Source organism: Actinoplanes sp. NPDC021490 (assembly GCF_055562135.1).
Window position 1 is genome coordinate 89,499 of the sequence record NZ_JBVHFW010000008.1, and the last position, 222,403, is coordinate 311,901.

196 protein-coding genes, 2 tRNA genes, 1 pseudogene and 1 riboswitch are annotated in these 222,403 nt (G+C 70.2%); of the genes and pseudogenes, 110 read left to right on the plus strand and 89 right to left on the minus strand.

Annotation, left to right across the window (positions count from 1 at the left end):
- Positions 1 to 700: 700 nt before the first annotated feature.
- Complete coding sequence (locus tag ACZ3I4_RS22140) at positions 701 to 2,683, plus strand: cellulase family glycosylhydrolase (protein ID WP_465383876.1); 1,983 nt, start codon at positions 701 to 703, stop codon at positions 2,681 to 2,683.
- Positions 2,684 to 2,810: 127 nt separating this feature from the next.
- Here the strand turns inward: ACZ3I4_RS22140 and ACZ3I4_RS22145 are convergent, their stop codons facing one another.
- Positions 2,811 to 4,613, minus strand: coding sequence for a sensor histidine kinase (locus ACZ3I4_RS22145; protein ID WP_465383877.1), 1,803 nt, complete (start codon positions 4,611 to 4,613; stop codon positions 2,811 to 2,813).
- Positions 4,614 to 4,725: 112 nt separating this feature from the next.
- Between ACZ3I4_RS22145 and ku the strand changes: the two genes are divergently transcribed.
- Genes ku through ACZ3I4_RS22160 form a run of 3 tightly spaced genes read left to right on the plus strand, consistent with a single transcriptional unit; the run spans position 4,726 to position 6,660 of the window.
- On the plus strand, positions 4,726 to 5,736 hold the full coding sequence (ku, locus tag ACZ3I4_RS22150; RefSeq protein WP_465383878.1) for a non-homologous end joining protein Ku: 1,011 nt from the start codon (positions 4,726 to 4,728) through the stop codon (positions 5,734 to 5,736).
- 38 nt (positions 5,737 to 5,774) lie between these two features.
- Positions 5,775 to 6,137, plus strand: a complete 363-nt coding sequence (locus ACZ3I4_RS22155) for a hypothetical protein (protein WP_465383879.1) — start codon at positions 5,775 to 5,777, stop codon at positions 6,135 to 6,137.
- A 52-nt stretch (positions 6,138 to 6,189) separates the two neighbouring features.
- Positions 6,190 to 6,660 (plus strand): hypothetical protein, encoded by a 471-nt coding sequence (locus tag ACZ3I4_RS22160; RefSeq protein WP_465383880.1) that lies wholly within the window; start codon positions 6,190 to 6,192, stop codon positions 6,658 to 6,660.
- Positions 6,661 to 6,792: 132 nt separating this feature from the next.
- Here the strand turns inward: ACZ3I4_RS22160 and ACZ3I4_RS22165 are convergent, their stop codons facing one another.
- Complete coding sequence (locus ACZ3I4_RS22165) at positions 6,793 to 7,533, minus strand: hypothetical protein (protein ID WP_465383881.1); 741 nt, start codon at positions 7,531 to 7,533, stop codon at positions 6,793 to 6,795.
- Between the two features lie 203 nt (positions 7,534 to 7,736).
- Between ACZ3I4_RS22165 and ACZ3I4_RS22170 the strand changes: the two are divergent.
- From ACZ3I4_RS22170 to ACZ3I4_RS22185, 4 genes and pseudogenes are all read left to right on the plus strand, one after another.
- Positions 7,737 to 10,022 (plus strand): annotated as a pseudogene (locus tag ACZ3I4_RS22170) (ATP-dependent Clp protease ATP-binding subunit); the annotation flags it as partial.
- Positions 10,023 to 10,096: 74 nt separating this feature from the next.
- Entirely contained in the window at positions 10,097 to 10,969 is an 873-nt protein-coding gene (locus ACZ3I4_RS22175) for a patatin-like phospholipase family protein (RefSeq protein ID WP_465383882.1), read from the plus strand.
- Between the two features lie 91 nt (positions 10,970 to 11,060).
- Positions 11,061 to 12,452: an alpha-amylase family glycosyl hydrolase gene (locus ACZ3I4_RS22180; protein ID WP_465383883.1), complete on the plus strand. Its 1,392-nt coding sequence runs from the start codon at positions 11,061 to 11,063 to the stop codon at positions 12,450 to 12,452.
- The gene (locus tag ACZ3I4_RS22185; protein WP_465383884.1) at positions 12,436 to 13,488 is read left to right on the plus strand and encodes a M24 family metallopeptidase; all 1,053 of its coding nucleotides are present in this window, start codon (positions 12,436 to 12,438) and stop codon (positions 13,486 to 13,488) included. Before ACZ3I4_RS22180 ends, ACZ3I4_RS22185 begins: the two co-directional genes overlap by 17 nt.
- A gap of 60 nt (positions 13,489 to 13,548) precedes the next feature.
- Here ACZ3I4_RS22185 and ACZ3I4_RS22190 read toward each other — a convergent pair whose 3' ends face one another.
- The gene (locus ACZ3I4_RS22190) at positions 13,549 to 13,803 is read right to left on the minus strand and encodes a hypothetical protein (protein WP_465383885.1); all 255 of its coding nucleotides are present in this window, start codon (positions 13,801 to 13,803) and stop codon (positions 13,549 to 13,551) included.
- Positions 13,804 to 13,871: 68 nt separating this feature from the next.
- On the opposite strand from ACZ3I4_RS22190, the gene ACZ3I4_RS22195 reads away from it, so the two are divergent.
- The 9 genes from ACZ3I4_RS22195 to ACZ3I4_RS22235 all read left to right on the plus strand — a co-directional run bounded on the left by ACZ3I4_RS22195 (position 13,872) and on the right by ACZ3I4_RS22235 (position 24,821).
- The gene (locus ACZ3I4_RS22195; RefSeq protein ID WP_465383886.1) at positions 13,872 to 15,662 is read left to right on the plus strand and encodes a thiamine pyrophosphate-requiring protein; all 1,791 of its coding nucleotides are present in this window, start codon (positions 13,872 to 13,874) and stop codon (positions 15,660 to 15,662) included.
- A 10-nt stretch (positions 15,663 to 15,672) separates the two neighbouring features.
- Positions 15,673 to 16,728: a winged helix DNA-binding domain-containing protein gene (locus tag ACZ3I4_RS22200; RefSeq protein ID WP_465383887.1), complete on the plus strand. Its 1,056-nt coding sequence runs from the start codon at positions 15,673 to 15,675 to the stop codon at positions 16,726 to 16,728.
- Positions 16,729 to 16,743: 15 nt separating this feature from the next.
- Positions 16,744 to 17,931 (plus strand): cytochrome P450 family protein, encoded by a 1,188-nt coding sequence (locus ACZ3I4_RS22205; protein ID WP_465383888.1) that lies wholly within the window; start codon positions 16,744 to 16,746, stop codon positions 17,929 to 17,931.
- A 341-nt stretch (positions 17,932 to 18,272) separates the two neighbouring features.
- Positions 18,273 to 19,220 (plus strand): glycosyltransferase family 2 protein, encoded by a 948-nt coding sequence (locus ACZ3I4_RS22210; RefSeq protein ID WP_465383889.1) that lies wholly within the window; start codon positions 18,273 to 18,275, stop codon positions 19,218 to 19,220.
- Between the two features lie 61 nt (positions 19,221 to 19,281).
- The gene (locus ACZ3I4_RS22215; protein ID WP_465383890.1) at positions 19,282 to 20,466 is read left to right on the plus strand and encodes an esterase-like activity of phytase family protein; all 1,185 of its coding nucleotides are present in this window, start codon (positions 19,282 to 19,284) and stop codon (positions 20,464 to 20,466) included.
- Positions 20,467 to 21,662: 1,196 nt separating this feature from the next.
- Entirely contained in the window at positions 21,663 to 22,148 is a 486-nt protein-coding gene (locus tag ACZ3I4_RS22220) for a TetR/AcrR family transcriptional regulator (protein WP_465383891.1), read from the plus strand.
- A gap of 56 nt (positions 22,149 to 22,204) precedes the next feature.
- Entirely contained in the window at positions 22,205 to 22,783 is a 579-nt protein-coding gene (locus ACZ3I4_RS22225; protein WP_465383892.1) for a hypothetical protein, read from the plus strand.
- Positions 22,780 to 24,120: an AMP-binding protein gene (locus ACZ3I4_RS22230; RefSeq protein ID WP_465383893.1), complete on the plus strand. Its 1,341-nt coding sequence runs from the start codon at positions 22,780 to 22,782 to the stop codon at positions 24,118 to 24,120. Before ACZ3I4_RS22225 ends, ACZ3I4_RS22230 begins: the two co-directional genes overlap by 4 nt.
- Entirely contained in the window at positions 24,117 to 24,821 is a 705-nt protein-coding gene (locus tag ACZ3I4_RS22235) for a Pr6Pr family membrane protein (RefSeq protein ID WP_465383894.1), read from the plus strand. Before ACZ3I4_RS22230 ends, ACZ3I4_RS22235 begins: the two co-directional genes overlap by 4 nt.
- On the opposite strand, the gene ACZ3I4_RS22240 is transcribed toward ACZ3I4_RS22235, so the two are convergent.
- Entirely contained in the window at positions 24,803 to 25,648 is an 846-nt protein-coding gene (locus tag ACZ3I4_RS22240) for a class I SAM-dependent methyltransferase (RefSeq protein ID WP_465383895.1), read from the minus strand. The genes ACZ3I4_RS22235 and ACZ3I4_RS22240 overlap by 19 nt on opposite strands.
- Positions 25,649 to 25,721: 73 nt before the next feature.
- The gene (locus tag ACZ3I4_RS22245) at positions 25,722 to 26,216 is read right to left on the minus strand and encodes a C40 family peptidase (protein WP_465383896.1); all 495 of its coding nucleotides are present in this window, start codon (positions 26,214 to 26,216) and stop codon (positions 25,722 to 25,724) included.
- A 5-nt stretch (positions 26,217 to 26,221) separates the two neighbouring features.
- Positions 26,222 to 26,370, minus strand: a riboswitch (cyclic di-AMP (ydaO/yuaA leader).
- A gap of 334 nt (positions 26,371 to 26,704) precedes the next feature.
- Here ACZ3I4_RS22245 and ACZ3I4_RS22250 point away from each other — a divergent pair.
- Genes ACZ3I4_RS22250 through ACZ3I4_RS22280 form a run of 7 tightly spaced genes read left to right on the plus strand, consistent with a single transcriptional unit; the run spans position 26,705 to position 34,725 of the window.
- The gene (locus tag ACZ3I4_RS22250; protein WP_465383897.1) at positions 26,705 to 27,580 is read left to right on the plus strand and encodes an FAD binding domain-containing protein; all 876 of its coding nucleotides are present in this window, start codon (positions 26,705 to 26,707) and stop codon (positions 27,578 to 27,580) included.
- Positions 27,581 to 27,584: 4 nt separating this feature from the next.
- Positions 27,585 to 28,058: a (2Fe-2S)-binding protein gene (locus tag ACZ3I4_RS22255; RefSeq protein ID WP_465383898.1), complete on the plus strand. Its 474-nt coding sequence runs from the start codon at positions 27,585 to 27,587 to the stop codon at positions 28,056 to 28,058.
- Positions 28,055 to 30,448 carry an aerobic carbon-monoxide dehydrogenase large subunit gene (locus ACZ3I4_RS22260; RefSeq protein WP_465383899.1) on the plus strand — a complete coding sequence of 798 codons (2,394 nt, stop codon included), beginning with the start codon at positions 28,055 to 28,057 and terminating at the stop codon, positions 30,446 to 30,448. The genes ACZ3I4_RS22255 and ACZ3I4_RS22260 overlap by 4 nt, the downstream gene beginning before the upstream one ends.
- Before the next feature lie 8 nt (positions 30,449 to 30,456).
- Entirely contained in the window at positions 30,457 to 31,344 is an 888-nt protein-coding gene (locus tag ACZ3I4_RS22265) for an XdhC family protein (RefSeq protein WP_465383900.1), read from the plus strand.
- Between the two features lie 3 nt (positions 31,345 to 31,347).
- The gene (locus ACZ3I4_RS22270; RefSeq protein WP_465383901.1) at positions 31,348 to 32,208 is read left to right on the plus strand and encodes an AAA family ATPase; all 861 of its coding nucleotides are present in this window, start codon (positions 31,348 to 31,350) and stop codon (positions 32,206 to 32,208) included.
- The gene (locus ACZ3I4_RS22275; protein WP_465383902.1) at positions 32,205 to 33,479 is read left to right on the plus strand and encodes an SRPBCC family protein; all 1,275 of its coding nucleotides are present in this window, start codon (positions 32,205 to 32,207) and stop codon (positions 33,477 to 33,479) included. The genes ACZ3I4_RS22270 and ACZ3I4_RS22275 overlap by 4 nt, the downstream gene beginning before the upstream one ends.
- Entirely contained in the window at positions 33,466 to 34,725 is a 1,260-nt protein-coding gene (locus ACZ3I4_RS22280) for a vWA domain-containing protein (protein ID WP_465383903.1), read from the plus strand. Before ACZ3I4_RS22275 ends, ACZ3I4_RS22280 begins: the two co-directional genes overlap by 14 nt.
- Before the next feature lie 108 nt (positions 34,726 to 34,833).
- Here the strand turns inward: ACZ3I4_RS22280 and ACZ3I4_RS22285 are convergent, their stop codons facing one another.
- On the minus strand, positions 34,834 to 35,790 hold the full coding sequence (locus ACZ3I4_RS22285) for a LysR family transcriptional regulator (protein ID WP_465384113.1): 957 nt from the start codon (positions 35,788 to 35,790) through the stop codon (positions 34,834 to 34,836).
- Positions 35,791 to 35,991: 201 nt separating this feature from the next.
- Positions 35,992 to 36,918 (minus strand): aminoglycoside phosphotransferase family protein, encoded by a 927-nt coding sequence (locus tag ACZ3I4_RS22290; protein WP_465383904.1) that lies wholly within the window; start codon positions 36,916 to 36,918, stop codon positions 35,992 to 35,994.
- A 43-nt stretch (positions 36,919 to 36,961) separates the two neighbouring features.
- Between ACZ3I4_RS22290 and ACZ3I4_RS22295 the strand changes: the two genes are divergently transcribed.
- Positions 36,962 to 37,585 carry a GntR family transcriptional regulator gene (locus ACZ3I4_RS22295; protein ID WP_465383905.1) on the plus strand — a complete coding sequence of 208 codons (624 nt, stop codon included), beginning with the start codon at positions 36,962 to 36,964 and terminating at the stop codon, positions 37,583 to 37,585.
- On the plus strand, positions 37,582 to 38,595 hold the full coding sequence (locus ACZ3I4_RS22300; RefSeq protein ID WP_465383906.1) for a 1-aminocyclopropane-1-carboxylate deaminase: 1,014 nt from the start codon (positions 37,582 to 37,584) through the stop codon (positions 38,593 to 38,595). Before ACZ3I4_RS22295 ends, ACZ3I4_RS22300 begins: the two co-directional genes overlap by 4 nt.
- Here ACZ3I4_RS22300 and ACZ3I4_RS22305 read toward each other — a convergent pair.
- From ACZ3I4_RS22305 to ACZ3I4_RS22315, 3 genes are all read right to left on the minus strand, one after another.
- Positions 38,574 to 39,878 (minus strand): GH1 family beta-glucosidase, encoded by a 1,305-nt coding sequence (locus ACZ3I4_RS22305; protein ID WP_465383907.1) that lies wholly within the window; start codon positions 39,876 to 39,878, stop codon positions 38,574 to 38,576. The two genes, ACZ3I4_RS22300 and ACZ3I4_RS22305, sit on opposite strands and share 22 nt — an antisense overlap.
- A gap of 21 nt (positions 39,879 to 39,899) precedes the next feature.
- Positions 39,900 to 41,363 carry an NF041680 family putative transposase gene (locus ACZ3I4_RS22310; RefSeq protein WP_465383908.1) on the minus strand — a complete coding sequence of 488 codons (1,464 nt, stop codon included), beginning with the start codon at positions 41,361 to 41,363 and terminating at the stop codon, positions 39,900 to 39,902.
- Between the two features lie 275 nt (positions 41,364 to 41,638).
- Entirely contained in the window at positions 41,639 to 42,055 is a 417-nt protein-coding gene (locus ACZ3I4_RS22315; protein ID WP_465383909.1) for a MerR family transcriptional regulator, read from the minus strand.
- A gap of 47 nt (positions 42,056 to 42,102) precedes the next feature.
- On the opposite strand from ACZ3I4_RS22315, the gene ACZ3I4_RS22320 reads away from it, so the two are divergent.
- A complete protein-coding gene (locus ACZ3I4_RS22320) occupies positions 42,103 to 42,840 on the plus strand; it encodes a methyltransferase domain-containing protein (protein ID WP_465383910.1) in 738 nt (245 codons plus the stop codon).
- Here the strand turns inward: ACZ3I4_RS22320 and ACZ3I4_RS22325 are convergent.
- From ACZ3I4_RS22325 to ACZ3I4_RS22335, 3 genes are all read right to left on the minus strand, one after another.
- Entirely contained in the window at positions 42,830 to 44,143 is a 1,314-nt protein-coding gene (locus tag ACZ3I4_RS22325; protein WP_465383911.1) for a serine hydrolase domain-containing protein, read from the minus strand. The two genes, ACZ3I4_RS22320 and ACZ3I4_RS22325, sit on opposite strands and share 11 nt — an antisense overlap.
- Positions 44,144 to 44,261: 118 nt before the next feature.
- Positions 44,262 to 44,426, minus strand: coding sequence for a hypothetical protein (locus tag ACZ3I4_RS22330; RefSeq protein ID WP_465383912.1), 165 nt, complete (start codon positions 44,424 to 44,426; stop codon positions 44,262 to 44,264).
- A 94-nt stretch (positions 44,427 to 44,520) separates the two neighbouring features.
- Entirely contained in the window at positions 44,521 to 45,312 is a 792-nt protein-coding gene (locus tag ACZ3I4_RS22335; protein WP_465383913.1) for a COG4315 family predicted lipoprotein, read from the minus strand.
- 212 nt (positions 45,313 to 45,524) lie between these two features.
- Between ACZ3I4_RS22335 and ACZ3I4_RS22340 the strand changes: the two genes are divergently transcribed.
- Both ACZ3I4_RS22340 and ACZ3I4_RS22345 read left to right on the plus strand, forming a co-directional pair.
- Positions 45,525 to 46,058: a sigma-70 family RNA polymerase sigma factor gene (locus ACZ3I4_RS22340; RefSeq protein ID WP_465383914.1), complete on the plus strand. Its 534-nt coding sequence runs from the start codon at positions 45,525 to 45,527 to the stop codon at positions 46,056 to 46,058.
- Positions 46,055 to 46,777, plus strand: coding sequence for an anti-sigma factor family protein (locus ACZ3I4_RS22345; protein ID WP_465383915.1), 723 nt, complete (start codon positions 46,055 to 46,057; stop codon positions 46,775 to 46,777). Before ACZ3I4_RS22340 ends, ACZ3I4_RS22345 begins: the two co-directional genes overlap by 4 nt.
- Here the strand turns inward: ACZ3I4_RS22345 and ACZ3I4_RS22350 are convergent.
- The 4 genes from ACZ3I4_RS22350 to ACZ3I4_RS22365 form a co-directional block, all read right to left on the minus strand.
- Positions 46,774 to 47,385 carry an NADPH-dependent F420 reductase gene (locus tag ACZ3I4_RS22350; protein ID WP_465383916.1) on the minus strand — a complete coding sequence of 204 codons (612 nt, stop codon included), beginning with the start codon at positions 47,383 to 47,385 and terminating at the stop codon, positions 46,774 to 46,776. The two genes, ACZ3I4_RS22345 and ACZ3I4_RS22350, sit on opposite strands and share 4 nt — an antisense overlap.
- Positions 47,386 to 48,035: 650 nt before the next feature.
- The gene (locus ACZ3I4_RS22355) at positions 48,036 to 49,403 is read right to left on the minus strand and encodes a pectate lyase family protein (protein WP_465384114.1); all 1,368 of its coding nucleotides are present in this window, start codon (positions 49,401 to 49,403) and stop codon (positions 48,036 to 48,038) included.
- Positions 49,404 to 50,095: 692 nt separating this feature from the next.
- Complete coding sequence (locus ACZ3I4_RS22360; protein ID WP_465383917.1) at positions 50,096 to 51,214, minus strand: pectinesterase family protein; 1,119 nt, start codon at positions 51,212 to 51,214, stop codon at positions 50,096 to 50,098.
- Between the two features lie 900 nt (positions 51,215 to 52,114).
- Positions 52,115 to 53,122: a LacI family DNA-binding transcriptional regulator gene (locus ACZ3I4_RS22365; protein WP_465383918.1), complete on the minus strand. Its 1,008-nt coding sequence runs from the start codon at positions 53,120 to 53,122 to the stop codon at positions 52,115 to 52,117.
- Between the two features lie 136 nt (positions 53,123 to 53,258).
- Between ACZ3I4_RS22365 and ACZ3I4_RS22370 the strand changes: the two genes are divergently transcribed.
- From ACZ3I4_RS22370 to ACZ3I4_RS22385, 4 genes are read left to right on the plus strand one after another with little or no spacing between them, the layout of a single operon-like run.
- A complete protein-coding gene (locus ACZ3I4_RS22370; RefSeq protein WP_465383919.1) occupies positions 53,259 to 54,410 on the plus strand; it encodes a Gfo/Idh/MocA family protein in 1,152 nt (383 codons plus the stop codon).
- Positions 54,407 to 55,504 (plus strand): dihydrodipicolinate synthase family protein, encoded by a 1,098-nt coding sequence (locus ACZ3I4_RS22375; RefSeq protein ID WP_465383920.1) that lies wholly within the window; start codon positions 54,407 to 54,409, stop codon positions 55,502 to 55,504. The genes ACZ3I4_RS22370 and ACZ3I4_RS22375 overlap by 4 nt, the downstream gene beginning before the upstream one ends.
- Positions 55,501 to 56,304: a sugar phosphate isomerase/epimerase family protein gene (locus ACZ3I4_RS22380; protein ID WP_465383921.1), complete on the plus strand. Its 804-nt coding sequence runs from the start codon at positions 55,501 to 55,503 to the stop codon at positions 56,302 to 56,304. Before ACZ3I4_RS22375 ends, ACZ3I4_RS22380 begins: the two co-directional genes overlap by 4 nt.
- On the plus strand, positions 56,301 to 57,047 hold the full coding sequence (locus ACZ3I4_RS22385; protein ID WP_465383922.1) for a DUF6807 domain-containing protein: 747 nt from the start codon (positions 56,301 to 56,303) through the stop codon (positions 57,045 to 57,047). The genes ACZ3I4_RS22380 and ACZ3I4_RS22385 overlap by 4 nt, the downstream gene beginning before the upstream one ends.
- A gap of 4 nt (positions 57,048 to 57,051) precedes the next feature.
- Here the strand turns inward: ACZ3I4_RS22385 and ACZ3I4_RS22390 are convergent, their stop codons facing one another.
- Together ACZ3I4_RS22390 and ACZ3I4_RS22395 are read right to left on the minus strand one after the other, a co-directional pair.
- Positions 57,052 to 58,944, minus strand: coding sequence for a S41 family peptidase (locus ACZ3I4_RS22390; protein ID WP_465383923.1), 1,893 nt, complete (start codon positions 58,942 to 58,944; stop codon positions 57,052 to 57,054).
- Between the two features lie 71 nt (positions 58,945 to 59,015).
- The gene (locus ACZ3I4_RS22395; RefSeq protein ID WP_465383924.1) at positions 59,016 to 60,236 is read right to left on the minus strand and encodes an MFS transporter; all 1,221 of its coding nucleotides are present in this window, start codon (positions 60,234 to 60,236) and stop codon (positions 59,016 to 59,018) included.
- A 196-nt stretch (positions 60,237 to 60,432) separates the two neighbouring features.
- Here ACZ3I4_RS22395 and ACZ3I4_RS22400 point away from each other — a divergent pair, with 196 nt between their 5' ends.
- Entirely contained in the window at positions 60,433 to 62,070 is a 1,638-nt protein-coding gene (locus ACZ3I4_RS22400; protein WP_465383925.1) for a PAS domain-containing protein, read from the plus strand.
- Here the strand turns inward: ACZ3I4_RS22400 and ACZ3I4_RS22405 are convergent.
- The 5 genes from ACZ3I4_RS22405 to ACZ3I4_RS22425 all read right to left on the minus strand — a co-directional run bounded on the left by ACZ3I4_RS22405 (position 62,067) and on the right by ACZ3I4_RS22425 (position 68,611).
- Positions 62,067 to 63,164 (minus strand): Gfo/Idh/MocA family protein, encoded by a 1,098-nt coding sequence (locus ACZ3I4_RS22405; RefSeq protein ID WP_465383926.1) that lies wholly within the window; start codon positions 63,162 to 63,164, stop codon positions 62,067 to 62,069. The two genes, ACZ3I4_RS22400 and ACZ3I4_RS22405, sit on opposite strands and share 4 nt — an antisense overlap.
- Before the next feature lie 64 nt (positions 63,165 to 63,228).
- Positions 63,229 to 64,680, minus strand: a complete 1,452-nt coding sequence (locus ACZ3I4_RS22410; protein ID WP_465383927.1) for a mannitol dehydrogenase family protein — start codon at positions 64,678 to 64,680, stop codon at positions 63,229 to 63,231.
- A complete protein-coding gene (locus tag ACZ3I4_RS22415; RefSeq protein ID WP_465383928.1) occupies positions 64,671 to 65,948 on the minus strand; it encodes an enolase C-terminal domain-like protein in 1,278 nt (425 codons plus the stop codon). Before ACZ3I4_RS22415 ends, ACZ3I4_RS22410 begins: the two co-directional genes overlap by 10 nt.
- A complete protein-coding gene (gene uxaC, locus ACZ3I4_RS22420; RefSeq protein WP_465383929.1) occupies positions 65,945 to 67,357 on the minus strand; it encodes a glucuronate isomerase in 1,413 nt (470 codons plus the stop codon). Before uxaC ends, ACZ3I4_RS22415 begins: the two co-directional genes overlap by 4 nt.
- Positions 67,358 to 67,363: 6 nt before the next feature.
- Positions 67,364 to 68,611, minus strand: a complete 1,248-nt coding sequence (locus ACZ3I4_RS22425) for a Gfo/Idh/MocA family protein (protein ID WP_465383930.1) — start codon at positions 68,609 to 68,611, stop codon at positions 67,364 to 67,366.
- A 229-nt stretch (positions 68,612 to 68,840) separates the two neighbouring features.
- Here ACZ3I4_RS22425 and ACZ3I4_RS22430 point away from each other — a divergent pair, with 229 nt between their 5' ends.
- From ACZ3I4_RS22430 to ACZ3I4_RS22450, 5 genes are read left to right on the plus strand one after another with little or no spacing between them, the layout of a single operon-like run.
- Positions 68,841 to 69,875 carry a LacI family DNA-binding transcriptional regulator gene (locus ACZ3I4_RS22430; RefSeq protein WP_465383931.1) on the plus strand — a complete coding sequence of 345 codons (1,035 nt, stop codon included), beginning with the start codon at positions 68,841 to 68,843 and terminating at the stop codon, positions 69,873 to 69,875.
- A 12-nt stretch (positions 69,876 to 69,887) separates the two neighbouring features.
- Entirely contained in the window at positions 69,888 to 71,207 is a 1,320-nt protein-coding gene (locus tag ACZ3I4_RS22435) for an ABC transporter substrate-binding protein (RefSeq protein WP_465383932.1), read from the plus strand.
- An 11-nt stretch (positions 71,208 to 71,218) separates the two neighbouring features.
- Positions 71,219 to 72,169: a carbohydrate ABC transporter permease gene (locus ACZ3I4_RS22440; protein ID WP_465384115.1), complete on the plus strand. Its 951-nt coding sequence runs from the start codon at positions 71,219 to 71,221 to the stop codon at positions 72,167 to 72,169.
- On the plus strand, positions 72,169 to 73,056 hold the full coding sequence (locus ACZ3I4_RS22445; RefSeq protein WP_465383933.1) for a carbohydrate ABC transporter permease: 888 nt from the start codon (positions 72,169 to 72,171) through the stop codon (positions 73,054 to 73,056). The genes ACZ3I4_RS22440 and ACZ3I4_RS22445 overlap by 1 nt, the downstream gene beginning before the upstream one ends.
- 7 nt (positions 73,057 to 73,063) lie before the next feature.
- Positions 73,064 to 73,693, plus strand: a complete 630-nt coding sequence (locus ACZ3I4_RS22450; protein ID WP_465383934.1) for a hypothetical protein — start codon at positions 73,064 to 73,066, stop codon at positions 73,691 to 73,693.
- Positions 73,694 to 73,697: 4 nt separating this feature from the next.
- Here ACZ3I4_RS22450 and ACZ3I4_RS22455 read toward each other — a convergent pair whose 3' ends face one another.
- The 3 genes from ACZ3I4_RS22455 to ACZ3I4_RS22465 form a co-directional block, all read right to left on the minus strand.
- The gene (locus ACZ3I4_RS22455) at positions 73,698 to 74,540 is read right to left on the minus strand and encodes a class I SAM-dependent methyltransferase (protein WP_465383935.1); all 843 of its coding nucleotides are present in this window, start codon (positions 74,538 to 74,540) and stop codon (positions 73,698 to 73,700) included.
- 64 nt (positions 74,541 to 74,604) lie between these two features.
- A complete protein-coding gene (locus ACZ3I4_RS22460) occupies positions 74,605 to 75,144 on the minus strand; it encodes a hypothetical protein (protein WP_465383936.1) in 540 nt (179 codons plus the stop codon).
- Between the two features lie 53 nt (positions 75,145 to 75,197).
- On the minus strand, positions 75,198 to 77,684 hold the full coding sequence (locus tag ACZ3I4_RS22465) for a tetratricopeptide repeat protein (RefSeq protein WP_465383937.1): 2,487 nt from the start codon (positions 77,682 to 77,684) through the stop codon (positions 75,198 to 75,200).
- A gap of 200 nt (positions 77,685 to 77,884) precedes the next feature.
- Between ACZ3I4_RS22465 and ACZ3I4_RS22470 the strand changes: the two genes are divergently transcribed.
- Entirely contained in the window at positions 77,885 to 78,538 is a 654-nt protein-coding gene (locus tag ACZ3I4_RS22470) for a hypothetical protein (protein WP_465383938.1), read from the plus strand.
- A gap of 113 nt (positions 78,539 to 78,651) precedes the next feature.
- Positions 78,652 to 79,206 (plus strand): GIY-YIG nuclease family protein, encoded by a 555-nt coding sequence (locus tag ACZ3I4_RS22475; RefSeq protein ID WP_465383939.1) that lies wholly within the window; start codon positions 78,652 to 78,654, stop codon positions 79,204 to 79,206.
- Between the two features lie 87 nt (positions 79,207 to 79,293).
- Here the strand turns inward: ACZ3I4_RS22475 and ACZ3I4_RS22480 are convergent, their stop codons facing one another.
- Entirely contained in the window at positions 79,294 to 80,121 is an 828-nt protein-coding gene (locus ACZ3I4_RS22480; protein ID WP_465383940.1) for an alpha/beta fold hydrolase, read from the minus strand.
- A 116-nt stretch (positions 80,122 to 80,237) separates the two neighbouring features.
- Between ACZ3I4_RS22480 and ACZ3I4_RS22485 the strand changes: the two genes are divergently transcribed.
- Positions 80,238 to 81,212 (plus strand): sigma-70 family RNA polymerase sigma factor, encoded by a 975-nt coding sequence (locus tag ACZ3I4_RS22485; RefSeq protein WP_465383941.1) that lies wholly within the window; start codon positions 80,238 to 80,240, stop codon positions 81,210 to 81,212.
- Here ACZ3I4_RS22485 and ACZ3I4_RS22490 read toward each other — a convergent pair.
- Positions 81,123 to 81,497, minus strand: a complete 375-nt coding sequence (locus ACZ3I4_RS22490) for an STAS domain-containing protein (RefSeq protein ID WP_465383942.1) — start codon at positions 81,495 to 81,497, stop codon at positions 81,123 to 81,125. The genes ACZ3I4_RS22485 and ACZ3I4_RS22490 overlap by 90 nt on opposite strands.
- Before the next feature lie 309 nt (positions 81,498 to 81,806).
- Between ACZ3I4_RS22490 and ACZ3I4_RS22495 the strand changes: the two genes are divergently transcribed.
- Positions 81,807 to 83,045 (plus strand): FAD-binding protein, encoded by a 1,239-nt coding sequence (locus ACZ3I4_RS22495; protein ID WP_465383943.1) that lies wholly within the window; start codon positions 81,807 to 81,809, stop codon positions 83,043 to 83,045.
- Here the strand turns inward: ACZ3I4_RS22495 and ACZ3I4_RS22500 are convergent.
- Complete coding sequence (locus ACZ3I4_RS22500) at positions 83,042 to 83,938, minus strand: LysR family transcriptional regulator (protein ID WP_465383944.1); 897 nt, start codon at positions 83,936 to 83,938, stop codon at positions 83,042 to 83,044. The genes ACZ3I4_RS22495 and ACZ3I4_RS22500 overlap by 4 nt on opposite strands.
- Before the next feature lie 83 nt (positions 83,939 to 84,021).
- Between ACZ3I4_RS22500 and ACZ3I4_RS22505 the strand changes: the two genes are divergently transcribed.
- The 5 genes from ACZ3I4_RS22505 (at position 84,022) to ACZ3I4_RS22525 (ending at position 90,156) form a co-directional block, all read left to right on the plus strand.
- Positions 84,022 to 84,894, plus strand: coding sequence for an NAD-dependent epimerase/dehydratase family protein (locus ACZ3I4_RS22505; RefSeq protein ID WP_465383945.1), 873 nt, complete (start codon positions 84,022 to 84,024; stop codon positions 84,892 to 84,894).
- Between the two features lie 128 nt (positions 84,895 to 85,022).
- A complete protein-coding gene (locus tag ACZ3I4_RS22510) occupies positions 85,023 to 86,210 on the plus strand; it encodes a hypothetical protein (RefSeq protein WP_465383946.1) in 1,188 nt (395 codons plus the stop codon).
- 137 nt (positions 86,211 to 86,347) lie between these two features.
- Positions 86,348 to 88,360: an ATP-dependent zinc metalloprotease FtsH gene (ftsH, locus tag ACZ3I4_RS22515; protein ID WP_465383947.1), complete on the plus strand. Its 2,013-nt coding sequence runs from the start codon at positions 86,348 to 86,350 to the stop codon at positions 88,358 to 88,360.
- A gap of 13 nt (positions 88,361 to 88,373) precedes the next feature.
- On the plus strand, positions 88,374 to 89,204 hold the full coding sequence (locus ACZ3I4_RS22520) for a PHP domain-containing protein (protein ID WP_465383948.1): 831 nt from the start codon (positions 88,374 to 88,376) through the stop codon (positions 89,202 to 89,204).
- A gap of 109 nt (positions 89,205 to 89,313) precedes the next feature.
- The gene (locus ACZ3I4_RS22525; RefSeq protein ID WP_465383949.1) at positions 89,314 to 90,156 is read left to right on the plus strand and encodes a PHP domain-containing protein; all 843 of its coding nucleotides are present in this window, start codon (positions 89,314 to 89,316) and stop codon (positions 90,154 to 90,156) included.
- Positions 90,157 to 90,215: 59 nt separating this feature from the next.
- Here ACZ3I4_RS22525 and ACZ3I4_RS22530 read toward each other — a convergent pair whose 3' ends face one another.
- Entirely contained in the window at positions 90,216 to 92,417 is a 2,202-nt protein-coding gene (locus ACZ3I4_RS22530; RefSeq protein ID WP_465383950.1) for an MMPL family transporter, read from the minus strand.
- Between the two features lie 243 nt (positions 92,418 to 92,660).
- Between ACZ3I4_RS22530 and ACZ3I4_RS22535 the strand changes: the two genes are divergently transcribed.
- From ACZ3I4_RS22535 to ACZ3I4_RS22555, 5 genes are all read left to right on the plus strand, one after another.
- A complete protein-coding gene (locus ACZ3I4_RS22535) occupies positions 92,661 to 93,428 on the plus strand; it encodes a S1 family peptidase (RefSeq protein ID WP_465383951.1) in 768 nt (255 codons plus the stop codon).
- Positions 93,429 to 93,572: 144 nt separating this feature from the next.
- Entirely contained in the window at positions 93,573 to 94,139 is a 567-nt protein-coding gene (locus ACZ3I4_RS22540; RefSeq protein WP_465383952.1) for a TetR/AcrR family transcriptional regulator, read from the plus strand.
- A gap of 32 nt (positions 94,140 to 94,171) precedes the next feature.
- Entirely contained in the window at positions 94,172 to 96,352 is a 2,181-nt protein-coding gene (locus tag ACZ3I4_RS22545) for an MMPL family transporter (RefSeq protein WP_465383953.1), read from the plus strand.
- Between the two features lie 92 nt (positions 96,353 to 96,444).
- Positions 96,445 to 101,238, plus strand: a complete 4,794-nt coding sequence (locus ACZ3I4_RS22550; RefSeq protein WP_465383954.1) for a DUF4011 domain-containing protein — start codon at positions 96,445 to 96,447, stop codon at positions 101,236 to 101,238.
- 81 nt (positions 101,239 to 101,319) lie between these two features.
- On the plus strand, positions 101,320 to 102,117 hold the full coding sequence (locus tag ACZ3I4_RS22555; RefSeq protein WP_465383955.1) for an ATP-binding protein: 798 nt from the start codon (positions 101,320 to 101,322) through the stop codon (positions 102,115 to 102,117).
- On the opposite strand, the gene ACZ3I4_RS22560 is transcribed toward ACZ3I4_RS22555, so the two are convergent.
- Positions 102,114 to 103,541, minus strand: coding sequence for an NAD(P)/FAD-dependent oxidoreductase (locus ACZ3I4_RS22560; RefSeq protein WP_465383956.1), 1,428 nt, complete (start codon positions 103,539 to 103,541; stop codon positions 102,114 to 102,116). The genes ACZ3I4_RS22555 and ACZ3I4_RS22560 overlap by 4 nt on opposite strands.
- A 286-nt stretch (positions 103,542 to 103,827) precedes the next feature.
- Entirely contained in the window at positions 103,828 to 104,724 is an 897-nt protein-coding gene (locus ACZ3I4_RS22565; RefSeq protein WP_465383957.1) for an oxidoreductase, read from the minus strand.
- Between the two features lie 62 nt (positions 104,725 to 104,786).
- On the opposite strand from ACZ3I4_RS22565, the gene ACZ3I4_RS22570 reads away from it, so the two are divergent.
- Positions 104,787 to 105,374, plus strand: coding sequence for a TetR/AcrR family transcriptional regulator (locus tag ACZ3I4_RS22570; RefSeq protein WP_465383958.1), 588 nt, complete (start codon positions 104,787 to 104,789; stop codon positions 105,372 to 105,374).
- Here ACZ3I4_RS22570 and ACZ3I4_RS22575 read toward each other — a convergent pair.
- The 5 genes from ACZ3I4_RS22575 to ACZ3I4_RS22595 all read right to left on the minus strand — a co-directional run bounded on the left by ACZ3I4_RS22575 (position 105,371) and on the right by ACZ3I4_RS22595 (position 110,699).
- Entirely contained in the window at positions 105,371 to 106,480 is a 1,110-nt protein-coding gene (locus ACZ3I4_RS22575; RefSeq protein WP_465383959.1) for a glycoside hydrolase family 53 protein, read from the minus strand. The genes ACZ3I4_RS22570 and ACZ3I4_RS22575 overlap by 4 nt on opposite strands.
- 73 nt (positions 106,481 to 106,553) lie before the next feature.
- Positions 106,554 to 107,588, minus strand: coding sequence for a LacI family DNA-binding transcriptional regulator (locus tag ACZ3I4_RS22580; protein ID WP_465383960.1), 1,035 nt, complete (start codon positions 107,586 to 107,588; stop codon positions 106,554 to 106,556).
- A gap of 17 nt (positions 107,589 to 107,605) precedes the next feature.
- Positions 107,606 to 108,496: a carbohydrate ABC transporter permease gene (locus ACZ3I4_RS22585; protein WP_465383961.1), complete on the minus strand. Its 891-nt coding sequence runs from the start codon at positions 108,494 to 108,496 to the stop codon at positions 107,606 to 107,608.
- A 2-nt stretch (positions 108,497 to 108,498) separates the two neighbouring features.
- The gene (locus ACZ3I4_RS22590) at positions 108,499 to 109,395 is read right to left on the minus strand and encodes a carbohydrate ABC transporter permease (protein WP_465383962.1); all 897 of its coding nucleotides are present in this window, start codon (positions 109,393 to 109,395) and stop codon (positions 108,499 to 108,501) included.
- Complete coding sequence (locus ACZ3I4_RS22595; protein WP_465383963.1) at positions 109,392 to 110,699, minus strand: ABC transporter substrate-binding protein; 1,308 nt, start codon at positions 110,697 to 110,699, stop codon at positions 109,392 to 109,394. Before ACZ3I4_RS22595 ends, ACZ3I4_RS22590 begins: the two co-directional genes overlap by 4 nt.
- A gap of 219 nt (positions 110,700 to 110,918) precedes the next feature.
- On the opposite strand from ACZ3I4_RS22595, the gene ACZ3I4_RS22600 reads away from it, so the two are divergent.
- Positions 110,919 to 113,096 carry a beta-galactosidase gene (locus ACZ3I4_RS22600; RefSeq protein WP_465383964.1) on the plus strand — a complete coding sequence of 726 codons (2,178 nt, stop codon included), beginning with the start codon at positions 110,919 to 110,921 and terminating at the stop codon, positions 113,094 to 113,096.
- 150 nt (positions 113,097 to 113,246) lie between these two features.
- Positions 113,247 to 113,528, plus strand: a complete 282-nt coding sequence (locus ACZ3I4_RS22605; RefSeq protein WP_465383965.1) for a nitroreductase/quinone reductase family protein — start codon at positions 113,247 to 113,249, stop codon at positions 113,526 to 113,528.
- On the opposite strand, the gene ACZ3I4_RS22610 is transcribed toward ACZ3I4_RS22605, so the two are convergent.
- Entirely contained in the window at positions 113,525 to 114,865 is a 1,341-nt protein-coding gene (locus ACZ3I4_RS22610; protein WP_465383966.1) for an FAD-dependent oxidoreductase, read from the minus strand. The two genes, ACZ3I4_RS22605 and ACZ3I4_RS22610, sit on opposite strands and share 4 nt — an antisense overlap.
- A 138-nt stretch (positions 114,866 to 115,003) precedes the next feature.
- Here ACZ3I4_RS22610 and ACZ3I4_RS22615 point away from each other — a divergent pair, with 138 nt between their 5' ends.
- From ACZ3I4_RS22615 to ACZ3I4_RS22625, 3 genes are all read left to right on the plus strand, one after another.
- On the plus strand, positions 115,004 to 116,113 hold the full coding sequence (locus ACZ3I4_RS22615) for an effector-associated domain 2-containing protein (protein WP_465383967.1): 1,110 nt from the start codon (positions 115,004 to 115,006) through the stop codon (positions 116,111 to 116,113).
- Positions 116,114 to 116,217: 104 nt separating this feature from the next.
- Positions 116,218 to 116,436 (plus strand): hypothetical protein, encoded by a 219-nt coding sequence (locus ACZ3I4_RS22620; protein ID WP_465383968.1) that lies wholly within the window; start codon positions 116,218 to 116,220, stop codon positions 116,434 to 116,436.
- Positions 116,433 to 118,244 carry an HEXXH motif domain-containing protein gene (locus ACZ3I4_RS22625; RefSeq protein ID WP_465383969.1) on the plus strand — a complete coding sequence of 604 codons (1,812 nt, stop codon included), beginning with the start codon at positions 116,433 to 116,435 and terminating at the stop codon, positions 118,242 to 118,244. The genes ACZ3I4_RS22620 and ACZ3I4_RS22625 overlap by 4 nt, the downstream gene beginning before the upstream one ends.
- Before the next feature lie 40 nt (positions 118,245 to 118,284).
- Here ACZ3I4_RS22625 and fxsT read toward each other — a convergent pair whose 3' ends face one another.
- From fxsT to ACZ3I4_RS22650, 5 genes are all read right to left on the minus strand, one after another.
- Positions 118,285 to 122,052 (minus strand): FxSxx-COOH system tetratricopeptide repeat protein, encoded by a 3,768-nt coding sequence (gene fxsT / locus ACZ3I4_RS22630; RefSeq protein ID WP_465383970.1) that lies wholly within the window; start codon positions 122,050 to 122,052, stop codon positions 118,285 to 118,287.
- Positions 122,053 to 122,248: 196 nt separating this feature from the next.
- Positions 122,249 to 123,796 (minus strand): VMAP-C domain-containing protein, encoded by a 1,548-nt coding sequence (locus tag ACZ3I4_RS22635; RefSeq protein WP_465383971.1) that lies wholly within the window; start codon positions 123,794 to 123,796, stop codon positions 122,249 to 122,251.
- Between the two features lie 27 nt (positions 123,797 to 123,823).
- Positions 123,824 to 124,261 carry a hypothetical protein gene (locus tag ACZ3I4_RS22640; protein ID WP_465383972.1) on the minus strand — a complete coding sequence of 146 codons (438 nt, stop codon included), beginning with the start codon at positions 124,259 to 124,261 and terminating at the stop codon, positions 123,824 to 123,826.
- A 114-nt stretch (positions 124,262 to 124,375) separates the two neighbouring features.
- Positions 124,376 to 125,869, minus strand: coding sequence for a hypothetical protein (locus ACZ3I4_RS22645; RefSeq protein WP_465383973.1), 1,494 nt, complete (start codon positions 125,867 to 125,869; stop codon positions 124,376 to 124,378).
- 70 nt (positions 125,870 to 125,939) lie between these two features.
- The gene (locus tag ACZ3I4_RS22650; RefSeq protein ID WP_465383974.1) at positions 125,940 to 126,182 is read right to left on the minus strand and encodes a hypothetical protein; all 243 of its coding nucleotides are present in this window, start codon (positions 126,180 to 126,182) and stop codon (positions 125,940 to 125,942) included.
- Positions 126,183 to 126,325: 143 nt separating this feature from the next.
- Here ACZ3I4_RS22650 and fdh point away from each other — a divergent pair, with 143 nt between their 5' ends.
- The 3 genes from fdh to nrfD are packed head-to-tail and all read left to right on the plus strand — an operon-like array spanning position 126,326 to position 131,596.
- Entirely contained in the window at positions 126,326 to 129,589 is a 3,264-nt protein-coding gene (gene fdh, locus ACZ3I4_RS22655) for a formate dehydrogenase (RefSeq protein WP_465383975.1), read from the plus strand.
- The gene (locus ACZ3I4_RS22660; RefSeq protein ID WP_465383976.1) at positions 129,576 to 130,604 is read left to right on the plus strand and encodes a 4Fe-4S dicluster domain-containing protein; all 1,029 of its coding nucleotides are present in this window, start codon (positions 129,576 to 129,578) and stop codon (positions 130,602 to 130,604) included. The genes fdh and ACZ3I4_RS22660 overlap by 14 nt, the downstream gene beginning before the upstream one ends.
- A gap of 26 nt (positions 130,605 to 130,630) precedes the next feature.
- Positions 130,631 to 131,596 (plus strand): NrfD/PsrC family molybdoenzyme membrane anchor subunit, encoded by a 966-nt coding sequence (nrfD, locus tag ACZ3I4_RS22665; RefSeq protein WP_465384116.1) that lies wholly within the window; start codon positions 130,631 to 130,633, stop codon positions 131,594 to 131,596.
- Here the strand turns inward: nrfD and ACZ3I4_RS22670 are convergent.
- Together ACZ3I4_RS22670 and selD are read right to left on the minus strand one after the other, a co-directional pair.
- The gene (locus tag ACZ3I4_RS22670) at positions 131,535 to 131,927 is read right to left on the minus strand and encodes a MerR family transcriptional regulator (protein ID WP_465383977.1); all 393 of its coding nucleotides are present in this window, start codon (positions 131,925 to 131,927) and stop codon (positions 131,535 to 131,537) included. The two genes, nrfD and ACZ3I4_RS22670, sit on opposite strands and share 62 nt — an antisense overlap.
- Before the next feature lie 52 nt (positions 131,928 to 131,979).
- Positions 131,980 to 132,990 (minus strand): selenide, water dikinase SelD, encoded by a 1,011-nt coding sequence (selD, locus tag ACZ3I4_RS22675; protein WP_465383978.1) that lies wholly within the window; start codon positions 132,988 to 132,990, stop codon positions 131,980 to 131,982.
- Between the two features lie 58 nt (positions 132,991 to 133,048).
- Here selD and ACZ3I4_RS22680 point away from each other — a divergent pair.
- Positions 133,049 to 133,141, plus strand: a tRNA-Sec gene (locus ACZ3I4_RS22680).
- Between the two features lie 154 nt (positions 133,142 to 133,295).
- Here the strand turns inward: ACZ3I4_RS22680 and ACZ3I4_RS22685 are convergent.
- The 18 genes from ACZ3I4_RS22685 to ACZ3I4_RS22770 all read right to left on the minus strand — a co-directional run bounded on the left by ACZ3I4_RS22685 (position 133,296) and on the right by ACZ3I4_RS22770 (position 147,074).
- Positions 133,296 to 134,690, minus strand: coding sequence for a tyrosine-type recombinase/integrase (locus ACZ3I4_RS22685; protein WP_465383979.1), 1,395 nt, complete (start codon positions 134,688 to 134,690; stop codon positions 133,296 to 133,298).
- Entirely contained in the window at positions 134,687 to 134,878 is a 192-nt protein-coding gene (locus ACZ3I4_RS22690) for a helix-turn-helix transcriptional regulator (protein WP_465383980.1), read from the minus strand. Before ACZ3I4_RS22690 ends, ACZ3I4_RS22685 begins: the two co-directional genes overlap by 4 nt.
- Before the next feature lie 485 nt (positions 134,879 to 135,363).
- A complete protein-coding gene (locus tag ACZ3I4_RS22695; RefSeq protein WP_465383981.1) occupies positions 135,364 to 136,935 on the minus strand; it encodes a hypothetical protein in 1,572 nt (523 codons plus the stop codon).
- Positions 136,932 to 137,762 carry a deazapurine DNA modification protein DpdA family protein gene (locus ACZ3I4_RS22700; RefSeq protein ID WP_465383982.1) on the minus strand — a complete coding sequence of 277 codons (831 nt, stop codon included), beginning with the start codon at positions 137,760 to 137,762 and terminating at the stop codon, positions 136,932 to 136,934. Before ACZ3I4_RS22700 ends, ACZ3I4_RS22695 begins: the two co-directional genes overlap by 4 nt.
- Positions 137,759 to 138,706 carry a bifunctional DNA primase/polymerase gene (locus ACZ3I4_RS22705; RefSeq protein WP_465383983.1) on the minus strand — a complete coding sequence of 316 codons (948 nt, stop codon included), beginning with the start codon at positions 138,704 to 138,706 and terminating at the stop codon, positions 137,759 to 137,761. Before ACZ3I4_RS22705 ends, ACZ3I4_RS22700 begins: the two co-directional genes overlap by 4 nt.
- 466 nt (positions 138,707 to 139,172) lie before the next feature.
- Entirely contained in the window at positions 139,173 to 140,774 is a 1,602-nt protein-coding gene (locus ACZ3I4_RS22710) for a DNA cytosine methyltransferase (protein WP_465383984.1), read from the minus strand.
- On the minus strand, positions 140,774 to 141,082 hold the full coding sequence (locus ACZ3I4_RS22715) for a hypothetical protein (RefSeq protein WP_465383985.1): 309 nt from the start codon (positions 141,080 to 141,082) through the stop codon (positions 140,774 to 140,776). The genes ACZ3I4_RS22710 and ACZ3I4_RS22715 overlap by 1 nt, the downstream gene beginning before the upstream one ends.
- Positions 141,079 to 141,456, minus strand: a complete 378-nt coding sequence (locus ACZ3I4_RS22720) for a hypothetical protein (protein WP_465383986.1) — start codon at positions 141,454 to 141,456, stop codon at positions 141,079 to 141,081. Before ACZ3I4_RS22720 ends, ACZ3I4_RS22715 begins: the two co-directional genes overlap by 4 nt.
- Positions 141,453 to 141,800, minus strand: coding sequence for a hypothetical protein (locus ACZ3I4_RS22725; protein ID WP_465383987.1), 348 nt, complete (start codon positions 141,798 to 141,800; stop codon positions 141,453 to 141,455). The genes ACZ3I4_RS22720 and ACZ3I4_RS22725 overlap by 4 nt, the downstream gene beginning before the upstream one ends.
- Positions 141,797 to 142,234: a hypothetical protein gene (locus ACZ3I4_RS22730; protein WP_465383988.1), complete on the minus strand. Its 438-nt coding sequence runs from the start codon at positions 142,232 to 142,234 to the stop codon at positions 141,797 to 141,799. Before ACZ3I4_RS22730 ends, ACZ3I4_RS22725 begins: the two co-directional genes overlap by 4 nt.
- Before the next feature lie 200 nt (positions 142,235 to 142,434).
- On the minus strand, positions 142,435 to 144,702 hold the full coding sequence (locus ACZ3I4_RS22735) for an FtsK/SpoIIIE domain-containing protein (RefSeq protein ID WP_465383989.1): 2,268 nt from the start codon (positions 144,700 to 144,702) through the stop codon (positions 142,435 to 142,437).
- A 20-nt stretch (positions 144,703 to 144,722) separates the two neighbouring features.
- Entirely contained in the window at positions 144,723 to 145,166 is a 444-nt protein-coding gene (locus ACZ3I4_RS22740) for a DUF3307 domain-containing protein (RefSeq protein WP_465383990.1), read from the minus strand.
- Between the two features lie 117 nt (positions 145,167 to 145,283).
- Positions 145,284 to 145,451 carry a hypothetical protein gene (locus ACZ3I4_RS22745; RefSeq protein WP_465383991.1) on the minus strand — a complete coding sequence of 56 codons (168 nt, stop codon included), beginning with the start codon at positions 145,449 to 145,451 and terminating at the stop codon, positions 145,284 to 145,286.
- The gene (locus ACZ3I4_RS22750) at positions 145,451 to 145,624 is read right to left on the minus strand and encodes a hypothetical protein (protein WP_465383992.1); all 174 of its coding nucleotides are present in this window, start codon (positions 145,622 to 145,624) and stop codon (positions 145,451 to 145,453) included. Before ACZ3I4_RS22750 ends, ACZ3I4_RS22745 begins: the two co-directional genes overlap by 1 nt.
- The gene (locus tag ACZ3I4_RS22755; RefSeq protein ID WP_465383993.1) at positions 145,621 to 145,806 is read right to left on the minus strand and encodes a hypothetical protein; all 186 of its coding nucleotides are present in this window, start codon (positions 145,804 to 145,806) and stop codon (positions 145,621 to 145,623) included. Before ACZ3I4_RS22755 ends, ACZ3I4_RS22750 begins: the two co-directional genes overlap by 4 nt.
- Positions 145,807 to 145,874: 68 nt before the next feature.
- Positions 145,875 to 146,051: a hypothetical protein gene (locus ACZ3I4_RS22760; protein ID WP_465383994.1), complete on the minus strand. Its 177-nt coding sequence runs from the start codon at positions 146,049 to 146,051 to the stop codon at positions 145,875 to 145,877.
- Between the two features lie 28 nt (positions 146,052 to 146,079).
- The gene (locus tag ACZ3I4_RS22765) at positions 146,080 to 146,835 is read right to left on the minus strand and encodes a DUF2637 domain-containing protein (protein ID WP_465383995.1); all 756 of its coding nucleotides are present in this window, start codon (positions 146,833 to 146,835) and stop codon (positions 146,080 to 146,082) included.
- Complete coding sequence (locus tag ACZ3I4_RS22770) at positions 146,835 to 147,074, minus strand: DUF6284 family protein (RefSeq protein WP_465383996.1); 240 nt, start codon at positions 147,072 to 147,074, stop codon at positions 146,835 to 146,837. The genes ACZ3I4_RS22765 and ACZ3I4_RS22770 overlap by 1 nt, the downstream gene beginning before the upstream one ends.
- 731 nt (positions 147,075 to 147,805) lie before the next feature.
- Between ACZ3I4_RS22770 and ACZ3I4_RS22775 the strand changes: the two genes are divergently transcribed.
- The 6 genes from ACZ3I4_RS22775 (at position 147,806) to ACZ3I4_RS22800 (ending at position 154,745) form a co-directional block, all read left to right on the plus strand.
- Complete coding sequence (locus ACZ3I4_RS22775) at positions 147,806 to 148,657, plus strand: GntR family transcriptional regulator (protein WP_465383997.1); 852 nt, start codon at positions 147,806 to 147,808, stop codon at positions 148,655 to 148,657.
- Positions 148,657 to 149,556: a glycosyltransferase gene (locus ACZ3I4_RS22780; RefSeq protein ID WP_465383998.1), complete on the plus strand. Its 900-nt coding sequence runs from the start codon at positions 148,657 to 148,659 to the stop codon at positions 149,554 to 149,556. The genes ACZ3I4_RS22775 and ACZ3I4_RS22780 overlap by 1 nt, the downstream gene beginning before the upstream one ends.
- A gap of 805 nt (positions 149,557 to 150,361) precedes the next feature.
- Positions 150,362 to 150,976, plus strand: coding sequence for a DUF6082 family protein (locus ACZ3I4_RS22785; RefSeq protein ID WP_465383999.1), 615 nt, complete (start codon positions 150,362 to 150,364; stop codon positions 150,974 to 150,976).
- 210 nt (positions 150,977 to 151,186) lie between these two features.
- Positions 151,187 to 151,729 carry a hypothetical protein gene (locus ACZ3I4_RS22790; RefSeq protein ID WP_465384000.1) on the plus strand — a complete coding sequence of 181 codons (543 nt, stop codon included), beginning with the start codon at positions 151,187 to 151,189 and terminating at the stop codon, positions 151,727 to 151,729.
- 19 nt (positions 151,730 to 151,748) lie between these two features.
- Positions 151,749 to 152,354, plus strand: a complete 606-nt coding sequence (locus tag ACZ3I4_RS22795) for a hypothetical protein (RefSeq protein ID WP_465384001.1) — start codon at positions 151,749 to 151,751, stop codon at positions 152,352 to 152,354.
- Between the two features lie 936 nt (positions 152,355 to 153,290).
- On the plus strand, positions 153,291 to 154,745 hold the full coding sequence (locus ACZ3I4_RS22800; RefSeq protein WP_465384002.1) for a hypothetical protein: 1,455 nt from the start codon (positions 153,291 to 153,293) through the stop codon (positions 154,743 to 154,745).
- A 178-nt stretch (positions 154,746 to 154,923) separates the two neighbouring features.
- Here the strand turns inward: ACZ3I4_RS22800 and ACZ3I4_RS22805 are convergent, their stop codons facing one another.
- Genes ACZ3I4_RS22805 through ACZ3I4_RS22815 form a run of 3 tightly spaced genes read right to left on the minus strand, consistent with a single transcriptional unit; the run spans position 154,924 to position 156,685 of the window.
- On the minus strand, positions 154,924 to 155,217 hold the full coding sequence (locus ACZ3I4_RS22805; protein WP_465384003.1) for a hypothetical protein: 294 nt from the start codon (positions 155,215 to 155,217) through the stop codon (positions 154,924 to 154,926).
- The gene (locus ACZ3I4_RS22810) at positions 155,214 to 156,311 is read right to left on the minus strand and encodes a WXG100 family type VII secretion target (protein ID WP_465384004.1); all 1,098 of its coding nucleotides are present in this window, start codon (positions 156,309 to 156,311) and stop codon (positions 155,214 to 155,216) included. The genes ACZ3I4_RS22805 and ACZ3I4_RS22810 overlap by 4 nt, the downstream gene beginning before the upstream one ends.
- A complete protein-coding gene (locus ACZ3I4_RS22815) occupies positions 156,308 to 156,685 on the minus strand; it encodes a hypothetical protein (protein WP_465384005.1) in 378 nt (125 codons plus the stop codon). Before ACZ3I4_RS22815 ends, ACZ3I4_RS22810 begins: the two co-directional genes overlap by 4 nt.
- Before the next feature lie 696 nt (positions 156,686 to 157,381).
- On the opposite strand from ACZ3I4_RS22815, the gene ACZ3I4_RS22820 reads away from it, so the two are divergent.
- Positions 157,382 to 157,615 carry a hypothetical protein gene (locus tag ACZ3I4_RS22820; protein WP_465384006.1) on the plus strand — a complete coding sequence of 78 codons (234 nt, stop codon included), beginning with the start codon at positions 157,382 to 157,384 and terminating at the stop codon, positions 157,613 to 157,615.
- A gap of 408 nt (positions 157,616 to 158,023) precedes the next feature.
- Positions 158,024 to 158,114: transfer RNA gene (locus tag ACZ3I4_RS22825), tRNA-Sec, on the plus strand.
- Positions 158,115 to 158,133: 19 nt separating this feature from the next.
- On the opposite strand, the gene ACZ3I4_RS22830 is transcribed toward ACZ3I4_RS22825, so the two are convergent.
- Both ACZ3I4_RS22830 and ACZ3I4_RS22835 read right to left on the minus strand, forming a co-directional pair.
- Positions 158,134 to 158,718 (minus strand): hypothetical protein, encoded by a 585-nt coding sequence (locus ACZ3I4_RS22830; RefSeq protein ID WP_465384007.1) that lies wholly within the window; start codon positions 158,716 to 158,718, stop codon positions 158,134 to 158,136.
- 15 nt (positions 158,719 to 158,733) lie between these two features.
- Positions 158,734 to 159,636 (minus strand): LysR family transcriptional regulator, encoded by a 903-nt coding sequence (locus ACZ3I4_RS22835; RefSeq protein ID WP_465384008.1) that lies wholly within the window; start codon positions 159,634 to 159,636, stop codon positions 158,734 to 158,736.
- A gap of 71 nt (positions 159,637 to 159,707) precedes the next feature.
- Here ACZ3I4_RS22835 and ACZ3I4_RS22840 point away from each other — a divergent pair, with 71 nt between their 5' ends.
- Positions 159,708 to 160,124: a RidA family protein gene (locus ACZ3I4_RS22840; protein WP_465384009.1), complete on the plus strand. Its 417-nt coding sequence runs from the start codon at positions 159,708 to 159,710 to the stop codon at positions 160,122 to 160,124.
- Here ACZ3I4_RS22840 and selB read toward each other — a convergent pair.
- A complete protein-coding gene (selB, locus tag ACZ3I4_RS22845) occupies positions 160,105 to 161,874 on the minus strand; it encodes a selenocysteine-specific translation elongation factor (RefSeq protein ID WP_465384010.1) in 1,770 nt (589 codons plus the stop codon). The genes ACZ3I4_RS22840 and selB overlap by 20 nt on opposite strands.
- Position 161,875: 1 nt before the next feature.
- Positions 161,876 to 163,177 (minus strand): L-seryl-tRNA(Sec) selenium transferase, encoded by a 1,302-nt coding sequence (gene selA, locus ACZ3I4_RS22850; protein ID WP_465384011.1) that lies wholly within the window; start codon positions 163,175 to 163,177, stop codon positions 161,876 to 161,878.
- Positions 163,178 to 163,237: 60 nt separating this feature from the next.
- On the opposite strand from selA, the gene ACZ3I4_RS22855 reads away from it, so the two are divergent.
- The 4 genes from ACZ3I4_RS22855 to ACZ3I4_RS22870 all read left to right on the plus strand — a co-directional run bounded on the left by ACZ3I4_RS22855 (position 163,238) and on the right by ACZ3I4_RS22870 (position 166,446).
- Complete coding sequence (locus ACZ3I4_RS22855; protein ID WP_465384012.1) at positions 163,238 to 164,002, plus strand: hypothetical protein; 765 nt, start codon at positions 163,238 to 163,240, stop codon at positions 164,000 to 164,002.
- Between the two features lie 93 nt (positions 164,003 to 164,095).
- Complete coding sequence (locus ACZ3I4_RS22860) at positions 164,096 to 164,734, plus strand: phosphoribosyltransferase (protein WP_465384013.1); 639 nt, start codon at positions 164,096 to 164,098, stop codon at positions 164,732 to 164,734.
- Positions 164,735 to 164,779: 45 nt separating this feature from the next.
- On the plus strand, positions 164,780 to 165,970 hold the full coding sequence (locus tag ACZ3I4_RS22865; RefSeq protein WP_465384014.1) for an MFS transporter: 1,191 nt from the start codon (positions 164,780 to 164,782) through the stop codon (positions 165,968 to 165,970).
- 29 nt (positions 165,971 to 165,999) lie between these two features.
- Positions 166,000 to 166,446 (plus strand): hypothetical protein, encoded by a 447-nt coding sequence (locus ACZ3I4_RS22870; protein WP_465384015.1) that lies wholly within the window; start codon positions 166,000 to 166,002, stop codon positions 166,444 to 166,446.
- 6 nt (positions 166,447 to 166,452) lie between these two features.
- Here the strand turns inward: ACZ3I4_RS22870 and ACZ3I4_RS22875 are convergent, their stop codons facing one another.
- Positions 166,453 to 167,610 (minus strand): D-alanyl-D-alanine carboxypeptidase family protein, encoded by a 1,158-nt coding sequence (locus tag ACZ3I4_RS22875; RefSeq protein ID WP_465384016.1) that lies wholly within the window; start codon positions 167,608 to 167,610, stop codon positions 166,453 to 166,455.
- A gap of 2,484 nt (positions 167,611 to 170,094) precedes the next feature.
- Here ACZ3I4_RS22875 and ACZ3I4_RS22880 point away from each other — a divergent pair.
- From ACZ3I4_RS22880 to ACZ3I4_RS22895, 4 genes are all read left to right on the plus strand, one after another.
- Positions 170,095 to 171,438 carry a ferredoxin reductase family protein gene (locus ACZ3I4_RS22880; RefSeq protein ID WP_465384017.1) on the plus strand — a complete coding sequence of 448 codons (1,344 nt, stop codon included), beginning with the start codon at positions 170,095 to 170,097 and terminating at the stop codon, positions 171,436 to 171,438.
- Positions 171,439 to 171,535: 97 nt separating this feature from the next.
- Positions 171,536 to 172,984, plus strand: a complete 1,449-nt coding sequence (locus ACZ3I4_RS22885; protein WP_465384018.1) for a glycosyltransferase family 39 protein — start codon at positions 171,536 to 171,538, stop codon at positions 172,982 to 172,984.
- A gap of 18 nt (positions 172,985 to 173,002) precedes the next feature.
- Positions 173,003 to 173,407 (plus strand): SRPBCC family protein, encoded by a 405-nt coding sequence (locus ACZ3I4_RS22890; RefSeq protein ID WP_465384019.1) that lies wholly within the window; start codon positions 173,003 to 173,005, stop codon positions 173,405 to 173,407.
- A 26-nt stretch (positions 173,408 to 173,433) separates the two neighbouring features.
- Positions 173,434 to 173,952, plus strand: a complete 519-nt coding sequence (locus ACZ3I4_RS22895) for a hypothetical protein (RefSeq protein ID WP_465384020.1) — start codon at positions 173,434 to 173,436, stop codon at positions 173,950 to 173,952.
- A gap of 5 nt (positions 173,953 to 173,957) precedes the next feature.
- Here the strand turns inward: ACZ3I4_RS22895 and ACZ3I4_RS22900 are convergent, their stop codons facing one another.
- Positions 173,958 to 174,722 carry an alpha/beta fold hydrolase gene (locus ACZ3I4_RS22900; RefSeq protein WP_465384021.1) on the minus strand — a complete coding sequence of 255 codons (765 nt, stop codon included), beginning with the start codon at positions 174,720 to 174,722 and terminating at the stop codon, positions 173,958 to 173,960.
- Positions 174,723 to 175,073: 351 nt separating this feature from the next.
- Between ACZ3I4_RS22900 and ACZ3I4_RS22905 the strand changes: the two genes are divergently transcribed.
- Positions 175,074 to 175,862, plus strand: coding sequence for a DUF6082 family protein (locus ACZ3I4_RS22905; RefSeq protein WP_465384117.1), 789 nt, complete (start codon positions 175,074 to 175,076; stop codon positions 175,860 to 175,862).
- On the opposite strand, the gene ACZ3I4_RS22910 is transcribed toward ACZ3I4_RS22905, so the two are convergent.
- Positions 175,750 to 176,085 (minus strand): hypothetical protein, encoded by a 336-nt coding sequence (locus ACZ3I4_RS22910; protein ID WP_465384119.1) that lies wholly within the window; start codon positions 176,083 to 176,085, stop codon positions 175,750 to 175,752. The genes ACZ3I4_RS22905 and ACZ3I4_RS22910 overlap by 113 nt on opposite strands.
- A gap of 232 nt (positions 176,086 to 176,317) precedes the next feature.
- Between ACZ3I4_RS22910 and ACZ3I4_RS22915 the strand changes: the two genes are divergently transcribed.
- Positions 176,318 to 177,367 carry an aldo/keto reductase gene (locus ACZ3I4_RS22915; protein ID WP_465384022.1) on the plus strand — a complete coding sequence of 350 codons (1,050 nt, stop codon included), beginning with the start codon at positions 176,318 to 176,320 and terminating at the stop codon, positions 177,365 to 177,367.
- A gap of 39 nt (positions 177,368 to 177,406) precedes the next feature.
- On the opposite strand, the gene ald is transcribed toward ACZ3I4_RS22915, so the two are convergent.
- Positions 177,407 to 178,519 carry an alanine dehydrogenase gene (gene ald, locus ACZ3I4_RS22920; RefSeq protein ID WP_465384023.1) on the minus strand — a complete coding sequence of 371 codons (1,113 nt, stop codon included), beginning with the start codon at positions 178,517 to 178,519 and terminating at the stop codon, positions 177,407 to 177,409.
- A 118-nt stretch (positions 178,520 to 178,637) separates the two neighbouring features.
- Here ald and ACZ3I4_RS22925 point away from each other — a divergent pair, with 118 nt between their 5' ends.
- The 6 genes from ACZ3I4_RS22925 (at position 178,638) to ACZ3I4_RS22950 (ending at position 183,948) form a co-directional block, all read left to right on the plus strand.
- The gene (locus ACZ3I4_RS22925) at positions 178,638 to 179,108 is read left to right on the plus strand and encodes an Lrp/AsnC family transcriptional regulator (RefSeq protein ID WP_465384024.1); all 471 of its coding nucleotides are present in this window, start codon (positions 178,638 to 178,640) and stop codon (positions 179,106 to 179,108) included.
- 103 nt (positions 179,109 to 179,211) lie between these two features.
- Positions 179,212 to 180,423 carry a GAF domain-containing sensor histidine kinase gene (locus ACZ3I4_RS22930; protein ID WP_465384025.1) on the plus strand — a complete coding sequence of 404 codons (1,212 nt, stop codon included), beginning with the start codon at positions 179,212 to 179,214 and terminating at the stop codon, positions 180,421 to 180,423.
- Between the two features lie 19 nt (positions 180,424 to 180,442).
- Positions 180,443 to 180,916 (plus strand): MarR family transcriptional regulator, encoded by a 474-nt coding sequence (locus ACZ3I4_RS22935; protein WP_465384026.1) that lies wholly within the window; start codon positions 180,443 to 180,445, stop codon positions 180,914 to 180,916.
- Positions 180,904 to 182,130, plus strand: a complete 1,227-nt coding sequence (locus tag ACZ3I4_RS22940) for an MFS transporter (protein ID WP_465384027.1) — start codon at positions 180,904 to 180,906, stop codon at positions 182,128 to 182,130. The genes ACZ3I4_RS22935 and ACZ3I4_RS22940 overlap by 13 nt, the downstream gene beginning before the upstream one ends.
- Before the next feature lie 18 nt (positions 182,131 to 182,148).
- On the plus strand, positions 182,149 to 182,829 hold the full coding sequence (locus ACZ3I4_RS22945) for a hypothetical protein (RefSeq protein WP_465384028.1): 681 nt from the start codon (positions 182,149 to 182,151) through the stop codon (positions 182,827 to 182,829).
- Between the two features lie 108 nt (positions 182,830 to 182,937).
- Positions 182,938 to 183,948: a LacI family DNA-binding transcriptional regulator gene (locus ACZ3I4_RS22950; protein ID WP_465384029.1), complete on the plus strand. Its 1,011-nt coding sequence runs from the start codon at positions 182,938 to 182,940 to the stop codon at positions 183,946 to 183,948.
- A 43-nt stretch (positions 183,949 to 183,991) separates the two neighbouring features.
- Here the strand turns inward: ACZ3I4_RS22950 and ACZ3I4_RS22955 are convergent, their stop codons facing one another.
- Positions 183,992 to 185,584 carry a serine/threonine-protein kinase gene (locus ACZ3I4_RS22955; protein ID WP_465384030.1) on the minus strand — a complete coding sequence of 531 codons (1,593 nt, stop codon included), beginning with the start codon at positions 185,582 to 185,584 and terminating at the stop codon, positions 183,992 to 183,994.
- Positions 185,585 to 185,636: 52 nt separating this feature from the next.
- The gene (locus ACZ3I4_RS22960) at positions 185,637 to 186,356 is read right to left on the minus strand and encodes a laminin G domain-containing protein (protein WP_465384031.1); all 720 of its coding nucleotides are present in this window, start codon (positions 186,354 to 186,356) and stop codon (positions 185,637 to 185,639) included.
- Between the two features lie 153 nt (positions 186,357 to 186,509).
- On the opposite strand from ACZ3I4_RS22960, the gene ACZ3I4_RS22965 reads away from it, so the two are divergent.
- Together ACZ3I4_RS22965 and ACZ3I4_RS22970 are read left to right on the plus strand one after the other, a co-directional pair.
- Entirely contained in the window at positions 186,510 to 186,875 is a 366-nt protein-coding gene (locus tag ACZ3I4_RS22965) for an STAS domain-containing protein (RefSeq protein ID WP_465384032.1), read from the plus strand.
- The gene (locus ACZ3I4_RS22970; RefSeq protein WP_465384033.1) at positions 186,872 to 187,270 is read left to right on the plus strand and encodes an ATP-binding protein; all 399 of its coding nucleotides are present in this window, start codon (positions 186,872 to 186,874) and stop codon (positions 187,268 to 187,270) included. The genes ACZ3I4_RS22965 and ACZ3I4_RS22970 overlap by 4 nt, the downstream gene beginning before the upstream one ends.
- Here ACZ3I4_RS22970 and ACZ3I4_RS22975 read toward each other — a convergent pair.
- Positions 187,264 to 188,763: a PP2C family protein-serine/threonine phosphatase gene (locus ACZ3I4_RS22975; protein WP_465384034.1), complete on the minus strand. Its 1,500-nt coding sequence runs from the start codon at positions 188,761 to 188,763 to the stop codon at positions 187,264 to 187,266. The genes ACZ3I4_RS22970 and ACZ3I4_RS22975 overlap by 7 nt on opposite strands.
- Before the next feature lie 151 nt (positions 188,764 to 188,914).
- On the opposite strand from ACZ3I4_RS22975, the gene ACZ3I4_RS22980 reads away from it, so the two are divergent.
- Both ACZ3I4_RS22980 and ACZ3I4_RS22985 read left to right on the plus strand, forming a co-directional pair.
- Entirely contained in the window at positions 188,915 to 189,742 is an 828-nt protein-coding gene (locus ACZ3I4_RS22980) for a hypothetical protein (protein ID WP_465384035.1), read from the plus strand.
- Between the two features lie 107 nt (positions 189,743 to 189,849).
- Entirely contained in the window at positions 189,850 to 191,100 is a 1,251-nt protein-coding gene (locus ACZ3I4_RS22985; protein ID WP_465384036.1) for an ATP-binding protein, read from the plus strand.
- Here the strand turns inward: ACZ3I4_RS22985 and ACZ3I4_RS22990 are convergent.
- Positions 191,091 to 192,965, minus strand: coding sequence for a hybrid sensor histidine kinase/response regulator (locus ACZ3I4_RS22990; protein ID WP_465384037.1), 1,875 nt, complete (start codon positions 192,963 to 192,965; stop codon positions 191,091 to 191,093). The genes ACZ3I4_RS22985 and ACZ3I4_RS22990 overlap by 10 nt on opposite strands.
- 120 nt (positions 192,966 to 193,085) lie before the next feature.
- Here ACZ3I4_RS22990 and ACZ3I4_RS22995 point away from each other — a divergent pair, with 120 nt between their 5' ends.
- The 4 genes from ACZ3I4_RS22995 (at position 193,086) to ACZ3I4_RS23010 (ending at position 197,730) form a co-directional block, all read left to right on the plus strand.
- The gene (locus ACZ3I4_RS22995; RefSeq protein WP_465384038.1) at positions 193,086 to 193,901 is read left to right on the plus strand and encodes an SAM-dependent methyltransferase; all 816 of its coding nucleotides are present in this window, start codon (positions 193,086 to 193,088) and stop codon (positions 193,899 to 193,901) included.
- 73 nt (positions 193,902 to 193,974) lie between these two features.
- Positions 193,975 to 194,397 carry a response regulator gene (locus ACZ3I4_RS23000; protein WP_465384039.1) on the plus strand — a complete coding sequence of 141 codons (423 nt, stop codon included), beginning with the start codon at positions 193,975 to 193,977 and terminating at the stop codon, positions 194,395 to 194,397.
- 87 nt (positions 194,398 to 194,484) lie between these two features.
- The gene (locus tag ACZ3I4_RS23005; protein WP_465384040.1) at positions 194,485 to 196,494 is read left to right on the plus strand and encodes a sensor histidine kinase; all 2,010 of its coding nucleotides are present in this window, start codon (positions 194,485 to 194,487) and stop codon (positions 196,492 to 196,494) included.
- Between the two features lie 72 nt (positions 196,495 to 196,566).
- A complete protein-coding gene (locus ACZ3I4_RS23010; protein WP_465384041.1) occupies positions 196,567 to 197,730 on the plus strand; it encodes a response regulator in 1,164 nt (387 codons plus the stop codon).
- A 2-nt stretch (positions 197,731 to 197,732) separates the two neighbouring features.
- On the opposite strand, the gene ACZ3I4_RS23015 is transcribed toward ACZ3I4_RS23010, so the two are convergent.
- Positions 197,733 to 198,101, minus strand: a complete 369-nt coding sequence (locus ACZ3I4_RS23015; protein ID WP_465384042.1) for an Hpt domain-containing protein — start codon at positions 198,099 to 198,101, stop codon at positions 197,733 to 197,735.
- Between the two features lie 129 nt (positions 198,102 to 198,230).
- Between ACZ3I4_RS23015 and ACZ3I4_RS23020 the strand changes: the two genes are divergently transcribed.
- From ACZ3I4_RS23020 to ACZ3I4_RS23035, 4 genes are read left to right on the plus strand one after another with little or no spacing between them, the layout of a single operon-like run.
- Positions 198,231 to 200,513 (plus strand): putative bifunctional diguanylate cyclase/phosphodiesterase, encoded by a 2,283-nt coding sequence (locus ACZ3I4_RS23020; RefSeq protein ID WP_465384043.1) that lies wholly within the window; start codon positions 198,231 to 198,233, stop codon positions 200,511 to 200,513.
- Between the two features lie 20 nt (positions 200,514 to 200,533).
- A complete protein-coding gene (locus tag ACZ3I4_RS23025) occupies positions 200,534 to 201,046 on the plus strand; it encodes a hypothetical protein (RefSeq protein WP_465384044.1) in 513 nt (170 codons plus the stop codon).
- A 10-nt stretch (positions 201,047 to 201,056) separates the two neighbouring features.
- A complete protein-coding gene (locus tag ACZ3I4_RS23030) occupies positions 201,057 to 201,920 on the plus strand; it encodes an SCO6745 family protein (RefSeq protein WP_465384045.1) in 864 nt (287 codons plus the stop codon).
- Positions 201,917 to 202,705 carry a hypothetical protein gene (locus ACZ3I4_RS23035; RefSeq protein ID WP_465384046.1) on the plus strand — a complete coding sequence of 263 codons (789 nt, stop codon included), beginning with the start codon at positions 201,917 to 201,919 and terminating at the stop codon, positions 202,703 to 202,705. Before ACZ3I4_RS23030 ends, ACZ3I4_RS23035 begins: the two co-directional genes overlap by 4 nt.
- A gap of 21 nt (positions 202,706 to 202,726) precedes the next feature.
- On the opposite strand, the gene ACZ3I4_RS23040 is transcribed toward ACZ3I4_RS23035, so the two are convergent.
- The 7 genes from ACZ3I4_RS23040 to ACZ3I4_RS23070 form a co-directional block, all read right to left on the minus strand.
- Positions 202,727 to 203,872, minus strand: a complete 1,146-nt coding sequence (locus ACZ3I4_RS23040) for an ABC transporter substrate-binding protein (protein WP_465384047.1) — start codon at positions 203,870 to 203,872, stop codon at positions 202,727 to 202,729.
- A 100-nt stretch (positions 203,873 to 203,972) separates the two neighbouring features.
- Positions 203,973 to 204,737 carry an ABC transporter permease gene (locus ACZ3I4_RS23045; protein ID WP_465384048.1) on the minus strand — a complete coding sequence of 255 codons (765 nt, stop codon included), beginning with the start codon at positions 204,735 to 204,737 and terminating at the stop codon, positions 203,973 to 203,975.
- A complete protein-coding gene (locus tag ACZ3I4_RS23050) occupies positions 204,734 to 205,513 on the minus strand; it encodes an ABC transporter ATP-binding protein (RefSeq protein WP_465384049.1) in 780 nt (259 codons plus the stop codon). The genes ACZ3I4_RS23045 and ACZ3I4_RS23050 overlap by 4 nt, the downstream gene beginning before the upstream one ends.
- Positions 205,510 to 206,349 (minus strand): ABC transporter permease, encoded by an 840-nt coding sequence (locus ACZ3I4_RS23055; protein ID WP_465384050.1) that lies wholly within the window; start codon positions 206,347 to 206,349, stop codon positions 205,510 to 205,512. The genes ACZ3I4_RS23050 and ACZ3I4_RS23055 overlap by 4 nt, the downstream gene beginning before the upstream one ends.
- Positions 206,346 to 207,341, minus strand: coding sequence for a TIGR03842 family LLM class F420-dependent oxidoreductase (locus tag ACZ3I4_RS23060; RefSeq protein ID WP_465384051.1), 996 nt, complete (start codon positions 207,339 to 207,341; stop codon positions 206,346 to 206,348). Before ACZ3I4_RS23060 ends, ACZ3I4_RS23055 begins: the two co-directional genes overlap by 4 nt.
- Positions 207,342 to 207,351: 10 nt before the next feature.
- The gene (hydA, locus tag ACZ3I4_RS23065; protein WP_465384052.1) at positions 207,352 to 208,752 is read right to left on the minus strand and encodes a dihydropyrimidinase; all 1,401 of its coding nucleotides are present in this window, start codon (positions 208,750 to 208,752) and stop codon (positions 207,352 to 207,354) included.
- On the minus strand, positions 208,749 to 209,588 hold the full coding sequence (locus ACZ3I4_RS23070) for a nitrilase-related carbon-nitrogen hydrolase (RefSeq protein WP_465384053.1): 840 nt from the start codon (positions 209,586 to 209,588) through the stop codon (positions 208,749 to 208,751). The genes hydA and ACZ3I4_RS23070 overlap by 4 nt, the downstream gene beginning before the upstream one ends.
- A 176-nt stretch (positions 209,589 to 209,764) precedes the next feature.
- Between ACZ3I4_RS23070 and ACZ3I4_RS23075 the strand changes: the two genes are divergently transcribed.
- A complete protein-coding gene (locus tag ACZ3I4_RS23075) occupies positions 209,765 to 211,159 on the plus strand; it encodes an aminotransferase class I/II-fold pyridoxal phosphate-dependent enzyme (RefSeq protein ID WP_465384054.1) in 1,395 nt (464 codons plus the stop codon).
- A 19-nt stretch (positions 211,160 to 211,178) separates the two neighbouring features.
- A complete protein-coding gene (locus tag ACZ3I4_RS23080; RefSeq protein WP_465384055.1) occupies positions 211,179 to 212,480 on the plus strand; it encodes an aspartate aminotransferase family protein in 1,302 nt (433 codons plus the stop codon).
- 85 nt (positions 212,481 to 212,565) lie between these two features.
- On the opposite strand, the gene ACZ3I4_RS23085 is transcribed toward ACZ3I4_RS23080, so the two are convergent.
- Positions 212,566 to 213,444: a phytanoyl-CoA dioxygenase family protein gene (locus ACZ3I4_RS23085; protein WP_465384056.1), complete on the minus strand. Its 879-nt coding sequence runs from the start codon at positions 213,442 to 213,444 to the stop codon at positions 212,566 to 212,568.
- A gap of 250 nt (positions 213,445 to 213,694) precedes the next feature.
- On the opposite strand from ACZ3I4_RS23085, the gene ACZ3I4_RS23090 reads away from it, so the two are divergent.
- From ACZ3I4_RS23090 to ACZ3I4_RS23120, 7 genes are all read left to right on the plus strand, one after another.
- The gene (locus ACZ3I4_RS23090; protein WP_465384057.1) at positions 213,695 to 214,603 is read left to right on the plus strand and encodes a sugar phosphate isomerase/epimerase family protein; all 909 of its coding nucleotides are present in this window, start codon (positions 213,695 to 213,697) and stop codon (positions 214,601 to 214,603) included.
- The gene (locus ACZ3I4_RS23095) at positions 214,603 to 216,681 is read left to right on the plus strand and encodes a PQQ-dependent sugar dehydrogenase (RefSeq protein WP_465384058.1); all 2,079 of its coding nucleotides are present in this window, start codon (positions 214,603 to 214,605) and stop codon (positions 216,679 to 216,681) included. The genes ACZ3I4_RS23090 and ACZ3I4_RS23095 overlap by 1 nt, the downstream gene beginning before the upstream one ends.
- A gap of 119 nt (positions 216,682 to 216,800) precedes the next feature.
- Positions 216,801 to 218,021, plus strand: coding sequence for an inorganic phosphate transporter (locus tag ACZ3I4_RS23100; RefSeq protein WP_465384059.1), 1,221 nt, complete (start codon positions 216,801 to 216,803; stop codon positions 218,019 to 218,021).
- Between the two features lie 13 nt (positions 218,022 to 218,034).
- Positions 218,035 to 218,331: a hypothetical protein gene (locus ACZ3I4_RS23105; protein ID WP_465384060.1), complete on the plus strand. Its 297-nt coding sequence runs from the start codon at positions 218,035 to 218,037 to the stop codon at positions 218,329 to 218,331.
- 9 nt (positions 218,332 to 218,340) lie between these two features.
- Positions 218,341 to 218,658 carry a DUF3349 domain-containing protein gene (locus tag ACZ3I4_RS23110; protein ID WP_465384061.1) on the plus strand — a complete coding sequence of 106 codons (318 nt, stop codon included), beginning with the start codon at positions 218,341 to 218,343 and terminating at the stop codon, positions 218,656 to 218,658.
- Between the two features lie 156 nt (positions 218,659 to 218,814).
- Positions 218,815 to 220,056: an inorganic phosphate transporter gene (locus ACZ3I4_RS23115; protein ID WP_465384062.1), complete on the plus strand. Its 1,242-nt coding sequence runs from the start codon at positions 218,815 to 218,817 to the stop codon at positions 220,054 to 220,056.
- A complete protein-coding gene (locus tag ACZ3I4_RS23120; protein ID WP_465384063.1) occupies positions 220,053 to 220,328 on the plus strand; it encodes a hypothetical protein in 276 nt (91 codons plus the stop codon). Before ACZ3I4_RS23115 ends, ACZ3I4_RS23120 begins: the two co-directional genes overlap by 4 nt.
- Here ACZ3I4_RS23120 and ACZ3I4_RS23125 read toward each other — a convergent pair.
- The gene (locus tag ACZ3I4_RS23125; RefSeq protein ID WP_465384064.1) at positions 220,304 to 221,347 is read right to left on the minus strand and encodes an SDR family NAD(P)-dependent oxidoreductase; all 1,044 of its coding nucleotides are present in this window, start codon (positions 221,345 to 221,347) and stop codon (positions 220,304 to 220,306) included. The two genes, ACZ3I4_RS23120 and ACZ3I4_RS23125, sit on opposite strands and share 25 nt — an antisense overlap.
- Positions 221,348 to 221,400: 53 nt before the next feature.
- Here ACZ3I4_RS23125 and ACZ3I4_RS23130 point away from each other — a divergent pair, with 53 nt between their 5' ends.
- Positions 221,401 to 222,000, plus strand: a complete 600-nt coding sequence (locus ACZ3I4_RS23130; RefSeq protein WP_465384065.1) for a TetR family transcriptional regulator — start codon at positions 221,401 to 221,403, stop codon at positions 221,998 to 222,000.
- Positions 222,001 to 222,403: the final 403 nt, after the last annotated feature.

Genomic DNA, 222,403 nt, shown 5'->3' on the forward strand with positions numbered 1-222,403 from the left:
GGCCGTGGCCGTGGCCGTGGCCGTGGCCGTGGCCGTGGCCGTGGCCGTGGCCGTGGCCGTGGCCGTGGCCGTGGCCGTGGCCGTGGCCGTGGCCGTAGCCGTAGCCGTAGCCGTAGCCGTAGCCGTGGCCGTAGCGCCGGCCTCGGCCCCAGTGTCAGCCCCGATGTCCGCCGCACCCGGAGCGCTGGCCCTGGCGTCCTGCCGCACCCGGAGCGCCAGTCGTGCCGTAGCCGGATCGCCGGGCCCGGGGCCGGGGCCGGTCTGGTCCAGTCCGGCCTCAGCCAGCCCAGTGTCAGCCCGGTCCGGGCCGATTTCAGTCTGGCCTGCTTCAGTCTGGCCTGCTTCAGTCCGGCCGAGCCCAGTCCGGCTGAGCGGCACGGCATGGGTCTCGGTCTCCGCCTGTCGTGCGGGCGACGCCGCGATGCCGGCTCGGTCGCGGCCCGAGCCGGTGCGGCTCGCAGTCGGGCCGGCGTCGAACTTGAATCTGGGCCGGGTGGCTTTGGCTGGGCGATCTGCCGGCCGCCAGTGATCGGATCGGGTGTCGGCGTCCGCGCGCCGGGCGGGGCGGCCTCGTGGGGCTGGGCCGGGCGAACGCGATAGTGGGCCGGCAAAAGGTTGTTCATTTGCCGAACACATTAAATACTGTCGATGGGAGCGCTCCCAGCCCGTCCCGATCTCCGTCCTCGATCCGGGAGTACATGTGTTTTTCAAGAGAGCAAGCAAGTGCCTGGCCGTCGCGTTGGGGCTTACGCTGGTCCTGCCCGGCGTGGCCGGAGCGGCCGGGAAAGCCGGCCCCGCCGCGGAGGCCGTGACTGTGCAGTATGCCCAGCAACAAGCCGCCGCGCCGGGCAATGACTGGCTGCATGTGGCCGGTAATCAGATTGTCGACGCGGCCGGGAACCCGGTCTGGCTGACCGGGGTGAACTGGTTCGGGTTCAACGCGACCGAACGCGTCTTCCACGGGCTCTGGTCGGCCAACATCACGCAGGTCACCAAGTCGATGGCCGACCGCGGCATCAACATCGTGCGGGTGCCGATCTCGACGCAGCTGCTGCTGGAGTGGAAGAACGGGCAGGCCACCGCGCCCAACGTCAACACGTACGCGAACCCGGAACTCGAAGGAATGGACAGTCTCGAGATCTTCGAGTTCTGGCTGGACCTGTGTGAGACGTACGGGATCAAGGTCATGCTCGACGTGCACTCGGCCGAAGCCGACAACTCCGGGCACATCCACCCCGTCTGGTACAAGGGCACGGTCACGCCGGAGCTGTACTACCAGGCGTGGGAGTGGGCGGCGACGCGCTGGAAGAACAACGACACGCTGGTCGCGTACGACCTCAAGAACGAGCCGCACGGCACGGCCAACGACAGCTTGCGCGCCAAGTGGGACAGCACGACCGACGTCGACAACTGGAAGAACACCGCCGAGACGGCCGCCCGGCGCATCCTCGCGATCAACCCCGAGGTGCTGATCCTGGTCGAGGGCATCGAGATCTATCCCCGCGAGGGCAAGACCTGGAGCTCGCCGAACACCAACCCGGACTTGTCGCCGAACTACTACAACAACTGGTGGGGCGGCAACCTGCGCGGCGTCAAGGACAATCCGATCAACCTGGGCGCGAACCAGGACCAACTCGTCTACTCCCCGCACGACTACGGACCTCTCGTCTTCAACCAGCCGTGGTTCGACAAGCCTTTCGACAAGACCACGCTGACCAACGACGTGTGGCGCCCGAACTGGCTCTACATCCACGAGAACGGCACCGCGCCGCTGCTGATCGGCGAGTGGGGCGGCCGCCTCGGGCAGGACGCGCGGCAGGACAAGTGGATGACCGCGCTGCGTGACCTCATCGTCGAGCACAAGCTGCACCAGACGTTCTGGGTCCTCAACCCGAACTCGGGCGACACCGGCGGCCTGCTGCTGGACGACTGGAAGACGTGGGACGAGCAGAAGTACGCGCTGCTCAAGCCGGCCCTGTGGCAGTACAGCAACAGGTTCGTGAGCCTCGACCACCAGATCCCGCTGGGTGGCACGGGCAGCACGACCGGCATCAGTCTCGGCCAGCGTTACAGCGATGGCGGAGGCACGGGCGACACCGCCGCGCCGACCACTCCGGGTCAGCCTGCGGCAAGCAGCATTTCCGGTACGGGCGTGACCCTGACGTGGGCCGCGTCGACCGACAACGTGGGCGTGACCTCGTACGAGGTCCTGCGGGGAAGCACCGTGATCGCCACCGTGTCGGGCACGTCGTACGCGGTGACGGGTCTGACGCCGTCGACGGCCTACACGTTCAGTGTTCGCGCCCGGGACGCGGCCGGTAACGTGTCGGCGGCCTCGGCCGCACGGTCGGTGACGACCACGGCCGGTGGCAGCGATCCGGGCACCAACCAGGGCTGCGAGGCCGTCTACAAGACGACCACTTCGTGGACCGGTGGTTTCCAGGCCGAGGTCACCGTACGCAACACCGGCACCTCGGCCGGCACGCGGTGGACCGTCAACTGGACGTACCCGAGCGGCACCACGGTCGCGTCGCTGTGGAACGGTGTGCTGACCACACCGGCCGTCACCGTGCGCAACGCCGACCACAACGGCGCTCTCGCGGCGGGCGCGAGCGCCACGTTCGGTTTCGTCGGCAGCGGTGCGGCCGCCACCCCGGCCCCGATCAGCTGCACGCTGAGCTGACCTGGGGTTTTCGGGCGCAACCCCTTACGCACGTCGCCGGGGTGGGCTTCGCGTTCTGGACGCGTCAGCGGCCAGCGAAGCCTGCCCCGGCCCTCGGCGGGAGCGACGTTCCGTACCCACCACCCCGCTACGACATCTGCTTTTCCTTCTCCGGTGTTCGCACGGGTTCGCCGGCGGGGACGGTGAACCAGAAGATGCTGCCGCCGCCGGGGTTGGGGTCGACGCCGACCCGGCCGTGATGCCGCTCGATGATGCGGTGCACGATGGCCAGGCCCAGTCCGGTGCCGGGGAAGTTCTCGCTGCCGCCGACCCGGGTGAAAGCGTCGAACACGGCGCCGCGGTCGCGGTCGGGGATGCCGATGCCGTTGTCGCTCACCTCGCAGCGCCAGCGCCCCTCGGCCACCGGATGACAGCCGATCCGGATGCGCGGCTCACGGTCGGCCGGGGTGTATTTGATGGCGTTGCCGATCAGGTTGTCGAGCACCTGCCGCAGCAGCGTCGGATCGCCGTAGACGGTGGGCAGGTCGCCCACCACGACGTCGGCCGGACGGTCGCCGGAACGCTCGCGGGTGATCTCCTCGGCCAGCCGGTGCAGGTCGACCGGCACGTTGGCCATGGCCCGGTTCTCGGCGGTGGCGTAATCGAGCAGGTCGTCGATCAGCACCCGCATGTGGTCGGCGCCCTTACGCAGCCGGCTGAGGAAGTCGCGTTGCATGTCGTCGAGCCGGTCGTACGCCTCCTCCTGCAGGAAGTCGGCGTAGCCCATGATCCGCGCGAGCGGGCTGCGCAGGTCGTGTGCGACCACCCCGGCGAACCCGACCAGCTCGGCCTCACGCTGCCGCAACCGGTGCTCGACCTCCTCGCGGCGCGCGATGTCGGAACGCAGCGCCGCCGTAGCCTCGTCGACCCGGCGCAGCGCCCGGTTGCGTGACGTCGCGATGGTGCCGGTCAGCGCGACCAGCAGGGCCGTCAGCACGATCCCGACCAGCCAGGCGAGCTCGTCGAACCCCTGGGCGCTGTCCGTGAGCAGCCGTTCGGTGCCCTCGACCCGCAGCGTCCAGGTGCGTTGCGCGACGACGACCGGCACCTCACGCGGTTCGACAGCGCGGTGGAGCGGCACGTCCGGTTTCCAGGCGGCCATCGGCAGCGGATCGCCGGACCCGCCGTCGATCAGGGTGACGGTGACCCGGTCCCCGGCCGAGCCGGCCACGACCTCGCTCAGGAAGTCCCCACCGCGCACGCCGAGCGTCAACCACCCGCGGAAGCGGCCGGCGTCCTCCGCGCCGGGCGAGGTGGCGTAGATCGGGGCCACCATGACGAACGACAACTGACGGCGTTCGGGCGCCATGTCGGAGTCCTTGAGCAGCCGGTACGTGCGGCTGACGGCCACCCGATGGCCGTCCTGGGCCGCGTCCATCGCCTCGACCGCCTGGGCCGAGGCGGACAGGTCGATGCCCGCGGCCGACCCGGTGTCGTCGAGTGACTTGTCCAGGACCGCGAACCGGTGCGGTCCGGCCCCGGACGGGCGCAAGGTCAGCCCGGTGGCACCTAGTCCCCGCCAGTGCGCCTGCAGCGCCGCGGTGTTCGAGGTGGGCACGACCATGGCCAGCCCGGTCGCACCCGGGAACCGCCGCCGGTCGACCGCGGCCGTGATGGCGGTGAACTCGGCCGCCTCCAGCGACGACTGCGCGCCGACCGCCGCGGCCATGTCGATCAGCGAGGCCGAATACCGGCTGACCTCGGCCGAGATCGCCTGCCGGATGAGCGTCGTCCGCTGCCCGAGGGCCCGGGTCTGCCGATCCTGCTCGGCGTTGCGCAGCGCCAGGGCGGACAGCACGGTTCCGGCCAGCCCGACGACGGCGACCAGCACGAGCACCACCACCGACCGGCGCATGCCGGGCCGGGCGGTCTGATCGGCGCTGGCGGTCACATTTGCGAACGTACGCCCGATGCGCGATGCTTCGTGCCTGTTCCCCGCGTTGATCAGCTAGTTCTCAGACCATTGCGTTTTCCCGTACGGGTCCGGGGGTAACCGTGCGCGCATGGCACGACCGATCTGGACCGGGGCGATCACCTTCGGGTTGGTATCAGTTCCCGTGGCGATGTATTCGGCCACGCATGACCACGAGGTCAGCTTCCACCAGTTCGCGAAGGGCACGTCGGACCGCATCCGGTACCGCCGCGTCAACGAGCGCACCGGCAAAGAGGTCGACTACGACGACATCGTCAAGGGCGCCGACGTGGGCGACGGCGACTACGTCATGCTCGACCAGGACGAGCTCGACTCGGTCGCGCCCGGCCGCTCCAAGAGCCTGGACATCCACCGGTTCGTCGACCTGGCCGACATCGACCCGCTCTACTACCAGAAGACATACTGGCTCGGGCCGGGCAGCGAAGAAACGGCCAAGGTGTACGGCTTGCTGCGCGACGCGATGGCCGACAGCGGCCGGGCCGCCGTGGGCACACTGGTCATGCGGGGCAAGGAGTACCTGACGACCATCCGCCCGGACGGCGACCTGCTGGTGCTGCAGACCATGTATTTCGCCGACGAGGTGCGGGACCCGGCCGAACAGGTCGATTCGCTGCCGAAGCGGAACAAGGCCAAGCCGGCCGAGATGCACATGGCCCAGCAGTTGATCGACTCCATGTCCGGGCCCTGGAAGCCGGCCGACTTCCGCGACACCTACACCGACCGGGTCAACGACCTGATCAAGGCCAAGGCCAAGGGCAAAAAGGTCAAGACGGCCGACCCGGCCCCCGAGCCCACCGCGGCGTCCGACCTGTTCGAGATCCTGCGCAAGAGCGTGGAGGCGGCGTCGAAGCGCCGGGCCTCGCCGTCCGCTTCCTCACCTTCCTCAGCTTCCTCAGCGAAGAAGTCGACGGCGGCAAAGAAGGCCACGGCGAAGAAGGCGGGCCCGAAGAAGTCGTCCGCTCCCGACGTCGCCGGCATGTCGAAGTCCGACCTGCTCAAGCTGGCCCGCAAGCTGGACGTGCCCGGTCGCTCGTCGATGTCCCGCCCCGAACTGGAGAAAGCCGTCCGCAAGGCGGCTTGATCGCCGAGGCCGGGCAAAGCGGGCTCTAGCATCGGACCATGGGTCGTCTGTCGCTGCGCCTGGATGCCTTCTACTGCGCGATCGTTGCGGCCTCGCTCGCGCTCTTTGTGCGGCCGCTCTCCGCAACGCTCGACCTGCGGCCGGCTGTCACGCTTGCGCTGGCTCTCGGCGTCGGGGTCTGGGCGTTCGTTCTCTACCGTGCCGCCTACGGCCCGCGGCTGCGCCGATCGCTCGTTCTCGTGCTGACCGCCAACGTCGCCGCGGCGTCGCTGATCGGGGTCTTCGCGGCCATTCGGCCCTGGCCGGGCTGGTTCGCGCTTCTCGCCGCCGCGGTGGCCGTCGAGGTGGCGATGTTTGCCGTGAGTCAGGCGATGGCCCTCCGGGGACGCCCGAAAGTGTGACGACGATTTCGTCGGTGACGACATCGACGCCTGCACCTTCCAGCCCACCACGGTGTTGAGTGGCTACTTCGGCTCGCCGGAGGCGGCGCTCACCGTCTGGCGTGACAACGTCGGCGCTGCGGCCGCCGGGGATGTCGAATGGGCCGAGATCGATGACGCGCTGCTGCTCAGCGATGTTCTTCCCCGGGAGGAAGGGTTCATGGCGTTCGGCGGAGAGACGGCCGCTCAGTTCGCCGAGTATTACCGAAGCCTCCGGCTGGCCGAGGAACTGCTCGACCCGGCCCTGAAGCTTCCCACCGTGAACCGCGCGGCGCCTCCCGAGCCGTCGGACTTCGCCGCCTGGCAGCGTGACCGCGTGACCGCTGCTCCTCGGGAGGACCTCGACGAGATGGCGGAAGCGCTGGCCGAGCTGTGGGCCGGTGTCACACCGTCCCTCTTCCTTTGCTGCTCACCCCACCGGGTGGCCTACGTCGCGCTCGCCTCCGGGACGAGTTCCACCCCGAGTACGCGGCCGAGGCGCTGACGCTTCTTCCCGACTGGGTCGCCTGATCGCCGAACGCTCCGGCCTCGATGCCGACCTGACCGTTCGTGCTCTGACCTACGCTTCCGGCCAGGTGCACTTCGCTCTGGGCGCAAATCCCCGGGATCTGGACCCTCAGGCGATTGTGGCCGAGTAGCCGTCGACCTCGTATCCGGCGGGCGGACCGGTCTGCTCCCAGCGCACGCCGACCACCGTGGCCGAACGGAGGCGCGTGCCCGGAGCGTGGCCCTGGTAAGGCTCCACCAGCAACGCGTCCAACGTCTGCCGCGCGCCCGGCAGCGAGCCTCGCAGGCTCACTGTGCGCAACTCCCGGCCGAGCGTGATCGCTACGTCGCGTACTCGTCGGTCGGGGCCGGTCTCGCCCGCGGTGAGGGCTGCCTCGATGCGGGTCCACAAGTGCCACGAATTGTCGTCGAGCAGGGAACGGGCCGCCCGGTCGAGGGCCACGCACGTGATGTCGACGGCGGCTTCCTCGCCCAGTTCGGCCACCCAGGACAGTTCCTCGGCGGCCGGGCGCAAATGCGGGGATTCGTGGAGAAGCGTCGCGTAGAGCATTCCCAGAATGGTCTGGCGGCCGGAGCCGTCGTAAAGGGCGCCGGCGGGTGTCCGCAGGCGGGGGAAACGGGTGGTCAGGTGGGCGGCGCGGCCCAGCGGCAGGTCGACCGCTTCGCGGGTGTCGCGGACCCGGGCGTGGAAGGGGCGTTGTTCGCGTTGCGCGAACAACAATTCACGATGTTCGTTGGCCAGCAGGCGGGCCGCGACCGAATAGGCCACGTTCAGCTGGGCCGCGAGCGCTCGAATGGCGCGGCGGCGGGCTCGGTCGGGCACGGGGTGGCGTCGCTTCGTTCCGGTCATCGCTGTCCTCCCTCCGGGCCATCGTAGGACGACCGTTGTATGTTGAGGGGGCAGCGCGCCTGCACGAGCGTAGCGAGGCCCCCCACGCGGGCCGCGCGTTCACGCCAAGAGGCTCGGACTCAGCGCACACCACCCCGATCGCGATGACGCATGCGTCTGAATGGGTGGGGTGCGTGGGGCCTCGCCGCGAGGACGTGAGTGTCGTGTTCGAACGATTCACCGACCGTGCCCGCCGAGTCGTCGTGCTGGCCCAGGAAGAAGCCCGCACGCTCAATCACAACTGCATCGGCACCGAGCATCTGCTGCTGGGCCTGATCGTCGAGAGCGACGGAATCGCCGGGCAGGCACTGCGCAGCCTGGGAGTGACCGCGGACAGTGTCCGGGGCCGGCTGTCCGAAGGCGAAACCGCGCCGGGCACCCACATCCCGTTCACCCCGCGGGCCAAGAAGGTGCTCGAAATGGCCCTGCGCGAAGCGCTGCAACTCGGGCACAACCACATCGGAACGGAACACCTTCTTCTCGGGCTGATCCGCGAAGGCGAAGGGGAAGCCATGCGCGTTCTGCAAGCAGATCCAGCAGACGTACGCGACGTCGTGCTCAGCCTGCTCCGAGGGGCCCCCGAAACCGTCCCGGAGACGGCCGTCGTCTCGACGCTGCTCGAACAGTTCGGCGTGAACCTGACCCAGCAGGCCCGGGACGGCAAACTCGACCCGGTCGTCGGCCGCGACCGCGAAATCGAACGGGTCATGGTCGTGCTGTCGTGCCGGATGAAGAACAACCCCGTCCTGCTGGGTGAACCGGGAGTCGGCAAAACCTCGGTCGTCGACGGCCTGAGCCAGTGCATCGTCCGCGGCGACGTCCCCGATCCGCTGCGGGTCAAGCAGGTCTACACGCTCGACATGAGTTCGCTGGTGGCCGGCTCGCGCTACCGCGGCGACTTCGAGGAACGCCTCAAGAAGGTCGTCAAGGAGTGCCGGACCCGCGGCGACATCATCCTGTTCATCGACGAGATCCACACGCTCGTGGGCGCCGGCGCGGCCGAGGGCGCGATCGACGCCGCCAGCATCCTCAAACCGCTGCTGGCCCGGGGCGAACTGCAGACGATCGGCGCCACGACCACCACCGAATACCGCAAATACTTCGAGAAGGATTCGGCGCTGGCCCGGCGCTTCCAGCCGGTGCAGATCGACGAGCCCACGTACGCGCAATCGATCGAGATCCTGAAAGGTCTGCGCGACAAATACGAGGCCCATCATCGCGTCCTCTACACCGATGCCGCCCTGACCGCTGCGGTGACGCTGGCCGACCGCTATGTCGCCGACCGGTTCCTGCCGGACAAGGCGATCGACCTGATCGACGAGGCCGGCGCCCGGGCCCGCATTCAGGAACTGACCGCGCCGGACCGCAATGCCGCGCTGACCCGGCTGCGGCGGGAGAAGGAAGCGGCGATCGACGCCCAGGACTTCGAACGGGCCGCGCGGATCCGCGACGACGAGAAAAGGGCCGCGGTCGAGAACTCGATCGAAGTCGGCCACGAGCAGATCGCCGAGGTGCTGGCCAACTGGACCGGGATCCCGGTCTACAAACTGACCGAGGAGGAGACAACCCGGCTGCTGCACATGGAGGATGAACTGCACCGCCGGGTCATCGGCCAGAACGAGGCCGTGGCCGCGGTGTCGCGCGCGATCCGGCGTACGCGGGCCGGGTTGAAGGATCCACGGCGGCCCTCGGGCTCGTTCATCTTTGCCGGGCCGTCCGGTGTCGGAAAGACGTCGCTGGCCCGGGCGCTGGCCGAATTCCTGTTCGGCTCGGACGACGCGCTCCTCCAGTTCGACATGTCGGAATTCCACGACCACTCCACGGTGTCGCGGCTCGTCGGCGCCCCACCCGGATACGTCGGCTACGACGAGGGCGGCCAGCTGACCGAGAAGGTGCGCCGCAAACCGTTCTCGGTGGTGCTGTTCGACGAGATCGAGAAGGCGCATCCCGACGTGTTCAACACGCTGCTGCAGATTCTCGAGGACGGCCGGCTGACCGACGGCCAGGGCCGCGTCGTCGACTTCAAGAACACCGTCGTCATCATGACGACCAACCTGGGGACGCGGTCGTTCTCCGGGGTTCCGGTCGGTTTCGGCGCGACCGGCCAGACACCGGCCCGGCAGGTGCGCGAGGCGCTCAAACAGCATTTCCGGCCCGAGTTCCTCAACCGCATCGACGACACGATCGTGTTCCCGCCGCTGGGCCACGACGAGGTGCTGCGGATCGTCGACGTGATGATGGCCCGCATCGAGACCCAGCTGCGCAACAAGGACATCACGCTGGAACTCACCGATGGCGCTCGCGCCTATCTGGCCCGCAAGGGATTCGACCCGGCCATGGGCGCGCGCCCGCTGCGGCGGACCATTCAACGCGAGGTCGAGGACGCGCTCGCCGAGAAGATCCTGTTCAACGAGTTGCGCCCCGGGCAACGCGTAGTAATCGACGCCGATGACGGAGGGTTGCTCTTCGGGGAGCGTCAGCCGGTCTGAGCGGGTTCGCCTCCCGGCTCCGATAGTCTCGGGGCATGTCACAGCGGGTCGCGCTGGCGCTGGGGTCGGGAGGCGCCCGGGGTTACGCGCACATCGGCGTGATCCAGGTGCTCGAGGAGCGCGGGTTCGAGATCTGCGCGGTGGCCGGCACCTCGATGGGCGCCCTGGTCGGGGGCGTCTTCGCCGCGGGCCGGCTGAAGGCTTTCACCGACTGGGCGATGACCCTGAAACGCCAGGACGTGCTGCGCCTGATCGACCCCAAGTGGTCGGGCGCCGGCGCGATGTCGGCCGACCGGCTGATCAACCACCTGAACGACTTTCTCACCGACGTCGAGATCGAGAACCTGCCGATCCCGTACACCGCCGTCGCCACCGACCTCACCGCCCGGCGCGAGGTCTGGTTCCAGCGGGGCCAGCTCCGCTCGGCCATCCGCGCCTCGATCGCCATCCCCGGCGTGATCACCCCCGTCGTGGTCAACGGCCGCCTGCTGGCCGACGGCGGCCTGCTCAACCCGGTCCCGATCGAGCCCACGGCCGCCGCGAACGCCGACCTCACCGTCGCGGTGTCCCTGCAGGCGCCCCGGCCGGCGCAGGAGCCCGCCAGCCCCGTACGCGCCGCCGCGGCCCCCTCCTGGGCCCGGCTGCGCCAGGTGTTCACCAGCCGCAGCGCCCAGGCCACCCCGGCCTCCCCGCTCCCCGACGACCTGCGCATCGGCGACGTGCTCGGCCTCTCCCTCGACGCGATGCAGGACTTGATCGCCCGCTACCGGATGGCCGGCCTGCCACCGGACATCCACATCACCGTCCCGGTGAGCGCCAGCGGCATCATGGACTTCCACAAGGCCGCCGACCTGGTCTCGATCGGTCGTGAGCTGACCACCAAGGCCCTCGACGACGCGGGTTACTGATGCCGGGGGGATTAACCCGGTGAAGCGAAAATTGACCCGCTATGGGGCCGAAAATGGATGACGCAGTGGCAGCCTTCCGAGGGAGTGGAGCATGACGGCGGTCTACGAGATCGACACCTGGCCGTGGCTGGCCGGACTCAGCCGCCGCTACGGGCGGACGGTGACGCTCGGCGACGTGCCCGGTGAGGTGTGGGACGGGATCGCGGGGCCGGACGCGGTCTGGCTCATGGGCGTCTGGGAGCGCAGCCCGGCCGGGCTGGCCATTGCCCTCACCAACGAGGGGCTTCAGCGTGAATTCCGGAGTGCGCTGCCCGATTTGACCGACGAAGACGTCGTGGGTTCGCCCTACTGCATCCGCCGCTACGAGGCCGACCAGAGGCTGGGCGGGCCGGACGGGCTCAGGACCGCCCGAGAAGAGCTGAAAGCGCGCGGGATGAAGCTGATTCTCGACTACGTCCCCAATCATGTGGCCCCGGATCATCCGGCGATCAGCGAGCACCCCGACTGGTTCATCAACGGCACCCCCGACGACCTGGCCGACAATCCCACCGACTGGTTCAAGGCGGGGGACCGCATCATCGCGCACGGCCGTGACCCGTATTTTCCGCCGTGGCCCGACGTGGCCCAGCTCAACGCCTTTCACCCGGGCCTGCGCAAGGCCACCGTCGAGACGCTCAAGGCGATCGCCGGGCAGTGTGACGGCGTACGCGTCGACATGGCCATGCTGATGTTCAACGACATCTTCGGCCGCACCTGGGGCGACCATGCGGGCCCGAGGCCGGCGCAGGAGTTCTGGCCGGGCGTCATCCAGGCCCTTCCGGACGATTTCCTGCTCATCGCCGAGGCCTACTGGGACACCGAATGGGCGCTGCAGCAGCAGGGCTTCCACCTCTGTTACGACAAGCGCCTCTACGACCGGCTGGCCCATGAGGATGCCAATGCGGTTCGCGGGCATCTGCGCGCCGACCGCGGCTATCAGGACAGGCTGATCCGCTTCATCGAGAACCACGACGAGCCGCGCGCCGCCGCCGCATTCGGTCCCCGCCATCGGGCGGCCGCCGTCGTCATCGCCACTTTGCCCGGCGCCACCCTCTGGCACGACGGGCAATTCGAGGGCCGCCGCGTCAAACTGCCGGTGTTCCTGGGCCGCTATCCCGACGAGCCCGTCGACGAGGACCTGCGCGCCTTCTATCGCAAACTCGGGGACGTCCGGATCAACGAGGGCGAGTGGCACCTGCTCGACACCCACGACGTTCTCGCCTGGACGTGGCAGAACGGCGACGCCCGCCACCTCGTCGTCGTCAATTTCGGCGACAGCACCGCGCGGACCCGCGTACGGGCGCCGTGGTTCTCCGAAAAGCAGGAATGGCGACTGACCGATCGGCTGGACGGGCGGGTCTTCGACCGCGACGGCGCCGAGCTGGCCGCCGAGGGTCTTTACGTCGAGCTGCCGCCCTGGGGGTTCCATGTCCTCGAGATCTGAGAAAGCGCTCGAACAGGCGGCGGAGGCGGGGCTGGACGGCCTGCTCCTCACGCCCGGCCCCGATCTGGTCTATTTCACGGGTCTGCGGCCGCCGGTCACCGAACGGCTCACCATGCTGATCCTGCGGCACGGCCACGAGCCGCATCTGATTGTTCCGCGGCTGGAAAAGCCGGCCGGAATGGAATCCGAGGATTGGTCGGACGGCGACGACCCCTACGCCCTCGTCACCGAAAAGCTCGGGAGCGGCCGGTACGCCATCTCGGATTCGGCTTGGGCGATGCACCTGCTCGAACTGCAGAAGCCGGGAATCGTCTACACCTCGATGACCAAGGCCCTGCCGATGCTGCGGGCGATCAAGGACGCTGACGAGGTCGCATTGCTGGCCGCCGCCGGAGCCGCCGCGGACAAGACCTTCGAAGCCGTCAAGGAAACGCGTTTCGCCGGCCGCAGTGAACGAGCGGTCGCCGCCGACCTGGCCCGGCTTCTGCGGGAGCACGGTCACGAACAGGTCGACTTCACGATTGTCGCCTCCGGTCCGAACGGCGCGAACCCGCATCACGAGCCCGGCGACCGGATCCTCGCCGGCGGCGACATGGTCGTGCTCGATTTCGGCGGCCTCAAGAACGGCTACGGCTCCGACACCACCCGGACCGTCCACGTCGGCCCGCCCACGAACGAGGAACAGGAAGTCCACGACATCGTCCGCGCCGCCCAGCAGGCCGCTTTCGAAGCCGTACGGCCGGGGGTGGAATGTCAGGAGATCGACCGGGTGGCTCGCCGGGTCATCGAGGACGCGGGATATGGCCGGTTCTTCATTCACCGCACCGGGCACGGCATCGGCCTGGAAACCCACGAGCCGCCCTATCTCGTACGCGGGGAAACGCGGCCCCTGGTCCCCGGAATGTGCTTCTCGATCGAGCCGGGCATCTACCTGCCGGGCCAATTCGGCGTACGCATCGAAGACATCGTCACCGTGGCTCCGGACGGCGGCCGGCGGTTCAACAACACCGCACGAACGATCGCCGTCGTCGACTGATCGTTCCCGGCCCAGGGGAGAGCGCCGCCGGCCTGGCCGGCAGCGCTCCCTTGGTGAGTCTCAGGCGCCTGACTGCCGCTTGTCCTCTTCGGCGTCGTCCGCACCGACCGGCACGCCGTCGGAGTCGCGGGTGGCGTCGGTGAGGCGGCGGTCGTCCCCGCCGGCGCCGGAACGCACCGCCTCGGCGTCGGCGTCGGCGGCGCCCACGGTGGGGCCGTCCGAGGCGGCGCCGGAGTCTTCCCGCACGTTGTCGCCGAATTCGTCGGACAGTGCCGCGGCGATCGGCACGCCCTGCGGACCCGAGGGGTTCGTCATGACGAGATCCTTCCGTGAGAAGTGAACAACCCACGGATACCCGCTGCGGCGTGGGGTAGTCGCGGTGCATGACCAACAAGCGCACAGTCTCGGATCTCGTGGTGGAGCGGCTCGCGGCCTGGGGAGTCGACCGGGTGTTCGGCTACGCCGGCGACGGGATCGACGGCGTGGTCGGGGCGCTGCGCCGGGCCGGGAAGCCGGCTTTCGTGCAGGCCCGGCACGAGGAGAACGCGGCGTTCATGGCGGTCGGGCACGCGAAGTACACCGGCGGCGCCGGGGTCTGCCTGTCGACGCAGGGGCCGGGCGCGGTGCACCTGCTCAACGGGCTCTACGACGCCAAGCTCGACGGCAAGCCGGTGGTGGCGATCGTCGGCCAGCAGGCGTCGACCGTGCTGGGCAGCTCGTACCAGCAGGAGATCGACCTGCAGCGGCTGTTCGGCGACGTGTGCGCGCAGTTCGTGCAGACCGCGCACGCCCCCGAACAGTTGCCGATGCTGCTCGACCGGGCGTTCCGGACCGCGTTCGCCACCCGCAGCCCCACCTGCGTGATCCTTCCGCACGACGTGCAGACGGCCGAGGCGCCCGACGAGAGCACCCACGAGCACGGCGTGATGATGACCAGCCCGGGGCTGCGGCCGGCCCGGGTCGTGCCCTACGACGAGGACCTGCGCGCGGCGGCCGAGTTGCTCTCCGGCGGCGAACGGGTCGCGGTCATGGTCGGGCAGGGCGCGTACGGGGCGGCGTCCGAGATCGCCGAGCTGGTCGAGCGGCTCGGCGCGGGTGTCACCGCGTCGCTGCTCGGCAAGCCGGTGCTCGACGAGACCCTGCCGTTCCACACCGGGGTGATGGGCCACCTCGGCACCACGGCCAGCCAGCACCTGATGTCCGAGTGCGACACGCTGCTGCTGGTCGGCACCAACGACCCGTGGACCGAGTTCTATCCGGTTCCGGGCCAGGCGCGGGCGGTGCAGATCGACATCGACGGGCGGCAGCTGGGCGTACGGTATCCGGTCGAGGTGCCGCTGATCGGGGACGCCGCCGAGACCGTGCGCGCGCTGAACGCCCTGATCAAGCCGGCCGGGGGCCGTGCCTGGCGGGAACGTGTCGAGGGCTGGGTGCGCGACTGGCACGAGATCGCGCAGGCCCGGGCCGACGCCCCGGCCGAACCGCTCAACCCCCAGCACGTCGTACGGTCGCTGACCGGCCGCCTGCCGGAGAACGCGCAGGTCGCGGTGGACGTCGGCTCGGTCGTCTACTGGTACGCGCGTCACCTGCGGCTGCCGCGCGGCGTGCCGGCCCACCTGTCGAGCACGCTGGCCTCGATGGGCTGCGGTATCCCGTACGGGCTGGCCGCGAAACTGACGGCCCCCGACCGGCCCGCGGTGGTGCTGACCGGCGACGGCGCGATGCAGATGACCGGGCTGGCCGAGCTGGTCACCGTGGCCGCGCGCTGGAAGGACTGGGCCGACCCGCGTTTCGTCGTCTGCGTCCTCAACAACCACGATCTGGCCGAGGTGAGCTGGGAGCAGCGCGAGATGGAGGGCGAGCCCCGGTTCACGACCTCGCAGGAGCTGCCCGACGTGCCCTACGACCGCTACGCCGACCTGCTCGGGCTGCGCGGCCTGCGGGCGGAGTCGCCGGCCGAGATGGAGGCGGCGTGGGAGACGGCCCTGTCCGCCGACCGCCCGGTGGTCATCGACGCCCGCACCGACCCCGCCATCCCCCTGCTGCCGCCGGGCCGCACCGCCGAGCAGGTCCAGGGCATGTACGACGGGCTGGCCGCCGAGGAGGGCCCGCTGGCCCGCCGGGCCGAGGCGCACCTGCGTCGCGAGCGCGCCGACGAGGGGTACACCGACTAGCCTCACCCGCATGACGGTGCTCGACAACCGGGCGCTCAACCGGGCCCTGCTCGCCCGTCAGATGCTCGACGTGCGGCACACCAGGCCGGCCTTCGACGCCGTCGAGCACCTGTGCGGGCTGCAGGCGCAGGAACCGCACGAGCCGTACGTGGGTTTGTGGAGCCGCCTGGCGGGCTTCGAGCCGGCCGAGCTGGTCGAGCTGCTGGAGACGCGTCAGCTCGTGCGGACGTTGCTGATGCGGCGCACCATGCATCTGGTCACGGCGGCCGACTGCGTGGAGTTGCGTGCTCTGCATCAGCCGATGCTCGTGGCGCGCGTCCGGGCCGTCTACCGCCGCGAGCTCGAGCAGGTCGACCTGGGCGAGCTGGCGGCGGCCGGGCAGGCGGTGTTCGCCACGGAGCCGAGCACGCTGCCCGAGGCGGGCCGGGCCGTGGGGGAGCGGTGGCCGGACGTGGCGCCGCGGGTGCTGGGCGACACGCTCAGCTCGCTCGTGCCGCTGGTGCAGGTGACGCCGCGTGGCCTGTGGGGGCGGAAAGCGCCGGCCCGCAACACCACCGTCGAAGCCTGGCTGGGACGGCCGGTGGAAGAGCCGTGCGAGGCCGACGAGCTGGTGCTGCGTTACCTGCGGGCGTTCGGCCCGGCGGCGTCGGCCGACATTCGCGCATGGTCGGGGCTGAGCGGTCTGCGCGCGTCGCTGACCCGGCTCCGCCCTCAATTGCGCACCTTCCGCGACGTACGGGGAAGGGAGCTTTTCGATGTGCTCGACGGCGAGCTGCCCGAGACCGGGGACGTGCCGCCGCGTTTCCTGCCCGCCTTCGACAACGTGGTGCTCGGCTTCGACGACCGCAGCCGCGTCATCGACGACGCCTATCGCCCGCTCAGCGTCGAGGGCACCCGTTTCGTCCTGGTTGACGGGCGTGTCGCGGGCCTGTGGAAGCCCGCCGGCCCAGACCTGCAGGTCACGATGTTCGGGCCGGGGAGCACCGACGAGGTGGCCTTCGAGGGCGAGCGCCTGCGAGCCTGGCTCGGCCTCGAAGGGCGTACGGTGATAGAAATCCGTCGATAACGGGGAAGTGATCGGATGCCGGACAATCTCGCTGACAAGTCGTTTCATGCCAACCCCCATCCCTCGTACGCGCAATGGCGGCGCGAGGGGCCGGTCCGGGAAGTTCGCGTGGCCAGCGGCGCGATCGCCTGGCTCATCACCCGGTACGACGAGGCCCGCCGGGCGCTGGCCGATCCGCGGTTCTCCAAGAACGGGCACGACGGCCGCCACCCGTCCAGCGCGATCGAGCGGGCCCTGTCCCGGCACATGCTCGCCGTCGATCCGCCCGACCACACCCGCCTGCGCCGTCTGGTGTCGGCCGCGTTCACGGCCCGGCGGATCGAGGCGTTGCGGCCGCGCATCTCGGAGATCACTCAGGACCTGCTCGACAACTTTCCCGCCGACGGGCCGTTCGACCTGATCGACGCGTTCGCGTTCCCGCTGCCCATCCAGGTGATCTGCGAGCTGCTGGGTATCCCGGCCGACGACCGCGACGCCTTCCGGGCCTGGTCCAACATCATCGTCGGCGGCGTGGCCTATCAGGACCAGTTCCCGGACGCCGCGGGCGCGATGGTCGGCTACATCCAGGGCCTGCTGGCCGCCCGCCGCTCCGAGCCCGGCGAAGATCTGCTCTCCGGCCTGATCGAGGTGCGCGACAGCGGCGACAGCCTGGCCGAGGACGAGCTGGTCTCGATGGTCTTCCTGCTGCTGATCGCCGGCCACGAGACCACGGTCAACCTGATCGGCAACGGCATGTATCTGCTGCTCTCCCGGCCCGAGCGGTGGCAGCGTCTGTGCGCCGGCCCGTCGCTGGTCCCGACGGCCATCGAGGAGTTCCTCCGGTACGAGTCCCCGGTCGAGACGGCCACGTTCCGGATCACCACCGAGCCCGTCACGATCGGCGGCCGGACGATCCCGGCCCACGCTCCGGTGCTGATCGGCCTGCTGTCGGCCAACCACGACGAGTCCCGTTTCCCCGAGGCCGACGACGTGGTGCTCGATCGCGCGCAGAACTCGCATCTGGCCTTCGGGCACGGCATCCACTACTGCCTGGGGGCGGCGCTGGCCCGGCTCGAAGCGCAGATCGCCTTTACCGCGCTGTCCGAGCGCCACCCCGGCCTGCGCCTGGCCGTGCCCGAGTCGGAGCTGGTCTGGCGTCCCGGCCTGTTGCTGCGCGGACTCTTCACGTTGCCGGTGACGCCCGGATCGGCATCATCGCGCTGACCTTTTGTCGGTGGGCCGGTGTCACGCATTTCGGCCCGCGCCCTCTGAATGGCATGTCCCTTATTTGACGTGGGCGGTAGCCGAATCAGGTGAACGGACGATCCGGCATCGTTCTTTGGTGGCGAATCCCTTGATACGGCAGGGTTTCCGGTGTGGCAACGACCACTGCGCCGCATGCGTCATGCCCGCAATTGTCTGATTCGTTTTCCGTACGGAAACAATTCTTCGCCAAGTCTAAATAGTTGCCGACCATTCTCTTATGCAATTCATAGATTCCATGTGTAGGGTTCCGCCCGCCGGTTGATCAACTGGCTTTCTCCGCCCGCATGGAGCGCCCTGTCATGACCGAGAGCATCGACGCCAGCGTCGTCATCCCCACGCACACCGAGCGCCGCTGGGCGTCGTTGCAACGCACGGTCGCCTCGGCCCAGCAGCAGAAGGTGAGCCCCGCCGAGATCATCGTCGTGGTCGACCACAACCCCGACCTGTTCGAGCGGGCCAAGGGCGAGTTCCCCGGCGTGACGGTGCTCGAGAACACGTCGCTGCGCGGCGCGTCCGGCAACCGCAACACCGGCGCGTTCCACTCCCGCTCCGAGCTGATCGCCTTCCTCGACGACGACACCGTGGCCCACCCCACCTGGCTCGGCCACCTGGCCCGGCCGTTCGCCAACCCGGCCGTGGTCGGCGCGGGTGGCCTCATCGTGCCGGCGTGGGAACACACCCGCCCCAACTGGATGCCCGACGAGCTGCTCTGGACCGTCGGCGTCTCCTATGCGGGCATGCCCACCTCGGTGGCCGAGATCCGCAACGTGTGGTCGGCCAGCATGATGGTGCGGCGCGAGGCCTTCGGAAAGGTCGGCGGCTTCCGGGTCGGCTTCGGCAAGCTGGGCGACCAGAACCGCCCCGAGGACACCGAGCTGTGCCTGCGGATCAGCGCCGAAACCGGCGGACACTGGATGTACGTGCCCGACTCGGTCATCGAGCATGACGTGCCCATGGATCGTTCCACCTTCCGGTTCTTCCTGCGCCGCTGCTACGCCGAGGGGCGCGGCAAGGTGCAGATGGCCGGCCTGCTGCCGCGGGATCAGAAACTCGGCGCCGAACAGGACTACATCCGGCGTACGCTGCCGCGCGCGGTCGCCCGCAATCTGAAGGCGGCCACCCTCGGCCGCGGCGGATTCCACGCGCTGCGGGCCGCCACCGTGATCGCCGCCGTGGCCGCGGCCGGTTTCGGCGGCGGCGTCGAGACGATCTCCACGATGGGCGAGTCCGAGGCGGCCACCCGCTGACCGGTCCCCGGTCAGCCATTCGTTCCGGCCGCTTAACCCCGGGTCTTTAACGTCCCCGCTCATGCGAATCGTCCGCACTATCGTCGCCGGCACCGGCGTGCTCGCGCTCCTGCTCCCGGTGGGCGGGACCGCCTCGTACGCCGGCGGCCACCACGTCACCAAGCCCACGCTCACCGGCTGGGCCGCGCTGCCCGCCGGCACGTTCGTCCCCGGCAGCGAGCCCTCCGGCGCGCTCGCCACCGGCAACCTCAACGGCTTCACCGCGCCCTTCGCCGACCAGCCGATCCAGGGTTTCTCCGGCATCGTCGACAACGGCGACGGCACCTTCGACGTGCTCTCCGACAACGGCTACGGCAACCAGGCCAACTCGGGCGACTTTCTGCTGCGCGTGCAGAAGCTGGCGCCCGCCTTCGGCCGCAACCGGGTCGACGTGCTTGGCGGCATCACGCTGACCGACCCCGCCGGCAAGGTCCCGTGGACGCTGACCCGTCCCGACCGCGTCCTGACCGGTGCCGACTTCGACCCCGAGTCGATCGTGCGGGTGGCCGACGGCTCGTACTGGATCGGCGACGAGTTCGGCCCCCACCTGCTGCACTTCGACCGCGCCGGCCGCCTGCTCGACACCCCGGTTCCGCTGCCCGGCGTGATCGCGCCCGAGACCGCCGCGCGTACCGGGGCCGCCGCCACCGCCCGCAGCAGCAAGGGTTTCGAGGGCCTGGCCCAGTCGCCCGACGGCCGCCACCTCTACGCGCTGCTCGAAGGCACGGTGACCGGCGACCCGGCCGGCTCGCTGCGGCTCAACGAATTCGACCTGCGCGCCAAGGCGTACACCGGCAAACGCTGGACCTACCAGCTCGACAACCCCGACTTCGCCATCGGCGACGCCATCTCAATCGCCCCCGGCCGCTTCCTGATCATCGAACGCGACAACGGCCAGGGCGCCACCGCTGTCACCAAGAAGATCTACGAAGCCACGGCCCGCGGCTCCAAGCTGGAGAAGCGTCTGCTGGTCGACCTGATGAACGTCTCGAACCCCCGCAAACTCGGCGGCTTCGGCACCACGTTCACCTTCCCGTTCCAGACCATCGAGGACGTGGTCATCCTCGACGACCGCACGATCGCCGTCCTGAACGACAACAACTTCCCGTTCTCCACCGGCCGCAGCGCCACCGCCGCCGACAACAACGAGTGGATCACGATCGCCCTGCCGTCGTCCCTGCACCCCGACCGTCGCATTTTGCGATGACTCAGGCTTTCTGTAGCTATATGTCGTCCCAGCGCGCTTACTGCCTGCCGCTCCTGCGGTAACTTGCGCTTTCAGCGGCCCGTCGCGCTCCCTTTTTCGTACGACCTAGGGTTGGTCACCTGGCGCACGGGCCGCTGATTGCAACAACATCACTCCACCCAGCTTCCGGCGGCCCCACGTGGCCAGGAGCCCGCGCGGCCCGCTGCTTGTGATGGGCAACATCGCCCCACCCAGCCTCCGGCGGTCGACGTGGTCAGGAGCCCGCCCCGATAGCTGGCCCGCCCTGACCTGCCTCGTGGATCCGCCCATTCAGGCTTGCGGCCCACGTCCGTCGCGGCCGGGCCGAGCCGGGCCGGGCACAGCGTCCGTCCGGCCGTATCTGTCTTGACTACAGCGTAGGAAGCCCCACCCAACAACCTAGCCTCCTAGGATGCCTAGAGGTTGAGCCCCTTCATCAGTCGTGATCATTCGGCGGTCACGCAGGGTCGGCTCGTCGTCCGCGCGCTGTGGCCGACATGCCGTCTCCACCGTGCGACGTGCCGTTCGCCAAGCGACATGCCGTCTCCACCGTGCGATGTGCCGTTCCGTAAAGCGGCGTGCCGTCTCCGCCAGACGTGTTGTTCGGCCGAGCGACGCGCCGTTCCAACCAGCGGCGCGCCGTCTTCGCCAGGCGACGCCTCTCTCCGCGAAGTGGTGTGCCGTCTCCGCCCGGTGGGGAGCCGCGGAGCCGGCCACTCCGGGTACGTGCCCACAGGGCCGGCCCGCGGCCGGCTGCCGGTCGCCGGCGGAGCCGGGCCCCTCGATCGGCAGGTCGTCCGGCATCCGGCCGGCCGGGGTCTCGATGGTCGGATTTGCCGTCTGTGCAACGAAACCAGCCGTTCGGATGCGTACGAGTGTGAACGCCTCGTGTCCGGAGTGTGCCGCCGCCCGGGCGGTGTGAGCAAGAAAATTCTCGAGGCTTTTACCGGGCCGGATTGTGATCGTTCCGCAGGTCGGGGAAACGGTGTCTCCGTTACGGCCGGCATTGTCTAAAGTGGAGTGATAACTCCGTTACAAAGGGGACGCTAGGCTGATGATCGGTCAGTCGGCTGTTTTAGCGACATAAGGTACGGAGGCAGGTTATGACCGCGCGGGCGCCGCGTGCTGATGCTTTGCGGAATCGGTCGAGGGTGCTTGCCGCGGCCGAGCAAGTCTTCGTGGCGCGGGGCACGACGGTGTCGACCGAAGAGGTGGCCCGCGCAGCCGGAGTCGGCATCGGTACGGTCTTCCGCCACTTCCCGACCAAGGCGACCCTGATCGAGGCGGTCTTCCGCGAGCGGCTCCGGCGGTTCGCCGAGGAGGCCGACCAGCTGGCCGTGTCCGACGACCCGGCCACCGCGATCTGGACCTTCCTGGGCCGCATAGCCGAGGTGGCCGCGGGCAAACAGGCCTGGGCCGACGCCTTCGCCGCGGGCGACCTGCACGAGGCCCTCACCCCGGCCCGCGAGCAACTGCCACGTGCTCTGGGGGCGCTGCTGACCCGGGCGCAGGAAGCCGGCGCCATCCGCCACGACGTGACGGTTCCCGAGTTGACAGCTCTCATGCTCGCCGTGTCCCGGGTTCCCGACCACGGCGCCGACGGCGCCCCGTTGCGGGCCCGGGTGCTGGCCATCGTGTTCGACGGCTTGCGGCTCCAGCATTGACCCTCTGGGGTGTGGCTGGGGGCCACCGGCGGCGCCCGCGCAGCTAGGGTGGTGCGGTGGCTGCGCTGAGTGTTGCCTGGGTGGACGACCAGTACGACCGGGAGAACGCGGGGCTCGGGCGCAGCCGGTTCGCCGAGCACGTCTGGGTTCATGCCAAGGAGTTCGACGACTGCTGGGGTGACATCTCGCCCGTCGGGTTCGCGTGTGCGGCCTGGCGTCTGGCCACCGCGCCGCACCTCGATCCGGGATACGTGCGGCTGCACCGGCGTGTGCTGACGGCCGAGCTGCGGCGCAACACCTGGGACGGCTCCCTCACCGCGGCCGTCGAGCTGGTCGCGCCCTGGCCCGCGGCGATCGGGGCGTCCAAGAGCTGGACCCAGGACCGGGGCTGGCGTGACTGGCCCGAGACGTTCGGCCAGTTCCTGGCGCCGTCGCAAGAGGAACTGGCCCGCATCCCGCACGCGCGCTCGATGCTGGTCGTCGAGGCGCCGCTGTCGTTCGCCGGTCTGCCCGCGATGCCCGACAGCGCGGGCCCGGAGCTTCCGGAGCTGGCCGAGCGCACGGTCACGGTCCTGGTGCGCGAGCTCAACGACCTGCTCTCCCCGATGGTCACCCAGTTGGAGGCGGCCCGATGACCCGGCTTCTGGGGGCCCTGCACGAGGCCGAAGACCTGACTGACGCCGTACGGGCGCAAGGGGGTGGCCTGTCGCGGCATGAGTTGCTCGGGCAGGCGGCGGGGGTGGCGCGACGGATCGCCGGACGCCGGATGGTGGCCGTGGAAGCGACGCCGACGCTCGACACCGTGGTGGCCGTGACCGGCGCCCTGCTGGCGGGGGTGCCGGTGGTGCCGATCCCGCCCGACGCCGGGGAGCTGGAGCGGGCGCACATTCTGGCCGACTCGGGCGCCGAGCCGATCGACGCCGGGCCGTGGGCCGCGAGCAACGACGTTCCCGCCGAGCCCGACGATTCGAGCCCGGCCCTGGTCCTTTACACCAGCGGCACGACCGGGGCGCCCAAGGGCGTGGTGCTGTCCCGGGCGGCGCTGGCGGCCGACCTCGACGCGCTGGCCGAGGTCTGGCAGTGGACGCCGGCCGACACCCTCGTACACGGGCTGCCGCTCTTTCATGTGCACGGTCTGGTGCTGGGCGTGCTCGGGCCGCTGCGCGTCGGTTCCCGGCTCGTGCACACCGGCCGGCCCACCCCGCAGGCGTATGCCGCCGCGCCCGGGACCTTGTATTTCGGCGTGCCCACGGTGTGGTCGCGGGTCTGCGCCGCTCCCGCCGAGGCTCGCGCGCTGGCCCGGGCCCGCCTGCTGGTGTCGGGCAGCGCGCCCCTCCCGGTGCCGGTGTTCGACGAGCTACGCGCGCTGACCGGCCAGGCCCCGGTGGAGCGGTACGGCATGACCGAAACGTTGATCACGGTGAGCGCCCGCGCCGATGGTGAGCGCCGCGCGGGGCATGTCGGCCTGCCCGTTCCCGGAGTCGAGACGCGGCTGACCGACGACGCCGGCGAGCCCCTGCGGCCGGGCGCCGAGATCGGGCACCTGCAGGTTCGCGGGGCCACGCTGTTCGACGGCTATCTGCACCACGGGCGTCCGGAGGTGGACGGCTGGTTCGAGACCGGCGACGTGGCCATGATCGGCGAGGACGGGTGGCATCGGATCGTCGGACGGGCCTCGACCGACCTGATCAAGACCGGGGGCTACCGGGTCGGCGCGGGCGAGGTCGAGGACGCGTTGCTGATGCATCCCGCGGTCCGTGAGGCCGCCGTCGTCGGCACCCCGCATCCGGATCTCGGCGAGCAGATCACCGCGTACGTGGTGGCCGACGGGACGACGGAGCGGGAGCTGATCGATTTCGTCGCCACCGGCCTGTCCGTGCACAAGCGGCCCCGCGTCGTGCACCTGGTCGGCAGCCTTCCCCGCAACGCGATGGGCAAGGTGCAGAAGGCGGCACTACGGTCGGCCCGATGAGGGTCTGGCTTACTCCGCAGTTCTGGCTGCGCGTGCTCATCGTGGTCTCCGGGCTGGTCGGCCTGCTCATCGGCGAGCACCGCATCGCGTACTACACGTGCCAGAGCAACCTGATCACGCTGGGCTATTTCGGCGGGGTCCTCTATTGGATGGTGCGCCGCCGCACCACCGATCCGGCCGCACCCCGCCTGCGCGGCGCGGTCACCCTGTGGATCGTCATCACCGGCCTGATCTCGCACTTCATGCTGCAGAACGGCGAGAACCCGCTGCCCGGCCTGGCCGCCGACGACCCCGCCCGGCAGGTCACCAACTGGTCCCTCTTCCTCGTGCACTACGCCGTGCCGCTGCTGGTCCTGGCCGACTGGATCGCCTTCGGCCCGCGCCGGGTCTCCCCGTGGCGCGACCTCCCGCTGTGGATCCTGTTCCCGCTCGGCTACGGCGCGACCTCGGTGGCCCGCGCGGTCCTGTTCCCCACGGTCAGCGACCGCTACCCCTACTTCTTCCTCAACCCCACTTCGCACGGGTACGGATGGGTGGCCGGCCAGTTCGTGAAGCTGGGCGTGATCTTCGCCGTGCTGGGTGCGGCGCTGCTGGCCATCGACCGCCTCGCCGCACGGATGAGCCCCGAGCCTGTCCACCATCCCGAGTTGTCCACAGGCCGCCCCGCCAAGATCGGCTCAGCTCACGCCGACAGCACGTAGATCCGGGGGTTCAGCTTGCCGATCATCTGGTACACGCCCCACAGGCAGTCGGTGAGCATGAACTCGTAGCCGATGGTGCCGAACCGCTCCTCGTACGCCGCACGGTTGCGCAGCATCCGCGACACCCGCAGCAGCTGTTTGGAACTGGTGGCAACGCCATCCTCCTCGAGGCGCTCGCGCGTCTCACCGTGCAGCTCGATGCACTGGACGATGCTCAGCCCGGCCCCGGTGATCGCGGCCTCGAACCGCTGCGGATCGGTGCTTGCGGCGTGGATGCCCGCCGGCGGCCACAGGAACGCCGCCTCCGCCGGCGTCAGCCAGTCGGTGGCGGTCATCTGAAAGATCACCGCACGAGCGCCGGGTTTGAGCACCCGCCGGAACTCGCCGAACACCGTCTCCAGATCCTCGACGTGAACGAGGACGTCCTTGCACCAGATCAGGTCGACCGAGCCGGTGGGATCGGTCAGTTTCTCGGCGCGGCCCTCGTCGATGCGGACCCGGGCGGCGCCTTCGGGTTCCTCGACGGCGAACGCGGCGAGGTCGCGGGCCGCGTTGTCCAGATGACGGCGCACCGGCTCGACGCCCCGCACCGTGAACCCGAAGCGACGCGACAACTCGAAGCAGTGACGTCCGTCCCGGGCGCCGACATCCAGCACGGCCGAACCCGGCGGGAGGCCGGTCTCGGCGACCAGGTCGAACAACAGCTCGTTCAGGCCCCGCGGCGACAGGCTCTCGTCCAGGGCCGCATCGATCTCCTGGTCGTCGAACGCGTCACCGTAGACGTCGTCGATGCTGCGCATGGCCCGCGGGGCGGGAAGGCTGGTCATAGCCGCGCACGCTAGGAGCGGCCCCGCGAGCGCGCAACGGACTTTCGAAGGGCCGCGGGGCCGGACCCCGATTTCAGCCCCCGATCCGGCCGAATCTCACCTGCTTCCAGTTCCAGATCCGGGCCAGCTTCACCCGGTCGCCCGGCTTGGGGGCGTGCCACACCTGGCCGGCGCCCGCGTAGACGGCCACGTGGTAGGCCCGGCCGCCCGAGACCCAGAAGACCAGGTCGCCGGGGCGGGTCGCGGCCCCGGTGATCTTCCGGGCGGCGCTGTACTGCGCCTGGGCGGAGCGCGGCAGGTTGACGTCGGCCTTCGCGTACGCGAAACCGGTCAGGCCGGAGCAGTCGAACGCGGCGGGCCCGCGGGAGCCGTACCGGTAGGGCTTGCCCCGTTGGGCCCGGGCCGCCGCGACGATCTTCTGGCCGCGAGCAAGAAGGGCGGCCGCAGCGGCCGGGGCCGCGGCAACCGGGGCCGCCGAGGCCGGTGCGGGAGCGACGAGCAGGGTGGCGGCGATGACCGCGGCCGCGAACATGAGCAGCAGGCGGCGCGGCGTCGTGAGGTGGAACAAGACGATCCTCGGTCCTTCAACCGCCTGCGAGGTTAGCTGTCGGATTAGGCCTGAAGGCGGCCCGCCGCGTACGCGACTTCACCCCGAGCCGGCGCGATGGCCGGCGTTCTGGTTCCCCCGCTCCCGCCCACTGAAGTTCCGTCGATGTCAGGTCGGGCCACCCCCGGTGGGCGGGACTCGGCGTTCCGGGGCGGCCTGGTGCGTGTCCCGATGTGGGGCGCACGGAAGGACGATCGGCCGGTTGCCGCGATCCGCCACCCTTTCGCAGCCGTCCCAGAAACCTCGTGCGTCCCCAATCGAACAAAAGACCGCAAATCGCTCCGGACATCGGGGACGAAGAGCCCGGAATGACCGCGATATCGGGCGCGCGGGCCGGTGAGGCTCCTCACCAAATAACCCGGAGCGCAGCAACCTAAGGCATCGCTTAGGTAGCTGTTGACATTGGACGCCGCTCAGGAAAGATGCTCGGCAATCGAGGGAGGTGCGGCGTGCAGGTTCCGGCTCCGTTCGAATACGAGCGTGCCACCAGTGTGGACCAGGCGATCGGACTGCTGGAACGTCTGGGCAGCTCAGCACGGCTGGTGGCGGGCGGGCACAGCCTGCTGCCGATGATGAAGCTGCGGCTGGCGAACTTCGAATATCTGATCGACATCAACCCGCTGCACGCCGAACTGGGATACATCCGGGTGCAGGCCGGTGAGGTTCGCATCGGGGCCATGACCCGGCATCGGGAGCTGCTCGAGTCCGACGAGCTGGCCGCCGCGTTCCCGATCTTCCGGGACGCCGAGCGCGTGATCGCCGATCCCGTGGTGCGCAACCGGGGCACGCTCGGCGGCTCGCTGTGCCAGGCCGATCCGTCCGAGGACCTGTCCGCGGTGTGCACGACCCTCGACGCCAGCTGTGTGATCCGCGGGCCGGGCGGCGCCGAGCGGGTCGTGTCGATGGAGGAGTTCCACTTCGGGCCGTACGAGACCGCCGTCGGCGACGACGAGATGCTGGTCGAGGTGCGCTTCCCGGTGCGTACGGGTGGCGGCAGCGCGTACGAGAAGGTCGAGCGCCGGGCCGGGGACTGGGCCGTGGTGTCGGCCGGCGCCGCGGTGTGGCTGGCCCCGGACGGCACGATCGCCGACGCGCGGGTGGGTCTGGCCGCGGTCGGGCCCAACACGACCGGCATCCCGGAGATCTCGCGGGCGCTGCGGGGCAACACGCCGGACGAGGAGATGTACGAGCGGGCCGGTGCGATCGCCGCGGGCAGCTGCGACCCGGCCACCGACCAGCGGGGCAGCGAGGACTACAAGCGCCACCTCGCCGACGAGCTCACCCGCCGCACGCTGCGCAAGGCTGTCGAACGGGCGAGGAGCTGAGTCCATGCAGGTCACGATGACCGTCAACGACGTCGAGGTCACCCGGGAGATCGAGGGCCGGCTGCTGCTCGTGCACTTCCTGCGCGACACGCTGAGCCTGACCGGCACGCACTGGGGCTGCGACACCAGCAACTGCGGCACCTGCGTGGTGTGGCTGGACGGCGAGCCCGTCAAGTCGTGCACCGTGCTGGCCGCGATGGCCGGCGGGCACGAGGTCCGTACGGTGGAAGGCCTGGCGAAGGGGGCCGAGCTCGACCCGATCCAAGAGGGCTTCATGCAGTGTCACGGGCTGCAGTGCGGGTTCTGCACGCCGGGCATGATGATGACCTGCCGGGCGCTGCTCGACAAGAATCCCGACCCCACCGACGCCGAGATCCGTGAGGCCATCTCCGGTCAGATCTGCCGGTGCACGGGCTACTCCACGATCGTCCGCTCGGTGCGCTGGGCGTCGGTCCACGAAGCGGCGGCGAACAAATGACGACAGTGGAAGAGCCCAGAACGACCACGTTCGACGACAACGACCAGAAGCCCGTCGGGTACGGGCGGATGCTGCGCAAGGAGGACCCGCGCCTGGTCCGCGGCCGGGGCCGGTTCACCGACGACGTGCAACTGCCCGGCATGCTGCATCTGGCCATCCTGCGCTCGCCGTTCGCGCACGCCCGGATCGTCAACGTCGACACCAGCGCCGCCGAGGCCGCGCCGGGCGTCAAGGCCGTGGTCACCGGCGAGACTCTCAAGGGGCTGGGCCTGGCCTGGATGCCCACGCTCTCCAACGACGTGCAGGCCGTGCTGGCCACCGACAAGGTGCGCTTCCAGGGCCAGGAGGTCGCCTTCGTCGTCGCCGACGACCGGTACGCCGCCCGCGACGCGCTCGAACTGATCGACGTGGAGTACGACGTCCTCGACCCGGTCATCGACGCGCGGCAGGCCCTCGCGCCGGACGCGCCGCTGATCCGCGACGACCTCGAGGGCAAGACCGACAACCACTGCTTCGACTGGGAGACCGGCGACGCCGACGCCACCGAGGCCGTCTTCGCCCGGGCCGACGTGGTCGTCAAGGAAGACATCGTCTATCCGCGCGTACATCCGGCGCCGATGGAGACGTGCGGCGCGGTCGCCGACTTCGACTCGGTCGAGGGCCGGCTGCGCCTGTGGTCGACCACCCAGGCCCCGCACGCCCACCGCACCCTCTACGCGATCGTGGCCGGGCTGCCTGAACACAAGATCCAGGTGATCGCGCCGGACATCGGCGGCGGGTTCGGCAACAAGGTGCCGATCTACCCCGGTTACGTGTGCGCGATCGTCGGTTCCATCGTCACCGGCAAACCGGTGAAGTGGATGGAGGACCGGTCGGAAAACCTGATCAGCACCGGGTTCGCGCGCGACTACATCATGCGCGGCGAGATCGCGGCCACCCGCGACGGCCGCATCCTGGCCATCCGGACCAACGTGCTGGCCGACCACGGCGCGTTCAACGGCACGGCCGCCCCGGTGAAATATCCGGCCGGCTTCTTCGGCGTCTTCACCGGCAGCTACGACATCGAAGCGGCGTACTGCAACATGACCGCCGTCTATACCAACAAGGCTCCGGGCGGGGTCGCGTACGCGTGCAGCTTCCGCATCACCGAGGCGGTGTACCTGGTCGAGCGGATCGTCGACTGCCTGGCCGCCGAGCTCGACATGGACCCGGCCGAGCTGCGCCTGAAGAACTTCATCCAGCCCGACCAGTTCCCGTACGAGACCAAGACCGGCTGGGTGTACGACTCCGGCAACTACGAGCCCACGATGCGCCAGGCCATGGACATCGCCGGGTATGCCGAACTGCGCCAGGAGCAGGCCGAGAAGCGGGCCCGCGGCGAGCTGATGGGCATCGGCATCTCGTTCTTCACCGAGGCGGTCGGGGCCGGCCCGCGCAAGGACATGGACATCCTCGGCCTGGGCATGGCCGACGGCTGCGAGCTGCGGGTGCACCCCACCGGCAAGGCCGTCGTCCGGTTGTCGGTCAAGACCCAGGGTCAGGGTCACGAGACGACCTTCGCGCAGATCGTGGCCGAGGAGATCGGCATCCCGCCGGCCGACATCGAGGTCGTGCACGGCGACACCGACCAGACGCCGTTCGGGCTGGGAACGTACGGGAGCCGCTCGACCCCGGTCTCGGGCGCCGCGGCCGCCCTGGTCGCTCGCAAGGTGCGCGACAAGGCGCAGCTGATCGCGTCGGCCATGCTCGAGGTGACCGTGGCCGACCTGGACTGGGTCAAGGGCTCGTTCCAGGTCAAGGGCGACCCCGGCAAGGCGGTCACCATCCAGCAGATCGCGATGCGCGCGCACGGCGCCGGCGACCTGCCGGACGGCATGGAGGGCGGGCTCGAGGCGCAGATCTGCTACAACCCGTCGAACCTGACCTACCCGCATGGGGCGTACATCTGCGTGGTCGACGTTGATCCGGGAACCGCGCAGGTCAAGGTGCGGCGGTTCATCGCGGTCGACGACTGCGGCACCCGGATCAACCCGATGATCATCGAGGGGCAGGTGCACGGCGGGCTGACCGACGGCGTCGGCATGGCGCTGATGGAGATGATCGCCTTCGACGAGGACGGCAACTGCCTCGGCGCGTCCCTGATGGACTATCTGATCCCGACCTCGCTGGAGGTGCCCGACTGGGAGACCGGCTACACGGTCACGCCGTCGCCGCACCACCCGATCGGGGCCAAGGGAGTGGGGGAGTCGGCCACCGTGGGGTCGCCCCCGGCCATCGTCAACGCCGTGGTCGACGCGCTCAAACCGTTCGGGGTGCGGCACGCCGACATGCCGCTCACACCGTCGCGGGTGTGGGACGCCATGCGCGGCCGCGCGACCCCGCCGATCTAGGGACAGCCATGACGATCACGGACAGGGCCCGCGAGCTGACCGTCTCCAGGCGGCCGTTCGTGCATGCCACGGTGGTGCGCGCCCAGGAACCGACCTCGGCGCGCGCCGGCGACGACGCGGTGATCCTCGACGACGGGTCGATCGAGGGCTTCGTGGGTGGCGTGTGCGCCGAGGGTTCCGTACGGGCAGCCGCTCTGGACACGCTCTCGTCCGGTCAGACGCTGCTGCTGCGGGTGCTGCCGGACAACGCCCCCGAGTTCCCCGAGACGCCGGGGGCGCTGGTCGTGGTCAACCCGTGCCACTCCGGCGGGGCGATCGAGATCTTCCTGCGCCCGGTGCTGCCCCGGCCCCTGCTCGGCGTCGTCGGCGGCACCCCCATCGGCCGGGCCGTCGGCGAGCTGGCCTCGTTCCTCGATTTCGAGCTGACAACCCTTCCCTCGTACGCGGGGGCAGCCGCGGTCGTCGTGGCCGGGCTCGGCCGCGACGAGGAAAGGGCCATCCGGGCCGCGCTGGACGCCGGGGTGCCGTACATCGCCCTGGTCGCCAGCCACACGCGCGGCAAAGTGGTGCTCGACGGCATGGGTCTGACCGGCGCCGAACGGTCCCGGGTGCGCAATCACGCGGGTCTCGACATCGGCGCCCGTACGCCCAAGGAGATCGCCCTGGCCATCCTGGGTGAGATCGTGCGCGAGATCCGGGCCGGCCGGCTCACCCCGGCCGCCCCCGGACCGGTGGTCGTCACCATCGCGGCCGCCCCGCCGCGGCAGGCCGTCGATCCGGTCTGCGGCATGACCGTGTTCATCGGCGACGACACCGCGCACGCCGTCGTGGACGGGCAGGACCACTGGTTCTGCCGGGCCGGGTGCCGCGACACGTTCGTGGCGGCGGCGGCCTAGCCGATGAACGACCCGCACGAGGTCAGCAGTCGCCTGGACGCCGTGGACTACCTCGTGGACGACGGCCTGGCGATGGCGATGTTCCTGGCCATCCGGCTCGGCAAGCCGCTGCTGCTCGAGGGCGAACCCGGCGTCGGCAAGACCGCGGCGGCCAAGGCCCTGTCGCTCGCGCTCGGCACCCCGCTGATCCGGCTGCAGTGCTACGAGGGGCTGACCGCGGGCGAGGCGCTCTACGAGTGGAACTACCAGCGGCAACTGCTCGCGATCCGGCTGGCCGAAACCCGGCACGAGAAGCTCACCGACGCCGACCTGTTCACGGCCGAGTTCCTGCAGGAGCGTCCCATTCTTCGCGCCGTACGCCACCAGGGCCCCGTCCCGCCCGTGCTGCTGATCGACGAGATCGACCGCGCCGACGACGAGTTCGAGGCCCTGCTGTTCGAATTCCTCGGCGAGGCCGCGATCACCGTCCCGGAGTTGGGCACGTTCACCGCCCTGCGACCGCCCGTCGTGGTCCTCACCTCGAACCGCAGCCGCGACCTGCACGACGCCCTGCGCCGCCGCTGCCTCTACCACTGGATCGAGTTCCCGGCCCCGGCCCGCGCCGCCGAGATCGTCCGCCGGGCCGTGCCGGGCGCGGCCGAACCGCTGATCCGCAGCGCCACCGAGTTCATCGGCCGGGTCCGCGGGCTCGAACTCGACAAGGCCCCAGGCCTGGCCGAGACCATCGACTGGGTGTCGGCCCTGTCCGCCCTGGGCGTCGCCGACCTCACCGACGCCGCCGTCGTCAGCACGCTCGGCGCGATCGCGAAAACCCCCGACGACCGGACCGCCGTGGCCCTCGTCGTCCCCGAGGAGGCCTCATGAAGATCACCAACGAGTTCACGGTGCACACCCCGATCGACCGCGCCTGGCATGTGCTGACCGACCTCGAGGGCGTCGCCCCCTGCCTGCCCGGCGCCCAGCTGACCGGTGTGGACGGCGACGTCTACCGGGGCAAGGTGAAGGTCAAGGTCGGCCCGGTCATCTCCGACTTCGCCGGCACCGCCCAGTTCACCGCCAAGGACGACACCGCCTACCGGGCGGTGATCGACGCCAAGGGCCGCGACGCCCGGGCCGGAGGCAACGCCTCGGCGGTGGTGACCGCCTCGCTGCGCCCGGCCGGGGAGAGCACGGTCGTCAGCGTCGACACCGACCTGAAGATCAGCGGGAAGCTGGCCCAGTTCGGCAGCGGCATGATCAAGGAGATCTCGAACAAGCTGCTGGCCCAGTTCGTGGCCAACCTGGAGGCCAAGCTGGCCGCCGACAACACCGGCCCGGTCGCCGCGGCCGGCTCCGGCGTCGCGGCCGACTCTGGCGTCGCGGCCGGTGCTCCGGCCGGTGCTGCGCTGTTGCCCGCGGCCTCCGATGCGCCGTCGACAGCGGCCGGTGCCTCGTCGGTGCCCGCGACACTCGATGTGCCTTCGCCCGCGGCCACCGAGACTGCCGCCGACACGGCCGCGGTGCTCGCGCCCGGTGTGCCCGCCGCGGCTCCGAGCGCCGACGCGCCCAGCCCGGCCAACCTCACCGCCAACCTGATCCCGGCCGAGCCCGGCGCGGCCGAGCCCGCCACCCCCGCCGTCGCCGGAAGCGAGCCCCTCGCGGCCTCGGTCACCGACAACACGGCCGACGCCGTCGTGGCCCCGCCCGCGACCAGCACCCCTCCCGCGCCGACCACCACTCCCGAGGCCGCCGCCTCCGCCGCCAACGGCGCCCCCGCCTCCGCCGCCAACGGCGCCCCCGCCTCCTCCGCCGCCACCAACGGCGCCTCCACCTCATTCGCCGCGGCCGTCGACAGCTCGCCCTCTCCGGCCTTCCCGGTCAACGGCTCGGCCGCCCCGTCGCCATCCAAAACCGCGCCCACCAAACCGGCTCCCGCCGCGACCACCGGCTCGGGACCGTCCGCGGCCGTCTCTCGCCCGACCCCGTTCGGGTCCGTTTCCCACCCGGCCCCGTCCGCCGCGGCCCCCGCCGCCGAACCCGAGCCGCTCGACCTGCTCGCCATCGCCGGCAGCTCCGTCTACAAGCGGGCCATCCCGGCCGCCGTCGGCGTAGCCGTGGTCGTCGGCCTCATCGTGTGGTTCGTTGCCCGGGGCTGACCTTCCCGCCGGCGCGGCGCGCGGCCCTGGCCCGGGCCGCCCGCCGTCCACCCGGCCGGTGCTGCTGCGGGGCACCGACCGGGCCGGGCTGGCCGTCGCCCTGACCGACCGCCTGCGCCGCGCGGGCGTGCCCACCGGCCTGACCGAGACCGGCGACTTCGTCCACGCACTCGAGGTGTGCCCGCCCCTGACCCTCGGCACGCTCTATTGGACGGCCCGCACGTCCCTGGTCCGCCGCCGCACCGACCTCGCCGCCTTCGACGAGGTGTTCGCGGCCGTGTTCGCCGACGCCCCGCCGCTGCCATTGCTCCGCCAGGCCGTCACCCCGGCCGCCCGCCGCGACGACGACGTGCAGGTGCCCGTGCCCACCGGCTCCGACGACACCACCGACGGTGGCGGCCTCCCCTGGGCGACGCTGCCCCCAATCGTGGCCGCGGCCGACCCCGCCGACGCCGGCCTGAGCGTTCCCGACCGCCGCCCCAGCGCCCTGGCCGCCCTGGCCGAGCTCCCCTTCGCCGACCTCGACCCGGCCCAGACCGCGTTGCTCGGCGAGGCACTGCGGGCCACCCTCACCCGCTGGCCCACCCGCCGCACCCGGCGCCACAAACCCGACCCGTCCGGCCGCCGCATCGCCTTACGCGCCACCATCACCCGCGCGCGCCGCACTGCTTGGGAGCCGGCCCACCTCGTACGGGAAAAGCCTGTGCGCCGCCCCCGCAGGGTCGTGCTGCTCTGCGACGTCAGCGAGTCGATGCGCGCCCAGGCCGTCGCCTACCTGCACCTGATGCGCGCGTTCACGCTGGTCGCCGAGGCCGAGGTCTTCGCGTTCGCCACCACGCTGACCCGCCTGACCCCGGCCCTGCGCCACACCGACGCGGCCGAGGCCCTGACCCGCGCGGGCGCCCTGGTGACCGACCGCTTCGGCGGCACGAAGATCGCCACCAGCATCGCCGCCCTGCTCGCTTCGCACCACGGCAACAGCTTGCGCGGCGCCCTGGTGATCGTCGCCTCCGACGGCTGGGACAGCGACCCGCCCGAGGCAATGACCACCGCCATGGCCCGCCTGAGCCGCCGGGCCCACCGAGTCCTCTGGCTCAACCCGCGGGCGAGCGCCCCCGGCTTCGCCCCCCGGGTGGCCGGCATGGCCGCTGCCCTCCCATACTGCGACCGCCTGCTCCCCGCCGCCACCTTCCACGACCTGATGAACGCGACCCATCTGTTGCAGAGCCTCAGTTCCCGGGCCTGATCGATGTGGCCGACCTGGCAGAATCCCAGCCTGGCCGCTCGGTTTCGCCGCCCATCAGCGCCGCCCAGCTCCCGGGCGTGATGGATGCGGCCGGCGTACTGCAGAATCTCAGCTCCAGAGCGTGACGTGCACCGACGGGCGGAAGTGGCCGACCTTGGCGCCGGTGCCGCGCATCATGGCCTGGATCGCCCGCGGGCTGGAGGCGAAGCGGGACAGCTCAGCAGCCGCCGACGGGCCGCCCTGGTCGGTCAGGGTGAGCGCATGCCAGCTGGCTTCGAGCTGGGCGTGCGGGCCGGGCAGCTGCACCAGCAGGCCGTTGCGGACGTCGGGCGCGACGGCGAACGACAGCGCCGGGGTCACGCCGTGGCCGCGTTTCGCCTCTTCGAGGGCGGCGGCGTTGCTCTGGTAGATCTGCTGGTTGCCCTCGGGCACACCCAGGCGGCGCATCAGTTCGGGGACCGCGCCCACCTGCGCCGCGGCGGACGGTCCGAGCAGCCACTTCTGGTCGCGCAACTGGGCGGCCGACGGGCGCAGGTGGACGATCGGGTGCTCGGGGCCGGCCACCACCACGATGCGGTAGTTCATGACGGGCCGCGACGCGAACGCCGGCTCGAGCACGGCGGGATGCGGGCCGATGGCGATGTCGATTGTGCGGGTCTGCAGCAGAGTCTCGAACGAGCGGGGATCGCGGACGCTCAGTTCCAGGTCGAGATCGTCGGCGCGGCCGGCGAACAGTTCGATCAGGCCGGGCGCGGCATGCTCGGCGAACAGGCTGGACGCGCCCACCCGCAGCAGGCGGCGCCCGCGACCGGCCGCGCTCACCTCGAGAACCGTGATGTCCTGCAGGCCGAGCAGTTCGGTGGCCCGGCTGGCCAGCCGCAGACCGCCGGGGGTGAAGGCCAGCCCCGCCGCCGTCCGGGAGAACAGCTGATCGCCCAGCTCACGGCGCAACTGCCCGATGTGGAGCGACACCGCCGACTCGGAGACCGACAGGTGCGCGGCGGCCAGCTTGACCGACCCCAGCCGGACGACGGCCGAGTAGGCGCGCAACTGTGTCGGCGTCATCACCGGCGCTCACCGACCCGAGCCATAGACCGCGCCTCCAAGCCGATTCCGAGTTGTTCTCGCAATCTATCGCGCCGGCCCGGCCCTGAGCGGCCCCGCGCAGCCGATGATCGACCGGTGGCGAGCCGCCGCAGCAGTCGCCGAATCCGAGCCGCGTCGACAAACAGCGCAATGTCGTACTTGCCCGTCCGGACGGCTGTCTCAGTGCCCGAGCAGGCGGTGCAGGGCGGCGCGGGCGGGTGGGGCCCAGCTCGGCTTGCCGCCCGGCAGGCCGCGGACGCCCGCGTTGCCTATCAGCAGGCCGCTCAGCACGCGGGCCATCGCCCAGCCGCGGGCCCGCCGTACGGTGGCGGCGTCGACGGCCGGGCGGTAGGCGGCGAGGAAGGGCTCGGCGTCCGGCAGCAGCAGCCACGCGGCGGACAGGTCGTAGGCCGGGTCGCCCGCGCAGAGGTCACCGAAGTCGATCACTCCGCTCAGGACGCCGCCGGTGGTGAGGACGTTGGCCGGGTGCAGGTCGGCGTGCAGCCAGAGCGGCGGGCCGGTCCACGGGGGTGCGGTGACCGCGTCGTGCCAGACGGCGCGGACGGCGTCCGGATCGTCGATCAGGCCGAGCGAGGCCGCGGAGTCCACTCCCCGGTCGAAGGATTCCGCCCGCTCGGCCAGCGGACCGCCGCGATCCCGGCCCGGGGGCGCGCCGGCCGCAGCGGGCTGGTGCAGAGCCGTCAGGAAGTCGGCCAGCAAGCCGGCTCCACGCGCGATGGGAGCCTGGTCGGCTGGGGTGCCCGGAACCCAGGTAGTGATGATCCACGGCCGCGGGAACCGCGCGGAGGGTTCCCCGAACCGTTGCGGCACGGGGATCGGCAGCGGCAGGCGCGGGGCCAGTTCGGGCACCCACGTGTATTCGTTGCGCAGCAGCTCGTCGGCCGGGTCGGTGTGCCAGGCGATCCGCACGGCCAGGTCGTCGCCGAGCCGCCACAGCTGGTTGTCCCAGCCGCGCGCGCCCAGCTTCACCGGGTGGTCGGCGAGGTCGGGGTGCTGGTCGCGTACGAGATCGCGGACCAGCTCGGCGGTGATGTCGATGTGATCAACCCTAGAACCCTGGCGCCAGAGAGGGCTGACATCTAACATTTCAGTTCAAGGAGAGCCGGGAGGGGCCGCAGACGTGGAACGGGTGGAACGCAGGCTGCTGCGCGAGACGGCGTACGAGTCGATCCGTGACGCCGTCGTGCGCGGCGACCTCGCGCCCGGGGCCGTGGTGAACAGCGCCGAACTGGCCGACCGGCTCGGGCTCTCCCGCGCCCCGGTCCGCGACGCCCTGGCCCGCCTGGCCAACGAGGGACTGGTCGAGACCAAGCCGCAGAGCTACACCCGGGTCACCGAGGTGCTGCCGCGCGAGGTCCGTGACGCCGCCGCGGTCGTCCGGGCCATGCACGAGCTGGCCGCCGGCCTCACCGTGGCCGAGCTGACCGCCGAGGACCTGACCGCGATGCGCGCCGCCAACCATCGCTTCGAAAAAGCCGGTCGGGCCGGTGACATCGACGCCGCCATGGCCGCCGACGACGAGCTGCACGGGGTGCTCGTGCGGGCCAGTGGCAACCGCGCGCTCGCGGCCACGATCGAGCGCTACACCCCGCTGATCCGCCGGCTCGAGCGCCTGCAGTTCGCGCGGAGCCAGGCCCGCCGTTCGGTCGAGCGGCACGACGACCTGATCGCCGCCTGCGCCGCCGGCGATGTCCTGGAAGCCACCCGCCTCACGTCGCTGATCTGGCGCTCGTTGGAAGAGAGATCCGCATGATCGAGTTCGACCGTTACCCGCTGCTGTTCGGACCCTCCCCGGTGCACCGGCTCGACCGGCTCACGGCCCACCTGGGCGGCGCCGCCGTCTGGGCCAAGCGGGAGGACTGCAACAGCGGCATCGCGTACGGGGGAAACAAGACGCGCAAGCTCGAATATCTTGTCGCCGACGCGATCGCCCAGGGCTGCGACACGCTCGTCTCGATCGGCGGCGTGCAGTCCAACCACACCCGGCAGGTCGCCGCCGTCGCCGCGCGGGCCGGGCTCAAGTGCGTGCTCGTGCAGGAGAGCTGGGTCGACTGGCCCGACCCGGTCTACGACAAGGTCGGCAACATCCTGATCAGCCGGCTGGCCGGGGCCGAGGTGCGGCTGGTGCGCTCCGAGTTCGGCATCGGCTTCAAGGAGAGCTGGGAGCAGGCGCTGCGCGACATCGAGGCTTCCGGCGGCAAGCCGTACGCGATCCCGGCCGGCGCCTCCGATCACAAGCTCGGCGGTCTCGGCTTCGCCAATTGGGCGTACGAGGTGCAGGCGCAGGAGGAGCAGCTCGGCGTCTTCTTCGACACTGTCATCGTCTGCTCGGTCACCGGCAGCACCCAGGCCGGCATGATCGCCGGGTTCGCCGCCATCCAGGACGCGGGCGGCCGCCCCCGTCGGGTGCTCGGCATCGACGCGTCGGCCAAACCGGCCGAGACCCGCGAGCAGGTGGCCCGGATCGCCCGCAACACGGCGTCGCTGATCGGGCTCGGGCGCGACCTGACCGAGGACGAGATCCTGCTCGACGAGCGCTACCACGCCGGCGTCTACGGCATCCCCGACGAGACCACGCTCGAGGCGATGCGGGTCGCCGCCCGTACGGAGGGAATGGTCACCGACCCGGTCTACGAGGGCAAGTCGATGGCCGCGCTGATCGACCTGGTCACGCGCAAGGAGATCCCCGCCGAGGCCACGGTCCTGTACGCCCACCTCGGCGGCCAGCCCGCCCTGAACGGCTACAGCGCGCTGTTCTCCTGACGCAGAACCTCTTGGAGCCAGCGGTACGAGTCTCTCGGCGTACGGGAAAGGGTCTCGAAATCGACGTGGACCAGCCCGAACCGTTGTGAATAGCCCTCGGCCCACTCGAAGTTGTCGAGCAGGGACCAGACGAAGTAGCCGCGCACGTCGACCCCGGCGGTGATCGCGTCGTGCAGGGCCTGCAGGTGGGCGCCGAGGTAATCGATGCGGAACTGGTCGGCGGTGCCCTCGGTCGTGGAGCAGCCGTTTTCGGTGATGTAGATCGGGGGCAGCGCGTCGCCGTACGTGTCGCGCAGCCCGGTCAGCAGCTCGGTCAGCCCGGACGGCACCACGGGCCAGCCGAACGCCGTCGTCGGCACACCCTCGATCGGCCGCAGCTCGAACGGCAGCGGCGACTCGCCGGTGGGCGCGCCGGCCAGCGTCGGGTTGTAGTAGTTGATGCCCAGCGCGTCGATCGGCGTCCGGATGACGTCAAGATCGCCATCGTGCACGACGTCGCCGAGCGCGGCGCCGAGAAAATCGGGATACGAGCCCAGCAGTACGGGGTCGTTGAAGAGCCGGTTGTGGAAGGCGTCGTACACGGCGGCGGCGGGGGAGTCGTCGGCCGCGCGGACGGGCGTGCAGTTGTTGGTCAGCATGATTTCGGTCGCGCCCGCGGCCCGCAACGCCTGCACGGCGAGGCCATGACCGAGCAGCTGGTGATGCGCGACCGGGAGGGCTTCGAGCATCAACGTGCGCCCAGGGGCGTGGGTCCCGTACGCGTAACCCTGCGCCATGTGCACGACCGGCTCATTCAGCGTGATCCACCGGCGTACGCGATCGCCCAGACGGGCCGCCACGTGCCCGGCGTAGTCGGCCAGCCGCGACGACGTGTCCCGCGACAGCCAGCCACCCTGATCCTCCAGCGCCTGCGGCAGGTCCCAGTGGAACAGCGTGGGCAGCGGCACGATGCCCTTCTCGAGCAACGCGTCGACGAGCCGGTCGTAGAAGTCGAGGCCGGCCCGGTTCGGTTCGCCCGCCCCGGTCGGCTGCACCCGGGGCCAGGCGATCGAGAACCGGTACGCCCCCACGCCGAGATCGCTCAGCAGTTCCACGTCGGCGGCGAAGCGGTGATAGTGGTCGCACGCGACATCCCCGGTGTCCCCGCCGAGCGTCCGGCCCGGCGTGTGCGCGAACGTGTCCCAGATGGACGGACCGCGCCCGTCCTCGCGCACGGCCCCCTCGATCTGGTAGGACGCCGTGGAGCAGCCGAACAAGAACCCGTCAGGAAAGCGCGGCACCATGACCCGACCCTAACTTGAGTTTTAACCGGTGCGGCGGGGCCGCGGCGTGGTTGAGGTCTTCTTTTTCGTTGCGCTGTGCGGTTGGTTTGTCCTGGTGGCGATGTGGACGTCGTGGCGGGTGGCTGGTCGGCTGTTGCGGCGTCCGGGTGGTCGGCCGGGTCCTGGTCGGGAGGGTTTCGGTGCACTGGCAGGAGTGCCGGTCTGAGCGTGCAGGTGCCGAAATGCTCGCCGGACGCGGGCCGGGGTGAGCCGTTGCGGCTGCGCGGGGCGTTCCCAGGGCCGCCGCAGGTCCGCGACCAGCGTTCGAGCGAGTCTGAGCTGGGTGTAGGCCGCCAGCAGCAGCATGGTCCATCGGTCGGCGGCGGCCGGGTCGCGGAGTTTCGGGCTGGTCCAGCCCAACGTTTGCTTGAGCATGCGGAAGGTGTGCTCGATGTCGAAACGGCGCAGGAAGCTTTGCCAGAGCAGGTCGACGGTGGTGGCGTCGGCGTCCGGGATCGAGGACCACAGCCAGACCGGTTTCGCGGCGGCGCCCGACGGCAGCCGGTCCACGCGCAGCAGGATGACGGTGCCCTCGATGACCGGTAGGACACCGGCGTGGCCGATCCAGGCGGTGCGATGGGTCAGTCTCGGGTGCAGGCGTTGCCAGGCCAGTACTGTCGCGGTGCCGTAGAGCCGGGTCACGGTGGTGATGCTGGTGTCCGGGGTGCCCCAGCTGGTGGGGTCACCGAAGATGAACTCCCCGCCGTGGCGTTTCGTGCGGCCCTTCGTGCCGGGCTCACGCGGCGGTGCCGGGCGGCGCAAGACCCGGTCCGAACGCATCCGGACCAGGACTTTCACCGGTAGGTCGGCGAGTAGCAGAGCCAGCCGGGGACCGTCGTAGCCGGCGTCGGCGACGATCCACATGTCCGGGTCGCTGGGCTGCCACTGCCCGGCGGTGATCAGGCGTTGCACGACATCGCGTAACTGGTCGGCGGTGACCGTGGCGGCGTCGTCACCGGGCTGCAGCCGGCGGGCGTCCAGAGGTGCGGTCCACGAATGGCGTCCCGATTCCAGCGCGACCACGACTGAGTAGGGCCAGCCCGGGACCCCGATATGGGTGTCCTTGGTCCGGCCGTAGGTGTGACACAGCACCCGCTGCGGGCTGGTGTGTGCTTCCGGGCGCAGCCAGCACGTCACGTCCACCGCGAGCACGATCCTGCCGTCCGCGGCCCGTGGCACCGGCACCGCAGCCAGGGCGGTCCGCAACCGGTCGACGTCGATGCGGCCGCGGTTCAGCCCGGCATACAGCGCGCCGTGACCCCGGCGATGCTGGCCGGCCAGCGACAGTTCCGCCAGCGAACGCACCGCCGTGTCTGCGCACAACACGGCGTCCACCAGCTCGAACAACGCGTCCGCGCGAGCGGTTAGACAGCGATGGAACTCAGCCCGGAACCCGGCCAGACGCCCGAGAGCACCAGCTTGGTCTACGTCAGGCACACTGATCATCAGACAGCCCTTGATTCGGTTCTCTTCCCTAGACAAGAAGATCATCGATCAAGGGCTGTCCCCGTGATCAGCCAGGGTCGATACCACCCAGCCGCACGTTAAAACTCAAGCTAAGGCGTGTTTCATAACTGGACCAGGCCTGCGCCGGGGCCCAGATTTCGTCTGCGCGCGGCCCGCGAAAGGCCGGTTACAACACCGGTAGCCTGCCTTCCGCGGGCCACACGCAGACGAAATCTGGACCTCGCCGCAGGCCTACCCCAGTAATGGAACACGCCTTAGTGATGATCGAGCGCCGCGGCCAGGTCGGCGCCGTCGAGCCGGGACAGCACCATCTCGCGGAAACGCGGGCACTCCTGGTAATTCTCGTGCCGGCAGCGCAACCCGTGTTCCAGCAACGTGCGCGACAACGTGAGGCGCGCGATGCGTTTCTCGACCTCGGCGAGCTGGCCGCGCAGCACAGCATGGCGGTGTTCGCGGTCGGGCGCGGCCACCAGCTCGCGCAGATCCGGCAGGCCGAAGCCGGCTTCCTTGCCGAGCAGGATCTCGGCCACCCGGATCTCGTCGGCGGCCGAATACACGCGGCGGCCGTTGCCCGTGCGCACGGGCGACAGCAGGCCCTCGTCCTCCCAGTGGCGCAACACGTGCGTGGCCAGGCCGAAGCGCTCCGCCAGTTCGCCGATCGTGTACTCCATCGGTCCTCCTTGACTTCAGGTCGACCTTAAGTCGCAGACTCGCCGGCATGGGCTACCTGGATTCCGAAACCCTGATCAAGGCACTCGACACCGCCGAGCTGACTCCCGACGCCGTCAGTCTGCGACAGCACACGTACGCGGCCCTGCGGCACTCGCCCGGCCAAGCCGTCGTGGACGTCGGCTGCGGCACCGGCCGGGCCGTGTCCGAGCTCGGCGGCAACGCCGTCGGCGTGGACTCCAACCCGGCGATGCTGGACGCCGCCCGCGCCCGCTTCCCCGGCATCGACGTCCGGGAAGCCGATGCGACCGCCCTGCCACTCGACGATGCCTCCGTACGGGGCTATCGCGCCGACAAGGTGTATCACGTGCTGCCCGACCCGGTGGCGGCGCTGGCCGAGGCCCGCCGCGTGCTCGCTCCCGGTGGCCGGATCGTGCTGGTCGGGCAGGACTGGGACACCATCGCCATCGACTCCGGCCTCCCTGACGTGACCCGCCGGATCGTCCACGCCCGGGCCGACACGATCGAGCACCCCCGGATCGCCCGCGCATACCGCAATCTGCTGCTCGACCACGGCTTCCGCGACGTCGAGCTCACCGTTCACACGGCCGTCTTCACCGACCCCGGCGCGCGGCAGTTGCTCGTCGGGCACGCTGAAGCCGCGCGCGAGGCCGGCGCCATCACCGTGGCCGAGGCCGACGCCTGGCTGGCCGATCAGGACCACCGCGCCGCAACCGGCCGCCTGCTGATCGCCATGCCGATGTTCCTGGCCTGCGCTACTCATTGACCCGCCGCGCGATCCGCCCGCCGTACAGGAACCGGCCGTCCTCGAGGAACGTGAGCGTGGAATGGAAGCCGTCGTCGGGCTCGGTCGTGATCCAGGTGTCCCCGGTCAGCGGCACGTACCGCCGGGTCGACGGTTCCTCCATCTCGGCCACCACACCCAGCGGCGTGGCCGTGATCTCGAGGCCGCCCGCCGGGTGGGGCCGCACGTCGTACCGGCCCAGCGGATATTCGAAGCGGCCCTCGACCGGGGCGCCTCGGACGATCGCCGGCGGCGGCACCGGACGGCCCGGGACAGTGACGCCGATCAGCTCGCGCACCACCCCGTCGAGCACGTCGTCGATCAGCCCCGGGGCGTTGCCGCCGTTGGCGTTGATCGCGATCACCAGCGAATGTGACGGCACGACCCGCCACAGCGTCGACTGGCCGACCGTGCCGCCGTCGTGGCCGAACGCCGCCGTGCCCGCCCAGTCGAAGATCTCGGTGCCCAGCGCACGCCGCCCGTCGCCGCGCTCGGAGACGCCCGGCAGCGTGAGGCACGGCGTCGTCATGGCCTCGATCGACTTCTTCGAAAGCAGCTCGCCGTGGAGGAACATCCGGCCGAACCGGACCAGGTCACGCGGCGCGGCGCACGGTGTCGACCCGGCCGGCCCCATCGCCCGCGTCATCACCCACGGCCGCACCACTTCGCCCGACCGCAGATGCCCGGCCGAGGCCCGGAACAGCACCGCCTCCTCCGGCAGCAGCGCCATGTGCCGGGCGCCCAGGGGGTCGATCAGCCGTTCGCGCAGCACCGACTCCCATGTGCCGCCGCGCAGCCGGGCCACCATCGCGCCGAGCACGGCGAAGCCCGCGTTGCAGTACGAGAAGTAGCGGCCGGGCGGCGCGATCTGTTCTGCGTGACCGCCCAGATAGTGCAGGTAGCGGTCGAGGGCGTCGTCACCGCGGCCGGTGTCCTCGAACAGGTCGCCGTCGAAGCCTCCCGTGTGCAGCAGCAGTTGGCGGACCGTCACCCGCTCGGAGACCGCCGGGTCGGCGACGGCGAAGCCGGGAAGATAGCGCCGGACCGGCTCGTCCAGGTCGACCAGGCCGTCGTCAACCAGTTGCATGACCAGCGCGGTCGTCCATACCTTGGTGACCGAGCCGATCTGGAAGACGCTGTCGGGGGTGGCCTCGACACCGGTGTCGCGGTTGACCACCCCGGTCGCGGCCTCGAGCAGCTGGTCGCCGTGACCGACCGCGACCGCCGCGCCGGGAACGTGGTGCCGGGCCGCCGCTTCTTCGAGAAGTTCGTCCACAAAGCTCATGAGCCTGCGACCATACGCTGCGGGCCGATCGCGGACGGCCAACCCGGAACGGCGGTGTAGATGACCTTTGCTCTGTCCATGCCGCCCATCGTGCCTCCGCCGCTGTGGCCCAACCAGGTCATGTCATTACCTGGATGTCGCCGGGCGACCGGGCCAGAGTCGTCGGCATGACAAATCCGCTCATCGGCAAGATCGCGTTCGTCAGCGGCGTCGCCGCCATCCGGGCCACCTGCGGCAGCGGCGCGACCGTCAACAGCTCCGGCGTCGGCAGCCTGACGGGCAAACCGGAAGTGCGGAGCCCCGTGCCTGGAAACAGCCGCGCCCGGCAGTCCCCGCCAGGACCACCGGGCGCGCCCCCGATAAGAAGTGAGGCTCAGTTATTTGGTGCCGCCCGACGAGAGCGGGCCGGGCGCCGCGGCGGTCTTGCCGCCGTCCGGCTTGATCGCGAACCACTTGCCGTTGAGTCCCTGGCCGTTGATGTCGCCCGGCTTGGCGTCGGCGACGAAGTAGTAGACCGGCCAGCCGTTGATCGTGACCTGACAGGTGCCGTCGGCGCGCTCGACATAGCCCAGGATCTTGGGGTCGATCCCGTCCGGGAAGATCTTGCCGGGGCTCTTGATCAGCAGGGGCGGCCAGGCCGTGGCGCAGTCGCCGTTACAGACCGACTTGGGCGGCTTGTTGGAGTCGTTGTCGAAGCGGTAGAGCGTGCGGCCCGCGCCGTCGGAGACGTACGTGCCGATCTGCGCGTTCTCGGTGGCGTTGAGCTCGACCGTCTTGCTGCCGCTGGTGCGCGACTTCGGCGGGGTGATGTCCTTCTGCGACGGTCCGCTGAAGATCTTGACCCACTTCTGCGTCTTCGCGACGGTCGGAGAGGCCGCGGGCTCGGGAGCGGCGTCTGCGTCGTCAGCGTCGGCGTTGCCGGCGTCGGCGGCCGGCTCGGTCACGGCCGGGTCCGGGTCGGTGGTCGCCGGCAGTTCCTCGGCCGAGGGCGGCGCCTCGATGCCGGCCAGATCGGGCAGCTCACCGGGGCCCTGCGGGTTCGGCGGAGCCTGGCTGGCCTGCACCGCCACCGGCACCTGCCCGGCGGACTCGGTGGCGCCCTGGCTCCCGCAAGCTGTCAGGCTCGCCAGGCCGGTGGCCAGAATCGCCGCGACGTAGATATTCCTCATGACCGTCTCCCGTCTCAGATCTTCCAGGCCTGCCCTCCACACGACGGCTCCCGCCGGCCGGTTCACCGGGATGTGCCACTTTCCGAAAATCTTGATCCGGGTGGCCGACCCGCTACGTACTTCGAGTAGCCGCAGCACAGTACTTTCATCGATGTCGTTCCGTTCTCGTAACGCGAGGCGTGCACGTGAAAGTGCCGCGGGGAGAGAAAAGGATGCCGTCGAGCAGACAAAGACCGCACCGGGAGGTGGCCGATGAAGCCCTGGTCAGATCGTTGTTTCAGGAACACGGACGGGCCATGCTCGCGTACGCCACGCAGCTGACCCGAGATCGCGCCGCCGCCGAGGACGTGGTCCAGGAGGCGCTGGTGCGCGCCTGGCGGCACCCCGACAGCCTCAACAACGGCAAGGGCTCCGTACGGGGATGGCTGCTCACGGTTTGCCGCAACATCGTGCTGGATCAGATCCGCGCGCGGAACCGGCGCCCGCCCGAGGTCGCCGAGAGCCCGCCCGACGCCGCTGTCGAACAGGACCACTCCGACCGCGTGGTCACCTCGATGGTCGTGGTCGACGCGCTCAGCCGGCTCTCCGCCGAGCATCGTGAAGTGCTCGAACAGGTCTATCTCAAAGGCAACACCGTCGCCGAGGCCGCGGAAGTGCTCGGCATCCCGCCCGGGACGGTCAAATCCCGATCCTTCTATGCGTTGCGGGCCTTGCGCGAGGCCGGCACGGAACGGTTGGCATCATGAGCACGCCGGAGAGCGCGAACAACACGGCGAACGAGCACGTCGACATGGCCGGCTACCTGCTGGAGATGCTCTCCGACGAGGAGAAGGCCCAGGCCGAGGCCCACCTGGCGGGCTGCGCCGAGTGCCGGGCCGAGCGCGACTCGCTGAAACAGTGGTCCGACCAGCTCGGCGGGGTGCCCGAGGAGATGCTTCTCGACGGCCCGCCCGACGACGCCGACCTGCTGCTGCAGCGCACGCTGCGTCAGGTGCGCCGCGAGTCGTCCGGCCGGCGTTACAAGCGGGTCGCCACGCTCACCTCGATCGCCGCCGCCGTGGCCGCGATCGCCGTCGTGGGCGGGGTGCTGGTCGGCCGGGGAACAGCCCCGTCAGCCGAGCCGCTTGCCCAGCCGACGGCGACCCTGTCGGTGCCCGCGGGCGCCCGGGTCGGGTCGGCCACCGAGCCGTCCACCGGGTCGCGCATGGAGGTCGCAGTCACGCCGGCCGCCGGATGGGTCCGGGTGTCGGCCACGGTCGGGGGCATTCCGGCCGGCGAGAAATGCGTGATCGAGGTGGTGGGCCGGGACGGTTCCACGGCGGTCGCGGGCAGCTGGCTCGTGTCACCGGCCGGGGAGGCGGGCGGCACGACGCTCAACGGCAGCGCGCTGATCGATCCGGTGCAGGTCGAGGCCGTACGCGTGGTCAACACCGCGGGAAAGACGTTCGTCACCGTGCCGGTCTAGAAGTTGACCGCCAGGGCCTCGGCCAGGGCGTCCTGCGCGTGGAAGACGTCGACCTCGTTGTGCTGCAGCGGGCCGCCCGGTTCGGTGAGCCGCGCGGCCTCGGCGCCACCGGCGTAGAACGGCGCGAAGCCCATGTCGCGGATCAGCGTCGACGCGGCCTGACGGGCGTCCCGGTGATCACTGCAGACGAACTCGGCCAGCAGCGGATCATGCCCGCGGCGCCGGTTGAGCGTGGCCGCGGGCAGCGTGTTGAAGGCCTTAGCCCAGTGCGCTTTCGGCGCCATCTGCACAAGCTGCTCAAAGCCGCTGGTCGCGCCGACCGGCCCGGTCGGATTCGTGGCATCAATAATGATCTTGCCGTCGAGCGTCGTTCCGGCCAACTCGGTCGCCTCGTAGGCCGACTCCCAGTTGGGCGAGAACAGCACCACGTCGGCAAACTCGGCCGTCTGCGCGATCGGCAGCGCCGTGCCATGCCCGAAAAGATGGTCGACCACGCCCGCCAGCCGCTCCGGATGCCGCGAAGTGACAGCCACGTCGTGCCCGCTCTCCGCGCACCATTCGGCCAGCGTCGCACCGAGCTGTCCAGCCCCGATCACCCCGATGTGCATGCCCCCCAGGGTGCCCGAGCTGACACCCTTTCGAGTGGCAAATACTGATTTTCCCGTACGCCTCGTCGGCCCGGACAACCGCACCACTCCTGAACCCGCCTGCTCCGCGGCCCAGCCGACACTCCCGGCCGCAGCGCGCGACCGGGATGTTCCCGCGTCCCCCGGCACGACGCGTTCACGTGCCGGGGAGCGTCGGGTGCTGTCGGGTGTCGCTAAGCGTTGCCGGGATGTTCCGGCGTCCTCCGGCACGAGGCGTTCGTGTGGCGGGGAACGTCAGGTGCTGCCGGGTGTCGCTGGGCGTGGCCGGGACGTTCCGGCGTCCCCCCGGCACGAGGCGTTCGTGTGGCGGGGAGCGTCGGGTGCTGTCGGGTGTCGCTGGGCGTTGCCGGCGTCCCCCCGGCGCGAGGCGTTTGTGTGGCGGGGAGCGTCGGGTGCTGTCGGGTGTCGCTGGGCGTTGCCGGGATGTCCCGGCGTCCCCGGCACGACGGGTTCGCGTGCCGGGGAACGTCAGGTGCCGTCGGGTGCGGCCGGGCGCGGCCGGGAGTTGTCGGGTGCCGTCGGGCCCCGCTGCGCGCCGTCGGGTGCTGTCGGTCCCCGTCGGGCGCTGTTGGAACCGGTGGGTGCTGTTGGGAGCGTCGGGTGCTGTCGGGTCAGAGGAGGCGGCGGATGCCTACTCCGGCGTTGACCACCGCGGGCACGGCCGCCGTGGGGTCGAGGCGGGTGCGCAGGGTGGGCGTCCAGCCGGCGTCCGGGATCAGGTCGGGGTCGTACGCGGCGTTGTAGGCGGCTACCAGATCAACCGGCGCGGCCGGGCGATGTGACGTCTGCACCAGCGTGCCGACAGCCGTGATCCGTGTGCCCTTCCAATAGGCGATCACCTCGGCCGGCGGCACGTCGGCGGCCAGGCGGAAGTAGTTGTTCTCGGCGTAGATGCTCGATTCGACCCCCACGCCCAGCGAGTAGCCGTATTCCTCGTCCGTCGCCAGGTAGAGGTTGTTGAACACGTCGACCTGGCCGAAGCGTACGCGGGGAGCTCTCTGAATCACGTTGCCGAACCGGTTGTGATGGACGGTGACGCGCAGCTTGCCGACGTCGACGCCGGGCGTGTCGGTCGAGCCGATCAGCATCGTCTTGTCGTGGTCGTAGTAGTCGTTCCACGAGACCGTGATCAGGTCGGAGCCGCGGATGAAGTCGGTCGCCCCGTCGTGCACCTGGTAGGGCCGGCCGAAATAGAGCGGCTGGTCCTGATCATGGTTGTTGCCGTCGCTGAACGTGTTGTGATCGAGCCACACGTTGGTCGCGCCGCTGAGCGACACCAGATCGTAGAGCGAGTTCCAGTTGCCGGCCGAGCCGTCGGTCGGATCCCAGGCCGGGAAGCAGTCCGCGGCGTCGGTGACTTCCAGATTCCGTACGATCACGTTGCTCACATTGGTCAGCACGAGGCTGCCATGCTCGAGCCGCCCACCGTTGACGCCCAAAATCGTCGTATTGCTGCCCACATTGACGCGAATCTGGTCCGACTGCCGCTTGGCCGAACGAACCCGAGCTTCCTCGAGCACCCCCGACGGCTTGGCCGCCCGCCCCCACACCGCCGGGTCATAGGCGGCGAGGAAGGCATCGAGCGAGTACGCCGGATCCGCGAAGTCGCCGCACGACAGCACGTTCCCGGCATCATCCCGGCTCAGGTCGATCCGCCCGCTGACGAGAACAATCTTCGGCGTCGCGTTCTGTCCGTTCGTGAGCGCATTGCCGCCCAGAGCCTCAATGAGCTCCGCGCGATTGCGCACCACAAACACGTGCGCGTCATCCGCCGCCGACCCGCCGCTCGTCCCTGCCCCCGCCGCGGCCCAGCCGTCATCAGGCGCGATGCCCTGCCGGGCCAGAGCGAGCGCGGCCGGACTGGCACCAGCCTGCCCGGCGACAGTCGTGCGACCGGCAACCGGTTGACCCGCAACCGGCGGCGCAGCCAGCGTAAACAGCAACGCGGCAACGACTCCGGCCGCAGAAGCGATGGGCATAACAGTTCCTCTCAAGCGGCAGCGAAAAGCCGCATCCACATGCAGGAAAGCGCTTGCCGCCACGGTCACACGCAGCTCGACCGCCGTCAATAACTCCAACAACGCAGGAATTTTGCAGTCCCACCGCTCCGCGCCCGCTCCCGCAGATGCCCACCGCAACACCCCACCGGCCCCCGGCGCGGAGGTACGCCCACGGTTGAGTCGGTGGTTCCCGCCGGCTCCTGCATGGACGCCCGCTCAGCATCGAGTGGCGGTTCGCGCAGTCGTCTGCGCGAACGCGCATCAACGCTCAGTCGTGCTGCTCCGCGATTCCTGCGCAAGGCGCGCAGCACCAGATGGCACTTCACGCGGTCTTCTGCGCGAACGCGCGTCAACGCTCAGTCGTGCTTGTCGCCGGTATCCTGCGCAAACCCGCTTCTACTCCGACCGAGCTTTCAGCGTCTCCACAGTTAACGCGCTCGACGCTGAGCCGGGCCTCCTGTGGTCTTGCGCGAACGCGCAGGAACGTCCAGTCGGCCCGCGACTGGTTTCTGCGCGAATGTGCTGAACGCCGAGTTGGGCTCTCCGCGGTCTTCTGTACGAACGCGTAATCAACCGCCGACCCGGTTCACGGTGGCGCCCTGTACGAACGCGCTCAGCGGGGCCTCTCGTGGATCTCCTACGCGGGCGGAGGGGGCTGGTCGGCGCGGAAGTCAGGGACGGCGATCGGGTGACCAGTTGTCGGCGCCGCGCAGGAAGGCGGGGACGGTCTGCGCGGCGGCTTCGGCCGGTGTGAGTTGCGGGCGGTCGGGGGAGATCAGGGCGCCGCGGCCGTGGTTGCGGTACTCGGCGAAGCGGGCCTCGCGCCAGGGCCACGTGCCGAAGTCGCTCCATGCGGTTGCTCCGATGTGCGCGTCGATGCGCGAATCGCGGATGATTGTCTGGCCGATGGCGTTCGGGTCCTGGCTGGGGTGCCACGGACGTCCGAGGAAGACGCTCGCTTCCGGTGCGTCGGACGTGAACGCGCATCGGGCGAACAGGAAACCGTGCGCGTTTGTGATGTCGGTGCTCGGCGCGGTCACGTACCCGCGGGGGGTCGAGTCGCGGTCGAGCGAGTGGATGCGGCAGCGGTCGAAGACGGCCGTGGCCCGCCCGAAGATGAAGTCGACGTCGCCCTCGACGTAGCAGTCGCGGAAGTATGCGCGAGCGATCGTCGTTGCTGCGGGACTGTTCGCGTACAACGTGTCCTGGTTGCCGAGGAACCGTACGCGGGTGAAGGCGACCCGATCGGCGCGCGTCAGCACGGCGACCGCCTGCCGGTTGGTGATCTCGGGGTGGGCCGCCTCATCGAACAGGTTAGCGAACGTCAAGTTGTGCGCCCGGAAACCCGCCCCGTCCACGGTGACCGACGCACTGCCCGTCGTGCCCCACGTGCCGCCGGCCGGATTGGGCGTCCCGTTGGCGCGGTCATCGGCGATCACCACATCGGAGGTCCGCCGTCCGAGTCCGACGATCGTGACGAGCGGGCGATCGGACGGGATGACAACCCTTCCCGCGTACGTCCCCGGCCGCACCCCGATCACGAAGGGCGTCGCGTTGCCCGCCGGCACGGCATCAACGGCCGCCTGAATGCCGGCAAAGTCCCCGCTACCGTCCGCGGCCACTACGACCCGTACGGGGATGCCGAGCTGCCCGGCACCCCCGGCCTCCGCCGTCCCTGACCCTGCCGCGTGCCATGCCGTTCCCGTCGAGGCGGAGGCGGCGCGCCCACCGAACATCGAGGCCGCCGTGATGACCCCCGTCGAGACGCCAAGAAACGTCCGTCTGCGCATGCCGCACTTCCCGTCCGGTCGATCAAGCAAAATGCCTGAGGTAAGCCCTTTCCTGATGGACCATAGGAGTGTCCATAGGCGTAGGTCAATAGAACGGCCCAAGCCTGCAAACCGCCTGCGAACCGCCGCCTCGTTGTCCCTGCAAGCCCCTCATGATCTGCAAACGCCGAGCCGAAAAGCTCGCACGACCCGATCCCGAGCGGTGGCGGCAAACTCGGTGGCAGGCGGCGGACTGGGCGGCGTGCGGGAGTGTTGTGGAGGCCTGCGGCTTGGCGGTGCACCGGGGGGAGCGAGACACCGGGCTGCCCGCCCGAGGATCACTGACTGCCCGTGAGAGGTACTCGTCGAGGCTCGACAAAGATGTGACCCTCGACGGGGTGATCAACGCGGTTCGCCGAAGGAAGGAGATCGGGTCGCCCGTGGCGGAACCGGCCCGGGCGATGCGCTCAGGGCGGCGCTGCGTCGCACGATCGAATGACTCGAAGTCGAAGTCGAAGTCGAAGTCGGACTCGGACTCGGACTCGGACTCGGACTCGGACTCGGACTCGGACTCGGACTCGGACTCGGACTCGGACTCGGACTCGGACTCGGACTCGGACTCGAACTCGAACTCGGACTCGGACTCGAACTCGAACTCGAACTCGAACTCCGGCTCGGGCTCCGGCTTGAACTTACGACGTCCCGTTCGGCGTGGATCGGCGTAGGCGACGGTCGGTCAGCGGGAGTCCCCCTGGGCGTGGATGCAGCCAGGCCCAGGAGTGCGGTGTGGATCGATGGTCCGGTGGCGTGCGCGTTCTCGTCGGCGGCGGGCCGGCCACGGGGCGCAGCGCATGGATCGACCGTTCGATGGCGTGCACGTCTTCGTCGGTGACGCGCGGAACGGTCCCGGGCGGCGTCGAATCAGTGGGACTGGGAGACCGGCCACGTGCTTTCGCGGCGGATCAATTCTGCGGCGATCTTTTCGACCCGGGGTGGGGCGTCGGGGGGCGGCGGGTTCAGGGCCAGTTCCATCGCTCGCTCGCCCAGCCGGGCCAGGGGCAGGCGGATCGAGGTCAGGGCGGGTGTGACGTCGCGGGCTATGGGCATGTCGTCGAAGCCGATCACGCTCAGGAAACGGCCCGCGGCTCGCATGGCGGCCAGGGCGCCGACGGCCATCGAGTCGTTGAGGGCGGCGATCGCCGTCACCGAGGGCGCATCGGCCAGCAAGGCTGTGGTGGCGGCCTCGCCTCCGTCGCGGGTGAAGTCGGAGTGGATGACGTGCAGTTTCTTGTTGTGGGCGGCGGCTGCTCTTTCCAGGCCGGCCAGGCGGTCGGCCGTGGTGGTCAGGACGGCGGGGCCGGCGATGACGCCGATGGCGGTGTGGCCCAGTTCGAAGAGGTGGGACGCGGCCAGGTAGCCGCCCTCCTCGTTGGCGGGCAGCACGGCGTCGGAGCTGTGGTGGTGGCGGCCGATCACGGCGATGCGGCCGCCGGTGGCCTCGAAGGCGCGCATGCGTTCGTCGAGTTCGGTCTCGGCGTCGGAGGACAGGTAGCCCGAGCCGGCGACCACGATGGCCGCGACCTGGTGGGCGTGCAGGAGGTCGATGTATTCCAGTTCGCGTTCGGGCTCGCGGAACGTGTTGCAGATGATGACCAGGCGGCCGCCGGCCGTGGCGACGCGTTGCAGGCCTCGGGTGATCTCGGCGAAGTACGGGTCGGAGACGTCGTGGACCAGCACGCCGACGGCGTTGCGGTTGGAGCGGGCCAGCATCTGGGCGTGCGCGTTCGGCACGTAGCGCAGCTCGGCCACCGCGGCCAGCACGCGGGTGCGCAGCTCGTCGGTCACCGGCTTGGAACTGCCGTTGATGATGCGCGAGGCGGTCGCCGTCGACACCCCGGCGCGGCGCGCCACGTCCGCCAAGGTCGCCACGCCAACCCCCACACGAAGATATCTGCCGACCGGAGGATACCGCCGACGGTCTTGCCCGTCCGGCACCACGCCCCGTACGGTATCAGGAAAGCGCTTACCTAAGCGGTTTGCGAGCGAAGCGGAGGCTGGAAAGAGCATGGACCGCACCCCACTCGGCATTGTCCTCAACGGCGTCACCGGCCGGATGGGCCTGCGTCAGCATCTGATCCGCTCGATTCTCGCCATCCGCGAGGACGGCGGCCTCCCGCTGCGCGACGGCACCGTCCTCTGGCCCGAACCCGTGCTCGTCGGCCGCAGCGAGGCCAAGCTGCGCGCGCTGGCCGAGCAGCACGGGCTCACCGACTGGACCACCGACCTCGACGGCGCCCTGGCCCGGCCCGACGTGCAGATCTACTTCGACGCGCAGGTCACCTCGGCCCGGGTCAAGGCGCTGCGGGCCGCGATCGAGGCCGGCAAGCACGTCTACACCGAGAAGCCGGTCGCCGAAAGCCTGACCGAAGCGGTCGACCTGGCCCGGGAAGCGGACGCGGCCGGCATCAAGCACGGCGTGGTGCAGGACAAGCTCTATCTGCCGGGCCTGCAGAAGCTGCTCCGGCTGGTGCGCGGCGGCTTCTTCGGGCGCATCCTCTCCGTACGGGGGGAATTCGGCTATTGGGTTTTCGAAGGTGACTGGCAGTCCGCGCAGCGTCCGTCGTGGAACTACCGGACGGCCGACGGCGGCGGCATCACGCTCGACATGTTCCCGCACTGGCACTACGTCCTGGAGCAGATCTTCGGCCCCGTACGGTCGGTGACCGCTCGCTCGGTCACGCACATCGACCGGCGCTGGGACGAGTCGGGCGAGCCCTACGCGGCCACCGCCGACGACGCCGTCTACGGCCTGTTCGAGCTGGACGGCGGCATCATGGCCCAGATCAACAGCTCGTGGGCCGTACGGGTCAATCGCGACGAACTGGTGGAGTTCCAGGTCGACGGCACGCACGGCAGCGCGGTGGCCGGACTGCACCACTGCCGGGTCCAGCCGCGCGCCGCCACCCCCAAGCCGGTCTGGGACCCGGACGTGCCGACCGCGCAGCGCTTCCGCGATCAGTGGCAGCAGGTTCCCGACAACGAGGTCTTCGTCAACGGTTTCCGGGCCCAGTGGGAGCAGTTCCTGCGGTACGTGGCCGAGGACGGGCCCTACACCGGTGACCTGTGGGCGGGCGCCCGCGGCGTGCAGGTGGCCGAGCTCGGGCTGCAGTCGTCGCTCGAGGGCCGCCGCCTGGAGATTCCGGAGCTGGGCCGATGAGGTTCAGCGGCCGCGGCAGCGAATACACGCCCGGCGAGCCGTTCACGAGCCGCATCGCGTACGCCGCCGCGCCCGTCACGGCCGACCCCGGCGGCGAGAACATCCCCGGCGCCCCGGCCGCGCTCGACTGGGACACCACGCTGCGTTTCCGGCACCACCTGTGGTCGTACGGCTTCGGGGTGGCCGAGGCCATGGACACCGCCCAGCGCGGCGCGGGGCTGGACTATCCGGCCACCCGCGAGCTGATCCGCCGCAGTGCCGCCGAGGCCCGGTCGGTCGGCGGCGCGATCGTGGCCGGCGTCGGCACCGACCAGCTGCCGCCCGGCCCGGCGACCCTCGACGAGATCACCAAGGCCTATCTGGAACAGCTTCACGACGTACGGGACGCCGGGGCGACGCCCGTGCTGATGTGCAGCCGGCACCTGGCCGCGGCCGCGCGCGACGCCGACGACTTCAAACGCGTCTACGGCGAGCTGCTGTCGCAATCGGACAAGCCCGTTCTGCTGCACTGGCTGGGGGAGGCGTTCGACCCCGCGCTGGCCGGGTACTGGGGCAACCGCGAGGCCGTCCTCGAGATCATCGGCGAGCACCGGGACCGGATCGCCGGCATCAAGCTGTCGCTGCTCGACGCCGACTACGAGATCGAGATGCGGCGCCGGCTGCCCGCGGGCGTGCGGATGTACACCGGCGACGACTTCAACTATCCGTCGCTGATCCTCGGTGACGACCAGGGTCACTCCGAGGCGCTGCTCGGGGTGCTCGCGGTCATCGCGCCGCCGGCCGCCAGCGCTTTCCGGGCGCTCGACGCGGGCGACACCGGGACGTACTCGCGCATTCTCGAGCCGACCCTGCCCCTCGCGCGGCACCTGTTCGCCGCGCCGACCTACCACTACAAGACCGGCATCGTGTTCCTGAACTGGCTGGCCGGCCATCAGGACCACCTCACGATGGTCAACGGCGCGCAGTCCGGACGCTCGCCGCGGCACCTGCTCACGCTGATGCAGCTGGCCGACGAGGCGGGTCTGCTGCCCGACGCCGAGCTGGCCGCGCACCGGGCCGGCGCCTGGCTGACGACCGTGGGACTGGACCGATGAGGGGCTTCTCGCTCAACCAGGCCACCACCAAACGCTGGCCGCTCGACGAACTCGTGCCCGGCTGCGTGGCGGCGGGCGTGCAGGCGGTCGGCCTGTGGCGTGAGGAAGTCACCGACTTCGGCACCGACAAGGCCGCTTCCCTCGTACGGGATGCCGGGCTGACGGTCTCGTCGCTGTGCCGGGGCGGGTTCTTCCACGAGGCCGGCTGGTACGACGAGAACCGGCGCGCCATCGAGCAGGCCCATCAGCTCGGAACCGACACGCTCGTGCTGGTCAGCGGCGGGCTGCCGGGGTCGAGCCGCGACCTCGACGGTGCTCGCCGGCACGTGGGCGACGCGATCGGCGCGCTGGTGCCGGACGCGCTGGCCGCGGGCGTACGCCTGGCGATCGAGCCGCTGCACCCGATGTTCTGCTCCGACCGCTGCGTGGTGGCCAGCCTCGGCCAGGCCCTGCGGCTGGCGGCGCCCTACCCGGCCGAGGCCGTCGGCGTGGTCATCGACACCTATCACCTGTGGTGGGACGACACCGTGTGGGACGGCATCGCCGAGGCCGGGCGCGAGGGCCGGATAGCCGCGTTCCAGCTCGCCGACTGGATCACGCCGCTGCCCGCCGGTGTCCTGCTGGGCCGGGGACTGCCCGGGACGGGGTCGGTCGACATGCGCCGGTTCGCCCAGGCCGTACGAGAGACCGGCTACGACGGGTACGTCGAGGTCGAGGTGTTCCACGAGGAGGTCTGGTCGCGGCCGGGCGCTTCCGTTCTGGCCGAGGCGATCGCGGGCTACGAGGCGGCCGTCGCGTGAGCTTCCTGCGCGTCGGCGACACGGTCGTTGCCACGTACGTGGTGGATCCTCCGCTCGACATCCGGCTCGCGCCCCGGCCGTACCTGCACCCGGTGCGCACCCTGGGCGGGACCGTGGTCACCGACGAGCTGTGCTTCGACCACCCCTGGCATCTGGGCGCGTCGGTGACGATCGCCGACGTCAACGGCTGGAACTTCTGGGGCGGCCGCACGTTCGTCCGCGACCAGGGTTACACGTGGCTCACCGACCACGGCACGATCCGGCACGACGGCTGGTCGGAGTCCGCACCGGGGAGCCTGTCGGAGAAGCTGCGCTGGTGCGACGGCGACGAACGGACGTTGCTGACCGAGCGGCGGACCATCGAGGCGGCCGCGGCGCCCGGCGGGTGGGAGCTGTCCTTCCGGTACGCCCTGACGACCGCCCCGGGCCTCGAGGTGTCGCTGGGCAGTCCGGCCACCCACGGGCGTACGGGGGAAGCGGGTTATGGCGGTTTCTTCTGGCGCTGCCCGCCGGGCCGGGCGGTGGCCGACCAGCCCCACGGAAGCACGGCCGACTCGGTGACGCTGACCGTGGACGACCGATACGCGCTGACGTTCCGGGGGCTGGCCGTCGAGGACCGCTGGTTCATCCGCACCGGCGAATACATCGGCGTGTGCGCGGCCCTCGCCTGGGAGAAGCCGTTGGTCATCCCGGCCGGCGAAACCCTGTCCCGCCACCTCCGGGTGCTGGTGGCCGATCTGTAGCGGGTCAGTCTTCGAGGGTCTGGAGCTGCTGCAGGGCGGCGCCCTTGCGGAGGTAGGTGCGCTGGGCCACGAGCTCGCCGGAGTCGAAGCCGCGGACCCGGACCATGCGGGCGCCCGCGCCACCGGTGACCGTGACCGGGCCGCCGCTCAGGTCGGCGCTGCAACGGGGACGGCCGTCGGCCTCGATGTCGGCCCGGTCGATGCCGAGTACGCCGAACGACGCGGTGAGGTCGCCGCCGGTCTCGGACAGCTCGACGTCGAACCGGCGCGCGGGCGACTTCTCGAGCAGGGCGACGGCCGCGGCCAGCAGGTCGGCGTCGTCCTCGACGATGTCGCGCCGGGTGGAGCTGTGCCGCTCGTCGGGGACGACGCCGTAGTCCTCGAGCGGCGTGCCCGCGTTGGCGCCGACCCGCAGCACGCGCCGGATGACCAGCGACAGGCCGGCGCCGAGCGGCAGCGGCTTGAACGGCACGTCGTCCTGACCGGCCAGCGAACCGATCAGGTCGGCGAGCTGCCAGACGTTGCCGCCGCCGGCGCCGGTGTTGCCGTCGGTGCCCAGCACCGGGCCGATGCCGTTGTCCTGGAAGCCGGCGGCGAAGATGTCGGTGGCCGAATAGCAGCGGGCGTCGGTGAGCAGCACGACCGGCCCGAAGTAGGACTGCGGCACGGCCTCCAGCCACTCGCGCTCGGTGAAGGCGACACCGGCCGAATAGGGCGCGCCCGACTCGAGCGCCTGGTCCATCGACTTGAGCCAGGGCCGCAGGTCGTCGCGGGTGCGGCACAGACGCAGGTTGAGCGCGGTCGCCGCGAACTGGGCCGGCTCCGGCTCGACCGGGCGGGCGGTGAGCGCCTGCAGGCACAGCTCGGAGGCGACGACCGCGCCGCCGCCGTTGCCGCGCACGTCGAGCACGAGACCGTCCGGCGGCAGCGCGCCGAGCAGCCGCGCGAACTCGCGGACGAACGCCACGATGCCGCCGGCGGTGGGCATGAACGTGCGGATCCGCAGGTGTCCGGCCATTCGGCCGCCCACGGTGACCCGGCGGGCCTCGAACACGGTGGCCAGGTCGGGGCTGACCGCGACGCTGCCGGGCGTGTCGGCGGTGATCTCCTGCCCGGTCTCCTCGGCGATCAGGGCCTCGGGCGCGAACAGAGCGGCGCGCAGCCGGGCCAGCTGGGCGCCCTCGATGTCGACGCCGAGAGGGGTGCCGGCCGTGCCGCTCGCGTTCTCGGTGGCCGCCGCGATCGGCGTCGCCTGCCAGGTCATGCGGACCTCGTGGGCCTCGCCGTGAGCGTCCAGATAGCCGACGATGATCCACTCCTCGTCCGGCGGCGGCGCGAAGGCCAGCGACCGTACGGTGAACATCTGCAAGGCCCGGGCATGGCGCGCGTCGGGGTTGGCCCCCGGCAGCCGGTCGCCGAACCGCTCGATCGCCCGCGCGATCGGCACCCCGTTCCAGTGGGTGACCTCGACGCCGAAGCGGAACTCGCCGAGGTCCAGGTCGGACTGGGCGGCCTGGCGCTTGCTGACCAGATAACGCCGGCGACCGTCCTCGGTGAACTCCTTGAGCAGGAACGGCAGGAAGACGCCGACCCCGTTGTACGGCTGCGGAAGCGTGTAGCGGGTGTGCAGGTCGCGCAGCGAGTTGAAGACGTCGACGAGCTCGGCGTGCATGCGCCACTCGAGCTCCGGGTCGCCGTCGCGGTCGAGCCGCTGCGAGAGCAACCGCAGCCGCTGCAACGGGTTGATGCCGTAGCGGGCCATCTTGAACGGCAGCAGCGCGTAGCTCTGCTCGAGCACCAGCCGCGCCTGCTCGACGATGAGCCGGCGCTGTGCGAGCGTGAGCCGCCCGGCCTCGGTCGCGCCGAGAAAGTCCGTGAGTGAAACAGCCTGGGTCATGGTGATCCCTCCCGCCGCGAAGGGGTTCAGCGTAGGTCCGCGCATACCGTCCGTGGCTGTCCGATCAAGGACTACACCCCGGCGGGAGCGGTGACGCCGTTGCGCGGGGTCCGCTCGACCCAGGCCACGATCGGCGCGGCCGCGGCCCACGCGACCACGAAGATGGCGGCGATCACCCACCAGCCCCACCCGCCCGTGTGGATGGCCAGGAACGTCAGCGAGGCCGGGCCCAGCATCTTCGTCACCCCGCCGACCGACTTGCTCGCGCCCATGTAGGCGCCGCGCTGGTCGGCCGGCGGGATCTCGGTCTGCAGGTACCACTGCGCGCCCGACATCCACAGCTCGGTCGCGGTGAGCAGCACGATCGTGATGGCCAGCAGGGCGATGGTCACCCACCCGTGTGTCGATCCGCTGAGCGCGACGACCGGGCACGCGGCGACGGAGGCCAGCGCCGCCCAGCGCAGCAACCGGGTGGACCCGGCCAGGCTGTCCGCGCCCCGGGTGGCCCGCACCTGCAGCGCCACCGCCATCACCGTGTTGATCGCGAAGAGCACGCCGAGCAGTGGTTTCGGCGCGTCGGTCATGGTGATCGCCCACAGCGGCACGACCTCGCCGAAGAGGGTGGCGTTGAGCCAGAGCAGGCCGAAGAGCGAGGCCAGGGCGGTGTACGGGTGGTCGCGCAGCACACCCCACGGGCTGGGCCGCTTGCCGGCGGACGGCTCGACCGGCGCCAGGGCGGGCATCCGTGACACGAAGAGCGCGTTGAGGGCCAGGCCCACGGCGTTGGCCAGCACCAGCACGAGCAGACCGGCCCGCGAGTCCAGGGCCAGCGCCGCCGCCCCGAGCCCCGAGCCGACGGTGAAGCCCACATTGAGGTACGCCCGGACGAACGCCATCGTGCGCACGCGCTCCTCGCGCCGCAGGGCCGCCGCCGTGTAGACCATCCGGCCCGCGTTGGCCAGCGTGTCGGCCGCGGCCTCGATCGCGATCAGCGCGAGGAACATCCAGAACCCGTCGGTGAACGGGTAGGCGGCGAAGGTGAGCGCCCCGCCCAGCGCGCCGAGGACCCAGGCGCGCCGGCCGCCGATCCGGTCGGCGAAGTGCCCGAGGGGCAGCGACCCGACCAGCCCGACCAGCCCGGCCACCGAGAACCCGATGCCGACCTGGATCGGCGACAGTCCGACGTACAGCGTGAAGAAGACGACGCTGCCGGTCAGGAACGTGCCGCCACCGACCCCGAGCAGCGCCGACTGGGTGGCCAGCCGTCGCGGCAGCCCCGGCGGCGGCAACACCTTCCTTACTGATACCCGTAAATCCCCCATATCCGCATCGCATCATGATCATCTTTGTCTCGCAACCCCGTTTCCGCCCGCGCGATCAACCGGTCGTGGCCGGACGGGAAAACGAATTCGTACGGAAGGGTGCGAGTCGTAGCGCTACGTATATAACGACGTGGACACACCGCTACGCCGCTGGTACTAGTTAGGCGTGTTGAGGGCCATCGAATGGATTGTGCTGGGAACAGGCAGCGCGAGCGCCATCCTCTACGGCGTCCGACGTCACCGGCCCGCCCGCACCGGGCCGTGGCTGCTGCTCGCCGGCGCCATCGTGGCGAGCACCGCCGGCGATGTGCTGACGGCGTTGAACCGGCCCGAAGTGGCCGACATCAGCTTCTACATCATGTGCGTGCTGGTCGCCTGCGCCCTGCTCCAGCTGACCCGCATCGGTGCGATTCTCGTCGACCGGGCCCGGCTCATCGACCTGCTCGCGTTCGCCTGCTCGGCGCTGCTGGTGGTCTGGGTGTTCGTCCTCGGCGACGCGGGCCGGATCGGCGACGTCTCCGGGTCGTACGCCATCGGGGCCCTGTTGCTCCTCGCCGTGGTCGTCCGCCTGCTGATCGCCGTGGGCCGGAACCTCTCGGCCACGCTGCTGGTCATCGGGGCGGTGGGGGTGCTGGTCAGCGACATCCTGCAGCCACTGTGGCCGGGCCGGCTGAGCGAGTCCGGGTTCGTGGTGCTCTATCTGGCCTGGGGCGCGGCCGCGCTGCACCCGTCGATGGTGCGGCTCACCGAGCCCGCGGCGCCGCGTCCGAGCCCGTGGCGGGTGCACTGGGCGGCGCTGCTGGGCATCTCGGTCGCCACCCCGCCGGTCGTGCTGCTGATCGAGGCCGTCCGCGGCACGGTCGATGACGGCGTGGTGATCGCCGTGGCCGGTGCGATCACCCTTCTGCTGACCATCACGCGGCTCATCGACTCGGTCACCCTGAACGGCCAGGCCCTGACCCGGGAGCGCGGCTTGCGGCAGGCGAGCGCCGCGCTGGTCGCCGCGGCCGACACCGCGGCCGTGGACGAGGCCGTCCGGGCCGCGATCGCCGAGCTCATGCCGCCGGACACGCTCCGCAGCACCGACTTCGCCGTCGACGACCGCAGCCTCACTCTCGAGGCGGTGCCCGGCCCCGGAAGCGGCCCACCGCACCGCAGCTGGTGGATCGAGGACGCCGATCGCGACTACGCCACGCTGGTCTGCCCGCTGTGGCTGGAGCCGCTCGCCGTCGCCCGGCCCAGCGGTGGCGCCCTGATCCTGGTCGGCCGCCGGGACACCCTCACCGCCACCCGCGACACCCTCGAGGTGCTGGCCGGTCAGGCCGCGCTCGCGCTGGACCGCATCTCGCTGGTCGAGGCGGTCGGCCGCCGCGACAGCGACCTCTATCTGCGCGCGGTGATCCGGAACAGCGCCGACATGATGGTGGTGCTCGACGACGACCAGCGCATCCGATACGCCAGTCCGTCGCTGCGCGACCTGCTCGGCGCCGACGACCTTCCCCCGCTGGCCACCCTCGACGAGCTGGTGCATCCGGACGACCGCGCCCAGGTGCGCCGCGCCTTCGGCGGCTCCGGTGACGGTGTGGTGTTCTGCTCGCTGCTGCGGGCCGACAAGACCCAGGTGCTGGTCGAAGCCACCTACCGTGACCTGCGGGCGGACCGCCTGGTCCAGGGGTTCGTGGTGACCATGCGGGATTTCCCCCAGGGCCATGAGCCGGACGAGAAGCTGCGCCATGGCGACAACCTGGAGGACCTACCGGCCCGGGTGAACCGGCGCAGCTCTCGGCACAAGTTCCGCTATTAGGACAGGGGAAGCCGCCGCCGATGCGGACCGGCGGCCCACGCCACGCCCAGCTCGGAGGGGAGCGCGAGCGTGTCGGCGGCCCGGCGCAGCAGGTCGTTGACGCCGGGGATCGTACGGGCCGGGCCCTCGATCTTGACGACGTCGGCGGTCAGCAGATGGGGTGCGGGGACGTCGGGCGCGGTCAGGGCCTCCAGCACCACCGTGAAGTCGGCCGTCGACTCCAGCGGCACCAGCAGTCCGGCGCCGTCCGACCGGTGGTCGAGCAAATTGGTCAGCAGGTCGGTGCGGCCGGGCACCTCGACGGGCGCCGGGTCGCCGGGCAGCGCCAGCCGGTCGGTCGGGTATTCGAGCAGCGCCCGCCCGCCCGGGCCGCGCGCCTCGATCTCGCCCGCGATGAAGTCCTCGCCCGCCAGCGTGACCGCCACCAGCAGCGGCAGCCCGCTGTCGAACGTGATCCGGGCGAACGCCGTGTCCTCGACCTCGATCGGCCGCACCCGGTAGCGCTCGACCTCGAGCAGCCGCGGCCGCCCGGCTCCGGCCGCCGCCCCGGCCGCCAGCGCCTGCATCACCGCGTGGGCGAGCGGATTGACCAGGGCGCCGTCGACCACCGGCCGGCCGTTCACCGAGCGGCGCCCGGCCCACGGCGAACGGGCGTAGTAGGCGTCGTCCCGTTTCCACGAGGCCACCGCGGTCAGCGCCGTCAGCGACGGGTTCAGGGCCGAGCGGAACCGGGCCCACGCCTGCGATCCGAGCGCCTGAAAGCCGACCTGGCAGGCCCGGCCCGCCCGCGACACGGCCTCGGCCAGCGTGTGGTGCGCGGCCTGCGAGGTCACCGGCGGCTTCTCCAGCAGCAGGTCGCAGCCGGCGTCGAGGGCGTCGAGGGCGATGGGCAGGTGGGTGTGCGGCGGCGTGCAGATCACCACCACGTCGGGCCGGGTCTCGGCCAGCAGCCGGCGGTGATCGGTGAACGCGGGCGCGTCCGGCGGCGGCGAGATCGGCTGCAGGTCGGCCAGGCCCACCAGCCGATCGCCGATGTTCCGCCGATGCCACCGTCCGTGCCCGTTGGCGCCGATCAGCGCCACCCGGGCCGTCACGCGGCACCGGCCGGAGTCGCCGGCACCCAGTGCCCGTTCGCGCCGATCGGCGCCACCCGCGCCGTCACGCGGCACCGGCCAGGGTCGCCGACACCCCGTGCTTCTCGAAGGCGGTCAGCCATTCGACGAGCGCCGCGCGGAACTCGGCGTTCTCGGCCAGCGCCGGCGTGAACACCGTGTCCAGGCCGAGCAGCGCGCCGGCCACGCCGTCGGGGGTGGCGGGGGCGGCCGCGAGCCGGGCCCGGATCCGGTCGGCCAGCGGATCGTTCAGCGGCAGGGGCTGCCCGTCGTCGGTCACTCCCTGCACGAACCGCATCCACGCCGCCACCACCAGGGCGCCCCAGCGCGGCACCGCCCCGGCCGCGAGCCGGTCCTGGATCGTCTGCAGCACCCGCTGCGGCATCTTCTGTGAGCCGTCCATGGCCACCTGCACGGTCTGATATTCGATGGCCGGGTTCTCGAACCTGGTCAGAACCTCTTCCCCGTACGCGATGGTGTCGACCCCGGACGGCGGGACAAAACTGGGCGCCACGTCGGAAGCGATGTACTGCCGCACGACCTCGCGCATCCCCGGCAACTCCAGAGCCGACGCGATCGTCGTCCGGCCGGCGACCGCGCCGAGATAGGCGATCGCCGAGTGCACCCCGTTGAGAGTGCGCAGTTTGAGCCGTTCCCAGGGCCGGGCGTCGTCGGTCAGCACCGCACCGGCCCGCTCCCACGCGGGCCGTCCGGCCGGGAAGTCGTCCTCGATCACCCACGCCGAGTACGGCTCGCCGTTCACCGCGGCCTGATCCCGTACGCCCAGGGCCCGGGCCGCCGCCGCGAACGTCTCCGCCGTCGTGGCCGGCACGATCCGGTCGACCATCGAGCCCGGGAACGTCACGCTCTCCCGCACCCAGTCAGTGATCGCCGTGGCCGCCGCGAGCTTGTCGATCAGCCCGCGCAGCCGGTGCCCGTTGGCCGGCAGGTTGTCGCAGCTGGCCAGCGCGATCGGCCCGGCGTCGGCCCGCCGCCGCGCGCACAGGCCCCGGATCAGCAGGCCGGGCACGGTGTGCGGGGGACGGCCGGTCTCGAGGTCGGCGCGCAGGTCGTCGTCGAGCAGCAGCCGCCCGGTGGCCGCGTCGAGCTTGTAGCCCTTCTCGGTGACGGTCAGCGTCACGATCTTGATGGCCGGGTCGGCGATCAGGGCCACCACGGCGTCGGGGTCGGCGGCGGCCCGCAGCTGCCCGGCCGACGAGCCGACGACCCGCGTGCTGTTGCCCGCCGGGTCGAGCGTGGTCACGCTGAACAGCCCGTCCTGCGCCCGCATGGCGTCGACGATCTGCGGCGAGCGCGGCGCGACCCCGACGATGCCCCAGTCGCCGCCGGCCGCGGCCATCGCGTCCTCGGTGAACACGGCCTGGTGGGCCCGGTGGAAGGCGCCCAGCCCGAGGTGGACGATTCCTGGTGCGGGGGCGGCGATCCGGGGCCGGGAGGCGGCCGGCACCGACGACAGCGACGAACGGCTCAGCTCCATGCCGGACCGTCCGGGAACGAGAACTCGGCGATCGAGGCGGGCCGCATGTCCGAGCTGTAACCCGGCGCCTCCGGCAGCAGATAACGGCCTTCCCTCGTACGCACCGGATCGGCGAAATGCTCGTGCAGGTGATCGACGTACTCGACCATCCGGCCGTCCAGCGACGTCCCGACGCGCAGATAGTCGAAGATCGCGATGTGCTGGACGAGCTCGCAGAGCCCGACGCCGCCCGCGTGCGGGCAGACCGGCACGCCGAACTTGGCCGCCAGCAGCAACTCGGCCAGCACCTCGGGGACGCCCGCGACCCGGCACGCGTCGACCTGCATGACGCCGATCGCCGAGGCCTGCAGCAGCTGCTTGAAGATGACCCGGTTGGCCGCCACTTCACCGGTCGCGACCCGTACGGGGGAAACGGCTTGTTGAATGCGGGCATGACCGAGCACGTCGTCGGGATGGGTCGGCTCCTCGATCCAGTAGGGATCGAATTCGGTCAGCCGGGCCATGTTGGCGATCGCCTCGTCGACGCCCCAGATCTGGTTGGCGTCCATCATCAGCAACGCGTCCGGGCCGATCTCGCCGCGGATGATCCCGGCCCGCCGCACGTCGTCCTCGATCGGGCCGCCGACCTTCATCTTCATGGCCCGCCAGCCCTCGGCGTACGCCTGCCGGGTCAGCGCCCGCACCTTGTCGTCGGGATAGCCCAGCCAGCCGACGCTGGTCGTGTACGACGGGAAGCCGTCGCGGCGCAGCTCTTCGAGACGCTCGGACAGCCCGACCCGGCCCTTGTCGAGAATCGAGGCGGCCTCGTCGGGCGTCAGCGCGTCCGAGATGTGCCGGAAGTCCACGCAGGCGACCAGGTCCTCGGTCGGGAGCTCGGCCAGGAACTGCCACATCGGCTTGCCGGCCAGCTTGGCCCGCGCGTCCCAGGCCGCGTTCACCACCGCGCCGGTGGCCATGTGCAGCGCGCCCTTCTCGGGCCCGATCCAGCGCAGCTGCGGGTGGGCGGTCAGCGAGCGCAGGAACTGCAACGGATCGGCGGCGAGGTCCACGCCGATCAGCGAGGGGGCCAGGGCCCGTACGGCGGCGCAGGTGATCTCGTTGCCCTGGCCGTTGGTGAAAGTGAACCCGGTGCCGGTCACCCCACCGTCCGTCGAGAGCTCGACATATGTGGCCGAGTAGTCGCCCCGGTTGATCGAGTCGGAGCCGTCCCCCGCCGCGGCGGTCGGGAACCGCACGTCGTGCACGTCGACGCCCGTGATGGTGGTCATGCCTTCTCCAGCTTGAAGATCCGTTTGGGCAGGTGGTACGCGAGGTCGGCCATCGTCTCGGCCGCCTCCGGGAAAGGCAGCCGGTCCTGCACGACGAGCGAGGCCAGATAGGCCGCGTCGACCCGGCGCGCGACGTCATGACGAATGGGAATGGAACAGAAGGCCCGGGTGTCGTCGACGAACCCGGCCGTGTTGTAGAAGCCGGCCGAGTCGGTGACCGCCTCCCGGAACCGGCGCATCGCGTCCGGCGTGTCCAGGAACCACCACGGCGCGCCCAGGAACAGCGCCGGATAGCCCCCGGCCAGCGGGGCCAGCTCGCGGCTGAACGCGGTCTCGTCCAGCGTGTAGAGCACCACCCGCAGGCGGGAATCCATCCCGTACGCGTCCAGCAGCGGCCGCAGAGCGTGAACGTAATCGGTCGCCTGCGGGATGTCGCCGCCCACGTCTCGTCCGTGCGCGGCGAACAGCGGGCGGTTGTGGTCACGCGACGCGCCCGGGTGCAGCTGCATCACCAGGCCGTCGTCGATCGACATCCGGGCGAACTCGAGGATCATGTGGGCGCGGAACGTCTCGGCGTCGGCCGCCGACGCCTCGCCGCGCAACCCGCGTTCGTAGAGCTTGGCGGCGTCGGCGGGGGAGAGTTCCACCGTACGGGCGGTGGGGTGCCCGTGGTCCGAGGAGGTGGCGCCGGCCTCGATGAACGCCTCGCGCCTCTTGCGCAGCGCGGAGAGGTAGCCGGCGTACGTGGTGGGGTCCTCGCCGGCCAGCTCGCCCATCCGGGCCACGTTCGCGGCCCAGCCGTCGCGCTCGAGGTCGACGACGTCGTCGGGGCGGAACGTGGTGATCACCCGGCCGCCCGGCCCGCCCCACCCGTCGGCGGCCAGCTTGGCGTGCCGGGCCAGGTCGTCGGTGGGCGACTCGGTGGTGGCCAGCACCTCGATGCCGAAGCGCTCGAACAGGGCCCTCGGCCGGAATCCCGGCTCGGCCAGGCGCGCGGCGATCGCGTCGTACAGGTCGTCGGCCGTGTCCTTGGTCATCGGGATGTCGACCTGGAAGACCGTGCGGAACGTCTGCTCGAGCCACAGCCGCGACGGGGTGCCGCGGAACAGGTGCCAGTTCGCGGCGAGCAGGCGCCAGATCACGCGGGGGTCGGTCTCGACCGGGCCGCCGTCGCGCCGGGGCACACCCAGCCGGTCGGGCGGGATGCCCTGGCTGAGCAGCATCCGCGTGACGTAGTGGTCGGGGACGATCAGCAGCCGGGCCGGGTCTCCGAACGGCTCGTCGTCGGCCAGCAGCGCCGGGTCGACGTGGCCGTGCGGGCTGATCAGGGGCAGGTCGCGCGCCACCGCGTAGAGATCACGGGCCAGGCCGGCGTGACGCGGGTCGGTGACGAAGATGGGGTCGGGCACGGGTGGTTACTCCTTCTTGAGCAGGTCGTCGACCCGCACGGGGGCGGCGTCCCGCAGGCTCCGGTTGGCGGCCAGGCCGGTGAGCAGGGCCAGGGCGCCGTCGCGGGCGGTCGCGGACCGGTTCATCGGGTCGGTCTGCCCGCCCAGCAGCACGGCGGTCATCCGCTTGTCGGCGCCGCCGTGGCCCTCGCGGCCGACCGGTTGCAGTTCGACGGCGTACGGGGGTGTCCAGTACGGCCGGATGGTCAGGGTCACCGAACCCGACTCGGGGCTGGCGCCCTGCTTGACCATGCCGGCCGCGGCCGGGCTGACGTGGTCGCTCTCGATCACCTCGAGCTCGAGCCGGCCCTTGCTGCCGTTGACCATCAGCCGGTAGCCCTCCCACGGGGCGTACGCGGTCAGGTGGTAGGTCATGGTGGCGCCGGTGTCGTAGCGGACCAGCACGGCCAGGTCGTCCTCGATCGTGACGCCGGGCGCGAACACGTCCTGGTCGCGGTGGTAGCCGTCCTCGGCCGCGGGATCGACGTAGAGCGCCCGCAGACGCGGGTCGGCCGTGAGGTCGAGCGCGAACCGTTCCCGCGGGTGCTCGCGGCCGTGGCCCCGGTCGCCGTAGAAGAACAGCCGCCCGGACGCGAAGACCTCGGCCGGCGCGGCGCCCAGCCACCAGTTGACCAGGTCGAAGTGGTGACCCGACTTGTGCACGAGCAGGCCGCCGGAGTTCGCCTTGTCGCGGTGCCAGCGGCGGAAGTAGTCGGCGCCGTGCCGCACGTCGAGCAGCCATTCGAAGTGGACCGAGCCGATCTCGCCGATCTCGCCGCCCGCGAGCAGCGTCCGGACGACCTCGTGAACCGGGTTGAACCGGTAGTTGAAGGCGACCTGCACGCGGCGGCCGGTGCGCTCGACGGCGTCGAGGATGCTCCGGCAGCCCGGCGCATCCACAGTCATCGGCTTCTCGGTGATGACGTCGCAGCCGGCTTCGAGGGCGGTGACGATGTGCCCGGCGTGGGTGCTGTCCACGCTGGTCACGATCAGCTCGTCGACTCGTTCGGCGGTCAGCATCCGGGGAAGATCGGAGGCCTGGTACGTCGGCACGGGCCGGTCGAGCCAGCCGTTGTGGACGTCCATGCGCGACTGGTTGACGTCGGCCAGGGCGACCAGTTCGGCGGTGTCGGCGTGGTCGTCGGTGACCGCGCGGATGAACATTTCGGCACGCGAGCCGGTGCCGATGACGGCGATGCGGCGGCGGTGGGTCATGGGGTCCCTCCCGGCGTTCCGGGGCGGCAAAGGTTTGCAGGGAAGTTAGGCCGGTCGATCCCATGTCGTCAATGTCCCTGCCCGGACTGGTCCGGATTTGCCCGAGTAAGAGCGCGTATCAAGTGCCCGCTTGCAACCTCTCCGCAACAGAACGCCATTGACAGTTGTGCAACCGCTTGCATTAATGGCTGTCATCACGTGACCCGGGACACAGGATGGGGAGGTTCGTATGGCGGTCACCATTCGCGACGTGGCGCGGGCGTCCGGCGTGCACATCTCCACGGTGTCCCGCACGTTCTCGGCGCCGCACCTGGTCAACCCGAACACCCGCACCCGCGTGCTGGCCTGCGCCGAGCAGCTGGGATACCGGCCCAACCGGGCCGCCCGGGCGCTCATCACCGGCCGCACCTACAACATCGGCCTGATCGTGGCCGACATCGCCAACCCGTTCTTCCCGCCGCTGATCAAGGCGGCGGAAAGTCAGGCCCGCAAGCACGACCACCACATCTTCGTCGCCGACACCAACGAGGACGCGGCGGTCGAGGAAGAAGTGGTGCGCGCCCTGGCCAAGCAGGTCGACGGCGTGCTGCTGGTCAGCCCCCGGATGAGCAACGCGCTGATCGAGCAGCTCAGCCGCGAGGTGCCGCTGGTCGTGGTCAACCGGCAGATCGCCGGCATCCCGGCCGTGGTGATGGACGTCGCGCGCGGCGCCCGGATCGCCATCGAGCACCTCACGCGGCTCGGCCACCGCCGGGTCGCCCTGCTCAGCGGCCCGCGCGGGTCGTGGACGAGCCGGGAGATCCGCCGCTCGGCCACCGCGACCGCCAAGGCCGCCGGGGCCGAGCTCGCCATAATCGGCCCCAACCCGCCGACCGAGGTCGGCGGTCTCACGGTCGCCGAGGACGTGCTGCGAGCCGGCGCCACCGCCGTGCTCGCCTACAACGACCTCATGGCGATCGGTCTCATCGAGGGTCTGCTGGCCGCCGGGGCACGCGTGCCCGCCGACGTCAGTGTCGTCGGGATCGACGACATCATGCTCAGCCGGCTCACCCGCCCCAAGCTGACCACGGTGGCGACCCCCACCGCCGCCGCTGGTCGGGCGGCCGTCGACATGCTTCTCGCGCATGGCGACGACCGTCGCACCACCGCCCAGATACATCTGCAGACCGAACTGGTCATACGCGACTCGACGGGGCGGGGCCCGGGTCCGCACAGCCCTGCGGACCCGGGCGACGCGCTCGCCCCCGGAGGTGTCGCTTCCTGAAGGAGAAGCGTCATGGAGCCCATCACGCGGGCGGTCACGCCCGCTCAACGTACTACCCGGCGCCGGCTACTCGCCGCCGCCCTTACAGTTCCGCTCCTGCTCGGCGCCGCGGCCTGCGGCGGTGACGACGAGGGCGGCGACTCCGGAAAGACCGAACTGTCGATCTTCTGGTGGGGCGCCGAGAAGCGCGCCGAGCTGACCGACCAGGCGCTCGCGCTCTACACCCAGAAGCACCCGGACGTCACGTTCAAGAAGACCTGGCAGGGAAACCAGGGCTACTTCGACAAGCTGGCCACACTCACCGCCGGCGGCAACGCGCCCGACATCTTCCAGATCGACGACAACTACATTTCCGAGTACGCGGGCCGGGGCGTCACGCTCGACCTGACCCCGTACGCCGACAGCGGCAAGCTCGACGTCACCAAGTTTCCCAAGAGCCTGCTCGAGTACGGCAAGGTCGACGGCAAGCTGTCCGGCGTCGCCATGGGCGAGAACACCCAGGGCCTGGTCTACAACAAGACCCTGCTCGAGAAGTTCAACCTGCCCGAGCCGAAGACCGGGATGAGCTGGGAGGAGTTCATCGACTGGGCGGCCGACGTCTCCAAGAAGGCCAAGCTGCCCGGCACCCAGGACGCGAGCGCCGTCTACCAGGCGCTCTGGGTGTTCCTGCGGCAGAACGGCAAGGACCTGTACGCGGGCAAGCAACTCGGCTTCGACGAGGCCGACATGACCAAGTGGTTCACCCTCTGGAAGGACGCCCGGGCCAAGGGCGCCACGCCGACGCCGGACGTCATCCACGAGGGCAACGCCAGCGACGTCAGCAAGCAGCTGATCGTCACCGGCAAGGCCGGCACGTCGTGGGTCTGGACCAACCAGATGCCCGAGCTGAAGAAGAACACCGACGACGAGCTGGGCCTGATGGCCTACCCGGGCGATTCGAGCGTGCAGTGGGCGCGCGCGTCGCTGTACCTGTCGGCGTTCCGCGGCAGCAAGCACAAGGACACCGCGGTCGACGTGATCAACTTCCTGGCCAACGACCCGGAAGCCGCGAAGATCCTCGGTACCGACCGTGGCCTGCCGCCCAACACCGACATCCGTAAGCAGATCGCCGCCACCGTGAGCGACCCCAACATGAAGCAGACGATCGCCGTCCAGGACGAGCTGGGCGCCAAGTTCGGGCCGAACCCGCCGACCGTGCCGCCGCAGGGCCACAGCAAGGTGCGTTCCGAGCTGGTCCGGGTGGCCGAGGAGGTCGTCTACGGACGGCAGACGCCGGAGCAGGCCGCGGCGGCGTATGTCAGCGCCGCCAAGGCGGCGATCGGCGCCTCGTGACCGCCTCGACCTTGACCGCCGACCCCGTTGCCCCCGCCGCCCCGCGGCCGGGGCGGCGGGTTCGCCGGCGCCGGGAGAACCTGGCCGCATACGTCTTCCTCTCGCCGTGGCTGCTGGGCCTGCTCGGCATCACGGCCGTCCCGATGCTCATCTCGCTCTATCTGAGCTTCACCGACTACAGCCCGCTGATCTCGCTGGGCGACGCGAGCTGGGTCGGGCTGGACAACTACCGGCGAATGTTCACCGCCGACCAGTCGTACTGGCACGCGGTCACCGTGACCGTCACCTTCGCGCTGGTCGCGGTGCCGCTCAAACTGGCCGCCGCGCTCGGCGTCGCCCTGCTGCTCAACCGCACGATGCGCGGCATCTCGCTGTTCCGTGGGCTGTTCTATCTGCCCTCGCTGCTCGGCGGCAGCGTCGCGCTGGCCATCGTCTGGGTCAGCATGTTCAACCGGGACGGCGCCTTCAACTCGTTCCTGGCGCTGTTCGGCATCGAGGGCCTGCCCTGGGTCAACGACCCCGACTGGGCGCTGTACACGCTGATCCTGCTGGCAGTCTGGCAGTTCGGCGCCCCGATGGTGATCTTCCTGGCCGGCCTCAAACAGGTGCCTTCCGAGCTGTACGAGGCGGCCTCGGTCGACGGGGCCAGCCCGTGGCGCAAGTTCGTGCACATCACGCTGCCGATGCTCTCGCCGGTCATCTTCTTCAACCTGGTGCTCGAGACGATCAACGGCTTCCAGGGCTTCACGGCCGCGTTCGTGCTTTCCAACGGCACCGGCGGGCCGGTCGACTCCACGCTCATGTACACGCTGAACCTCTACATCAAGGGGTTCGTCGAGCTCGACATGGGCTACGCGTCGGCCATGGCCTGGGTGTTCCTGCTCGTGATCGGCGCGATCACGGTGCTGCTGTTCTCGACGGGCCGGTTCTGGGTCCACTACTCCGACAACGAGGAGCGGTGATGAGCTCTGTCGCCCACCGGGCCGCACCCGCCGCCCACCGGGTGCCGCCGCCGCGCCGCGGCCCGATCATCCGGCTGGTGGTGCTGCTGGTCATCCTGGCCGTGGTGCTCTACCCGCTGGTGTGGATGGTCGGCACGTCGGTCAAGTCACCGTCGGAGATCGTCAGCAACATCGGGCTGATCCCGCGCGAGTTCACCCCCGGAAACTTCACCGAGGGCTGGACGAAGTTCGACGTCAGCTTCGGCCGGTTCTTCCTCAACAGCGCGCTCGTCTCGCTGCTGACCGTGCTCGGCAACACGATCTCGTGCCTGCTGGCGGCGTACGCGCTCGGACGTCTGCGGTTCCGGCTGCGCGGCGTGTGGTTCGGCCTCATGATCGGCACGCTGCTGCTGCCCGGGCACGTGCTGATCATCCCGCAGTACATCCTGTTCCGCAGCCTCGGCTGGGTCGGCGGGGACTGGCCCTACCTGCCCCTGCTGGTGCCGGCCTTCTTGGCCACCGAAGCGTTCTTCGTGTTCCTCATCGTGCAGTTCATGCGCGGCATCCCCCGCGAGCTGGACGAGGCCGCGGTGATCGACGGCGCTTCCCCGTACGGGATCTTCCGGCACGTGATTCTGCCGCTGTCCCGTCCGGCCCTGGTGACGACGGCGATCTTCTCGTTCATCTGGACCTGGAACGACTTCTTCCGCCAGCTGGTCTTCCTGTCCGAGCTCAAGGACTACACCGCGCCGGTGGCGCTCACTCTGTTCATCGACTCCACCAGCGAGAGCGCGGTCGGTCCGATGTTCGCGATGTCGCTGCTGTCGCTGATCCCGGTGTTCCTGTTCTTCGTGGCCTTCCAGCGACTGCTGGTCGAGGGCATCAACACCAGTGGCCTGAAGGGATGACACGCTGATGCCCCACGACTGGCGCGACTCGTTGCGGCTGGCGGCCGACCTGGCCCTGCTGGGCATCCTGGTGACGCTGGCCTGCCTGCCGATCGTGACGGCCGGGGCCGCGGTCGGCACGGGCAGCGCGGCTCTGGACAAGCTGCTGACCATCGGCCGGTGGCCGACCGCGGCGGAATGCCTGTCCGCCTTCCGCGCGCGGCTGTGGCCCGGCCTCTGGGCCGGACCTCTGGTGCTGGTGGCCGGGGCGCTGATCGCGATCGACGTGGCGGCGCTGCGGCGCGGGGCCGTGCCCGGCGGCGGTCTCGTCGTCGCCGTGCTGGCCGTCGTCGCGGCGCTCGGCGCCGGCTTCGCCGCCCTGGTGGCCGGCCTTTCCGGCCGGTCCGACGGGGCGTCCGGGGCCGGCTCTTCCGGCCGGTCCGACCGGGCGTCCGGGGCCGGGGCGCTGCGCCGGGCCCGGACGTTCGTGGCGGCCCGCCCCGGCGCCCTGCCCGCCGCGACCGGCGTGGTGCTGGTCGCGGCGATGCTGGCCGCATTCATCCACCCGGCGCTGGTGCCGGTGCTGGCGGGATACGCGCTGTTCGCGGTGCACACCGTCCTGCGGCGCATCGCCCCGGCGACACTGGAGCGGGCCTGACCCGTCACGGCACGGCGGCCAGGGTGCAGCGCACCTGCTGATTCAGATGGATGCGACCGTCGGCGCCGCGGGCTTGCTCGAGGTGCCGGCCGGCGGCCGCCCTGACCGTGTCGTGGGCTGCCTCCGGGACGGCGTCCCACATCGCCCGCTGACCGTGGGATCGGCTGAACGAGTACCACTGGCCGACGTCGGCGAAGGTCACGTCCAGATCGAAGCACGTCGTGCGTACGTCGGTGTATCCCGCGGCGCTGACCAGCTCCTCGACGCCGGTGTCGCTGCCGAAGGGGCCGGCGGCGCCGGTCGTCCGGGCATCGAGCATGCCGACCGGCAGGTAAGGCTGGAAGGTCGCATCGACCGCTTCCCACACCGGGTCGCGGGGTCCGAAGGTCGAGATCGCGAGCCGGCCGCCGGGGGAGACGAGCAGGCTCCGCCACGCCGTCAGAGCCGCCCGCGGATCGGGGAGGAAGAAGACGGCCAGCGACGACACCACGAGGTCGTAGCCCGCCGCCGGCAGCGCGGGCGCACCGGCGTCCATGACCTGCAGGTCGACGTTGCGCAGACCGAGGGCGGTGATGTCGGCCCGGCCCACCTCGACCATTCGTGGCGACAGATCGATGCCGGTGACGTGACCGCCGGCGCCCACCGCCTCGGCCACCGCGATCGTGGCGGCGCCCCGTCCACACCCGACGTCGAGGACCCGCTCGCCGGGCGCGGGCGCCGCGAGACGCACCAGCCCCCGGGCGATGGGCGTGAACCAGGCGACGCCGACCGTGTCGTAGACGTCGGCGACCCGGTCGAACACCGCGGCGACCCGCGCGCTTCTCGCTGCCTGCTCAGTCAGGTCCACGCCGGTGAGTGTGGCCCGCGCACCGGCCGCCAACAACGGCCGTTCCGCCGGATCGACCCGCCGATCAATCCGACTGCACCACCGTGAAGGGCGGTCGCACACCCTCGGTGAGTTCGGCCGCCGCCTCCAGCGCCATCACCGCGCGCTGCCGGCTGCCGACGGGCGACTTGGCCGTGGAGTGCAGCGACCCCAGAGCGACCAGGTAGCCGGACCCCACCGCGGCATAACCCGAGATCGTGTGCCCGATCTGGTAGTCGTCGCCCACCACATAGAGGCGGCCGTGAATGCCGGCCAGAAACTGCCCACCCTGTTCCTGGCCGTCCTCGGTCCTCGCATAGCCGCCGCGGGAAAGGCACTCGCGCACGGCGTCGATGAACGTGGTGGCCATGAACCGGTCGACGTCCCAGGTGTCGGGCTCGCCGACGTCCAGGGAATAGCGCAGGAGCTGACCCATCCGATAGCTGGTGGTGAAGCCCATCAGGTAGGGCCCGACCTGAAACACCTTGGAATCCGACCGCACCGCGACGTGCCACCCGTCGCTGCCGGCTGAGTCGCCGCCAACGGTGACGGTCCGGCCGTCCGTGATCCCGACGATGCACGTCATGAAGCCACTTTCCCCGGCGGGCGGGCTGCTGCCAACCCGTCGGCCGGCCTCCCTCAGGTGCCGTGTGATGTGGGCGCTGCTGTCGAGGTGGTGACAGCAGAGGACTTCTCGGTCTTGGATCGGCCGATCTCGAGGGCGCGGCGGGCGCAGTCGAGCCCGGTGTCCGCGCGTTCCTCCTCGTACCGGGCGCCGATTTCCATGGCGACGGCGCGCGCGGCGCCGTGGTTTGCGAGGGCGTCGCGGTGGCGGCCGGCGGCCGCGGCGGCTTCGCCCAGACCGTTCAGCGCCCCAGCTTGCATGAGTCTGTTTCCCGTGCCGCGGGTGATGGCCAGAACGCGGCGTTGGTGGGAAGCCGCCTTGTCCGGCCGGCCGAGCCGGGTGTGCAGGTCTCCGAGGTTGGCCAGCGCTTCCGCTTCAGCGTCGCGTTGGCCGAGTTCCTGATATCTGTGCAATGCCATTCGCAGGAGGTCGCCGGCCGTCTTGTACTCCCCGGCCCGCCTCTCCAGGTCGCCGAGGCCATGCCAGGCACATGCCTCACCGAATCGATCGCCGGCCTGGTGGAACAAGGGTAGTGACCGGCGGTAGAAGTCGGCGGCCGTGGCGGAGTGTCCAGCCAGCAAATTCAGGTTGCCCAGCCCGCATAGCGCCCCGGCTTCGCCCGCCTTGTCACCGCCGCGCCGATACAGTCGCAGCGAGCGCTGAAAATAGTCATTGGCGGCGGCGTATCGGCCAGTGTTCTGCAAGACCACCCCGTGGCAACCCAGAGCGCGCGCCTGACCGCAGAGGTCCCCGGCCCGCCGGAACAGATCGGCCGCGCGCCGGAAACTGTCCGCTGCTTCGCCGTATCGGCCCAGTTCCCGGTGTGCAACGCCGAGGTCCGTCAGGGCGTGTCCCTGCGCCGATTGATCGCCGGTGCGCAGAGCGGCCCGATGGGCGTGCCTGTGCACTGCCACGGCTTCACCGGAATAGCCGCCGCTCAGAACGACGAACAGCACCCGGGCCAGGGCGACGGTATGCGCGGGTGACTCCTGCGCGGCCACGGCGACCAGTGTCGCCCGTTCCGTCTCGAGCCAGTCCCGGGCGGATTTCGGGTCATCCAGGGCGGGGGTGGGCGTCGAAGCCGGCGGGATCGGCACCCTGGAGTACGCACCGATCGGGTACAGCGTGGTTACCGCGGCCGCTGCGGCGGTCAGGTAGTGGTCGAACAGCCGTTCCCGGCTGACGCGGCGAACCTCCGGCCGATCCTCGTCGCGGGCCCGGCTCAGAGCGTAGGCGCGAACCAGATCGTGAAAGGAGTAGCGGCCGGCCGAGACCTCCTGCAACAGGTGGTCGATCAGCAGCCGATCGAGGCGGCCCTGGGCGGTGAGCAGGTCGCTGTCGTCCAGCGCCGCCGCGGCGTTGGCGTCGAAGTCCGGCCCGGGGTGCAGGGCGAGCCGCCTCAGCAGCCCGCGGAGGTCGTCCGGAAGACGGCGGTACGACAGGTCGAGGGCGGCCTCGACCTCGGATTCCAGGCGTCGTTCCGCGTGGCGTTCGTCGAGCCGGTCGGCGTGGTCGGTCAGCGTCCACCCCGGCGTCCGGCGGATGTGCCCGGCGACCAGGCTGAGCGCAAGCGGCAGATACCCGCAGCGGCGGGCGATCCGGGCGGCCGCTTCCTGATCCTGGCCAGTGGGTGCCGCGGAGTCGAAGAGGCGCACCGCCTCCTCCGCGGGGAGCACGTCCACGGTGAGGTGAGTGGCTGGAGACAGCGCGGCGAGGCTGCGCCGGCTGGTGATCAACGTGAGGCACCCCGGCGTGCCCGGCAGCAGCGGCCGGACCTGCCCGGCGCCGGCCGCATTGTCGAGCACCACCAGCGCGTTGACAGCTGTCAGGCGGGAACGGTAGAGCGCGACGCGCCGGTCGAGCTCGTACGGGATCTGTTGCCCCGGCACACCGAGCAGGCGCAGGAACCCGTCGAGGACCGCGGCCGGGTCGACCGGCGGCTGCTCCGGGTCGAAGCCCCGGAGGTTGACGAAGAGAATGAGGTCGAACGGCTTGGACCGGTGCAGCCGGTGCCCGGCATGGACGGCCAGCTGCGTCTTGCCGATGCCGGCCATGCCCGCGATCGCCGAGATCACTACCGCTTCGCCGTCCCGCGCGGCCCGCTGCAGGATCTCCAGCTCGGCAATCCGGCCGGTGAAGTTCGGCAGATCGGGTGGCAGACCGCGGTGGACCCGAACCTGGGAGGCGGCCTCGCTGTCCCCGGCGACCGTGCGCAGCGCGTGCCGCCACTGGACGACATATCCGAGGTCGGGATGCAATGCCTGCACCACCGCGATGACCAGGTCCTCGTTGAGCCGCCGCCGGCCGGTGCGGAAGCAGTCGGCCACAGTGGACCGGCGGGCCAGCTCGCGGGCCGGCCGCCCGGACGCGATCCAGGACGCGTTGATCCGGTTGGTGATCGTCTCGTACGAGGGGCCACCGGCCCACGCCTTCAGCAGCCGCAACCCCTCGACGACGTCGTCGATACTGCCGGCCCGGGCCGGATCGGGAGGACTCGCCATTCCCCGAGGCTAGTTATCCGGCGTCGGGGCGTTGTCGCCTGGCGGACTCTTGTCATTATCTGCCGTTCTGGCATTCGCCCTGATCAACGCGTCAGCGAATTTTCGCTATCTGTCGAGCTCCGGAATCATCCGGATTCGGCCGGCCACCGCGCGGTCCGCCCAACACTCGGAGTCACCTATCGAAAGTTGGGGGGAACCTGATGTTCCGCATCGAGAGTCTCCGGTCGACGGTGCTCACCGGCCTGCTCGCAGCCTTGGTGACCGTGCTGTCCCTGGGCCCGGCCACGACGGCGCAGGCCGCCGCATCGTCCCCGCCGGGGGGCTGGTACATGCTGATGAGCGACTACTACGACGGGAGCCGGCCGGCTGAAGGCGGCGGCTACCGGTGGTGCCTGAGCACGAACGCGCAGACGTCGGCGAACGGGGCCAACACCCACTACGTCTACCTGGCCCACTGCAACTTCCGCACGCCGAGCCAATGGTGGTCGATTCCCGGGTCGTCGACGAGGATCAAGAACTATCAGAACTTCGGCAGCAACATCTGGGAACTCAGTGCCAACACCACCAGGCCGCAAGGTGCGCCCGCCGGCACCACCGGTGTCTACACCGCACGGCAGAGTTCCGCCGAGGGGCATTACTGGAGCGTTGTCCCGGCGTCAGGGGGCGTCAACCGCTTCTGGTTCTTCAACCCCGCCATGAACCGCGACTTGAGCGCCTCGCGTGTCAGCCCTGAGATCGACGGCACCTACCGGGTCTTCGGTGCGGCGCCGGACCTCGGACGGACCACGCCAACGCACATCTGGCGCTTCTATCAGCCGACCACCCCACCGACGTGCACGCCCTGCGGCCGCTGACAACTTCGGTGATCCGCGAGGCCCGGGCCGCCCAACGCGACCCGGGTTTCACCGCGCCGCCCCAACCCCCTGGTGCCGATCGCCGCGGTGGCCGGAGGCCTAGCATGGCTCGGATGACGATCCCCGGAAACGACCTCGACGAGGAAGCCTTGCGGCTGCTGTTCGGCGCGCCTGTCGAACTCGACGTCGCGGCCAAGAGACTCGGCCGGGGCAGCGGTGTCTACGCCTGGTGGGCACCGCCCTCGGTTCTTCCCGACCTGCCCGGACCACCGAACGAGGACGTCCCATCCCTGCGGTTGCTGTACCTCGGCCGGGCGACCAGCCTGCGAGGACGGATCCTCCGCAATCATCTGAGGCGATCGGGCAGCTCGACTTTGCGCCGTACGCTGGCTGGGCTGCTCGTGTCCGAGGGTTACCAGACGATCTGGACCGATCGGGTGGTCCTCGCCCCTCAGGACGAGACGCGACTTACCTCATGGATGTACGCGCACTTGCGGTTGACCTGGGCGGAGACCGACGAACCGGAGTCCATCGAGACCGACCTCGTCCGCCGCCTGCACCCGCCGCTGAACGTCCACGGCGTCGATCCCGACCATGTCCAAGCGGCTGTCACCGCCGCCAAGAATGCCTACAACGCTTCCAGCCGCCCGGACTCGAGCCGTGCGTGAGCAGAGTCCGCGACCGGACCACGCGATCCAAGCCGGATGGCCGCAGGCATCGCGCGTCGGATGCCTGCGGCGCACCGCCGGCCTGGATCACTCCGCCTTGTCCACGAAGTCCAGAGCGGCGGCGGCGAACAGCGGGGACATGAACAGGTTGTAGTGGGTCAGGCCGGGCAGGATGGCCAGCGCGTGGCCGCCCTTGGGACGGCCCTCGCCCATCCAGCCGCCGTCGCGCAGGCCGCCGTCGAGCAGGCCGAACACCTCGACGAAGTGCGAAGGCGGGCACATGTCGGCGTCGGCCGCCATGATCAGGGTCGGCACCTGGAGGTTGCGGACCTCCTCGGTGTAGTCGTAGTCCTGGGACATCGCCTCGCCGATCTTGCCGAGCAGGCGGGGGAAGTCTTCCGGACGGGGAGCGACCCGCGAGTACAGCTCGTACATCGGGGTCTCCTTCATGAACTCCGCGGCCTCGGGGCCGACCTGGCCCTGCTGCTCGAGGATCTCGGCGTACGTGGCGCTGCGCCGGATGCCGGCCGACGCCGCGACCAGGCGGCCGACCTTCTGCGGGTGGCGGATCGCGACCTGCAGGGCGACCCCGCCGCCGAGCGAGTAGCCGACCACGTCCGGCTTCTCCAGGCCCAGGTGGTCGATCAGCGCGGCCACGTCGTCGGCCATGAACTTGATGTCGAGCGGCCGGTCGATGTCGGCCGTGCGGCCGTGGCCCTGCAGGTCGACCAGGATGACCTGGTGGCCGGCGCCGAACTGGGGGATGATCGGGCCGAACATCTCGCCCGAGCCGAGCCCGCCGTGCAGCAGGATCAGCGGGCGGCCCTGGCCGTGCGTCTCGTAATACAGGTTGATCCCGTTGACCTCGGCGTACTCGCCGTGGCCGAGCTGGTCTGCGGTCCAGGTGGTGGTCATCTCGACTCCCGTGCTCTCGTTCGCTGTCCGACACCCCTAAGACCGGGGCCGCCATCCGGACTCATCGGTGTGAGCGAAGGTATTTTTTGTCGTACCCCTGGGCTAGTTTCGTAGCCGTGAGCGACGTGGCCACCCCGATCGAAACCCAGCTCGAGACCTTCCGGCCCGAGCTGACCGGTTACTGCTATCGCATGCTCGGCTCCGCCTTCGAGGCCGAAGATGCCGTTCAGGACACTCTCGTACGCGCCTGGAAGAGCTACGAGGGGTTCGAGGGGCGCTCCGCCCTGCGGTCCTGGCTCTATCGCATCGCCACCAACGTCTGCCTGAGCATGCTCGGCAGCGCGCAGCGGCGGGCCCGCCCGATGGATCTCGCCCCGGCCGGCTCCGGTCAGGCGACGCACCCCGGGGAGCCGCGCCCTGATGAGATCTGGGTCGGCCCGGTGCCCGACGGGCGGGTGCTGGCCGCGGTGGCCGACCCGGCCCAGGTGGTGGCCGACCGCGAGTCGATCCGGCTGGCCTTCGTGGCCGCGCTGCAGCATCTGCCGCCAAAGCAGCGGGCCGTGCTGATCCTGCGCGAGGTGCTGGCCTGGTCGGCGCAAGAGGTGGCCGATCTCCTCGAGCTGTCGGTGCCCAGCGTCAACAGCGCGCTCCAGCGGGCCCGGGCGACGATCGCCTCGACCGACAAGTCGGCCCAGGTGCTCGAGCCCGGCGACGAGGAGCAGCAGAAACTGCTCGCTCGTTACGTGCAGGCGTTCGAGGCGTACGACCTGACCGCTCTCACGGCCCTGCTGCACGAGGATGCGACGCTCTCGATGCCGCCGCTGCCGCTGTGGCTGCGTGGCCACGACGACATCACCGCCTGGATGGCCGGCACGGGCAGCGGGTGCGTCGGCTCCCGTCTGGTGCCGGCGGTGGCCAACGGCCTGCCCGCCTTCGGGCAATACCGGGTGGCGGCCGACGGTGACGGCCACACGCCGTGGGCGCTTATCGTGCTGGAGATCTCAGACGGACGGATCGCCGGAGTCAACAACTTCCTCGACACCGAGCGGCTGTTCCCGCTCTTCGGCCTGCCGGAGCGCCTGCCGGCCTGACTTCTGCGCGGCGGCGAGAAACCCGCCCAGGCCCATCAGCGTGAACAGGCCGAGCAGCTCGGGCGGGGCGCCGTGCACGACTAGGCGCCATCCGTGCCTGCTCGCGGTCAGGCGCAGCCGGGCCAGGGCCTCGACGGTCACCACGTCGGGGCGGGCCACGGTGGAGACGTCGCACACGACGTCGCCCGGGCCGGCCCGGACGCGCAGCAGGTCGGCCAGGCGCCCGCACAGGCACGGGATGTCCGCGCGGGTGATCACCGCGCCGACGGCGAACGGAACCGTCATACCGGGTACGACTCGCCGGCCGCGCCGAACTAATCGGTCCGGCCGATCCGGGCGTGCGCCGGGCGCGAATTGTCGTGTCCGCGCCGGGCGTGGCGGTGAGCGAGTTGTCGTGTCCGCGCCGGGCGTGGCATGGGGAAATGTTGGTTTTGCGCCGGGCGCGGTGGTGGGGCGAACCGTTGGGCGCACGCGGGCCGAATTGGTGGGCGAATCGTCCGGTTGGTGCCGTCTTTGCGTTGGGGTCCGATTCGGGCAGCTGAGCTGGGCGGGAGGAGCTGGGAGGCGTACGGGAAAGGGTCTTAGGGTGGTCTGATGAGCGAGCAAGTGACCAACTGGGCCGGCAACGTCGTCTTCAACGCGCGGACGCTGCGCCGACCGGCCTCCGTGTCCGAGGTGCAGGAGATCGTGGCCGGGGGCGGGCCGATCCACGTGCTGGGCAGCGGCCACTCCTTCAACCGGATGGCCGACACCGACGGCACCCTGATCTCGCTCGCCGACCTGCCGCGGCTCACCGAGATCAGCGCCGACCGCAAGTCCGTACGCATCGACGGCGGCATCCGCTACGGCGAGCTCGCCGCCCACCTGCACGCCAACGGCCTGGCGTTGCACAACACGGCGTCGCTGCCGCACATCTCGGTGGCCGGCGCGATTGCCACCGCCACCCACGGCTCCGGCATGACCCACGGCAACCTGGCCACCGTCGTCTCGTCGCTCGAGTTCGTCGACGGCTCGGGCAAGCTGGTCACGCTGGCCCGCGGCGACGCCGGCTTCGAGGGCGCGGTCGTGCACCTCGGCGCCCTCGGCGTGGTCACCGCGCTCACTCTCGACGTGGTGCCGACGTTCGAGATCCGGCAGTACGTGTTCGACAACGTGCCCCGCGCCTCGCTCGACGACCACCTCTTCGACATGCTCGGCGACGGTTACAGCGTCAGCCTGTTCACCAACTGGACCAGCCGCGACATCAGCCACGCCTGGCTGAAGCGCCTCGAGCCGATGGGCGACGAGTGGTACGGCGGGCATCTGGCCGACGGCCCGCGCCACCCCGTGCCCGGCATGCCCGCGCAGAACAGCACCGAGCAGGGCGGCGTGCCCGGCCCGTGGCACACCCGGCTGCCGCACTTCCGCATGGAGTTCACCCCGTCCAGCGGCGAGGAGCTGCAGTCGGAATACCACGTGGCCCGGGCCGACGGCCTGGCCGCGATCGACGCGGTGGCCTCGATGCGCGAGCGGGTCGCGCCGGTGCTGCAGGTCTGCGAGATCCGCACGATCGCCGCCGACGACCTGTGGCTGAGCCCCAACTACCACCGCGACAGCCTGGCGCTGCACTTCACGTGGATCGCCGACGCCGAAGCGGTGACGCCGGTCGTGGCCGAGCTGGAGCAGCGGCTGGCCGCGCTGTCGCCGCGGCCGCACGTGGGCAAGGTGTTCACGATGGCGCCCGAGACGATCCGGCAGAACTGGGAGCGGTTCGGCGACTTCAAGGAGCTGGTCGCCCGGTACGACCCGGCCGGCACGTTCCGCAACGAATGGCTGAACAAGATGCTTGGTTAGTAGCGGTCGCGGCGGACCACGTGGGTGTCGACCAGGTCGAGGAAGGCCTGGGCGGCCCGCGTCGGGGTCGTGGAGGCGCGGGCCACGCCGAGCACCCATGACGCGGCCGGCGGATCCAGGGCGACCGGCACCACCCGGGCGCCCGCCTCGGCCACCAGCGGGGGCACCAGGGCCAGCCCGGCGCCCGTCTCGACGTAGCCGGGGACGGTGTTCAGGTCGCCGGTCTCGATCACGATGCGGCGGGTGACGCCGGCCAGCCGGAAGTCGTTGTCGGTGCGCACCCGGTTGCAGAATCCCGGCGGCAGGTCGATGAACGGCTCGTCGGCCACCGCGGCCGGGCTGACCGCGGCCGATCCGGCGAGCGGATGGCCGGCCGGGACGAGCAGCCGCGGCTGGAACGTGGTGATCGCGTCGATGTGCAGGCCGGGGATCGTGGTCGAGACCACGCCGACGAAGGCCACGTCGAGTTCGTGGGCGCGCAGGCCGGCCAGCAGGCCTTCGGTGCCTTCGGCGGCGGTGCTCAAGCTCAGCCGTACGCGGGGGTGCCGTTCGCGGAAATCGCGGACCAGCGCGGGCAGGTCGACCATGGTGAGGCCGGACAGCGTGCCGATGCGCAGGCTGCCGCCGATGCCTTCGCGTACGTCGTCGACCGCGGCCCGGGCCTGGTCGAGCGCGTCCAGCGACCGGCGGGCCTCGGGCAGCAGAGCCTGACCGGCCTCGGTCAGCGCGACACTGGTCGTGGTCCGCCGGAACAGCGGGGCGCCGAGGTCGCGTTCGAGCGCGCGGATGCTGGCCGAGACGGTGGACTGCACGGCGTGGGTGCGGCGCGCGGCGCGGGTGAAGCTCAGTTCCTCGGCCACGGCCACGAAGAACTGAAGCTGACGCTGTTCCACCCCGGCAGCTTATCGCCGTCGGCTATCAACGACATCGGAACTATTCGTTGGCGGCGCACAGTCGCCCCGGCAGTCTGGGTGTCATGAACATCTTCCTCACCGGTGCGACCGGTTACATCGGCTCCCGCGTGCTCGTCGCGCTGCTCGGCGCCGGCCACCACGTCACGGCCCTGGTTCGAGACCCTTCCCGCGTACGGGCGGAGGGCGCTCGCCTGGTGACCGGGGACATGCGCGACCACGACCTCGTACGGGGGCTGGCCGCGGAGGCCGACGCGGTGCTCGCGACCGCCACTCCGGGCGACGCGACCAGCGCCGACGCCGACCGCGACTTCGTGGGGGCGGTGCTGGCGGGGCTGCGGCCGGCCCGCACGCTCGTGCGTACGGGCGGAATCTGGGTGCACGGATCGGGCGCGGCCCTCACCGAGGACACGCCGTTGTCGCCGCCCGCGCTGGTGGCCTGGCGCGAGGAGATCGACAACCGGGCCCTGACCGCCCCCGGCCTCCGCTCGCTGCTGGTCGAGCCGGGCATCGTCTACGGCTACGGCACCGGCATCCCGGCCATGATCTTCGCGGGAGCGCGGGTCGGTGAACCGGCCGCGCTGCAGCTCATCGGGCCCGGCACCCAGCACTGGGCCACTGTGCACGTCGACGATCTGGCCGAGCTGTACGTGGCCACGCTGACGTCCGGTTCCGCGGGCGACCGTTTCCTGGCCGTGAGCGGCGACAGCCCGTCGGTGGCGGAGCTGGCCGACGTGGCCAGCCGCCGCCTCGGGCTCGAGGGCCGGGTCGCGCCCGAAGATCCGGCGGACACGGTGGCGCGGCTCGGCGGATTCGGCGAGACGCTGTTGCTGGACCAGCAGGCGTCGGGGGAGAAGGCACGACGGGTGCTCGACTGGAAGCCGTCGCGCCCGACGCTGCTCGAAACGTTCGCGGCAGGCGAATACGACCCGGCCTGACCTGGGGTTTCACGAATCGTCAGCGGAGATCATCTTAAGAAATGCTTAAGTGCTGATCGTCCGTGGGAGCGCTCCCGTATGGATGGCCGAAGCCAAATTTGGTCCCCCTGGCGGAAGGCGCAGTCCCAATGTACAGAAGCCGGTCCAACAAGTCCCGCAGTAACGCGCGCCGCTGGCAGGTTGGCGCAGTCGCGGGGGTCGCGGTCGCCATCGTCGGCGTCGGCCTGGGTGTTGCCTCGGCCGCCGAGACGGTGCCGACCGTGAACTGCCCCCAGGTGGCCAACCTGCCCGCCGTGCCGGCTCAGGCGCAGGCCGAGGTGCAGCGCAACCTGGAGCTGCTCAACACCCAGATCTCCGAGGCCAACAACCGGCTTCGTACGTCGGTGGGGCAGGGCGGCGCGAACTTCATTCAGAACGCCATCCTCGGCCCGCTGGCCGACAAGCGGTTCGCGACGATCAACCGGATCGAGACGGCGATCGGTCGTAACGCGGCCAAGCCCAACCTGAACGCCGAGGGGCTCAAGACCTGTTCGCTCAACCAGGACGGCGGGAACTCGGCCCAGCAGCCGACCGACGTGCCGCCCGCCGGCAACGGCGGCGGCGGCGAGAACGCCGGGGGCGGCGGAGACGCGGCCGCCGGGGTGCCGACCGTGAACTGCCCGCAGGTGGACAACCTTCCGGCGGTGCCGGCTCAGGCGCAGGCCGAGGTGCAGCGCAACCTGGAGCTGCTCAACACCCAGATCTCCGAGGCCAACAACCGGCTTCGTACGTCGGTGGGGCAGGGCGGCGCGAACTTCATTCAGAACGCCATCCTCGGCCCGCTGGCCGACAAGCGGTTCGCGACGATCAACCGGATCGAGACGGCGATCGGTCGTAACGCGGCCAAGCCCAACCTGAACGCCGAGGGCCTGTCGAAGTGCTCGCTGAACGAGAACGGCGGCGCCTCGGCCGAGCAGCCGACCGACGTGCCGGCCGGTAACGCCGGTGGCGGCGAGAACGCGGGCGGCGGCGCCACCGGCGCACTGCCCACAGTGAACTGCCCGGCGCTGAACAACCTGCCGACCGTTCCGGCCCAGGCCGCGGCCGAGGTGCAGCGCAACCTCGAACTGCTCGACACCCAGATCGCCGAGGCCAACAACCGCATCGCCTCGTCGGTCGGCCAGGGCGGCGCGAACTTCATCCAGAACGCCATCCTCGGCCCGCTGGAGGACAAGCGCTTCGCCACCATCAACCGGATCGAGACGGCGATCGGCCGCAACGCGGTCAAGCCGAACCTGAACGCCGAGGGTCTGGCCCCCTGCGCCCTGAACCAGTGAGCTGAACCGCTGACCTAGCAGCACCCGCAGACAGGCGCGCGCCCGGACCCCCACCCGGGCGCGCGTCTTCTTCGGCGGCACAGTCGCGCGCGTCACGACTATGTATTTGTGTCACCCGGCCGGGGTAGCTTCGCCCCATGCCCGCCGATCCGAACGCGAAGCCGCCGGAACGTCCCCACCCGTGGCGGGTGGAGGGTGCGCCGCCCAGCGATCCACCCGGTGGCCCGCGAGGGCCGCGTTCCACCTGGCTGCGCTTCGGCGGCATGCTCGTCGTCCTGCTCGCCCTCAACTGGATCATCTCGTCGATCTTCCTGAGCCCGCCCGAGCGCGCCCCGGTGTCGTACACGTTCTTCCTGACCCAGGTCCAGGCGAACAACGTCAGCGAGATCACCTCGACCGCCGACACCATCGAGGGCCAGTTCAAGAAGCAGACGGCCTACACCCCGACCGGCGAGACCAAGTCCGAGCAGGTCGAGCGGTTCACCACCCAGCGGCCCTCCTTCGCCGAGGACAATCTGTTCGCCTCGCTGCAGGGCAACAACGTGCCGGTCAACGCCAAGCCGCCGGACGCGCCCAGGCCGGTCTGGCAGCAGCTGCTGATCGGCTTCGGCCCGACGATCCTGCTGGTCGCGCTGTTCGTCTGGATCTATCGGCGGATGGCCGGTGGCGCCGGGGGTGCGCTGGGCGCTTTCGGCAAGTCGCGCGCCAAGCTCTACCAGCCGGAATCCGGGCCCCGTACGACGTTCGCCGACGTCGCCGGCATCGAGGAGGTCGAGAAGGAGGTCACCGAGATCGTCGACTTCCTCCGCGAGCCCGGGAAATACCGCAAGCTCGGCGCCCAGATCCCGCACGGCGTGCTGCTGTCCGGCCCGCCCGGCACCGGCAAGACGCTCCTGGCCCGCGCGGTCGCCGGCGAGGCCAAGGTGCCGTTCTTCTCGATCTCGGCCTCCGAGTTCATCGAGGCGATCGTCGGCGTCGGCGCGAGCCGGGTGCGTGACCTGTTCGACCAGGCCAAGAAGGTCGCGCCGTCGATCATCTTCATCGACGAGCTGGACGCGATCGGCCGGGCCCGGGGCGGCGCCCAGTCGCTCGGCGGCAACGACGAGCGCGAGCAGACGCTCAACCAGATCCTGACCGAGATGGACGGCTTCACCGGCAGCGAGGGCGTGGTCGTGCTGGCCGCGACCAACCGCTCCGAGGTGCTCGACCCGGCGCTGCTGCGTCCCGGCCGCTTCGACCGTCGCGTCGTGGTGAGCCCGCCCGACCTGGCCGGCCGCCGCGCGATCCTGGGCGTGCACACCCGGGGCGTGCCGCTGGCCCCCGGCGTCGACCTCGACGGCATCGCCGCGACCACGCCCGGCATGGTCGGCGCCGACCTGAAGAACCTCGTGAACGAGGCCGCGCTGCTGGCCGCCCGCCGCGGGCACGACCGGGTGCACAACGCCGACTTCACCGACGCGCTGGAAAAGGTGGTGCTGGGCACGGTCCGCGGCATCATGCTGACGCCGGGCGAGAAGGAACGCACCGCCTTCCACGAGTCCGGCCACGCGCTGCTGGGCATGCTGACCCCCGGCGCCGACCCGGTCCGCAAGATCTCGATCATCCCGCGCGGCCAGGCCCTGGGCGTGACGTTCCAGAGCCCGTCGACCGACCGCTACGGCTACTCGGCGAAATACCTGCGCGGCCGCATCATCGGCGCGCTGGGCGGCCGGGCCGCCGAGGAAGTCGTCTTCGGCGACATGACCACCGGCGCCGAGAGCGACCTCGACCAGGTCAGCAACATCGCCCGCCAGATGGTCGGCCGCTGGGGCATGTCCGAGGCGATCGGCCCGGTCACCGTGCTGCCGCCACCCGGCCAGGAGTCGCCGCTGGGCCTCGACGGCGTCGCCCCCGCCACCAAGGAACTGATCGACGCCGAGGTTCGCAAGATCGTGGAAGCCTGCTACACCGAGGCCCTCGAACTGCTGCGCTCCCACCGCCCCCAGCTCGACAGCCTGGCCCACCGCCTGCTCGAAACCGAAACCCTCGACGAGGCCGACGCCTACGCCGCGGCGGGCATCGACCCGTCCGAGGCCCCCGGCGCCGTGGCCCGGGGCGAGACCCCCGGCGCCTTGCCGGCCCCCGGCATCCCCGCCGCCGCTACTTCCTGAGGGCGAGGACGCAGTGCTGCCGGGCGACAGTCATGTGCACAGCGAATGGTCGTGGGACACGCCGATCGGGGACATGGAGGCGACCTGTGCGCGGGCCGTCGAGCTCGGGGTGCCGGCGGTGGCCTTCACCGAGCACCTCGACCACATTGTCTGGACCGCCGACCGCGACACCCTCGAAGAGAGCCCGCACCTGGCCTCGTTCGCCGACGCCGGGGGCCGGGTGACCGCGCCGCCGTTCGACGCGGCAGGCTATCTGGCGGCGGTCGAGCGGTGCCGCGAGCGGTTCCCGGGCCTGCGCGTCCTCAGCGGGCTGGAGATCGGTGAGCCGCACCTGCACACCGAGGCCGTGGCCCGGGTGCTGAGCGCCGGGCGGTTCGATCGGGTGCTCGGCTCGATGCACGCGCTGCCGATCGCCGGGGGCTTCTACGAGCCGCCGGGAATGTTCGAGCACTACGGCCGGTTCGAGGCGATCCGCCGATATCTGACCGGCATTCCGGCCGTCGTCGCCGGGAGTGATGTCTTCTCGGTGTTCGCTCACATCGACTATCCGGTCCGGTTCTGGCCGGTCGGCGAGCCCTTCGACCCGTACGCGTGGCAGGAAGAATTTCGTCTGGCCCTGCGCGCGATCGCCGGCGGCGGGCGGGTGCTCGAGGTCAACACGCGGGTGCCGCTGCATCCGGAGATCGTGCGCTGGTGGCGTGAGGAGGGCGGCGACGCGGTGTCCTTCGGCAGCGACGCCCACTACGCGCGCGGGCTGGCCGACGGCTTTCGCGCGGCCGCCCACATGGTCGAGGCCCACGGCTTCCGCCCCGGCCGCGAACCCCACGCCTTCTGGACGCGGTGACCGCAGCTCGGCCCGACTGGCCGGGGCATTGTTCTCCTGAGCTTCGGGTGTCCGTCTCCGGATCGCCTTTCGCCGCTGGATAGCGTGGGCGCCGACGAAGGGAGTGGACATGCCGGACACCTTGCCGGGCGACAGCCACGTGCACAGCGAGTGGTCGTGGGACACGTCGGCCGGAGACATGGCGGGCACCTGCGCCCGCGCTGCCGAGATCGGGCTTCCGGCCGTCGCGTTCACCGAGCACCTCGACTTCAACCACTGGTTCGCCACCGCGGAGTCGCTCGCCGTGAGCCCCCATTACGTCCCGTACACCGGGGACGACCTCGTGGTGCGGCCCCCGCGATTCGACGCGCCGGCCTATCTGGCCGCGATCGACGAATGCCGCGCCCGGTTCCCGGGCCTGCGCATCCTCAGCGGGCTCGAGATCGGGGAGCCGCACCTGAACCCGGCCGCGGTCGCCGGGGTGCTGAGCGCCGGGCCGTTCGACCGGGTGCTCGGGTCGTTGCACTGCCTGCCGGTGGACGGCGGGCACACCGGGCCGCCGGTGCTGCTCGAACACATCAAACCGGACGAGCTCGTCCGCCGCTATCTGGCCGAGGTTCCCTCGGTCGTCGCCGCGAGCGAGGCGTTCGAGGTGTTCGCGCACATCGATTACCCGATCCGCTTCTGGCCGGCCGGCGCCACGCCCTTCGAGCCCGCCGATTTCGAGCCGGAGTTCCGGCACGCGCTGCGCGTCCTGGCCGACGGCGGCCGCACGCTGGAGGTCAACACCCGCCTCCCGTTGCACCCGCAGATCGTCGCCTGGTGGCGCGAGGAGGGCGGCCGCACGGTCTCGTTCGGCAGCGACGCCCACACGCCGACGGCTCTGGCCGGCGGTTTCCGCGAGGCCGCCCACATGGTCGAGGCGCACGGCTTCCGCCCCGGCCGGGAACCGCACGAGTTCTGGACGCGCTGAAGGTCGCCCAGGAAGGAATGGCCGCCCGCGCCGAGGCGCGGGCGGCCATCCCGCAGGGGTCAGGAGCGGGGACCGACCAGCTCGGGTTCGGGCTGGGGCGGGGTGACAGGCGACGCCGTGTGGCGGCCGCGCGGGCGCATGAAGCGGGGCGCCCACCAGTTGGCCCGGCCCAGCAGCGTCATCGCCGAGGGCAGGACCACCGCGCGGATGATGGTGGCGTCGAGCAGGATCGCCGCGGCCAGGCCGATGCCCAGCTGCTTCATGTCGATCGTGGACAGCGTGGCGAAGATGGAGAAGACCGCGACCATCACCAGGGCCGCGCTGCTGACCGTGCCGGCCGAGCCGGTGATGCCCTCGGCCACCGCCTCGCGGGTCGGCACGCCGCGCAGCACCGCCTCGCGGATCCGGGACACCACGAACACGTGGTAGTCCATCGACAGGCCGAACAGCACCACGAACAGGAACAGCGGCAGCCAGCTGACGATCGCGTCCATCGAGGTGAAGTTGAACAGGCCGGGCGCCCAGCTGCCCTGGAAGACCAGAACCAGCAGCCCGTACGCGGCCCCGACCGAGAGCATGTTCAAGGCGATCGACGTCAGCGCGACCACGACCGACCGGAACGTCCAGGCCATCATCAGGAAGGTCAGCAGCAGCACGACCCCGGCCACGATCGGCAGGGTCCGCCAGATGTGCTCGGCGTAGTCCTCGTTGCTCGCCACGTCACCGCCCACCGCGTACGAGGCGCCGGGCACCCCGTCGAGCGCGGCCGGCACCAGCGTGTCCCGGAGCCGGTGCAGCGAGTCGGCCGCCTCGTCGCTGCGGGAGGAGAACGGCGTCGCCACGTGCAGCACGGCCACGGTCTTGTCGGGCGAGACCTCGAGGTCGGGGCCGGTCTGCTCGATCGGCGCGAACAGCCGGTCACCCTGGGTGCTGCCGGCCAGCTTGGTCAGGGCGGCCTTGACGTCGGCGGCGGATCCCGCGGGCGCCTGCACGGCGATCAGGTGGGTGGTGCCGTTGCTCGGGTAGGACGCGGTCAGCCGGTCGTACGCCTGCATGGCCGGTGTCGTGCGGGGCAGGTCCTCGGTGCCGGGGAACTTGAGGTTCATGCCCAGCGCCGGGGCGGCCAGCGCCAGCAGCGCGAGCACGCTCACCACCAGCGTGGCGGCCGGCTTGCGCAGCGCCGGGCGCAGGACGGCCCGCCAGAAGCGCGAACCCGAACCGGCGTTGCGGGCGGTCAGGCGCCACACGAACGGCACCCGCGGCCGGTCGACCCAGCGGCCCAGCTTGGCCAGGATCGCGGGCAGCACGGTCAGCGAGCCGAGCACGGCCACGGTGACCACGAGGATCGAGCCGACGGCGAGCGACGAGAACGTGGAGTCGCCGGCCAGGAACAGCCCGGCCATGGCGATGACGACGGCTGTGCCGCTGACCACCACCGCATGCCCGGAGGTCTCGGCGGCGATCTCGACCGCGTCGACGTGACCGCGGCCCTTGGCCCGTTCCTCGCGTTCCCGGCGTACATAGAACAGCGAGTAGTCGATGCCGACGGCCATGCCGATCAGCAGGATGACGCTCGAGGTGGCGTCGGTCGACGGGACCAGATGCGAGGCCAGCGTCGAGAGCCCCATCGCGGCGGCCACCGACGACAGCGCCAGCAGCACCGGCACCCCGGCGGCGATCAGCGCCCCGAAGACCAGGATCAGGATGGCCAGGGTGACCGGCAGGCTGAGGATCTCGGCCCGCTTGAAGTCCTCGCCCAGCGTGTCGTCCAGCGCCTTGCCGATGGACGGCCCGCCGACCTGCTCGACCCGCAGCTCGGGGTGGGCCCGTTGCACCTCGGCGGTGGCCGAGCGCAGCGGCTCGACGCGGTCCGAAGCGGAGTCGGGGTCGCCGGTCATGGTGATCGGCACCAGCAGCGCCGAGCCGTCGTTGGCCGGGACGGGCTTGCCGACCTCGGCCACACCGGTCACCGAGCGCAGCTTCGTGGTGGCGTCGGCGGCGGCCTTCTGCGCGGCCGCGGTGTCGAGCTTGCCCGTACGGGCGGTGATCAGAACGTTGTCGACGGCGGGCTCGTCGGCGAACCCACCCTCGTCGATCATCACGTACGCACGCCCGGCCTCGCCGATCGCGTCGTCCTGCGCGGTGGCCTCCTTGAGTCCGGCCGCGCTGCCGCCGGCGAAGCACACCGCCACGAAGACCACCCAGAGCGCGATCGCGCGCCACGGATGTTCGGCGCTCCAGCGCGCCATGCGTACCGTCACCGGTCGCCTGCCCATCATTGCCCCCCAGCTACGAATCCTGTGTACACGCTGAAGTTAGGGAGTGAAGGAGCTGGGTACATCGGGGCTTGACCCCGGCCGACCCCCGACCTTGCGACACGCCGGTAGCCGTCGGAAACCCGACGCCGCGCCGGGTAAAGACCTGTAAAACGGTCAAACGGCTCAGGGTTTACCCGGGGACTTCCCCGATGCGCCGCACTTGATCGCCGGGTCTAGGTTGTCCACATGGGACAGCGAAAGAGATCGATTCTCACCGCGATCGGCGCCGCCGTCGTCGTGCTTCTCGGGTCCGCGGGCCCGGCGAACGCGATTGCGAACGGTGATCCGGTCAAGCCCGGCCGATATGCCTTCTCGGTCAAGCTGACCATGACCGGCATCCCGACCGCCGACGGCGGCAAGCGCAACAGCGCGTGTTCCGGCGCCCTGATCGCACCCCAGTGGGTGATCACCGCCGGGCACTGTTTCCGTGACCAGAACGGGGTGCGGGTCGAGCGCCCGGTCGCCGACTCGACGATCGCGACGATCGGCCGCACCGACCTCACGGACACGTCGCGGGGCCACGAGCTGGAGATCGTGGCGGTGCGTCAGTCGGCCACGGCCGACGTGTCGCTGGCCAAGCTGGCCGAGCCGGTGCGGGACGTGCGCCCGATCCGGGTGGGCCGCACGGCGCCCGAGGCCGGGGACATCCTGCGGGTCACCGGCTACGGGTCGACGACGAGCGTCAATCCGGCCCCGGTGACCTGGTTGCGTACGGGAAAGATGGAGGTGGTCGCGCTCAGCGACTCGGTCACCCAGGTCAAGGGGAACTCCCCGCAGGCCGACACCACACCCTGCCCGTACGACTCGGGCGGCCCGTTCTTCGTGGAACGGGGCAAACGGCCGCCGGTGCTGGTCGCCGTGGTCAGCAACGGACCGTCGTGCCCGCACGACAGCATCGAGAACGCCGCCCGGGTGGACAATCTCGCCTCCTGGGTCTCTCAGGTCACACACTGACACCAGTTCGTCCGGCCGGTTGCGGGGAAACCCGTAGCCGGCCCTTTTTTGTGCGGTGAACTGGCAGGGTGCCCCGTCGAACTGTGAGGACCACCACGGTCGGTTGCCGACCGACTTGGTCCCTATCCGACTAACCTGGTCCTCATGCCGCGCCCGACCAAGCAGCAGATCGACGACGAGATCCTGGAGACCGCCGCGTCCCTGTTCGCGCGGCACGGCTTCAAGGAGACGTCGATTCAGCGCATCGCCGACGCGGTGGGCTACTCGAAGACCGGCCTTCTGCACCGCTATCCGACCAAGGAGGCGCTGCAGCAGGCGGTCGTCGACCACGCGCTGCACGACATCCGCGAGGTGGCCGGCTCGGTCCGCGATCTGCCGCCCGGCCCGCCGCGCGACCGCGCGGCCGTCGCCGGCATCGCGCGCCTGGCCGTGGACGGCCCGGGCACGGTGTCGCTGCTGCTCAGCTGTCTCGCCGACACGCAGGACGACCAGTTCGGCTGCACCCTCGAGGCCATCGGCGAAGTCATCTTCGAGTGCTTCGCGACCGATCCGGACGCCGAGCCGCTGCGGGCACTGCGCGTCGTCGGCGCCCTGGGTGCGCTGGCCGTCGCCGGTGTCGCGCTGCGCGACAAGCCGCTCGCCGTGACCCTCGACGACCTCATCGACGTCAGCTACGACGCGCTCGGGCACGGGCGCACCGCAACCCCGTAAGGCACGGCCCCTCCAAGCAAGGGAACAAGCACATGGCAACGTTGCTGCATCGCCTCGGTCTGGGCGCCGTACGCCACAAGGCGCTGGTCATGATCGCCTGGCTGGTGGCCGTGATCGCCCTCGGCGCCGGCGCGGCCACGCTCTCGGGCACCATGGTCAACTCGTTCGAGATCCCGGGGCAGGAGTCGACCAAGGCGCTCGACCTGATGGAGGACAAGTTCGGGGCGGCCTCGGCCGGCGCCACCGCCCAGGTGGTGATGGAGGCGCCCGGCACCGGCAAGATCACCGACCAGGCGAGCGCGGCCCAGGTGGCCGCCATCGTCGCGAAGCTGCAGAAGCTTCCGGGTGTGGTCGCGGCCAGCAACCCGCTCGACCCCAAGGCGCCCACCGTCTCGCGGGACCAGACCGCCGCCTACAGCACGGTGACCTACGGCGTGGAGGCGTCCGAGATCACCGTCGAGGAGCGCGAGGCCCTGACCGCGGTGGTCGACCAGTCCCGCGGCGCCGACCTGATCGTGGAGGCGCGCGGCGAGGCCACGCAGGAGTCGGGCGCCGACATCGGCGGCGCGGGCGAGATCCTCGGCGTCGTGGTGGCCCTGATCGTGCTGGCCATCACCTACGGCTCACTCGTGCTGGCCGGCATGAACCTGCTGACCGCGCTGGCCGGGGTGGCCATCGGCGCGCTCGGCATCACGACCCTGAGCGGCTTCACCGAGCTCCAGTCGACCACCCCGATCCTCGCGATCATGCTGGGCCTGGCCGTCGGCATCGACTACGCGCTGTTCATCGTCACCCGGTTCCGTCAGGAGCTGCGGCGCGGCCTGCCCGTGCCCGAGGCGGTCGCCCTGTCGGTCGGCACCGCGGGCTCGGCCGTGGTCACCGCCGGTCTCACCGTGGTCATCGCGCTGGCCGGCCTCGCGGTCGCCGGCATCCCGTTCCTGACCGAGATGGGCCTGGCCGCCGCGGGCACCATCGTCTTCGCCGTGCTGGTGGCCATCACCCTGGTGCCGGCCTTCCTCGGCGCGATCGGCATGCGGGCGCTGCCGAAGAAGGAGCGCGGCAACCCGGCCGCCGCCCCCGTACGTGACCGTGGCTTCTATCGCGGCTGGGCCCACATGGTGACCCACCAGCGCGTGCTCAGCCTGATCGTCGCGGTCGCCGCGCTCGCCGTGATCGCGATCCCGTTCTTCTCGATGCAGACGACGCTGATCCAGCGGGCCGCCGAGGGCAGCACCCAGGAGAAGGCCGACGCGATCATCGCCGAGCGGTTCGGTCCGGGCTTCGCGGGCCCGCTGCTGGTGCTGGTCGACGGCTCCGGCGCCCCGCAGTACGCCACGTCCGTACGGGAAAAGATCTCGGCTCTGCCCGACGTGACGTTCGTGGCCGAGCCGCGGGTCAGCGAGGCCCGCGACGCCGCCCTGATCACGATCATCCCGGGCTCGGGGCCGGAGGAAACCGCCACGCTCGACCTGGTGCACGCCATCCGCGACGACGTGGCCGACGGGCCGGGCGCCGAGGTCTACGTGACCGGGCAGACCGCGGTCAGCATCGACGTGTCGGAGAAGCTCGACCAGGCGCTGCCGATCTACCTCGTGCTCGTCGTCGGCCTGGCCTTCGTGCTGCTGGTGCTGGTCTTCCGCTCGCTGCTGGTGCCGGTGGCCGGTGTGGTCGGCTTCCTGCTCACCATCGGGGCCGCGCTCGGCGCCACCACCGCGGTCTTCCAGTGGGGCTGGCTCTCCGGCCTGGTCAACGCGCAGACCACCGGGCCGCTGCTCAGCCTGGCGCCGATCATCATCGTCGGCATCCTGTTCGGCCTGGCCATGGACTACCAGGTCTTCCTGGTCTCGCGGATGCATGAGGCACACGCACACGGCGTCGAGCCGCGCGAGGCCGTGGTGACCGGCTTCCGGCAGGCCGCGCCGGTGGTCGTGGCCGCGGCGACCATCATGTTCTCGGTGTTCGCCGGTTTCGTGCCCGAGGGTAATGACACGATCAAGCCGATCGCGTTCGCCCTGGCGATCGGCATCCTGTTCGACGCGATCGTGGTCCGCATGGTGATCGTCCCGGCGGCGATCGCGCTGATGGGCCGGTCGGCCTGGTGGCTGCCGAGCTGGCTGAGCTGGCTGCCGGCCGTCGACGTCGAGGGTGCGGCCCTGGAAAGGCGCGCTCCGGACGACGCCCGCGACATCGAGGAGCACGTTCACGCTGCCTGAAAAGGCCCGGGAAACGCCTTATGCCGTAAATATCCGGAAGCAGGTCGCCGAATCACCCACGTAACGTGCGTCCGGCTTGCTGGAATTGAGGCATGTGGCCGGAACATGAAGAGGATTTGGGTGGGCTCCCGGGTGCCGAGGTCCGAACGGCCCTGGAGACCTGGCGCTCCGGCCTGGTCGACCTGACCGGCACCAACCCCCTGCTCAACTTCGCCCGGGTCGCCTCGGGCGCCGTCGAGATCACCGGCCCGGCGCCCAAGGCGATCGTCAAGGTGCTGCAGGAGGGCGGCGGCTACAGCTTCCACTCCGACGACCCGGACGTCCCCGTGCACGTGCTGCGCACCGAGCTGCCCGAAGAGCAGCTCGGTGCGTTGTTGCACGCGTTCTGGCGCCGCTCCCGGCAGGAGATGCTCGACCGGGGGGTGTCTCCCCTCTACCTCGGCCTGGGCATGCTGCACTGGTCGGACGACGACGGGTCCCCGTACGAGAGCCCGATCCTGCTCATCCCGGTCGAGATCGATCCGGCCGGCCCGCGCCTGATCGCCCGCCCCGAGGACCCGATCGTCAACCCGGCCCTGGTCGTGCGGATGGACGAGCTCGACATCGAGATCCCCGAGATCAACTCGCTGGCCGAGCTCGACGTGACCGTGCTCTGGGCCAAGGTCGACGTGGCCATCGGCGAGCGCCGCGGCTGGTACGCCGACGAGACGGTCACGCTGTCCTGCCTGAGCGTGCACCGCGAGGCGATGTACTACGACCTGTTCGAGAACGAGCCGCACATCGTCGAGCACCCGGTCGTGCGCGCGCTGGCCACGCACGACGCCGACCGGGAGTTCGCCTTCGAACCGACCCCGGTCGAGCGGATCGACGTCGTCGCGCCGCCCGAGGACGTGCCGCTGATCCTCGACGCCGACGCCACCCAGCGGGTCGCGGTGGCCGCCGCCGTGGCCGGGCGCAGCTTCGTGCTCGACGGGCCGCCCGGCACCGGCAAGTCGCAGACGATCGCCAACATCGTCGGCGGGCTGCTGCACGCGGGCAAGCGGGTGCTGGTCGTCTCGGAGAAGGCGGCCGCGCTCGACACCGTGCAGCGCCGGCTCACCGAGGCCGGGCTCGGCAACTATCTGCTCGCCCTGCACAGCGACCTGACCGGGCGGCGCGAGGTGGCCGACGTGCTGGCCTCGGCCCTGGAGACCGAAGCGGCGCCGCTGGCGGCCATGGATCCGATCGACCGGCGAGCCGTCCGGGAGAGGCGCGAGAGGCTCACCTCGTACGGGGAAGCCTTGAACCGCGTCCGTCAGCCGCTCGGCCGCAGCCTGTTCGAGGTGCTGGGCATCTGCGCCCGGCTGCTCGACGTGCCGGCCGCCCCGGTCGCCGGGATCGACCCGCACGACCTCACCGGCGAGGCCGTCTATCGCATCCGCGACGCCGTGGCCCGCCTCGGCCGGGTCCGCAGCGAGACGTACCTGTGGCGTGAGGCGATCGACCGTGAGCCGCTGGACGCCCGGTTGCGCCAGGCCCTGACCGCGCTGGGCAAGCTGGCCGAGACGGTGATCGCCAACTCGACCCTGGCCGACGCGTTCGACCTGCACGAGCCGTCCGGCGCGGCCCGGCTGGCCGCGCTCTCGGCGCACGCGGGCAAGCGCCCGGTCAAGGTCGAAGAGGACTGGCTGACGATCGACAGCATCCAGCCGGTGCAGAAGGCGGCCACCGACCTCACCCACCACCTGGCCGCGCTGCGCTACGGCGGCATCCCGTGGGCCGAGCTGCCGTCGGCCGACGAGATGGCCGGCATCCCCGACCTGTCGCACCTGGTGCCCGAGGCGGTCGACCTCAAGCCGCTCAACGCCGCCCAGGCCGACCACCTGGCCAACAAGTTCGCCGAGGAGGCCGACCGGCTGGAGAGCCGCCAGGAGAGCCTGGACCGGGTCACCGCCCGGCTCGGCCTGCCCAACGTGGTCACGTTCTCCGACTCCAACCGCGTCATCACGATCTCCGACCTGATCAACCGCGAGCAGAAGCCCGAGCCGGCCTGGTTCGAGACGGGCGGGATGCCCGCGGCCCACGCGGCGGTGCGGGCCCTGCGGCTGGCGATCGAGCGCGTACGGGAAACCGAGTCCCAGGCCCGTCAGCACTTCGACGAGGGGGTGCTGGAGGAGCCGATCACCGAGGTCGCCGACCGGCTCACCCGCAACCGTGGCCCCCGCAAGCTGCTGCGTCCCTACCGGCGCGACAAGCGGGTGGCGGTCGAGGCGGCGCGGCCCGACGTCAAACCGGCCCAGGCCATCGCCAATGTCGAGGACGCCGCCGCCTGGAAGCAGGCGCTCGAGGACCTGGCCGCGGCCGAGGCCGAGCACGCCGAGCAGCTGGGCCGGCACTGGAAGGGCATGGACACCGACTTCCACGCCATCCAGGAGGCCATGCACACCGCCGACGAGGTGATCCGCGAGGTGCCGGCCGACGCGCTGGCCGCCGTGACCGTGCACGTCTGCGCGCCCCGGCCCAACAGCGCGCTGCTGCGCATCGTCGGCGAGGCCCGCGACGAGTTCACCCGGTTCCGCACCACCCTGCGCCCGTCGCCGGCCCGGGCCCCGCGTCCCGAGCTGGGGGAGGGCGCCATCGCCGACGCGGTGACGTGGCTGCGCGCCCACATCGCCCCGCTGCAAGCCGCGGCCGAGATGATCCGCTCGTACAGCGCGCCCACCGGCCGTGACCTCACCCTGGCCGAGGCCATGGACATCGCCGAGCAGCGGCAGGCCGCCACCGACGCCGAGGAGGCGATCTGGGCCGAGGCCGCCGCGCACTCGGCCGTGCTGGGCACGGTGTACCGGGGCACCAAGACCGACGACGAGGCGATGAACGAGGTCGTCGCGTGGACCGTGCAGGCCCGGCGGCTGATGACCGGCGAGGACGCGCCGATGAGCCGGGAACAGGCGCACGCGCTGATGGAGGCCCACCCGACCGAGGGGCTGCCCGCGGCGGTGGCCGGCTGGGAGGCCGCCCGGGGACAGGTGCTGGACGCGTTCGGCCCGGCCCGACACGGCGAGCTCACCGAGCGGCTCGGCAACTACGACAACGCCCGTGACCTGCTCGTCGAGCTGCTGCACGACCCCGAGGGCCAGCAGGAGTGGTTCCGGCACGAGGACGCCCGGCGGGTGCTGGTCGACCACGGCCTGGCCGACGCGCTCGCGTTCTGCGCCGACGAGGAGACGCCGATCGACCAGGTCTGGCCGGTGCTGGAGCGCTCGCTCTACCGCGGCTGGGCCGACGCGGTCATCCGCGACGACCCGGGCCTGCAGCCGGTGTCGGCCGAGGACCGTACCCATCTGGTCGAGGTCTATCGCCTGCTCGACCACGAGCTGACCTCGGCCGCGCTGGCCGACATCGTCTACGCCGTGGAAGCCCGCCGGCCGTCCGCGTCGGCCGGCGGTGAGCCCGGCGTGATCCGGCGCGAGGGCAACAAGCAGAGCGGCCACCTGCCCGTACGGGAACTGCTCGCGCAGGCCCGGCACGCGGTGCAGGGACTCAAGCCGTGCCTGCTGATGAGCCCGCTCGCGGTGAGCCGGTATCTGCCGCCCGAGATGGAGTTCGACATGGTCGTCATCGACGAGGCGTCCCAGGTGACCACGGCCGACGCGATCAACTGCATCTACCGCGGCGACGCGCTCGTCGTGGCCGGCGACGACCGCCAGCTGCCGCCGACCTCGTACTACGACCGGGTCGAGGACGACGTCACCGACTTCCCGTCCATCCTCGAACTGGCCCGCGCCACCTTCCCGGTGCTGCACCTGGGCTGGCACCACCGCAGCCGGCACGAGGCGCTGTTCGCGTTCGCCAACCTTGCCTACTACCACGGCCGGCTGGTCAGCCTGACTCGCTGTTATCCGCAGGAGCCCGACCACGGCGTCGAGATGTTCCTGGTCGACGGGGTGTACCGGCGGCAGACCACCTCGGACAACCCGATCGAGGCCGACGCGGTGGCCGAGCGGGTGCTGCACCACTACACGGCCCGGCCCGGCAAGACGCTGGGCGTGGTCACGCTCTCGGTGGCGCAGGCCGACGCCGTCGACGACGCGGTGCGCCGCGCGATCGCCGAGCGCCCCGACCTCGAGCACTTCCTGGAGGACAACGACCGGCTGACCGGGTTCTTCTGCAAGAGCCTGGAGGCGGTTCAGGGCGACGTCCGCGACGTGATCATCATGTCGGTCGGCTACGGCTACGACGAGAACGACAAGATCAGTACGAACTTCGGCTCGCTCAACCGGCCGATGGGCTGGCGCCGCCTCAACGTCGCCATCACCCGGGCCCGCGAACGGGTCGAGGTGGTCGCGTCGATCCGCGCCGGCGACGTGCCCGACATGGGCAACGAGAGCGTGCGGCACCTCAAGGCGTTCCTCGAGTACGCCGAGCGGTCCGCGGCCACACTGGGGCGCGACGTGGCCGACCGGGAGGACGCGTCGCCGTTCGAGGACGCCGTGCTCACCGCCCTGACGTCGTGGGGCTATCGCGTACGCCGCCGGGTCGGCGCCGCCGGGCACTGGATCGACCTGGCCGTGCTGCACCCCGACCAGGACGACGACGTGTTCGCCATCGGCATCGAGTTCGACGGCCCGGACTACCAGCACATCCCGTCCACGCGCGACCGCGACCGGCTGCGCGACGAGGAACTGCGCGCGCTCGGCTGGCACATGCACCGGATCTGGTCGGTGGCCTGGTATCAGAACCCGGCCGAGGAGCAGAACCGGTTGCGCGCCGCCATCGACCGGGCGCTGGCCGACCCGGTCGGCGTCGACCAGCTCGCCGTGCCCGAATGGCCGCCGTACCGGGCCATCTCGGGCGAACTGCTGCCGCCGGAGACGCCCGTGACCCGATCAGGGGACACTCTTTAGCGGTAATAGCCGGTATTGGCGCATGGTGATCTCTTCGGCGGGTAGGCGTCGCCTCTCATGGAGAGCAATCGTTGGCCGGTCATGCGCGGACGTCATGCCACCGGCCGTCACGGCCCTCGCGACGTCAGCGGCGTCGTCGCGGTGACGGCGGACGCGGACGGTGCCGTCACCCTCGTCACCGTGCGCGGAACGTGGGGAAGCCCGCTGCGCCGCGACGCGTTCATGGCCGTCAAGAAAGTGCTGAGCGAGCATCCGATGGCGATGGTCGTGGACCTCAGCGAGGTGATCGACACGAGGGCCGCGAGCGCCGCGACCTGGCTGACCGTGTCCCGCGTCGGCGCCTCGATGGAGCCTCCCGTACGGGTGGCGGCCTGTCTGCCGCGACGGGCGGTGCTGGCCGACCGGCTCGACCGCCTGGGCGCGCCCAGGTTTCTGCCCATCTTCGACGACGTGGGGGCGGCTCGCGCGGCGGTGGTGGCCGGCGGCCCAATCACCGACCGGCTGCGGCTCGACCTGCCGCCGCACCCCGACAGCCCCGCCCTGGCCCGCAACCTGGTGAGCGAGGCCTGCAGCGCGTGGGGTCTGTCCGAGGTGCTCTTCCCGGCTCGGCTCGTGATGAGCGAACTGGCGGCCAACGCGATAGAGCATGCCGCCACGCCCTTTTCGGCCGTGGTGGTGCGACGCGGCCGCGGCCTGCACCTGATCGTCGCCGACTGCGATCCGCGCATGCCCCAGCTGGCCGACCCGCCGCGGGATCCGCCGGGCAACCTGTGGGACATGCGCGGTCAGGGACTGCGGACTGTGCGGGCCGCCTCGACCGGGTGGGGAGCTCTGCCCACCCGGGACGGCAAAATGGTCTGGGCGACCGTACGCCCCTAACTGTTGATCGTGGCCTTCGCCTTGCCGGCCTCGGCCGGGTGCTTCTCGAGGGGCACCTCGGTCTTGTCCAGAGTCTCGGCCTCGACGGCGGCCCGCACCCGCTTGTACGGGTCGCCGAAGTCGCGCATGGCCCGGCGGGCGAAAGCCTGCTGCTCGGTCGCGACCCGCTCGGAGCGGCCGCGGCCGACGAAGCTGACCGCCCAGTGCAGCACCGTGGTGAACCTGTTCTTGAAGCCGACCAGATAGACCACGTGCACCGCGAGCCACATCATCCAGGCGAAGAAACCGGACAGCCGCAGCTTGCCGACGCTGGCCACCGCGGAGAACCGCGAGATCGTGGCCATGCTGCCCTTGTCGAAATACTTGAACGGGCCGGGCGCGTCCTTGTGGCGCAGGCGGCGCTTGATCATGTCGGCCGCGTAGCGCCCGCCCTGGATCGCCACCTGGGCGACGCCGGGCAGAGGACGGCCGTCCTCGCCGGGCAGGTGCATCATGTCGCCCAGCACGAAGATCTCGGGGTGACCCGGGACCGTCAGGTCGGGCTGCACCATGACGCGGCCCGCGCGGTCGGTCTCGGCCCCGGCCGACTCGGCGATCTGCCGGCCCAGCGGCGGCGCCTGCACCCCGGCCGCCCACACCTTCGTCATCGACGGGATGCGCTGGTGACCGCGTTCCGACTCGACCTCGATGCCGGTCAGGTCGACGTCGACCACCTTGGTGTTCAGCTCGACCTCGACGCCCATCAGGTGCAGCTGGCGCAGCGCCCGCGTGGAGAGGTGGTCGCCGAACGTGTTGAGCACCGCGCCGACCGCGTCGATCAGAATGATCCGGGCCTTGCGCGGGTCGATGTGCTTGTATTGCCCGACCAGGTTGCGGTGGGCCAGCTCGGCGATCTGACCGGCCATCTCGACACCGGTCGGGCCCGCGCCGACCACCACGAAGGTGAGCCAGCGCTCCTGCGCCTCGGGGTCGGTCTGCAGGTCGGCGATCTCGAAGGCGCCGAAGATCTTGGCCCGCAGCTCGAGAGCGTCGTCGATGCTCTTCATGCCGGGCGCGTACTCGTTGAAGTGGTCGTTGCCGAAGTAGGACTGCGAGGCGCCGGCGGCGACGATCAAGGTGTCGTACTCGACGGTGTAGTCGATGCCCGGACCGGCCACCGAGATTACCTTGCGCTCGGTGTCGACCTCGCGGGCCCAGCCCAGCTTGACGTCGACGTTGTCCTGGCCCTTGAGCACCTCGCGGATGGGCGGCGCGATCTCGCCCTCGGAGAGGACGCCCGTCGCCACCTGATAGAGCAAGGGCTGGAACAGGTGGTATGCCGTGCCGTTGATGAGCGTGATGTCGACGTTCGCGTTCCGGAGCGCCCTGATGGCGAAAAGCCCCCCGAATCCGGCCCCGATGACTGCCACCCGATGCCGCTGCATTACCACTCCCTCGGTGCTCGGTGTCTCATTAAGTAGAGCACCCTGACCAGGCCAATTATGCCGTGAGTACCGACACTGTGGAGGCCCGGCGCGGTAATGCGCGGGGCCTCGATGACCTTGCTTTCCCAGCCCGGCAAGGGAAAAACCTTCAATGTCGTCATCATGCCCGACGGCAGGCGTTAGCGTGAGAGTTCGTGGGGTAGATCGCGCCCATGGCAGAAGCGGCACCCACTGGGCCGGGGCCGCGGTCGGCGCGCTGCTGGCCAAGCCGCTGACCGCGACTTAACTAACCAGCGCGGCTGGTCAGGCCGAACGAGACGCCGGTGAGCTGCTCGGAGACCGTCCACAAGCGGCGGGCCACGGCGGTGTCCTGGGCTCGGCGGGAGCGGCCGACCAGCTGGGGAGCGCCGCGGCCCTGGAGGAAGCCGCCGGGGCCGGCGTAGGCGTTGCCGGGGACGTCGGCCACGGCCGCGAACAGGGTGGGCAGGGCGCCCTCGTCCTCGGTCTGGGCCGTCAGGCGTTCCAGGCCCCGCGTCACCGTGGCGATCCAGCCGGGCACCCCGGAGCGGTTCAGCAGGTTGGTGGAGGCGAGGCCGGGGTGGGCCGCGGTGGCCAGCACGGCCGAGCCGGCCTCGGTCAGCCGGCGCTGCAACTCGGCGGTGAACAGCAGGTTGGCCAGCTTGGACTGGCCGTACGCGGCCATCGGGCGGTAGGCGCGGCGCTCCCAGTTGAGGTCGTCGAAGTCGATGCGGCCGGCTCGGTGACCGTTGGACGAGACGGTGACCACGCGCTGCCGGATGCGCGGCAGCAGCAGGTTGGTCAGCGCGAAGTGGCCCAGGTGGTTGGTGCCGATCTGAAGCTCGAAGCCGTCGGCGGTGCGCCCGAGCGGGGGCACCATCAGGCCGGCGTTGTTGATGAGCAGGTCGACCGGCTCGTCCAGGCCGTCGGCGAACGCGCGCACCGAGGCCAGGTCGGCCAGGTCGAGGCGGCGGAGGAGCAGGTCGCCGGTCATCGTGGCGGCGGCCTCGCGTCCCCGGGCGATGTCGCGGACGGCCAGCACGACCCGGGCGCCCCGGGCGGCCAGAACGCGGGCCGCGGCCCGGCCGATGCCGCTGTTGGCGCCGGTGACGACAACCGTGCGGCCGGTCATGGAGGGGACGCTGGCTGAGGTAAATGTTGTCATGAGCAACAATGTAGTCACCGCCAACAATGTCGTCAATGGCAACAATCGGCTAGCATGCGGGAGTGCCGCCCTATCACCATGGTCAACTCCGGGACGCCCTGATCGCCGCGGCCGAGCGCAGCCTGCGCGAGAGCGGCGTGGAGCAGCTGTCGCTGCGCGAGCTGGCCCGTGAGATCGGCGTCAGCCACGCGGCTCCGCGCCGGCACTTCCCGGATCGGCAGGCCCTGCTCGACGCGCTGGCCGAGACCGGGTTCCGGCGCCTCGACGCCGAGCTGCGGGCGGCCGCCGCGCCGGCGGGGGAGGATTTTGTCGCGCGCCTGCGGGCCGTCATGACCGCGTACATCCGGTTCGCCACCGAGGACGCGGCGCTGCTCGAGCTGATGTTCACCGGCAAGCACCGGCCCGGCGCCGAGCGGCTGGTCGCGGCGGCCGAGCCGGCGTTCGCGCTGATGTACGACGTGATCGTGCAGGGACAGCAGCAGGGCCTACTGGCCGCCGGTGACCCGGAGCGGGTCGGGATCGTGCTGTTCGCGACCATGCAGGGGATCGCCACCCTGATCAACGGCGACATGGTCCGGCCGGAACTGCTGCTCGACGACCTCGTGGGGACGGCCGTCGAGCAGTTCGTGCGGGGAGCGGCTCCGGTCTAGGGAGTCCAGCGGATGTGCGGGTTGACTCGGCCCTTCCAGTCGAAGACGGCCATGTTGTCCCAGCCGTCGCCGGTGCCGTTGATGTTCGCCGGGTCCCAGCCGTTGCCCTTGATGGCGTACCAGGTGGGCTCCCAGTAGAAGACTCCGACGGCGCCCGCGTTCCGGGCCGTGTTCTGCACCCAGGCGAACTGCTGGGCCTGCCCGGCCGACGTGGCCGGGATGTTGTCGCACAGGACCGTACCGGGAATGGAGTTGGGCTCGTTGTCGGCGTCGGCCGTGGTGAACTGGTAGGCCGTCTCGGCGATCACCACCGGCTTGCCGTAACGGGTGCGCGCGTCGGTGATGACGTTGTAGAGGTTGGCCAGCGAGCCATGCCACATGCAGTAGTACGACAGCGCCGTCACGTCCCACGGCACACCCTGGTTCTTGATGCCGTCGTAGAACCAGCGCATGTTGGCCATGCTGTCGGCGTCGGCCACGTGCACCCACACCTGGGTTGCGTTGTTGCACGCCTTCACCGCGTTGTAGCCCTGCTTGAGCAGCGATGCCAGCGGCGCGAAGTCGTTGTTCACGACCTGCCCGCGCGGCCACAGCATGCCGACGTTGATCTCGTTGCCGACCTGGATGCTGTCCGGCGTGGTGCCCTGAGCCTTGAGCGAGGTGCAGACGTCGTACGTGTAGTTGTAGACATCGGACTGGAGCTGGGGGAGCGAGTGCGCGGCCCAGGCCGCGGGCGTGAACTGCTTGCCCGGGTCGGCCCACGTGTCGGAGTAGTGGAAGTCGATCAGCAGCTTGAGGCCCTTGGCCTTGATCGCCCGGGCCTGCTGGAGCACCTTGGCCTTGTTGTTGTAGCCGCTGGCCGGGTTGTTCCAGATGCGCAGGCGGGCGTAGTTGACCCCGGCCGACTTGAGGATGTCGTACGGGTCGGCGGCGTTGCCGGAGGCGTTGTAGTACTTGCCGCCGAGGTCGAGCGTGCGCTGCAGCGACGACACGTCGGCGCCGCGCATGGTCAGGGTCGGTGCGGCGTGGGCCGGGGTGGCGGTCAGGGCCGCGGTGGTCGCCAGGACGGCGGCGAGCACCGCGGCGCGGACACGGGACGGTTTCATATGGCTCCCTCACTACAGGGATGTGCCGGCGACGGTGGAGACGCCGGGGTGGAGCCGTGAGCCGTGGAGCGGGTCAAGCGGGGGAGGAAGCACGCACGACCAGGGTCGTGGGCACGGTGATGGAGAGCGGGGTCCGGCCCGCGATCACGTCGGTGAGCAGCCGGACCATCTCGTCGGCGACCCGGTCCAGGGGGTGGCGGACCGTGGTCAGGGGAGGTTCGGTGGTGGCGGCCAGGCCCGAGTCGTCGAAGCCGACCACCCGGACGTCGCCCGGCACGTCCCGGCCCGCCTCGCGCAGCACACGCAGGGCGCCGGCGGCCATCGCGTCGGAGGCGGCGAACACCGCGTCGAGGCCGGGGGACCGGTCGAGCAGCGTCCGCATGGCGGCCGCGCCCGACTCGCGGCTCCAGTCGCCGTGCACGATCCGGTCCGGCTCGATCGTCAGCGCGTGTGCGGTCAGCGCGTCGTGGTAGCCCTGCAGCCGGTCGACGCCGCCCGCCGTGTCCTGCGGGCCGGTGATCGTGGCGATGCTCGTGCACCCGGCCGCGATCAGGTGCTCGACGGCCGAGCGCCCGCCGTTGCGGTCGTCGGCCATCACCGAGCTGATCACCTGTTCGTAGCCGAGGACCCGGCCGCAGGCCACGATCGGCACCTCGGCCCGCACGAGCTGGCTGAGCAGCGGGTCGCCCGAGTGCGGGGACACCAGCAGCACGCCGTCGACGTGCCCGCCGGAAAGATAGGCGATGGTGCGGGCGCGTTCCTCGGGCGTCGACGCGATCATCAGGATCAGCGTGAGCTCGCGGTCGGACAGGGCCTGGGCCACGCCGCGCAGCAGCACCGAGAAGTTCGGATCCTCGAACAGCAGGTGCTGCGGCTCGGTGAGCAGGAACGCGATCGATCCCGACTTGCCGGTGGCCAGCGAGCGGGCGTGCGGGTTGGCCGTGTATCCCGTACGGGAAATGGCCTCGCGGACCGCCCGGACGGCCTCGGGGCTCACCCACTCGCGCCCGTTGAGGACGCGGGAGACGGTGGCGTAGGAGACCCCGGCCTCGCGCGCGACGTCGCGGATCGTGGGCCGCTTGCGCCCTGGTCCGGACGGGGCTGGCACGGTGGGAAGCATAGACGTCACATCTTCACCGCGCCCGCACCCAGGTCAACTCGCCAATAGCGCTGCAGAACAAGGAACAACGCGACGAGCGGAACGATCGACAGCAGGGCGCCGGTGACGACCGACGTGTACATCGCCGGCTGGGTGGCGCCCTGGTTGAGCAGCCCGCTGAGCCCGACCGTGACCGGGAACAGCTTGTCGTCGCCGAGCATGATGAACGGCAGCATGTAGTTGTTCCAGATGGCCACGAACTGGAACAGGAACACCGTCACGAGCCCGGCGCGCATCATCGGCAGCGCCACCCGGGAGAAGGCGCGCCAGTCGCTCGCCCCGTCCATCCGGGCCGCCTCCAGCACCTCGTCCGGCACGGTGGCGGCCGCGAAGATCCGGCACAGATAGATCCCGTACGGGCTGATGAAACTGGGCAGAAGCACGGACCAGTACGTGTTCGTCATGCCCACCTTGGCCAGCAGCAGGTACTGCGGGACGGCGAGGATCACGGCCGGGACGAGCACGCCGGCCAGCACGATGTTGAAGACCAGCGCCTTGCCCCGGAAGTCGTACTTGGCCAGCGCGAACCCGGCCATGGCGCTGACCAGCGTCGACACCGCCGCCCCGCCGCCCGCGAAGACGGCCGAGTTGACCATCCAGCGCCAGTAGAGCCCGTCCCGGTACGCGCTGAGCGACGCGATGTTGTCGAACAGGTGCGTACTGGGCAAGAACGTGAACGTGGTGAACAGCTCGCTCGCGCTCTTGGTCGAGGCGACCACCACCCACAGGACCGGCAGGAGGCAGTACGCGGCCCCGAGCAGCAGGAGCACGGTCGCGGTGGGGCTGGCGCGACGGCGGCGGGGCGAGGGTGGCGGCGTGGCCCGCACGACCGCGGCCCGGTCCAGAACGACGGCCATGATCAGTTCTCCTGACTGAAGGCCCGCGAGCCGACGAGCTTGAGGAACCCGTACGAGATGACGAACGTGGCCGCCGCGATCACCACGGAGGTCGCCGCGGCCGAATAGATGTCATTGCGCACGAACGCGTCCCGGTAGACCTTCATCAGCGGGGTCCAGGTGGTCGAGATCGTGTTGCTGAGCGGCCGCAGGGTCATCGGCTCGGCGAAGACCTGCAGCGTGGCGATGAGCGAGAACAGGAACGTCATCACCAGTGAAGGCCCGATGACCGGAATCTTGATGCGCAGCGCGATCTGGACGTCCGAGGCGCCGTCCAGGCGGGCCGCCTCGAACAGGTCGGTCGGGATGGCCCGCAGCGCGGTGTAGAGCACGATCATGTTGAAGCCGGTGCCGCCCCAGACGGCGATGTTGGCCACCGCGTAGAGGACCCAGCCCGAACTCAGCGCGTCCGGGGCGGTGATGCCGAGACCGCCCAGCACGTCGACGATCGGGCTCACCCGCGGCAGGTAGAGGAAGCCCCACAGCAGCGAGGCGATCACGGCCGGCACGGCGTACGGGAGGAAGATCGAGGTCCGGGCGAAGGTGCCCACCCGGGTCCGTCCGGCGTCGAGCAGCAGGGCCATGACCAGCGCCAGGCCGAGCATGACGGGAACCACGATCAGCCCGTACGCCCCCACGCGCAGCACGCTCGGCACGAACTCGGGGTCGGTCAGCGACCGGGCATAGTTGCCGAGCCCGGCCCACACCTCGGTGCGCGCGCCCGCGCCGAGGCCCAGGCCGCTGACCTTGACCCGGCGCAGGCTCAGGTAGCCGGCGTAGACGATGGGCGCCGCCAGGAACGCCGCGAACAGCAGCAGCGCGGGCGTCAGGAACAGATAAGGTGCGCCCTTCTTGTTCATTCGGCGACGGTGAATCCGGCGTTCTTCAGGTCACCCACCGTGGCCTGCTGGATCGTGTCGAGCGCGGCGCCGAACGCGGCCGCCTTCTTGCCCTCGGCCGCCTTGCCGAACGCGTCGTTGTACGCGCTGTAGGCGACGTTGACGTTGGGGCCGTACGTGAACGGCTTGGTGATCTTCCCGGCCTCGGCGGCGATCGTGTAGAAGTCGGGCTGATTGCTGAAGAAGGCCGGCGGCTGGGTCAGCGCGACACCGGTGGCGTCGTTGGCGGCCGGATAGACGTTCGCCGTGCCGGCCAGCGCCTTGAGCGCCGCCGGGTCGGTGTTGAGCCACTTCACGAACTCGGCGGCCTGCGCCTTGTGCTTGCTCTGCGAGGTGACGCTGGTGGCCGAGCCGCCCCAGTTGCCGTTGGCCGGGGCCGCGGCGTCCCAGTTGGGCAGCAGCGCGGTCTTCCACTTGCCCTTGGTCGAGGCGGCGTTCCCCTCCAGGACACCCGGGCCCCAGACCGCCCCGAGCCAGCCGACCTGGGTGCCGTCGTTGAGGGCCGCGTTCCACTCGGGCGTGTACATCGGCTTGTTGTCGATCACGCCGTCCTGCACCAGGCCGCCCCAGTAATCGGCCACCTTCCTGGTGTTCGCGTCGTTGATCGCGACCGTCCACGACTCGCCCTGCACGCCCCACCACGAGGCGCCGGCCTGCTGCGACAGGCCCGCGAACCAGCCCGGGTCGTTGGACGAGAACGTGCCCAGGTACTGCTTCGGGTTCTTCGTGTGGATCGTGCGCGCGGCCGCGGCGTACTCGTCCCAGGTCTTGGGCACCTGAACGCCGGCCTTGTCGAACACGTCGGAGCGGTAGAAGAACATCATCGGGCCGGAGTCCTGCGGGACGCCGTAGACGGCCTCGCCGCCCAGGGTGACCGCGTTCCAGGCCGACTCGGGGAACTTCGCCTTGAGGTCGCCGGCCTCCTTGGCGATGTCGGCCACGGCGTCGGCCGCCACCAGGGTCGGGATCTTCTGGTATTCGGCCTGCATGACGTCGGGGGCGCCGCTGCCGGCCTTGATCGCGGTGAGCAGCTTGGCCACCGCCGGGTCGCCGCCGTCCTGCTTGTTGACCGTCACCTTGATGTTGGGGTGCGAGGCGTTCCAGCCCTCGACCACCTTGTCCATGTTCGGCGCCCAGCTCCAATAGGTGAGCGCCACCTTCTCGTTCGGGTCGGCCGCGGGAGCGCCACCGTCGTCGTCGCCGGTGCACGCGGCGGTCGTCATCAGAAGCGCCGCGGCCAGAACCCCGGCGAATGTCTTTCTCATTGATGCTCCTCGCTTGGAGGGGAGAGACGTGCGTCACCCGATTGGGCCTGTGACCGGTTACAGTGATGCTCGTTTTCATGATTGTCAAGACCTTGCGTCCAGCCCGTTACCGCGCGGTATCGTCCGTGCTCAACGAGCTGTGACCGGTTACAGGTTGGGAGCCCCACCGTGTTGTTTGTCGCGCATCGGCCATGGTCCGGGCCGCCGCTGAGACCGCGGATGAGCAACGACGAGGACGCGCGGCCGGACCTCTCGCTGACCAGCCGGTTCCTGGCCAGATCGGGCGTCCCGGTCATCCCGGTGTCGGGCGAGCTGCACTACAGCCGCGTGCCCCGGCACCGCTGGGCCGAGCGCCTGCGCCAGATGCGAGCCGGCGGCGTCACCGTCGTCGCCAGCTACGTGTTCTGGCTGCACCACGTCGAGCGCCGCGGCGAACCCCGCTTCGACGGCCACCTCGACCTCGCGGCCTTCCTGGGCGAGGTGCGCGACGCCGGGCTCGACATGGTCCTGCGGATCGGCCCGTGGTGCCACGGCGAGAGCCGCAACGGCGGCTTCCCCGACTGGGTGCAGCGGGCGCCGGTCCGGCACCGCACCGACGACCCGGCCTACCTCGAACTGGTCGGGGAATGGTTCGGGCAGATCGCCGCGCAGGCCGCCGGGGCCGAGCTGCTCGGTCTTCAGTTGGAGAACGAGCTCTACGACCAGCCCGGGCACCTCGTCACGCTCAAGCAGCTGGCTAGGTCGTCGGGCCTGACCGCTCCGCTGTGGACGGCGACCGCCTGGGGCGGTGCCGAGTTGCCCGAGGGCGAGGTGCTGCCGCTCTACGGCGGATACGGCGACGGCTTCTGGGTCGACGCGGACGCGCCCTGGGACCCGACGTTCCGCGACCACTACTTCTTCTCGCACGTCTGGGACGACCCGGGCATCGGCGCCGACGTGCGGCGCAAGCACGAGGCGAAGCTGAACGCGTCCCAGCCGCGTACGCCGTCGCCGCTGTTTCCCCCGGCCACCTGCGAACTCGGCGGCGGCATGGCGACCGCCTACCACCGGCGGCCCCGGCCGGGCCCGCTCGACGTGGCCACGATCGCGCACTGCAAAATCGGCAACGGATCGGCCTGGCAGGGCTATTACATGTACGCCGGCGGCACCAATCCGCCGGCCGCCCAGGAATCGCATGCCACCGGCTATCCGAACGACCTGCCACCGCTCGGGTACGACTTCCACGCGCCGATCGGTGAATCCGGAATGCTCGCGGCCAGCCATGCCGAACTGCGCCGGCAGCACGCTTTCCTGGCGGCGTTCGGGCATCGCCTCGCGGACATGCCGTCAACCCTTCCGCCCGTACGGCCTTCCGGCGTGGAGGACTCGTCGACAATGCGGTACGCGCTGCGCAGCGACGGCGAGAGCGGATTTCTGTTCCTCGCTTGGCACCAGCCGCATTTTCCGTTGCCGCCCTATGCGCAGGCACAGTTCCGGGTGGCGCTCGGCGACGACGAGCTGACGCTGCCCGCCTCGCCGGTCGACATTCCGGCCGGCACGCTGGCCTGCTGGCCGCTGCGGTGGCCGCTCGGCGACGGGCGGCTCGACTGGGCCACCGCGTCGGCGCTGACCATCCTGCCCGGTCCGGTGCCCACGCTGGTTCTGCTGGCCGCGGCCGGGGTCGGCGTGACGTATTCGGTCGGGGGAGTGGTGTCCGCGGCCGAACCCGCGCTTTCCCCGGTGCGGCTCGGCGATTTCGATCTGCTGATTCTTCCCGCCTCGGCGGCTTCCTCGGTGTGGGTCGACGAGGACGGTCCGCGGCGCCGGCTTCTGCTTTCCGAAGACGAATTGCGCTGGGGCCCGGACGGGCGGGTCGAAGTGGTGGCCACGGCTACGCCCTCGGTGCGCTTCTACGACGCGGTGGCGGGCGCGTTCGCGGCGCTTCCGCTCGACGGTGACGTTTCGGGTTTCACGGCCGAGCTGACCCCCGTTCCCGTACGCGCGGCCGCCGCAACCGTTCCGGTGGCGTATGGGAAGTACGACGGCCGGCAATCCGCGCCCGCGCCGGAGACGTTCGACGAATTGGCGGCGATCCATCGGCTCGAGATTCCCCCGATTCCCGCCGGCGCCGAAGCGTTCCTGCGCATCGACTGGGCCGGCGACGTCGGGCAGCTACGCGTCGACGGGCGGCCCGTCACCGACCGGTTCTGGGACGGCTCGGCCTGGACGGTGAACCTGCGCGACACCGGCTGGCGGCCGGGCGCGGAGCTGACCCTGCACCTGCTGCCGCTGGCTGCGGGGTCGACCGTGTCGCTGCCTCCCGACGCCCGCGAACGGCTGCTCGCCGCGGACGGGCAGCAGCTGCTGGCCCTCGACGGCGTGCAGATGCTCTTCCGGGCGACGTGGCGCGAGAGCTGATTCCGGGCCGGGCGTCATCTCTCAGCCGGGCGTCAGCTTTCAGCCGGGCGTCAGCGGGAGCCCTCGCCGGCGCCCGGCACCTGCAATGTCCCACCACGCATACATGATGGTCAATAAGTTGACTGTGCAGGTTTGTTGTTCCGCCCGTTTGTGAGCGCTGGCTTCGAGGACGGGTCCGACCTGGTGCTCATGTCGATGAACGGCTGGGGCGAGGGCCACCCGGCCTGGTGGCTCAACCTGCGGGACCGGCCCGGCGCGACCGTCGAGCTCGGCGACGCCCGCTTCGAGGTGCACGGACGCCGCGCCGAGGGGGCGGAGCGGGCGAGGCTCTGGGAGCGCTGGCACACGTACGACAAGAAGCTCGACGAATACGCGGCGCTGCGCGGCACGGAAGCCGTGGTGATCGTCCTGGAGCCTCGCCCGGCCCGTTAGGCCCCGTTGCTGATGTCGATCATGTGCTGGCGCGGGACGACCTTGACCCGCTTGCGGCCGTGCGGGGCGCCCAGGCCGACCTCGTGGTCGTCCAGACGCTTCCAGCCGTCCCAGGTGGTGTAGCCGACGCCGCGCCGGGCCAGGTACGGCAGCACGTCGTCCCGGGTCGCTTCGGGCAGGCTCGCCACGTCCTCGAGCAGGCTGGCCACCGTCTCGCTGGCGTCCTTCTTGGTGTGGCCGATCAGCCCGACCGGGCCGCGCTTGATCCAGCCGGTCGCGTACAGGCCGGGAACGCGGTTGCCGTCGAGGTCGAGCACCCGGCCCGCCTCGTGCGGCATCGTGCCGGTGACGTGGTCGAACGGCAGGTCGGCGATCGGGCGGCTCAGATAGCCGATCGCCCGGTAGACGGCCTGCACGTCCCAGTCGGTGAACTCGCCGGTGCCGCGTACGGTGCCGTCGCCGGTCAGTTCCTGGGTCTCGGTGCGCAGCCCGGTGACGCCGTTCTCGTCGCCCAGGATCTCGGCCGGGGCCTGCAGGAAGTGCAGGTGCAGGCGGCGCGGCCGGTCCCGCGGGTCGCGGGCGCACCAGTTCTGCAGCACGTCGACGCACATCTTGAGCGAGCGCTTGGCCCGGATCGCGGCCAGGCTGCCCTCGTCGAACTCCATGCCCTCGGGGTGCACGATCACCTCGACGTTGGGCGACTCGTCCAGCTCGCGCAGCTCCATCGGGGTGAACTTGACCTGGCCCGGACCGCGCCGCGAGAACAGGTGCACGTCGGTGACCGGGCTGGCCAGCAGCCCCTTGTGCACGTTGTCGGGGATCTCGGTCTCGAGCAGCTCGTCGGCCGTCTTGGCCAGGATCCGGGCGACATCGACGGCGACGTTCCCGGCCCCGATCACGGCCACCTTGGTCGCGGTCAGAGGCCATTCCCTCGGTACGTCGGGGTGGCCGTCGTACCAGGAGACGAAGTCCGCGCCGCCGAAGCTGCCCGGCAGGTCGATCCCGGGAATGTCCAGCTCACGGTCCTTGTCGGCGCCGGTCGCGATGATCGTGGCGTCGTAGAACTGCTCGAGCTCCTCCGGCTTGACGTCGACCCCGTAGTCGATGTTGCCGATGAACCGGATCCGCGGGCTTTCCAGCACGTTGTGCAGCGCCACGACGATCTCTTTGATCCGCGGGTGATCCGGCGCGACGCCGTACCGGATGAGGCCGTACGGCGTGGGAAGCCGGTCAAGGATGTCGACCGTGGCGTTCGGGGCGGCCTTGGTGAGGATGTCGGCCGCGTAGATGCCGGCCGGGCCGGCGCCGACAACGGCGACCCTGAGAGGGCGATCCATGTATGTCTTTCCTTCAGCTCGTCTGGCGCTGGCCTTCATTAGGCTCACCTAACTTATGACCTCAACCTAACTTCAGGTCAACTTGAGGTCACATGACGCTCGTCACGTTGGGTGGCCGGCGCCCCGTATCGTCGAGTCGTGACGGCCGCCCCTGATCCACGTGACACCCGTGTTGTGCTGGTCGGCATCGACGAATACCAGGGCGGCCCGGACTGGTCGCTGGCCGGCCCGGTCGACGACGCTGTGCGCTTCGCCCACTTCTTCGTCACCAGCGGTGTTCCTCCCGAGCGCGTCGTCGTGCTGGCCTCACCGGTCCCGCCGGCCGGGGCGCTGCCCGCCGGGGTGGACTGCCGGCCCGCCGGCAGCGGAACCGTGCGTGACTTGTTCGTCCGTGAGCTCTCGGCGCGTACGGAGAGCACCCTGTACGTGTTGTGGGGCGGGCACGGCTACGTCGATCTCGACCGTCGCCGCCGCCTCTTCTATCCCGACGCCGTCGCCGACGACCCGGTCGACCTGGATCTCGACTCGATGCTGCGCCGGTTCGGCACCGACCAGGTGACCGGCTTCGACCGGCAGGTGTGGCTGGCCGACGTCTGTCAGGTCCACGGCCCCGGGACGCCCGCGCGTGTGTCCGGGCACGAGACCTTCCCCGCCGGTGAGCCGGTTCCCGGCCGGGCCCAGGACGTCTATCTCGCGGCCGGTTACGGCCAGCCCGCCGTCAACCTGGGCCGCCGGCGCACGGGCCTGTTCAGCAACGAGGTGCTGAGCCTGCTGACGGAGCACGGTCTGCCCCTGCTCACCGACCCGGCGACCCTCACGGACGCCCTGCAGGCCCGTTTCGAGGCCATGCGGGCCCACGGCTCCCTGCAGCAGACCCCGACCTACCTGTGGTTCCGCGACGCCCTGGGCAACGAGGGCCACCTTCTGCGCCGCGCCGGGCCGTCATCGTCCCCGCCGCCGGTGGACGTGCCCCCGTCGGCCCTGCTGCCCGTGGTGAACGCCCTCACCGAGATCGAGGAGTTCCGCCGCCCCAACGACCGGGAGGAGATCCTGTTGCTCCTGCGGGGCACGGTCTACGGTCAGATCCGTCGCAACCCGGCTCCCCGTTTGGACGCGATTGCCATTCTCCGCACCTGCCTGCGTTACCCGGGCGCCCTGTCCGAACTGGTCGAGGCGGTGCGCTTCTTCACCGCGAACGACGAGGCCATGGGCCGTTTCGAAGCCGCCGCGGCCAACCTCAAAAAATAGACGAACCGCTATGTGATTCCGGGTTGCTCCGTGTAACGCTTCCGTTGCGCTAAGGGGATAGGCGATGATGGCTATCGACGTCACCCTCCTGGAGGCAACCGCGGATGGATGAAAACTCGGCCGGAATCGAGTCCGAGCTGCTCGATCTTTCGACGGAGAACGTGGCGACCCTGCGCTCCGCTGAACTCTCCGGCATCACCGCCGCGATCGTGCGGGTGAAGGAGAGGCTCTCCGACTCGGAGAGCAGCATCAACGGCTACAACCCGTCGTTCACGCGCCGGCCGGGCGAGACACGCTCGGAAGCGGAGGATCGTCGAATGTGACCGAGCCCAACGGGGGACTCCACCACAAGGTTGACCATGAACGTTTCCGGGTGCTGGCCACGGGCGGAGGCGACGACAGTGTCGTCGGACCGTTCTGGAGGACGGAGCGTAGCTGGCGTCTGACGGCCCTGCTCACGCTGCTCGACTCGTGCCGGGCCGCTCCCGATGTGACCGGACCGCTCGCCTCCATCGAGACGGTCTGGGATCTGCTGAGTCAGGCTTACCGGAGCGATCCCGCCGCCTGTGAGGACGTCCTCGCCCAGCCCCAGGTCGGGCTGTGGGCCGCCTACACCGTTCGCCAGGTCGATGGCGCCGGGACGGGAGAGCCGCTCTGGCCCGAGGTGGGTTATCTGCACGGCATAGTGGCAGCTTGCGCGTACCGCGCCGGCGTCCCCTACGAACTGGCTGTTCCGGTCCGATACGGCGTCGTCGTCCTGCCCACCGTGGGCGCCGCTGACTTCCCGGACGAGGCGAGCCCGGTGCGGGTAACGTCCGACGGCCGCACCTTGACGTTGAACGGCGGGCCGGTGACTGTCCGGGCCGGGCTCGGCGATCCACGGTGGCACGAGCCGGTGCGCGTCGACGCTGACGCCGACGGGAAAAGTCTGCGCCTGACCCTGCTGGATCGGGACGTCTACCGGGATCTCCGCAGTCCCGGAGCGCCCAGACCGCTCGGCCCGGCCGAGCTCGAGCGCTGGCGGCGCCTGCTCGCTGAGGCCTGGCAGCTGCTGGTCCGGGAACAACCGGCGCGAGCCGCCGGGGTGGCGTCGGCCCTTCGCACGGTCACGCCGGAACCACGTCAGAGCCCGTACCGTCCTCAGTCCGCCTCCAGCGCCGAGGCGTTCGGCGGGATACTCCTGTCCGAGCCGGATGACTCCACCCAGCTCGCGGCCACCTTGATCCATGAGGGGCAGCATCAGAAGCTCGGTGCGCTGCTGCACATGTTCACCTTCGTCAGGAGCGGATCGGAGCGTCGCTACTACGCGCCCTGGCGTGATGATCCCCGTCCTTTGGAGGGCCTCCTGCAGGGCCTTTACGCCTTCGCCGGCATCACGGATTTCTGGCGGGTCCACCGTCGGCATGCCGCCGCGGAGCAGGCCTCCCTGGCCGAGTTCGAGTTCGCCCTCTGGCGCCGGCAGGCGTACGGATCGGCCCGGGTGCTGTCCGGCAGTGGACGGCTGACGGAGATCGGCAGCCAGTTCGTCGACGTGCTTCACAGCCAGCTCGCGTCCTGGCTGACGGACCCGGTGCCGGCGGACATCCTTGGCCTGGCCGAGGACATGGCCCTCGACCATCACGCGCTGTGGCGGACGTACTGCATGCCGGTGGACAAGTCGCTCGGTGCCGCCTTGAGGAAGGCTTTCCGGCGAGACGAACCCGTTCCGGCTTCGGCACTCTCCGACGACGACCAGCCGGTCGTGTCACTGCCCGAGGTGGGCCTGCTTGACGGCCGAGCTGTGCTGGTCCGGCATGCGCTCGCCGGTGTGCCGGACCTTTCCGCGGTGACAGTGGCCGGCAGCACGCCCTCCGATATGGAGCTGATCTCCGGTCGATCAGAGTCCGCTCGTCAGCGCTACCTCCGTGATCTGGAACGAGACTCGGGTGATGCGCACGCGTGGGTCGGCCTCGGGTTGACGCTGGACAGAGCGACTGACCCCGGAGCGCAGGCCGTCCTGGGACGGCCCGAACTGCTGCTGGCCATGGCCGGCGAGGACATCGATCCGCTCGCGGCCGCGCGCTGGCTCGGTCGCCGGCTCGGCGGCCCCGGCCTGGGGACGCCGAGGCCGGCGGGCTGGCGTCTGGCCTGACCCGCCGGCTTCGACTACCGCTTCACTGACTGTCGCTTCACTACAGCGGAAGCGGGTCGATGTCGCAGTTGGCCCGGACACCCGCGGCGGCCGCCGCGGTCGCCGGGTGCTCGTCGCCCAGGCTGGTCCGGAACTTCTCCATCGACTCCGTGAAGAGGCGGCTCGCCTCGGAGTCCCGAGCCAGCCCGCGAAGATCCATGGCGAGATTGACTCCGCAGGCCAGGGTGGTCGGGTGGGCGGAGCCGAGCAGGCCGGCACACTGCGCGAAGCTCTCCGTGTCGAGCTTGTGCGCGCCCTCAAAATCGCCGAGTTCGAAGAGATCGCTGGCCAGGTTGATGCGGGCCGACAGCACCAGCGCGTGCGAATTCGAAAGCCGCTCCTTCAACGTCTGCAGGGCCTGCTCGTTCAGAGCCTTCGCCGCTTCGTATTCGCCCAGGAGGCGCAGAGTGACGGCCAGGTCGGACTTGCTGCCGGCCGTGTGAGGGTGCGTGTCGCCGTAGAGCTCCTGCAGGCCGGCGACGGCTGCCTCGCCGGCCTCCCGTGCCGCGGCCAGGTCGCCGGTCACGCGCTGGTCGATGGAGACGGTCAGCAGCGCCAGCACCGTTTCCGGTCGCTTGTCGCCGTATCGGCTGCGATAGCGGCGCAGCACATCGCTGGAAAGATCCAGGGCCTGTTGCAGCCAGCCTGCCTTACGCCGGAAGCTGGCAAGGTCGTGGCTCTGACGGAGCACGTCGGGGTGGTCGTCGAACTTGAGCACCCGGCGTGCGGAGGCGACCACATCTTCCTGATTGGCATGCGCGGCAACGTAGTCGCCGAGCTCCCGCCGGTCCAGGTTGATGCCGCCGGCCGTGGAAAGGCTCTCCGAGTGGTCGGTTCCGAAGATCTGCACGAGCCGGGTGTACCGCTGTTCGTCGAGCTGCAGCGCACGGCCGAAAAGGCCGGACAGCCGCATGCTGACGGCCAGGTTGTGCGCGGCGCGCAAGGTGAACGGCCAGCTCTCACCGAAGTTCGCGCTCGCCCGCTCGTACACCGTCAGCGACAGCTCGAGGGCGCCGGCGAAGTCTCCCGCGACCCGGTGGTCGGCGGCGACGGCGCCGATCGCATTGAGCGTCTCTTCCTGATCCTCGCCCAGAGTGGTCCGGTAGAGCTCAAGCGTGCGGGCGTTCAGTGCTGCGGCCTCGGCATAGCTGCCGTTGACGAAATGCATCGACCCGAGCCACCACGCCATGCGCAAGATGTCCGGATCGGTCTCGTCGCCCACCTTGGACCACGCATCGTAAGCCCGCTTCGCGAGCTTGCGGGCTTCGGCGTGGTCGCCCCACCGCCACAGATAAACCGACTCGTTCAAGATCGTGTCGCGAACCATCTCGTCGAGACAGCTCTCCGCGCCTGAGGCGAGGATGTGGGGGTAGAGCTCGGCGTATCTCGCCCAGTGCTCGGCGTCGTCGGGCTGATCGGGGTCGTTGCCCGCGAGCAGCAGATGGGCGCCGTGCCGCATGGCATCCCGTGTCTCGGGATCCATCTGATGGATCAGAACCCGTTGCACCAGGCGGTGCATCTGGAACGAGTTGGTGCGGTGTTCGATCCGGGCCAGTGCGAGCTTCCCGATGGTCGCGATCGCCTGATTGAGGCCCGCGGAATTTCGCATCAGTGGATCCAGGTCCGGGTGGATGCGCAGCCCTCGAGGCTTGGACAGAAGGACCCGGACGATCGGCTCGGGCGCGAAGAAGGCACAGAGCTGGAGCAATCGCAGTGTCGACGGTTCCAGGTCTCGCAGGCCGCTGAGCGAAATGTTCCAGACCGCCGCGACGTGCTCGGGGTAGTCCAGGTCCCCGGCGGCAGCGTCCTCGGTCAGCTCCGGCTGACTCTCCTCGAGGCGGGCCAGATATTCGTCGGCGCTCAGGTCCATCTCGGCACGCCAGGCCGCCGCGGCCTCGATCGCCAACGGCAGGTCACCAAGCCGGTCCGCGAGCCGGTCGGCGTCGCTGACGGCCAGCCTCGGGTCACGGCGGCGCATCAGTTCGATGCTTTCCTGCCGGTCGAAGACATCGACCGGCAAGGTGTTGGCGATGCCGCCCCAGCTCGGGTTGCGTGACGTGACCACGATGCTGCCCGGACCACCCTTGGGGAAGAACCGTTCGACGTCCTCGGGGTCCTCCGCGTTGTCGAAGACCAGCAACCAGTTCTTGTAGCGGCGGCCGATCCGCAGATCTTCCAGGACGGCCGGCACCGCGGTGTTCGCCGTGATCTGCACCGGCAGGCCGAGACGCACGGCCAGCTCGGTCAGCGAGTTCTGGATCTGGGCGGACCGCTCGGCCGGGATCCACCAGATCAGATCGAAGTCCTGCTGATGAAGATAGACGTACTCGATGACGAGCTGAGACTTCCCGACGCCGCCGGCGCCGTGCAAGGCTTCGGGAAGGACGGCAGTCGTGCCGGCCCGGAGCCTATGGTGAAGCGCGTCGAGCAGATCGCGCCGTCCGGTGAAGTTGCTGTTGCGCATCGGCAAGTTACCGACAACCGCGGGAAAGCGGGAATCACGCCCCTGAGCCGTCCGTAAGCCGTCGGTCATGGCCGACACGGTGCTTCCCTCCAAGTCGTGTTCGTGACCCGGGTTCGGCCGTGCGGCGCCCATGGGATCGGACGAACCCTGAGAAGGAAGTGTCTCAGACATTACGGACTCCATGCGCGAAGAGGGCAAAACGAGGGGGGCTCGACGTGTCTGAACGCGAACAGGCGTGCCGATCTTGCGGCTCAGTTGCTGAGCGGCGTTCAAATTAGGCCCGCCGAGGGCGACATGGACGGCGAGCTCGACCTTCAAGTAAGGCAGGGCGGCGTGGTTGATCGTCTGGTAGGCGGCACGGCGAGGCTCCTTGACGCGCAGGGTCAAGTTGCGGACCGCCTCGACGTCGCGAGCCAGTTCGTCCTCCACGACGTGCTGAACTTCGATCGTGCGGTCGCGGTACGCAAGAGACAGCAATTCCTCACGCACGCCGTAGACGAACTCATAGACGATGCTGGTATCCCCGTCCCGCCGGCCGTGTTTCGGCGGATGCAGCAGGCTGCTGGTCAGTACCTCGGTGAGATGAACAGGCCCGGAACGAAGCGCAGTTCGCTGCAGGGCGCGCATCGTGCGCACGTTGAGCGGAGCCGCGGCAAGACGAGTGGCCAGGGCGAAGGCCTGCGGGGAAGCGGTGGCGCGGAACCGAGCCACCAGCATCGCGGCGCTCATGGGCCGACCGCTGGGTCCGGCGTTGTTCTGGGCGGGCAAAAGCACGGCGGGCAGGTTGACCACTCCGCCGTCCGTGTGTTGCCGGAGCCGAACCCATTGTGCGAGCCAGTCGGAGCCACGTTCCAGAATCGGCACAGCCGTCCGGGTCGCGTCCTCCCGCTTCTCTGCCGGGGAGCGCAGGTCGAGGCCCGACACTCGCCACGGTGTCGTAGCGGTCGTTCCCGCCCCGTCGCCCGGGGACCAGGCGGCATCGACGACGCGCAGACCCCGATCTCGCCACAACTGCTGGGGGAGGAGGTTGACCACGGCGACCAGGCCGTCCCGGGCCCAGTCGACGATCAGTTCCTGCAGCGGCACAAGCGAGCGACCCGGGGTCAGCACGAACACCGTTCGCGGTCCGGCCGGGAGGGTGGTGGGCTCGTCGGAGCCGTCGGTCACGCGGACCTGTCCGCCGATACCGACGCGGAACTGCCTGGTTTCCACGGCGGAAAAGACGTTGAGGTCTCGTACCGAGGCCAGGAATTGGTCGATGTCGGCCGACCAGAATTCCAGTGCCGGATCGTCGTCGAGAACCACGACCGCGACGTGTGGCCCGCCGCTTGGAAACAGTCGTCTCTCCGTCGTGGACGGGGGGACGCTCGGGGGTGATCCGTCCTTCATGAAGCGGTCGCCGTCCGCTGGGAGCGGGCCGGGCAGGCGGAGGTGGACTCACCGGGGTAAGTCAGGCTCGAACGAGCGCCGCCGCCGCGTGTCCCCCGGTGACTGTCCCCGCTCATGCGTGAACCTCTCGAACCTCTCGGTTGTCACTGCCGGCAGGCCCGGTGCGAGACGGTTGTCGCTCAGGATCGTCCCACAAGATCACTAACCTGTGGCCCATCCGATCGGTCAGGGCGAATGGGTCCTCGCGCCAAGCCTCCTGTCTCAACTCTGCGACACGCTGGGGCAATTGCGCTACTCCTTCGGCGTGGCCCAGGCCGACGTTCACCATTTTCGAGACGACCTCACAGGGCTCCTCAGTTCTTGATTCACGGCTCTCCTGTGGAGAACTGGGGTCCTCCGGGGGTGATCCCGCATTCCGAAACCAGACAATAGCGGGCAAACCTGCCTGGAGTCCGACCAGGAGTTGTTGCTCACCGGTCGTGTCGGGCAGAGGGGGTTCACTCAGGACCAGGACGACGGCACTTCCGTCGCGCTCGATCGTGGCTTCCAGTTGCACGTCGGCCTCTTCGCCGGACGCGCAGTGGACGAGTCCTTCCCGGACCTCTCCCTCGCGAACGATTCGCCATCGTCCCCGCCATTCCCGATGCCACTCGTCCGATCTGATGCGCTCCAGGCTTCTGATCACCAAGGGGTAGTGGATGGCGAGCCGGCGTGGCCGGGTGCGGAGCTCCTTGCGCCAGCGATCGACCGGCTCGTTCAGAAGCTGGCTCGGCAACACGAATTCGATGGCAACAGGGCCGTCGCGATCGGCCCAGCGGCGTTCGGCCTCGAGCACCACCTCATCGACGGCCTCCTCGAGGCGGGAGCGCGGCACATGCCGGTCCTCACCTCGGATCGGCTGCCACGACGGGGACGCCCACTGATACCAGTGAGACATGATGAAGGTCTCGTCGTCGGCGCCGTACTTCTCGAACTGTATGACGAGATAGGCGGTAGCCGCGCGAACCGCGGTGGGGGCCGGCGGCTCCGGCGCCGGCTTCGAGTCTTCCCACTCCGCCGACAGCACATCGACCAGGCCCCGTATCCGAGGCTGCGCACCGGCACCGACTCTGGTGATCAGTTGTTCGAGGAATCGAAGCCATGTGGGCCCGTCGGCGGTCGCCGAGATCCCGGCCAGGTACGCGAAGACATGCCAGGCCGAACTGCAGTACGAAGGCATCGGTTCGTCGCGGCGCTCGGCGACGAAGCTGTGCAGCTCGCCGGTCATCTCGATGTCGAGCAGCTCGGCCCGGAGACGGTGCAACTCATGATCAGCGAACTGTTTGAGCACTTGCCATTCGTCGGCCAGCCGGAAGATCGCGTGCACCCGGCGCGCGTCCGACTCCAGCAGGTCGAGGCAGTCCGCGAGGATGCGCAGCCCGCCCGGGTGGTCCACGCAGGCCGTGGCCAGCTGCACGATCTGGACCCGGGGAAGACCGACCTCACGCAACTCGAGCTTCGCTCCCAGAGCCAGATCGAGTTCCTCCAGCAACAGCATCCGCGCGCCCATGTCCCGTACGGCAACGGAGTTCCGGAGGGTGTCGGTGGTCTCCCGAATGATCCGGCGGCGTTCCCCGACCAGGGTGACCGGCGTCCGGCCCGGATTGTCCTCGTCAACCATGGGCATGACTCCGGCGGGACGCGGCCGTCATGCCGGCGACTCCGGCCTGAAGGGGTCGAGTCGCTGAAGTTCCTTGGCCACCTGATCGGGCGGCCCGGTCACCTCCAGGCGGAAACGTTCGCCGCCCCGTTCGTAGACGGCGATCACGCGCACCGTCCCTCTGCGGCGTTCCAGCAAGGACTGAATTGCCTGCCAGCCACCGGACGAGGCGATGCCGACGGCTATCTGGATCAGTGTGTCGGTGATCGGCCCGCGATACGCGACGAACTCGGCCGTGCCAGCGGGATCCCACGTGCGGGAGGAGACGTCGGCGGCCTGCAGCGCCGCCATGAGCTCGGGCACTTCGCCGGGGTAGATCGGCGTGTCGCCATCGGATGTGAGCGGAAGGAAGACCACGTCGGAACCGGCCAACGGCCCCGGACCGTCATCGATGCCGACGGAGACGACGGAGGTCTGTGGCGACATGCCGCCATCGTATTGGGTATCGACACCAGGGAAATGTGTCGGCTAGACGACAGTGGACAGTCGCGAGGCGGCGCTAGGCGTACAAGTGCGGGACGGACGCTTGCGGCGCGGTCTTCAACGGCGGACGGCCATTCGGGTGACTGCGCCGGCCAGCAGCAACGTCAGGCCGATCAGTGCGACCAGTTCGGTGTTGGCGCCGGTGATGGGCAGGCCGCCGCCCGTGCCGCCGGTGCCGTTGCCGGTGCCGGGGGCCGGGCCGGCTGCGTTGATCACGATGGCGGCGTCGTTGTCGGAGGGGTTGGTGTCGCCCTGGGGGAACGCGGCCGGGGCGACCACGTGGGTGAAGATTTTGCCGCGCAGGGTGCCGGGGCGGTTGATGCGGAGCTTGATCTCCCAGGTGGTGGTTTCGCCGGGGTAGTACGGCGACCACGAGAGGTCGTCGCTGAAGCAGTAGAGGTTGCCGTCCCCGTACGCGGCGTTCGGCGGCCACGGCGGCGGGATCGGGTTGCCGAGATCGAAGGGCACGCATAGCTTTGGGGTGCCGACCACGCTGGTGCCCTCGGGCGGGGTCACGCCGACGGTCAGGTACGAGCCGAGTTCGGCGCCGTAGCCCTCGAGCCGGGCGGGGCCGTTGTTGCGCACTCCGACCCGTACGGTGATGGTCTGGCCGGGCTTGGCTGTGGCCGTGGCGCCGATCGCGTTGATGTTGGAGCGGTTGCTGCCGGAAACGGTCATCGAGAAGAAGTCGACGTTGGTGTCCGGGCCGATGTCGGTCTGCGGCGCGGCGGCCCGGACGACCGGGGTCAGCTCGAGCGCGGGGCCCTGGCCGCCCGCGGGCAAGCGGCCCTCGGCGTCGATCCAGTCCTGCTCGGTCCACCACTCGAGATGAGCCTGCCATTTACTGGGCGCCCAGATCTCGTCGGCCGCGATCAGCCGGAGCGGGGTGGCCAGCCGATACTCCTGGCCGGGGGCCAGCTCGGTGCCGAAATGGCAGGCGAATCCGTGGTCGATCTCGGCGCAGTTGCGCTGGTCGCCGATCGCGAAGCCCTGGCCGGTGCGCAGCGCGAGGACCAGGCCGGTGATGGCCTTGTCGCCGGTGTTGCGGATGCCCGCGGCGAGCGGGGTGGCGGTGCCGGTCGCGAACGTGACGTCGTCCTGCAGTTGCGCCGCCGCCAGCTGGACGCCCTCGGCGATGGTCACCGTGCCGGTCGCGCTCGCGCGCAGGGTTCCGGCGGCCATCGCCCGTACGGGAATGGTCGCCGTTGCCCCGATCGCCGCGTCGGGCCGGGCCGTCACCAGCAGTCGTTGCTCGACGGAGAAGGCGCGGGTGAACGGGCAGCTGATGCGGGTGGCGGTGGCGGTGCACCCCGGGCGGGCCTCGACGGTGGCGATGCGGGAGGCGGCCGCGATGTCGAACTCGAGCGTGAACGGGGCCGGCTGGTTGTTGCGGAGAGCGCTGAAGACGGCCGTGACCTCACGCGCCGCGCCGCCGGGCACCACGCTCACGTCGGGCAGGCGCAGGGTCTCGCCGGGCGCTGCCTGCGCCGCGGCCGCAGGGAGGAGCGCCGCCAGGAGGGCGATCGCGGCGATGACGGCGAGCCTGCGCATCGGGGTCCTTCCATCCGGCCGGTCGGGCGGATGCAGATTAGACCGTGAGGAGGGCCGGCGTCGCATCGGTTCAGAGCGGGTTGCGCTGGGCGTCGCCCGGCCTGTCCCAGCCGTCGCATTCGTCCTCGGGCTCCACGTCGGCCAGCAGGTCGAGAAGGTCGGGTCCCTCGTGACCCACGTCGACCGCGCGCCCGGTGAGGCCGAGCTGGGTGGCGCAGTCGCGGCCGAAGCCCTTGACCATGCGATCGGCCCGCGTGAGGTGGCCGCAGCGGGGACACCGCCGCATCTCGGGGCGACTCTCGAGGCTGGCCATCAAGCCCAGTATCACGAAACCGCCGCCGATCGGCATGCAGAAGGCGGACCCTGTGGACGAGGCGCTGTGGGGGGAACTGCTCAAGAAAAAACCCGTATCGGCGCCGCGTGCGATGGGGCGGAACACGGGTTAGGGTCGTGATCGTGGGCGTGAAGACGTGGATCGAAGGCTGGCCGGTCTATCGGCAGCTGACGGGCACGGATCCGCTCGGACGAGGGGCCGCGGCCCAGTCCAAGCGGTCGAAAGAGCTCAAGCCCCGCACCGAGACCGCCGACCGGGTGGCCAAGTCGGTGTGCCCCTACTGCGCGGTCGGCTGCGGGCAGCGGATCTTCGTGAAGGACGAGAAGGTCGTTCAGATCGAGGGCGACCCGGACAGCCCGATCTCGCGGGGGCGGCTCTGTCCCAAGGGTTCGGCCAGTCTCAGCCTCGTGACCAGCGATCGCCGGCAGCGCAAGGTGCTCTACCGCCGCCCGTACGGGAAAGACTGGGAAGAACTCGATCTGGCCACGGCGATGGAGATGATCGCCGACCGGGTGCTGGCCGCGCGCGACGCGACGTGGGAAGACAGTGACCCGGACGGCAAGCCTCTGAACCGTACGCTGGGCATCTCGAGTCTCGGCGGGGCGACGCTCGACAACGAAGAGAACTATCTGATCAAGAAGCTCTTCACCGCGATGGGCGCCATCCAGATCGAGAATCAGGCGCGTATTTGACACTCCGCCACGGTTCCCGGTCTGGGAACCTCCTTCGGCCGTGGCGGGGCCACCGGATTCCTCCAGGATCTGGCTAACGCGGACTGCATCATCATCCAGGGCTCGAACATGGCCGAGGCGCACCCGGTGGGCTTCCAGTGGGTCGTCGAGGCCAAGAACCGCGGTGCCAAGGTCATTCACGTCGACCCGCGGTTCACCCGGACGAGCGCGCTCGCGCACACCTACCTGCCGGTGCGCGCCGGGGCCGACATCGCCTTCCTGGGTGGCGTGGTCAACTACATCCTGAGCAACGAGAAGGACTTCCGGGAGTACATGCTGGCGTACACCAACGCGTCCATGCTCGTCAGCGAGGACTTCCAGGACACCGAGGAGCTCGACGGCCTGTTCTCCGGCTACGACCCCGAGACCAACACGTACGACCAGTCGAGCTGGCAGTACGCGGGTCAGCAGGACGAGGGCCAGGAGGAAGAGGACTCGCACGTCGACCGCGAGACCGCCTCGGGCCTCGAACAGGAGTCGCACGGCCCGCCGATCCCGGCCGACGTGCCCCGCGACCCGACGCTGCAGGACCCGCGCTGCGTCTACCAGGTGCTCAAGCGGCACTACGCCCGATACACGCCCGAGGTCGTCGAGCGGCTCTGCGGCGTACCGCAAGACAAGTTCCTGGAGGTCTGTGAGGCCTGGACGGCCAACTCGGGCCGGGAACGCACGACCGCCCTGGTCTATTCGGTCGGCTGGACGCAGCACAGCACCGGTGTGCAGTACATCCGCACCGGCGCGATCATCCAGCTGCTTCTGGGCAACATGGGACGCCCCGGCGGCGGCGTGATGGCGTTGCGCGGGCACGCCAGCATCCAGGGCTCGACCGACATCCCGACGCTGTTCAACCTGCTGCCGGGCTATCTGCCGATGCCGCACTTCCAGCAGCACGAGACGTTCGACCAGTGGATCGACGCGATCCGGAACCCCGAGCAGAAGGGGTTCTGGGCCAACGCCAAGTCGTACGCGGTGAGCCTGCTCAAGTCGTACTGGGGGGACGCGGCGACGGAGGAGAACGACTACGGGTACGGCTGGATGCCCCGGCTCACCGGTGATCACGGCACCTATCAGCAGGTGCTCAACATGATCGACGGCAAGATCAAGGGCTACTTCCTGCTCGGGCAGAACCCGGCCGTCGGCTCGGCCCACGGGCGCGCCCAGCGCCTGGGCATGGCCAACCTCGACTGGCTGGTCGTCCGCGACCTCTACATGATCGAGAGCGCGACGTTCTGGAAGAACGGGCCCGAGATCGGCACGGGCGAGATCGTGCCGGAGGAATGCAAGACCGAGGTCTTCTTCATGCCGGCCGCCTCGCACGCCGAGAAGGAGGGCACCTTCACCCAGACCCAGCGCATGCTGCAGTGGCGGGAGAAGGCCGTCGAGCCGCCGGGCGACGCGCGCAGCGAGCTGTGGTTCTTCTACCACCTCGGGCGGATCATCCGGGAGCGTCTGGCCGGCTCGACGCGTACGCGGGACCAGGGTCTTCTGAATCTGACCTGGGACTACGGCGATGACGAGCCGGACGGCGAGGCCGTGCTCAAGGAGATCAACGGGTACGACCTGAGCACCGGCAAGCTGCTGAACAACTTCACCGAGATGAAGCCGGACGGGTCCACGTCGGGTGGCTGCTGGATCTACACCGGCGTGTTCAAGGACGGCGTCAACCAGGCCAACCGGCGCAAACCCGGCAGCGAGCAGAACTACGTCGCGCTCGAGTGGGGCTGGGTCTGGCCGGCGAACCGGCGCACTCTCTACAACCGCGCGTCGGCCGACCCCGACGGCCGGCCGTGGTCGGAGCGTAAGAAGTACGTCTGGTGGGACGCCGACAAGGGCGAGTGGACCGGCGACGACGTGCCCGACTTCGAAAAGACGAAGCCGCCGTCCTACCGGCCCCCCGAGGGCGCCACCGGCGTCGAGGCCATCTCGGGCGACGACGCGTTCATCATGCAGGGCGACGGCAAGGGCTGGCTGTACGCGCCGAGCGGGCTGATCGACGGTCCGATGCCGACGCACTACGAGCCGGCCGAGTCGATGGTGCGCAACCCGCTCTACGGCCAGCAGGCCAACCCGACCCGCAAGGTCTACCAGCGTCCTGACAACCCGACCAATCCGAGCCCGCCCGAGAGACATTCCGAGGTCTTCCCGTACGTCTTCAGCACGAGCCGCCTCACCGAGCACCACACGGCCGGCGGCATGAGCCGGCAGCTCGCGTACCTCTCGGAGCTGCAGCCGGAGATGTTCGTCGAGGTGTCGCCCGAGCTGGCGGCCGAGCGCGGCCTGCAACACATGGGCTGGGCGCACATCGTCACCGCCCGCGCGGCGATCGAGGCCAAGGTGATGGTCACCGACCGGCTGGCCCCGCTGCGCATCGAGGACCGCATCGTGCACCAGCTCTGGCTGCCGTACCACTGGGGCAGCGAGGGCCTGGTCACCGGCGACTCGGCCAACGACCTGATCGGCATCACGCTCGACCCGAACGTGCTCATCCAGGAGAGCAAGGTCGGCACCTGCGACATCCAGCCCGGCCGCCGGCCCAACGGGCGGAAACTGCTGGAGTATGTGCAGGATTACCGTGACCGGGCCGGACTGGCCGCCGACCACCACACGCCGATCATGACGGTGGGCGAGGAGAACGCCGACGATGGGCAGCAATAGCCTGTACGGCCCGATCGACCCGGCCGAGGACGCGGGATTCACCGAGGCCCCGCCGCGGATGGGGTTCTTCACCGACACGTCGGTGTGCATCGGCTGCAAGGCGTGCGAGGTCGCCTGCAAGACGTGGAACAACGTGCCCGACGACGGGTTCAACCTGCTCGGCCAGTCGTACGACAACACGGGCGGGCTGACCGCCAACTCCTGGCGGCACGTGGCCTTCATCGAGCAGCCGGCCCGCGGCTCGAGCGCGTTCCTCGGGCTGCCCACCGGGCCGAGCTCGACTCCGGCCACCAACGTGGTCGCCGCCACGACTCCCGCGCCGACCGGCACCGAACCGGGCATTCCTCCGGCGGTCGACGCGCTGGCGGCGGCCGCGACGGCGGGCACCGAGTTTCTGGGCATGCCGATGACGGATCTGCCGGGCCGGTCGGCTCCGGCGCCGCGCACCGACTTCCGCTGGCTGATGATGTCGAACGTCTGCAAGCACTGCACCCATGCGGGCTGCCTCGACGTCTGCCCGACCGGCGCGCTGTTCCGCACCGAGTTCGGCACGGTCGTCGTGCAGGAGGACATCTGCAACGGCTGCGGTTACTGCATTTCCGGGTGCCCGTACGGGGTGATCGACCGTCGCGAGGACGACGGGCGCGCCTGGAAGTGCACGCTCTGCTACGACCGGCTCGGCGACGGTCAGACACCGGCCTGCGCCAAGGCGTGCCCGACCGAGTCCATCCAGTTCGGTGAGCTCGATGTGCTGCGCGAACGCGCCGCGAAACGGGTCGAGCAGCTGCACGAGGCCGGCGTTCCCGAGGCCAAGCTGTACGGGGAGAGCCCGGACGACGGGGTGGGCGGGGACGGCGCGTTCTTCCTGCTGCTCGATGAGCCCGAGGTCTACGGGCTGCCGCCGGACCCGCACGTGCCGACCCGCGACCTGCCCTCGATGTGGAAGAAGGCCGGCCTGGCCGCGCTGACCATGGCCGCGACGGCGATCGTGGCGTTCGCGGGACGGCGCCCGTGAGCCCGCGCCGCGACGGGGACCGCTCGATGGTTCCCCGCGCCGAGTTCCAGTCCTACTACGGGCGCCCGATCGTCCGGCCTCCGGTGTGGACCCACGACATCGCGATCTACCTGTTCACCGGCGGACTCGCGGCCGGCTCCTCGCTGCTGGCCGCGGGCGCGCAGGCCACCGGTGACGTCGGGCTGCGCCGCACCGGCCGGGCGGTCACGCTGGGCGCGCTCGGGGCCAGCACGTTCTTCCTGATCAAGGACTTGGGGCGCCCGGACCGTTTCCACCACATGCTGCGCGTGGCCAAGCCGACGTCACCGATGTCGATGGGCACCTGGCTGCTCAGCTTCTTCGGCGGCGCGGCCGGGGTGGCGGCCGCGGCCGAGGTGGCGCCGCTGCTGCCGGAACGGGGTGTTCTCGGGCTGGCCAAAAAGGTGCTGCCCCCGGTGGGTGCGGCCGCGGGCTACGGCGCCGCCGCGCTCGCTCCCGGCCTGGCCACGTACACGGCGGTGCTTTTCGCCGACACCGCGGTGCCCAGCTGGAACGCCGTCTATCCCGACCTGCCGTTCATGTTCGCCGGAAGCGCCCTGGCCAGCGGCGCCGGTGTCGGCCTGATCGCCGCCCCCGGCCGGCCCGCGCGGCGGATGGCGGTGGCCGGAGCGGCGATCGAGCTGACCGCCGGGCATCGGGTCGAGAACAAATACGGGCTGCTCAGCGAGCCCTACCACACGGGCCGGCCGGGCAAGCTGCTGCGCGTCGCGCGGGCGCTGACGGTGGCCGGTGCGGTGGGCGCAGTGGTCGGCCGCCGCAGCCGGGTGGTGTCGGCGCTGGCCGGGGTGTCGCTGCTCGCGGGCTCGGTGCTGACCCGGTTCGGCGTGTTCGAGGCCGGGGTCGAGTCGGCCAAGGATCCGCGCTACACGGTCGTGCCGCAGCGCGAGCGACTCAACGCGCGCCAGACATCTCCTGCTGAGCCCGGGCCATCTCCCCGTACAGAGCAATCTTGATGTCCAGCATCGCGAGGTCCTGCTGCAGCTCGTCGATGCGCGTCAGGACCCGCTCGCGATGCTCGACGAAAAGCTGCAGCCGATCGGCCACGGTCTCGTCCCCGGCCCGCACCATTTCGGCGTAACGGCGCATTTCCCGTACGGGCATGCCGGTGCTCCGAAGCCGGATCAGCAGCCGCAGCCAGCCGATGTCATCCTCCCGGTAGCGACGGCGCCCGGCCGAGTCACGCCCGATCGGCTCGACCAGGCCCTCCTGCTCGTACCAGCGCAGCGTGTGCGCCGTGAGCCCGACCATCTCGGCGGCCTCGCCGACGGTAACCCCGTTCACCATGGGCCCAGCCTTCCAGTTCGAGTGCACTCGAAGTCAAGCCCCGGTCGTGCGGTCAGGCCCGGACCTCCAGGGTCGTGCCGTCCTCACGGGCCGGGATCAGCTCACCGATCACCGGATAGCCCGGCACCTCACCGGCCACGAGCAGCCCGCCCGACGTCTGCGCGTCGGCCAGCAGCAGAAGCTCGTCCTCGCCGACCCCGGCGTCGAGGTGTGGCCGAACCCAGTCGAGGTTGCGCCGGGTGCCGCCGCTGACGTACCCGTCCTTCAGCGCCTGCCGGGCCCCGTTCAGATAGGGCACCGCGCTTGCCTCCACGCGTGCCGTGACCCCGCTGGCCCGAGCCAGCTTGTGCAGGTGGCCGAGCAGCCCGAACCCGGTGACGTCGGTCGCGCAGACCGCACCGGCCTGCAACGCCGCGGCCGAGGCCCCCCGGTTGAGCGTGGTCATGGCCGCGATCGCCTCGTCGAACACCTCACCCGTCGCCTTGTGCCGGCTGTTGAGCACCCCGACACCGAGCGGCTTGGTCAGCGTCAACGGCACCCCCGCCACCCCCGCGTCGTTACGCATGAGCCGATGCGGGTCGGCGATGCCCGTGACCGCCATGCCGTACTTCGGTTCCGGATCGTCCACGCTGTGCCCGCCCGCCAGGTGACAGCCGGCGTCCCGGGCGATCGCCAGCCCACCGGCGAGCACCTCGGCCGCCAGCTCCATCGGCAGCAGATCACGCGGCCAGCACAGCAGATTCACCGCGACAACCGGGGTGCCGCCCATCGCATAGACATCGGACAGAGCATTGGCCGCGGCGATGCGCCCCCAGTCGTACGCGTCGTCGACCACCGGGGTGAAAAAGTCGGCCGTGGCCACGACCGCGGTGCCGTTGGCCAGACTGACCACGGCCGCGTCATCCCCGTCGTCGAGCCCCACGAGCAGCTCGCCGGGCCCCTTGGGCAAACCTGTCCCAATCAGCCCCGCCACCACGGCTTCCAGTTCTCCCGGCGGTATCTTGCAGGCACAGCCGCCGCCGTGCGCATACTGGGTCAGCCGGGGAGCATCGGTGGTCGTCACCACCCCACTGTGGCACGGCCGTGATCGCTCCGCTCACCGAGGCGGCTATGGTTTCCTCGGAGGCGTTCAGGTGGCTGGTGCCCCTCCCGGTCTTCAAAACCGGTGTGGCCCGGCATCCGGGCCAGGCGAGTTCGATTCCCGTCCGCCTCCGCTAACCAGCACAAACCCTAGCTGAGCTGCACGTTCGCAGCCCAGCTAGAGCACCATCATCCACATTGGGCAGTCCCACTAGGTCTCACCGCGGCCCGTCGTGGCCCACCCGTCACGGCAAATACGCGGCAAAGTTTGTGCCGCGCGGCCCTGGCTCACATGTCTTCGTCCGCCAGGCCGAGCGCCGTCGCGATGCGTTGCCGGGCCGCCTGCTCCCCTCCCTCGATGCACTTGGCGTATGTCTTGAGCAAGACCGCGACGCTGTGGCCGGCCCACTCGGCGACCTGGGTGGCTGGCACACCGGCGTTCAGCCACGTCGACACCGCTGCATGCCGCAGGTCGTAGGGTCGCGCGGCAAGCGGAGAGCGCTGCTGCGCCTCAGTCAGCGCGGCGGCTCGTGCCTTCCGCCAAACGTTGAGGTACGACCATTTGGAGACCGGCTTGTTGCCGTAGCCGGGAACGAAGAACAGTCGTCCGTCAGGGCTTGTGCCGTAGGCGGCCAGATGCCATTGCAAGGCGCGTACCAGCGGCGGCGGAATGGGCACCTCTCGTGTCGCGTTCTTCGCTCGATGTTTCAGTTCCCGATCCTCCTGAACCGTAGAAGGGTCGTCAGACCAATCGGCGCCGACATGCGGCGTAGATCCTGTGAGGGTAAAGAGGCCCCAGCCGCGTTCCGGCAGAATGCAGTTATCGGCGCGGATATGGATGACCTCAGCTGGTCGTAGCGCCGAGTAGTACATGGTGCCGAAGAATGCGACGTAGCGCGGGGCTCTGTCATGTACTGCCTGAAGCAGCGTAAGTGCTTGAGCTGGATTGACTACTGATCGCCGATCGACTTGGTCGTCCGACCGTGGCGGCTTCCATTGTAGGTGATCAATCGGGTTCGACGGTATCCGCCGTAGTTCAACGGCGTAGGAAAGGGCCCCGTAAAAGACTGCCCTCTTTCTGGCCACGGTCGTAGCGGCGGCAGCCTTTCCGTCAAGCCGCTGGCTTAGAGTGTCGAGGGCCTTACGAGTCACGGCTGGATCGCTCAAGGCCATCAGCTTCACGGTGTTGCGCTCGATCCACTCAAGCGCTGATGCCACGTCGGCCGGCGGTGTTCCTCCGCTTCGTCTGATCGTGTTGAAAGCCCAGCCGTACAACGCCTTCCGTATCTCGGAATCAGGCGGCGCACCACGCGAGGGCACCAGTAGTGCCATCGAGACATTTGCCAGGGACTCCGCGACGCTCTTGCGGTGATTGCCGGACGAGCGCGGCCATTTCATGTCCACGAATTCGATGGCGTGCGCGTACCACGAAACACTGTTCCGTTCTCGGGCCATCGGCTCTGGCAATCCCGAGAGAGAATCGAATGCCGTTCCTTCCCGCTGAGCTGTAACCAGTTTGGACTGGAAACTCTCGGCGAGCGGGCGAGTCTGGAATGACTCACCAAATTCCTGTCCCGCGACCAGCCAGCGGAATCGGAACGTGCTGCGCGGCTTACCGGTTTTCCTGTTCTTGCCTTTGTGTTCTCGGATACTCCAGAGCCGCACATCATAGGTGAGATTCATGCGTGCTGCGGTTCCTTCCGGCTTGCCAGCCATGCCTCGTAATCGGCGCGGCGGATACGGAGCTGCCCGTTGGGGAGCTTGTAGGTTTCAGGGGCTTGACCGAGGGCCTTCCATCGGAAAAAGGTCGACTTCGGAACGTCCAGTTCGGCCAGGAACTCCGGCACGGTCAGAAAAGTGCGCGTCGCCATCAGTGCCTCCACTACGAGGGCGGTTGCGAGGACCGTGCAGAACGGCCCTGGGCGCCGTTGTGCACGCGAGGGGTGTCCGGGGGACCCCGGCGGCCCCCGGTCGGCAAGAACTGCTCAGGCTGGCCCGCTGAGAGCGCCCTAGAACCAAGATCGGCGTAGGGGTGGCGCGAGGGGATGCGCCGATGTCTCTGTGTGGCTCTGAGGCGGTCGGGGTTCCGCGGGGTTTCGATTCAGGCTGGGATTGCTGAAACATCTCCGCATCTCCGCAGCACGGTGCCTGACCTGCGGTTATGTGCTGCGGAGATGCCGGAAAACCATCTCCGCACATCTCCGCATCTCCGCATGATCTTGGGACGGGCCGGGTTGCGGAGATGCGGAGATGTGCGGAGATGAGTGGTGCTCCATCTCCGCAACCTGTTTTGGCTGGTAGAGGGACCTTTCTTCGGTGGCTTGCGGAGATGCGGAGATGTTTCAGCTGGCTGGGTCTAGCCGGGCTGATGCTCGACGTGAAAGACCGACCGGTCGCCGCGTTCACTCTTGGCGGCTCGGATCACGTATTCGCCGCGCCACCTGCCGTTTTGGCCGGTCAGCATGCGTCCGAGGCCGACCGCGTTGGGTAGCCGGCCGTTTGGGGTGGTGATGAACAGCCCGTCCCACGGGTCGTGCAGGTCCCCGCCGATCTGCATTGGCTCGGCGGAGCGGCGTAGTTCGGCGGAGGTGACTGGGGTGCTGCCGTGCCGGTCGTGCCAGGCGGTGAGGAAGCCGCGCCAGCGGGTGGCGTCCTCGTCGACGTCGCGGACCTCGTTGATGTTGGTCAGGAAGCCGTCGATGTTGTGGTGGGCGAGGAACCCGCCGAGTGCTTGCGCCCACGGGGTGAACTGCCGCATCGAGATCCCGCCAGAACGCGGCGCCCCGCTGCGCGTCCAGTCGAGGACCAGCACGAGCAGGTGCCACAACACGGCCATCTGATTGGCCGGGGCGGTGATCCATTGGTCGAGGTGCGGGATGCCGAACCCGGACTGGTCACGCGATTCGGGGTGCGGCATGTTCGGGTCGAGGTGCACCCGGACGGTGCGCGAGGCCATGTCCCCGCCGATTTGCAGGTTGTTGCCGGTGGCCATCCACAGCCGGTCGTTGACGGATGCGACGTTGCGGGACGCGCCGAGCTGCCGGTCGGACCATTCCCGCTGGGTGATCAGCTGGGCCAGGACGGGCGAGTCGATGACGGTTCCTTCGGCGAGGTTGTCCCAGATGACCACGCCGACCTGCTCGGCGAACACCGCGGTGATGGACTTGCGTAGTTCGCCGTCCTCGTCGGGCCAGGTCAGGATTTTCTGCCCGTAGAGCATGCCCGGACCGCCGGTCAGGATGCTCTTTCCGGAGGCGGGCATGGTCGCGTCGATCAGCCCGAACGGGGTGAGGCTGCGGGTGAAGTGCCGCAGGATCGGCGTGGCCAACAGCGCCACATAGTTGGCCCGGTCAGCGGCCGACGCCCACGGGAAGTCCCGCAGGAACCGGCCGAGCAGGAACGCCCGCGCGGCGGCGACCTGTTCGGGGCTCGGCTGGTCGGGAACGGGCGGCAGGCCGACCTTGGAAGCCAGGTAGAGACCGGTGGCCGGGTCGTAGCCGGGCGTCTGCAACAGGGTGCCGTCACGGCGGAGCACCGGGGCGCCGATGATGGCGCGCAGAGCGGGCACGCCGGGCCAGGTTTTGCTGGCCAGCACGGCGGAGAGCACCTCGCGTTGCGGGGTGCATTCCTCGTCGTAGGGTTCCATCTCACCTGCCTCGTTCTTGCGGTATTTGGTGCGGTAGACGTGCGCGTGCTGGGCCAGCAGCCCGGCCAGCCCGGCCGGATTGACCGGGCTCGCCGCGACCGGCAACGGGGAGTCCTCATCGGCGGCGCCGGCCAGGCCACCCGAGACGGTCTCCATGTGGGTGAGCGCCCCGTTGCTGACGTAGGTGTCGGGCAACAGCCCCCCGGTCAGCTCCTGCCTGAGGGTGCGAATCGTCTCCGGGCCGGTGCCGACCTTGACGCGTGGCCGGTCGCTGTCGGTCATGCTGCACGTCCTTCCGGCATGGTCAGCGTCGGCTGGAACCAGCCGGCCGACGTGCGCCGTTGCAGAGGAGCGATGTGGGTGCGGTGCCACTGGTAGGCAAAGCGCGGGCAATTTGCGCAGTTGCGGTGGGCCGTGCAGCCGGGCAGTGGTGGCTGTCGCCGTGCGGCGTAGGACCAGGCGAGCGAGTCAGCCGAGGTCAGGAGTCGGCCGAAGCGTTGCAGACCTTGCACCTTGAAACCGAAGCCGTGCAGGCGGGTGACACCGATGCTGTGCAGGTTGGCCAGGATGCGCCCGGCGTCGGTGGTGGCTTGCCTGCGGCAGACCGTGCCCACGCCAACGAGAGACCCGTCGGCGAGGTCGATGCCCGCCCGGTCGTAGACGTCGGCGCACCGCAGGTAGTCATCCGGCGTCCAGCCCTGCACCACGCGTTTCACCAGGCCGGGCGGAAGGCCCGCAGCGACGGCGAGGTCCCGCAACCGGCAGTAGTTGTCCACGGTCAGCCGATGGTGCTGGTAAACCGTCAGCCCGGTCTTGGCCAGGATGAACGGTTCACACATCCAGTCCTGCGGCGCCACCCACGACAACCCGCCGATCTCGTCGTGGTAACGGCGCACCCGCGCGATGTACTGCTGCGGCGTCGGCCCGTGGTCCCAACTGCCGTACGTGGACAGTTCCGTGAAACCGCCCGAGTCGAGCGCCCACACTCCTGCGGCCCGCGGCAGGGTGCGGTAGCGGCGCAACCGCCGATCCGAGACGAACAGCGGCACCGGGGCATCGCGGAGCCAGTGCGGTTGATGAGTGCCCAGGAAGAAGCCGAGGGTGCTCACGCCACCCTCCTCGGCCGCCGTGCCCCGGCGGTCAGGCCGGAACGGATGGTCCGGGCGGTTTCCCTCTCGGACAGGCCGATCGCCAGGGCGGTCGGTGTCAGGGCCTCGGCCACCTCGGCCCCGGTCAGGTGCCCGCCCGCGGCGAGCTGCCCGAGGGACTGCGCCGCCATGAACAGCGCGTGGTTGCGCTGCCCGGCCGGGGCGGCGGCCAGGTGGTCGAGGGTCTTGACGACGGCTCCGCGCACGTACGCACCCCGCCGATATGCGGAGAAATCGCCCTGTACCTTGCGCGGCATGGGCACCTCGGCGGGCCGCAACAGGCCGCCGAGCCAGCCGGGCAGCACGGCCGGTTCCCGGTCGCAGGCCACCTCGTAGGGCAGGCCGCCCGCGGTGGAACCCGCGGCGACGACGTAGCCGCCGTGCGCGCGGGTGTCGATCAGCCAGCCGAGATGTCCGGCAGTGTTGCGCAGCGGCTCGCCGGGCGGGTGCTGGAAGTACAGGTGAATGCCGCCTCCGCCGGTGGCCACGGTGTAGGTGTCGCCGGGCCACAGCTGGCCGTGCCGGTGGCACAGGTCGGCGAACACCTCCCGCCCGTGCCGGTACGTGGCGTAGCCGGGTGGGGGTTCGCGGCCGGGTTTGCGCCGGTCGAGGTCGATCACCACAAGGCGGGCGGGGCCGCAGGCGATGCCGATGTTGTACGCGGTCTGCTGCCAGGCGCGGGTGATGCGGTGCGGGTCGGTCGTGGCGCGGGGTTCCCACCCGGTGTGCCCGGCCTGGCATCGCGGGTCGGTGCCGGGGCAGGAGTCCTCGGCGTGGTCGGGGAACGCGGGTCGTTTCGCCCGGTCGGGGTCGTGCGTCCAGCGGTCGGGGCGGAGCGGGAAGACCGGCCAGCCGCGGGCGGCGTGGCCGAGGGCGGCGGCGCGCAGGGCGCCGGGGTCGGGCATGGGGATTCGCCTCCTGGGTCAGGGCGGGTAACGGGCGGCCAGGGCGGGACCTGGCCGGGGTAGCGGTCCGACATGGCGCGGTGGCGGGCGGCGCGCAGGGCACGTTCGTCCGGCACGGCGCGGGCGATGATGTCGGTGAGGGACGGGCCGGCCGGAGGGAACCGGATGTGGCGCAGCAGGCGCCGCATCATGATCGGGGCGTTCAGGTCAGCCGACGACAGCACCGGCGCGGCCGGGCAGGCGAACACGTCGTGCACCCACACCAGCACCCGGGCATGATCAGCCGATTCGGCGGGACCGGTCATCCCGCAGGCAGTGCACCCCCACCGGAACTCGCGCGGCCCGGCGGCCGGCTGGGCGGCCGGGTCGCAGCCGGGGTGGGTGGTGTGCCCGCCGGCGGCGGCGGCCGGATGCAGCGCGATGCCGCACCCGGCCGCACACACCAGCGCGGCCGGGTGCCGCGCGGTCATGCCGCCAGGTCGAACTGTTCGCCGGTGACTGCTTCGACCACGGCGGCCATCAGGTCACGGGCGGCGGGCGGGGTGACGGCGTTGCCGAGCATCCGGACCCGTTCGCGTTTGCTGCCCAGCAGCAGATAGCCGGGTGTGAACGCCATCCCGGCGCGGATCTCGTCGACGTCGAGCATCCGGAACGTGCAGTCGTCGACCGTGAGGTCCGCCCCGAGCAGGGCATCGCCCGCCACGGTGGTCTGTGCGGGCAGCGGCACATCCAGCGGCCGCAACCCGCGGCCGTCATACGGCATCAGCACGTGATCCCAGCGGATCAGCGACTGGTGTCCGGCCGTGGTCAGCGCCCGCAACGGCTCATCCAGCGGGGTGGACATCTGCCCTGCGTCGCCACGTGCGGTGTTGTTGCGCATGACCACCCCGAGGTGGGTGCCGCCCGCCGCGAAGGTCCTCAGAGGATGGTCGATGGCCGGGGTGGCGACACCGTTGTTGCGCAGCGGCACGACGAGGGCGTTCTCAGCGCGGGCGGTCTGCGCCCGTAGCGGAGCGCCGATCGGGCGGGCCTGTTTGCCGTCGCGGCCCTCCACCGGCACGAGAAGCGGCTGAGGGAAAAGGATGCCTTCGGTCTCGCGGGTCGTGCGGGCGCGCATCGGCACGGTGACCGGCTGGCCGGCCTCGTTCCAGGTGCCGCCCGCGGGAACGAGGATCGGTGGGCAGGTGTCCGGCTGGGCGTAGCGCCTGAGGCCGGCTTCGATGCGGGCGAGGGTCTTGGGTTGCAGCGGCCGCGCCCGGTCGCCGATGCGCTGTCCGGGGATCGTCCAGTCGATCGCGGCGGCGGCGGGCAGCACGTACGGGTGCACCCGGACACCCCGGCAGCCAACGCTCGGGCAGCGGTAGTGGTACTGCTGGCCGTAGCGCATCGCCCGCCGCTTGCCCGGCTGCTTGTCGACCATCACCGCCCGCACCTCGCCGCACCGCGGGCACCACGCCCGCGGGCGGGTCCACTTCGCGAAGTCCGGCGCCCGGTACTCGGTTCGCCAGAACACGAAGTACACCCGGTCCCGTAGCTGCGGGGCGCCCGGCCCGAACGCCGACGCGAAGGCGCTGTTGAGGACCACGATCCGGTGGGCGTAGCCGAGGTTGGCCATGCGGGCCAGCCACTGGTCGAGGTGCTGCCACATCAGCACATCGGTGACGTTCTCCACGATCACCGCCCGGTAGCGGTGCACCTCGGTGAACCGGGGAACGTCCTGCATCAGCATCCGGGAACGCTGCGCCGCCTCGTCCGGCAACGGCTCGGCCTCGTCCTCGCCAAGGGCCAGCTGCACGGGTTTGCCGTCGTAGTCGACCGGCTTGCCCCGCGCGATGGACCAGTTGGTGCACTCGGGGGAGAACCAGCCGATGTCCGTGCGCGGATGCCGCCTCGGGTCGATCGCCGCGACGTCGGCGACATCGTGATCGGCGTGCGGCAGGTTCGCGTTGTGCGTCGCGATCGCCAGATCCCAATGATTGGCGGCCATCCGCACCCGCACACCGGGTACCTGCTCCATACCCGATGACGACCCACCAGCCCCGCAGAAGTAGTCCGCGACGGTCAGCATCAGCGCTCACCGCCGAAGCACTCGGGCTGCCCGCAGGGTTGCCCGCCGCGGGCCAGCGCGACGGGCACGGACAGCTCGTAGAACCGCTCGCCCGGGTCGGGTTCCGGGCGGCACGCGGGCCTGTTCTCGGGTGTGAACGGGGTAGAGCCGTCGAACTTCTGTGGGACGCCCATGTCGGTTCCGTCCGGCCGGTGGTACAGGCGGATGATGCGGTGCACGCCCGGCTCGGCGGGGAACCGGATGGCCACGGCGACGTAGCCGGTGAAGTGTTCAGCGGCCGGGATTGTCGGCACGGCAGCTGTGGTCATCGGGACACCTCCGCCGGTTCGTTGTCGTCGGCGCGCACGATGCCGGAATAGGACATCAGCGCGTTCCAGTCGGCCATGTCGGCCCGCCGGATGTAGGTGGCCTCATAGGCAATCGGGCCGAACATGCGCCGGGCGTGGAAGTGGCTGCTGGCTTCGGTTGCCGGTCCGCCGCCGGTGGCGGTCACCTCGACACCGAGCAGGGCGGCGATCGCGGTCAGGTTCGCGATGCCCTCGGCGTCGTCGCGGCCGTTGACGCAGTGATGGATCTCTTGGCTGCGGCTGACGGGCAGCTCGGGGTGCTCCTGAAGGAAGTCGGCCAGGGCGCGCAGCCCGCTGACGAGGGCGTGGCGCCGGTCGATGTGGTCGGTGCTCATGCGGCGGTCCTCCGATCGATGGCCGGCCGATCGTTGCGGCCAGCAAGGGTTTCGGCGCGTAGGGCGGCTACCGCGGCGAACAGCCGCCGCAACAGATGCAGGCTCAGGCCGAGCTGCCGCTGACGGGTCTGCTCACCGCCGTGCAGCGGGATGCGGGCGGTGATCTCGGCGTACTCGATGTCACCGGCGCGGACGCGGGTGATGACGGCGCGGGCGCCGAGGTGGCCGGCGGTGACGGCCGGGCCGCGGTGTTCGGCGACGCCGCACCGGTGATCGCGGGTGCACCACAGGGTGTGGCCGGTGGTCTGGCGGGTGAGGCGGGCCATGGTCCGGGTGGTGATCACTTGGTCACCTGCCGATCGGTGTTGTCGCGCAGGGCGTCGGCGTAGCTGTTCGGGGTGAGCGGGCGGGCCTGGGCGGCGTCGGGTGCGGTGGGGGCGGTGTAGGTGGCGCGGCGGTAGGCGTTCATCACGGCGCGTCCCCATCGCATCCGCACGCCTCTGCCCCGACAGGGGCGGCACGGCTTGTTGCGGCGCTTGTGACCGCCGATTCCCTTGCACCGAAGGCAGCGGGCGTAGGGGGTGCGGGAGCACTGTTCGGCGTAGACCATCGCGCCGAGGGCGGCGACGGCGAGGCCCCACCAGGGGTGTCCGAGACAGCCCGCGAGGCTACCGACAGTGATGAGAGTGAGTCCGGGGGTGGTGCGGACGGGCAGCCAGAGCAGGGCGCTGAGCAGGGCGAACATCGCCCATAGCGGGTGTCGGGCAGGGGTGCTCATCGGGGCCTCCAAGCCGGTTTTCGGGTGTGCGGGGCCGCGCCGGGCGCTAGGAGCGAGTCGGCTGGTGGTGGCGCGGTTTGGGGGCGAGGGTGGGGGCTAGCGGACCCGCGAGGCCTCGCGGGGACACCCGCAAGGCCTCGCGGCCCGATCTCGGTCGATGAGAGGTTCAGCCCGGCCGGTTCCGGCTCGGCCGACCGGCGCTACCGACCCCTCTTGTCGTCACGCTCGGTGATGGCGGCTTCCAGGTGGGCGAGGCGGATACCTTTGCGGGTCTTCTCGACCCCGGCGTCGACCGGGGCGTCGGCCGGGCGGACCTGTCCAACATCGACAGTGGGGCTCTTCCAGCCGGGCGCTTCGGCCTTGATCGCCGCCATCAGCGCGGCCTGGGACTTCCACCGGCCGGGGTGGCGGGTCTCTACCCGGGTGTAGATGACGTCGCCGTGCAGGGCGATCTCATCGCCGATGAACACCGCCCGCACGTCGTCGAGCGCGCTGTGCGCCGGGGCCGCACCGACCTGCTCGACGATGCCCGCTGCCGCGCCGATCAACGTCCCGGCCTTGGTCCGTGCGGCCAGCGCGGACGCCACGATGCGCTTGACGTCGGGCAGCACGAACGTGGTCCGCACCCGGACGGGTTCGCCGCCCTCGGAGCCGATGAACCAGCACGAACCCCGGTCGTCAGCGGCCGAGCCGGCCGCACCCCGGCGGAACGCGGTCGCGTCGACGCCACGCTTGTAGGCGCCGGTGCCCAGGATCATGTCGTTACCGGGCTGGCCGTTCTGGTGGAACGCCACCCGCACGATCGGCAGCGAGCTGATCCCGGACGGGATGGAGTCGGTGTCGGTGCGCTGCGAAGCGATCTCCACGTGGATCCCGCAGGCCCGGTCAATCTTCATCAGGTCCGTCAGCAGGGCGGCGATGTCCTTGCCGTGGATCGGGTCGCCCAGACCCTCATGCACCTCGTCGATGATGACGAGGATCCACGGCATCTTGTGCTTGGCCGACCTGGCAAGCCGGTCGGTCAGTGCGGCGGCGTTGTTGTCCAGCAGCTCGGAGCCGACCTTCTTCAGGTCGGTCAGGACCTGGCGACGGCGGATGATCTCCTTCTTCAGACCGGTGAGGAAACCGACCAGCTGCCGGGCGGTCTCGGTGGGGTCGGCGTCCGCACCGTAGGCGAAACAGACCGGCTCGAGTTCGGCGTAGTCGCCCATGCCCTTGAAGTCGAACACCGCCAGCTGGGCGCCGTCGACGTCGGCGGCGGCCAGACACGCCAACCCGATCAGATACGCGGTCTTACCCGAGCCGGGGGTGCCGGTGGTGATGCCGTTCGCGCCGGGCAGCGGCCACCGCACCGGCCGGTTCCGCGGGTCGTAGCCAACGGTGCACGGGGCGCCGACGTTGACCGGCTTGCCGAGGTAGGCGAACCGCTTCGGCTTGGTCTGCCCGGGGTCGATGTCCAGCACCAGGATCTCCACGTGCCCCGGCACACCCGTGGGTGCCTGCGACAGGTGCACCATCGCCGGGGGGCGCTTGAGGCCACCGGCGATGACGATGGACTTGGCCATCACCATCTGCGTGGTCACACCCGGAACCGGGTGCGTCTCGGCGATTTTCCCGCCCGCAGCGTCGTCGCGGAAGATGACGTCGACCGGGGAGTGGCCGGCCTTGACCACGTCGCGGAACTGGCCGATGCCGGTGGCCAGCAGAGCGCCGGTGACGGTGTCGTTGGTGACCGGCGGGTACGGCGACGGCTCCCGGAACTGCGGGAAGAACGGCTGCGTGCGCGCCCGGCCGTACCAGACCAGCCAGCAGCCCAGCGCCACCCACGCGGCCAGCGCGCCGGTTCCGGCGTTGCTGCGGATCATGTCGCCGCGACCCAGCCAGATCAGCAGACCGGCCAGAGCGGCGAGGCAGACCAGCGGCAGGATCGTGCGGGAGCGGACCACCCGGCGGCGGTCCTTGACCTCCCGGTGCCGCTCGGCGCGGGCCTTCAACCAGGCGTCCACGTCGGCCTTGCCGTCGACCGCACCGGCGGTCTGGTCAGCGATCGTCAGGGCCTGCCGGTCGTCGACGTAGTTGAAGAAGTCGCTGACCGAGCGGGCGATCCCCCGGAACCACCAGCCCGACGCGCGGACACCCCACGCGCCGAGCACCACGAACGTGTTCCACAGGTAGCGCCACTTGTAGGTCCACAACCGGTGCAGCTTGTGCTTCCAGCCGACCGCCCATCCCCACTGCTTCAACTCCGGCGGCGCGTCCGTGACCTGCGCGGCCACGATCTCGCCTTCCAACACGTCGGTCTGCGCAGCACCGGCCGGAGCGGGCACCACGTCGTCGGGCACCTCGGACGGGACGAGAGTCGCGTTCTCACGGCGCTGCCGGGCCGCTTCCAGGTCGACCACCTCACCGAGTTCGGGCTCGGTGGCCGTGAGGACGTCGGGCTGGGTGGAGGTTCGCTCGGTGCTCACGGTGTCTGTCCTCCGACGGTTCAGGTGGCGATGACGAGGGCGGCGATGAACAGGAACAGGTAGTGGAAGGACTGATCGAGGGCGTAGGCGCCGGTGCCGAGCGACGGGTTGTCGTCGTGGCCGGGCCGTGGGGTGCCGAGGGCGTAGAACGTTTCGGAGCCGGTCAGTTCGGCCAGCCGTCGCAGCGGGATGCGCCGGTCGGCCAGGTAGTGGGTGGCCGCGGAGACGGCCAGCCCGGTGAACACCGGGCCGGGCCGCAGGTCGAGGCCGGTGGTCAGGGCGAGGGCGCCGAGGAATCCGAACGCGGTAGCGGTGTAGGAGGCCACATGCGCGGCGCAGGCCCGGCGGCCGGCCGGTCCGGGCTGACCTTTGCAGTCGGCTTGGTGCTGGGTCTGGATCCAGTGGTCGGCGAGCTGATGGGCGACGAACAGGGCGGCGAAGACAGCGGCGAATGTGGCGGGCATGAACGCTTCCTTCCGGACGGGCCGGGGACGGTGGCGGCGTCCCCGGCGCGGAGGGCGACATGGTTCTCGGCGCGGCACGGGCTTCCATCGCGTGAGGGCCATGCCGGTCGGGCGGGGTCAGCTCTGGTCGGCCTTGCGTTTCTGCGCTGAGGCGGCCAGGCGCCGCCGGGTGGCGTCCGTGCCGAACATCGGCGGTGCCGCTTTCTCCGCGCGGCGGCGAAGGTCGGCCATCTGCCGATCGTTGATCGTGTTCGGCGGCGTCCGGTCGCGGTCAGCAGTGGCCATCAGCGCTTCCTCCCGAACAGGCCTCGCACGGCGGCGACGGCGACGTCACCGGCGACTCGGGCGATCTGGTTCTCGCGGATCGTGGTGTGGTCCTCGGTGCTGCCCTTGGGTATCCGGCCCGCCTCGATCCGGCCGGTGTCCGGGTTGAGCTGACCGCCGGTGCGGCGGGTCATCGCGTGCTGCCGATGGAGCGGCGGTCGCGGCCGGCGGCGGCAGCGGCGCGCTTGCGGTCGGCGATGGCGTCGGCGGCGCGGGCGGCGTCCTGAGCGGCCTTGATTTCTGCTGCGCTGCGCTCGGGCTTGGTGCCGCGCCCGAAAAGGTTGCTTGCCATACTGGGTTTCTCCTGACGGTTCATGTGACTGGATGGGAGACCGGCGGTACGGCGCTGCTTTGGACGGCTTTGGGCCGTGCCGCCGGGCGGAACTAGCGGTTCTTGTGGCGCTCGTGCCAGCGAACGGCGCCATCGACGCGGCCGCGAAGCTCGGGCGTCATCTCGGCGCGGATCTGGTCTTCCTTGCCGAGTTCCTTCAGGCGCTTGGTGAGCAGGTCGATCACGCCAGCGGCGGCGGCCTCGTCGGGGTCGTAACGGTGCTTGGCCATGGGACGGTGGTCCTCTCTGGTGGTCGGGTCAGGCGGCGATCAGTTCGGGCGTTTCCGCAGGAACCGGGGCAGATGGTGACGCATCGGTGACGCGCTGCGGCAGGTGACGGCGGGCGGTCGACACCGACACACCGGCCTTCTTGGCGATCTCGGCGACCGGAGCGCCGGGCAGCTTGGCGGCGGCCTTGGCCACCTTCTCGGCCGACGCCGGGCGCGGCGTGACCCGCTTCGCCGGGGCCTTCTTGACCGGCATCGGTGTGACCGGCGGTGCGGGAATCTCGGGCTCGGTCACCGGTTCGGCCTCGGCCGGCTCGGCGGCCGGGACGGCGGCCGGGACGGTCGGCGTGGTCGCGGGTGTTGCGGAGGGCGGTGTCTCGGGGTCGGACAGGGCGCGGATCCGGCCGCCGATTTCGACCAGGCTGATCGAGGCGACCACGATCAGGCCGTCCACGCTCAGCGGCAGCAAGTACGGGCTTGCGTCGGTCTCGCCGTACTTGGAGGCCACGGCGACCATGTGCCAGTACGACACCCACGCGGCGATGCCCGCGATCACCGCGGTGGCACCGAGCCGGACGTAGGAGGTCCAGCCCCGGCGACCCGGGATACGCGAGATCAGCTCCACGGCCAGCAGCAGCGCCAGAGGCGACCACGCCGAAATGGCCTTGCTGATCGGGCTATCTGCGGCGTGCAGCACGTTGCCCGCTAGCGAGGCGGCGATGCCGAGGGCGAACACCGCTCGGGTGCCCCAGCCGATGCGCTTGAGCCGGGCGAGGTCCTGAGCCATCACGCCACCTCCCGCAGGGCGGAGGGACGCGCGGCCAGTTCGGCGGCGATGCGGGTGACGCGGGCGGTGGCCCGGCGCAGACGCCGCCGGTCCAGCGGCGACGGGCCACCGTGCTCGGCGGCGTAGATGTTGGCGATCTCGGCATCGAGCACGTGAAGCTCAGCCTCGATCAGCGGCCACTCAGCCTCAATCGCGGCCAGGTCGCCAGCGGACGGCTCAGGAAAGTCGACAGAATCCATGGTGCGCGGGTGTCCTCTCAGGAAGATCAGGCGGCTTGCGGTGCGCGGCGGGCAGTCACCCGGCGGGCGCGGCAGCCCTGGCAGCGGGTCTCGTCCGGCGCCATCGGCGCCAACGCGGTACAGCCCTTGCACTCACGCCAGCAGGCGCCCTGACGTGCGGTAACGCGTACGAACGAAGCGAGAGAAGCCATGACATAGATCTCCTTGCATTCGATCGGAGAACTAGAGAATGCGGTGCAGAGAACACCCGGCGGACCGGCCAGCCTCACGGGCGGCCGGTCCAACAGGAACGCGTCAAAGCTCGGCCTTCGGGCAGGCCGTTCGAATCGAGCTAGGTCTACTTGTCCGCCACCGCGCGCTCACGCCGTCGCCACCACCCGCAATGCGTCGCGGGATCGTGCGCCGGTCGCCTCATCGCATGCCCACCGCCGATGCCGACGGCTACGGGGCAGCCAGTGTTCTGCTGGCCGCTGAGCGGGGCCTAGACCTGTCGCTTAGTTGCTGGCGCCGCCTGGGTCGTTCCCCTGCTTCCCGGCGGGAGGTAAGGCACCTGACCGGTTGCTGTGCGGTTCGGTCAACACCGCCTCTATGGAGTTACCAAGCCGAGAACGGCTTGTCGCGTTGGCCAGTTAGCTAGCCAACTAGCGATGTCTTGAACGTAGGGCATGTCTCAGGGGTTGCGCAAGTGGTTAGCTAGCCAACTATCCAAGATCCGTGATTCACTGGCCAACATGCGTGAACCGACCGCGGGCGTCGTCCCCCTCCATCACCAGATCGCCGACTCCATCCGTGACCGAATCTCGACCGGTGACCTGCGGCCGGGTGACGCGGTGCCGTCCGTGGGGCAGCTGTGCGAACGCTGGAATTGCGCGCCCGGCTCAGCAAAGACTGCGCTTTCTGTTCTCAAGAACGAAGGTCTTATCACCGGGGGTCGAGGTAAGCCGGCCACAGTACGGAAACCTCCGACGCGCATTCGTTTAAGTGTCGACCAAACCCAAGCCGCCAAATCGATGGTTCTCAAGCCCGAGCGCGAGAGGCGCGTGCGCGGCTCCATCGAAATGACGGCTGGATTGACTCTTGATGATGTCATTTCGACACACAGGTACACCTTTATTGCCGCAAATGACGAGCTCGCCGAAGAATTTTCTATCAAGCCCGGATCGGAGTTGGTGCAGCGGAAATACGAGATGACCGAAAAGGACACCGGTCGCCGAGTAACGTGGAGCATTTCGTACATACCGCGAGAACTGATCGAGGGAAATCCGGCTCTGTTGGACGAGAGAAACGAGCCGTGGCCCGGCGGGCACATGCATCAGCTTTATACCGTCGGCATCGAGGTTGACAGGTTTGTTCGATCGGTAATTGCTATAGAGCCCAGCCCAGGGGATCGGCAAAAGTGGGGCATGGAATCGGGAGTGCCGCTTCTCTATATTCGCAGCAGGTCGATTGACACCCTCGGGCGCACTGTGGAACTTTCAGATGCTGCCTATCCGGCCGATCGAACTGAGATAACCTTCGTCGAGCAGTTAAAGCGATGGCCTAAGGGTCACCCAACCTACTCGCGTGAAGCGGAGAGCAAGTGATGACCCGTCCTTCGATTGATCCGGCGCTCGGACTCGACCTTGTCCCTTCGCGAACGCTCGCTGCGACGTCCGGAAAAGTTAGTGTCATCATCCCGGCGCATAACGAGGAAGCAACCGTTGCAGAGGTGGTGACGGAATGCTTCAAGGGAATTGAAATTCTAGGAACGCCTGGCGAGGTGCTCGTCAGTGCTAGCGGCTGCACGGACGATACGGCTCAAGTTGCGGCGAACGCAGGTGCTCGTGTCATCGAATCGCCAGCGGGAAAAGGCGCTGCTATCAAGGCTGGCCTCGCCGAGGTTGACGGCGAAGTAATCTGCCTCGTGGATGGCGACATCCAATACTTTGGCGATCGCCCCTTAGTCACAATCTTAGTGGAGCCCATCCTTCACGGCACAGCGGACGCGACCATCACGGACCTTTACTGGAGGCCGCTGTACCCGCAAATGTGGCTTCACGCCTTTTTTGCACCCTTGGCCGGCGCCCTCTTCCCGGAGCTATTGCCAAAATGTGGCTCGACTCCGTGGTCTGGGCAACGCGCAGCGATCAAATCCCTATGGCCGGCCGTCATGCCTGATGACTTCACCGTCGACCTCGCATTACTCATGCATTGGAATGCGGAAGCTCTTCGACTGCGTCCCATCGTGGCGGACGACTGGATCAATCCCCAACGACCAAAAACGGATCTAATGCCGCGGGAGTTTCGGCTCGTGGTTGACCACGCAATCCGGCGAGGGCGGATTGGTGAAGCGGCTCGGGCACCCCTTGCGAACTGGTTCGAGGCGGCTCACCGCATGATGGCGGCCTACCAGCCAGACACCGACGACCCACAGCAATTCGAGCAGAAGCTCTTGCTCGACTCGCTTGTCGAGCTGCGAGCGCACCTCTCAGGCACCCAATAGAGCACCCGTAGAGGTCGAGCTGATGTCAGAGCGCTCGACCTCTACAAAGGCCGATGGCTGCCCTCGCAGGTGAGCGCCGCCAACGTCCGTCGCCGACTCGGTACACGGTCACGGTCAAGCCGCATTGACGAGTCGACGGCCCGCGGCTAGCCCGTCGGCAGGCGTGCAGGAGCGGATCGAGACGCAGCGACCACAGGTCCATAGGTGGTTGAGGGGGATGGGGGCTGGCCGGCTGCCGACCAGGGCGGCCCGAGCGACGCGGCCGGGAACCGCGCCGGGCCGCAGTGCGGGTCACCGCCGTCGAGCGCCGGGGTTGGCGGCGCGTAGGGTGCCGGGCCGCTCGTCCATGCTCAAACGCGCTTCGCGTCGCAAGCGACGGCTACAAGTCGGCCGCCCTTCACCTCGGAGCCTCTGCGCCCCTCGGGCAGGTGTCGTGGGCAGGCCGATGGGCTGCCCTTGTAGGGGTGCGCGCCGCCAATCCCGGCACCGACTCGCCGCCAACTGCGAAGTACAGCGTCAAGGAAGGATTGACTGTCAATATCCTCGCGGGACACTAGGGTGGCGCGATGCCGAACCTCCGTGCAGCGCACGACCCTAGCCCAGACAAATGTTATTCGGGGTAGTCAGCCAGGATGGCGGGACATATCAAATGACAACAGGCTTCAGTCTCTTCAGTAGGATATCGGCCCTAGGGCGGCTAAGCTGGGCTGGCGTTGGGCTACTCCTGGTTGCTCTTGTCGGGCTCTCTCCAGCAGTAGTAGCTTGGATCGCCACGTCGAGAAACGATTGGAATACCTTGTCTGACGTGGGGCAAGTATACGGCCTCGCCTCAGCCGCCCTAGCTGCGTTGGCGTTGATTCTTGTCGGTTCGGGAATTATGCACCAAGCTCGCCAAACCAAAATAGCACAGCTCCAAACCAGTCGCGCAATGCAACTAGAGCTTATCAAGATGGCTCTGGAGGACCCTACATTGCAAGAGGGCTGGGGTAGGAGCGTCGACCTGCCTTATGACGAGTGGCGTATTCGTTCCTACTTAAATCTTATTGTGATGTACCTTCGTATGACCTTTGTTATTGGCGAGATGTCCGAGAAAGATCTGCGGCGTACGATGGCGAACCGATTTAGAACGCAGCTTGGCCGAGACTATTGGCAGCAAAGCCGGCATGCCCACCTTGCGGCAGCGACGACGCGACGTGAACGCGACTTCTTTCGCATCTCGGAGGAGGTGTACGAGGAGGCGTCACAAAGCCCAGTTCTGGCAGACCCGGAGCCGAATAAGATCGGCGAGGCGGCGGTTACATCGAGCCCCCATTCAGTAAATTCGAACAGCGGGGCCATGAAATTCTTGCTTGCAGGTGCGGTGGCCGGTGCAGTGGCCCTTAGTGGGTTCAAGTGGCTCCGGGGTAGAAGCAAACGTTGATGTGTGCGGCCCACTGACGGGCTGGGGAGGCGGCTGGGTGACTAAGTGAGTAACGATCGCCGGTGACTACTGCGGACAACGGTGGACGTGAGGGCGTGCTCCGACCTGGGACATTGGCGGTATGGACGCATGCTGACGCGTTCGGGGGCGGGGGGGGGGGGGGTTACTGTCCCGGATACGTTACTTGCCCCTCCCGGCTACCGTGACGCTGTGAATGTAGACTTCGGGAGCGTCCCCGATTGGGTCGAGGCCCTAGGAACGTCCGGCGCCTTGATCTTCATCGCTATCCAGCACCGGATCGATCGCCGACGCGATCGCAGTCAGAGGCAGGATGAGATTGACGCGAAGCGGCGCTTGGAATCCCGGCAGGCGCGCCTCGTTTCAGTGTCGGTGGGGAAGGGCTTCAACCACCGAGACGGCTTCACCTACGGCGTAGGGGTACAGAACGACTCCGCCGGCCCGATCCGGCAGGTTCAGGTTGTCGTCATCGACCGTGCCTCTGGCGCGAACAAGCTAGACAGTGAGTGGAAGCGAATAGACCGAATAGTGGCATTTCTTGCGCCCGGCGCTCGTCGTGACTTAGGGGTAAGGCCACTACTACAGCCACCATCGCCCAGCGACGGAAATGACAATTCCGGATACCGAATGCTTGAACAATCCTTGAGGGTTGGCGTGGAGTTCACCGATACCGACGGCCTGCGCTGGCGCCAGTTCGAGGACGGCAATCCCCAACCAGTGACAGCTCCCAATTAAGGCCGGTGCCGTACTAACCATGACTGCTACGGATGTCATTGCTTCGCTAGCAGGGCTGGTGGCACTCGGTGCCCTTACGGTGTCGATCGTTGCTGCTAGGTACGCGAAGCGCAGCGCCGTAGCCTCAGAGAAAAGCGCGTCCGCCGCGATTCGACAGGCGGCTGCGGCCGAAGCGTCTATTCCCGAGCGCGACAGCGAGGACAAGCAAGCCCGTCTGGTCTCCGTCACGGTGACGTGGTACTACGACTTCGAGGGAACGCACACGCTGCAGGAGCAGCCAGTACCCGGTTGGGTAGCAACGATGCGGGTGCTGAATGATTCGGCAGAGCCGATCCGCAACGTCGAGGCGATCCTCGCCGACCAGGAAAATTCAAAATCGGGCATCGCGGACTGGAGTGGGCGCAACGTAGTGGTGAGACCAGGAGAGCAAATCGAGCTGACAGTTATACCCCGCTTTCAGCAGGATGAGCCAGCGGACGACTACACCTGGTACGACGAAGAAAACCCTAGCCCTTGGATCCAGTTCAGCCGCCGATACCTGCCTGGCGTGTGTTTCACCGACGCCGCAGGCATTCGCTGGCTCCAGTCGCCTGAAGGCCCGCCCGAGCGATGGATTCAGTCCTAGAGCACACCTATGTGGTGTGCTCGGCGGCGGGGAATTAAGTGCCTCACATGTACCTGGCCCGGCCAGACTAGTACCTGGTGCTGCACCGGCGCTGGCCCGGCTGGCATTCTCGGAGTCGGTTCAGTTGGGTATTCGGTTCGCACCTCGTCGCCCTCCGAAGGCCCCAGCGGCTCAGATGGCGGCAAATGGGCGGCAATGACTTGTGTTGTTGTAGCGTTTGCGCTGTTCACACGAGGTGGGTGCTTCGGTCTTCAACACCGGTTGAACGCTGTTCGGACTCGTTCGGCGTCTGAGTAATGAAGCTGCGGTGATGGAGCTGCTGATCTTGTTCAGACTTTCTGTGCGCCTTCAAGGCGGCCGAAACGGGCCGCGCACGCCGCCGCCAGGGCGCGAGCCCGGCCCCTGGCAAGCCGGTCGGGGCCGAGCTCGCAGGCAGCCCGTCGGCTGGCGCGCACAAGCGGAATCGGGCCGCGCGGCTACAACCGGGCCATGGGGTAGCGAAGGCCGGGCGGGCTCGGGCCGGTCACGGAGGCCTGCGCGACGCGGCCGACCTGCATGCGACTGGCTGTAACGCGCTGGGCGGCTCGAGAACTGGTCGCCGTTACTGCACGCCTCCGGCGGGGGCGCTCCGGCTCCGGGGTGGTTGCCATCCCGGCACCCTCACCCCCGGGCAAGCCGAGCAGACCTCCGCCGGCGCCCGCCAGCCTTGGGTACCTAGCGTCAAGGCCGTCTTGACGTGGCGGACACCGGCGGAGGCCCGCTCCCACGATGGGCGGGTCGAGGGTGACGGGATGGCTTATGCCTGATCAGGCTGTGCCCGGTGGCCAACGTGGTACCCGTATTGGCCGTTACTCGCCGGAGACGTGGTCAGGCTAGCAACTAGCCAACGTCGACGATGCTCTTTGCAGCTACCCGAGCCCAATGGTAGAACGAAGTGTGACGATCCCTGAAGATCATTTCTTTCTCTTCCTCGGAAGTACCACTTCAGAGGCAAGTACGAGCAAGTTGAAAGCATCCGGCATTCGTTACGTCAATAAGCGCTTAGAATCGAACGCCGAAAACTGGGAGAAAATTCTCGATCTTTTAGCGAATCCGCTCCTGCTGGGCGTCGTCGCGAAGTTGACACGCCCGAACGTCGAACATATGGCCAGCGTGGACTTCAGGAGATTAACGAAAGTTCTCTTCGAGCGTCTTGCAAAGACGAGGCATCTCGTGATGGTTCACGAAAACATGATCGATCCCGGATGGGCCAGCCGACAGCTGGAAATCGACTCCGTTCCATCGCACCATAACGAAGAAGCCGAGTATTATCGCAAAAATTTCCCTCCTGAATTTTTTGAAAGGATGCTCGATGATAGCTCTTTCGGGAAATTCGATTACTACGACTCGGCGAATCCTAGGGGTTTTTTCGCACCTCCGGCGCCTGAGATGCTTTCGTTCGTAATAAGTCTAGTCAAGGACTATGGAATCAATCTCGTTCCTTTCACAAGCAATGCGGAGGTATCCACGCTAGGTGCCCGATTCGTCCAGCAAGCTGACAAGCACCTCATTTTCCGCGTTTACATTCCGTCGGGCCGACTCTGGGCCGCCGAGGCGGACAAACTTTTAGGCCTATTCCGCGATTGGCTTATGCGCATTAAGGGCAGGCGAGTCAGGCAAGATGGTTACAGCACGGGGGCTGGCACCGTCTATGAATTTTATGGCGATGAGACTTCTGCTGAGACCGGTTTGGTAAGCCAATTTGAAGAATTCTCGACTTTTCTTGACGAATGTGTCGCGAATCCACAAGGCGTCGTTAATAGGCTGGGCGGAGGTGAACTCAGCTCTAGCGAAGTTGACGAAATTGTTACAAGGTATTCGAAGGAAGCGCGACGATTGAAGACTGACCTACGTCATGCGCGGGAATCGCGGCTTCTATCATTGCGGCATCGACTCGAAGACGAGTTAACGGAGTCTGGCTTAACTGAAGCCGCGATCAATCAAATTGCAGAATCTGTCGTACCCTCGATCGAGGGTTTTGGATCGGCTCTCAATGGTCGTGGTTTGGGTTGGTCAATCGACTCTGCAGGAGGCGACGTAAATATTAATCTCAGCAGTCAGCAGATCGGTGTGGTCAATGGTATTGCCGCGCAGACGTTGTCCGGAACGGCAAATTATGGGCCAGAGACCACGAAGATTCTTGAGTTGATTGAAACGTACGGGAGTACCCAAGCGTCGAGTCTGACTTCCGCCGTCCACGAATTTGAGGACAATGACGCGCGGCCTGAAGACAGAATTTCTGCGCGTCAAACATTAAAGGCATTCCTGTTCGGCCTGCCGGGCCAAGTAGCTACTGCAGGTATAGGATTGCTGACGAAGTATTTAGAAGCCCGACTGGGCCTCGGCGCGTAATTGAGGGCAGTGCCGCAGGGCGTGGGAAGGCATGGGTGACCAACTGAGTGACAACGGCAGTGTTCGAGGCCGGACGTCCGTGGATGATGGTGGACTCTTCCAACAGCTCATAGCGGGTGCGGGAGCAGTTCACAAGCCCTTGATCGTTCCTTGACACGGAAGAAGTCCGCCCGGCTGGCTAGGACTGCTCCGATTGTTCGATGTACTTGTATCCGTCGGCCAGCAGCGCCTGGTGTTCGTCGTCGGTGAGGGTCAGGTAGCGCTTCCAGAAGGTGTCGAACCGGTCTGCGATTGGGGTGCTGTAGACGTCGCTGGCGGCGGCGTCGCGCAGGCTGAGGTTGCCGTTGAGGACGTCATGGGCCATCTCGCGCAGGGCAGGATTGGGGCCGTCGGCGAGTTTGGTGAGCAGTTGGTGGAGGGCGCGTGCGCGGTAGGGGTCGCCGCCGGCCATCTCGAGTAGTTCGGGGTTCATCGTGCGCCGACTTGGGCGAGCGGGTGTTGGTAGCCGGCACCACCCGGCAGTGTGGGCAGGGTGATGGTGTCGAGGTCGTTGAGCGCGGAGCCGAGTTTGGAGCGGAAGGCGAGAGCGGCGGCGCTGGCGAACTGGTAGAGCTCGGTGGCCTTGCCCCACATGTTGAGGATGGTGGCGACTTCGATCGCGGCGACACCGTATCCGGCGACAGCACCGACACCGGTCCATGATGTCGCGGTTCCTCCAGCGGCGGCGATACCGGCGATGATGGCGGCGTCGATCATGCCTTTGATGAGTCCGCCGATGGCTTCGCCTGATGACCAGACAGCGTCGGCCAGGGCGCGGTACTCCGTGGCCATGCTGTGCAGGGGCTCTTGCAGGGCGGCGATGCCGGTGGCGAGGTCGGTGAAGTAGTCGTTGGCGGCGTCGCCGGCATTGCCCTGCCATAGGGGATACAGGGTGGTCGCACCGGATTGCACGTTAAGGGCCAGGTCGTGCAGGGCGGCGCCGGTGTTGGTCAAGACCGGGGCCATGGTGGCGACGGCTTCCCAGTCGCCGGAGAAGCGTTCTTGGATCCAGCTGATGGGGTCGAAGCCTAGGACGATGTCGAAGCCTTTCATGGCCCACGAGGTGGGGCTGAGGTAGTCCATGAACCCGAGTGAGTTCGGTGGGTTCTCCGGTTCTGGTGGTGGCGTGAGCCGGTCGGTCGCCTGCCGGGGGTCGCCGAACGGGACGGGTTTGCAGACGATGGCGCTGAACTCGAACTCCAGCGGTGTGGCGCATTGCCGCAAGTTGGCGGGGAAGGAGCGGTCGATGGTGGCCGCGGCCTGTGTGTCGGTACCGAGGTAGTAGTCGGCAGTGGCAGTCAGTTCGGGGCCTGAGCCGCGCAGGATCGTGTCAAGGCTGGCCATGGTTGCGGTGATGGTGGTGAGCGCTTGCTGGTGGCTGCCCGAGGCGATTTGAATCAGTTCGCCGCCGGTGACCTGTTTGGCATGTGAGTTGATGTAACGCTTGATCGACGTAGCGTCGTCGGCTGCGCGGCCGAGTTGCTGCGCATATCCGGTAAGAGCACCGGGCTCGACGGTGAGTGTCATGAGCCGGCCCCGTAGCGGGCCAGGATGAGCAGACAGATACCCAGGACGGCGAGGACGACTGCGGCCAGCAGAAGCTGCAACGCTAGCCGAGGACGAGGGTTCGTCATGGAGAAGTAGCCGACGCCCAGCACGGCTGAGACCAGCAGGAGCAGCCGGGCCCACAAGCTGCTGCCTTCCGTGTCACTGAGGAACACGTCGGAGCCGACGAACAGGCCGAAGATGATGACCGCAGCGGCAACGCTGTGCCGCAAATTCCGATACGCATCGCTTTGGAAGCGGTAGATCGCCAGCTGGGTGTCATGCTCCAGCTGTTGCCGTTCCTCCGGCGTCTGTCCGTCAGTTCCGGCTTTACCCCACCGTCGTTGCCTCGCCATAGCCAGCACGGTAGCAAGACGACACATCGCCAGAAGTCGATCTAGGAGCGGCGCAATGTGCCTACCAGGCAGGTGACGTGCGACCAGATACTGGTGCCTACCTCAGCAGCAGGCCGCTGTCTACGCTGCGTAGCAAGAGCAACTTCGCCCCCGCCGTTTGGTATGACACTTCTTGGTGCACACTAAACGGCCCTAGGGCAGCGCGATTGAAGGAAACTGACGCTGCATCTGTGATCATCCAGTCACTCAAAGATGTCACCCTAAGTGACACTTCGATGAGTTACGAGCGGGCGGGGTTTGCGCTAGCATGCTGAGGTCTCCACAAGGGACGCACTTGCAAATGGATGTGCGGATGCACGTGCATCCGTAGCTGGGGCACAATCTCACGCTGTTGCTTAGCCCGCTTGATCAACACAACTGTCAATGCTGTCAGGGCTGCCTTCGAGTGATTTGCGTCGCACGTCGCAAAGCGCGCCCTACACAACGAAACCGGACATCTTCGGTAACCGTGGATGACACCGCCCATTCGAAAATCCCCGACACGAGGAGCGAAGCAAGATCCCTCGTCGAAAACAGGCGGTAGAACAGGTCGTAGCAACTAAGAACTCCGGTGGCGGCCCGCTCTGCGAAAACGGGCCGCCGTGCTGCTCCACCCAAGAACGGCCACACGAACGGTCCGCATCAGAGAGGAACAACGTGACTACCGTATCGAGCCCATCCGGTCAACACCAGAAAGATCCCAGCCATCACGCAGGAGTGATCAAGAAAGCACTCGCCGTTGCTGGCGCTTCGGGCGGAGGACTGACGCTCATCCTTGGCGCGGCAGCCTTCGGCGCCGTCCCGGCCGGACTCGCCTATCTCGCGATCTCGATTTTTGGGTTGATCGTGACCGTCACCGTCGTGGTGGTAGGTATCTATGTAACTCGCTAATAGCCGACTCGGACGGCAGGCAGTGGTCGGTTGCTGTACAGCAGCGGAGTACAGCAACCGACCAAACCCCGCAAGGCCTAGTGGTGCGACTACGGGTCGTCTGAGCTCATGCGTGACTTGTTTCAACCGTGTCGCCGAGTCCTCGATCGCGGGTATCTGGGTTATCACCAAGGTGGCTGTTGGTAGACCTGGCGCGTACCAAATCCGTGACAGGATGTTCGGTCATCGACGGGACGTAGCAATGAACGCCCTGATGTGCTGCCTGTCCGCGCGGGCGGCACCGCGTGACCTGTGTGGTCGCGCGCCAGGTTCGGGCCAGGCGGGGCGGCTGGCGCCGGGAGGTCAAATCGATCCCTCGACTGTCCGCGGCAAATCCGTGGCAACGAATGCTCGAATCGTTGCGTTACCGCAGGTAAATCCCAGTGTGGAGTCCGGTCTTCAAAACCGGTGTGGCCCGGCATCCGGGCCAGGCGGGTTCGATTCCCGTCCGCCTCCGCCAACCAGCGTCCGCAGGAGACTCAGAATCCTTCCTTGAACGAGAACTCCTCGGCGATGAATTTACGCATGCGGGATGAGGCATCTTCGATTTTCCGGAGTGCGAAAAGCGCCTGACCCCGCACTACCCGGAATGCTTCCCTGGATGCGTGGGCCTCCATTTGCGCCACGAGTATCTCCGCGGCCGACCGGACCACTGCGGCACGAGACGCGTACGCGTCCGCTGCTCGTTCCGCCAGCTCGGGCGCGTGGACAGAAAGCTGCGGATCGATGGCGGACAGGGCGCGGGACAGTTCCTGAAGCGCTCCTACCAGTTTGTGCATGGCGGACTGAAGCATCCCGTGCGTCCAGTCCGCCGGATAGAGATCTCGACCCAGCGCGCGTTCGTAGGTTTCGTCGTCATCGGCCTCCGCCAGAATTCCCAGGACCCGGACAAAATCCTCGCTCCGCGTCTTCACTTCGCCGAGTGCTCGATGCAGGTCGTACGCCAGGTTGCGAGCCTTGTCGGGTCCTCTCCGGCGCTTCAGCCGGTCGTTGAGAGCCGACTCGGCTACACCGCGCAGAAGATCGGCGACCCAAGTGAGCGCAGCAACCTCTAGTCCCGGCATGGTTCTCAGTCTCGCTCACCGGGTCCAGGCCGGGTCGATGGCGGCGTGCAGGAACGGCAGGAAGCGGTCGACTGTGGCCGGCCGGGTGCGGCCCGCGGCGGTGGCGGCGTAGATGCGGCGGGTGGGCTCGTCGTCCCGGTGCAGGCGCAGCAGGGCCACGTCGGCCGGTTTGCCTCGCATGGCCAGGGCCGGCACCAAGGCGACGCCCAGGCCGGCGGCCACGCAGCCCAGCTTGCCGGTCCATTCGGCGGCCACGATGTCGATTCGGGGGTGGAAACCTGTGGGCAGGGCCGCGCGCAGCAAGGTGGACTCGGCGTCGGCGGAGCCGGCTATGAACGGGTCGTCGGCCAGTTCCGACAGGCGGACCGTGCGGCGGCGGGCCAGGCGGTGGTTGCGGGCGACGGCCACCAGGAGGCGTTCGTCGAGCAGGTGGTGCAGTTCGAAACGGGTGGTGTCGATCGGGCCGGCGGGGGACTCGCTCACGATCGCCACGTCGGCGTCGCCCGCGGCCAGCCTCTCCAGCAGCTTGGGGGTCAGGCCCTCGACCAGACTCAAGGCAATTTCCCCGTACGCCACCCGGAAGTGCGACAGCGCCCCAGGAACGAGCGCCGCGACGGCCGTCGGGAAAGCACCTACGCGCAGCCGGCCCGTGCCCGCCGAGCGCAGGTCGTCGACGGCGCGGCGGGCGGCGCTGAGCCGGTCGAGGATCGCGTCGGCGTGCGGGAGCAGGGCGCGGCCCTCCTCGGTCAGCGTGACGCCGCGCGGCCGGCGGTCGAAGACCAGCGAACCGATCTCGGCCTCCAGGGCGGCGATCTGCCGGGACACCGCGGACTGCGTGTACTGCAGTCGCCGCGCGGCCGCGGTGATCGAGCCGGCGTGGGCGACGGTGCGGAACACTTCCAGCAGCCCGGTATCCATGACGCGACAGCATGGCAGACATGCATGACATTCGCTGGTCGCATGGATCTGACGGCTCTAGCGTCGTCGGCATGGTGCACATGACGCTCGACAATCCGGCCACGGTGGCCGCCCCGTTCGCCGACCGCTTCGCCCACGTGGCCCGCATCGACCTGCCCGGTGGCGGCGCGCTGCTGATGCTGGCCGGGCAGGTGGCGGTGGACGACGACGGCGAAGTGGTGGCCCCCGGCGACGCGGGGAAGCAGGCCGATCGCATCTTCGAGATCGTCGCCGGTCTGCTCGAGGCCCACGGTTCCGGCCTGGCCGACGTGCTGCACATCCGGACGTTCATGACGAGCCTCGACGACCTGCCCGCCTACGGGTCCGTCCGCCGCCGCCTCTTCCCGGCTTCCGGCCAGAACCCACCGGCCAGCACGACCGTGGAGGTGAGCAGGCTCTTCCTGCCCGGAGCGGTGCTGGAGGTGGAAGTCACGGCTGTTGCCCGGTGACCCGGCGGCGGTCGTCGGGGAGGCGTTCCGTGAGGTTGCGACGGTCCAGGAGTTCGAGGAGCGGCACGGCCACCCGGCGGGTGGTATCGAGGGCGCGCCGAGCCTCGCTCAGGGTGAACGGCTGGGGCAGGGCGGCCAGGGCCACGGCGGCGGCGTCAGCCGCGCCCGCGGCCAGCACCACCTGCGGAGCGAGCTGGATGACCAGGCCGGTCCGGGCGGCCGCGGCCAGCTGGCGGGGGCCCAGGCCCAGGGCGGTCAGGTTGTTGGCCTCGGGGGCGGCGAACGGGCCCAGACCGTCGAAGGCCTTGGCCACCAGCGCGACCAGTTCGTCGGGCGGGCCCGCGGCGCCCGCGGCGACCCGGCCGGCGCGGACGGTCAGCGGGGCCCGGACGAGCGCGGTCACGAGCGGGCGCTCGGGCAGGCCGAGGCGGTGCCGCAGGGCTTCGACGGGCATGCCGGGCTCCAGCGGATGCTCCCGCTGATAGGCCACCACCTCCGCCGGCAGCCGCTCGCCCAGGGACGCCCAGTAAGCCGGATCGGCGTACCAGTCACCGGCGACGGGCGAGGCGGCGGAGCCGGTCGTGGGCGAGGGGAGGGGGACGCCCATGGCGGCCAGGTCGGGGGCACGCAGCAGGAGGCGGCGGGCGAGTTCCCCGGCCAGGGAGGGGTGGCCGTCCATGCTGGTCAGGACGGCCGCCCGGGCCGCGGCGGCACCCCGGCGCTTGAGGCCGGGCGGTGCCACATCGAGGACGGTCACGCCGCCGGCCACGTGGTGCCGGCCGGGGTCGCGCAGCAGCAGGCGGTCGCCGATGCGCAGGGGGAGCGGCTGTTCGAGGCGGAGCCGCGCGGTGTCGGCCCCGAGCGGGCGGACGCGTACGGGAACCGCGGCCGACCCGGCATGCAGCGTCATCGTGGCCGGGAGGCTCGCCACCGGGTCGCCGTGCAGGCGGATGTCGATCAGGTCGGTGGGGCGGAAACGGCCGGGGGTCAGCAGGGCGTCGCCGCGGCCCACGTCGTCCCGGGCGGTGCCGCGCAGGTTGACGGCCACACGCGCAACGGCGGCGACCGAGCCGGCGGGCTGACCGAGAGACTGCAGGCCCCGTACGCGGACCGTGGCGCCGCCCAGCATCAGCTCGTCGCCCGCCCGCAGCGTGCCGGCGCCCAGCGTGCCGGTGACGACCGTGCCGGCGCCCTTGACCGTGAAGGACCGGTCGATCCACAGCCGTACGGGCGCCGACGTGTCGGGGACGGGTAACGACGCCACCAGGGAGTCGAGGGCGGTGCGCAACTGGTCCAGGCCCTCGCCGGTCACGCCGCTCACGGCCACGGCCGGGACCACGCCGAGCGGGGTCGCGGCGATCTCGGCCAGGGCGGCCTCCGTGGCCGGGCCGGGGTCGGCCAGGTCGCGGCGGGTCACGACGAGCAGGCCGTGCCGTACGTCGAGGGCGGCCAGCGCGGCCAGATGCTCGGCCGACTGTGGCATCCAGCCCTCGTCGGCGGCGACCACGATCATCGCGGCCGGGACCGGGCCCAGGCCGGCGAGCATGTTCGGGACGAAACGCTCGTGGCCGGGGACGTCGACGAAGGCCACGGTCTCGCCCGAGGCCAGCGTCGTCCACGCGAACCCGAGGTCGATCGTCATGCCGCGGCGGCGCTCCTCGGCCCAGCGGTCGGGTTCCATGCCGGTCAGCGCCCGCACGAGCGTCGACTTGCCGTGGTCGACGTGCCCGGCGGTGGCCACGACGTGCATGTCAGTCCGCCTGCGGGGACACGGCGACGACCATGTCGGCCAGCACGCTGTCGGACTCCGGCGGGACGCAGCGCAGGTCGAGCAGCAGCCTGTCCCGTTCGACCCGGCCGACCACGGGCGTGGGGGCGGAACGCAGCGGGGCCGCGTACGGGGAAGGCAGTGACAGCGACCACGAGGGGAGCGTGACCTCGGGGGCTCCGCCGCCGCCCACGACCGCGCCCGATTCGACGAGCTCGGCCGGGATGTCGGCGGCGGTCAGCCGGGCCAGGACCCGCGAGGTGCGTTCCCGCAGAACGGAGGGAGCGATCCGCAGCGCGTCCCACGTCGGCGTGGACGGGCCGGTGAGGGTGGCCTGCAGGGCGGCCAGGGTGAGTTTGTCGACGCGCAGGGCACGGGCGAGCGGATGCCGGCGCAGCTGGGCGATCAGCGTGGCCGTGCCCAGCAGCAGGCCGGCCTGGGGACCGCCGAGCAGCTTGTCGCCGCTGGCGATGACCAGGGCGGCGCCCTCGTTGAGCGTGGTGGCCGCGTCGGGTTCCGCCGGCAGCAACGGGTCGGGGGCGAGCAGCCCGGAACCGATGTCGGCCACCACCGGCACCCCGAGACCGGCCAGCGAGGGGATCGACGCGGCGCTGGTGAAACCCCGTACGACGAAATTGGAGGGGTGGACCTTGAGGATGAAACCGGTGTGCGGGCCGATCGCCCGCTCGTAGTCGGCCCGCGAGGTGCGGTTGGTCGTGCCGACCTCGCGCAGCCGGGCGCCGGTCGACTCGAGCAGGTCGGGCAGCCGGAAGCCGTCGCCGATCTCCACCATCTCGCCGCGGCTGACGATGATCTCGCGACCGCCGCCGGCCAGCGCCGTGGCCGCCAGCACCAGCGCGGCCGCGCCGTTGTTGACCACGTGCACGTCCTCGGCGGCCGGGATGGCGCGTTGCAGGGCGGCCAGCGCCGTGCGGCCCCGCTTGGCCCGGCGCCCGGTGGCCAGATCGAGCTCGACGTCGGTGTGCCCGGCCGCGGCGACCACAGCCTCGCGCGCGGCGGCGGAGAGCGCGGCGCGGCCCAGGTTGGTGTGCAGGACGACCCCGGTCGCGTTGAGCACCGGCCGGAGCCCGCCGGGCAGGCCGGCCAGCGCGGCGTCGACCACCTCGTCCGGCTTCAGGACCCCGTCCCGTACGCGCTGAAGAGTGGCCACGACCGCGGCCTTGACCGCCGCCCGGCCCTCGGTCTCGATCGCGGCCGCGAGACGGGGATCGGCCAGCACCACGTCGGTGCGCGGAACGTGCCGCCGCGGGTCCACCATGGCCATCACCCTAGTCCGGCCCCGGAGGTTGCGCCTCGCGCCGATCATGAAGCGAGGAGGTGCCGGTTGGAGATCGAATTGCACGACAACGACGCGCTGATCTGGACCTGGCCGCTCACCGTCGCCGCCGCGGCCGTCGGTGTGGCGCTGCTCGGGTTGTCCCTGGTCGTGCCGTGGACCGGGCACGTCGTCGTGGTGGCGGTGGTCGTCCTGTTCGTCGCGTTCGCCGGGCGGCTGGGATCGGCGCTGGAGCTGCGGTACGCGCCGGTGCCGCTGGCCCAGCCCGGACCCGCGACCGGAACGGCTCGTCGCCGGGTGGCGATGCGCAGCAGCGGTGTCCCGCTCGTCGCCGTCGTCCTCGGCGGGCTGTTCCTCGCCGCCGCCGACGGATTCCTGATCATCTGGTCGATCGGCCTAGCTCTGATCACCTTCGGGCTGGTGCTGGGCCCGGCCGCGCGGTTCGTGGTCACCCCGCACCACCTGCACATCGACACGGCGTTCCGGCGCTCCAGCGTTCCCCGCGCGCTGATCGGCGAGTTCGAGCACAGCCAACTGGACGTACGGCTGCGGCTGCGCAACGGCGACTTCGTCGACATCCGCGTCGACTCGCCGATCATGGAGTACACCTCGCGCGGCTACTGGATGAACGCCCGCTGCCGGGTCCGCACCACCGCCCGGATCGTCCGCATGCTGGACGCCGTCCCGGCCGCCACCGACATGCCGGCGCAATCGGTCACCCACCGGCGCAGACCGCTGGTCATCGGCGCGACGCTGGTGGCCGCGGCGACCGTCATCGTCCTGGCCGCCTGCGACATCGCCTCGTGGGCCTGACTGCGCACACCGTCGGCACGCGGAGCGGCCCGATCGTGGTCCCTCTCAGTAATCGGACGTATAGGGCGTGCCTCTCGTGGGTACGCCTGATCCATGCCGATGATCTTCCCGAACCGGGACGAGGCCGGACGCCTGCTGGCCGAGGCGGTCGCCGATCAGGTGCGTAAGCGGCCCGGGCCCGCCCCGCTCGTGCTCGCCCTGCCGCGCGGGGGCGTTCCCGTCGCCGTACGGGTCGCGGCCCGCGTCGGCGGGGAGCTCGACCTGGTGATCGCCCGCAAGATCGGGGCGCCCGGCCGGCCCGAGGTCGGGGTGGGGGCGGTCGCCGAGGACGGGCCGCCGGTTCTCGACGAGGGTCTCGAGCCGGCCGAGTTCGAGGAGGCAATCGCCGCCGAACGCGCCGAGCTGGCCCGCCGCCTTCGCGAATACCGGGGCGACCGGCCCGCGCCCGACCCGACCGGCCGCGAGGTCGTGGTGGTCGACGACGGGCTGGCCACCGGTGTGACGGCGCGGGCCGCCCTGCGGTGGTTGCGCGGCCGGCACCCGCAACGGCTGGTCTTCGCCGCGCCCGTGTGCGCGCCGCAGGCCCGGGACGCCCTGAACGCGGACGCGGACGCGGTGATCTGCCTGAGCGCGCCGGCCGAGTTCCGCGCGGTCGGCCAGTGGTACGAGGACTTCGCCCAGCTCACCGACGCCGACGTCGACGCCGCGCTGAGAGGTTTCGCTCACACCTGACCGCGGCTATGTACGTGCGTACACACCATATGTACGCTCGTACGCATGACGACCCTGGCTGCCGCGCCTCCGCGGAAGGCGCGCGCCGCTGTTGCGGCCCTGTTTCTCACCAACGGCGCGGTGATCTTCAACGTCGTGCCGCGATATCCGCAGATCAAGGCCGACCTCGGCGTGAGCAACGTCGTGTTCGGCACGGCCCTGGCCGCGATGCCGATCGGCGCCCTGCTCGCCGGACTGCTGGCCGGCGCGGCCATCCGATGGCTGGGCTCGGCCCGGGTCGCCGCGTTCGGCATCGTCATCACCACCGTGGCCGCCCTGGCCATCCCGTTCGCGCCGCACTGGCTGGTCTTCGCCGGCGCCCTGTTCCTGGTCGGCGCGCTCGACTCGGTCGTCGACGTCGCCCAGAACGCCCACGGCCTGCGGGTCCAGCGCCTCTACGGCCGCTCAATCCTCAACTCGCTGCACGGTGTCTGGAGCATCGGCGCCGTGCTCGGCGGTCTGATGGGCTCGGCCGCCGCCGGCCTCTCCATCCCGCTGAGCGTGCACCTGACCATCTCGGCCGTCCTGTTCAGCGCGGTCGCCCTGGTCGCCTTCCGGTTCCTGCTGCCCGGCGCCGAGGACGCCGAACGCACCGAACCGCCGGCCGCGGCACCCCGCAGGCGCCTCACCGGCGTCGCCCTTCGCATGCTGGCCGCCCTCGGTGTGCTCGCAGCCGCCGGGGCCCTGGTCGAGGACGCCGGCTCCTCGTGGGGCGCCCTGTACTTCACCGACGACCTGCACACCGGCGCCGCCACCGCCGGGCTGGCCGTCGTGGCCCTGCAGACCGCCATGACCATCGGCCGGCTCCTCGGCGACCGGGTCGTCGACCGGTTCGGCCAGCGCACCGTGGTCCGCGTCGGCGGCGCCGTGACCGCCGTCGGCATGGGCGCGGCGCTCGCCTTCCCCTCGGTGCCCACCGCGCTCGGCGGGTTCGTCCTGGCCGGCCTGGGCGCGGCCACCCTGGTCCCGGCGGCCATGCACACCGCCGACGAACTTCCCGGCCTGGCCCCCGGCGCCGGCTTGACCATCGTCAGCTGGCTTCTGCGCGGCGGCTTCCTGCTCTCCCCGCCGCTGGTCGGTTTCGTGGCCGACCTCTCCAGCCTGCGGGTCGGCCTGCTCAGCGTGGTGCTGGCCGGGGTGGTCACGCTGGTGTTCGGCCGCGTTCTGGTCAACCGCCAGGCCGGGGCGCGGGTTTGACGACCGGCTGGGCGGGCACGGTTGTTGCCATGCGTACCGGAATTCTGGCCGGCGCGGCGGCGGGGGCCGCGGGCACGGCCGCCCTCAACGCCGTCACCTACCTCGACATGGCCGTGCGGGGCCGGGCCGCCAGCAACACGCCCGAGGAAACCATCGAAGCGGTCCTCCCGGTCCCCGGCGAGGGCGAGACCCGCGAACACCGGGTGGCCGCCCTGGGCAGCCTGACCGGCATCGTCACCGGCGTCGGCATCGGCGCCGCCTTCGGTCTGCTGCGCCGCGCCGGTGTCCGCCCGCCCGCCCCGCTCGACGCCCTGCTCATCGGGGTCACCACCATGGCACTGACCAACCTGCCGATGGCCGCCCTCGACGTCACCGACCCGCGCACCTGGTCGGCCGCCGACTGGCTGACCGACCTGGTGCCGCACCTCGTCTACGGCGCCGTGACCGACGCGGTGCTGCGCTCCCTCGACCGCTGACCCCGCTCAGCTCGTCCGGCTCAGTCGCCACCACACGGACGGCTCGGCGATCGCCGCGTCGGAGCGCAGGTCCACCCGTACGCCGGCCGCCTGCACCGTGCCGACCGGCTGACCCGCCGTGACCGTGGCGCCCGGGGCCGTGGTGGTGACCTTGAGCGGGATCGACATGCCCGGCCAGCCCACCACCTTGAGCGGCGTCGCCGGGCGGACCGTGCTGGTGGCGCCCCACGCCGACCGGATCTCGCCCACCGGGTCGGCCGGCAGCAGCGTGTACTGCTTGACCGTCTGCCGTACGGCCCGGAGCAGCGCGCGGACCTCCCGGTTGACGTTGGCCAGCTGCTCGGGCGTGTGCAGTCCGGGCTGGTTGAAGACCGCGCCGACGACGGTGAGCTTGCGGCCGCCGACGGTCAGATAGGCCGAGAACAGCAGGTTGCCGCCCGCCTCGTCGGTCGAACCGGTCTTGATGCCGAACACGCCCTCCACGCCCAGAAGGTCGTTGTAGTTCTGGATCTTGCCGACCACCGGGATGCGGGCGCTGTCGAGCGCGACAATCTTGGCGAAGACCTCCATTCGGAGCACCGCCCGGCCCAGCTTGACCTGGTCGGACGCGGTGCTGATGGTGGTCGGCAGAAAGCCGCTGGGGTCCGTGTACCGGGTTTTCGTCATGCCCAGCTCGTCGGCCGCGGCGTTCATCCGCTCGACGAACGCCGCCTCCGACCCGGCATCCCAGATCGCCAGCTGATGCGCGATGTTGTTGGCCGACGGCAGCATGAGCGCCTCGATCGCGTCCCGCTCGGTCAGCTTCTCACCCACCCGAACCGGCACGAGCGACTGGTTGCTGGCGATCCGCGCCTTGTAGTCGGCCACATCAGCGGCGGTGACGGTGAGCGACGGCCCCTCCTCGTCGCCTTCGAGCGGATGATTCTTGAGGATCACGTACGCGGTCATGACCTTGGCAACGCTCCCGATCGGCGCGGCCGTGTCACTGCCCGACCCGCCCAGCCGCCCCAGCCCCTCGATCATCAGCTCGGCCGAGCCGCTGCCGGGCCACGGCAGCTTCGCCGTTTCGCCGGGAATCCGCATGGTCGCGGCCACATTGGTGGCCAGAGTCGCCGCGGGCAGGTCCCGCGTGAGCTGAACCGTCGCGCCGCCGCCAAGAAGCACCACCAGCAGCGCAACAGCGACAAGAACAGCAACGAGACGCCCGCGCCGGCGCGGTTTCGCAGCCGGAACCGGAGTGGCGCCCCCATAGGTTCCACCCGACGGCGCGGGACGACCATAGGTCACGGGCGGCGAATTTCCGTACGTGGACGGCTTCGCCTTTTCGGCCGACTCGGTCGATGGTGCAGCGGATCCATACGCTGCTTTGTCCGGCGCCTGTGAGGACGGCGGGTTCTCGTACGCGGCCGGGGTGCGCGTGCCGTAGGTAGACGGCTTGGCTTTTTCGGCGGGCTCGGTCGACGGCGCGGCGGACCCGTACGTGGACGGGGCTGCCTTGTCCGGCGCCTTTGACGACGGCGGGTTCCCGTACGCGGCCGGGGTGCGCGTGCCGTAGGTGGACGGCTTGGCTTTTTCGGCCTGCTCGATCGACGGCGAGGCGCCCCCATACGTGGCCGGCGGATTCCCGTACGTTCCCGGTGGCGCCGCCGGGGTGCGCGTGCCGTAGGTGGACGGTTTGGCTTTTTCGGCCGGCTCGGTCGACGGTGCGGCGGACCCGTATGTGGACGGCGTTGCCTTGTCCGGCGTCTTTGAGGACGGCGGATTCCCGTACGTTCCCGGCGGCGCCGAAGGAGCCGAGGTTCCGTAGGTCTCCGGCTTGGCTGCGGGCGCCGACGGGGTCTGCCCGTAGGTTCCGGGGCGCGTCTGCGACGGTCCATTGCCGGGGATCGTCGGAGTGACCGGAGGCGCAACAGCCGCTTGAGCAACGGGTTGACTCGTTCCGCCATAGATTCCCGCGCCGCCAGGCTGAGACTGTGCGGCTTTCGTCGCGTCGGACTGACCCGGCGACGGATCCGGAGCAGTTCTCGGCGCCGGAATGGACGCCCGGCCGGGCCCGCTCGGGGCACCCCCACCTTCCGGCTTGGGCCGCACCACGGGAACCGCGACAGCTCCGGCCGCAGCCGCACCATCCCGGACCGAGGACTGCCCGGTGACGTTCCGCCCGTCCTTCTGCGACGGAACCACCGGCACGGAAGGCGCCACCTGGGCAACCGGCTCCGCCGACGCCGAGCCGGTGCTGGACTGCGGGGCAGTGCTCGGCTGCTGAGAAGTCCTGCGCTGAGGGGCAGCGCCTGGCTGTGGGGGAGTGCTGGGCTGCCCGGCGGTGCCGGGTTGCGGGGTAGTCCTGGGCTGTGGGGCTGCGCCCGGTTGTGGGGCGGTGCCTGGCTGCGGGGCAGTCCTGGACTGTGGGGCTGCGCTGGGCTGCACGGCGGTGCCGGGCTGTGGGGCTGTGCCGAACTGAGGGTCGGTGCTTGATTGCAGGCCGCTGCTGGGCTCGGGGGCAGTGTTCGGCTGCGGGGCAGTCCTGGGGTGAGGGGCTGCGCCGGGCTGTGGCGAGGTGCTTGATTGCGGGGCAGTGCCGGCCTGCGCGGCCGCGCGCGGCTGCGAGGCTGCGTCGGTTTGCGGGGTTGCACTGGACCGTGGAGCCCCGGCGCCATCCGCGGCGGAGGACAGCAGCGTGCGGCCGCCCCCGCCGGGAGCCGCGGCCCGAGCGGCCGGGAGCGAAGTGATCGGCGCCGTGCGATCCGGGTCAGCCGATGGCGGGTTCACGGCCGGCTTCGGCTCAGCGAGCGGGGGAGTCGAAGCCGACGGGTTGCGCGACGCCTGCTGTTTGGCTGCCGCCTTCCGCCTGCGCACCTCGGCGTCAGCGTCTTCCAGGGTCCTCGGAAGTGCCTTGCCGGTGCGTGCGGGAAGCGAGCCGGGCGTCCTGTCGCCGGAAGGCGCTGTCGGCGGTTCGGCCGGCCCAGCTGTGGGTGCCGGCCTCGACTGGGGCGCCACCTTTTCGTTCGGTCCCGCGCTCGGGCGGGCCGAATGCGAAGGAGCCGACGGATGTGTCCCGCCGGTCGCCGGAGTGGACCTGCTCTCCGCCGCAGTCGGGCCGCCGGTCGCCGGAGTCGAGCCGCCCGCAGTCGGGCCGCCGGTCGCCGGAGTCGAGCCGCCCGCAGTCGGGCCGCCGGTCGCCGGAGTGGACCCGCCCGCGGCCGGGCCGCCGGTTGCCGGAGTGGACCCGCCCGCAGTCCGAGCTGAGCCGCCGCCGGTCTGCCGAGCAGGCCCGCCGGGCTGCGGCACGACCGGCATGGGAGCGGTGCGGTCGGCATCGTCCGAGGCGGGCGAACCCGGATCGGACCCCGCCGGCGCGGCGGGCCCGGAGGCGGCCGCGGGCGACGACGAAGACGCCGGTATGCCGAGGGCCTCGGTGGGGGGCTCGGCCCCCGGGGCGGTGATCGGCTGGGTCTCGTCGGTCGGCTTGGCCGGCTGCGTCACTACTTGCTCCTTCCGACCCGGCTGCCCGGGCGCACGCGCAAGTATCGCCGGGCCGCGCCACCCCGGCACCACCGGCTGAACCCTGGCGGTCCACCTGTCGTGTGGGTGATTGCGCGATCACCCGGTCGCCCGTTAGAGAAGGTTCACACTTCCCGGGAGGGCCGGATGATCACCGCAACCCCGCAGCGCGTGCGCCGCACCGGTCAGGCCGGGGCGGCGTACGGGCTGCTCTGGGTCTTTCTGCTGCTCAACCTGGCCGTCGTCGAGCTGATGCTGGCCCACCCCAACACGCCGGCCCACAACACGCTCACCACGATCGGGCGGGTTCTCGGCCTGCACCTCGCGTTCGTGATGGCGTTGCAGCTGCTGCTGATCGCCCGGCTGCCGTTTCTGGACCGCCGCATCGGCATGGACAAGCTCACGACCTGGCACCGCTGGACCGGTTTCGCCATCTTCTGGCTCGTGCTGCTGCATCCGACATTCGTGATGCTCGGGTATTCGCGGCTCGACAAGATCCCGTTCCTGAGCGAGGTCCCCAACCTGGCCCGGCAGATGCCCGTGCTCCTCGGCATGATCGCGGCCGGGCTGGTCGGGGTCATCGCGGTGACCTCGGTGCGGGCGGCGCGCCGGCGGGTCTCGTACGAGGCCTGGCACACGATTCATCTGCTGGTCTACGCCGTGACCGTGCTCGGCGTGATCCACCAGGTCTACGAGGGCAGCGCCTTCAAGACCAACAACTTCACCCAGGCGTACTGGTGGGGGCTGTGGGCCTTTGCCATCGGCGCGCTGCTCACCGGCCGTCTGCTGCTGCCGCTCGCCCGCAATCTGCGGCACCGTCTGCGGGTCGCCGCCGTGGTCGCCGAGTCCGACGACGTGGTCTCGGTGCACGTGACGGGGCGTCATCTGGACAAGCTGCACGCGCGGGCCGGGCAGTTCTTCCTGTGGCGCTTTCCCGGGCACAACCGCTGGTGGCAGGTGAACCCGTGGTCGTTGTCGGCCGCGCCCGACGGTCACTCGCTGCGACTGACCGCGAAGGCGATCGGCCGCACCAGCGCGGGTCTGCGGGAGTTGCCGCTGGGGGCGCGGGTCTTCGCCGAGGGCCCGTACGGGGCCTTCACCGCGGCCGCCCGCACCCGGCAGGACACGGTGCTGATCGCCGGTGGCATCGGCGTGACCCCGATCCGGGCGCTCTTCGAGGACGAGACGCTCGACGGTGACATCGTGGTGCTCTACCGCGTACGCACCCCGGCCGACGCCGTGCTGCTGGGCGAGCTGCGCAACCTGGCCCGGCTGCGCAACGCCCGCCTGCACGTGCTGGCCGGCCGCACGAGCGGCGAGAACCGTCCGTTCGGCCCGGAGAACCTGCGCCTGCTGGTGCCCGACATCGCCGAGCGGGACGTGTTCGTCTGCGGGCCGGCCCCGATGACAACCGAGGTGCTGCGCAGCCTCAAGGCGCTGGGGGTGCCGGCCCCGCAGCGCCACGCCGAGATGTTCCGCCTCGCCGCCTGACCGACAAGTCGGACATCGTCGGGCCGGGGCGGCGCGGCGCGGCCGGAAGGAGTACCAGTTCGGGGCGAAGGCTGTGCGGCGTCCGGGGGAAGGTGCGATGGCGGGACAATCGGGGGAGCGGCCGGCGATGGCCTGGCTGCCGGTCGGGCTGGTCGCGGGCGGCGTCTTCGCGCTGCTCGTAGCCACCGCGGGACGGTACGACTATTTCCGGGACGAGCTGTATTTCCGGATGCTCGCGCAGCACCCGCAGTGGGGCTATGTGGATCAGCCGCCGTTCACGCCGATGCTCGCCCGGCTCGGAATCGAATTGTTCGGCGACAACCTCTGGGCGATCCGCATCTTCCCGGCCCTGCTCGCGGCGGTGGCGGCGATGCTGATGGCGGCCATCGCCCGGGAGGCCGGCGGGCGAGCGGCGGCGCAGGCGCTGGCGGCGGTCGGTGCGGCGGGGACGCTGCCGCTGGCCGGGGCGCACGTGGGGTCGACCGCCACCACCGACCTGGTCGTCTGGCTGGGCGTGATCCTGTGCGCGGTCAAGGCGATCGTGCACGGGCAGAAGCGGGCCTGGCTGGTGGCCGGCGTGATCGCCGGGCTGGGCCTCTACAACAAGCACCTGGTCGTTCTGCTGCTGCTCTGTCTGGCGGGTGGGTTGCTGATCGCCGGGCCCCGCCGGGAACTGGCCGAGAAATGGCTCTGGATCGGGGCCGGGGTCGCGCTCGTCATCGGACTGCCCAATCTCGTCTATCAGGTGGCCAACGATTTCCCGCAGGCCAAAATGGCCGGTGCGATCGCCGGGAACAAGGGCGGCGAATCGCGGGTCATGCTGCTGCCGATCCAGCTCGTGGTCGTCGGTCTCCCGTTGCTGCCGGTGTTCATCAGTGGCATTGTCACCGCCGTCAAGGACCGCTCGCTGCGGGCGCTCGTGGTGGCGTACGGGCTGGTGCTGGTCCTGACCTTCGCCACGGGCGGGCAGCCCTATTACTCGACCGGGCTCGTGCTCGCGCTGTTCGCCGTCGGCGCCGTTTCCGCGGTGCGATGGCGGCGCCGCAAGCTGCTTGTCGGGGCGGTGGTGCTCAATGTGCTTTTCGCCGTCGTCTTCGCGCTGCCGGTGCTGCCCGCGAACCGGCTCGGGCCGATTGCCGACGTCAATGTCGTGGCGGCCGATCAGGTCGGCTGGCCCGAATACGTAAGCCAGGTCGAACAGGCCTTCGCGACGCTCACGCCGGACGAGCAGCGGCGCGCGGTGATCTTCACCGGCAATTACGGCGAGGCCGGGGCGCTCGACCGGTACGGCGTGCCGAACGTCTACAGCGGCCACAACGAGCTGGCCAATTTCGGGCCGCCGCCGGACGACAAGACGATCGCCGTGGTGCTGTCGCAGGCGCCCAGTTTCCGCGTCAACTCGACCTTCGGCGGCTGTGACCTGCTCGGGCGCCTGTCCAACGAGGCGGGCGTCGACAACGAGGAGCTCGAGGCTTCCCTGTACGTGTGCCGGCGCCTTCCCGCTCCGTGGAGTCAGATGTGGGGCGGGCTGCGGCATTTCGACTGAGACGCAATGATCGGGGGCATGACGACTGATACGGCCCACTTGGCCGAGCGCATCGATCGGCCGGCCAACGACGTTTACGCGTACGTCTCGAACCCCGCGAACTTGACGACCTGGGCGCCCGGACTGGGCAGCTCGGTCGAGCAGGCCGACGGCGACTGGTATGTGATGTCGGAGGGCATGGGCCGGGTGCGCGTCCAGTTCGCGCCGAAGAACGGATTCGGGGTGCTCGACCACGTCGTCACGCTGGAATCGGGGGAGCAGTTCCTCAATCCGTTGCGTGTGGTCCCGTACGGGGAAGGCTCGGAAATTGTCTTTTCGGTGCGCCGGATGCCGGGCGTGCCGGACGAGGATTTCGCGCGGGACACCGGGGCGGTGGCGGCCGATCTGGCCCGGCTCAAGGAAATCCTGGAGAAGGGGAACTGAGTGCCGTCCGGCGGTGTCGGTCAAGCATGAGAATCGTCGCGGTGGTGCTGTGCGCGCTCGCGGTGACCGGGTGCAGCGGGTCGCCGGCCAAAACTGATGTGCCGGCCCCGTCGGCGCCCGCCGTCGCCACGGCGAGTGGTGCGCCCGACACGGTCGACTGCGCGCACGACATCGGCGGCCGCGAGCCCCAGGGCGGCCGGTTGATCCTCGACGCGGTCGTCCTGCCCACCGCACGACTGCAGGTCAGCGAGGCGGGCGAGCCGGGCCGGCCTGGTCGCCTCTTTGCCAAGACGGGCCTGCTGGTCCGCGCGGACACCGCGGTCGAGTTGTCCGTCGACCCGTCGGCCACGGACGTCACCATCGGCTGGGGCAGCCCCGGCCCCGAGGGCCCGACGATCCGCGTCCCCGCCTGCCCGAACGCCAAGGGCTGGCTGGCCTTCGCGGGCGGCTACCACGTGCCGGAGCCGATGTGCGTGCCCCTGATCGTGCGCGTGAACGGCCGCGAGGCCCGGGCCGAGGTGCGGGTAGGCGCCGACTGCCCGTAGCGATGTCAGCCGAGAAATTGGGCCAGCGCGTCCGCGAACAGGGCGGGCGCCGTGTGGGTCGCGAAGTGGGACTGGCCCTCCAGCGTCACCCGGCCGGGCGCGTGCAGGGCCGCGGCCAGCGACTCCATGGTTGACGGCAGCGGCGGCCACGACTCGCTGCCCTGCATCAGCAGGAGCGGCTTGCGGATGCCCGACCACCGGGTCATGTCCGCGCTGTCGGCCGCCATCGCCTCGAGATCGTGCAGGCAGCCGACCGCCTCCGGAAGCGGCGGGGCCGGGACGGCCGCAAGCATCGCCGCCGGCACCCGGGCCACCTCCCCGGCCAGCACCCGCGCCGCCCCGGCGAGGTCCCCGGCGTTCAGCAGCGTCCGATACGACGACAGCGCACCCGACAACCCCGCACCGGCCGAGAACAGCGGCGGCTCGAATACGGCGATCGACCTGATCAACGGCGAGTCGGTGAGCCCGGCGTGCAGCGCGACGGTGGCGCCGTACGACGCCCCGACCACGTGCCCCGCCCCACCGGCGGCTTCCAGGATCGCCCGAACGTCGGCGACGTCGTCGGCGAACGTCTTCGGCCGCAGGCACGGGCCGCTCGGCTCGTAACCCCGGCGCGCGTACGCCCACAGCTCGTACCGGTCCTCGAGCAGCGGCACGATCGGCTCCCACGAGTCCAGCCCACCGGCCGACCCGTGCACCAGCACAACCGGCGTCCCCCGCCCCGCGCGGCGCACTTCCAGCCGCGTGCCGTCCGAACCTGTAACGATCACCGGATAAAGGTAGCGCCCGGCACCCTGGCCCGCGGATCTGCCGCGACGTGTCATTGCCGACGCTCGATCCGTATATTGGCAGGACGGCGCCGCTGGGCGGCTCAGGTATTGCTTCGCCGACTGCTATGTAGCCAAATGCCAACTGTCAGAATGAGGCAGATTCACTCATCTGTTGGAGGCTTGACGTGTCTGTGTTCCGGCCCGCCACAATCCTCTTACAGCCGTGAATAAATGTCGCCCAGCTCCGTGATCCAGGCGGTGGGCAAATTACCGCGGCCCGGTTCTGCCAGGGAAGGGGCTGCGGACATGAGGGGCGGCGAAAAATCTCCCGGTGAGAGATCACCGATGTACATGCGGTCGACGCTTTGGGTTCTTGGCCTTGTTCTCGTGCTGGGTGCAATCGCCGTAGTCGGCGGAATTGGACTTGTCGCGATTCTGGGCCGGCGCGGCGACGATCTTACCTGGAGTCGGTGGAGCAGCGTTGGTGAGGCCTTCGGGGTTGTCAACTCCCTGGTCTCAGTACTTGCCGTGGTCGCGCTGCTCGTTACCTGGTCGACTCAGTACAGGCTCCTGCGTGAGCAGAAGGCCGAACTCGCTCAACAGCGGAAGATCCAAGAGGGCCGGGCCGACCTGGATCTGCGAAAAATGCACGTGGAGCTGATCCGTTTGGCGCTGGAGAATCCCCATTTGGCGGTGGTGTGGCCTCGCATCGCCGGCTCCGATCCAGTGGCTGAATCGCAGCACATGTACGCAAATCTGATCCTGCAGCACATATGGACCGACTACTCCAGTGGCCGGTCCAGTCGCGAGCAAATGATCAGTACACTCCGGTACCTGTTCGCCAGTCCGGCTGTTCGGGAATTCTGGCGAGCGACGGAGAACAGCCGGCGAAGCGTTTACGTCGATCATTCCGAACAGCTCGACTTCGTGTCCGTCGTGGACGAGGTCTGGCAGCAGTGTGAGGCGGTGCTGGCTTGTTCGGCCGAGCCTCCCGATAAAGCGGAATCTCCGTGGAGGGCAGGCGGCGCTAGTCGGAGCTGGTCCGACGACGACCTGAAGGCAGGCCGAGGCGGGGGAGGACCGCACCCACCATCGCCGCCAGCAGAGTCAGCACCAGGGCCTTCGTCACCGCCAGCATGATGTCACGCGGGATGATCACGATGCCTTCGAAAGGCGCGACACCCGCGTCGTCGGGCAAGCGAACGCGCATCTCCTCGGTGCGCTGAGTTCCGATCACCATGAAGTTGCCGTCTTCGAGTTCGAAGACGGCAGGACACGTGACGTTGGTATTGCAACGCGACGGTGGGGCGCTCAAGCGGCGGCCGACCCCTGAGACGGGCAGGGCGCCATCGGTCTGCGACACGGCTGTAATTCCTAATGGTTCGGACCGCAGGATGCGAGCACCGGCGGTGTCGACAATCTGACCCTAAAATTTAGCAGGACAAACACGGCCAAATGGCATCTCGCGTGCCACTCGTGCGGGGGTCTGCCGGGGTGGTCCGAAATCACATCGGCCAGCTGCCGTTCCGGTGGACAGAGGCGTTGGTGCGGGTAAGGGTGGGAGAGCGCTAACAATTGCAGGAAAGAGGAATCACATGCAGTACCGGCAGCTTGGCCGCACCGGCCTGAGGGTCTCGACGTTCACCCTGGGCACCATGGGCTTCGGCGGCACCGGGTGGGCGTCCCCGGTCGGCAAGATCGACGTGGCGGGGGCGCGGGAGCAGATCGCGATCGCCAGGGACGCGGGAGTCAACCTGATCGACACGGCCGACGTGTATTCGGCCGGTCTCAGTGAGGAGATTCTCGGCGAGGCCCTGGGCGACAAGCGCGAAGACGTGCTGATCGCCACCAAGGTGCGAATGCCGATGGGTGAGGGGCAGAACGACGCCGGCCTCTCCCGGCATCACATCATCCGCGGCGCCGAGGCCAGCCTGCGCCGGCTCGGCACCGATTACATCGACCTCTTCCAGGTGCACGAGTGGGACGGGCACACCCCGCTCGAGGAGACGCTGACCGCGCTCGACGACCTCGTACGCAGCGGCAAGGTGCGCTACATCGGCTGCTCCAACTATGCCGCCTGGCAGATGGTCAAGGCGCTCGGCATCTCCGACGCCCGGCAGATCGAGCGGTTCGCCAGCACCCAGGTCTTCTATTCGCTGGTCAGCCGCGACATCGAGGCCGAGATCGTGCCGGCCGCGGTCGACCAGGGCGTCGGCATCCTGGTCTGGAGCCCGCTGGCCGGCGGCCTGACCTCGGGCAAGTACCGCCGTGGCGTGCAGGCCCCGGAGGGCAGCCGCCACCTCTCCGAGTGGAGTGAGCCGCCGATCCACGACGAGGACAAGCTGTACGACACCATCGAGCTCGCCGTGAAGATCGGGGAGTCGCACGGGGTGTCGGCGGCGCAGGTGTCGCTGGCCTACATTGCGCAGAAGCCGGGCGTGACCTCGCTGATCGTCGGCGCGCGCACCCCGGAGCAGCTGCGCGACAACCTGGCCGCGGCCGACCTCGAGCTGACCGCCGACGAGGTCAAGGCGCTCGACGACGTGAGCGGGGAGCCGCTGCGCTACCCGTTCTGGCACCAGCGCAACACCAGCTCGGACCGCCTGAGCGCGGCCGACCTGACGCAGATCCAGCGGCACCTGTAGGGGAGAGGGGCCGCCCCGCGAAAAGGGGCGGCCCGCTTCTCAGAGAACAGACGCGATCTCGACCGAGGGCAGGCCCAGCGCGGCGCCGACGGACGCGTTGGTGAGCCGGCCGTCGTGGGTGCTGAGACCCAGCGCGAGCGCCGGGTCGGCCGCCAGGGCGTCGCGCCAGCCCAGATCGGCCAGCTTGAGCGCGTACGGGAGGGTGGCGTTGGTCAGGGCGTACGTGGAGGTGTTGGGCACGGCGCCGGGCATGTTGGCCACGCAGTAGAAGACCGACTCGTGCACCTTGTAGACCGGGTTCTCGTGCGTGGTCGGGCGCGAGTCCTCGAAGCAGCCGCCCTGGTCGATGGCGATGTCGACGAGCACCGAGCCCGGCTTCATCCGCTTGACGAGCTCGTTCGAGACCAGCGTCGGCGCCTTGGCCCCGGGCACGAGCACCGCCCCGATCACCATGTCGGCCTCGATCGCCGACTGCTCGATCGCGTACGAGGACGAGACCAGCGTCTTGACCCGGCCGCCGAACTGCGCGTCGATCTGCCGCAGCCGCGAGATGTTCAGGTCGAGCACGGTGACGTCGGCGCCCAGGCCGAGCGCGATGGTCGCCGCGTTGACGCCCGAGACGCCGCCGCCGATGACGGTCACCTTGGCCGGGCTGACCCCGGGGACGCCGCCGGGAAGCACGCCGCGGCCGCCCGAATTGCGCATGAGGCTGTACGCGCCGACCTGCGGGGCGAGCCGCCCGGCGACCTCGCTCATCGGGGCCAGCAGCGGCAGCGACCCGTCGGCGAGCTGCACGGTCTCGTACGCGATGGCGGTGGTGCCGCTGGCCAGCAGCGCCTTGGTGCCGTCGGCGTCGGCCGCGAGGTGCAGATAGGTGAAGAGGACCTGGCCGGCCCGCAGCCGGTGGTATTCGGCGGCGATCGGCTCCTTGACCTTGAGCAGGAGGTCGGCGCGCGCCCACACGGTGTCGGCGTCCGGCGCGATCTCGGCCCCGGCGGCGACGAAGTCCTGGTCGGTGATGGCCGAGCCGGCACCCGCGCCGGCCTCGATGAGCACCCGGTGCCCGCGCCGCACGAACTCGGCCGCACCGGCCGGGGTGATCGCGACGCGGTACTCGTGGTTCTTGATCTCGGTGGGCACGCCGATCTGCATGGCTCGTCCTCTCGTCTTTGGATGACTGTGGAACGATGTGCAGTTTCCGCGCAACGCAACCGCATAAGATTCTGCTGACGCTCCGTCGCCGGAAGAACATGCGAGAGGCCCGGGCAAAATGACCGACGTACCGAATGATCTTCGAGGCCTGGATCACATCGACCGCGATCTGCTGGCCCTGCTGGAGGTCGACGGGCGCATGCCCAACAACGCCCTCGCCGAGCGCGTCGGCATCGCCCCGAGCACCTGTTTGACCCGGGTCCGGAGGCTCCGCGAGATCGGCGCGATCCGCGGTTTCCACGCCGACGTCGACCCGGCCTGGATCGGCCGTCCCATCCAGGCGATGATCGCCGTGCGGATCCGTTCCGAGTCGCGCGACGCCATCGGCAAGTTCGCCGAGTCGCTGGCCGGCATTCCGGCCGTTCGCGACGTGTACTTCGTTTCCGGCTCGTACGATTTCCTTCTGCACGTCGCGACGGCCGATGTCGAGGACCTCCGCGAGGTGATCACCGAGCGCCTCAGCGGCACGCGCCTGATCGCCGGCACCGAGACCTATCTGATTTTCGAGCACCGGCGAGGCAACTCGTGATCACCACCCTGCACCCGGCTCAACGTTAAGCCCCCGCGGGCTGCGGCCGACCGTTCCCCCGTGACGGGATGAATCCCTTTCACTTGTGAAGGACGCGGGACATATGTCGGACACCATGGTTGCGGAGCGCGCCGAGCAGCGGCGTCTGGCCGCGCTGCGCAACTACCGTGTGCTGGACACCGCTCCCGAGAGCGACTTCGACGACATCGCCGTGCTCGCGGCCCAGCTGTGCCGCACGCCGATCGCCGCGGTCTCGCTGATCGACGCCGACCGGCAGTGGCTCAAGGCTGTGGTCGGCCTCGAGGCGTGCGAGATCGAGCGGCAGCACTCGTTCTGCGCCCACGCCATGCACGCCGACGAGGTCATGCAGGTGCCGGACGCGCGTCTCGACCCCCGCTTCGCGAACAACCCTCTGGTCACCGGCGAGCCGGGCGTGGTCTTCTACGCCGGCGCGCCCCTGATCAGCTCGTCCGGCGAGCGCCTGGGCAGCCTCTGCGTCATCGACCACGAGCCGCGCCTGCTCACCCCGGCCGAGTGCCAGGGCCTTCGTACGCTGGCCCGGCACGTCATGGCCCAGCTCGAACTGCGCCAGTTCGCCCGCGGGCTGGACGCGGCCAACGAGCGCCTGCGTGACGCCGACCGGATCAAGGACGAGTTCCTGTCCCGGGTCACCCACGAGCTGCGTACGCCGCTGACCTCGATCAACGGCTATCTGGAGATGCTGGCCGAGGACCACCTCGAACCGGCCACCGGCGAGGAGTTCCTGACCCGGATCCGGCGCAACTCCGACCGGCTGACGGCGCTCGTCGACGACATGCTGCTGGCCGCCCAGGCCGACCTCCGCTTGTCCAAGCGGGTGATGGACCTGGCCGAGCTGTGCCGCGCGGCGGTCGTCCGCAACGGCGTGCTGGCCCGCAGCCGCGGTCTCGAGATCGTCGCCGACGTGCCCGGGCCCGTGTACGTCGAGGCCGACGAGACCCGCCTCGCCCAGGTGCTGGAACGCCTGGTGCTCAACGCGGTCAAGTTCACGCCGCGCGGAGCCATCACGGTCAGTGCGAGCATCGGCGAGGACCGGGCCCGGCTCGTCGTCCGCGACACCGGCATCGGCATGAGCCCGGAGGACCGCGAGCGGGTGCTGGCGCCGTTCCGCCGCTCGGCGGCCGCCGAACGCCGGGAAGTGCAGGGCGCCGGCCTGGGCCTGAGCATCGTCAAGGCGATCGTCGACAGCCACGGCGGATCGATACACATCGAGAGCGAGCCAGACCGGGGGGCCGCCGTGGTGGTCACGCTACCGCGGTACACCGGAGATATATAAGCGCTGTTACATTTCTCCGGTGGACCTTCTCGACAGCAACCACTGGAGCGACCTGCACGCGCTGCTGGCCGAGCTCGATCAGGACATCGCGGCGCTCTACACCGAAGCCGGCATCGAGGGCATGCGCACCCGGTTCGTCGGGCCGCTCATCGCCCTGCACCGGTTCGGGCCGATGACCATCAAGCAGCTCGCCGAGCGCCGCGGGGTGTCGCACTCGGCCATGAGCCAGACCGCCGCCGCCATGGCCCGGGCCGGGTTCACCGAGAGCGTGGTGGGGGCCGACGCCCGTACGCGGGAAATCGGTCTGTCGGCCCGGGCCCGCGAGATCATGCCGTTCCTGATCGCCGAGTGGCGGGCGACCGAGACCGCGGTGCGCCGGCTCGACGCCGAGCTGCCCTACTCGTTGACCCAGGTCACCGCCGACCTGCGCGCGCTCCTGGCCGCCCGGTCGTTCACCGACCGCCTGCGCGAATCGCTGCCGTGCGAGTCCTGACCGACCTGCGGCCACTGCGCGAGAACCGCACGTTCCGCCGCCTCTGGCTGGGCACGACCGCGTCCGGGTTCGGCGGCCAGTTCGGTGCGTTCGCGGTCGTCTTCTACGTCTGGGACCGCACGCACAGCGCCGCCGCCGTCGGCCTGGTCGGGCTGGCCACCGGCGTACCGCTGATCCTGCTGGCCCTGGCCGGCAGCGCCTTCACCGACCACGTCGACCGCCGCCGGCTGGCGCTGAACTGCACGGCCGCCCAGATCGTGGTCTGCGCGGCGATGGCGATGGTCGCGTTCACCGACCTCGGCGGCGTGCCGGCCATGCTCGGGCTGGCGGCGGTGCAGTCGTCGCTGGGCGGCCTGGCCGGACCGGCCCGCCAGACGTTCGTGCCCGCGCTGCTCACCGGCGAGCGCCTCGCCGCCGGCCTGGCCCTCAACCACCTGTCGTTCCAGCTGTCGATGCTGCTCGGCCCGGCCGCCGCGGGCGCGCTCACCGCCGTGGCCGGCGTCGGCTGGTGCCTGGCCTTCGACACTTTTTCCTTCACGGCCGCGCTGATCGGCCTGGCCGGCCTGCCCCCCGTTGTCCCGTCCTCGACCGGCACCCCCGGTTTCCGGGCCGTCAGAGCCGGTCTCACGTACGCGGCCCGGACGCCCCCGGTCCGAGGCGCGCTGCTGGCCGACCTGGCCGCCACCCTGCTGGCGATGCCCATAGCCGTGTTCCCCGTGATCAACGACGAGAGGTTCGGCGGCCGCCCCGAGATCCTGGGCCTGTTCACCACCGCGGTCGCCGTGGGCGGGGTCGCGGCCTCGATCCTCTCCGGCCTGGCCACCCGCCAGCTGCGCCCGGGCCGCCTGCTGCTGATCTGCGGCGCGATCTGGGCCGTCTCACTGGGCGCGGCCGGAGTGGCCACGAGCCTGCCGCTGCTGCTGGCCCTGCTGGCCGTGGCGGGCGCGGCCGACACGTGGGCCGTGGTCTCCCGCGGCACGGTCATCCAGACCGTCACCCCGCCGGGCTACCGCGGCCGCATCTCATCGCTGGAACACATCGCGGGCGCGGCCGGCCCCCAGATCGGCAACCTGCGGGCCGGCCTGGTCGCGGCGGCCACCTCGGGCGGCGCGGCGTTGGCCATCGGAGGCGCGACCGCCGTCGTGGCCACCGGCCTGATCGCGGTGACCACCCCGGCGCTTCGGCACTTTCGTACGGTTACGTCGCCGGACTGACGCCGCCAAACTGCCCGCATGAGATGGCTAACCGCGATCGGAAGCTCGCTGGCGGTCCTTGTGGTCGCCGTGGTGATCCTGCTGATTCTTTCGGGTGACACCGTCGATGTGCCCTTCGAGATAGCCAAGTGGCTCATGAATCTCGCCGTGGCGGTTGCGATCACCGGCGTTCTCACGGTCCTGATCAACAAGCGCAACCTGGAACAGTCCCGGCGTGACGAGCAGACCGAGACTTATACGGACGTCCTCCAGGAAATCAAGGCCGCCTATGAAGAAGGCAGCCAGTTGCGTTTCCTGCTCGGCGCGCATACGTCGGCCAAGACCTACCTCGAGCAGTTCCCCGCGATCGGCCGAGTCCGCGCGAGACTTCAACGCGTACAGCGGGAACGACACATCCTGGACACGCCCGTGGACGAGACGATCCAACGGATGCTGACCTTCATGCGCCTTCTCGCGGAGGAATACCGCGACAACTATCGCCTGATCCTGCGGGACGCCGCGCGGGAGGAGGCAGCCCTGGACAGAGTGCGCGCGGGCACGGCCGACGACCTCGAACTGAACGAACTCGACCCGGGGCTTTTCCCGCGACTGTATGCATTCCTGGACGACAAGTCCTTCGCAGCAGGCGACTTCCAGCAGTCCTACAGCAATGCCAAGCGCCAGTTGCAGCAGTGGCTTCTCGCGTCCGGCAGCGTATGAACAGGTGGTGACGCCGAGGACGTCGTCGACCTGATCATGTGCTGGCAAGCGCCGGGCAGGTACCTTGTGTCGGGCGCGAACTCGGAGTGCGCCCGGGAGGTGGCATCGATGACGACGGAGCGGAACCGGGCCAGTGGCCGTCCGACCCTCGAAGAGGTCGCGGTGCGCGCCGGCGTCGGCCGGGGCACCGTGTCCCGCGTGGTGAACGGATCGGCCCAGGTCAGCCCGCGTGCGCGGCAGGCCGTCGAGGACGCCATCCAGGAGCTCGGCTATGTGCCCAACCGGGCCGCCCGCACCCTGGTGACGCAGCGGACCGACTCGATCGCCCTGGTCATCTTCGAGTCGGGGGAGCGGTTCTTCGCCGAGCCGTTCTTCGGGCGGATCGTGCAGTCGATCTCGTCGGTGCTCGTGGCGCGCAACCTGCAGATGGTCCTGATGATCGCGCAGGCTCCCGAGGAGCGCCGCCGGCTCGAGGGCTATCTGACCCGTCAGCACGTCGACGGCGCGTTTCTGCTCTCGCTGCACGGCGACGACCCGCTGCCGTCGGTGCTCGAGGAGCGTGGGGTCGCCACCGTGCGGGCCGGGCGTCCCACGTACGCGGAAAGGGGCACCTACGTCGACGCCGACAACCGGGCCGGCGCGCGCGAGGCCGTTTCCTACCTGTGGTCGCGGGGGCGCCGGCGGATAGCCGCGATCACCGGGCCGCTCGACATGGCCGCCGGAATAGCTCGCCTCGAGGGCTATCGCGACGTGGTCGGCGACGGGCCGGTGGCGTTCGGCGACTTCAGCGAGGAGTCCGGCGCGGCCGCGATGTGGCGTCTGCTCGAGCAGCATCCGGATCTGGACGCCGTCTTCGCCGCCTCCGACATGATGGCGGCGGGCGCCTTGCGGGTGCTGCGGCAGCACGGACGGCGGGTGCCCGACGACGTCGCCGTGATCGGCTTCGACGACTCGGTGATCGCCCGCCACACCGACCCGCCGCTGACCAGCGTCGACCAGCCGATCGCGGAGATGGGCCGCGAGATGGTCCGCCTGCTGCTGGCCAAGATCGACGGCGACGAGCTGGGCGACGTCGAGGTCGTCCTGCCGACGAGCCTGGTCATCCGCGGCTCGGCCTGACAAGGGGCCGCACCGGCACCGGCGGGTCTGGCAAAAGCCGGCGCTACATGCCCGCGGCGCGGTCCAGGTCGGCCAGGCGTGACCGCAGCTGCGACGCCTGAGCCGGCGTCAGGCTGCCCTCGCCGGCCCGGTCGTTGATCTTGCGGCGCAGGTTGCCGACGTGGCTGTCGATGTTGTCACCGTCCGCGCCGACCAGCGGCTGCAGCAGGTTGAGCAGGTCGAGCGCCACGTCGGACCGGATGTCGGCGTCCTCGACCGCGCTCCGGAAACGGCTCACCGCGTCGTCGTAGTCGAGCGTGGGCGTCGGCTTGGGCGGGCGGGAGAACGACGGCGTGACCGGGCGGGTGCCGGCCGGCGTGCGCAGCGGCGCCACCGACGGCGAGACCACCGCGGGCGGCGGCGTCTCGGGGGCGGCGGCCTCGTTGTTCTCGCGCGGCCAGTTGATCGCGACCAGCGCGCCTCCGACCGCGGCCAGCAGGGCCACGATGGCGGCGCCCAGCATCCAGCGACGGGTCGGCGACGGGGTCAGCGCGACCGTCGCGGGGGCCGCCCGGCCGGGGGCGTACGCGCGGTCACCGGCCCGCGCGGGCCGGTCGGGGGTGGTGGCCCGGCTCGTGGCGCCCCGGGCGCCGGCGTTCGCCTCGACACGGACCGGGGGCGTACGGGAACCGGTCGGTCTCGGTCCTCCGGGGCCGTGGGTTCCCCGCCCGCCGGTCGCCGGCCTGGCCCCGCCCGGACCCACGGAGGGCCGCCCGGAGCCGGCCAGATGCCCGCCGGTGCCGTTCAGTGGGTGCGCGCCGCTCGGCCGGTTCACCGGCGAGTCGGCCGGCGGCTTGAGCCACAGCGCGGTCAGGTCGAAGCGGACCTCGTCGGCGCCCGGCCGGTCCTCGGGCAGCTCGGCCAGGCAGCGCCCGACGATGTCGCGGAAGGCGTCGGGCAGGTCGCCGGGCAGCACGCGCGGACCCTCGGCCCGGGCCGCGGCCAGCTCCTCCCACGTGTCGACCGGGTAGGGCGGGTCGCCGGTCACCATCTCGAACAGCAGCACGCCCAGCCCGTACACGTCGGTCGCGGGCTCGGCCGGCATGCCGTCGAGACGTTCCGGCGCCACATAGGCCGGCGTGCCGAACGTCGAGCCGGTGTCGTCGTCGTCGGGCTCGCCCGCGGTGGCGCTGATGCCGAAATCGAGAATCTTGATGCCGTTGGGGGTGAGCATGACGTTGCCCGGCTTGATGTCGCGGTGCACGACGCCGTTGGCGTGGGCCGCGGCCAGCGCGTCGGCCACCGCGGCTCCGATCCGCGCCGCCTCGGGCAGCTCGATCACCTCGCGTTCGAGCCGGGCCGCGACGCTCTCGCCGGCCAGCAGCTCCATCACCACGAACGGCGCGACCGTCCCGTCCGGACGGACCGCCTCGCGGTAGTCGTGCACGGCCGCGATGTTCGGGTGGGACAACTTGGCGCCCATCCGGGCCTCGCGCCAGACGACCTGGGCGCCCAGCGGCAGCTTGACCGCGACCGGCCGGGCGAGAAGCTCGTCGTCGGCCCGCCAGATCGTCGACATCCCGCCGGTCTCGAGGAGGGTGACCAGGCGGTAACGCGCCGCCAGCAGGGTTCCCGCAATCGGCCACTCATCGCTCACCCGCAGAACATTCGCCCGGATCGGGACGGGTGTCAACACTTGTTGCCCGGCGTCACCAGCCGGATTCGTCCACGTCCACGGCGATGTAGTCGATGTCGCCGGCGAAGTAGTCGCAGCCCACGTCCACCTGGTCGCAGGTGGTCTTCCCGCCGATCGCGATGGGCCACGAATTGGCGATCGAACCGGTCCAGCCGGCGCGCGAGGCGACCACACGCTGGTCGATCAGCAAGGTCACGCCGTCGCCGGTGCGTTCGCACCGCACGGTGTGCCACTGCCCGTCGTTGATCGGCCGGGGCGCGGTCACCAGCAGCGACGTGCGCGAGCCGCGGAACCAGCACTGCACCCGCCCGTTGGGGATCTGCAGTTTGAAGCTGCCGCCGGGGACCGTGGCCTGTCCCTTCTGGATGATGTTGCCGAAGTGGTCGCGGGTGCGCAGCCGCATGCCGATCGCGTAGTCGCGGTCGCCGGGGTCGAGCCGGTTGTCGTCGGGGACGATCACCAGGTGGCCCGGCTTGGCCGGCGGCGTGTCGGGTTCCAGCCGCTCGAAGCCGTACGCGATGCGGTCGCCGGCCCGGAGACCGACCGCGACGTCCTTGCCGATGCGCCCGTCGAAGCCGTGCCCGGTGACGTCACGCATCGTGCGGGAGCCGGGCGCCTCGTTCATGGGCCAGTACGCCAGTTCGTAGTCGGGGGAGGCGGTCGCCGCGCCCCCGCTCGCGACCAGCAGGCCCGCCGACGCGATGGAGACGATCCACAAACGTTGCTTCTTCATGGTTCATCCCCAATTACAGCTTATCGTCAGATTTGACGGTTTGATCCTACGCAGACCGAATCATGCCTGTACAGGGATGGCCTGGATTCGCCCGGTGGCCGGACATCGTTGGTAACCGTGTCGGTGGATGTCATGATGTGACCGATCAGGCGGGTGGAAGGGCCGGGCGACGTGGGCTTCGAGGCGAGAACGGACGAGCGGGCGGGGCACGTGCGGGTGACCCTGTCCGGCGAGTGCGATCTGGCCGTACGCGAGCAGTTGCACACGATCCTGGAGGACGCGGTCCGTTCGTCGCCGTACGTGATCGTCGATCTTGCCGCCGTCGACTTCCTCGACTCGAGTGGCGTGCACGGCCTGATCGTCGCCCACCACGCGGCCTGCGCCCGGGGCGGGCGCGTCACCGTGGTCAACCCGACCGGCGCCGTCGCGTCGGTTCTGGACATCACCGGGGTGGCCGGGCTGCTCGGTCCTCAGGCCGACTCAGGCCTGCCGGTCGATCCGGCGCGGGCCGACGGATGACCGGGGAATGCCACGAGACCTCGTACGCGGAACCCGGCGACCTGGCCAAGGTGCGCGAGTTCGTGCGCAGCCACGCGGCCGATCTGGGCCTGCCCGGGCACCGCGCCGAGTTGCTCACCCTGGCCGTGAGCGAGCTGGCCACGAACACCCTGCAGCACACCGCGGGCGGTGGCATCGTCCGTCTCTGGGCCTCGGACGACCGGATCGTCTGTGACGTGATCGACGGCGGCTCGATCCGGACGCTGGGCCGGGCGATGCCCGCGGCCGACGCGCTGCGGGGCCGGGGCCTGGCCATCGTCGAGCGCATCTGCGACGAGGTGACGGTGGACACGGCCGGCGACGGCACGCGGGTCCGGCTGACGCTCGACCTCGAGGGGGCCGGAACCGCTCAGTGATCGACGGTGACCAGCAGGGTGCAGGTGTCGTCGTCGGGACTGGGAGTGGTCAGTGTCCGGGCCAGGGCAGGCATCGCGGCGGGCCCGGCCGACGCGGCGGCCAGCAGGTCGAGCAGTTCGGGCAGCCGGGACGGGCCGCCCCGCCGTTCCACCAGGCCGTCGGTGAACAGCAGCAGCAGGTCGCCGGCGAACAGACGCGGGCACAGCGTCTCGTAGTCCGCTTCCGGGTCGGCGCCGAGCAGCATGCCGCGGGGCAGCGGCAGCGACTCGGCCTTGCCGTCGCGGGCGAGCAGCGGCGCCGCGTGGCCGGCCCGGGCCCAGCGCAGCGAGCGTGACGCCGGGTCGAAGACGCACAGCACGGCGGTGGCGGTCAGGCGCAGCCGGGCGCACATCCGGTTGAGATGGGCGAGCAGCGTGGCCGGGTCGTCGACGCCGATCGACAGCCACGCGATCAGCGCGAAGCGCAGGTGGGCCATCCCGTTGGCCGCGCCCAGCCCGTGCCCGGCCACGTCGCCCACGGCCAGCAGCACCCGGCCGTCGGCCAGCGTCTCGGCGTGATACCAGTCGCCACCGACCTGGATCGTGCTCCCGGCCGGCAGATAGTTGACCTGCACGCTCAGCCCGGGCAGCGGCAGCGGGTCGCGCGGCACCGGCTGGATCAGATGCTGGAGCTGGGCGGCGAGGCGATGCTCGGCCAGGGCGGTCATCTCGCGGGTGTGCAACTGGTCGCGAAGGCGGTCGATGGCCGTACGGGAATCCTCGCGGGCCGTCACGTCCTGAACCACCGCGTTGATCTTCAGCGGGTGCCCCTCGGCGTCTCGGATGATGTCGGAGAGCACGCGCAGGTGTTTCACGACCGGGCCGACCCGGAACCGGACGGTCACGTCGGAGGCGGCGCCGCTGTCGAGGGTCTGCCAGGCCGTCTCGCTGAGGCCGCGGTCCTCGCTGAGCATCGCCGCCGCCTGCTGGGCGCGCGAGAGCGGGCCGAGGGCCGGGTCGCGTTCGAAGATCCGGTACATCCCGGGCGACCAGGACGTCTCGCCGGTGATCAGGTCGTACTCGGACCAGCCCAGGCTGGCCAGCAGTTCGGTGTTGCGCATGCGGCGGCGGTCCTCGTCGAGCCGCTGCCACCAGACCAGCAGTCCGTCGAGCACCCGGTGGACGGTCACGTCGAAGAGTGAATGTGCGACGATCCCGGCCGTCTTCTCGTCGTATCCGAAGTCGCTCAGCCCGCCCGGCTCGCCGGTGCGCAGGACGTCGAGATAGACCTGCCAGAGCTGCCCGCCGACGATGCTCGGATAGAGCTCGCTGAGACGCTGGTCGATCCGGCTCGCGCCGCGGTGATAGATGTCGTGGCCGACTCCGCTGGCCGCCGCGATGCGGAAGTCGCGCACCACCCCGTCGGCGCCGGTCACCGGCAGCAGCCACGAACAGCCCGCCGGGATGACGGCCAGCATCTCCCGGACGACGCGGGCGACCTCCTCGTCGGCCATCCGCTCAGCGTAGTGGGCGTCGATGGGGCCTCGCGGTGACGCACCGCAGCCCCTCGCTAATCGGCTGTTGAGCTTGGTAGCATCCCGCCGATCACGCCAGCCCCGTGCGAGCGGCGTATCCCCCGGGCTCGCAACAACGGAGGTCTATCAAGTGTCCGACAACCGCATGAAGGATCGTGTCAAAGTGCTGCTCAATGGGACGTCACCGGACAGCCAGACCTCGGAACACGCCCTCGTCGCGCCGCAGCAGGGACAGCAGGCCGCTCAGCAGCCGGTCGCCCAGCAGGCGGGGCCGGCAGCCGCCCAGCCCGCGCAGCCCGGCCAGCCCGGCGCCCACCCGAACCAGGCACTGCAGGTCCTGACCCTGGCCCAGCGCACGGCCGAGGAGCACGTCGCGCGGGCCCACCACCAGGCCGACAAGATCCGTACGGACGCGCTCGCCGCCGCCGAGCAGGTCGCGCGGGACGCTCAGGTTCACGCCCACAACGTGCGCCGCGAGGCCGAGAAGATCCTCACCGACGCCCGCGCCGCCGCCGAGCAGATCGCCCGCGACTCGCACGCCCGCACCGAAGAGGCGCGCCGCAACGCCGAAAAGATCGTCAACGACGCCCGCGCGCAGGCCGAGTCCGTCGCCGACGAGGCCCAGGCCACCGCCGACCACCTCAACCTGCAGGCCCGCCAGCGCTACGACGACGTCGTCGGCAGCCTCGGCACCAAGCGGGAGTCGCTGCAGCAGCAGATCGAGGCGCTCGAGCAGTTCGACCGGGAGTACCGCGCCCGCCTGACCACCTTCATGCAGGGCCAGCTGCGCGCCCTCTGGGTCGACCAGCCGCAGGTCCAGGGCGAGATCGACGAGAACGGCGCCGACAAGCCCGGCCCGCGGCACGGCGCCGGCGAGCCCGAGGACGCGGTCCCCGCGCAGCGCCACAGCGAGGAAGATGCCGTGGAATCCGAGGAAGAAAACCGCGCCGAGCGCTGATTCCGCGCGAACAGGGCACGCTGGGTTATGGACTCGCGTGCGTCGGGGTCTTACCGTCGGTAAGTGCGCGGCACGCCCGGGGCCGCGCTCCGACGGGAGGCCGTCGCGTGGCCGAGTTCGTGGGACGTGAGGCCGAGCTGCGAGAGCTGCTCGGCCACGCCTGCCGCCCTGGGCTCGTCATCCACGGGGCCGGCGGGATCGGCAAGAGCCGCCTGGCCGCCGAGCTGCTGCGCCGCCTCGATCGCGAGATGCCGGGCGGCCTGACCGTACGGGTGCCGGGCACGGCCACCGCCGACGAGGTGGTGATCGCTCTCGGTGATCCCCGCGTGATCACCGAACCGATCACCCTGGTCGTCGACGACCTGGCCACCGCGCCCCGGGCCGGAGCCGGACGCGCCGAGCCGCTCGACGCCGCGCTGGCCGGGTTCCTGGCCGCCTGGGTCCGCGAGCCCCGGCCACGCCGGCTGGTGATCACCAGCCGTTATCCGGTCGCCCTGCCCGGCCGCACCCATCAGCGCCTCGCCGAGCTGCGGCTGGGCCCCTTGACCAGCACTGACGCCTGCCGGCTGATGGCCCGGCTGCCCGCCCTGGCCGCGCTGACCGAGGAGCAGCGGACCCGGGCGTGGGCGTGCTGCGGCGGCCATCCGCGCGCGCTGGAATATCTGGACACGCTGCTCTGTCACGGCCGCACCGAGTTCGCCGGCGTCGCCGAGCGGCTCGAGAGCGTGCTGGCCGAGAACGGGATCGGCGACCCGGCCGGGTGGATCAATCAGGGTGGCCCGCTGGCCGAGGCGATGACGGCCACGGTCGACGACGTGCTGGTGCAGGATCTGCTGGAAGTGCGCTATCACGCGTACCGGGCCGGCGACATCGCTCACCGGCTCGGCGACGCCGAGGAGGCGTCCGGTCATCACCGCCGGGCGCTCGCCGTCGACGAGCGGCTCGGGTCGCGGGCCGGGCTGGCCGGCTGGCAGCGGCTCGGCCTGCCCGGGGGCGAGAGCGCCGGGGCCGACCCGGCCGAGCTCGAGAGCCACCTGCGGCACGCGCTCGCGGTCGACGCCGAGCTCGGCAACCGGGCCGGGATGGCCTCCGGCCTGCACCGGCTGGGGCTGGTCTGCACGCTCACCGGGCGGCTGCCGGCCGCCGTCGCGCTGCACTGCCGGGCCTTCGCCACCGAGCTGGCGATGGGGTCGCCGGACGCGCCGATCGAGCTGGCCGAGCTCAGCCGGTTGCGGGCGGCACTGGGCGACGGGGAGTTCCGGCGCGCGGCGGCCGAGGTGCTGCCCGAGGCGTCGATGAACGGGCTGGCCCGAATGCTCGACGACTTCGTGGTCGCGAGCGAGCACCGCTACAACTGATCGGCGTCGAGCACCTGCTGGATCGCGTTGAGCAGCTGGGCCTTGCTGAACGGCTTCTCGACCAGGGTGACGCCGGGCGCCAGCGTGCCCTGCGAGGCGAGCACCGGACGGGCGTAGCCGGACATGAAGAGCACCTTGGCCGATGGCCGCATCGCGGCGAAGCGCTCGGCCAGGTCGCGGCCCAGCATGTGCGGCATGACCACGTCGGTGAGCAGCAGGTCGATCGAGCCCTCGTGCGCTTCGGCCAGGGCCAGGGCGGCCGGGCCGTTCTCGGCGATCAGCACCCGGTGGCCGGCGCCGAGCAGGATCCGGTTGAGCACACCGCGCAGCGCGGGCTCGTCCTCGACGGCCAGGATCGTGCAGCGGCGCGCGTTCCGGATCTCGGTCTGGTCCTCATCGCGCGACACGGCGGCCGGCTCGGCGTCCGTGGCCGGCAGCAGGATCGTGAACGTGGTGCCCATGCCGTGCTCGGAATAGATGTTGAGGTCGCCGCCGGCCGCTGTGACGATCCCGTACACGGTGGCCAGGCCCAGCCCGGTGCCCTGCCCGGCCGGTTTGGTCGTGTAGAACGGCTCGAACGCCCGCTCGATCACCTCGGGTGGCATCCCGGTGCCGGTGTCGCTGACCCGCAGCCGCACGTACGGGCCGGGGTTGAGGTGCGGCCGCCCGGCGGCGTAGTCGCTGTCGACGTCGAGCGCGTCGGTCTCGATGGTCAGGTCACCGCCGCGCGGCATCGCGTCCCGCGCGTTGACGGCCAGGTTGACCAGCACCTGATCGATCTGGCCGGGGTCGGCGGTCACGGCGGGCAGGTCCGGCGACAGCCGTACGGCCAGGGTGATGTGCTCGCCGATCGACCGGCGCAGCATCTGCTCGATGTCGTTGACCACGTCGTTGATGTCCAGCGGGCGCGGCCGGACGACCTCGCGCCGGGCGAACGCGAGCAGCTGGTGGGTGAGGTCGGCGCCGCGCTGGGCCGCCTTGCTGATCTGGGCGGCGTCACCGGCGATCTCGTCGAGCCCGGCGTCGGTGGCCGACTCGGCGATGAACGTCGCGTAGTTGGCGATCACCGCGATCAGGTTGTTGAAGTCGTGGGCCACCCCGCCGGCCAGCTGCCCCAGACCCTCCAGCCGCTGGGTGCGCTGGAGCTGGGCCTCCACGCGGGCCCGTTCCGCCTCGGCCTGGAGCTGCCGCAGGCGCTCCTGGGCGCGTACGCGCTCGGTGATGTCCCTGATCACGGCGCAGCGCAACCGCCCCTCGTCGGTGGGCAGCAGGCTCATCGACACCTCGACCGGGATCGTGACCCCGTCGATCCGGTGCGCCAGGGTCGGCGCCGCCTCGAGGTCGGGCACGACCACCGGGGTTTCCGGCAAGGACGGGGTGAGCAGGTCGTTGATCGCGCGGCCGATCAGCGCGTTGCGGGTCAGGCCGAACAGCTGCTCGGCCTGGGTGTTGGAGAGCGCCACCCGCCCGTCGTCACCGATGCCGACGAACGCGTCCGGCGCGGCCTCGAGCAGTGCCTGCAGGCTGGACTCGAGCCGTTCGCGGTAGCCGACGGCACGGGCGATCACCGTCAGGCCGAGCAGGCGGTCGTCCTCGACCAGCGGTGACATCGTCAGGGTGACCAGGATCCAGCGGCCGTCGCGGTGGCGGCGCTGGGTGCGGAAACGTTCCAGCCGGGCGCCCGCGGCGAGCAGCGTCATCATCTCGCGCTGGTCGCCGCGCCGGTCGGGCGGCACCAGCAGGTCGGCGCTGCGTCCCACTATCTCGTGGGCCGGCCAGCCGAGCAGCTTCTCGCTGGCGGGGTTCCACGACAGCACGGTGAAATCGCGCCCGACCGTCCAGATGGCGTCGTGGGCCGAGCGCACGGCCGCATCCGGCAGTTGCTCGGGTCCCGCGTGTCGCGTCGATCCGTACGTTTCCCCCATATCAGGACCACGTTAACGATTCCGGGGGGTTTGTCATACCATTTTGCCTAGGCTGGCCCCGTGAGCGTGCTGGGAGAGCAGGAGACGATCCTGCCCGAGGTCGACCCTCAACGTCCCAGCGTGTCCCGCATCTACAACTTCCTGCTGGGCGGCCGGCACAACTTCGCCGTCGACCGGCAGGCCGCGGCGGCCGCGCAGTCAGCGATGCCCGAGCTTCCGTCGATCCTGCAGCTCAACCGGCAGTTCCTGAGCGAGGCCGTACGCCTGGCCGACGAGGCGGGCATCGATCAGTACCTCGATCTCGGGTGCGGCATCCCGTCGCCCGGCAACACCCATGACCTCGCGCGCCGGCTGCGGCCCGGCAGCCGGGTCGTCGGCGTGGACCTCGAGCCGGTTGCCTTCGTGCACGGGCGTCTGCAACTCGACGGCGATCCGGCGGCCGATGTGCTCTACGCCGACCTGCTGGACGCCCGCGAGGTGCTGGCCTCCCCGCCCGTACGCCGTCTGATCGATCTCGACCGCCCGGTGTGCCTGCTGCTGGTGGCCGTGGCCCACTTCATCCCCGACACCGACCGGCTGATCGAGGCGCTGGCCGTCTATCGCGACGCCGTGCCGCGGGGGAGCATGCTCGCGCTGACCCACGCCTGTCGCAAGGGCGCCTCGGCCCACATTGATCAGGTCCGCCGCATCTACAACAACACCACTGCCCCGCTGGCCACCCGCGACGCCGCCGAGACGGCGGTGCTCTTCGGTGACTGGCCGCTCAACGAGCCGGGCCTGCTGACCTTTGGTCAGTGGTGCTCGGCGCCGGGGCGGCAGTGCGGAAGCGACGTGGCGGAGACGGCGTTCCTCGTCGGGGTGGCGCGCAAGCCATAACGTCGAAACCCGCCCATCCCGGACTTCGTGCGCGCATGCTAAGGGGAAGTGCCCCCGAACAGCGGAGCGATACATGCCGGTAGTTCTGATCGCCGAGGACGACGAAGACATCGCCCTGATCCTCACCCGGCTGCTCAAGCGGGCCGGTTACACGGTCCTGCACGCGCCGGACGGGCAGAAGGCGTTCGAACTGGCCGTCGCGCACCGGCCCGACGTGGTGCTGACCGATCTGGGGATGCCGCACATGGACGGCCTCGAGCTGACCAGGGCGATCCGGGAGCACTCCGAGTTGCGGGACACCCCGATCGTGATGCTCAGCGGCCACCTGCACCCCGGCGACGGCGAACCGACCGCGGCCGGCGTCTGCGTGGTGCTGCTCAAGCCCTGCCCGAACGACAAGCTCCGCGAGGTCGTCAACGAACTCGCCGAGCTGGGCCCGCACGGCCACCAGGGCGCGAACAGCGCCTGCCCCGCGAGGTGGCCCGTCTCGGCTTGATTGTCACGAGGCTTACAAATGCGGACCTAGGGTATAAATAGCCCAAGCTCGCGACCGCGGGCGGGCGCACTGCGGATCGGGCAACCCATGGTCATCGTCGACGAGGCCGTCCTGGCCGATCCGGACCGGCTGGGCGCGGTCCGCACGGCGAAGCATTCGCTCCCGGCGCTCCCGCTCGCCCCCGACGCGCTGGCCCAGTTGGCCGCCCGTCTGCTCGAGACGCCCGAGGCCCAGCTCACGCTGGTCGACCGGGAGGCGGTGCTGCTGGCCGGTGGGCAGGGCCCGCCCGACGCCGACATCGCCCGCTGGACCGTCTCGGCCGGCCGGTTCGTGCAGCGCGAGGCGTCGCCGGCCTTCCTCGCGGTGCCGGTGCGCGACACCGCCGGGCTTCCCGTCGGCGCCCTGGCCGTCCTCGACCCGGGCGCCCGCCGCTGGACCGGCGAGCACGCCCGCATCCTGACCGAGCTGACCGCGCTGGCCCGCCCCGGCGCGAGCGCCTCGTTCCTCGGCTCCCTGATCGACAACCTGCCGGTAGGCGTGATCGCCTGTGACGCCGACGGTGACATCGCCGTGGTCAACCGGCCCGTACGCGAGCTGATCGGCCTGCCCTCCGACGCGGCGCCGAGGCTCTATCCGTCCCGCGCGACCGGCGCCCTGTTCGACGCCGAGGGGCGGGTCGTCCCGTGGCGCGAGTCGCCGATCCAGCGGGCGTTGCGCGGCGAACGGGTCGACACCGACCTGCTGGTGCGGGTGGCCGGCCGCCGGGAACGGATCATCGCGGCCACCGCCCAGCCGATCGTCGACGACGACGGCCGGCACCTCGGCGCGGTCGCCGTCGCCCGCGAGGTCACCGGGCTGCGCCGGGCCGAGCGGTTCCGCGACTGCCACCGGGCCGTCGAGGAGGCGCTGGGCCGGGCCGGCTCGGCCGCCGAGGCCGCCCCGGGGGTGCTGGCCGCGCTCGGCGCCACCCTGGGCTGGCCCGCGGCCGAGCTGTGGCTGGCCGACGAGGACTCGGGCGAGCTGAGCGCCGGGGGCCGCTGGTGCGTGCCGGGCCGTGGCCTGGAGGAGGTGCTGACCTTCGCGCCGATCAAGGGGGCCGGCATCACCGGCCGGGTCTGGGCCACCGGCAAGCCGCTGTGGGTGCCCGACATCGCCGACTCGGCCAGCCTGCGCACCCCGCTGGAACGCAAGCGCGCGGCGGCGTGCCTGCGGGCCGGGCTGCGGACGGTGCTGGCCGTCCCGGTGCGTGACGCCGACACCGTGCTGGGCGTGCTCACCTGTTACGGCGACGCGCCCGAACCGCACGAGGACCGGCTCGCGCTGCTGCTCGACGGGGTCGCGGCCCGGATCGGCGTCTACGTCGCGCTGCGCCGCGCCGAGGCCCTGGCCCGGCAGCTGGCCCGGGCCAAGGACGACTTCATCGCGCTGGTCAGCCACGAGATGCGGACGCCGCTCACCTCGATCGTGGCCAGCGCGTCGATGCTCGGCGACGAGAAGTCCGGGCTCGACGAGGAGAGCCGGGCGATGGTCGACGCCGTGCACCGCAACGCCTCCAGCCTGCGCTCGGTCGTGGACACCCTGCTCGACCTGGCCGGCCTCGACTCCGGCCACGTCGCCCTGCGGGCCGAACCGGTCGACCTGGCCCGGATCGTCGCGGCCGCGCTGGCCGCCGCCCGCCCGTACGCCCAGGCCAACGGCGTACGCCTGCGGCACGAGCGCGACGAGCCGCTGCCGCTGCGGGGCGACCCGCACCGGCTGCGCCAGGTCGTCGACGACCTGCTGGCCAACGCGGTCAAGTACAGCCCGCACGGCGGCGACGTCGAGGTCCGGCTGGTCCAGCGGGGCGGCATGGCCGAGCTGACCGTGACCGACCACGGCATCGGCACCCCGGCCGAGGAGCGCGACCGGGTCTTCGACCGCTTCTACCGCGCCAGCAACGTGCGCCACCAGGGCATCGCGGGCAAGGGCCTCGGGCTCAGCCTGGCCCGCACCATCGTCGACCTGCACGGCGGCACCATCCGTCTCAGCGGCCACCCCCCGCACGGCACGACGGTGCTCATCCGGTTGCCGATCGCCGCCGGCGGCCAAAACGCTTAGCCACCTTCGCCAATCGTCCGATTAACCGGGTACAGGGCACGACCACTTGCGGATGGTTTGGCGGGGGAAAGAATGACGAACGTGCTGGCGCCGGCAACCGGTGCGGCCACCAGGCCGACCGTGTTGCTGGTGGACGACGAGTCCGCCATCCTCGAAACGCTCTCGCTGCAGCTCCGCCGCGACCACAAGGTGCTCGTGGCCGGGAGCGGGGCCGAGGCGCTGCGCCTGCTCGCCTCGTCCGGCCCGGTCGCCGCCGTGATCAGCGACCTGCGCATGCCCGAGATGGACGGCGTCGAGCTGCTGCGCCGGGTGCAGCTCGAATACCCCGACACGACCCGCGTGCTGCACACCGCGCAGAGCGATCTGAGCGCGGCCATCGCGGCCATCAACGACGGCGGTGTCTACCGCTACCTGGCCAAGCCGGTCACCACCGACGAGCTGCGCAGCACCGTGCAGAGCGCGGTCGAGCTGCACGGGCGTTCGACCGCCGACCGCCAGCTGCTCGACAAGACCCTCAAGGCCAGCCTGCAGGCGCTGTTCGGTTGTCTGCAGCTGGCCAGCCCGCTCGCCTTCGCCCGGGCCGGCCGCATCCGTACGCTGGTCTCCGAACTCTGCCACGAGATGCAGCTCGACTCGCTGTGGGAGATCGAGGTCGCCGCGATGGCGTCCCAGCTCGGCGCGGTCACGCTGCCGCCCACCGTGCTGGCCAAGCTCGACAAGGGCCTGCCCTGCACCGACGAGGAGCAGGCGATGGTCGACGCCATGCCGGGCGTCGCCGTGCAGCTGCTCCGCACCATCCCGATGCTCGAGGACGTCATCGAGATCGTCCGCGGGCTCGGCCTGAACCCGCCGCCGCACCCGGGCCCCCTGGTCGAGGCCGCGATCGACGTCATCCGTACGGCGATCGACTTCGAGACCCTGGAGAGCCGCGGCCTGGAGGTGGAGAGCGCGATCACCGTGCTCGAGTGCCGCGACCACAGCGCCCTTCTCGTGCTGGACGCGCTGCGCCGGGTCAAGGGGTGCGTCCAGGTCAAGGAGAGGGTCCGCGGCCTGCGCGTGGTCGACCTCGAGGTCGGCATGCGCGTCGCCGAGGACATCGTGGCCACCAACGGCCTGGTGCTGATCGGCCGGGGCATGGTCGTCACCGAGCTGCTGCTCGACCGGCTCAACAACTTCGCCCGCATGATCGAGATCATCGAGCCCGTGCTGGCCGTGCCCGGCGCGCGCCGGTTCTGAGCTCAGCCCTCGGCCGCGATCTTCTCCAGCACGGGATAGATCAGCGCCTGCTCACAGGCGATGCGGCCGAGCGTCAGGTCGGGATCGAGCACGACACCCTCGCGGGCGGCGTCCTCGACCTCGGCGAACACCCGGGCCAGGCGGTCGGCGCCGATGTTGGTGGCCGACCCCTTGAGCGCATGCGCCTGTTCCCGGAGCGGATCCGGGTCGCCGCCGCGCAGCAGCTCGGCCAGGCGGTCGACCGCGCCGGGATTCTTGTCGAGGAATGACCGGACCAGGCGGCCCAGCAGGGCCCGCTCCGCCGGTCCGGGATCGTCACCGGCGATATCGGCCAGTCGATCACGAACCTCGTCCTCCCGGCTGCGCTCCATGCGATCCATCCTGCGTTGCCGCGCCCCTGCCAGGGGTGCGAACACCCGAACGGAGACACCTGATGCGCCGTGGTCCGGCTAACGGTGAATAGTCCTACGCCGCCGCACGCCGCTGCCGATTCTTCCGGGGTGGCCATCAAGCAGAACGCACCCCTGCGATACGTGCTGGCCGCCTTCGCCGTCACGCTGACCGGCGCGCTGTGGTTCCTGACCCGCATCGGGCCGGACGCCGTGGCGTACCTGTTCATGCCGGCCGGCGGGGTGGCCGGCGTCTGGTCGGTCGTCGCGCTGCTGCGCAACGGCGGGCTGGAGCCGGACGCGCGCCGCTTCTGGCGCCTGCTGCTGATCGCGCTGGGCACCTTCACCGCCGGGTACGCCTGGCTGGCCGTCTCGGCGTTCGTCATCGCCCCGGTGCTGCCCAGCATCTCGCTGGGCACCCTCGTGCCGGCCGGTTTCGGCCTGATCGCCGCCATGTGGGCGGTCGGCCGGGTGCCGCTCGGCATCACCGGCCAGGCCGAGCGGCGCAAGCAGCTGATCGACCGGGCGATCGCCTTCGTCGGCGGCGGCACGGTGATGTGGAGCTACGGGCTCGCGCCGCTTCTCACCACCAACCACAGCTTCACCAACCAGGCTCTCCTGCTGATCGGCATGACGTTCCTGCTCGGCCTGGGCGGGATCGTCAAGGTCTCCTACATCCGCGGTGGCCCGGTCGACCGGGTGGCTCTGCGGCTGATCGCGGCGGCCGCCATCGTGGCGGCCGTCGTGGGTGTGCTCGGCTTCTACGGCGACAACGGCATGCTGCTGGCGCAGGCGGTGGTCATGCCGGCCGCCTTCGTGCTCGCCGCCGGCGCCGCGCACCAGCAGTGGAACTCGGCCGGCTCGCGCCCGCGCCGGGTCAACGTGTGGCTGCCCTACCTGTCCGTCCTCGCGATCGACGCGGCCCTGCTCGGGGTGCTCCGCGGCGATCTGGGCTGGCCCGACCGGGTCGTGGTCGTCGCCGTGGTCGTGCTGACGGCCCTGATCGCGGTGCGCCAGCTCGCCGCCACCCGCGAGAACCGCCTGCTCATGCGGGAGAAGCGCTCCGCCGAGGACAAGCTGCGCCACGAGGTCGCCCACGACGGCCTCACCGGCCTGGCCAACCGTGGCCTGTTCCGGGAGCGGCTGGCCGGGGCCCTCGCGGCCGGCGACGCCACCGTGCTGCTGGTCGACCTGGACGACTTCAAGATCGTGAACGACTCGCTCGGTCACGACGTCGGCGACGAGCTGCTGGTCGCCGTGGCCGGCGCGCTGCGCACCGCCACGGGGCCGGACGGCCTGGTGGCCCGGCTCGGCGGGGACGAGTTCGCCGTGCTGCTGACCGGCACCGAGGTCAGCGGCGAGACGGTGGCCGACCGCCTGCTCGAGGCGCTGTCCGAGCCGGTCGGCCCGCATCGTCTGCTCATCCATTGCAGCGTCGGCATCGCCGGCGCGACGCCCGGCCTCGCGCTGGACGAGCTGCTGCGGCACGCCGACGTCGCCATGTACGCGGCCAAGCAGCGCGGCAAGGCCAACCGGGTGCGCTACCACGACGGCATGGAACAGCCCGTGCTCGCGCACGCCCGCCTCGGCGGAGAGCTGCGCCGGGCCCTCGACGCGGGCGAGTTCCGCCTGTTCTACCAGCCGATCGTCGCGCTCGGCTCGGGAGCGGTGATCGGGGTCGAGTCGCTGATCCGCTGGGACCACCCCACCCGCGGGCTGGTGCCGCCGGGCGAGTTCATCCCGGCCGCCGAGGCGACCGGCCTGATCGTGCCGCTCGGCCGGTTCGTGCTGCGTGAGGCGTGCCGACAGGCGGTGGAGTGGCTGGCCGAGTTCGGGCCGGACGCGATGCAGAAGATCGCGCCCAACGTGTCGGTGCGCCAGCTGCACGACCCGGATTTCGTCAACGACGTGCGGGCCGTCCTGGCCGAGACCGGCCTGCCCGCCGACCGGCTGGTGCTCGAGCTGACCGAGTCGGGGGTGCTGCGCGGCAAGCAGATCTCGCGCACCCTGCACGAGCTGCACGACATGGGCGTACGGCTGGCGCTCGACGACTTCGGCACCGGGGAGTCCTCGCTGAGCCTGCTGCGGTCGTTCCCGGTCTCGATCGTCAAGCTCGACAAGTCTTTCGTGGACGGCATCGAGCTCGACGAGCCTGGCACCCCGGCCGCCGAGGCCCGGCAGGCCGTGGCGCACGCCGTGGCCCAGCTGGCCGGCGCGCTCGGCCTCGACACCGTGGCCGAGGGCATCGAATGCCAGGAGCAGGCCGACCGGTTGCGTCGCCTCGGGTACACCGTGGGCCAGGGTTACCACCTGGCCCGCCCGATGCCACCCGATCAGATGGCCGAGATGTTCGCCCGGCAGCGGCGGCCGGTCGCGGCCGGTGGCGGTTACTGACATGGGCATAGGGTTTGGCGATGGACGCGGACGACGGCACCCGGACGGCCCAGTCGCTGGCCGGGGCGCTGGCGGCGGTGCACTTCGCCGAGCTGAGCAACGACCAGGCGACCACGCGGATCATCGACGCGATCGCGGGCTGGGCCGAGGGCCAGGGCTGGCGGGTCTATCGCCGGGCGCCCAGCGTCTTCCCGCTGCCGCCGCCGCTGCGGGGACATTCGGTGCTCGACGTGGCCTGTGCCCGCCCGGGCGGGCAGCCCATCGCGATCGAGGTGGACCGGCTCGACCGGCCCCGCACGGTCGACAAGCTGCTGGCCGAGGCCGCGGCCGGCCGCATCGCGATCTGGGTGCGCTGGGGAGCCGGCCCGTTCACGGCGCCGCCGCTGCCGGTGCACATGGTCACCCGGGCGGCGGCCCGCAAGGCCGGCGCCTGGCACACGGTGGCCGACCGGCCGCCGCCGCGGCACTCGGAGGCCCCGATCGAGGCCGCCTCGCCGGAGGAACTGCCCTGGGGCCCGGCCGGTCACGAATGAGGAGAACATGATGAGCGAGTCCCCCCAACGGCGGGCCTGGCGTGTGACCGAGCCGATCCACGCCATGATCTATTTCGCGCCCGAGGCGCCGGCGAGCTACGGCCGGCTCGGTGTGGCGCCGCAGGACGGCTATTTCGCGTCCCGGGGTGCGGCGTTCGGCGCGTGCGGGCCCGGGGTCGTCGCCGCCACCTTCTACAACTTCAACCCCGACGTGGTGGCCCGGGCGCTGCCGTCGGTGTGGGACACCGTGTCCCCGGCCGCGATGGTCGAGGCCCGGCTGTCCGCCGTGGATGCGGCGCTCACCCGCGGGCTCGGCGCCGGTGTGCTCGCGTCGCCCGAGGTGACCGAGGCGGCCGGGCTGGCCCGTCGCGCGGCCGAGGCGGCGACCGCGTGGCCGCAGGGCCGCCCGCTGTTCGCCGCGCACGCCGAACTGCCCTGGCCCGAGCCGCTGCATCTGGTGCTCTGGCACGCGCAGACGCTGCTGCGCGAGTTCCGCGGGGACGGGCACGTGGCGGTGCTGCTGGCCGAGGGCATCAGCGGCCTCGAGGCGCTGCGCCTGCACGTGGCGTCGGGCGAGACCGACGAGCGGTTCCTGCGGGTCAGCCGCGGCTGGCGGCGCGAGGCATGGGCCGGGGCGGGCGACGAGCTGCGCGCACGTGGCCTGCTCGACGCCGAGGACGGTCTCACCGACGCCGGGCGCGAGCTGCGAGCCCGCGTCGAGGCGACCACCGACCGGCTCGCCGAGCCGGCCTACGACGCCATCGGAGAAGACGCCTGCGTGCGGCTGGCCGAGCTGACCCGGCCGCTGAGCCGCACGCTGGTCAAGGCCGGAATGCTGAATCCAACTGCACTGACGGGAGAAGAACGGTCATGAACGCCGAAGTGGTGAACGCCCGGCCCGGGCACGCGGCTTCCTGGTGGGCCAAGTTCCTCGACGTGTCCGACCGGTTCGACGCCGCCTCGGTGACCGAGAACCTCAGCGACGCGATCGTCCCCAAGATCTCGTCGCGGCTGCTGCGGCGCGAGGCCGAGCTGGCCGCCGACGTGGTGGTGCGGCACCTCAACAAACCGGTGAGCAGCGAGCTGGCCGAAAGGGCCGACCGTGCGATCGAGCGCCTGGAGGCGACGGTCGAGCGGCTCGACCAGCGCGCCGCCGACAACTCGGGCATCGCCGAGACGTACGCGCTGTGTCATGTCCTTCGCGGTCGTTTCGCCGAGGGCGCGGCCGAGGCCGAGCGGTTCGTCGGCACGGCGCCGATCCTCAAGGCGTTCGTCGAGGCGCTGCGTCTGGAACGGTTCGACACGGGGCTGGCCCTGCGCCTGATGCAGGCCGGTCAGAGCCCCGAGATCGCGGTGCGGTCGGGCCTGGCCGTCGGCAAGTACGCCTGGTGGCCCGACTGGCTGCTCTCGGTTGTGACCGAGCGGGCCATCGCGGGCAGTCTCGACGACGAGACGATCAAGGCGCTCGACCAGTGCGCGTACGCCGAGCTGACCCCGACCCAGGCGCGGGTGGCCCGGCGTCTGCTCAAGGGTGACGAGCAGCTGCTCGAGTCGACGGCGCAGCGGCTGGAGAGCCTCGGCGCGATCTCGGCCGCGGGCAAGCTGCGCGACGGCGATCTGATGGCGGTGGCCCTGGCCGCGCGGATGGTCCCCCTGTGACCGGGGGACCATCCGCGCCGGTCAGGCGCCGCCCTCGGTCAGGGTGACGGTCGCGGGCTGGAACGACGTGCCGTTGACGTCGATGCCCGCGGCCTTGGCCGCGGTGACGGCCTGGTTGATGTAGTCGTTGGTGAAGGCCAGACCCTCCGGCGCCTTGGTCAGCACCGTGTCGCCGGTCTGGTTCTTGGTGGTCATCGAGATGTCCACGGTCTGCTTCCAGTCGGCCTCGTCGATGACGCCGATCCCGTTCGGCGCCGGCCAGATCAGCTTGTTGGTCTCGTTGGTCTGCCACAGCTGATGGCTCTTGCCGAGCTTGGAACCCTTGGCCACGACCATGTCACGGCACTTCTCGGCGTTGTCGCGGCAGAATGCCCAGCCCTTGATCGTGCCGGTCAGGAACTTGACGGTCTGCTGCTGGTACGCCGGATCGTTGAGCTTCTCGGTGTTGGCCCACACCGCGTCCTGGAGCATCGAGGAGCCCTCGGCCTTCCAGTCGATGATCGAGAAGTCGTCGGGGGTGTAGAGCTTGCCGGTGGCCGGGTTCTTGGCCTCGAGCAGCTGGGCGTACTCGTTGTAGCTCATCGCCTGGGCGGCGTCGATCTCCTTCTTGAGCAGCGCCTGCATGTCGAACTGCTGCTGCACCAGGGTGACGTCCTTGCCCGGGTCGAGCCCGGCCTTGGTCATGCCGGCGAACAGCTCGAACTCGTTGCCGAAGCCCCAGTTGCCGACCTTCTTGCCCTTGAGGTCGGCCGCCTTGGTGATGCCGCTGTCCTTCCAGGCCACCTGGTAGGTGCCGGAGCGGCCGAAGATCTGGCCGACGTCGGTGATGCCGGCGCCCTGCTCCCGGGAGGCCAGCGCCTTGGGCACCCAGGCGACGGCGTAGTCGGCCTTGCCCTGCGCGAGGACGGTCTGCGGGACGATGTCGACGCCGCCCTCGAGCAGCTGCACGTCGAGGCCCTGCTCCTTGTAGAAGCCCTGGTCGACGGCGGCGATGTAGCCGGCGAACTGGGCCTGGAAGAACCACTGGAGCTGGAGCTTGACCGGGGTGAGGGCGCCGCCGCTGCCGCCGGGGGCCGGGGTGGCCGAGTCCTGGTCGGCGGTGCCGCATCCGGCCACGAGCAGGGCGGAAGCGGCGGCGATAGCAGTAAATATCCGGATTGGTCGCATGGGGGATCCTCTCGGAATTAGATGATCTTGCGGAGGGAGCGGAGAGGAAGCGTGAGGAGGAAGCAGGAGAAGGAGCGGGAGCGCGGATCGGGTGGGCGGCTCAGGCGATCAGGCGGGTCCGCCACGGCATCGCGAGGCGTTCCAGCACCAGCGTGGTGAGGTAGAAGACGAGTCCGAGCAGGCAGGCGCCGACCACGAAGGCCCAGGCGCGGGGATAGGCGGTGAACGCGGCGGCGGAGGTGATCCGTGAGCCCAGCCCGTTCTGCAGGCCCCCGAAGTATTCGGCGACCACCGCGGCGATCACGGCCAGCGACGACGCCTGCCGCAGGCCGGTGAAGACGTGGGGGAGCGACCCGGGCAGGCGCACCTTCACCGCGAAGGTCCAGCCACTGGCCGCGTACGTGTGCATGAGCTCTTGATGGATGGGGTCGACCTCACGCAGGCCGCGCAGCGTGTTGATGAAGACCGGGAAGAACACGATGATCGCGGCCACCAGCCGGCGCGGAAGGCTGCTGGTCGACTCGAACATGTTGTTGAGGATCGGGGCCAGCGCGATGATCGGCAGCGCGTTGAGCACGGCCGCGAACGGCAGTGACACCTCGGCCAGCGGGCGGATCCGGCTCGACACCATGGCCGCCAGCACGCCGGCCACGGACCCGCCGATCAGGCCGATCAGCGCGTTGGTCCCGCTGGCCAGCGCGGCCTCCCAGACGTTCTGCCGCTGCTCGACCAGCTGGGCCCAGATGGCCGACGGCGCGGGCAGGATGTACGGCGCGATCCGCCCGGCCGTGACCACGACCTCCCACAACACGATCGCGACGATGCCGACGACCACCGGCGGCAGGATCGCGCGGGCCCACTTCACGAGGCGCTCCGCAGCGGGGCGCCCCGCAACGCTTGCCGGACCGACGTCACGCTTTCGAAATACTGCGGGGACTGCCGGGCCGCCTCGTCGCGGCTCTCCAGCGAGATCGGGATCGAGGCGGTGATCCGGCCCGGCCGCGCCGACATCACCACGACCCGGTCGGAGAGGAACACCGCCTCCGAGATGGAGTGCGTGACGAAGACGGTGCTGGTGCCGGTCTGGGCGCAGATGGCCAGGAGCTCGGACTGCAGCCGCTCGCGGGTCATCTCGTCCAGCGCCCCGAACGGCTCGTCCATCAGCAGCAGCGGCGGCCGCACGGCCAGGGCCCGGGCGATCGCCACCCGCTGCTGCATGCCGCCGGAGAGCTGGGCCGGGTAGTGCCCGGCGAACTCGGCCAGCCCGACCAGCGCCAGCATCTCCTCGGCCTTGGCCTTGCGTTCGGCGCGCGACAGCCCCCGCAGTTCCAGCGGCAGCTCGACGTTCTTGAGCACGGTCCGCCACTCGAACAGACCGGCCTGCTGAAAGGCGATCCCGTACGCCTGTTCCTTGCGCGCCGCTCCCGCGCTCTTGCCGGCCACCGTGACGGTGCCGGTGCTGGGCGCGATCAGGTCGGCGATCAGCCGCAGCAGCGTGCTCTTGCCGCACCCGGACGGGCCGATCAGCGACACGAACTCGCCGCTCGCGACCGTCAGATCGACATCGGACAGAGCGACGACCTCATCCGTACGCCCCTGGTTGAAGACTTTCGTGACGTTGTCGACCACGACGGCGGTCATAGGGTCACCACCTCCACGTGGCGGCGGTGCCGCATCAGCGGCAGTTCCAGCAGGCTGACAAGGCCGGCGACGATCAGGCCGAGCAGGGCGGCGCCGAGCATCGCGGTGTAGACCTTGGCCGGGTCCGAGGTGGCCTCGCGGGAGTACTCGATGATGAGACGCCCGATGCCGCCCCGCGTGCCGGTCGAGATCTCGCCGACCACCGCGCCCACGACCGCGGCCGCGCCGGCCAGCCGCAACGCGGGGAACAGGTACGGCAGCGACGACGGGAAGCGCAGCTTGACCAGCGTGCGCCACCAGCCGGCGGCGTAGCTGCGCATCAGCTCGACCCCGGCCGCTCCGGGCGACTGCAGGCCGCGCAGCATGCCCACGGCGACCGGGAAGAAGGCCAGGTAGGCGGCGATCAGGGCGACGGTCATCCACTCCGGCCACAGCACGTTCCACCCGGCCACCAGTGGCGCCAGCGCGACCAGCGGCACCGTCTGGCTGAGGATCACGTACGGCAGGAGCCCGCGCTCGACGATCCGGAAGCGCTCCATCGCCACCGCCAGCAGCAGCCCCACGAACGCGCCGATCACGAACCCGGCGGCCGTGATGCCCAGCGTGAACAGGCAGGCCTGGACGACCACGATCCAGACCGGCCGGCCGCCGGTCAGCTCGGGGCGGCCCAGCCGTTCGGCCACCGTCCACAGGTGCGGCATCGACAGGTCGTCGGCGCGCGGCAGGATCCGCGTCCCGAGGAGCACCGTGCCCTCCGGGTTGCCGACGAGCTTGTAGCCCTCCCAGAGCACGACGAAGAACGCGAGCCCGAGCAGGACGTACAGGAGTTTCCTCACGAGACGGCCGGGATGATGTGCTCGCCGTACGCCTTCAGCGTCTCCTCCTTGGCGTCGTGCTGCAGATAGACCGCGAACTGGTCGACGCCCAGCGCCTTGAGCTCCTCGAGCCGCTTGAGGTGGTTCTCCACCGGCCCGAGGATGCAGAACCGGTCGACCACCTCGTCCGGCACGAACGTGGTGTGCGAGTTGCCCGCCCGGCCGTGCTCGGCGTAGTCGTAGCCCTGCCGGCCCTTGATGTAGTCGGTCAGCACCTGCGGCACCGTGCCGTCGCCGCCGTACCGCGAGACGATGTCGGCCACGTGGTTGCCGACCATGCCGCCGAACCAGCGCGTCTGCTCCCGCTGATGGCCGAGATCGTCTCCCACGTACGCCGGGGCGGCCACACAGAACTTGATGGCCATCGGATCCCGGCCCGCCTGTTCGGCCGCGCGCCGCACCGCCGCGATCATCCAGGCGGCGATGTCGGGGTCGGCCAGCTGCAGGATGTACCCGTCGCCGACCTCGCCGGTCAGAGCCAGAGCCTTCGGCCCGTACGCCGCCACCCACACCTCGAGCTCACTGCCGGACGCCCACGCCAACTGCTGTTCGGTGCCCCGCAGCTGGACCTTCTCGCCGTTGGCCAGACCCCGGATCACCCCGATGGACTCGCGCAGCTGAGCCAGGGTCTGCGGCTGCGCGCCGAGCACCCGCAGTGCCGAGTCGCCCCGGCCGATGCCGCAGATGGTCCGGTTGCCGTACATCTCGTTGAGGGTGGCGAACATCGAGGCCAGGACCGTCCAGTCCCGGGTGCCCGGGTTGGTGACCATCGGCCCGACGATCACCCGTTCGGTCTCGTCGAGGATCTTCGAATAGATGACGAACGGCTCCTGCCAGAGCACGTGCGAGTCGAAGGTCCAGACGTGGCTGAACCCGGCCGCCTCGGCCTGCTTGGCCAGCTCGACCACGTCCCGCGCGGGCGGGTTGTTCTGCAGCACCACACCGATGTCCATGGGCTCTCCCTCAGACCAGGTAGTCGGAGAGGGCGCGGGGGACGTACTTGCCCCGGCCGGCCCGCCCGGTGTATTCGCCGCCGGACGCGATGACCTCGCCGCGGGACAGCACGGTGTCGACCTTGCCGTCGATCTCCCAGCCCTCCCAGGCCGAGTGGTCCAAGTTCATGTGGTGGGTCTCGACGCTGATCCGGGTGCGGCCGGCCGGGTCGTAGAGCACGATGTCGGCGTCCGAACCGGGGGCGATGATCCCCTTCTTCGGATACATGCCGAACATGCGCGCCGGGGTGGTCGCGATCGTCTCGACCCAGCGCGCCAGCGACAGCTTGCCGTCGACGACACCCTGGTAGAGCAGGTCGACGCGGTGCTCGACGCTGCCGATGCCGTTCGGGATCTTCGAGAAGTCGCCCAGGCCGAGTTCCTTCTGGTCCTTCATGCAGAAGGGACAGTGGTCGGTCGACACCACCGAGAGGTCGTTGGTGCGCAGGCCCTGCCACAGGTCGGCCCGGTGGCTCTCGTGCTTGCTGCGCAGGGGAGTGGAGCAGACCCACTTGGCGCCCTCGAAGCCGGGCGCGCCGAGCTGGTCCTCCAGCGTCAGATAGAGATATTGCGGGCAGGTCTCGGCGAACACGTTGCGGCCCAGGTCGCGGGCGGCCTTCACCTGCTCGAGGGCCTTGGAGGCGCTCAGGTGCACGATGTACAGCGGGCAGTCGGCGGCCACCGAGGCCAGCCAGATGGCCCGGCTGGTGGCCTCGGCCTCGAGCTCCTGGGGCCGGGTCCGGCCGTGGTAAATCGGGTCGGTCTCGCCGCGTTCCAGAGCCTGCTTGACCAGCACGTCGATGGCCGGCCCGTTCTCGGCGTGCATCATGATCATGGCGCCGTTGTCGCGCGCCTTCTGCATCGCCCGCAGGATCTGACCGTCGTCGGAATAGAAGACGCCCGGATAGGCCATGAACAGCTTGAAGCTGGTGATGCCCTCGGTGCCGACGAGCTGGTCCATGGCCTTGAGGGCGTCGTCGTCCACGCCGCCCAGGATCATGTGGAAGCCGTAGTCGATGTGGCAGTTGCCGGCCGCCTTGGCGTGCCACGCGGCCAGCCCGTCCTGCACGACCTCGCCGTAGCGCTGCACCGCGAAGTCGATGATCGTGGTGGTGCCGCCGATCGCCGCGCCCCGGGTGCCGGTGTCGAACGTGTCGCTGGCCGCGGTGCCGCCGAACGGCAGCTCCATGTGCGTGTGGGCGTCGACCGCGCCGGGGATCACGTACTTGCCGGTGGCGTCGATGACCTCGGGGCCCTCGGGAGCCCGGCCGGGCGCGAAGATGGCGGCGATGGTCTCGCCGTCGACCAGGACGTCGGCCGCGTAGGGACCGGTCGGCCCGATCACCGTCCCGTTCTTGATCAGGATGCTCACAGTGCCACCGTCCGGGTGTAGGACTCGGGCCGCCGGTCGCGATAGAACTGCCAGCGCTCGCGGACCGTCTTGATCAGGCCCAGGTCGAGGTCGCGGACGATGAGCTCCGGATTGTGGGTGTCGCCGACCTCGCCGACGAACTTGCCCTCGGGATCGACGAAGTAGCTCTGGCCGTAGAAGTCGTTGTCACCCAGCGCCTCGACGCCGACCCGGTTGATCGCGCCGATGTAGTACTCGTTGGCGACCGCGCTGGCCGGCTGCTCGAGCTGCCAGAGATAGCCGCTCAGGCCGCGGCTGGTGGCCGACGGGTTGAACACGATCTGCGCGCCGCCCAGGCCCAGCTCACGCCAGCCCTCGGGGAAGTGCCGGTCGTAGCAGATGTAGACACCGACCTTGCCGACCGCGGTGTCGAAGACGGGGTAGCCGAGGTTGCCGGGACGGAAGTAGAACTTCTCCCAGAAGCCCTTCACCTGCGGGATGTGGTGCTTGCGGTACTTGCCGAGGTAGGAGCCGTCGGCGTCGACCACCGCCGCGGTGTTGTAGAGGACGCCCTCCTGCTCCTTCTCGTACATCGGAAGCACCATCACCATGCCGAGCTCGGCCGCCAGGGCCTGGAAGCGCTCGGTGGTCGGACCGGGGATGGATTCGGCGTACTCGTAGAACTCGGGCTCCTGAACTTGACAGAAGTAGGGGCCGTAAAAAAGTTCCTGGAAGCAGATCACCTTCGCCCCCTGGGCGGCGGCGTCGCGGGCGTAGTCCTCGTGCGCCTTGATCATCGATTCCTTATCGCCCGTCCAGGTGGTCTGAACGAGGGCGGCGCGAACGATATCGCTCATGACGGCCCTTTCGTTGAAGCGGCGGCGCGGTGGATGCGCCTGTGATCGTGTGTCTACTCCCCGTCATACCAGCTGCGCTAGCTCTTGATTGTGGGCTTCGGATGCCGTAGGACACTAACGACACACATTCAGGCGGACAATTGCCTGAACGTAACGGAATGTTTCGGAGAGGTAATTTGCTCGCGCTGATCACGGACGCTGTCGACGATCGCAGCGCCCGCGGGATTGCCGCGGCCGTGAGCCGGTTGGTGACCGCCGGGCAGCTGACCGCGGGCACCCGGCTGCCGACGGTCCGCGTTGTCGCGCGCGAGCTCGGGGTCAGCCCGACGACGGTCAGCGAGGCGTGGCGCAGCCTGACCCGGGCCGGGGCGATCCAGACCCGGGGGCGGTCGGGCACGTTCGTGGCGGCGCCGGTGCTGCCCCGTCAGCGGTGGCGCTATTCCCAGCTGGGCGCGGCGCCGGACTCCTCCGTGACGAGCGGGACCTATGTTCGCGACCTGTCGACCGGCGTACCGGACCACGACCTTCTGCCGGATCTGACCGACGCGCTCAAGCGGATCGGGGACGGGCGGCTGACCACGAGCTACCTCGACGCGCCGGTGCTGCCGCGGCTGGAATCGGTGCTGCGCGAGCGCTGGCCGTTCCCGCCCGAGCAGCTGACTGTGGTCGACGGCGCGCTCGACGCGATCGACCGCGTGATCGGCGAGGTGGTGCGCTTCGGCGACCACGTGGTGGTGGAAAATCCGGCCTTTCCACCCCTGCTCGACCTGCTGCAGACCGTCGGCGCCACGGTGGTCGGGGTGCCCCTGGACGCGTACGGGATGCGCCCCGATCTTCTGCACGCGGTGCTCACCGACTATCCGGCGGTCGCCGTGTTCCTGCAGCCCCGCGCGCACAACCCGACCGGTGTCAGCATGTCCGCCACGCGCGCGTCCGAGCTGGCCACGGTCCTCGCCGCCTTCCCCGAGGTGCTGGTCGTCGAGGATGATCACGCGGGCGACATCGCGACGGCGGCGCAGGTCAGCGTGGGCCGGCATGTGCCGTCCCGGACGGTGCACGTGGCCAGCTTCAGCAAGAGTCACGGGCCCGATCTGCGGCTGGCGGCGGTCGGCGGCCCGGCCCGCGTGATCGGCCCAGTGGCGGACCGGCGGCTGCTCGGCCCCGGCTGGTCCAGCCGCCTGCTGCAGGGTGTGCTGCTCGATCTGCTGACCGATCCGGCGGCCGTCGCCCAGATTTCCCAAGCCCGTTCCGCGTACGCCACCAGGCGCGCGACGCTGCTCGAGGCGTTGCGCTCCCGGGGCGTGACCGCGACCGCCGCCGACGGCATCAACCTGTGGATGACCGTCGATGATCAGCAGATCGCCATGGTCGCGCTGGCCGCCCACGGGATTGCCGTCTCCCCGGGCGCGCCGTTCTGCGTCTTCCCGCTGCCCGACGACCACGTGCGGGTGACCGTGGGCCTGGTCGCCGGTGACGTCGACGACCTGGCCGACATTCTGGCCGCCGCAGCCCTGCTCGACAGCCGCGGAAGCGGCCCCCGAGCCCGCCCGCACCCGCGAGGCTGGCGATGAACCGGAGAAGGAGCCGACCATGAGCGATGACCTGCTGGCCCGCCACCGTGCCGTGATGCCGGGCTGGATGCCGGTCTACTACGGCGACGACGCCCTCGAGATCGTTGCGGGGTCGGGGCGCCACGTCACCGGCGCCGACGGCCGCACCTATCTCGACTTCTTCGGTGGCGTGCTGACCAACATGATCGGCTACGACATTCCGGAGATCAACGAGGCCGTACGGCGTCAGCTCGCGACCGGTGTCGTGCACTCGTCCACGTTGTACCTGATCCGTCAGCAGGTCGAGCTGGCCGAGCGGATCGCCCGCGTCTCCGGCATCCCGGACGCCCGGGTCTTCTTCACCAACTCGGGCAGCGAGGCCAACGAGACCGCGCTGCTGATGGCCGCGAACGTGCGCCACTCGAACCAGATCCTGGCCATCAAGAACAGCTACCACGGCCGCACGTTCGCGACCATGGCCGTCACCGGGCACCGCAGCTGGTCGTCCAGTTCGCTCAGTCCGCTCAACGTGTCCTGGCTGGCCTCGGGCGACCGGCTGCGCGGGCGGATGGCCGGGCTGGCCGACGGCGACATCCTCGACGCGGCCGTCGACGACCTGCGCGAGGTGCTGGCCACGGTCACCGCCGGGGACGTGGCCGCGATGATCGCCGAGCCGATCCAGGGTGTCGGCGGGTTCGTGGCCGGCCCGGACGGGCTGCTCGGGGCGTACCAGAAGGTCCTGGGCGAACACGGGATCCTGCTGATCGCCGACGAGGTGCAGACCGGCTGGGGGCGTACGGGCGAGCATTTCTGGGGTTATCAGGCGCACGGGGTCACGCCCGACCTGATCACCTTCGCCAAGGGCATCGGCAACGGCTTCGCGCTGGGCGGCGTGGCCGGGCGGGCCGGGGTGATGAACGCGGTCCCGGCGATCAGCTTCTCCACGTTCGGCGGCAACCCGCTCTCGATGTCGGCCGGCGTTGCCGTGCTCGACTACCTGCTCGACCACGACCTGCAGGCCAACGCCGCCCGCACCGGCGCGATCCTGCTCGACGGCCTGCGCGCGCTCGATCTGGCCTGTGTGGGCGAGGTGCGCGGCAAGGGCCTGATGATCGGGGTCGAGATCGTCCGCCCGGGCACGAAGGAACCCGACGCGGCCGCGACCGTCCGCGTCTTCGACGAGTGCCGGGCCGGTGGGCTGCTGGTCGGCAAGGGTGGCCTCTACGGCAACGTGCTGCGGATGGGGCCGCCGCTGACCCTGACCGAGGACGAGGCGCGCGCCGGTTTGTCGATTTTGACCGATGCGTTGTCCCGGGTGGACGCCGAGGCCCGGATCGTCTGATCTCGGCATGCGGGACCCGTTGGCCCCTTCCCGGGGGCAGGGAGGGGCCAACGGTGATCACCCACCGTGACGCTTTCCGGCGTGATCAGCGCAACCAGGGAACCGATCGATCGAGCAGCCCGCGCGTCGACAATTCGTGCCGCAGGGGAATCTTCTCGTCGATGTATCCGTCCCATCCGACACCCCAGTGATTCGCCGTGTGCGGCGCCTCGCCGAGCAATTGGCGCTGCACCGGCGTGCGATTACGCCACCATTCGGAGTCCTTGTCGATCGGCATGTCGTCGAGCGGCCGGATCCAGCGGTACGTGTACCCGATGAACAGGATCTTGCGCGTGACGGCGCTGCGGTTGGCCGATCGTGAGTGCCAGAGCCGCCGGTCGAAGATGAAGCAGTCGCCCGCGTTCGCCGTGATCTCCATGGTGCCGCGCGGGTCCGTGCCGCCCTCGGGACGCTCCAATGTGTTGTTCAGGTGGCTGCCCGGGATCACCTTGGTCGCACCCCGCCCGGTGCGCGACAGATCCGAGAGCACGTACGCCACCTTGAGCGACAACATCGGCCGCGGCTGCTCCACGTCGAGCCGCTCCGGATCGCTGTTCTGCCGATATCCGTCCTGGTGCCAGCCCCACGCCGGCTCCTCTTCCAACGGCTTCGGCGGCGTCACGTCCAGATGGTTGTGGTGCGTGTAGATGTTCCAGCCGGCCAGCCCCCAGACGTACGGGAAGGTGGTCGGAAGGGTGAGCAGCTCGCCGAACTCCTCGTCGCGGGGCAGGAAGCCGAGCATGTGCAGGGTGCCGTCGGGCCTGAGCCGGTCCGCCTTGCGTTCCTGCTCGTAGACCCGGTCGACGGCGGCCTCGAGTCGTGCGCGGCGCTCCTCGTCGAGCGCGTTGCGGACCAGCAGAACCCCGTCCCGCAGGAATTGGTCCCGTTGATCTTTGGTGATGGCCTCGAATCCCGTTTCTTGCATTGTTTCCGGTCCCCCTGTCGAGTTTTGTTCCCTGGGAACTCGGCGCGCTTGATGTCTAAGACGCGGCTCGGCGGGGTTCGCGTTGCAGTAGTCGAAAGACTTCGAATCAGTGATGGCTGTCGCTACGTACGGTGACCGGAAGGTTTTGCCCGAGTGCGGGAAACTTTTGCTAGATCTGAAGAAACTTAGGTTCCCTTCGAACGAAACACCTGCGTAATGTATCGAGCGATGTCGTTCGAAGGAGACCGCAATGCCGCAGTCACTGAACCGTCGTCAACTACTCGGCGCCGCCGCCGCGGCCGGTGCCGCGGCAACCCTCGCAGTACCGGGCGCCGCCTCCGCGGGCGGCTCGCACTCGTCGTCCCGGCGGGTGCCCCGTGACCAGATCAGCGTGCAGCTTTACACGTTGCGCAACCAGCTGAGCATCAACCTCGAAGCCAGCCTCGCGGAGCTGGCCGAGATCGGCTACAAGCGAGTCGAGCACGCCGGCTTCGTCGGCCGCACGGCCGCCCAGTTCCGGGCCGCTCTCGACGCCGCCGGCCTGCGCGCCACCTCGGGCCATGTCGGCATCCCGCAGCCGTTCGACGCGAACACCTGGGAGAAAGCCCTCCAGGACGCGAACATCGTCGGCAACAAGTTCATCGTCCACCCGTTCTTCGGACAGGGCGCCAACGGCCCGATCCGGGACGCCGCCGTCTACCGCGCCTTCGCGGCCGACCTCAACAAGGCCGGCAAACTCGCGAGGCGGGCCGGGCTGTCGTTCGGCTACCACAACCACCACGCCGAGTTCTTCCGGCAGAACGGCACCAAGCTCACCGGTTACGACATCCTGACCGGTGAGACCGACGACCGGTACGTACACCTCGAGGTCGACCTGTTCTGGGCGTTCCGCGGGGCCAACGACCCGGTCGACCTGATCAAGAAGAACCGGGGCCGGATCAAGCAGGTGCACGTCAAGGACCTCGACGTGAACGCCACCTTCGCCGACCCGGGTGACGGCCTGATCGACTTCGGCCGCATCTTCCAGAACTCCAAGGAGGCCGGACTCATCGAGTACATCGTGGAACGCGACGACGCGGGATCGCCGCCGCGCACCCCGGCCGACGCCCTCGTGACCGCCGAGCGCGGTTTCGACTTCCTGGACGGGCTGCGTTTCTGATGCTGCGCCGACTGGGAATCCTCAGCGTCACCGGTGTGGCCCTGCTGGTCACCCCGGCCGTGGCCGTGGCCGGCCCCAGCAAGCCGAGCCAGCCGCTGCCGCCGTCCTCCGACTTCCAGAAAGTCACGCTCAACGACTTCCCGGGCGAGCCCATTGCGCTCGCCGTCCTGCCCGACCGGCGCGTGCTGCACACGGCCCGCGGTGGCGAGGTCCGCATCCACGAGCCCGCCACCGGGCGCAACGTGCTGGCCGCGACGATCCCGGTCTACCTCCACGACGAGGAGGGCGTGCAGGGCATCGCGATCGACCCCGACTTCGAGCAGAACAAGTGGGTCTACGTCTACTACTCGCCGCCGCTGGACACGCCCTCCGACGACCCGAACACCCCGCAGATCAACGAGGGTGACGCGCCGGCCGAGGGCACGGCAGCCGACTTCGCGCGGTTCAAGGGCCACATGCAACTGTCCCGGTACAAGCTGCAGGGCAGCACTCTGCGGCTGAACACCGAGCAGAAGATCATGCAGGTGGCCACCGACCGCGGTCAGTGCTGCCACGTCGGCGGCAAGATCGACTTCGACAGCAAGGGCAACCTGTACCTGTCGACCGGTGACGACAGCAACCCGTTCTTCTCCGACGGCTACGCCCCGCTGGACGAGCGCGCGAACCGCAACCCGGTCTTCGACGCCCAGCGCAGCGCGGCCAACACCAACGACCTGCGCGGCAAGGTCCTGCGCATCAAGGTCTCGAAGAGCGGCAAGTACACGGTCCCCCGGGGCAACCTCTTCAAGCCGGGCACACCCAAGACCCGGCCCGAGATCTACGCCATGGGCCTGCGCAACCCGTTCCGGTTCACCATCGACCCGGAGACGGACGTCGTCTACGTCGGCGACTACTCGCCCGACGCGCAGAACGCCAACCCGGCGCGGGGCCCGGCCGGTCAGGGCCGCTGGCTGGCCGTCGACAAGCCCGCCAACTACGGCTGGCCGTACTGCGTGGCGCCCGACCAGCCCTACGTGGACTACGACTTCGCCACCGGCACCTCCGGCGCGCCGTTCAACTGCGCCAAGCCGGTCAACGAGTCGCCCAACAACACCGGCCTGCGGAACCTGCCGCCGGTCGAGAAGCCGGAGATCATTTACGGGTACGGCCCCAGCGCGCAGTTCCCGGAGCTGGGCACGGGCGGCATCGGCCCGATGGGCGGCCCGGCCTACGACTACGACCGGCGCTCGCGGTCGCAGATCAAGTGGCCCGAGGCGTTCGACGGCAAGCCGCTGCTGGGCGAGTGGACCCGCGACTGGGTCAAGGCGCTCACCCTCGACCGCCGCAACCAGGTGACGAAGGTCGAGCCGGTTCTGCCGGAACTCGTCTTCGACAACCCGATGGACCTCGAGTTCGGCCCGGACGGCGCGCTCTACGTCCTCGAGTACGGCGACGGTTACTTCAACGAGAACCCGGACGCCCAGCTCTCCCGGTTCGACTACGTGCGCGGCAACCGCACCCCGATCCCGAAGGTGTCGGCCACCCCGGCCACGGGACAGGCGCCGCTGACCGTCACGTTCTCCAGCGCCGGCACCACCGACCCCGACGGTGACGCGCTGAAGTACGCCTGGTACCTCGACAACGACAACCGGGTGGACTCGACCGATCCCAACCCGACCTTCACGTTCACCGCGAACGGCGACTACCGCCCGACGCTGAAGGTCACCGACAGCACCGGACGGTCGGCCTCGGCCGAGGTCATCCTGCCGGTCGGCACGGCGGCCCCGGTCGTCGAGTTCGTCACGCCGCAGGACGGCCAGCCGTTCGCCTTCGGCGACACGGTGAACTTCGAGGTGCGCGTGACCGACGACGCCCCGGTCGACTGCTCGCGGGTCACCGTGACGTACATCCTCGGGCACGACCAGCACGGGCACCCGCTGAGCACGGCGTCCGGCTGCACCGGCTCGATCGTCACGTTCCTCGACCCCGGTCACGCCGGGGCCGACAACCTGACGGGCGTGTTCGTCGCCTCCTACACCGACACCGGCGTCCCGCCGCAGACGGGCCGCGACACGGTGGTTCTGCAGCCGTCGAACTGACGGAGTGACAACAACGGAAGGCCGGGCCCACGGGGCCCGGCCTTCCCCATGCGCAAAGTTTGGCCACCGTTCGTCTCAGCTTTCTTTCAGCCGGGCGTTACCAGGGCAACGCTGACGATGTGACAGAGACAACGGTCATCCTGGCCCTGGTGGTCGTCACGGCCCTCGGCTTCGACTTCACCAACGGGTTCCACGACACGGCGAACGCGATGGCGACCTCCATCGCCACCGGAGCACTGCGGCCAAAGGTGGCCGTGGCCCTCTCCGGCATCCTCAACCTGGTCGGCGCTTTTCTGTCGGTCGAGGTTGCCCTGACCGTCAGCAACGCGGTCGTCCGCATCCAGAACTCCGACGGCACCCCCAAGGAATCCCTGACCTCCGACGGCGGCACGGCCCTGCTGCTGATCATCCTGTGCGGCCTGATCGGCGGCATCGTCTGGAACCTGCTGACGTGGCTGCTGGGCCTGCCCTCGAGCTCCTCGCACGCGCTGTTCGGCGGCCTGATCGGCGCCACCATCGCGGGCCTGGGCTGGGCCGGGGTCAACTGGAACGGCGACGGCTCCAAGCTCGACGGGGTGATCGGCAAGGTCATCCTCCCGGCCTTCATGTCCCCGGTGATCGCGGGCCTGGTCGCCGCGGCCGGCACCTGGATCATCTACAAGGTGACCCTCGGCGTCGCGCAGCGCTTCACTGACAACGGGTTCCGCTGGGGCCAGATCGGCAGCGCCTCGCTGGTCTCGCTGGCCCACGGCACCAACGACGCCCAGAAGACGATGGGCGTCATCACCCTCGCGCTGATCGCCACCGGCGACTGGACCGACACCGAGAACATCCCGTTCTGGGTCAAGGCGTCCTGCGCGATCGCCATTGCTCTCGGCACCTACTTGGGCGGCTGGCGGATCATCCGTACGCTCGGCAAGGGTCTGGTCGAGATCGCGCCGCCGCAGGGCATGGCGGCCGAGTCGGCCTCGGCCGCGGTCATCCTCGCCTCCAGCCACCTCGGGTTCGCGCTGTCCACCACGCACGTGGCGACCGGCTCGATCCTCGGCTCGGGCGTGGGCAAGCCGGGGGCCCAGGTGCGCTGGCGGGTGGCCGGCCGCATGGTCGCGGCCTGGCTGATCACGCTGCCCTCGGCGGCCGTGGTCGGCGCGGTCATGTGGTACATCGGTCACCTGTTCGGCGGGCTGGCCGGTGCGCTCGTGGTCTTCGTACTGCTCCTCGCGGCGGCCGGATACATGTACTGGCACTCGCGCAAGACGCCGGTCGACCACAACAACGTCAACGACGACTGGGACGACGAGACGGCCACGCCGCGGGTCCCGGCCGGCACGGCCAGCTGAGAGGGCTGCTGACATGCACAACCTGGGATTCGCGCTCGAGGGCGCATGGAAGGTGCTGGCCGCCGGCCTGATCCTCGGCGCCGGGCTGCCCGCCCTGTTCGCGCTGGGCATCCGGTCGCTGGCCTGGGGCGCCGGAGGCGACGCCGAGGTGGACGCGGCCGCGCCCAACCCGGCCGGCAAGGCGCTGGGCTACTTGTTGTTCGCGGTGGTCATCCTCGGCGTCCTGCTGGGTATCACGTTCATCGTGGCCGGCGGCTTCGGCAAGGCGCTGAGCTTCGAGCACATCTACCCGACCATCGTCGACAAGTAGGGGACGGCAGTGACCGACAACCGCTCCAACTTCCTGACCCGTACGGTCGGCTGGCTCCGCGCGGGCTACCCGGCCGGGGTGCCCCGCCAGGACTACGTGGCCCTGCTCGGCGTGCTGCGCCGCAAGCTGACCGAGGACGAGATCCGCAAGATCGCCTCGGATCTGGCCGAGCAGTCGCTGACCAGCGAGGATCCGATCACCGGGGACGACATCGAGACGATGATCAGTGACTCGATGCTGCAGGAGGCCACCCCGGCCGACGTGGCCCGCGTCTCGGCCCACCTGGCGGCCGGTGGCTGGCCGCTCGCGGACCCGCCGATCGAGTGACATTGCGCACGAGGGCTTGCGGCCGGGACTCCGGACCCGGTCGCAAGATGAACGAACGGTAAACGGGCCCTGATCTCCAGGGTAACGAGCACGTAATATCAAATTCACACTAGTTGAACTCTTCTGGTCTGATCTTCGACCAGCGACTCTGACGGTGTGACAGAGACATCGGTGATCCTGGCCCTGGTGGTGGTCACGGCCCTCGGCTTCGACTTCACCAACGGGTTCCACGACACGGCGAACGCGATGGCCACCTCCATCGCCACCCGCGCCCTGCGGCCCAAAACGGCCGTCGCGCTCTCCGGCATCCTCAACCTGGTCGGCGCGTTCCTGTCGGTCGAGGTCGCCCTGACCGTCAGCAACGCGGTCGTCCGCATCCAGAACCCCGACGGCACCCCCAAGGAGTCCCTGACCTCCGACGGCGGCACGGCCCTGCTGCTGATCGTGCTGGCCGGCCTGATCGGCGGCATCGTCTGGAACCTGTTCACCTGGCTGCTGGGCCTGCCCTCGAGCTCCTCGCACGCGCTGTTCGGCGGCCTGGTCGGCGCCACCATCGCCGGGCTCGGCTGGGCCGGGGTCAACTGGAACGGCAACGGCACCAAGCTGGACGGCGTCGTCGGCAAGGTGATCCTGCCCGCCCTGATCTCACCGGTGATCGCGGGCGTGGTCGCCGCCGTCGGCACCTGGGTGATTTACAAGATCACCGTCGGGGTGGCCCAGCGCTTCACCGAGAACGGCTTCCGCTGGGGCCAGATCGGCAGCGCCTCGCTGGTCTCGCTGGCCCACGGCACCAACGACGCCCAGAAGACGATGGGCGTCATCACCCTCGCCCTGATCGCGGCCGGGGACTGGACCGACACCGGCAGCATCCCGTTCTGGGTCAAGGCGAGCTGCGCCGTGGCGATCGCGCTGGGCACCTACCTCGGCGGGTGGAGGATCATCCGTACGCTGGGCAAGGGTCTGGTGGAAATCGCGCCGCCGCAGGGCATGGCCGCGGAATCCTCGTCGGCCGCGGTCATCCTGGCCTCCAGCCACCTCGGCTTCGCGCTGTCGACGACGCACGTGGCCACCGGCTCGATCCTCGGCTCGGGCGTGGGCAAGCCCGGCGCCCGGGTGCGCTGGCGGGTGGCCGGCCGCATGGTCGCCGCGTGGCTGATCACCCTGCCCGCCGCCGCCGTGGTCGGCGCGCTGATGTGGTATCTCGGCGACCTCGTCGGCGGGGTCGCGGGCGCGATCGTCATCTTCGTCGTGCTGCTGCTGGCGGCCGCGGGCATGTGGCTGCGGTCGCGGCTCGCCCCGATCGACCACAACAACGTCAACGAGGAGTGGGAGCCGGCCCCCACGGCCCCCACCGCCCCCTCGTCGCCGCCCGTCCCGGCGGGATCGGTGGCGTCATGAGCAACTTCGGATTCGCCCTCGAAGGCGCCTGGAAGGTGCTGGCGGCCGGCCTGATCCTCGGAGCGGGGCTGCCGGCGTTGTTCGCGCTCGGCATCCGCTCCCTCGCGTGGGGCGCGGCCACGCCGCCCCGACCGGCCGGCAAGCCCCTCGCGTACGGGCTGTTCGCCGTGGTGATCCTCGGGGTGCTCCTGGGGATCACGTTCATCGTGGCGAGCGGCTTCGGCAAGACGATCAGCTTCGACCAGTTCTATCCGACCATCGTCGACAAGTAGCGGACGCCGGTCATCTCCTCCGAGACCGACCACAGGCGCCGCGCGGTGCCGGGGTCGGACGCGGCGGGGGCGGGCTTGACGACGCGCGGGGCTCCGCGCATCTCGCCGGGCCCGCCCGGACCGATGAACTGGCCGCCCGTCACTGCTTCGCCCGTCACTGCTTCGCCCCTCATGGCTTCGCTCGGCGCGGCTTTGGCGGTCGCTGTTTCGCCCGGCATGGCTTCGCCCGGCATGGCTTCGCCCGGCATGGCTTCGCCCGTCACGGCTTCGGCGGTCGCGGCTTTGCCCGTCATGGCTTTGCCCGTCACGGCTTTGCCCGGCACGGCTTTGGCGGTCGCGGCGAACACCGTGGACCGCGCGCCGTCGGCGGCCGAGGCGGCCAGGATCCGGTTGCCGAGCAGGAGGGCCATCCGGTACAGGCCCGGTTGCGTCTTGCCCTGCAGGCTGGTCGCCGCATAACCCGGATGGGCCAGCACGCTCAGCACGGGCGAGCCCGCGGCGGTCAGCCGGCGCTGCAGCTCCAGGCCGAAGACGACGTTGGCGAGCTTCGACTGGTTGTAGGCGGCGCCCGGCCGGTAGCCGTGCTCGGCGTTCAGGTCGTCGAAGTTCAGCCGGCCCTGCCGATGCAGGGTCGAACTGACCGTCACGACCCGGTCGGTGAGCCGGTCGAGCAGCAGGCCGGTCAGCGCGAAGTGGGCCAGATGGTTCACCGCGAACTGCATCTCGAACCCTTGAGCGCTGAGCGTGCGCGGCAACCCCATCACCCCCGCGTTGTTGATCAGCACATCGGCCCGCTCGATCCCCTCCGCGAACGCGCGCACCGAGTCCAGGTCGGCCAGATCGACCACCCGCACCTCGCTGCTACCTCCGGTCAGGCGCGCCCGAGCAGCCCGGCCCTTCGCTTCATCCCGTACGCCCATGATCACGTGAGCGCCGCGGTCGGTGAGCGCTTTGGTAGTCGCAAATCCCAGCCCGCTGTTCGCGCCGGTGACGACATAGACAGATCCCATGCGGCTCATGGTGCCTCCGCTGACACAGTGTGTCAACAGTGCCATGGCGTACCATGCCGTTCATGATTCCCCCGCCCTCACTGGCCCAGCGCAAACGGCAGCTGGTGAGCGACGAGCTGCGCGAAATAGCCCTCCAGCTGCTGGCCGCTCAGGGCTACGACACCACCACAGTCGACGAGATAGCCGCCGCGGCCGGCATGTCCCGTCGCACGTTCCACCGCTACTACGCCTCCAAGGAGGACGTGGTCATCCAGTTGCTGGCCGACGTGGGCAACCAGGTGCAGGCTGAACTATCTGCCCGCCCGGCCGCCGAGCCCCCCGCGGTAGCTTTGCGCCGGGCGGTGGGCGTAGCCATCGACTTGTGCTCAGGCCACCACGACCCGGTCAAAATGCTGGCGGTGGTCCGGCTGATCCTCGGAACACCGGCCCTGCACGCCCGCTTCCTCTCCCTGCAGGCCGACGCACAGGCCGGCTTGACGACGGTGCTGGCCGCACGCCTGGACCTGCCACCGAACGACCTGTTCCCCGAGATGGCGGTCCGGATGGCGCTGGCCGCCTTCGACGCGGCGGTGCAGAGGTGGGCCAACAGCGGCGGCGAGGTCGACCCGCAGGAGCTGGTGGACGAAGCCTTCACCGTGCTGGAGCCCGCCTTGCGTCGCTGACGCAGTTGTTCGTTCTGAGGCCCGCCGTCGCATGCCTCGATTGTCCGGCGTCTTGACGGCTGCGCTTTGTGCTCGGCTGTGTCGGTGGCCCTGCCGTGTTTGTTGGCGGCTCTGCGTGTCGTCCTGATCCGGTTTGCGGCGCACCGATCGGCGTTCCACCGATCTGTACGCGCCGCCCTGCCCCGGGCCGGTCTGCCCCGGGCCGGTCTGCACCGCACCGCCCTGCACCGCACCGCCCTGCGCCGCGGCGGTCTGCACCGCACCGTCTGCGCTGCGTCGGGCTGCGTTCCACCGCTCTGCGCTGCACGGCTCTGCGCTGCACGGCTCTGCGCTGCACGGCTCTGCGCTGCACGGCTCTGCGCTGCACGGCTCTGCGCTGCACGGCTCTGCGCTGCACGGCTCT

Bases quoted from the DNA above. Each gene is read 5' to 3' on its own strand.
- ku (WP_465383878.1), top strand. From the start codon at position 4,726: ATGGCACGACCGATCTGGACCGGGGCGATCACCTTCGGGTTGGTATCA.
- ACZ3I4_RS22155 (WP_465383879.1), top strand. From the start codon at position 5,775: ATGGGTCGTCTGTCGCTGCGCCTGGATGCCTTCTACTGCGCGATCGTT.
- ACZ3I4_RS22165 (WP_465383881.1), bottom strand. From the start codon at position 7,533: ATGACCGGAACGAAGCGACGCCACCCCGTGCCCGACCGAGCCCGCCGC.
- ACZ3I4_RS22175 (WP_465383882.1), top strand. From the start codon at position 10,097: ATGTCACAGCGGGTCGCGCTGGCGCTGGGGTCGGGAGGCGCCCGGGGT.
- ACZ3I4_RS22180 (WP_465383883.1), top strand. From the start codon at position 11,061: ATGACGGCGGTCTACGAGATCGACACCTGGCCGTGGCTGGCCGGACTC.
- ACZ3I4_RS22185 (WP_465383884.1), top strand. From the start codon at position 12,436: ATGTCCTCGAGATCTGAGAAAGCGCTCGAACAGGCGGCGGAGGCGGGG.
- ACZ3I4_RS22190 (WP_465383885.1), bottom strand. From the start codon at position 13,803: ATGACGAACCCCTCGGGTCCGCAGGGCGTGCCGATCGCCGCGGCACTG.
- ACZ3I4_RS22195 (WP_465383886.1), top strand. From the start codon at position 13,872: ATGACCAACAAGCGCACAGTCTCGGATCTCGTGGTGGAGCGGCTCGCG.
- ACZ3I4_RS22200 (WP_465383887.1), top strand. From the start codon at position 15,673: ATGACGGTGCTCGACAACCGGGCGCTCAACCGGGCCCTGCTCGCCCGT.
- ACZ3I4_RS22205 (WP_465383888.1), top strand. From the start codon at position 16,744: ATGCCGGACAATCTCGCTGACAAGTCGTTTCATGCCAACCCCCATCCC.
- ACZ3I4_RS22210 (WP_465383889.1), top strand. From the start codon at position 18,273: ATGACCGAGAGCATCGACGCCAGCGTCGTCATCCCCACGCACACCGAG.
- ACZ3I4_RS22215 (WP_465383890.1), top strand. From the start codon at position 19,282: ATGCGAATCGTCCGCACTATCGTCGCCGGCACCGGCGTGCTCGCGCTC.
- ACZ3I4_RS22230 (WP_465383893.1), top strand. From the start codon at position 22,780: ATGACCCGGCTTCTGGGGGCCCTGCACGAGGCCGAAGACCTGACTGAC.
- ACZ3I4_RS22235 (WP_465383894.1), top strand. From the start codon at position 24,117: ATGAGGGTCTGGCTTACTCCGCAGTTCTGGCTGCGCGTGCTCATCGTG.
- ACZ3I4_RS22240 (WP_465383895.1), bottom strand. From the start codon at position 25,648: ATGACCAGCCTTCCCGCCCCGCGGGCCATGCGCAGCATCGACGACGTC.
- ACZ3I4_RS22255 (WP_465383898.1), top strand. From the start codon at position 27,585: ATGCAGGTCACGATGACCGTCAACGACGTCGAGGTCACCCGGGAGATC.
- ACZ3I4_RS22260 (WP_465383899.1), top strand. From the start codon at position 28,055: ATGACGACAGTGGAAGAGCCCAGAACGACCACGTTCGACGACAACGAC.
- ACZ3I4_RS22265 (WP_465383900.1), top strand. From the start codon at position 30,457: ATGACGATCACGGACAGGGCCCGCGAGCTGACCGTCTCCAGGCGGCCG.
- ACZ3I4_RS22270 (WP_465383901.1), top strand. From the start codon at position 31,348: ATGAACGACCCGCACGAGGTCAGCAGTCGCCTGGACGCCGTGGACTAC.
- ACZ3I4_RS22275 (WP_465383902.1), top strand. From the start codon at position 32,205: ATGAAGATCACCAACGAGTTCACGGTGCACACCCCGATCGACCGCGCC.
- ACZ3I4_RS22285 (WP_465384113.1), bottom strand. From the start codon at position 35,790: ATGACGCCGACACAGTTGCGCGCCTACTCGGCCGTCGTCCGGCTGGGG.
- ACZ3I4_RS22290 (WP_465383904.1), bottom strand. From the start codon at position 36,918: ATGTTAGATGTCAGCCCTCTCTGGCGCCAGGGTTCTAGGGTTGATCAC.
- ACZ3I4_RS22300 (WP_465383906.1), top strand. From the start codon at position 37,582: ATGATCGAGTTCGACCGTTACCCGCTGCTGTTCGGACCCTCCCCGGTG.
- ACZ3I4_RS22305 (WP_465383907.1), bottom strand. From the start codon at position 39,878: ATGGTGCCGCGCTTTCCTGACGGGTTCTTGTTCGGCTGCTCCACGGCG.
- ACZ3I4_RS22310 (WP_465383908.1), bottom strand. From the start codon at position 41,363: ATGATCAGTGTGCCTGACGTAGACCAAGCTGGTGCTCTCGGGCGTCTG.
- ACZ3I4_RS22315 (WP_465383909.1), bottom strand. From the start codon at position 42,055: ATGGAGTACACGATCGGCGAACTGGCGGAGCGCTTCGGCCTGGCCACG.
- ACZ3I4_RS22320 (WP_465383910.1), top strand. From the start codon at position 42,103: ATGGGCTACCTGGATTCCGAAACCCTGATCAAGGCACTCGACACCGCC.
- ACZ3I4_RS22325 (WP_465383911.1), bottom strand. From the start codon at position 44,143: ATGAGCTTTGTGGACGAACTTCTCGAAGAAGCGGCGGCCCGGCACCAC.
- ACZ3I4_RS22335 (WP_465383913.1), bottom strand. From the start codon at position 45,312: ATGAGGAATATCTACGTCGCGGCGATTCTGGCCACCGGCCTGGCGAGC.
- ACZ3I4_RS22340 (WP_465383914.1), top strand. From the start codon at position 45,525: ATGCCGTCGAGCAGACAAAGACCGCACCGGGAGGTGGCCGATGAAGCC.
- ACZ3I4_RS22345 (WP_465383915.1), top strand. From the start codon at position 46,055: ATGAGCACGCCGGAGAGCGCGAACAACACGGCGAACGAGCACGTCGAC.
- ACZ3I4_RS22350 (WP_465383916.1), bottom strand. From the start codon at position 47,385: ATGCACATCGGGGTGATCGGGGCTGGACAGCTCGGTGCGACGCTGGCC.
- ACZ3I4_RS22355 (WP_465384114.1), bottom strand. From the start codon at position 49,403: ATGCCCATCGCTTCTGCGGCCGGAGTCGTTGCCGCGTTGCTGTTTACG.
- ACZ3I4_RS22360 (WP_465383917.1), bottom strand. From the start codon at position 51,214: ATGCGCAGACGGACGTTTCTTGGCGTCTCGACGGGGGTCATCACGGCG.
- ACZ3I4_RS22370 (WP_465383919.1), top strand. From the start codon at position 53,259: ATGGACCGCACCCCACTCGGCATTGTCCTCAACGGCGTCACCGGCCGG.
- ACZ3I4_RS22375 (WP_465383920.1), top strand. From the start codon at position 54,407: ATGAGGTTCAGCGGCCGCGGCAGCGAATACACGCCCGGCGAGCCGTTC.
- ACZ3I4_RS22380 (WP_465383921.1), top strand. From the start codon at position 55,501: ATGAGGGGCTTCTCGCTCAACCAGGCCACCACCAAACGCTGGCCGCTC.
- ACZ3I4_RS22390 (WP_465383923.1), bottom strand. From the start codon at position 58,944: ATGACCCAGGCTGTTTCACTCACGGACTTTCTCGGCGCGACCGAGGCC.
- ACZ3I4_RS22410 (WP_465383927.1), bottom strand. From the start codon at position 64,680: ATGGAGCTGAGCCGTTCGTCGCTGTCGTCGGTGCCGGCCGCCTCCCGG.
- ACZ3I4_RS22415 (WP_465383928.1), bottom strand. From the start codon at position 65,948: ATGACCACCATCACGGGCGTCGACGTGCACGACGTGCGGTTCCCGACC.
- ACZ3I4_RS22425 (WP_465383930.1), bottom strand. From the start codon at position 68,611: ATGACCCACCGCCGCCGCATCGCCGTCATCGGCACCGGCTCGCGTGCC.
- ACZ3I4_RS22430 (WP_465383931.1), top strand. From the start codon at position 68,841: ATGGCGGTCACCATTCGCGACGTGGCGCGGGCGTCCGGCGTGCACATC.
- ACZ3I4_RS22435 (WP_465383932.1), top strand. From the start codon at position 69,888: ATGGAGCCCATCACGCGGGCGGTCACGCCCGCTCAACGTACTACCCGG.
- ACZ3I4_RS22445 (WP_465383933.1), top strand. From the start codon at position 72,169: ATGAGCTCTGTCGCCCACCGGGCCGCACCCGCCGCCCACCGGGTGCCG.
- ACZ3I4_RS22450 (WP_465383934.1), top strand. From the start codon at position 73,064: ATGCCCCACGACTGGCGCGACTCGTTGCGGCTGGCGGCCGACCTGGCC.
- ACZ3I4_RS22460 (WP_465383936.1), bottom strand. From the start codon at position 75,144: ATGACGTGCATCGTCGGGATCACGGACGGCCGGACCGTCACCGTTGGC.
- ACZ3I4_RS22465 (WP_465383937.1), bottom strand. From the start codon at position 77,684: ATGGCGAGTCCTCCCGATCCGGCCCGGGCCGGCAGTATCGACGACGTC.
- ACZ3I4_RS22470 (WP_465383938.1), top strand. From the start codon at position 77,885: ATGTTCCGCATCGAGAGTCTCCGGTCGACGGTGCTCACCGGCCTGCTC.
- ACZ3I4_RS22475 (WP_465383939.1), top strand. From the start codon at position 78,652: ATGACGATCCCCGGAAACGACCTCGACGAGGAAGCCTTGCGGCTGCTG.
- ACZ3I4_RS22480 (WP_465383940.1), bottom strand. From the start codon at position 80,121: ATGACCACCACCTGGACCGCAGACCAGCTCGGCCACGGCGAGTACGCC.
- ACZ3I4_RS22490 (WP_465383942.1), bottom strand. From the start codon at position 81,497: ATGACGGTTCCGTTCGCCGTCGGCGCGGTGATCACCCGCGCGGACATC.
- ACZ3I4_RS22495 (WP_465383943.1), top strand. From the start codon at position 81,807: ATGAGCGAGCAAGTGACCAACTGGGCCGGCAACGTCGTCTTCAACGCG.
- ACZ3I4_RS22505 (WP_465383945.1), top strand. From the start codon at position 84,022: ATGAACATCTTCCTCACCGGTGCGACCGGTTACATCGGCTCCCGCGTG.
- ACZ3I4_RS22510 (WP_465383946.1), top strand. From the start codon at position 85,023: ATGTACAGAAGCCGGTCCAACAAGTCCCGCAGTAACGCGCGCCGCTGG.
- ftsH (WP_465383947.1), top strand. From the start codon at position 86,348: ATGCCCGCCGATCCGAACGCGAAGCCGCCGGAACGTCCCCACCCGTGG.
- ACZ3I4_RS22525 (WP_465383949.1), top strand. From the start codon at position 89,314: ATGCCGGACACCTTGCCGGGCGACAGCCACGTGCACAGCGAGTGGTCG.
- ACZ3I4_RS22535 (WP_465383951.1), top strand. From the start codon at position 92,661: ATGGGACAGCGAAAGAGATCGATTCTCACCGCGATCGGCGCCGCCGTC.
- ACZ3I4_RS22540 (WP_465383952.1), top strand. From the start codon at position 93,573: ATGCCGCGCCCGACCAAGCAGCAGATCGACGACGAGATCCTGGAGACC.
- ACZ3I4_RS22545 (WP_465383953.1), top strand. From the start codon at position 94,172: ATGGCAACGTTGCTGCATCGCCTCGGTCTGGGCGCCGTACGCCACAAG.
- ACZ3I4_RS22550 (WP_465383954.1), top strand. From the start codon at position 96,445: ATGTGGCCGGAACATGAAGAGGATTTGGGTGGGCTCCCGGGTGCCGAG.
- ACZ3I4_RS22555 (WP_465383955.1), top strand. From the start codon at position 101,320: ATGCGCGGACGTCATGCCACCGGCCGTCACGGCCCTCGCGACGTCAGC.
- ACZ3I4_RS22560 (WP_465383956.1), bottom strand. From the start codon at position 103,541: ATGCAGCGGCATCGGGTGGCAGTCATCGGGGCCGGATTCGGGGGGCTT.
- ACZ3I4_RS22565 (WP_465383957.1), bottom strand. From the start codon at position 104,724: ATGACAACATTTACCTCAGCCAGCGTCCCCTCCATGACCGGCCGCACG.
- ACZ3I4_RS22575 (WP_465383959.1), bottom strand. From the start codon at position 106,480: ATGAAACCGTCCCGTGTCCGCGCCGCGGTGCTCGCCGCCGTCCTGGCG.
- ACZ3I4_RS22585 (WP_465383961.1), bottom strand. From the start codon at position 108,496: ATGGCCGTCGTTCTGGACCGGGCCGCGGTCGTGCGGGCCACGCCGCCA.
- ACZ3I4_RS22590 (WP_465383962.1), bottom strand. From the start codon at position 109,395: ATGAACAAGAAGGGCGCACCTTATCTGTTCCTGACGCCCGCGCTGCTG.
- ACZ3I4_RS22595 (WP_465383963.1), bottom strand. From the start codon at position 110,699: ATGAGAAAGACATTCGCCGGGGTTCTGGCCGCGGCGCTTCTGATGACG.
- ACZ3I4_RS22600 (WP_465383964.1), top strand. From the start codon at position 110,919: ATGAGCAACGACGAGGACGCGCGGCCGGACCTCTCGCTGACCAGCCGG.
- ACZ3I4_RS22610 (WP_465383966.1), bottom strand. From the start codon at position 114,865: ATGGATCGCCCTCTCAGGGTCGCCGTTGTCGGCGCCGGCCCGGCCGGC.
- ACZ3I4_RS22620 (WP_465383968.1), top strand. From the start codon at position 116,218: ATGGATGAAAACTCGGCCGGAATCGAGTCCGAGCTGCTCGATCTTTCG.
- ACZ3I4_RS22635 (WP_465383971.1), bottom strand. From the start codon at position 123,796: ATGGTTGACGAGGACAATCCGGGCCGGACGCCGGTCACCCTGGTCGGG.
- ACZ3I4_RS22640 (WP_465383972.1), bottom strand. From the start codon at position 124,261: ATGTCGCCACAGACCTCCGTCGTCTCCGTCGGCATCGATGACGGTCCG.
- ACZ3I4_RS22645 (WP_465383973.1), bottom strand. From the start codon at position 125,869: ATGCGCAGGCTCGCCGTCATCGCCGCGATCGCCCTCCTGGCGGCGCTC.
- ACZ3I4_RS22650 (WP_465383974.1), bottom strand. From the start codon at position 126,182: ATGGCCAGCCTCGAGAGTCGCCCCGAGATGCGGCGGTGTCCCCGCTGC.
- ACZ3I4_RS22660 (WP_465383976.1), top strand. From the start codon at position 129,576: ATGGGCAGCAATAGCCTGTACGGCCCGATCGACCCGGCCGAGGACGCG.
- nrfD (WP_465384116.1), top strand. From the start codon at position 130,631: ATGGTTCCCCGCGCCGAGTTCCAGTCCTACTACGGGCGCCCGATCGTC.
- ACZ3I4_RS22670 (WP_465383977.1), bottom strand. From the start codon at position 131,927: ATGGTGAACGGGGTTACCGTCGGCGAGGCCGCCGAGATGGTCGGGCTC.
- ACZ3I4_RS22685 (WP_465383979.1), bottom strand. From the start codon at position 134,690: ATGAATCTCACCTATGATGTGCGGCTCTGGAGTATCCGAGAACACAAA.
- ACZ3I4_RS22690 (WP_465383980.1), bottom strand. From the start codon at position 134,878: ATGGCGACGCGCACTTTTCTGACCGTGCCGGAGTTCCTGGCCGAACTG.
- ACZ3I4_RS22695 (WP_465383981.1), bottom strand. From the start codon at position 136,935: ATGACCGACAGCGACCGGCCACGCGTCAAGGTCGGCACCGGCCCGGAG.
- ACZ3I4_RS22705 (WP_465383983.1), bottom strand. From the start codon at position 138,706: ATGCCCGACCCCGGCGCCCTGCGCGCCGCCGCCCTCGGCCACGCCGCC.
- ACZ3I4_RS22710 (WP_465383984.1), bottom strand. From the start codon at position 140,774: ATGCTGACCGTCGCGGACTACTTCTGCGGGGCTGGTGGGTCGTCATCG.
- ACZ3I4_RS22715 (WP_465383985.1), bottom strand. From the start codon at position 141,082: ATGACCACAGCTGCCGTGCCGACAATCCCGGCCGCTGAACACTTCACC.
- ACZ3I4_RS22720 (WP_465383986.1), bottom strand. From the start codon at position 141,456: ATGAGCACCGACCACATCGACCGGCGCCACGCCCTCGTCAGCGGGCTG.
- ACZ3I4_RS22730 (WP_465383988.1), bottom strand. From the start codon at position 142,234: ATGAGCACCCCTGCCCGACACCCGCTATGGGCGATGTTCGCCCTGCTC.
- ACZ3I4_RS22740 (WP_465383990.1), bottom strand. From the start codon at position 145,166: ATGCCCGCCACATTCGCCGCTGTCTTCGCCGCCCTGTTCGTCGCCCAT.
- ACZ3I4_RS22745 (WP_465383991.1), bottom strand. From the start codon at position 145,451: ATGGCCACTGCTGACCGCGACCGGACGCCGCCGAACACGATCAACGAT.
- ACZ3I4_RS22750 (WP_465383992.1), bottom strand. From the start codon at position 145,624: ATGACCCGCCGCACCGGCGGTCAGCTCAACCCGGACACCGGCCGGATC.
- ACZ3I4_RS22755 (WP_465383993.1), bottom strand. From the start codon at position 145,806: ATGAACCGTCAGGAGAAACCCAGTATGGCAAGCAACCTTTTCGGGCGC.
- ACZ3I4_RS22760 (WP_465383994.1), bottom strand. From the start codon at position 146,051: ATGGCCAAGCACCGTTACGACCCCGACGAGGCCGCCGCCGCTGGCGTG.
- ACZ3I4_RS22765 (WP_465383995.1), bottom strand. From the start codon at position 146,835: ATGGCTCAGGACCTCGCCCGGCTCAAGCGCATCGGCTGGGGCACCCGA.
- ACZ3I4_RS22770 (WP_465383996.1), bottom strand. From the start codon at position 147,074: ATGGATTCTGTCGACTTTCCTGAGCCGTCCGCTGGCGACCTGGCCGCG.
- ACZ3I4_RS22775 (WP_465383997.1), top strand. From the start codon at position 147,806: ATGCGTGAACCGACCGCGGGCGTCGTCCCCCTCCATCACCAGATCGCC.
- ACZ3I4_RS22780 (WP_465383998.1), top strand. From the start codon at position 148,657: ATGACCCGTCCTTCGATTGATCCGGCGCTCGGACTCGACCTTGTCCCT.
- ACZ3I4_RS22795 (WP_465384001.1), top strand. From the start codon at position 151,749: ATGACTGCTACGGATGTCATTGCTTCGCTAGCAGGGCTGGTGGCACTC.
- ACZ3I4_RS22805 (WP_465384003.1), bottom strand. From the start codon at position 155,217: ATGAACCCCGAACTACTCGAGATGGCCGGCGGCGACCCCTACCGCGCA.
- ACZ3I4_RS22810 (WP_465384004.1), bottom strand. From the start codon at position 156,311: ATGACACTCACCGTCGAGCCCGGTGCTCTTACCGGATATGCGCAGCAA.
- ACZ3I4_RS22815 (WP_465384005.1), bottom strand. From the start codon at position 156,685: ATGGCGAGGCAACGACGGTGGGGTAAAGCCGGAACTGACGGACAGACG.
- ACZ3I4_RS22830 (WP_465384007.1), bottom strand. From the start codon at position 158,718: ATGCCGGGACTAGAGGTTGCTGCGCTCACTTGGGTCGCCGATCTTCTG.
- ACZ3I4_RS22835 (WP_465384008.1), bottom strand. From the start codon at position 159,636: ATGGATACCGGGCTGCTGGAAGTGTTCCGCACCGTCGCCCACGCCGGC.
- ACZ3I4_RS22840 (WP_465384009.1), top strand. From the start codon at position 159,708: ATGGTGCACATGACGCTCGACAATCCGGCCACGGTGGCCGCCCCGTTC.
- selB (WP_465384010.1), bottom strand. From the start codon at position 161,874: ATGCACGTCGTGGCCACCGCCGGGCACGTCGACCACGGCAAGTCGACG.
- selA (WP_465384011.1), bottom strand. From the start codon at position 163,177: ATGGCCATGGTGGACCCGCGGCGGCACGTTCCGCGCACCGACGTGGTG.
- ACZ3I4_RS22860 (WP_465384013.1), top strand. From the start codon at position 164,096: ATGCCGATGATCTTCCCGAACCGGGACGAGGCCGGACGCCTGCTGGCC.
- ACZ3I4_RS22865 (WP_465384014.1), top strand. From the start codon at position 164,780: ATGACGACCCTGGCTGCCGCGCCTCCGCGGAAGGCGCGCGCCGCTGTT.
- ACZ3I4_RS22870 (WP_465384015.1), top strand. From the start codon at position 166,000: ATGCGTACCGGAATTCTGGCCGGCGCGGCGGCGGGGGCCGCGGGCACG.
- ACZ3I4_RS22880 (WP_465384017.1), top strand. From the start codon at position 170,095: ATGATCACCGCAACCCCGCAGCGCGTGCGCCGCACCGGTCAGGCCGGG.
- ACZ3I4_RS22885 (WP_465384018.1), top strand. From the start codon at position 171,536: ATGGCGGGACAATCGGGGGAGCGGCCGGCGATGGCCTGGCTGCCGGTC.
- ACZ3I4_RS22890 (WP_465384019.1), top strand. From the start codon at position 173,003: ATGACGACTGATACGGCCCACTTGGCCGAGCGCATCGATCGGCCGGCC.
- ACZ3I4_RS22895 (WP_465384020.1), top strand. From the start codon at position 173,434: ATGAGAATCGTCGCGGTGGTGCTGTGCGCGCTCGCGGTGACCGGGTGC.
- ACZ3I4_RS22905 (WP_465384117.1), top strand. From the start codon at position 175,074: ATGCGGTCGACGCTTTGGGTTCTTGGCCTTGTTCTCGTGCTGGGTGCA.
- ACZ3I4_RS22915 (WP_465384022.1), top strand. From the start codon at position 176,318: ATGCAGTACCGGCAGCTTGGCCGCACCGGCCTGAGGGTCTCGACGTTC.
- ald (WP_465384023.1), bottom strand. From the start codon at position 178,519: ATGCAGATCGGCGTGCCCACCGAGATCAAGAACCACGAGTACCGCGTC.
- ACZ3I4_RS22925 (WP_465384024.1), top strand. From the start codon at position 178,638: ATGACCGACGTACCGAATGATCTTCGAGGCCTGGATCACATCGACCGC.
- ACZ3I4_RS22930 (WP_465384025.1), top strand. From the start codon at position 179,212: ATGTCGGACACCATGGTTGCGGAGCGCGCCGAGCAGCGGCGTCTGGCC.
- ACZ3I4_RS22945 (WP_465384028.1), top strand. From the start codon at position 182,149: ATGAGATGGCTAACCGCGATCGGAAGCTCGCTGGCGGTCCTTGTGGTC.
- ACZ3I4_RS22950 (WP_465384029.1), top strand. From the start codon at position 182,938: ATGACGACGGAGCGGAACCGGGCCAGTGGCCGTCCGACCCTCGAAGAG.
- ACZ3I4_RS22960 (WP_465384031.1), bottom strand. From the start codon at position 186,356: ATGAAGAAGCAACGTTTGTGGATCGTCTCCATCGCGTCGGCGGGCCTG.
- ACZ3I4_RS22970 (WP_465384033.1), top strand. From the start codon at position 186,872: ATGACCGGGGAATGCCACGAGACCTCGTACGCGGAACCCGGCGACCTG.
- ACZ3I4_RS22975 (WP_465384034.1), bottom strand. From the start codon at position 188,763: ATGGCCGACGAGGAGGTCGCCCGCGTCGTCCGGGAGATGCTGGCCGTC.
- ACZ3I4_RS23000 (WP_465384039.1), top strand. From the start codon at position 193,975: ATGCCGGTAGTTCTGATCGCCGAGGACGACGAAGACATCGCCCTGATC.
- ACZ3I4_RS23005 (WP_465384040.1), top strand. From the start codon at position 194,485: ATGGTCATCGTCGACGAGGCCGTCCTGGCCGATCCGGACCGGCTGGGC.
- ACZ3I4_RS23010 (WP_465384041.1), top strand. From the start codon at position 196,567: ATGACGAACGTGCTGGCGCCGGCAACCGGTGCGGCCACCAGGCCGACC.
- ACZ3I4_RS23015 (WP_465384042.1), bottom strand. From the start codon at position 198,101: ATGGAGCGCAGCCGGGAGGACGAGGTTCGTGATCGACTGGCCGATATC.
- ACZ3I4_RS23025 (WP_465384044.1), top strand. From the start codon at position 200,534: ATGGACGCGGACGACGGCACCCGGACGGCCCAGTCGCTGGCCGGGGCG.
- ACZ3I4_RS23030 (WP_465384045.1), top strand. From the start codon at position 201,057: ATGAGCGAGTCCCCCCAACGGCGGGCCTGGCGTGTGACCGAGCCGATC.
- ACZ3I4_RS23035 (WP_465384046.1), top strand. From the start codon at position 201,917: ATGAACGCCGAAGTGGTGAACGCCCGGCCCGGGCACGCGGCTTCCTGG.
- ACZ3I4_RS23040 (WP_465384047.1), bottom strand. From the start codon at position 203,872: ATGCGACCAATCCGGATATTTACTGCTATCGCCGCCGCTTCCGCCCTG.
- ACZ3I4_RS23050 (WP_465384049.1), bottom strand. From the start codon at position 205,513: ATGACCGCCGTCGTGGTCGACAACGTCACGAAAGTCTTCAACCAGGGG.
- ACZ3I4_RS23060 (WP_465384051.1), bottom strand. From the start codon at position 207,341: ATGGACATCGGTGTGGTGCTGCAGAACAACCCGCCCGCGCGGGACGTG.
- ACZ3I4_RS23070 (WP_465384053.1), bottom strand. From the start codon at position 209,588: ATGAGCGATATCGTTCGCGCCGCCCTCGTTCAGACCACCTGGACGGGC.
- ACZ3I4_RS23080 (WP_465384055.1), top strand. From the start codon at position 211,179: ATGAGCGATGACCTGCTGGCCCGCCACCGTGCCGTGATGCCGGGCTGG.
- ACZ3I4_RS23085 (WP_465384056.1), bottom strand. From the start codon at position 213,444: ATGCAAGAAACGGGATTCGAGGCCATCACCAAAGATCAACGGGACCAA.
- ACZ3I4_RS23090 (WP_465384057.1), top strand. From the start codon at position 213,695: ATGCCGCAGTCACTGAACCGTCGTCAACTACTCGGCGCCGCCGCCGCG.
- ACZ3I4_RS23095 (WP_465384058.1), top strand. From the start codon at position 214,603: ATGCTGCGCCGACTGGGAATCCTCAGCGTCACCGGTGTGGCCCTGCTG.
- ACZ3I4_RS23105 (WP_465384060.1), top strand. From the start codon at position 218,035: ATGCACAACCTGGGATTCGCGCTCGAGGGCGCATGGAAGGTGCTGGCC.
- ACZ3I4_RS23120 (WP_465384063.1), top strand. From the start codon at position 220,053: ATGAGCAACTTCGGATTCGCCCTCGAAGGCGCCTGGAAGGTGCTGGCG.
- ACZ3I4_RS23125 (WP_465384064.1), bottom strand. From the start codon at position 221,347: ATGAGCCGCATGGGATCTGTCTATGTCGTCACCGGCGCGAACAGCGGG.
- ACZ3I4_RS23130 (WP_465384065.1), top strand. From the start codon at position 221,401: ATGATTCCCCCGCCCTCACTGGCCCAGCGCAAACGGCAGCTGGTGAGC.